Below are 216,295 nucleotides of genomic sequence, written 5' to 3' on the forward strand. Positions count from 1 at the left end.
CCAACCTACAAGAGGGCGCATTCGTCGGTTGGGTTGAGCGCAGCGAAACCCAACGGCAGCCGCATCCCTCACACGATCGACAGCATAGCCGACTCCGGGTTGGCCAGGGCGTCGGCCAGCGCGCGCAGGCCGCGGGTCATTTCCTCCGTCGTGTGCGGTTGGCAGAGCCCCAGGCGGATGGCGTGCGGGGCGCTGGCCCGGCCGACCGCGAAGACGTCCGCGCCGGTGATCTTCACGCCGCGCCGCCGCGCCTCCGCGATGTAGTCGTCGCGGCGCCAGGGCTCGGGCAGGACCATCCACAGATGCTGCGACGCCGGGTGTCCGCACACCACATCCGCCGGCAGGATGGAGCGGGCGAGGCGCTGGCGGGACGCCGCTTCGTTGCGTTGGAACTCAGCCATGCGGTCGGCGCTGCCGTCGTTGATCCAGCGCGTCGCCACCTCCGAGGGCAGGGGAGGCGAGGAGTATTGCAGCGCGCGGATGACCGCCTCGACCTTTGTCACCAGCGGGGGCGGGGCGACCACATAGCCGACGCGCAGGCCGGCCGACACGCTCTTGGACAGGCTCGTCAGGTAGAGCGTGATGTCCGGGGCGAGAGCCTGGATCGGCTTCGGCTCGTTCACCAAAAATCCGAACACGTCGTCTTCCACCAGCACCACGCCGTAGCGCCGGGCAATCTCCGCGATTTCCAGCCGCCGCGCCGTCGGCATGACGGCCGCCGTCGGGTTGTGCATGGTCGGCACGAGATAGAGCGCCTTCGGCGCCAGCCGGCGGCAGGCGCTGTCGAAGCTGTCGGGCACCACGCCATGCTCGTCGATGGCCACACCTTCCAGGTGGAAGCCCTGCACCGCGGCCAGCGTCTTCACGCCGTAGTTGGTCAGCCGCTCCGTCAGCACCACGTCGCCCGGACGCGCCACGGCGGCGAGCGCCACGGCCATGGCGTTCTGCGCCCCGGCGGCCAGAATCACGCTGTCGGCCGTCGCGGCGACGCGGTGCTGGCGCGCCAGCCATTGGGCACCGGCCGCACGGTGGGAGGGCAACCCGGCATGTGGCGCGTATTCCAGCAGCGCCCCGACGTTCCCCGCCGCCGCGATGGCGGCCAGCGTCGGCCCGAGCGTCTGCGTGGCGAGCGGATGCTCGGGCGTGATGACGGTCATGTTGATGACGGACGGCTCGGGCGGCGGGTGCCAGGCGAGGGGGTCCGATGGCGGGGGCAACGGCTGCTGCCCCTGCACGAAGGTGCCGCGCCCGACCTCCCCACCGATCAGGCCGCGCTTTTCGGCCTCCGCGTAGGCGCGCGTGATCGTGCCCACCGTGACGCCGAGCGTGTAGGCAAGGTCCCGGTGCGTCGGCAGCCGCGTCCCGGGGGGCAGCCTCCCCCCGGCGATGTCGTCGGCCAGGGCGTCGGCGATGGCGCGGTAGCGCGGGCCTTGGCGGTTGGAAAGATCGGGTGTCCAGCCTGTCATGCACACAATGGTGACATTTTGCCACGGATTCGGCAAGGGGCGTCGAATTGTCCTCATTTCAGCGGGCGGAATGTCCCGCTCCGGTTGTCCGGCCGCCGGGCGGCGATTGCCGGAAGAGGGAACCCGGACGGAGCGGGAAGCGTTGGAATCCTGCCCGCCCGGCGCCCCTATCGGGCCTCCACCATGCCGGGCATTGCCGGGAGTGACATGGAAATGACCGCCGAGAACGCCATTCGACACACCTACGACCGCTTTTTCGGGGGCGAGCAGAACCTGAGCTCCATGGAGCGCGCGCTGTCCACCGGGCTTGGCCTGATCATGGCCGCCGGCGGGGTCCGGCGCGGGGCCGACTGGCGCGGGGCCGTCATGGGCCTGGCCGGCGCCGCCCTGGTCGCGCGCGGCATGAGCGGCCATTGCCCGATGAAGGCCATGATGACCAACGGCGGTGCCCACCGCCTGGGCAACATGGGAGGGGGCAACATGGGAGGGGGCAACATGGGCGAGGGGCATATGGGTGTCGGTCACCGGGAAGACATGCGCAGCGAAGCGCACACCGACCCCGGCGACTTCGCCCGCTATTCCTGAGTCACCGCCTTCAAATTATGCTTTCACGAGGAGGAAGCGGCGCGCCGGCGCCGTTTCCATTCCTTCCAGCGCCGCTCGCCCCACACCAGCGCCCGCCCGATGGGCGGCTTCAGGAACGGCACGTCGTAGGCGAGCAGGACGAGTCCGAGCGGCAGCATCCAGATGCCGAGCACCGGCAGGAAGCTGAACACCCCGCCGAGAATCAGCAAAAAGCCCACCGGGACCCGAACCCAGGTGGCCTCTGGCGCGCGCAGCCGGCGCAGGATGCGGGCCATCGCGCCCGGAAGCCGTTCCTCGATCCGATCGACCCGCCGTTCGAGCCGTCTGTGATGCGCGTCGGTCAAAGCGCCGATGCTCCGTTGGTTGTTCCACCCGCCGCGATATGGGAACAGGCCGGAGCAATCCAAGTTCTCCGCATTTTTTGCCGCCCCGCATGGCGAGGCGGGATCTTGACGGCGGTGGGGGGCGTCGCCACCTCATAGGTCGTTCTGGATCCGGGCCCCTCTGGCAGTCGAGTCGTCGGCTGCGATGTCGGATCCCTTCACCTGCTCTTGCGCCGACGGGCGTGACCGCATTTGGAGGGTCCCCGATGGAGACCTCGCACCGGATACCGAACGCCACAGGCCTCAGGGCCACGGACATCAAGATTTCTGTCGCCCCGCCCAGCCCCGACCAGGGCGCTTCCGGCCTGTGGCGGCCCTTTTCCATCCAAACAATGCGAATCTGGAACCGCGAAGCGGAAGGCTCGCCGGCCGCGCTTCGCCACGCCGGGATTTGTCATGCCGGACGTCGGTCCGGCAATCCGGCACCTTGACCAGGGGCGTAAACGAGGGAGCTTTCGTCATGTTCAACCAATACCCGAACCAAAGCCGATGGGGCGCCGGCGCCCCCGCCGTGGACCGCGCCCTTTTCGACGAGGGGCTGCGCCAGCACATGCTGCGCGTCTACAATTTCATGACGCTGGGGCTGGGCCTGACCGGTCTGGTGGCTTTTCTGGTGGCGAGCACGCCGGCGCTGTACGTGCCGATCTTCACGACGCCGCTGAAGTGGGTGGTGATGCTGGCGCCGCTGGGCTTCGTGATGGTGCTGTCCTGGCGGTTCGAGCGGATGTCGGCGAGCGGCCTGCAAGGGCTGTTCTGGGCCTTCTGCGCGGTGATGGGCGTGTCGATGGCCTCCGTCTTCCTGGTCTTCACCGGGGCCAGCGTGGCGCGCGTCTTCTTCATCACCGCCGCGCTGTTCGCGGGCATGAGCCTGTGGGGCTACACCACCAAGGCCGATCTGTCGAAGATGGGCTCCTTCCTGATGATGGGCCTGATCGGCATCGTCATCGCCGGTCTGGTCAACATCTTCATCGGCTCCAGCGCGTTGCAGTTCGCCATCTCGGTGATCGGCGTGGTCATTTTCACCGGCCTGACCGCCTACGACACCCAGACCATCATGGAGCAGTACGCCGAAGGCTACGGCCATGAGGCCAACAGCAAGCTCGCCGTCATGGGTGCGCTGTCGCTGTACCTGAACTTCATCAACCTGTTCCAGATGCTGCTCCAGCTCATGGGACAGCGCGACGAGTAACCGGGGGGCGTCCTCTCCGGCACGACTGGGGGCTGGCCGCGCGGCCAGCCCTTTTTTCATGCCCGGCTCAAGCCCCCTTGGCCGGCATTCCGGCATGGTCCGGTCCGGTCCCCAAGCCCTCGTTGCCCGGCAACAGGGCCTCGACGATGCGGCAATCCGCCACGCGCCCGCCGCCTCGGCACTGGTGCGCCAGACGGTCGAGTTCCTCACGCAGGCGTTGCAGGTCGGCGATTTTGCGTTCGACCTCGTGCAACTGTTCGACCACCATGGCGTCCACCTCGCCGCAGGGCCGGTCGGGCTGGTCGGCCAGCGCCAGCATCGCCCGCACGGTGTCGAGCGGGAAACCCAACTCGCGCGCGCGGCGCACGAAGGTCAGGCGGCGGAGATGGTCCGGGCCGTACATCCGATAATTTCCGGCGGTGCGCGCGGGCTGCGGAAGGATGCCGATCTGTTCGTAGAAGCGGATGGTTTCCGGTTTCGTCCCGGTCGCCTTCGCCAGCGCGCCGATGGACAGCGTGGACTTGTCCGACATGACGCTTGACCCTCTAGTTACTGGAGGGTCCATCCTCAGCGAGCGGCGCACAGGAAGGCAAGCGGAACCGCAGTCTTCGCCGGGGAGCGCCCGCCGCCAAGGGGCTTGAGCAAGCAGGAGCAAACGTCCGTGTCGCACGACCACGCGCACGCCCATCACCAGGGGCAATGCCGCCACGACCACGACCATGATCATGACCCGGCGGATCATGATGGGGACAATCACGGGCATGCCGATCGACACAATCACCGCAAGCATGGGCATCACGAACACGGGCACCATAAGCACGGCCATGAACACAGGCACGGGCATGGCGGCCACCATCACGGTCCGGTCCGCTACGACCGGGCCTTCGCCGTTGGGACCGCGCTGAACCTGGGATTCGTTGCGGTGGAGGCCTTTTACGGTGTGGTGGCGAACTCCGTCGCCCTGCTGGCCGACGCCGGGCACAATCTGTCCGACGTGCTGGGCCTGCTGCTGGCCTGGGGCGCCGCCTGGCTGACGCGCCGTCGGCCGACGCACCGCCACACCTACGGCTTCGGAAGCTCCTCGATTCTGGCGTCCCTGCTGAACGCCGTGATCCTGCTGATCGCCGTCGGCGCCATCGCCTGGGAGGCGGTCGGCCGCCTCATGCATCCGGAGCCGGTCCAGGGCGGGACGGTGATGTGGGTGGCCGTCGTCGGCATCGCCATCAACGCGGTCACCGCCTGGATGTTCATGGGCGGCAAGGATTCCGACCTGAACGTCCGGGGAGCCTACCTGCACATGGCCGCCGACGCCGCCGTGTCGCTCGGCGTGGTCGTCGCGGCGCTGCTGATCGGCTGGACGGGATGGGAATGGCTGGACCCGCTGGTCAGCCTCGTCATCGTGGCGGTCATCGTCGTCGGCACCTGGGGCCTGCTGCGCGAGTCGGCCAACCTCGCCATGAATGCCGTGCCGGAGGGCGTCAGCCGTGCCGAGGTCGAGCGCTATCTGGCCGGGCTTCCCGGAGTCGTCGCGGTCCATGACCTGCACATCTGGGGGCTCAGCACGACCGATACCGCGCTCACCGCACACCTCGTCCGCCCCGGGGCCGGCACCGACGACGAGCTGCTGACGCGGGTTGCGCAGGAGTTGAAGGACCGGTTCGGCATCGGCCACGCGACCATCCAGGTGGAGCACGATGGCGGCGGTTGCCGTCTCGCCCCGGTCGATGTGGTGTGAGGGCAGGGGGGGCGGCGCTGAGCGGCGCCGTCCCTTTGATGACCTGTCCCTTGGAAAACTTGGCCCTTCGAAGACCTGTGCTTTTCCGGATACATCCGATATCGGAAATGTAATGGAGACAATTAAGACATTGACGGGGGCGATTGCGCCCACATAATCACCATTGTCTCGATTGTTCGGGGCCGAATGTTTTGACGATGGAGGAAACCATGCGCACCACCGAAGCGACCCGTCCCGCCGGACTGTCCTCGTCCACGACCACCGCTCCGGTCATCGCGCGCGTCCTCACCGTCGGCATCCGCCCCCTGTGGAAAGCCCTGGAGTATGTCTTCGCCGCGCACGACCGGTGGCGGCAGCGGCAGGCGCTGCTGAAGCTCGACGACCATCTGTTGAAGGACATCGGGATCAGCCGCGCCGACGCGGAGGCGGAGACCCGCAAGCCTTTCTGGAAGGAGTGAAACGGGTGAGCAGCACCGACATTGTGTACGCAATCGAGCCGGATCTGACGGCCGACGACTTCATCGACGTGCTGCACCGCTCCGGGCTGGCCGAGCGCCGGCCCGTGGCGGACCGGCCGCGCGTCGAGGCGATGCTGCGCAAGGCCGACCTGATCGTCACCGCCCGCTCGGGCGGGGGTCTGGTCGGCGTGGCCCGCTCGATCACCGACTTCGTCTATTGCTGCTACCTGTCGGACCTCGCCGTGGACCGCGCCCTCCAGGGGCGCGGCATCGGCAAGGAGTTGATGCGCCGCACCCGCGCCGAGGTGGGGGAGGGCACGATGTGCCTTCTCCTCTCCGCGCCCAAGGCCGTCGGCTTCTACGAGCAGGCCGGGCTCGAGCGGCACGAACGCGCCTTCCTCTTCACCGACACGCCGTGAGGACTCCCGCCATGCGCCTGCCCATCTATCAGGTCGACGCCTTCGCCGACGCCGTCTTCGCCGGCAACCCGGCCGCCGTCGTGCCGCTGGAAAGCTGGCTTCCCGACGCGACGCTCCAGGCCATCGCGGCGGAGAACAACCTCGCGGAGACCGCCTATTTCGTCCGCCAGGGTGACGGGTACGAGCTGCGCTGGTTCACCCCGACGCTGGAGATCGACCTGTGCGGCCACGCGACGCTGGCCTCCGCCTTCGTCATCGCGACGATCCTGGAGCCGGGCCGCACCCGCATCGACTTCCAGACCCGCAAGGCCGGGATGCTGACGGTGACCCGCGACGGCGACCTCTTCACGCTGGACTTCCCGTCCCGCCCGCCGGTGCCGGTGTCCGAGCCGCCGGCCGGGCTGCTGGAGGCGCTGGGGGGGCCGCAGCCCGTCGCCTACCTGACGTCTCGCGACCTGCTGGTGGTCTATGAGGACGAGTCCGCCGTGCGGGCCATGAACCCGGACATGAGCGCGCTGGCCCGCGTGGACGCCTTCGCCGTCTGCGTCACGGCGCCGGGCAGCAACGGGGTGGACTTCGTGTCGCGCTTCTTCGCGCCGGACAGCGGTATTCCGGAGGACCCGGTCACCGGCTCCGCCCACTGCAACCTGATTCCCTACTGGGCCGAGCGGCTGGGCAAGACGCGCATGAACGCCCGGCAGGTGTCGGCGCGCGGCGGCTCGCTGGCCTGCGAGCTGGCCGGCGACCGGGTGAAGATCGGCGGTACGGCCGTGCTCTATCTGGAGGGCAGCATTTTCGTTTAAGGTGCGGCGGGGCGCGCGGTTGCAACGATGCCCCGCTGACAAGAAGCGACGAAAGGGAAGGGCATGGCCGGGCGCTGTTTCGAGGATTTCCACGTCGGCGACGTCATCGAGACGGAAGGGGCGACCGTCACCGACAGCCAGATCATGGACTTCGCCCAACGCTTCGACCCGCAGCCCTTCCACATCGACGCGGTGGCCGCGGCCGAGGGGCCGTTCGGCGGGCTGATCGCCAGCGGCTTCCACACGCTGTCGCTGACCTTCCGGCTGTTCCGTGACACCGGGGCGATCACCGGCACCAGCCTCGGCGGGTCCGGTGGCGACGAGCTGCGCTGGCTGCGCCCGGTCCGCCCCGGCGACACGCTGCGCGTCCGCGTGGAGGTGCTGGAGGCCATTCCATCCCGCCGTGGCGACCGCGGCACGGTGCGGCTGGGCTACACCACGCTGAACCAGCATGGCGAGGCGGTGATGACGATCACGCTGAACCACATCGTGGCGAGCCGGTCGGTAATGCCCCCTCCCTAACCCTCCCCCGCTTGCGCGGTGGAGGGGACTGCCGCCGCTTCGTCCAAACTCCCTCTCCCGCAAAGCGGGGGAGGGTCGGGGAGGGGGCCACACGCCGCCAACACTCCCCACACGCACAGCTTGATCCGATCCGCCGGCCCCTGTATAGCGTCGCCCCTTTGCTCTCGGCGGGGGATCCCATGACGGCCTGCGGCCTCGATTTCGGCACGTCCAACACCACGCTCGGTGTCCGGGACGCGGATTCGTTCCGGCTGCTGCCGCTGGACGGCGCGCGCGCGACGCTGCCCAGCGCCGTGTTCTTCGATTTCGAGGCCGACGCGGTGACCGTCGGGCAGGCCGCCATCGACGCCTACGCGTCGGGCGTGGAGGGGCGGCTGATGCGCTCCATCAAGTCGATGCTGGGCACCGACCTGATCGACGCCGATACCGCGCTGCGCAAGGGCCGCATCAGCTTCCGCGCGGTCATCGCCACCTTCCTGGAGGCGGTCAAGCGGCGCGCCGAGGCGGCGCTGGGCGGCGAGCTGACCGACGTCGTCCTGGGCCGCCCGGTCCATTTCGTGGACGGCGACCCGGCCGGCGACGCTGCGGCGGAGGAGACGCTGGGCGAGATCGCGCGCTCCGTCGGCTTTCGCGCCATTTCCTTTCAGTATGAGCCCATTGCCGCGGCGCTCGACTACGAGCAGCAGGTGACCGGGGAGGAACTGGCGCTGATCGCCGACATCGGCGGCGGCACGTCGGACTTCTCCATCGTGCGCATCGGGCCGGAGCGGCGCGGCAAGTCCGACCGCAGCGACGACATCCTCGCCAACGACGGTATCCGAGTGGGCGGCACGGACTTCGACCGCGACCTGTCGCTCGCCACCGCCATGCCGCTGCTCGGCCATGGCAGTGCGATGAAGCGCGCCGGTCTGCTGGCGCCCAAGCACCTGTTCTTCGATCTGGCGACCTGGTCGAAGATCAACTTCCTCTATACCGCCAAGGCCATGCTCGACTTGGAGCGGCTGCACCGCGACAGCGCTGCGCCCGACCGGATCGAGCGGCTGATCGGCGTGGTGGAGCACCGGCTGGGCCACGCCCTTGCCATGGCGGTGGAGCGCACCAAGATCGCCCTGTCGGATGGTCCGGAGGCCGGTCTGCAACTCGATTGGGGCGACGGGACGCTGACCCGTCCGGTCGGCGTGGCGGAGCTGAACGACGCCACGGCGGTGCTGGCCGGCCGCATCGGCGGGCGGGTGCGCGCCTGCCTCGCCGAGGCGGGGACGCGCGCGGCGGACATCGACGCGGTGTTCCTGACCGGCGGCTCGACCCTGCTGCCGCAGGTGCGCGCCGCCATCCTGGCGGAGGTACCCGGCGCCCGCGTGGTGGAGGGCAACATCTTCGGTTCCGTCGGCACGGGCCTGACCATCGAGGCGGGGCGGCGGTACGGAGACGCCTAAATCCCGACTGTGGGGGTCGGACAAAATTTGCGACACAGCGGGTCCGGCATACGCTAGATTGTCGGTGTGTAGTACTACCCTTGGCTAACCTTCTTCGCGCGCGCTTGCCGATCATTCGGGATTTTGTCCACATGACCTCCGTTGCCATGGAGGCGCCGATGGCCGGCGCCTCGGTCTCATCTCCCACAGAGTTTCAGGCCACCGATCAACAACCATCTGTTAACATTCAAGACCGCAAGCGCGCCGCACGCTTCTGGGCCGAACGCACCGGCCCCTACAAGGAATCCGTCGCGTGGCGCAGCGTGGTCCAGCTCGTCAACACGCTGGTGCCGCTGGCGGCGCTGTTCGTCCTGATGGGGCTGTCGCTGAAGGTCGGCTACTGGCTGACGCTGCTGCTGGCCGTGCCCGCGGGGCTGGTGCTGATGCGGCTGTGGGTGCTCGCCCACGACTGCGGCCACGGCTCCTTCTTCGCGTCGAACCGGGGGAACGCCTGGGTCGGGCGCTTCATCGGTGTGCTGACGATCACCCCCTACGAGGTCTGGCGGCGCGACCATGCGACGCACCACGCCACCTCCGGCAACCTCGACAAGCGCGGCACGGGCGACATCGACACGCTGACGGTGCGGGAATATCTGGCGCTCAGCCCCATGGGGCGCCTGCGTTACCGCGTCTACCGGCACCCGCTGGTGCTGTTCGGGGTCGGCCCGATCGTCCTGTTCTTCTGGAAGTTCCGCTTCCCGTTGACCGGACAGGAGCGCGACCCCAAGGCCTGGATCAGCGCCATGGGCACCACCGCCGCCTCAATCGCGGCCATCTCGCTGATCGGGTCGGTCGTCGGGCTGGACACGGTGCTGAAGGTCTGGCTGCCGACGATGTTCGTCGCCGGGTCCTTCGGCATCTTCGTCTTCTACATGCAGCACCAGTTCGAGACCGTCTACTGGCGGCACGAGCCGGAATGGGACTATTACGAAGCCGCCATCCACGGCTGCTCCTTCTTCGACCTTCCGCGCTGGATGCATTGGCTGACCGGCAACATCGGCTACCACCATGTGCATCACCTGGCGTCCCGCATCCCGAACTATCGGCTGCGCGCCTGCCACGAGGCGGTTCCGGAGCTTCACGCGGTCAAGCCCCTGACCTTCCTGGACAGCCTCAAGACGATTCGCCTCGCTCTGTTCGACGAGGAGAGCAAGCGTCTGATCGGGTTCGGAGAATTGAAGGCCCACGTGGCCTGAGTGAAAAACCCTCTCCTGCCGGAAGGCGGGAGAGGGTTTTTTCAGGTTACGCTCCCAAACGCCGGCGCAGGAGCGACAGCGGGGCGGGGTCGTCCAGGGAAGGCTGGAAGGCGACGGTGATTTCCGTCAGCGCCCGCGCCCAGCTCTCCGGGTTCGTGCCTTCCGGAGCCTCGGCGGAGGTGAAGCCGGTGCGCATCATGAACTGGTACTGGTCGGGGATGACGTGCCCGACCGCGCGGATCTCACCCTCGTACCCGTAACGCTCCCGCAGTTCGCGGGCCGTGGAGAAGCCGCGGCCGTCGCGGAACTTCGGGAATTCCACCGCGATCAGGGCGAAGCGCTCCAGATCCGGGGCGATGGCCGGGGCCAGCGTCCCGCTCTTCACCCGCACGCCCAGCTTGGCGTTGCGGCCCTCGAAGCTGGCGCGCTCCGCCTGCCAGCGCTCGAAGCTGACGATGACCGGACGGTCGGCGGGCACGGGCTCGCCGTCCGGGACCTGGGTCCATTCGTCGTCGACGATGCGGCCGTCCTTAATGAGCGGCATAGACTCTCTCCTTGAACGGGCCGTGGCCGACGCGCTTCAGCGTGTCGATGAAGCGTTCCCCGTCGTGGCGGTTGGACAGATAGACCTCGACGATGGCCTCGATGGCGTCCACGGTCTCGTCGGCGGTCACCGCCGGGCCGAGGATGTCGCCGATGGCCGTGGTCAGCGTCGGGTCGCCGCCGACGGTGATCTGGTAGAATTCCTCGCCCTTCTTGTCCACGCCGAGGATGCCGATGGCGCCGACGTGGTGATGGCCGCAGGCGTTGATGCAGCCGCTGATCTTGATGCCCAGTTCGCCGATGGCCTGCTGGCGCGCCGGGTCGGCGAAGCGGGCCGAGATGGCCTGGGCCAGCGGGATCGAACGGGCGTTGGCCAGCGCGCAGTAGTCGAGGCCCGGGCAGGCGATGATGTCGCCGATCAGCCCGGCGTTCGGCGTGCCGAGCCCGTTGGCCTCCAGCGCCTGCCACAGGGTGAACAGCTCGTCCTGGCGGACGTGCGCCAGAACGAGGTTCTGGGCGTGGCTGACGCGGATTTCACTGAAGCTGTGCCGGTCGGCGAGGTCGGCGACCAGTTCCATCTGCTCCGACGTGGCGTCGCCGGGGATGCCGCCGGCGGGCTTCAGGGAGATGGTGGCGATGGCGTAGCCCGGCGCCTTGTGCGCGGCCACGTTGACGGCGACCCAGCGGGCGAAGGCCTCGTTCTCCGCCTTGGCCGTCTCGAAGGCCGGCGACACGGCCGGCAGCGTTTCGAAGGGCGGCGGGGCGAAGTGCTGGCGGATCTCCGCGACGATTTCCGGGGCGAGGCGGTACTTCGGCCCGCGCAGGCGCGCGAACTCCTCCTCCACCTCGGCCGTGAACTTCTCCTGGCCCAGCTCGTGGACGAGGATCTTGATGCGCGCCTTGTAGATGTTGTCGCGCCGGCCGTACTGGTTGTAGACGCGCAGGATGGCTTCGAGGTAGGCGACGAAGTCCTCCTCCGCCACCCAGTCGCGGATCAGCTTGCCGACGAAGGGCGAACGGCCCAGGCCGCCGCCGGCGTAGAAGGCGAAGCCGACCTCGCCCTTGTCGTTGCGCTTGGCGATCACGCCCACGTCATGGATGCGGATGGCCGCGCGATCGGCCTCCGAGCCCATGATGGCGATTTTGAACTTGCGCGGCAGATAGGTGAATTCGGGGTGCAGCGTCGTCCACTGGCGCAGGATCTCGGCGTAGACGCGGCCGTCCACGATCTCGTCCTTGGCGGCGCCCACGAACTGGTCGGTGGTGACGTTGCGCACGCAGTTGCCGCTGGTCTGCAGCGCGTGCATGTCGACCTCGGCCAGCGCGTGCAGGATCTCCGGGGTTTCCTCCAGCTTGATCCAGTTGAACTGGAGGTTCTGGCGCGTGGTGAAGTGGCCGTAGCCCTTGTCGTACCGGCGGCCGATCTCCGCCAGCTTGCGCATCTGGTGGGCGGTCATCACGCCGTAGGGAACGGCGATGCGCAGCATGTAGGCGTGCAGCTGGAGGTACAGGCCGTTCATCAGCCGCAGGGGCTTGAACTCCTCCTCCGTCAGTTCGCCGGACAGGCGACGGGCGACCTGGGCGCGGAACTGCTCCACGCGCTCCGCCACGAAGCGGCGGTCGATCTCGTCGTAGGTGTAAACCCCGGCATGGCGGCCGGGCGCGATGTGGTTCATGGAACTCGCCCTATGAGATGAGATCAGGCCGCAGCCTGCTTGCCGAGATCGGTGCGGACGGTGGGACCCAGCGCACGGATGCGCTCCCGCGTCTTCACGGGGTGGCGCGCGCCGTCCACCAGGATCACGTCGAAGGCGTAGACGTCCACGCCGAACTGCTCGCGCTCGGCCTGCGCCTTGGCGGCGGCCAGGGCGGCGTCCGCCGCGGCGGCCTCGAACAGGGCGGCGTCGCCCAGCCGTTCGACCCACGACCCATTGTCGCCCAGGAAGACGACGGTGCCGTCGCGCAGCCGGTTCGCGGTGATCGCCTTCAACGCATCAGTCTTCAACGCCATGCCTACCTCCTGAAACCCCGTCACTCACGCCGACACGGCGGTGTTGGAAAGCGGTTGATTGCCCACGGTCTGCTGCCATTGCGAAATCCAGCCGCGCAGCCGCACGACCTCGCCCACCACGATGATCGCCGGACGCTTGGCCTGTAGCCGGACCACGTCACGCGCGCAATGGACAAGCGTGGTCTCGATGACGCTTTGCGCCTCGGTGCTGGCGCTGGACACGATGGCGACCGGGGACATCGGCGGCTTGCCGGCGGCCACCAGCCGCTCCGCGATCGTCCCCATGGTGCCGAGCGCCATATAGAAGACCAGCGCGCCGGGCATCCGCGCCAGAACGTCCCAGTCCAGGTCGGCGGGCAGCCCGCCGGACTTGTCGTGGCCGGTGATGAAGGTCGCCGTGGTGCCGAAGCCGCGGTGTGTCACCGGGATCCCGGCGCAAGCCAGCCCGCCGATGCCGGAGGTCACGCCCGGCACCACGCGGAAGGGGATGCAGGCCTCGGCCAGCGCCAGGCACTCCTCCCCGCCGCGCCCGAAGACGAACGGGTCGCCGCCCTTCAGCCGCAGCACGCGCAGGCCCTGCCGCGCCAGATCCACCAGCGTCGCGTTGATCTCCTCCTGCTTCGGCGAGGGGCGGCCGGCGCGCTTGCCGAGGTCGATCAGCCGCGCGGCGGGGTTCGCCATTTCCAGCACGCCGTCGCCGACCAGCGCGTCGTGCACGATGGCGTCGGCCTCCGCCAGCGCCTTGGCGGCCAGCAGCGTCAGCAGGCCCGGATCGCCGGGGCCGGCGCCGGCCAGCCAGACGGTGCCGGGCTCAAATGCCGGCAGGCGGGACAGGAACGGAACGGTCATGGAAGCCAGCCTTTCCCGGCGATGAAGTCGCGGCTCTTGCGCAGCACGTCGGGACCCTTGGTCCCTTCCGCACGCAGCCGGTCGCGCAGCGCGGCGATCTCCGCCAGCCGCTCCGCCCAGGAGGCGGGGAACAGGGCCTCCAGCCGCTCGCGCACCATCTGCGCCAGCGCGGGGCTCTTGCCGCCGGTGGAGACGGTCAGCAGCAGGTCGCCGCGGCGAACCACAGACGGCGCGTGGAAATCACACAGCGGAATCACGTCCTCGACATTCACCAGAATGCCGCGCGCCCGCGCCTGGCGTGCGAGATCCTCCGACACCGCATCGTCCAGCCCGACGACGAACAACAGCTGCACGCCGTCCAATTCGTCCGGGGAGGGGAGGGTGCCCCGCAGATAGGGCGCAGCCAGCGCTGTGAATTCCGCGTCCGGTTCCGGCGAAAACACCGTGGGCTTCGCGCCGCCGTCCAGAAGCTGGGCCAAGCGCTTCTTCGCCAAGGGGCCTTGCCCGGCCAGCGCGATGCGCACGCGCGCGGGATCCAACGCCACGGGGATCACCGGCACCACCCAGAAAATACACGTGACTGTGCGTGAATAGGCCACATGGAGGCATTTAAGCGCGATGGCCTGTTTCAATCAACAGATTTCACAAACTCGCATAAACCTATAATACAAATAGACAATGTATTTGCGTTGCAACAGCGTGAAACCGGTGATAATGTGCAAATCACAATAAATACCCAACTTCGCTGGTAGATAATCCGCCATGCTTGATGGACAGGTACAGACCGGCACCTCCGCCCGCGTGGCGGATTTGACCGAGCGGTTCGGCGGGCTGGAAGGGGCCGCCCTGCTTGGCGCCCTGGCGCGCGAGGAATTTCCCGGCCGCATCGCTGTGGTTTCGTCCTTCGGTACGGAATCCGCGGTGCTCCTGGCCATGGCGGCGGAGGCGGACCCATCCTTCCCGGTGATCTTCATCAACACTGGCAAGCTGTTCGGCGAGACGCTGCGCTACCGCGACACGCTGGCGGCGACGCTCGGCCTGACCGACATCCGCACCGTCGGCCCGACGGTGGAGGAACTGGCGGCGGAGGACGCCGACGGCCTGCTCTTCACCCGCTCGCACGACGCCTGTTGCCATCTGCGCAAGACGGTTCCGCTGGACCGCGCGCTGGGCACCGTCGATGCCTGGGTGACCGGGCGCAAGCGCTTCCAGGCCAGCACCCGCGCCGCCCTGCCTCTGTTCGAGGAGGAAGAGGGCACGGGGCGCGTCAAGGTCAACCCGCTCGCCTTCTACGACCGCGCGCGGCTCGACGAGGAATTCACCCGGCGCAACCTTCCGCGCCACCCGCTTGAGGCCGACGGCTTCCTGTCCATCGGCTGCTTTACCTGCACCGAGCGTGTCGCCCCCGGTGCGGACCCGCGGTCCGGCCGTTGGGCCGGCTCCGCCAAGACCGAATGCGGCATTCACACCTTCTCCAAGACCGGAACCGCACAATGACCGCCGATCTCGATTACCTTGAGAGCCAGAGCATCTATATCCTTCGCGAGGCCTACAACCGCATCGACAAGCTTGCCCTGCTGTGGTCGATCGGTAAGGACAGCAACGCGCTGCTCTGGCTCTGCCGCAAGGCGTTCTTCGGCCGCGTGCCGTTCCCGGTCGTCCAGCTCGACACCGGCATGGAGCTGCCGGAGGTCTATCAGTTCCGCGACCGCGTCGCCAAGGAGTGGGACCTCGACCTCGTGGTCGAGCAGTGCCCGCCCGAGGAGGAGATGGACCAGACCCTGCCGCCGCTGACCCGCGCCGCCGCGCGCAAGACGGAGGGGCTGAAGAACCTGCTGCACAACGGCAAGTACCAGGGCGTCATGGTCGGCATCCGCCGTGACGAGCAGGCCACCCGCGCCAAGGAGCGCGTCTTCTCCCCGCGCTCGCTGGAAGGCGACTGGGACGTGAAGGACCAGCCGGCGGAGTTCTGGGACCACTACAAGACCCGTTTCGAGGAAGGCACCCACGTCCGCATCCACCCGCTGCTGCATTGGACCGAACTGGACATCTGGCGCTATTCCAAGCGCGAGGACATTCCCATCGTCCCGCTGTACTTCGCCAAGGACGGCAAGCGCTACCGCTCGCTGGGCGAGAAGAACATCACCTTCCCGGTGGATAGCACCGCCGGCACCATCGACGAGATCATCGCCGAACTGATCGTGACCAGGATCCCGGAGCGCGCCGGCCGCGCCATGGACAACGAGTCCGAGGACAGCTTCGAACGTCTGCGCAGCGCGGGGTACATGTAAGATGGAAAATCGGAACGAGTTGAACGGCCAGCTGCGCATCGTCATCGTCGGCCACGTCGACCACGGCAAGTCCACGCTGATCGGCCGCCTGCTGAACGACACCGGCAGCCTGCCGGACGGCAAGGTGGAGCAGGTCCACGAGATGAGCCGCAAGCGCGGCATGCCCTTCGAATGGGCCTTCGTGATGGACGCGCTCCAGGCGGAGCGCGACCAGGGCATCACCATCGACACCACGCAGATCCACTTCAAGACGGAACAGCGCCCCTACGTCATCATCGATGCGCCGGGCCACACCGAATTCCTGAAGAACATGGTGACCGGCGCCTCGCAGGCCGACGCCGCGCTGCTGGTGATCGACGCCGCCGAGGGTGCGCTGGAGCAGTCGCGCCGCCACGCCTTCCTGCTGCATTTGCTGGGCGTGCGTCAGGTCGCGGTGATCGTGAACAAGATGGACCGCGTGGACTTCGCTGAGGACCGCTACAAGGCGGTCGCCAAGGAGATCCGCGACTATCTGGCGGAGCTGGACGTGTACCCCAGCTTCATCGTCCCCATCGCGGCGCGCCACGGCGACAACATCGTCACCCACTCCGACAAGACGTCCTGGTACGTCGGCCCGACGGTGATCGAGGCGCTGGACGCCTTCCGTCCGCAGCAGACCCCGACCGACCAGCCGCTGCGCTTCCCGCTGCAGGACGTGTACAAGCCGGACGACCGCCGCATCCTGGCCGGCCGCATCGAATCCGGCCGCCTGCGCGTCGGCGACACGCTGCGCTTCGCCCCCACCGGCGCCACGGCCACGGTGGTCAGCATCGAGGGCTGGAACCATCCGCACCCGATCGTCTCGGCCCAGGCCGGGCAGAGCATCGGCATCACGCTCGACAAGCGCATCTTCGCCGAGCGCGGCCACATCGCGCATCTGGACGAGGGAGCGCCGCACGTCACCCATCGCCTGGGCGTGCGCCTGTTCTGGCTGACGTCGGAGCCGCTGTCGGTCGGCAAGACCTACACGCTGAAGATCGCGACGGCGGAGCACCGCGTCACGGTGGAGCAGATCACCGCCGTCATCGACATCGAGGATCTGTCGAGCACCCCGGCCAAGGCCGTCCACCGCAACGAGGTGGCGGAGGTCGTCCTGCGCTCCCGCTCGCCCATCGCCGTTGATCTGGCGTCGGAGCTTCCGCGCACCGGCCGGGGCGTGCTGATCGATGGTCACGATGTGGTCGGCGGCTGCATCGCGGTGGAGGTGGACGAAGGCCCGGTGGCCTCGGCCAACACCACCGAGGTCTCGCACACCGTCACCCCGGACGAGCGGCACGCGGCCAACGGCCACAAGGGCGGCATCCTGTGGCTGACCGGCCTGTCGGGCGCCGGCAAGTCCACGCTCGCCATGGCGCTGGAGCGCGCGCTGTTCGACCGTGGCTGGCAGGTCTTCGTTCTGGACGGCGACAATGTCCGCAACGGGCTGAACGCCGGCCTGGGCTTTTCGCCGGAAGACCGGGCGGAGAACATCCGCCGCGTCGCCGAGACGTCGAAGCTGTTCGCCGACGCCGGGGTGCTGGTCATCGCCTCGCTGATCTCCCCGCTCCAGGCGGACCGCGTGCGGGCGCGGAGCATCGGCGGCGACCGCTTCCACGAGGTCTATGTGGCCGCCGACCTCGCCACCTGCGAGACGCGCGACCCCAAGGGCCTCTACAAGAAGGCCCGCGCCGGCGAGATCGCCGAGTTCACCGGCATCTCCGCCCCCTACGAGGCCCCGGAGTCGCCCGAACTGACGGTCGACACCGGCGCCCTCAGCCAGACGGAAGCGCTGGGCGAACTGCTCGACTACGTCGACACCGCCTTCGGCAAGACCAGCCTGAAGCGCGGCCGTCTGTAAGCACGATCTCCTCCCTGCCCCTTTTCCCCTCTGGGGAGAAGGTCAGGATGAGGGGGCGGCCGAAGGCCGATCAAAGCGCCGGCACCCGCCGGCGCTTTTCTTTATCCTTTACGTCAGCATCTTCAGGCACACTCCCGGTCCATGCTCCGCCCCCGCCGGGACAAGCTGTATCCCGGCCTCCTCGAAGGTCCGCACGATCTGCTGGGCAGAGCCCGGTTGCAGGTCGTGGCGGCCCTTTTCAAAATCCCGGATGGTGCTGCGGGACAGTCCCGCGCGCTCGGCCAGTTCGTCCTGCGTCCAATCGAGGAAGCCGCGGGCGGCGCGGCATTGGCCGGGGGTCAGGGGCTTTGCGTTCGGCATTCTTAGCTACACGAACAAAATCTCAACCATAATGGTTGAAATGAGCCGTCGGCGGGCCAAAGTCAAGCGGCGAGCCCCGTTTCGCCGCCCCGCACCCCGCCAGGAGACCCATGCATCACGGCCCCCTGATCGCCATCCTCGTCGCCGGATTCGTCCTCGCCTTTGCCTTCGGAGCCCTGGCCCATCGGTTGCGCGTGTCGCCGCTGATTGGCTATCTGCTGGCCGGGGTGCTGATCGGCCCCTTCACGCCGGGCTTCGTGGCGGACCAGAACCTCGCCAACGAGCTGGCGGAGATCGGCGTCATCTTGCTGATGTTCGGCGTGGGGCTGCATTTCTCGCTGAAGGACTTGCTGTCTGTGCGGACGGTCGCCGTGCCGGGGGCGGTGGTGCAGATCGCCATCGCCACGGGGCTGGGGATGGGGCTTGCCGCGTGGCTCGGCTGGTCGATCATCGCCGGGGTGATCTTCGGGCTAGCCCTGTCCGTCGCCAGCACGGTCGTCCTGCTGCGGGCCTTGCAGGAGCGGCGCTTGGTGCAGACGGAGCGTGGGCGCATCGCCGTCGGCTGGCTGATCGTCGAGGATCTGGCGATGGTGCTCGCCCTCGTCGTCATTCCGGGTCTGGCCGGCGCCCTGAACGGGGAGGGGGCCGGGGCCGGGCCATTCGGCCTTGGCCTTGCCGGCGTCCTTCTGGTCACGCTGGGGAAGGTCGCGGCCTTCGTGGCGGTCATGCTGCTGGTCGGGCGGCGGGCGATCCCCGGGATCCTGCATTGGGTGGCGCACACCGGCTCGCGGGAACTGTTCCGGCTGTCGGTGCTCGCCATCGCGCTGGGGGTGGCCTTCGGGGCGGCGGCGCTGTTCGGCGTGTCCTTCGCGCTGGGGGCCTTCTTCGCGGGCATGATCCTCAACGAATCGCCGCTGAGCCACCGCGCGGCGGAGGAGACGCTGCCCCTGCGCGACGCCTTCGCGGTGCTGTTCTTCGTGTCGGTCGGCATGCTGTTCAACCCGGCCATCGTCGTGACGGCCCCCTGGGAACTGGCCGCGACGCTGGCGATCATCCTGCTTGGCAAGTCGGCCGCCGCCTTCGTCCTCGTGCGGGCCTTCGGGCGTTCCACGGCGACGGCCCTGACCATCTCGGCCAGCCTCGCGCAGATCGGCGAGTTCTCCTTCATCCTGGCCGGGCTGGGCGTCGGGCTTGGCCTGTTGCCGGAGGTCGGGCGTGACCTGATCCTGGCCGGGGCCATCATCTCCATCTTCCTGAACCCGCTGCTGTTCGCCCTGATCGCCCGCGTGGCCCCGCTGGAAGAACCGGCGCAGCCGGCGCCCCAGCCCGCAGCGCCCCAATCTTCCGCTCCCAAGGAGCCGCGCCCGGCGACCAGTCTCACCGGGCACACGATCCTGATCGGCTACGGCCGGGTGGGGGCCTTCGTCGGCGCCGGGCTGAAGGAGGCCGGGCTTCCCTTCCTGGTGGTCGAGGACCGTCCCGAGCCCGCCGAAGCCGCCCGCGCCGACGGGGCGGAGGTGGTGTTCGGCAACGCCGCCGATCCCAACGTGCTGGCGGCGACCAACCTTTCCGAAGCGCGGCGTCTGGTGATCGCCATCCCCGAGGCCTTCGAGGCCGGTCAGGTGGTGGAGCAGGCGCGGACGGCCAACGCGGCCCTGGACATCCTGGCCCGCGCCCATTCCGACGAAGAGGTGGGGCATCTGGAGAAATGCGGCGTGACGCACAGCATCATGGGTGAGCGTGAAATCGCCCGTTGCATGCTCAGCCTTGTCTTGAGCGGGCAGGAGCCGGAGGGGCAGGCGCCATCGGCCGCCGCGCAATAAGACGATAATAAGATGTAAAAACAGTCAATGACGCTACTTGGCGTGTGAAATTCGCTCTTCCTTCCGGGCGGGGGTATGCTAAATAGGGTGGGAATTCTCCAGAGGATGAGCCCCATGACCGACCTGACCCGACGCTCCGCGATGCTGGCGCTGGCCGCCGTCACGTCCCTCGCCGCCCTGGCGCCGGGCCTCGCTCGCGCGGCCGCTCCGGTGAAGCTGGAGATCGGCTACATCCCCATTCTCGCCGCCGCGCCGCTGTTCATCATCGACGGCGAGGGCTGGGCGCGCGAGGCCGGCATTGACCTGAAGCTTACCAAGTTCGAATCGGGGCCGCACGCCATCCAGGCCATGGCCGCCGGCAAGATCGACCTGCTCTACGCCGGCGTGGCGCCGGTGCTGGTGGCCCGCTCCAAGGGCGCCGACGTCTCGGTGATCGCGAACTCGGCGGTGGAGGAGATGGTGGTCGCCGGGCGCGGGCCGTTCGCCAAGGCGGTGGGCAACCACGCGACGGCGGAATCCTTCGCAAAGTTCGTCGCCGACAACGGCCGCAAGGTGAAGATCGGCACGCAGCCGCCGGGCTCCGTGCCCGACACGGTGCTGCGCCATTGGCTGTTCAAGGTCGTGAAGGCCGACCCGGCGAACGTCGACCTCGTGTCCATGGGCATCGAGAAGACGCAGCAGGCGCTGCTGGCCGGCGCGCTCGACGCCGCGACGATCCGCGAGCCGACGGTCACCGTCACCAAGAACATGGACCCGAACGTCGCCCTGCTGGCGACGGGCGCGGAGATGTTCCCGAACCAGCCCGGCACGGTCGTCTCCGCCCGCGGCGCGGTCATCAAGGACAACGCTCCGGCGCTGAACGCGCTGATCAAGGCGCACATCCGCGCGGTGGACCTGATCGCCAAGGACCCGGCCCACGCCGCCAAGGTGGTGAACGAGTATCTGGGCAAGGGCCTGATGGACGCCGCGACGCTGGAGAAGGCGTTCCGTTCGCCCGGCTCCAAGTTCGTGGCCGACCCGCACGGCGTCGTTCCGGCGGTCGAGAACATGATGGCCTACGCGAAGGAGATCGGCTCGGCCGAGGGCACCATCCCGGTCGCGGAGGCCTTCGACTTCCGCTTCTACGACGCCGCGGTCGGTAAGTGATGCGCCAGCCGCTGCGGCTCCACAGCTCCATCGCCCTGTCGGCGCTCGGCGTCGGCGTCTTCCTGGTCGCCTGGGAGGCGCTGGCGCGCAGCGGCGTCGTGCCGGCCGGCCTGCTGCCCTCGCCGAGCGCGGTGCCCGGCGCCTTCGTTGCGGAGTTCCGCTCCGGCACCTGGCCGAACATGGTGCTGGCGAGCCTGTCGCATTACTTGAGCGGCCTGATCCTCGGCACCTTCCTCGGCATCGCCTTCGGCACGGCGGCGGCGATGTGGGGCGTGTGGGACGCCTTGCAGGCCTGGGTGGTGCGCATGCTGCGCCCGATCCCCTCCATCGCCTGGATCCCCTTCGCCATCATCTGGTTCGGGGTCAGCGAGGCGGCGGCGACCTTCCTGATCGCGCTGACGGTCTTCTGGATCAACTACTACGCCACCTACGCCGCCGTGCGCGGCGTGGACAAGGACCTGATCGAACTGGGCTATGCCTTCGGCCAGGGCGGGCTGGTCCCGCGCCTGTTCAAGATCGTGCTGCCGGGGGCGCTGCCGGGCATCCTGTCGGGCGTGCGCGCCGGGCTGGGGCAGGGCTGGATGACCGTGGTGGCGGCGGAGCTGTTCGGCATCGCCGGCCTGGGCGCGCGGATGTCCGACGCCTCCGGCCTGCTCGCCACGCACATCGTGGTTCTGTACATGGTGACCATCGCGGCCCTCTACGGCGTCTGCGACTTCCTGTTCATGCAGGTCCAGCAGCGGGTGCTCGCATGGCAAAAGTGATTGATTTGAAAGGTGTCGCCATCGGCTACGGCGCCGACGCCCCGCCCGTGCTGGTGGAGGTGGACCTGTCGGTCGAGCGCGGCAGCTTCGTCGCCATCGTCGGCCCGTCGGGTGTGGGCAAGTCCACGCTGCTGCGCGTGGTCGCCGGCCTGCACAAGGCGCGCGGCGGCTCCGTCACCATCCACGAGACGAAGAAGCCCGGCCACCGCCCGGTCAGCCTCGTCTTCCAGGACGCGCGCCTGCTGCCCTGGCGCCGGGTCGCCAAGAACGTCCGCTTCGGGCTGGAGGGGTTGCCGATCAGCGCCGTCGAGCGCGACGAGCGCGTGCAGGCCGCCCTGCGGCTCGTGCGGCTGGACGACTACGGCCGGCGCTGGCCCTACGAGCTGTCGGGCGGCCAGCGGCAGCGCGTCGGCATCGCCCGCGCGCTGGCGGTCGATCCGGACATCCTGCTGATGGACGAGCCCTTCGGCGCGCTCGACGCCATCACCCGCCACAGCCTTCAGGACGAGCTGCGGCGCATCCACCGGGAGACCGGAAAGACCATCCTCTTCGTCACCCACGATCTGGAAGAGGCGGTGCATCTCGCCGACCGCATCATCGTGCTGGGCGGCAGCCCGGCCCGCATCGTGCGCGACGTGACCAACGACCCCGGCCGGGAAGGCGTGGTCTTCCGCGATCAGGTCGAGCAGCTGCGGTCAGGGATTGCGGACAATTACAGCATTTGAGGAAGTCATTCCCTCGCCCATCTCCGATGGGAGAGGGAAGGGGCCCACGAAGTGGGAAGGGTGAGGGCAAGGTTTTTCCGAGAAGCCAATGTGCGCCTTATCAGGACTCTCGGAGAAACCTTGCCCTCACCCTTCCGCGCCTCCGGCGCGGGTCCCTCCCTCTCCCGGCGGAGCCGGGCGAGGGGAATTCAGGGCTACGGGAACACCCGCCGCACATCCCGCGCCGTCAGGTGGATGTTGGCGTCCGGGTCGAGGTTCCGGTCCATGATGCGTGCTTCGACCGCCTTGTCGAAGACGGGGCGGTTCATGCAGACGAACTGCAAGGCCTCCTCCGGCTTCGGCGTGTGGCCGATCAGGCTTTGCAGGGCGCGGCGGGGGATGAAGACCTGACCGTGGTATTCCCCGACCTCCACCGCGAATTCGACCGCGTCGGCCTCCTCGTTCCAGATGGGATCGTCGGGGAACACGAAGATGGGCATCACGTCCTCACGGCTCGGTCATTTGAGTTCGGTCATTTGAGGATGTAGGTAACATCGTAGCCGCTGCGCTTGAAGCGTGTCTTCAGCAGCGTGCCGTCCGCGTCGAACCACAGGTCGCGCTCCACGTCGCCGGCGATGCGGTGGTGCTGCGCCTTGACCGGGCGCCCGTCGATGTCCAGCGTCTCCACGCCCAGGGACTCCGCGCGCACCGCATGGGGCTTGCCGTCGATGACCGACAGCAGGGTGGGGCGCTTCAGCACCTCCGGCGTCCAAAGCGTCAGGGGCAGGGCGTCGGCCGGCGCCTCTCTGGTCTTGCCGTCCACCGTCACCGCGTAGCCGACGCCGCGCCGGGTCATCTCCAGGACGTGGGGCGTGCCGTCGTCGTCCGTCCTGGCGCTCATCCGGTCGAGCGTGGCGCCCTTCCAGAGCTCCTCCCGCTGGTGGTCGTAGCGGAAGTTGACGAACAGCACCTTCACCCGCGTCGAGGCGGTGACGGCGACCTTCGTCACATCGCCTTGCGGTTCCACCCGCACGGTCTCGGTGCCGATGGGATCGTCCCCCATCAGGATCTGGTAGGTCAGCGTGCGCGGCCCAGCCGCCCCGGCAGCCAAGGGAGCGGATAAAGGTACGGCCAGCAGCAGGCCGGCCGCGAGCGCGGCGCGGAGTCCGTGCCTCATGGTGCGTGTCCTCCCCGAATTTCTTTCTTTTTGTTCGGTCACTCGTCCAGAAGCTGCGCCAGCTTCAGCGCGATGCCCATGGAGCCGTCCACCTTCAGCTTGCCCATCGTGAAGGCCATCATCGGGTTCAGGCGGCCGTCCATCAGCTTCTTCAGGTTCTCGCCGGAAATGCGGATGGTGCAGTCGGCCTCGCCGTCCTCGCGGCTGACGGAGACGGGATTGTTGCGGGCGTCCACGCGGACCACCTCGCCGTTTTCCAGCGCGAAGCGGACGGCGGCCTTCAGGCCGCGGAAGCTGGTGGAGCGGGACTGCAACTCCCGCAGGATGTCGTCAACCATGGGTGGGCCTCTCTCCGGTCAGCGATGCACGTCTGGTCTTGACAGTAGGTGCGCCTTACGTTTACGTCAACGTCATAACGAAAAGGTTCCCGGCGCCGAACGATCCAGGGAACACCGTCACTGGGGAGTGAAACCATGCAGAACGCCTTCGCGCCCGGAATCCCGTCACGCTGTCTCCCTCCGCGCCCACGCGCCTTTTGACCCGCAGCGCAGCCGGGAGGATCGGAGATGGCCGAGAATCTTGCGCGTAAATCGGTGTCGGGCCAGCCCTGGCTGAACCACTACCCGGCGGGCATCGCCTGGGACCAGCCGATCCCCGTCGCCCCCCTGTGGGAGCTGTTCGACGAGGCCGCCCGCCGCTTCGCCGAGCGCCCCTGCCTGGACTTCCTGGGCCGCCGCTACAGCTACGCGGAGGTCGCCGGGCTGGTGGACCGCGCGGCCAAGGGCTTCGCGGCGCTGGGGGTGAAACCGGGGGTGAGGGTCGGGCTGTGCCTGCCGAACACGCCGACTTACGTGATCGCCTATTTCGGCGTGCTGAAGGCCGGCGGCACGGTGGTGAACTACAACCCCCTCTACGTCGAGCGGGAGCTGGAGCACCAGATCGAGGATTCGGGGACCGAGATCATGGTCACCCTGGACCTGAAGCAGATCTACCCGCGCATCGAATCCATGCTGCGCCGGACGCGCCTGAAGACGGTGGTGGTCTGCCGCATGGCCTCCATCCTGCCGCGCCTTAAGAGCGTGCTGTTCCGTGTGCTGAAGCGCAGCGAACTGGCCGCCATCCCGAACGACGCCCGGCATGTGGACTTCGACGCGCTGCTGGCGAACGACGGCCGGTTCGAGCCCGTGGCCGTGGACCCGCGCCGGGACGTGGCGGTGCTGCAATACACCGGCGGCACCACGGGCGTGCCGAAGGGCGCCATGCTGACGCACGCCAACCTGATGGCGAACGCGCGGCAGGTGAAGGCCTGGTTCCCCGGCATGGCCCTGGGGCAGGAGCGGATGATGGCCGTGCTGCCCTTCTTCCACGTCTTCGCCATGACCGTGGTGATGAACATGGGGCTGGCGGCGGGGGCGGAGTTGATTCTGCTGCCGCGCTTCGACGCGGTGCAGGTGCTGAAGACCATCGCGCGGCGCCGGCCGACCCTGCTGCCCGGCGTGCCGACCATGTACAAGGCGCTGCTGAGCCACCCGGACGCGGCGCGCTACCCCATGACCTCCATCCGCACCTGCATCTCCGGCGGGGCGCCCCTGCCGATGGAGCTGAAGCGCCAGTTCGAGGAGGCGACCGGCTGCGTGCTGGTGGAGGGCTACGGCCTCAGCGAGGCGTCGCCGGTCTGCGCCTGCAACCCGCTGACCGGCGCGAACAAGGAGGGTTCCATCGGCCTGCCGCTACCCGGCGTCACCTTCCAGATCCGCGCGCTGGACGACCCGACCCGGGTGCTGCCGCCCGGCGAGAAGGGGGAGGTGGTGCTGGCCGGCCCCAACGTCATGGCCGGCTATTGGAACAAGCCGGAGGAGACGGCGCGCTGCATCGCCGGCGGCTTCCTCTTCACCGGCGATGTCGGGGTGATGGACGAGGACGGCTACGTCTTCCTGCTCGACCGGCTGAAGGACCTGATCATCTGCGGCGGCTACAACGTCTACCCGCGGGTGATCGAGGAGGCGATCTACCAGCACCCGGACGTGGTCGCCGCCTGCGTCATCGGCATCCCCGACGACTATCGCGGCCAGAGTCCGAAGGCCTTCGTCCAGCTCAAGCCCGGCGCGCGCATGACGGCGGAGGCTCTGAAGGACTTCCTGCGGGACAAGATTTCGCGAATCGAGATGCCGAAACTGGTCGAATTCCGCGCCGAACTGCCCAAAACGGCGGTCGGCAAGCTGTCCAAGAAGGAATTGATCGCCGAATCTTTGCAAAAGGACGGACCTTGAGGGGGGATTGAGGGGGAGAGTGGCGGGCATGGCTTTGTCTCGTCGCCGTTCGTGTGGTACGAACCATGGCGCCGGATGGCGACGTGACGGAAGGCGTGCCCACCACCATGGAACAGCTCTACACGGTCAATCAGTTGGCGGAGGAACTGGGCATCACGCCGCGTGCCCTCCGCTTCTACGAGGTCAAGGGCCTGCTGTCGCCCAACCGCGTCGGCAACAACCGCGTCTACACCAAGCGCGACCGCGCCCGGCTGAAGCTGATCCTGCGCGGCAAGCGGCTCGGCTTCTCGCTGGCGGAGATCCGGGAGTATCTGGACCTCTACAACGTCGATGGCGGGGTGGAGCAGTTGAAGGTCCTGCTGAAGCGCATCGAGGCGCGGCTGAGCGATCTGGAGCAGCAGCGCGAAGACCTGGAAGCGACCGTCGAGGAGCTGAGGGAAATCGAATCCCAGGTGACCGCCGCCCTGGAAGAGCGCGGCATGACGTCCAAGAGCGCCTGACCGGAGCGGCCCCACCTGCCCCGCCGGGCCACGGTCCGGAAGCGGAGGAGGGTAGGGTGGACATGCTAAGTGTGGAACCGGCCTGCGGAGCGCCGGCATGAACCTGCTGTTCCGCTTGGTCGCCGTCGTGGTCACGGCGCTGTTCGGCCACCCGAACGGATTCCTGGAGCCGGCGCGGCTGCGCTTCCGGGTGTGGCCGACCGACCTCGACTTCAACATGCACATGACCAACGCCCGCTATTTCAGCGTCATGGACCTGGGGCGGGTGGACCTGATGCTGCGCTCCGGCCTGGGGCGGGCGATCCTGCGCAACCGATGGCAGCCGGTGATCGGTGGCGCCAACGTGCGCTTCCGCCGGCCGCTGGCGCCCTTCCAGCGATTCGAATTGATCAGCCGTGTCCTGTGCTGGGACGACCGGTATTTCTTCATCGAGCACCGCGTGGAGACCGCCCGCGGCATGGCCGCCGTGGCGGTGGTGCGCGGCGCCTTCGTCGCCCGCGGAGCCGTGGTGCCCCCGGCCGAGGTTCTGGCCGCCCACGGCGAGTGCCGGGAATCGCCGCCGATGCCCGATGCCGTGGCCGCCTGGATCGAACGCGCGCTGTAAACCCCCGTTTGCACGCGTGAGCCTGGGACCGGGTGCGCGAGCGCCCGGTCAATTTTTTACCCGCTAAAATTACATTCATGGTGCGTGATATGCGGTCTGCGAAGACATGCGATCCGCACGCTTCGCTGTGAAAGGATTGACGCTGTGGGCGCGCGCAAAATAGGCTATTTCACAAATGGGACGTCCTTCGCCTGCCATGGTGTGCGAAGGCGAGAGAACGAGAGGGTTGAAGGATGGCGATGACCGAGGAAGAGGATCTGCGCGAGCAGCTGCGCGGCTCGCTGAAGAACCGGGCGATGTTCTATCTCGCCATCTACCGCGAGATGGCGCGGGAGCACGGCGCGGAAGCCGCCGCGAAGACGCTGGCCACGGCGATCCGCGAACGCGGCGCGGAAGTCGGCGCCCGCTTCGCCGCCTACGCCCCGGCCGATTTCGAAGGGCTGAAGACCGCCTTCCTCGACTTCGTGCCCGATCACGGCCGCATGTTCGAACCCGTGGTGACACGCTGCGACGCGGGCGGGCTGGACATCGCCTTCAAGCGCTGCCCGCTGAAGGAAGCCTGGGAAGAGAACGGCCTGCCGCCGGAGGAAATGGCGACCATGTGCGCCATTGCGGGCAAGGTGGACAACGGCACCTTCGAGGCCGCCGGCTTCACCTTCGAGGGCGAGACCTGGAAGCCCGGCCGCGACGGCTGCTGCATCCTGCGCGTTCGCCCCGGCAAGGCCGCCGCCTGAGCCGTCCGATAAGAAGACCAGAGGGAACCCGACCATGACCATGTCCAGGAAAATCCTCGGCGCGCTCGCCGGCGTGGCCGTCGCCGCCTCCGCGCTGCCGGCGCTGGCGCAGAAGACCATCGCGCTCGGCTACCAGGCGCCGCTGACCGGCGAGATGTCGCAGTACGGCGAGGTGTTCCGCAACTCCGCCACCATGGCGGTGGAGCAGTTCAACAAGTCCGGCAAACTGCCCGGCGCCACCGTCGTCCTGAAGTTCGAGGACAGCAAGAACGACGCGAAGGAAGGCGTGAACATCGCCAAGAAGTTCGTGGACGACCCGGAGGTCGTCGGCGTGCTGGGCGACTTCTCCTCCACCGTGTCTATGGCGGCGGCGCAGGTCTACGCGCAGGCCGGCGTGCCGCAGCTGTCGCAGACGGCCTCGCACCCGGACTACGTCAAGATCAGCCCCTGGCAGTTCCGCAACATCACCACCCAGGCCTTCGAAGGCCCCTTCGTGGCGAAGTGGGTTCTGGGCGAGGGCAAGAAGAAGATCGCCGTCATCGCCATCCAGAACGACTGGGGCCAGTCGGCCGCCGGCGAGTTCGAGAAGGCGGTCAAGGAAGGCGGCGGGCAGATCGTCGCGACCGAGTTCTACAACCCCGGCAACCGCGACTTCCGCACCATCCTGACCAAGATCGCCCGCGAAAAGCCGGACGCCATCTACCTCGGCATGTTCGACGAGGACGGCGCCTCGCTGCTCCAGCAGCGCCGGCAGCTGAACATCCAGATCCCGACCTACGCGACCTCTTCGCTCTATTCGCCGAAGCTGGTCGCGCTGGCCGGTCCGGCGGCCGATGGGCTGAAGCTGTCCACGACCTTCGCGGCCAACAGCCCGGAGCCGGTCGTGAAGACCTACGTGGACGAGTACAAGGCCCGCTACAAGGCCGACCCGACCATGTTCGCCGCCCAGGCCTATGACGCGACCAACATCATGCTGACCGCCATCGCCAAGGTCGGCCCGACCGTGGACCGCAAGAGCCTGCGCGACGCGCTGGCCCAGACCGCCGGCTTCCCCGGCGTGACCGGCGAGACCACCTTCGATCCCCAGACCCGCGAGCCGTCCAAGCAACTCGCCCGCATGGAGATCAAGGGCGGCCAGTTCGTGCTGGTGAAGTAACGCGCCGCTTGCCCCCTCCCTCCCACGCTGGCGCGTGGGTCCCTCCCTCCCCCGCTTCGCGGTGGAGGGCCTGAATTCCCTCTCCCGCGAAGCGGGGGAGGGTTAGGGAGGGGGCTCCCGTGCTTGGGATTATGGAATGTTCGACGCCTTTTTCGTCCAGCAGCTCGTGAACGGCTTTTCCGTCGGGCTGGTCTATGCGCTGATCGCCATCGGTTTCACGCTCATCTTTGGCGTGCTGAACGTGGTGAACTTCGCGCATGGCGAGGTCTACATGGTCGGGGCCTACGCGGGCGTGGTGCTCATCACCGCGCTGGCGCCACCGTTGATCGCGGTGGTGCTGTTCGTCATGGCCGTGGGGGCGGTCGCCGGGTTCGGCCTGGAACGGCTGGCCTTCAAGCCCTTCCGCCGCTTCCAGGACGAGGCGTCGCTGAAATCCAAGGCGATGCGGGAGGCGACGCTGCTCTCCTCGCTCGCCGTGTCGATCATCGTGCGGGAGGTCGTGGAGAAGGTCTTCGGCGGCGGCATGCGCCCCGTGCCGTTCGAGGTGCAGCTGACCGACCCCGTGCAGATCGGGGAGCTGTCCTTCTCCACCGGGCAGTTCGTGATCTTCGGGGCGGCGGTCGCCATGTTCGCCGGGTTGCAGTTCCTGCTGTACCGGACGCGCATCGGCCTGTCGATCCGCGCGGTCGCCAACAACCCGCTGGGCGCCAAGTACGTCGGCATCAACACGGACCGCACGATCATCGCGACCTTCGTGGTCGGGTCGGTGATGGGCGCCGTCGCCGGCATCCTCGTGGCGCTCTATTACGGGTCGGTCTTCCCGACCATGGGCTTCGCGCCGGGCGTGAAGGCCTTCGTCGCCATGGTGATGGGGGGCCTCAGCAGCATCCCCGGCGCGGTCGTCTGCGCCATCTTCCTCGGCCTTGCCGAGGCGGTGGCGACCGAGTTCCTGGCGCAGGGCTGGAGCGAAATGATCGCCTACGGCTTCCTGCTGCTGACGCTGATCTTCTTCCCGACGGGCCTCTTCGGCGGAGCGCGCGACCGTGTCTAAATCCCGCATCCTTCCGCTGGCGGTCGCGCTCGCCGTGCTGGTGCTGGTGCCGGCGCTGCTGCAGGCGTCGGGCTCCGGCTACCTGTTCCGGGTGTCGATCACCGCCATGATCTTTGCGATCCTGGCCGCCAGCCTGAACTTCATCACCGGCGTGGCCGGGCTGCTGTCGCTGGGGCACGCGGCCTTCTACGGCATCGGCGCCTACACGGCGGCCCTGCTGGCGACGCGGTATGGCGTGCCGTTCCTGCTGACCATCCCGCTGGCGGGCGTGGCCGCGGCCATCGGCGGGGTGCTGGTGGCGCTGCCGACGATGCGGCTGGTCAGCATCTATTTCGCCGTCGCCACGCTGGGCATGGGCGAGATCATCCACGGCACGCTGCTGAACTGGGTGGACTTCACGCGCGGGCCGATGGGCATTCCCGCGATTCCGTCTTTCCACGTGTTCGGCATGGACCTGTCCGGCAACCTGGGCAGCTATCTGGTCGTGGCCGTGGTCATGCTGGTCTCCCTCTGGGTGCTGCACCGGCTGACGCATTCCTATTACGGAAACGCGTTGCGCGCGCTGCGCGAGGACGACCAGTGCGCCGACAGCATGGGCATCGACGTGGTGCGGCTGAAGGGCGAGGTCTTCGCCATCGCCTGCTTCTTCGCGGGCATCGCGGGATCGCTGTGGGCGCACACGACCGGCTACATCAGCCCGAACGACTTCCGCTTCGGCGAGTCCATCCTGGTGCTGGCGATGATCGTGGTCGGCGGCCTGGGCAGCCTGCCCGGCGCGGTGATCGGCGCCGTACTGCTGATCGTCCTGCCGGAGGCGCTGCGCCCCGTGGGCGACGTGCGCATGATCGTGGTGGGCTGCGTGATGTTCTTCTCCATCCTCCTCCTGCCCAAGGGGCTGTTCGGCGAGGTGTCGGCGCTGAACCTCGTCCGCTCCTCCTTCGGGGCGGGCTGGAAGCCGGGCGCTGCCCGCCAGAGCAATGCGGGCTCCGCCCGCCAAAGCATCGGGTGGCGATGATGGCGGCCCTTCTTGAGATTGAGAACCTGACGCGCCGCTTCGGCGGCCTCGTCGCGGTGGACCGCGTGTCCGGCCATGTGGGGCAGGGCGAACTGGTCGGGCTGATCGGCCCGAACGGCGCCGGCAAGACGACCCTGTTCAACCTCATCAGCGGCTTCACCCCGCCCAGCGAGGGCACGGTGCGCTTCAACGGGGAGACCATCTCCGGCCTGAAGCCCTGGCGCGTTGCCCGGCGCGGGCTGGGGCGCACCTTCCAGAACCTGCGCATCTTCCCGAACATGACCGTCTTCGACAACGTGTCGGTCGGGGCCATCGGCGCGGTCGGCCACTCCCCCTGGCGCTCCCTCTTCCGCGGGCCACGCGGCGAGGCCGACGCCAAGGCGGTCAGCGAGCGCACCTGGGCGGCACTGGAGCGCGTCGGGCTGGCCGGGCAGGGGCACGAACTGGCGGCGAACCTCAGTTACGGCAAGCGCAAGTATCTGGAGATCGCCCGCGCGCTGGCCCTCGGCCCTCGCCTGCTGATCCTCGACGAGCCGGCCGCCGGCCTGAACGACAGCGAGACGGCGGAGCTGGCCGCCTTCATCCAGGGCCTGCACGCGGAGGGCATGACGGTCCTGCTCGTCGAGCACGACATGACGCTGGTCATGGGCATCTGCCAGCGCGTGATGGTGCTGGCGTCCGGCCGCAAGATCGCCGACGGCACCCCCGCCGAAGTCCGCCGCGACCCCGCCGTGCTGGAAGCCTACCTCGGCGGCGAAGAGGAGGACGCGGCGTGACCAACCTTCTGGAAATCCGCGACCTTCGCGTCTCCATGGGGGCGCAGCCGATCCTTCAGGGTGTGTCGCTCGACGTGCCGGCGGGCGGGATCGTCACGGTGCTGGGGTCCAACGGCGTCGGCAAGACGACGCTGATGCGCGCCATTTCCGGCGTCTACCGGACGACCGGCGGGGACATCCGGCTGGACGGCAAACCGATCACCGGACTGCCGACCCACGACATCGTGCGCCTGGGCATCTGCCAGGCGCCGGAGGGGCGGCAGATCTTCTCCAGCATGACCGTGTTGGAGAACCTGCGCCTCGGCGCCGGGTCGCGCGGCGGGCGGGAGTATGATGAGGACCTGGAGCGCATGCTCACCCTCTTCCCGCGCCTGCGGGAGCGCCTGACGCAGAAGGCCGGTTCCCTGTCGGGCGGGGAGCAGCAGATGCTGTGCGTCGGCCGCGCGCTGATGGGGCGCCCGCGCCTGCTGCTGATGGACGAGCCGTCGCTGGGCCTCGCGCCCAAGCTGGTGCGGCAGATCTTCGACCTCGTCGCGATGATCCGCGAAACGGGGACGGCGATCCTACTGGTCGAACAGAACGCCAAGGCGGCGCTGCGCGTCGCCGATCAGGCCTACGTCATGGAGTCGGGGCGCATCGTGTTGCAGGGATCGGCCGCCGAACTGGCCGAGGACCCGCGCATCCGCGCCGCCTATCTCGGGGGACATGTGCATTGACCGCTACCGTTGCGTTGCCGCCGTCGCTGTGGGCCAAGACCGCGCCCCCGGCCCCGGAGCTGCCCACTCTGTCGGGCGAGATCGAGGCGGACGTCGCCATCGTCGGCTGCGGCTTTTCGGGCCTCTCCACCGCGCTGCATCTGGCCGAGGCCGGCGCCAGGGCCGTCGTGCTGGAGGCCGCCGAGCCCGGCTGGGGTGCGTCGGGACGCAACAACGGGCAGGTCATCCCGACCCTGACCCGCGCCGACCCGGACGACCTCGTCGCGCTGTGGGGGGAGCAGAAGGGCGAGCAGTTCGTGCGCGTCCTGCGCGATTCCGCCGACCTGCTGTTTGGCCTCGTCGCCAAGCACAACATCGACTGCGAGGCGGTGCAGAACGGCTGGGTCCAGCCCGCTCACCGGAAGAGCCGCCTCGCCATCTCCGCCCGCCGGGCCGAGCAGTGGGGCCGGCGCGGCGCGCCCGTTGAGCTGTTCGACCGCGACCGCGCGGAGGAGATCACCGGCTCGCCCTACTGGTACGGCGGCTGGCAGAACCGGTCCGGCGGGCGGGTCAACCCGCTGGCGCTGGCGCGCGGCATGGCCCGCGCCGCCGTCGAGGCCGGCGCGCAGGTCTTCAAGGGCAGCCCGGCGACCGCGCTGACCCGGGCCGGCGACCGCTGGCGGGTGACGACGCCACGCGGCAGCGTGGTGGCGAAGCGGGTGGTGCTGGCGACCAACGCCTACAGCGACGCGCTGTGGCCGAAGCTGGCGCAGACCATCGTGCCGGTGCGCTCCTACCAGATGGCGACGCAGCCGCTGCCGGAAAACGTGCGCCGTTCCATCCTGCCGCAGGGGCACGCGCTGTCGGACACGCAGGGCGACCTGTACTTCTTCCGCCAGGACGCGCAGGGACGGCTGGTCACCGGCGGGGCGCTGGTGTTCGACGTGGACTCCGAACGCCGCCTGAGCGCCCGCATCGGCGAGCGGTTGCAGCGCGTCTTCCCGCAGATCGGCCCGGTGACCTTCGACTATGTGTGGTGGGGCTACATCGGCATGACGCCGGAACGACTGCCGCGCCTGCACGAGCTGGCGCCGGGCGTCGTCTCCTGGATCGGCTGCAACGGCCGCGCCGTGGCGCTCGGCACCGCCATGGGCAAGGAGCTGGCGCAGTACGGGCTGGGCCGTCCGGCCTCGGACCTGCCGATCCCGCTGTCCCCGCTGCGGCCGCTGCCGTTCCACGGCGTCGCACGCACCCTTGCCCGCGGCATGCTGCTGCTCTATCGCTGGCGGGATATCCAGGACTGACTGGGAAGACTGACCGGGAAAGGGGAGGGACGCCCATGGGCGCACACGGCATCAACGGCATCGACCATCTCGTCATCGCGGTCCGCGACCTGGACAAGGCGCGTGAGGCGTATGAGCGGCTGGGCTTCACCATCACCCCGCGTGGCCGCCACACGGAGCTGAAGTCGATCAACCACACCTTCATGTTCGGCGCCGACGACTATGTCGAGCTGTTGGCCGTGGAGGAGCCGCACCCGGTCACCGCCTTCTACAGCGACTTCCTGAAGGCGCGCGAGGGCATCGCCGCCGTGGCGCTGAAGGCCGACGACGCCCGCGCGGCGCAGAAGCTTCTCACCGAAGCGGGCTTCCGGGCGTCCGACGCGGTGGATTTCGGCCGCCCGGTGGACCTGCCGGAGGGGACGCGCGACGCGCGCTTCACCATCACCTCGCTGGACACCGCCCAGACTCCCGGCGGCCGGGTCTTCCTGTGCCAGCACCACACCCGCGACGTGGTCTGGCGGCCGGAGTATGTGCAGCACGGGAATTCCGCGACCGGGCTTGCCGCGCTCGTAGTGGCGGCCGACGATCCGGACGCCGTTGCCGGCACCTACGCCCGCCTGTTCGGCACGGCGGTGGAGCCGCGCGGGCCGGCGCGCGTCGTGCCGACCGGCGACACGCCGATCCTGGTGGCGCCGCCGTCGGCCCTGCATTGGGGCTGGACCAGCGACCCGCTGCTGACCGCGCCGCGCCCCATCCTGGCAGGCATGGTCGTGCGGGTGGACGACCTCGACCGCGCGCAGCAGGCCTTGCAGAAAAGCAAGTTCCCGACGGTCGTCGGCAACGGCGTCCTGCGCGTGTCCTCCGCCAACGCCTGCGGCGTGATGCTGGCCTTCGCAAAGGAATTCGACCTGCGCACCCTCATTCCGTAAGGGGTTGGACGCCAGCCCCAGTCATATCGAAAACATATTGGTGGCCTGCGTCTGATATATTGGACAGCCACGCTCGACCGGGCGCACAGTTCTGTTGCGGTGCAGCGAACGGGCGAGGGCGATCGTGTTGGATGGCGGTTTCGGGGCGGGGCAGGGCGCGGCGGCGCGGGACTATCTGGTCGCTGGCAGCCCGGCCTATCGGCGGGCGAGCGCCATCCTGTTCGTGGCCGGATTTTCCACCTTCGCCACGCTCTACTGCGTTCAGCCGCTGATGCCCGAGTTCACGCGCGAGTTCGGCGTGACGCCCGCGGAGTCCAGCCTCGCCCTGTCGCTGTCCACCGGCGTGCTGGCCATCGCCATGCTGGTGTCCGGCGCGATCTCCGACCGGTTCGGGCGCAAGGGCATCATGACGCTGTCCCTGCTCGCCTCCGGCACGCTGGGGATCCTGGGGGCGCTGGCGCCCAGCTGGGGCGGGCTGCTCGCGCTGCGCGCGCTGGAAGGCATGGCGCTGAGCGGCCTGCCCGCCGTCGCCATGGCCTTCGTGTCGGAGGAGGTGGACCCCCGCTCGGCCGGCATGACCATGGGGCTGTACATCGGCGGCACGGCGTTCGGCGGCATGTCGGGGCGGGCGCTGACCGCGCTGGTGGCCGACCTCGCGACGTGGCGCGCGGCGATGGCCGTGGTGGGCGGCATCGGCATCCTCGCCGCCTTCGCCGTCTGGTTCGGGCTGCCGGCGTCGCGGCGGTTCGTACGGCGGCCGGCGGGGCTGCGGGAACTGGCGGCGGCGTGGCGCGGGCATCTGGGCGACGGCCGGCTGCTCGCCCTGTTCTCCATGGGTTTCCTGTCCATGGGGTCCTTCGTCACGGTCTTCAACTACATCGGCTTCCGGTTGATCGCGCCGCCCTTCGACCTGCGGCCGGCGGCGGTGGGAGCGGTCTTCCTCGTCTATCTCTGCGGGGTGGTCAGCTCACCGTTGTTCGGCGGCCTTGCCGGGCGGCTGGGGCCGGGGCGGGTGTTGGCCGCCGCGGCGGTCATGATGGCTGCCGGGCTGGCGCTGATGAGCCCCGACAGCCTGTGGACCCTGACGCCGGGCATCGCGCTGTTCACCTTCGCCTTCTTCGGCGTCCATTCCATCGCGTCCGGCTGGATCGGCCAGCGCGCGACGTCGAACCGGGGGCAGGCCTCGGCCATCTACCTGTTCTGCTACTACATGGGCTCGACCACCGCGGGAACGCTGGGCGGCGTTTTCTGGCACGGCCACGGCTGGGCCGGGGTCGCCGGCTTCGTCGGCCTGCTGCTGGCGGTCGGCGTGGCCGTGTCCGCCGCTTTGGCAAGCCATCGCTAATTCGCGAAATACGGGCGCAACTTGTTGAATATGATCGTATTGATGGTTGCCATGCGCACGCGTTCGCGGCATTCTTCCCGCCGATCAGGAGCGATGCGTCCATGGCCCGTTTGACCGTCTACAGCGATTGCGACCCCATCCTTCCGGAGCTGGCGACCGCCGACCGGACCGTCGTGGCAGGGCATCTCGCCATGGCCGGAATTCTGTTCGAGCAATGGGAGGCCGAACAGGCCATTCCCGACGCCGCCGATTCCGCGGCCGTGCTCGCCGCCTACGCCGGCGCCATCGCCACCCTGAAGGCGGCGCGCGGCTACCGGTCGGCCGACGTCGTGCGCGTGCCGAAGGGCATGCCGGACAGCGGGACCTTGCGGGCCAAGTTCCTGTCGGAACACACCCACGAGGAGGACGAGGCCCGCTTCTTCGTCGAGGGCAGCGGCGCCTTCTACCTGCATCTGAACAACCGCGTCTACCAGATCGTCTGCGAGCAGGGCGATCTGCTGAGCGTCCCGGCCGGCACCAAGCATTGGTTCGACATGGGGCCGGACCCGCAATTCACCGCCATCCGCTTCTTCACGCGCCCGGACGGCTGGGTGGCGGCGTTCACGGGCGACGTGATCGCCGATCGCTTCCCGAAATACGGTGCGCGGCAATCCGACGCGCACGGGGCGCCGCGCTGACGCGACACAATGCGAAAGTATAGGGTGCCTGCGCTGTAACCAATGGTCGCAGCCCGTTGCGGACGTTTCCATTCGCTGTTACAAGCGAACCGGGTAGGCAATGCGCGGCGTTTTTTCCCGTTATTCGGGTATGTTGCCGCGGCTTCGGAGGCTCCATGACCACGGACGGCCACACCGTTCCGCGCACGGGGAACAGCTTCATCGACGTGACCCACGCGGCGCTGATGGACCGCGTCGGGACGATCCGCCGCGAATGCGCGACCGGAGCCCCGCGCGACGAGGTCGTTCCGCATTTCTGCGACTTCGTGAACGAGATGCGCGCGCATTTCGATCATGAGGAGGTCATCATCCGCGCCGTCGGCTATCGCCGGTGGGAGGAGCACGCACACCAGCACGAAATGCTCGATCAGCAACTCGGCCGCCTGATCGACTATGTGCGGGAATGCGACGTCACCAACGATTTCATGTGCACGGTGGCCGGCACGCTGGACGCCGCCCTGTGCCGCCACGAGATCCGGCATGACAGCGAATACGCCGCGCTGGTCCGCAATGCCTCCACCCCGGCACCCGGCCCCGACCTGATCCTGTGGGACCCCAGCTTCGACATCGGTATCGCGGCGCTCGACGCCCAGCATCGCCAACTGGTGGAATGCCTGAACGAAATCGACCGGATCAGCCGAGGCAACGGTTCTGTGGCCGAAGGGCTCGAACTGCTGGAGTTGATGCAGGACCATGTCCAGGCCCACTTCGCGATGGAAGAGGGCATGCTGCGCACCCAGCTTCCCAGCCGTTTCCTGGGGCACAGCGCGCACCACAAGGTCCTTGTGGCCCAGTTCGCCCGCATCCGGGCGGAAATCGAAGCCGGGCGGGTCGACCTTGGCGTCGCGGCCCGCGATTTCTTCCGCTTCTGGCTGATGGACCACGTCCTGGGCTCCGACCGTCCGACCTTCGCCGCCGCGAGGGAAGCCCCGGGGCGGTAAAGACCGGCGGTAAGGGACGGCGGTAAAATCTCCGGCAGGCCGGAAGCCCATCCGGCCATCCCCGACCGCCATAAAAAAATCACTTGAATCCCCGTCCGAAAAGCGTAATTCATGCGGGACGACGCACTCGCACGTGCCAATGGCCCTCTGTGGTTATGCAACGACGTACCGCGTCCTTTTTGGCAGAACCGGTCGTCAGTGGGCCGGTCCCGAGAGGGAGGTAGGCATGTTGGCTCGCCACGGCAGGGCTCTCAGACGGTAGCCCATAGCCGGACATCGACGCTTTGACGCGCGGAGCGATCTGCCCGCGTGAGCGCTCGGCCCGGCTTTTTCCCGTCACCTTTCCCCGAAACACCCGAAGATCGGATTGCGGCCAAGCCTGATGGCGCCGCGCCGGCTTCCCGTCTTTTCGCTGAGCCGCCTTTCTGGATCGGCTCAGGGTCAGGAGTGCGCCATGGGCTTCATCCGTTCCCGCTCCGCCGTCGCCCCGCTCCGCCGTGGGGTTTCGGTTTCGGCTTCTTCCGTCGCCGCGACCCGGCGGTCGTCCGTCGTGCAGGCGATCGCGCTGCACCGGCCGGAGGACCCGATGCACTGCATCCGTCCGGGCGTCCTGAAGGACACCGCGGCCAGCTTCGTCGCGGCCTTCGACGCGGCGGTGGCCGGAGACGTGTTGTACGCGGTGAAGTGCAACCCGGAGCCGGCGGTCCTGCGCGCCCTGTGGGAGGGCGGCGTCCGTCACTTCGACGTGGCCTCGCCCGGCGAAATCCGCCTGATCCGCCAGATGTTCCCGGACGCCGAGCTGCACTACATGCACCCGGTGAAGGGCCGCGAGTCGATCCGCACCGCCTACCAGCAGTATGGCGTGCGCGACTTCGTGCTCGACAGCATGGAGGAGCTTCAGAAGATCCGGGAGGAGACCGGCGACGCGCCCGACCTCGGCCTCGTCGTGCGGCTGGCCCTGCCGAAGGGCAACGCCGTCTACGACCTGTCCGGCAAGTTCGGCGCTCCGGCGGCGGAGGCGGTGGAGCTTCTGCGCGCCGCGCGCATGGTCGCTCCGAAGGTCGGCGTGTCCTTCCACGTCGGCTCCCAGATGCTCGACCCGGCCGCCTACGAGCGCGCGATGGAGCTGGCCGGCCGCATCATCGCGGAATCCGGCGTGGTGATCGACGTGCTGGACGTGGGCGGCGGCTTCCCGGTGTCCTATCCGGGCGTCACCCCGCCGCCGCTCGGCGACTTCATGGCCGCCATCGGGCGCGGCGTGGCGAAGCTCGACCTGCCGGCGCACTGCCGCGTGTGGTGCGAGCCGGGCCGCGCGCTGGTGGCGCCGGGCGTGTCGCTGGTGGTGCAGGTGATCAAGCGGCGCGGCAACGAGCTGTTCATCAACGACGGCGTCTACGGCGCCCTGTCGGACGCCGGCGTGCCCGGCTTCCGCTTCCCGGCCCGCCTGATCCGTCCCTTCGCGCCGATGACGGACGCGCCGCTGGAGGCCTTCAGCTTCTACGGCCCGACCTGCGACAGCGCGGACAAGATGAAAGGCCCGTTCCACCTGCCGGCCGACATCCGCGCCGGCGACTGGATCGAGCTGGGGCAACTGGGCGCTTACGGTTCCTGCCTGCGTACGGCCTTCAACGGTTTCGATCAGGCGCGTGTGGTCGAAGTCTCGGATCTGCCTCTCCTGGAGACTCCGGGCTACGATTTGAAATCCTGCGTTGCCTAACACCCGCACGCCCGTGACGCGGTGCGGGAAAGCTGTGGATATCTCAAAAAAATCACCGTAAACACTCGTTGGCCCGACGACCCACGCTGCCCTTCAAGAGGAGCGGGGTCGCCGGGTCGTGGTTTTGACTCGCCAGCCTCGGGGGACCTTCGTCGATGACCCTGGACATCAAGCACCTCTCCTTCACCGGCCGCATGGTCATTGTCGGCTTCGGATCGATTGGCCAGGGAGTGTTGCCCCTGATTTTGCGCCATATCGGAATCGCGAAGGAGCAGATCACCATCATCACCGCTGAGGAGCGCGGCCATGGTGAGGCGGACGAGCTTGGCGTCAGGTTCATCAACCTGCCGCTGACCAAGGACAACTATGTCCACGTGCTGGAGCCCATGCTGGGCAAGGGCGATTTCCTGGTGAACCTGTCGGTGGACGTGTCGTCCATTGCGCTGATGGAGTTCTGCCACAAGGTCGGCGCCTTCTACCTGGACACCTGCGTCGAGCCCTGGGCCGGCGGCTACACCGACACGTCGCTGACGCCCTCGCTGCGCTCCAACTACGCGCTGCGCGAATCGGCGCTGACGCACCGCGCCGCTTATGAGGGCGGGCCGACCGCCGTGCTGACCCACGGCGCCAACCCCGGCCTCGTGTCGCATTTCGTGAAGCAGGCGCTGCTGAACATCGCCCGCGACACCGGCGTGGCGGTGGAGACGCCGAAGGACCGCGCCGGCTGGGCCGGGCTCGCCGCGCAGCTCGGCGTCAAGGTGATCCACGTCGCGGAGCGCGACACCCAGGTCTCCAACCAGCCGAAGAAGGTGGGCGAGTTCGTCAACACCTGGTCCATCGACGGCTTCGTGGGCGAAGGCTGCCAGCCGGCCGAACTCGGCTGGGGCAGCCACGAGAAGGAGCTGCCGCCGGACGGCCGCCGGCACGAATTCGGCTGCGACGCCGCCATCTACCTGATGCGCCCCGGCGCATCCACCCGCGTGCGCACCTGGACGCCGCTGGAGGGGCCGTTCCACGGCTTCCTGATCACGCACAGCGAGGCGATCTCCATCGCCGACTACTACACAGTGCGCGACGGCAATCACGTCACCTACCGCCCGACCGTGCACTACGCCTATCACCCCAGCGACGACGCGGTGAAGTCGGTGCATGAACTGGCCGGCAAGAACTGGTTCATGCAGCCGGAACAGCGCCTGATGATGGACGAGATTATCAGTGGCATCGACGAGCTGGGCGTGCTGCTGATGGGCCACAAGAAGGGTGCCTACTGGTACGGCTCCCGCCTGTCCATCGACGAGGCCCGCAAGCTGGCCCCCTACAACAACGCGACCTCCCTGCAGGTCTGCGTGTCGGTGCTGGCCGGCATCGTCTGGGCGCTGGAGAACCCGAACCGCGGCATCGTCGAGCCGGACGAGATGGACTTCCAGCGCGTGCTGGAGATCGCCACCCCGTATCTGGGCCCGGTCGTCGGCGCCTACGGCGACTGGACCCCGCTCCAGGACCGCAACCGCCTCTTCCCGGAGGACGTGGACCAGGACGACCCCTGGCAGTTCAAGAACTTCCGGGTCGTGTGAGGATCGGGAAGGGGGGCTCTTCGGAGCCCCCTTTCTTTTTGCGGCGGCATCCGGTGTGTCATGAACGGGATTTCATGATCCCGCAAGGGTGGGGCAACGGCCCGGCGGGTAAAACGCTTCTCATTAACCCGCTCTGTATTCTTGGCGAGTTATCCACCGGCGGCTTACGCCGCCGGCCCTCGCCGGTCCGGTCTCTCCCGCATACCCCGCCGGATCGGTTCCTGCGGCGGGGTGCGATGATTATGGCCCAGGGGATCGGCGTCCCCCGCCCCTGGGCTTCCCGCTCCATCGCACCCCGCCGCACTCTTTTTCCGCCCCCAACGCTTACCACACCTCCCTTTTCCACAACGGCCACGCTGGCGCCCCCTTGACGCGGAGCCCGCCGGGCGGGATTGAATGGGGTTCCTCTCCCGTTCTCCCGCGAGACAGAGCCTCCCTTGCGTCCCGTCGTCCTCTTCCCCCTGTTCAAGCCGGTGACGGCGCTCCCCGGCCTCGGCCCCCGGCTGGGCAAGCTGGTCGAGAAGCTGGCCGGTCCCCATGTGGCGGACCTGCTGTGGCACCTGCCGTGCGGCGTCATCGACCGGCGCTTCTCGCCGAAGATTACCGGCGCGCCGAACGGGCGGGTCGCGACGCTGACCGTGCGGGTGGACGCGCACGCGCCGCCGGTGAACCCGCGCCACCCCTACAAGGTCCGCTGCACCGACGAGACCGGCGTGCTGGAGCTGATCTACTTCCACGTCAAGGGCGACTGGCTGGAAAAGCAGCTTCCCGTCGGCCGGACGGTCGTCGTCTCGGGCAAGGTGGAATGGTTCCACGAAACGCCGCAGATCACCCACCCCGACGCCGTCGTCCCCGTCGAATCGAAGGACGAAATCGAGGCGGTCGAGCCCGTTTACCCCATGACCGCCGGCCTTCCCGCCAAGACGCTGCGCAAGGCGGTGCGCGCCATGCTGAACGACGTGCCGGAGCTGCCGGAATGGCAGGACGCCGCCTGGCGCGCGAAGAACGGCTGGACGACGTGGCACGACGCCATCCGCCGCGCCCACTCGCCGGAGGACGAGGGCGACCTCGCCCCCACAGCACCCATCCGCACGCGCCTCGCCTATGACGAGCTGCTGTCCAACCAGCTTGCCCTGACGCTGGTCCGCATGCAGCAGCGCCGCCTGTCCGGCCGCGTCATCCAGGGCGACGGGCGTTTGCGCCGCAAGGTGGCGGAGGCGCTGCCCTTCGCCCTGACCGGCTCTCAGGCGACGGCGTTGGAGGAAATCTATCAGGACATGGCGGCGGAGCGGCGCATGCTGCGCCTGCTGCAGGGCGACGTGGGCAGCGGCAAGACGGTGGTCGCCCTGATGGCCATGCTGAACGCCGTGGAGGCTGGGCACCAGGCCGCCCTGATGGCCCCGACCGAGATCCTGGCGCGCCAGCACGCGGAAAGCCTCGCTCCATTGTGCAAGGCGGCGGGGGTGGACATCGCCCTGCTGACCGGGCGCGACAAGGGCAAGGCGCGGCAGGCCGTGCTGGACCGGCTGGCCTCCGGCGAGCTGCCGATCCTGGTCGGCACCCACGCCCTGTTCCAGGAGGACGTGGCCTTCAAGGATTTGGCGCTGGCCGTGATCGACGAGCAGCACCGCTTCGGCGTGCACCAGCGGCTCCAGCTCTCGGCCAAGGGGCGGGCGGTGGACGTGCTGGTGATGACCGCCACCCCGATCCCGCGCACGCTGACCCTGACCGCCTACGGCGACATGGACGTCTCCCGCCTGACCGAGAAGCCGGCCGGGCGCAAGCCGATCCAGACCGTCACCGTCGCGCTCGACCGGCTGGAGGACGTCGTCCACGGCATCCACCGCAAGGTGCAGGAGGGTGCGCGCGCCTACTGGGTCTGCCCGCTGGTGGAGGAGTCCGAACAGAACGACCTCGCCGCCGTGACGGAGCGCCACGCCTTCCTGCGCGCCACCTTCGGCGACCGGGTGGGGCTGGTGCACGGCAAGATGCGCGGGCCGGACAAGGACGCTGTGATGGCCGCCTTCTCGGCGGGCGAACTGGACGTGCTGGTCGCCACCACCGTCATTGAGGTCGGCGTGAACGTGCCCGAGGCCACCGTCATGGTGATCGAGCACGCGGAGCGTTTCGGCCTCGCCCAGCTTCACCAGCTTCGCGGCCGGGTGGGGCGCGGCGACAAGCCCTCCACCTGCCTGCTGCTGTTCGACCCGCAGCTGACCGAAACGGCGCGCGCCCGTCTGAAGACCATGCGCGACACCGAGGACGGCTTCCTCATCGCCGAGGAAGACCTGCGCCTGCGCGGCGCCGGCGAGGTGCTGGGCACCCGCCAGTCCGGCCTGCCGGAGTTCCGCATGGCCGACCTCGCCGTGCACGGGGAGCTTCTGGCCGCGGCCCGCGACGACGCCAAGCTGATCGTGGACCGCGACCCGGACCTGTCCAGCCCGCGCGGGCAGGCGCTCAGGACGCTGCTGTACCTGTTCGAACGGGATGCGGCGGCGAAGACGCTAAGGTCGGGTTGACCGAAAAATCCTCAAAATCCCCTCGCCCGCCTCCGGCGGGAGAGGGAGGGACCCGCCGCGAAGCGGTGGGAGGGTGAGGGCGAGTTTGCGCCGAGAATCCTACGTGCGCTTCACCTGAATTCTCGGTTCAACCTTGCCCTCACCCTCCCGCTTCGCGGGCCCCTCCCTCTCCCAGCGGGGCTGGGAGAGGGGGATACGGACCCTACGCCCGCTCCCGTTCCGGCTCCGTCACGAGCTTAACCTCGCGTGGCTTGCGGTCGGGCGGGCTGACGATGCCACCGGACATCACCATCTTCAGCCCGTCCTCCACCGTCATGTCCAGTACGGTCACGTCGCTGCGCGGCACCATCAGCAGATAGCCGGCGGTCGGCGGCGCGCAGGGGATGAAGACGTGGACCATCGGCTCGGCCGAGACCTTCTGCACCTCCGGATGGGCGGCGCCGGTGATGAAGCCCAGCGACCAGACACCCCGGCGCGGGTATTCGACCAGCACCACCTCGCGGAAGGCGTTGGACTTCTTGGCGACCACCGTCTCGACGATCTGCTTCACCGCGCCGTAGACGGAGCGCACGACCGGCATGCGCTCCACCGCGCCCTCGCCCATGCGCACGACGAGGCGCCCGACATAGCCGGCGGCGAAGGCCCCGATCAGCGTCAGCGCGATGATCAGCGTCAGCACGCCGATGCCGGGGATGGAGAAGGGCAGGTAGTTTTCCGGGTTGTAGGCGGTTGGGATCAGCGGGCGGATGTGCCCGTCGATGACGGACAGGAACCACCAGCCGATGTAGATCGTGACGGCGATGGGGGCCGTCACCAGCACCCCGGCCAGCAGATAGGCGCGCAGGCGCGCCATCAGCCCGATGCCCTCGCGCCGTGGCGGGCGCGGCGCCGTGGCCTCGGCCGCCGACGCGGCTCCGATGTCCTGCTCGCTCCCGTCCACGCTGCACCCCCGAAAACACTGTTGTCCCATAGTGATACAGGATCCGGGTCGGGCTCAATTCACTAAGTGGTGCGGCGACCGCATATGCCGGTGGGCGTGGGGCATCGGTTGGAACTCCGTCCGGATGAGTGGGCCGGCGGGCGGACGCGCGCCACATCCCTAGCGATGATCCACCGCCCCCGACTTTTGTCGGTCGCCACGGCCCTTCCGCCGCACCGACTCGACCAGAACGACACGCTGGCCGCCGCGCGGGCCGTCTTCGGGCCGCGCATGCGCGATTTCGACCGTCTGGCCCCGGTCTTCGCCAACACGGGCATCGAGACGCGGCACGCGGTCATGCCCATGGATTGGTACACCGAGCCGCGCGGCTGGCCGGAACGCACCGCCGCCTTCCGCGAGGGTGGGCTTGCCCTGCTGGAGGAGGCCGCGGGCAAGGCGCTGGTCCAGGCCGGGCTGCGCCCGGCCGACGTGGACGCCATCGTCTGCGCCACCACCACCGGCATCGCCACGCCGAGCCTGGAGGCGCTGCTGTTGGAGCGCATGGGCTTCCGCCCGGAGACGATCCGGCTGCCGCTGTTCGGGCTCGGCTGCGCCGGGGGTGTGCTGGGGCTGGCGCGCGCCGGGCAGTTCGCGCAGGCCATGCCGGGCCGCGCCGTCCTGTTCCTGGTCGTGGAATTGTGCACGCTGGCCTGCCGCACGGGCGAGGCGACGCCGACCAACGTGGTGGCGAGTGCCCTGTTCGCCGACGGCGCGGCGGCCGCCGTGCTGCGCGCCGACGACGGCACGGGCACCGGCCCGCGCCTGCTGGCGAGCGCCGAGCACACATGGCCCGCCACCCGCGACGTGATGGGCTGGCGCGTCGAGGACGACGGGTTCGGCGTGGTCTTCAGCCAGGACATCCCGGAGCTGATCCGCGCCCGCCTGGGGCCGGTGCTGGAAGCCTTCCTGGACGGGCAGGGGATGACGCGCGGCGACCTCGCCGGGCTGGTCTGCCACCCCGGCGGGGCGAAGGTGCTGCACGCGCTGGAGGAGGTGTTCGCCCCGGTGTCCGACGGGCTGGCCGACGCCTGGGCGGTGCTGCGCGCCTGCGGGAACATGTCCGCCGCCAGCGTGATGTTCGTGCTGGAGCGCCGGATCGCCGCCGGAGCCGGCGGCCTTCACCTGATGAGCGCGCTCGGACCCGGCTTCACCGCCGCCCTGGCGCTGGCGGAGCTTTAGACGTGGGCTGGCCGCAGGTCATCCTGCTGCTGGTCGCCGCGCAACGGCTGGCCGAACTGGCGCTGGCCCGGCGGAACACCCGCCGTTTGCTGGCCGAGGGCGCGCGGGAGGTCGGGGCGGCCCACTACCCGCTGTTCGTCGCCCTGCACGCGGGCTGGCTGGCGCTGCTGTTCCTGACGACCCCGGCCGATGCGCCGGTGAATGGGTGGCTGCTGGCGCTGTTCGTCGCCTTGCAGGCCGGGCGGGTCTGGGTGATCGCCACGCTCGGGCGATTCTGGACCACGCGGATCATCACCTTGCCGGGGGCGCCGCTGGTCCGCCGGGGGCCGTTCCGCTGGGTGCGGCATCCCAATTATCTGGTCGTGGCCGGGGAACTGGCCGTCTTGCCGCTGGTGTTCGGGGAGGTGTGGATTGCGGTGCTGGCCTCGGCCCTGAATGTGCCGCTGACCCTGCACCGCATCCGCGTCGAGGAGTCCACGCTGACCGGGCGCCGCCCAATCCCGCCGACGATCACGCCGCCAGGAAGCAGAGCAGCGTGACGCAGCCGGCGATGGCGGCGCCGTCCAGATGGTTCGGGAAGGCGTGCCAGAAGGCTTCCTTGGTCAGCGGCTCCGTCTCGCCGATCTCGTCCAGCCACAGGCCGGCGGGCAGGCCGCCGGTGGTGCGCTCGGCGATGGCGCCGGACAGATGGGCCATGCTGACGGCCAGATAGCAGAACTTCACGAAGCCCAGCAGGAAGGCCATCGCTCCGCCCGCCTCCGCGATCGGGTCGGTCACCGCACCCGTGGCGGCCACCGCCGTCGCCATCGCGACGGCCGCCGCGAAGGGAATGGCGACCACCGACAGCAGACGGTTGGCATCGACTCGCTTGGCGTTGGGGATCGTGAAGAACATGGGCTTTCTCGGGGCTCTCGGGTTCCGGTGTGCGCGTGGCCCCCGTTCTCCGCCGTCAAGGTTAACGGGACGTTAGCTTGCCCCTTTCGTCACACCCCATTCCCCCTTTGCGCATGCGCCGCTATGCTACCTATCCGTTTGGATGGCTGTACGGAGGGAGACACCCGCCTTGACCGCCGACGTTGGACAGGCCTCGCCGGATGGCACGTCGCCCCACGCTACCTCATTGGACGGCATCGAGCTGCTGCGCCCGCTCTCCCCGGCGGAGCGCGCGGCGCTGGCGCGCCAGTGCCGCTGGCGCCGCTTTCAGGCGAACGAGCAGATCATCGATCATCTCGGCGAAACGCGGGACGTGGTCTTCATCGTGGAAGGCCGGGTGCGTGTGCTGAGCCATTCCGCCACGGGCCGCGAGATCAGCTTCGACGACATCGAGGCCGGCGGCTTCCTGGGCGAGATGGCGGCCATCGACGGCCTGCCGCGCTCCGCCTCCGTCGCCGCGCTGGAGGGCGGGACCCTGATCGCCTTCCTGGCGCCCAAACCCTTCCAGAACCTTGTGGCCGGTCATCCCGATTTGGCCCTTGCCGTGATGAAGCGGCTGTGCCGCGTGGTGCGCATCACCACCGACCGGGTGATGGAGCTGTCCACGCTCGGCGCCAACAACCGCGTCCACGCCGAACTGCTGCGCCTCGCCAAGCGCGGCCGTCGGGAGGGGCGGGCGGCGGTGATCGCCCCCATCCCGGTCCACGCCGACATCGCCAGCCGTGTCAGCACCACCCGCGAGACGGTCGCCCGCGTCCTCAGCGACCTCGCCCGCGACGGGCTGGTGGAACGGCGCGCCGACGCGCTGGTCGTTCACGACGTGGAACGGCTAGAGGCGTTGGTGGAGGATGTGCGGGGCGGGGCGTGAGCCTCGTTTACGATCTGCTGCCGAGCACCGACAGGATTAGAGAGTGCAACGTCTCGGGGGCGTAGGGCTTGCCCAGGAAATGCCAGCCGGCCTCCCGGATCACCGCCATGGTCGCGGAGGATTCGTCCCCGGTGGTGATGATGACCGGCAGGTCGCGGCCCAGCGCGGTCAGCAACTCCCGCACCAGCACCGGCGCCTTCTCGCGCTTGCCCAGGTGGAAGTCGGCGACCACGATGTCGGGACGGCAATCGACGCCGCGCAGAGCGTCCAGCAACGCCGCCGGACTGCTGCCGGAGACGAGCCGAAGATTGTGGTCCTCCAAGGCCATTTCGTTGGACAGGCAGAGCACACCGTCGTCCTCAAGAAGGGCGACGGTCAACGCGCCGGCGCCGGTGATCTGCCCGGTGCTCTGGTCATCGGAACGGGCCTGAGACATGGTCGTCGGTCTTTCGGGGCAGGGAATGCTCCCACGCATCGGAGCCGGCGCAACTGTAGCGTGGCCGGCTGCATCGTCGCATTGTCCTAGGTTAATCAGGAGTCCGCGCGCGTGCGGTCGGGCGGGGCGTCCAGCGCGATTTCCAGACGCTTGGGGGCACGGGTCAAATGCAGGTACACCTCGTCGAACTGGCCGACCGACGACAGTTGCTTGATGTCGTGAACCTGGATTTGCTGCCCGGTCAGTTCGATCAGGCCGATGTCGCGCAGACGGCGCAAGGTCCGGTTGACGTGGACGATGCTCAGGCCCAGCGCGTCCGCCAGGATTTCCTGCGTCACGGGCAGGGTGAAGCGGCCTTCCTCGACGAGGTTCACGAGGCTCAGCCGCCGAAGCAGTTCGACGATCAGGTGCGCCGTCCGTTCCAGAGCCGTGCGGCGGCCGACGCTCAGCAGGCGTTCGGCGATGATCGCTTCTTCCTTGGCGCCGGACCAGGCGAGCGCCGCCGCCAGACGCGGAAAGCGCTTGAACAGCTCGATGACGCGGTCGGCCTGGAAGCAGGCCACCTCGGTCGGGGTCAGGGTGGTGACGCCGTGATCCGCCGTCTCGAACAGGTTGCAGTAAAAGCCAATGATGTCGCCGGGCAGCACAAAGTTCACGACTTGGCGGCGCCCGTCCGGCAAAGCTTTGTGACGAATAGCCCACCCTTCGCGCATGACCCGGACGGCGCCATACCGCTCGCCTTGCTGCAAAATATCGGATCTGGCTGAGTGGCGCGTAACATTGCGCTCCAGATCGGCGAGAAAATTTCTTTCCTCATCCGTCAGGTTCAGGTAACTGCCGAGTTTGCGACCCAAAGGTGTTGAGGGTGGAAAGGCTGGAGCGCGCGTCATTCTTTTCTCAGCCCTTGGTCGTGCGTCATTTTACGCTTCAATGCAAAAGTTTCGCCACGCCCATTCCGGGGGGCGACGCACGATTAGGCGAATGGCCAATTCGTTCTATAACATAGGTTAAGTGGAATAAGATTTTTTGCGGAACGGGGGAGATGTCACAGCCGTAAACTGTTGGTGGCACAGTTCGCGGCGAGCTATGTGAAGGCACGGGCGAAGGGACAAGGTCTGGAGATCAGCGGGTGGTGGCGTGACATGGCTGCTCAGCGGGACGCAGCGGGGATGGCTGCCCTCTCGATTTGCGAGTCGCTTTTGATTGCCCTTGTCGAAAAAGGCGTGCTCCGGATCGAGGAGGCCGAAGCGGCGCTTGAGGATGCCGCGGCCGCACACCGCAACCTCGATGTTGCGGACGAGGCGCAGCGCATGCACCACCTCGCCCTGCAGATCGTCGAGCGCTTGGTGACGCAGATGAATGCGGTCGACCAGTCCGGCGGACGCGTGCTGCACCAGCGGAAGCCGAAAAATCCGTAGGGTGGCTTACGGCGTCTTTTCGACGACCGTGCAGATTCCCTTCAAGACCTCGGAGGCCCGCGTCAGATCCTCCGCCCGCACCAGCACGTAATCGGTGTCGTAGGTCGACATCGCGAAGATCGAAATCCGCGCCTGTGCCAGTGGCACGGCGATCCTCGCAAGGATGCCGAACAGGCTGAAGTCCAGGGGGCCTTCCACCTTGAAGGCCCGCCAGCCGCGCTCGGCCTTCACGCCTTCCGGCACACGGTCTTCGCGGCAGAGGATGGACAGTTCCTCGCCGGTGCGGGTGGCGCTGACCAGCGGGTCGGTCCAGTCGAGCCAGCCCGGCATTCCATCCCCCGGCGCCAGCCGCGCGACGGCCAGCCGGTCCGGCAGCACCGACAGGGTCAACGGCTTCGTCTCCGGCAGCAGGGCGGCGTCCAGCGTCGCCCGGTCCACCTCGAACGGTTTCAGGATGCGCCGCGCCCTGGCGGCCAGCGACGGCACGCCGGAGCGCATGGCCCGGCCCAGCATGTCCGCCGCCACCGGCCGCAACGCGCTGTCCTGCGCCGCCAGATCGACCATCGCCTGAAGCGCGGAGGTCTGGACGATGCGGCTGGCGCTGTTTTCGAACCACGCGCCCAGCAGCGCGACCGTGCGCGCCCGCTGTTCGTCGGTCAGCGTCAGGCGGGGAAGGATTTGCGCGAGGTGCCAGCGCACCTCCGCCTGCTCGATGGCCGCGGCGTCGGTCAGCAGACGCCCGGCGAAGGCGTCCAGCGGCCGGGCATCGACGCGCGACACCCGCTCCAGCGCGTCGGCGGCGCGCATGCGCACGCCCGCGTCCTCGTGGAACAGGCAACCCACCAGCTCCGGCAGGCGTGCCGGGTCGGCGACCACGGCGTCGGCCACCGTCGGCGCGTCGCCGATGGTGCGCCGGTCGCCAAGCGCCAGCGCCTTCGCGATTCCGCTGCCCATACCCTAGCGCCGCCCGAAGGGACGCGCGGGGATGTTCTTCCCGAACTTGGAGCCGACCTTCAGCGCGCTGGGACGCGGCGGGGGCGGGGGCGGCGGCGGGGGCGGCGGTTCGCCCTTCGGCACGGCGCCGCCCGTGGCCATCTGCGCCAAGTCCTGCATCAGCCGGTTCACGCCGCGCACCCGCTGGGCCTCGTCGGTCCACTCGCGGGTGTAGACCAGCTTGTGGTCGGGGCGCAGCTTCATCAGGCTCAACTGCTGGCTGATGTAGGTCAGCAGCTTGGCGGGCTCCGCATACGTGTTGTTGCGGAAGGTCAGCACGGCACCCTTCGGCCCCGCGTCCACCCGCTCCACACCGGCCTGCCGGCAGAGCTGCTTGATGGTCACTACGTCCAGCAGGTTTTCCACCTCGCCCGGCAGCTTGCCGAAGCGGTCGATCAGCTCCGCCGCGAAGCCGTCCACCTCCGCCCGGTCCACCAGCTCCGCGATGCGGCGGTAGAGCGACAGGCGCACCGTCAGGTCGGGGACATACTCCTCCGGGATCAGCACGGGCGTGCCCAGGTTGATCTGCGGCGTCCAGGCCTGCTGGTCCTCCGCCCCGCTCGGCACCTGTCCGTCCATGCTGGCGCGCGCGTTCGCGACGGCCTCTTCCAGCATGTGCTGGTAGAGTTCCACGCCGACCTCCTTGACGTGGCCCGACTGCTCCTCGCCCAGCAGGTTGCCGGCGCCGCGGATGTCCATGTCGTGGCTGGCGAGCTGGAAGCCGGCGCCCAGGCTGTCCAGCGTCTCGATGACGTGCAGCCGCTGCTGCGCCGTGCCGGTCAGCGGCTTGTTCGGCGCGTAGGTCAGGTAGGCGTAGCCGCGCACCTTCGACCGCCCGACGCGCCCGCGGATCTGGTAGAGCTGTGCCAGGCCGAACATGTCCGCCCGGTGCACGATCAGCGTGTTGGCGTTGGGGATGTCGATGCCGCTTTCGATGATGTTGGTGGCGAGCAGCACCTCGAACTTGCCTTCGTCGAAGGCGGTCATCACGTCTTCCAGCTCGCTGGCGGCCATCTGGCCGTGGGCGGTGACGACCTTAACCTCCGGCACCAGTTCGCGCACCCGCTCGGCGACCTTCGGCAGGTCCTCCACGCGCGGGCAGACGTAGAAGGTCTGGCCGCCGCGATAGTGCTCGCGCAGGATCGCCTCGCGCACCACCACGGGGTCGTAGGGCAGCACGAAGGTCCGCACGGCCAGCCGGTCCACCGGCGGCGTGGCGATCAGCGACAGCTCCCGCACGCCGGACAGCGCCATTTGCAGCGTGCGCGGGATCGGCGTGGCGGTCAGCGTCAGGACGTGCACGTCGGCGCGCAGTTCCTTCAGCCGCTCCTTCTGCTTCACGCCGAAATGCTGCTCCTCGTCCACGATGACCATGCCGAGCTGTTTGAAGGCCACGCCCTTGCCCAGCAGCGCGTGGGTGCCGATGACGATGTCGGCGGTGCCCTCCGTCAGCTCCTGCTTGACCTTGGTCTGTTCCTTGGCGGTGACCATGCGGGAGAGCTGCACCACACGCAACGGCAGGCCGGCGAAGCGCGTCGTGAAGGTCTTGAAGTGCTGCCGCGCCAGCAGGGTCGTCGGGACCACCACGGCGACCTGCTGCCCACTCATCGCGACCAGGAACGCGGCGCGCAGCGCCACCTCCGTCTTGCCGAAGCCCACGTCGCCGCAGACCAGCCGGTCCATCGGCCGGCCGGAGCCGAGGTCGGTGAACACCTCCTCGATGGCCTTCAGCTGGTCGTCGGTCTCGGGGTAGGGGAAGCGCGCGGCGAATTCCTGATAGACGCCCTCCGGCGTGTAGACCGGGTCGGCCTTCTTCAGCATGCGTTCGGCGGCGATCTTCAGCAGCGCCTCGGCCATGTCCTTCAGGCGCTTCTTGACGCGGGCCTTGCGCCCCTGCCAGCCGGCCCCGCCCAGCTTGTCGAGCTGCGCGTGCGCGTCCTCCGACCCGTAGCGGGTCAGCACCTCGATGTTCTCGACCGGGACGTAGAGCTTGTCGCCACCCTCGTAGATCAGCCGCAGGCAATCGTGCGGCGCGCCGGAGACCTCCAGCGTCTCCAGCCCGTCGTAGCGCCCGATGCCGTGGTCCATGTGGACCACGAGGTCGCCCGACGCGAGCGCGGTGTATTCGGCGATGAAGTTCGCGGCCTTGCGCTTCTTCTTCGCCACCGGCCGCACGAGCCGGTCGCCGAGGATGTCCTGCTCGGTGATGACCGCGAGGTCGGCGGAGGTGAAGCCGTGCTCCATCCCCAGAACGATCATGCCGATGATGTTCCGGTCGAAGCGGCGCACGTCCTCGATGGTGTCCGCCGGCTCCAGCCCCGGAATGCCGTGGTCGCCCAGCACGGTCATCAGCCGGTCGCGCGAGCCCGCCGAATAGCCGGCGACCAGAACCCGCCGCCCGTCGGCGCGCAGCGCGCGGATGTGGTCCTTCACCGCGTCGAAGACGTTGACGTCCGGCCGCGCCCGCTCCTCCGCGAAGTCGTGGCCGCGCCGCCCGCCTGCGTCCACCGTCCCCTTGATGCCCGGCGGAGTCCCGAAGGGCTGCAACTGCGCCACCGCGCGCGCCGCCGCCATGTCGTCCCAGGCTTGCGCGTCGAGGAACATCGCCGCGACCGGCACCGGCTTGTAGACGGGGGAGCCCGTCCGCTTCTCGATCACCATCATGCTGTCGCGCGAGGCGTGGAAATCCACGATCTGCGCGATGCGCGAATCGCGCGACTCCGTCGCCTGATGGTCCAGCGACAGGAAGGCCTTGGGCATGTAGTCCGGCAGCGCGTCCATGCTCTCGTGGAACAGGGGCAGCCAATGCTCCATGCCGCCGTATTTGCGCCCGGCGCTGATCGCCTCGTAGAGCGGGTCGTCGTCGGTGACCGCGCCGAACAGCTCGCGGTAGCCGGACCGGAAGCGGGCGATGCTCGCCTCGTCCAGGAAGACCTCCGACATCGGCTTCAGGTCGATGCCGTCCCGCTTGTCGGTGGTGCGCTGCGACATGGGGTCGAAGCTGCGCACGGCCTCCAACTCGTCCCCGAACAGGTCGAGCCGCAACGGCTCCTCCGTGCCCGGCGGGAACAGGTCGACGATGCCGCCGCGGATGGCGAATTCGCCGGGCTCGCGCACCGTCTGGGCGCGGGTGTAGCCGTTGTCGGCCAGATAGCGCTGCAGCTTCTCCAAGTCGATGCGGTCGCGCACCTTGGCGGAGAAGACCGCGTTGCGGAAGGCCGTGCGCGGCGGCACCTTCTGCACCACGGCGTTGACGGTGGTCAGCACGACCAGCGGCCCCGCGTCGGCCTTGCGCGCCATCAGCCGGGTCAGCGTGTCGATGCGCTTGGCGACGATCCCGCCGTTGGGCGACACGCGGTCGTAGGGCAGGCAGTCCCAGGCCGGGAAGACCAGCACCTCCAGCGACGGCGCGAAGAAGGCCAGCGCCTCCGCCAGTTGGGCGGCGCGCGTGTCGTCCAGCGCCACATGCAGCACGCCGGCCGCCCCCGCCCGCTTGGCGAGGTCGGCGAGCACGCGGGCGTCATGGCCATCGGGCGCGCCGCCAACCAGCAGGCGGCCGGCGCGGCCGGGTTGCAACTGTTCGAAACTGACCAAGGATGGAGCCTCAGGATCCCTGACGGGGCGTGTAACGGAACTGAGTCAACAGCCGCATCACGTCGGTGTCATGCTCGGCCGGAACCGGTTCGCGACCAGCGTACCAGTTATAGAGATCGGGATCGCTGAGTTCCAGGAGCGCCTCGTAACGGTCGAGCTGCGCGTGGTCGAAACCCGGCACATGGGCGTCGGCGAAGCTGCCGATCAGCAGGTCCATTTCCCGCATGCCGCGGTGCCAGGACCGGAAGCGCAGCCGCTTGCGCCGGTTCTCCAGGGATTCGCCGTTCGAGGACACGGTGTCCGGGGACTGGGAGTCGCTGTTCGTCATTCCATCCACACCAAAAGCCCCGGCCCCAAAGACGGGGGAGGGGTGCAATCCACAACCACCCCGCATCCTGCACACCCACCCCCCGACACGCAAACCGAAATCCGGCGAAGGCCTTCACCGCCGCATCAACCAAGCCTCCAGCCCGTCGCGCAACTCCGCCCCCGGCGCCAGCTTTGCGAACTGCTCCGTTTCCGCCATCAGCCCTTCGCCGATGGTCATGTTCAGCCCCCGCGTGGCTGCCCCGAGGATCCCCGCGACCGCCGCCGGCGAGTGCCGCACGATCCGCCCCGCCAGTTCCAGCGCTGCCGGCATCACGGAGCCATGCTCCACCACCCGGTTCACCAGCCCCATCTCCAGCGCCATGGCGGCGGTGAAGCTGTCCCCGGTCAGCAGCCATTCCAGAGCCCGCTTCCGCCCGACATTGCGCGGCAGCCGCTGCGTCCCCCCGAAGGTCGGCATCATGCCGAGCTTGATCTCCGCCTTGGAAAACAGCGCCCGCTCGCTGGCGACCGCCAGATGAGAGGCCTCCAGCACCTCGCACCCGCCGCCGAAGGCGAGGCCGTTGACGGCGGCGATGACGGGCTTCGGAAAGGCCTCGATCCGCGCGCACAGCGTCTGCCCCGGCCGGAACGCCCGCACCGCCGCCCCCGGCCCCTGCCGCACGGCCTGCGAGAACTCCGCAATGTCGGCCCCCGCCGAGAAGGCCCGCTCCCCGGCCCCGGTCAGGATCACGGCCCGCACCGCGTCGTCCCCCTCCAGCGCGTCCAGCGCGCCGAGCATGGCGTTCGCCAGCGCGGTGTTGATGGCGTTCAGCTTCTCCGGCCGGTTCAGGGTGAGGGTGGCAATCCCCCCGGCAATTTCGCAAAGTACGGGATTCGACATGGGACACTCCGTTTTCTCGATTGCGGATGCCCCACTGTCGAGCCTGTGCCGGCGCGTCGGCAAACGAGTATGGCGCGTGTTCGGGTGAGGGGAATTCATCCGATCGCGCAGGGCGCAATGCCGGCCGGAGCGGCCGCCTCAGCCCGCGCGCATCATGGCGTTCACCGTGGCCAGGAAGGAGTCGATGTGCACGGGCTTGCCGAGGAGTTGCGTCCCCGGCCCCAAGGCGTCCGGCCCCAGGGCGGCGTTGTAGGCGTATCCGGTGAGGAACAGCACCTTCAGGTCCGGCCGCGCCGCGCGGGCCATCTCGGCGAGCTGGCGGCCATTGATCCCCGGCAGGCCGACGTCGGTCGCCAGCAAGTCGATCCGCTCCGCCGACGCGAGGACTGAGGCGGCGGCGGTGCCGTCCTCCGCCTCCAGCACGGTGTAGCCGTCCTCCCGCAGGGCGTCCACCAGCAGCATGCGGACGATCGCCTCGTCCTCTACCACCAGCACGGTGCCGTGGGCCGAGGGTTGCGGCGCCTCGTCCACCGGCGTGGACGGCGTCTTTTCCGCCGCCACATCCCCATGGTAACGGGGTAGGTGAAGCGTGACCGACGTGCCCCGGCCGACCGCGCAGCCGATGTGGACGTCGCCGCCGGACTGGTGGACGAAGCCGTAGATCTGGCTCAGCCCCAGGCCCGTGCCCTGGCCGATGGGCTTGGTCGTGAAGAAGGGTTCAAAGGCCCGTGCCACAACGTCCGGCGGCATGCCGGCACCGGTGTCGGTGACGGTGAGCCGGACGTGGTCGCCGGGCTTCAGGGCGGGCATTCCATTGACCGCGGCCTTGTCCAGCTGGACGTTGCGGGTCTCGATGGTCAGCCGGCCGCCGCCGGGCATGGCGTCGCGGGCGTTGATGGTCAGGTTCAGCAACGCGTTCTCAAGCTGGTTGGCGTCCACCCGGACGGGCCACAGCCCGTCGGGCAGGATCAGCTCAACCTGGATGGCCTCGCCGACTGACCGGTGGATCAGGTCGCGCATTCCGGTCACCAGCGCGTTGAGGTCGGTCGGCGCGGGCTTCAGCGGCTGCCGGCGGGAGAAGGCGAGAAGGCGCTGCGTCAGCGCCGCGGCGCGGTCCACGGCGGTACGGGTCGCCGCGAGATAGGCCTCCACGTCGGTCCGCCCGGCGGCGAGCCGTCGCTCAAGCAGTTCCAGGCTGCCGCCGATGGCTTGCAGCAGGTTGTTGAAGTCGTGCGCGATCCCGCCGGTGAGCTGGCCGACCGCCTCCATTTTCTGTGCCTGGAACAGCGCCTGCCGCGCCTCGTCCAGAGCGATCTGCGCCTCGCGCCGCTCGGTGATATCGCGCGTGACTTTGCCGAAGCCGACCAGCACGCCGTGGTTGTCGCGGATGGCGTCGATGACGACGCTGGCCCAGAAGCGGGTTCCGTCCTTGCGGACCCGCCAGCCTTCCGTCTCGAACTTGCCCTCCCGTTCCGCGGTCCGCAGCGCCCGGCCCGGCACGTCGGCGGCCCGATCCTCGTCGGTGTAGAAGCGGGAGAAGTGCTCGCCGATGATCTCGTCGGCGGAATAGCCCTTCATCCGCTGGGCACCCGCGTTCCAGTTGGTGACGTGTCCAGAGGTGTCGAGCATGAAGATGGCGTAGTCGGTCACGCCCTGGACCAGCAGCCGGAAGCGCTCCTCGCTCTGCCGCAGCGCTTCCTGCGCGGCCTTGCGGTCTGAGATGTCGCGCGTGACCTTGCCGAAGCCGAGCAACGCGCCATGCTCGTCGCGGATGGCGTCGATGACGATGCTGGCCCAGAAACGGGTTCCGTCCTTGCGGACCCGCCAGCCTTCCGTCTCGTACCGTCCTTCGGTGGCGGCAATGACGAGGTTTCTCTGCGGCACGCCCGCCTGCCGGTCCTCCTCCGTGTAAAAGCGGGCGTAGTTCTGCCCGATGATCTCGCTGGCGCTGTACCCCTTGAACCGCTGCGCGCCCGCGTTCCAGCTGCTCACCACCCCCTGGGTGTCGAGCATGTAGATGGCGTAGTCGCGCACACTGTCGACAAGCAGTTGAAAACGCCGCTCGTCAGGCAGCGTCGCCGCGTCGAAGCCGTTCGGAACCGAATTCACCACAAAGACTCGCATCGCTGTCCTGAAGGAAGGGCGATACTCCGTCCGGGTCCGGGCGGTCAATTGGCCGATCGGAATACTCGGGATTTTCACTTTCGTTCACTTGCGCCCCAACGGGCAGGATTGGGGCGGCGTTGCGGAGACCGTCGAAGCGGTGGCGCTTTTCTCATAGGTCGAATCGTGCAGCTATGAGGAGAAGCGGAGCCAAACGTCGCACAGCGTTTCACGGTGTTTCGTTCGGCCCCCGCTCAAGCGGTCTTGCGTTCCGCTTCCGCCCGCTGTTCCACAGTCAGGACGCCCAAATCCTCCAGATGACCCACGGCGCCGGTCAGGCTGGTGGCGACGCGGTCGGCGGCGGTTTCGGCGGTGGCGCGTTCGGGGGCGTCGGCTTCGGGGTCGGCGCTCCACAGGCACAGCAGGATGGGCACCTTCGGGCCGAAATGCAGGCGCAGGCGGCGCACCATGCGGCGGGCGTGGGGCAGGGCGGAGGGGTTCAGGTAGGACAGGGCCACGGCGGACACGCCCGCCGTGCCCAGACTGGCGATGGCGCGGGCGGAGACCTTCTCGCAGGACAGCACGTCGGCGCGGGCACCGCGCGGGCGGACCAGGGTGGCGAGCAGGCCGGCGGCGGCCTCGTCCAGGTTGTTGCGGGCGCCGACGCAGAGGATCAGGGGGGCGGCTTCCGCCGGGGATTCTTCCGGCTTGCCGGGGGTGGTCTCGGACAGTTCGTCCAGCAGGGTCGCCATGCCCTCGGCCACCGCTTGACGACCTTCGGGGGTGAGGGTGCCGCGCGAGCGGTCCTGTTCGGCCAGGGAGAGGGCGGGCAGCAGAAGGCCTTGGCCGACCTCGTGCAGGGGGGCGTCGGTCAGGCGGGCCTCGGCGATCTCGGCGGCCTCGATGGGGTCGCGGGCGAGCAGGCGCTGGTACAGCTTGGCCTCGTCGGGCAGAACCTGACGGTCGCCCAGCATGACCTCCAGGAAGTGAAGCTGAGGGACGTGCCGGCCCAGCACGACGAGGCAGACGGTCAGCGGCGTCGCCAGCAGCAGGCCGACCGGCCCCCACAGCGCGGTCCAGAACACCGCCGCCACGATGATCGCCAGCGACGACAGGCCGGTGGCGGAGCCGTAGAGCCAGGGCTCCACCACATTGTTGGAGAACAGCTCCACCACCACGAACAGGGCGATGCACAGCAGCGGCAGGGTCCAGCCGGTGTCCACCGCGAAGGACAGCAGGATCGGGAAGGATGCGGAGATCACCGGCCCCAGGAAGGGGATGAAGCGCAGCACCGTCGCCAGCAGCCCCCACAGCAGCGGGTTCGGCACGCCCAGCAGCCACAGCCCAACGCCGATGGGGATGCCGTAGGTGACGTTCACCACCACCTGCATCAGCAGGTAGCGGCTGACCCGGTTGCCGGCGTCGTTCATCGCCTCGGTCGTGCGGCTGAGGTCGCCGGAGCCGGCCAGCCGGATCATGCGGTCGCGCAGGTCCTCCCGCTGCAACAGCATGAAGATGGTGAAGACCAGCACCATCCCCGCGGTGGCGAAGGGCGCCAGCGCGGGGCCGAGCACGTTGCGGGCGATCTCCAGAGCACTGGACTGGGGCTGCTCGATGCGGACGGGAACAGGTTCGCGCTCGGCAGCGGGCGGCTGAGCGGCGGGCGGCGGGTTGGCCGTCGCCGCCGGGCGCGCCGGCTGGGCGGGGGAACTGGCTTGGCCCTGGGGTTGGCCTTGGGATTGTCCTTGTTGGGGCTGCTGGTCCGGCTGCTGGTTGGTCGCCTGCTCCAGCTCTTGCCGCAGGTCGCGGAAGGCCTCGGTCGCCTGCTTGACAACGCCGCCGTTACCGGCTTGGGAGGCGGTGGCGCGCAGCGATTCGATCTTGGTGTGGATGTTGCGCTGGTAGGTCGGCAGGTTGTCGGCAAGATCGGCGATCTGCGTGCCGACCACTGTGGCGAAGCCCGCGATGCCCGCGAAGACCAGCAGAACCACGAGCAAAACCGACGGCACGCGGCCCAGACGCAACCGCTCCAGCCGGCTGACGATGGGGGTCAGCACGAAGCTCAGCAGCGCGGCCAGCGCCATGGGGACCAGAATGTCGCTGCCCAGATACAGCGTCGCCACCACCAGCGTGATCACCAGCAGCATCGTCTGGGTGGAGGTGGGCGGGGCGGCCTTCGGGACCGGGATGGGGCGGGCCTGGAGTTGGCGTACGGTGTCCTCGGCCATGGGCTGCGGCGTCTCCGGCGTGGGGTGCCCCAGCAGAACAGCGCCGTTCCCGGTGCCGTTCCCGCCTCGCTTCCGGGACTTACCGGTGCCCCCGTGACGTTTGGGGCTATTGGGCTGTTTTCTCCGCTGTGGTTATCGCTTTATGCGGAGGGCGTTATGCGCAAGATCGCGATTCCGGTGTTTTCGGCCGTCGCCCTGCTGTCCCTGGGTGGCTGCGCCGAAATGGGCAATTGGTTCGGCGGGTCCGACCAGCAGGCAAACCGGCCCATTTCCGAACAATCCCTGCAGACGGCCTCGCGGCTGGAGCCGCAGGCCATGCTGGGCAAGACCGTGGTCGCCTATGACGGACAGAAGGTCGGCGAAGTCGAGGACGTGTTGATGAACCGCAACAACCGTCCGAGCCAGCTGGTCGTGTCCAGCGGCGGTATCTTCGGCGTTGGTTCCCAGAACCGGGCGCTCGACATCAACAACGTCCGCTATTCCCGCGAGCGGGACGCCATCGTGGCAACCCAGCTGACCAAGGAGCAGTTCGCCGCCCTGCCGGAGTATCACGACAATGGCAGCATGATCTCGCTGAACCGCAACCGCCGCTGATCCGGTACCATAAGTCCGGCTTAGTCGTCCGGCTTGCCGGAGCGGAGCCGCTTGATGGCCGACCGCTGGCCCTTGGCCTCCAGGCGGCGACGCTTGGAGCCGAGGGTCGGCTTGGTCGGGCGGCGCGGGGTCGGCGGGATCGCCGCCTCGCGGATCAGGTCGATCAGCCGCTCCAGCGCGTCCTGCCGGTTGCGCTGCTGGGTCCGGTGGCGGTCGGCCACCAGGATCAGCACGCCATCCAGGGTCAGCCGGCTTCCCGCCAGCCGCTCCAGCCGGTGGCGCACGTCGTCCGGCAGGTTGGGCGAGCGCCGCACGTCGAAGCGGAGCTGCACCGCGCTTTCCGTCTTGTTGACGTGCTGCCCGCCGGGGCCGGAGGCGCGGACGAAGCTCTCGACGATCTCGCTTTCGTCCAGGCTGATGCGGTGGGTGACGCGGATCATGGGCCGTGAATCGTCATTCTGAACCGTCAATCGGCCGCGACCGTCACGCCTTCCATCTCATCGACCGCGAGGTCGAGGAGCGGGAGGAAGCTGGCCGGTTCCTGCGCGCCCGACAGGGCGTAGCGCCGGTCGAAGATGTAGCAGGGCACCGCCTGAAGCCCGAGCTGCCGGGCCATTGCGTCGGCGCCCTGGACCGCCGCAGCCTCCGCGTCCGTGTCGAGCAACTCCCTGATTTCCCGGAAGTCGAAGCCCAGATTTGCCGCCGTCGCCGCCAGCGTGTCGCGGTCGCCAATGTCCAGCCCATCCACGAAATAAGCGTGGAACAGAGCGTCCGCCATGGGGTCTCCCAGCCCGCTCCGCGCCGCGATGCGGATCAGCCGATGCCCGTCGAAGCTGTTCGGCGTGCGCCGTACCCGGTCCAGCCGCAGCGGCAATCCGTCGCGCTCCGCCGTTTCCTCCACCACGAGGTGGATTTGCCGGGCGCGCTCGACCCCGCCGAACTTCGCCGCCAGATAGGCGCTGCGCTCCATGCCCCCCGCCGGCATGTCCGGGTTCAATTGGAAAGGCTGCCAGCGAAGCTCCGCCCGCAGGCGCGGCCGATCCGCCAGCGCGCGCGCAAGGCGGCGCTTGCCGATGTAACACCATGGGCAGATCAGGTCGGCGAAGGTCTCGATGAGCATGTGGCCACTATCCACCATCGGCGGCCCGCCGCGCAACCGTGCTGCCGTCCGGAAGCGCCCTCGTTGGCACGGTGCGCGGGTTGTGCAACCCTTTGTTAACCCGTGCGGTCCGACAGTCGGCAAAGGCTGCGGAGCGGGTCCGCGGCAAGCGGAGGCGCGCGGGCTATGGGCAATTCCTATGTGGACGGCAAGGTGCGCGACGCGCTGATGGCGGCCAAGGGCAGCCGGGCCACCGCGCAGAAGCTGCTGATGGCTTGGGCGGTCGAGGATCCGCAACTGCTGCTCGGCATTTCGCAGCCTTTCCTGAAGGCCATCGCCGCGGCCGCCGTGGAGCGCGGCGCCCGGCAGGGGAGCGGTGGGGGCGGCCGGGCGCCGTCGATGTCGGCCGGACCCGGCCGGGGGCGCGCCGCTCCGGACGCGGCCCTCAGCAAGGAGGCTCTGGCGAGCGTTCTGAGCCGCCTGGGCCGCGACCCGGACGAGGACGCGCCGCAATCCCGCACCGCTCCACCGCGCCCCGGCGCCATGCGGTCGGCGACCATGACGGTGCCGGCATCCGGCGGGGCGCCGCAGGGCGTCACCCACGAGAAGGCGATGATGACCATCGCCAAGGCCTTCGTGGCGAAGAAGATCCGGTGAGGGAAATACGCCCGACGATCAGTCGTCGAACCAGCCTTTGGCCTTCGGCACCGGCTTGATGTCCGGGGGCGGGCTGGCCAGAGCGGTGTAGCCGTTCTTGTACGGATCAGGGATGTGGTGACAGTCCACATCGGCCAGGGTGCGGTAGCAATAGACCTTGGAACGGTCCACGGTCACCTTCTCCGGGCAGTATTGGCCGGTCTCGGAAAAGCTGACGGTCGAGCAGTCCTTGCCCGTGGCGGCCGAGACGACGTGGTCCTCCAGCGTCTTCTTCGTGCTGGTCAGGGACGTCAGTTCGGCCCCGGCACTGACCACGGCCATGGTCGCCGGCGCGACCAGACATCCCCCCAGCGGCAGCACCGCAAGGATCAGGGCCGCCGTCGCGACAATCTGCTTCATGACCGTTCCATTCCACGTCTCGCCGCACCGATTCCAGAGGGGCGTCGTTAAAAAGATGTGAATCAGCGCAACAGCGTGCAAATCCGCGAGCGGCACTGCACCAGCACGAAGGCCTCCTTGTCCTCCGTGCAGTTCACCTTGAAGACCGACGAGCCTTCCCGCCCGACCGCGTAGCGCATCACCTCCACCTTGGCCGGCGTGCAGTTCCCCAGCGACCGTGCGGCCTCCTTCGCCTCGGCCTGACCGGACGAGACGTTCGCGGCGTTCACGGCCGAGGGGATCAGAAGGCCGGCGATGAGGAGGGTGACGAAGCGCATGGACATGGCAAAGGAGATCGGGAGCGCTGGGGAGTATGGCACGGGTGGCCCGAAAAGGGGGCGGTCAAAAGCTGTTCACTGCGGCCGGCCGGCTTCGGTCCGCGCGTGCTGCAGGAAGAAGCGCAGCATCTCCCGCGCGGCGTCCGGACCCTGGGGGTCGGTGTAGGACCCGGCCGGGCTGCCGCCGGACCAGGCGTGGCCGCTGCCGTGGACGACCCATTGCTCGCAAACCGCCGACCCGGCGGAAGTCGCGTGGACGGTGCGGGTGAAGCGGTGGCCGCCCGGCGCCTGCCCGCTTTCCACCGTGGCGGTCAGACCCTTGGCCGAGGCCAAGGCCTGGGCGGTGACGCTGTCGCCATTGCTGGGATGGACGGTGCTGTCCTGGTCGCCGTGGAAGACGATGGTCGGCACGGCCGGCCCGCGGATCCGGCGAACGGCCGGAGACGCGCCCCGCTTCATCGCCGCGAGGGCGGACGGGATGCCGGTGGCTGACCCAACCGGCAGGCCGGAATGGACGCCGACCGCCGCGTAGAGGTCCGGGTAGGTGGCGCCCATGATGGCCGCGATCGCGCCGCCGGCCGACAGTCCGGCCACATAGATCCGGTCCGGGTCCACCGGATGTTCCTGCATGATCCGGCGCGTGATCCCAGCGATCAGCGAGGGCTCGCCGAGGTCGCGTTTCTGGTGATCGGCGCTGAACCAGTTCCAGCATTTCTGCGGATTGAATTTCTGCGCCTGCGAGGGGTAGGCGATGATGCAACCATACTCTTCGGCAAGGCTGTTCATGCGCGTCCCGGCGGCGAAATCGTCCGGCGACTGCGTGCAGCCATGCAGCATGACCACCAGCGGAAGCGGCCGGCCGCTGTGATTGGCGGGGATGTACAGCTTGTAGCCCCGGGTTCCGGCCTCGTTCGTGAATGTGGCGGCCAGGAAGGCGCCAGCGCCGGGCTGGGGCGTATGCGTATGCGGGGTTTCCCGCTGCTCGCGGCTGGAGGGTGCCACGCGGGCGACGAGGTCGCGCAGAATGTCCTTCAGGCCGGGTCGGCGCGGTTCCGGATTTGAGGCCGGTTCGGTCACGTCGATGGTGACGGCCTCCGCGTCGACGGTGGGTGGGGAGGACGTGCGGTCCGGAGATGGCTGGGCATTCGGCTGTCCGCCCCGCAACAGGCGCTGAATGAGCGATGTCGCTTCGGCGAGCCGTCCGGCGCGGGTCAGGCGGGTGGCCTCGGCCATCTCGGGGGGCATCTTGGGCATCATGGTGCTGTGCTTTCCGTGCTGTATCAGCGCATGCGGTCGGCGAGCGCCGCCTTGACCGCGGGGCTGGCGTGGAGCGCCCCCAGCACGGCGACCGAAGCGATGGTCGCGCGGGCGAGTTCGGGGGTGACGTCCGGTGCGATGGTGGCGAGGCCGAGGACGCGGATGTGCAACATTTCCCCAGCGTCCTGCGCGGCCTCAAGGTCGGCGCGGGTGTAGTGCCGCAGGCCAAGGTCGACGCTCTTGCGCGCCACCGCCTGCCGGACGACATCGCCGTGCCGGTCGATCTGGTTGCGGATGGCCGTCCGGATGAAGTCGGTGCGGTTGGAGTAGAATCCCTCCTGCACCAGCAGGTCGACGTGGCCGAGATCGACATAGCCGAGGTTGATCGTGATCTTTTCGCTGTCCGTAGCCTTTGGGCGAACCTCGGCCATCCTATTCCCATCTCTGTACCATCCACTGGGATGGTAAGTGAGGGGGCGGCGGCGGATATCAAGAGACCGCAGCAAAGAAAAAGCCCCGCCGGCATCGCTGCCGACGGGGCTTTCCCGGCTGGCCCGCCACGATTCCGCCGCGCCGCAAGGGCAGGGCGGAACCGCCGGCGGTCCGATATCAGACCGAGTAGTACATCTTGTACTCGATCGGGTGCGGCATGGTCTCGAAGGCCAGCAGCTCCTCGGTGCGCAGCTCGATGTAGGACTCGATCATGTCCTTGGTGAACACGTCGCCCTTCTGCAGGAAGGCGCTGTCGGCCTTCAGGCTGTCCAGGGCCTCGCGCAGCGAGCCGCAAACCGTCGGAACCTTGGCCAGCTCTTCGGCCGGCAGGTCGTACAGGTTCTTGTCCATGGCGTCGCCCGGATGGATCTTGTTCTGGATGCCATCGAGGCCGGCCATCAGCATGGCGGCGAAGGCCAGGTACGGGTTGGCCGACGGGTCGGGGAAGCGGACCTCGACGCGCTTGCCCTTCGGCGAAGCAACGTACGGGATGCGGCAGGACGCCGAGCGGTTGCGGGCCGAGTAGGCCAGCAGAACCGGGGCCTCATAGCCCGGGACCAGACGCTTGTAGGAGTTGGTCGACGGGTTGGTGAAGGCGTTCAGCGCCTTGGCGTGCTTGATGATGCCGCCGATGTAGTACAGCGCCATCTCCGACAGGTCGGCGTACTGGTTGCCGGCGAACAGCGGCTGGCCTTCCTTCCAGATCGACTGGTGGCAGTGCATGCCCGAACCATTGTCGCCGAAGACCGGCTTCGGCATGAAGGTCGCGGTCTTGCCGTACGCGTGCGCGACGTTGTGCACGACGTACTTGTAGTACTGCATGTTGTCGCCGGTGCGGACCAGCGTGTCGAACTTGATGCCCAGCTCGTGCTGCGAGGCGGCCACCTCGTGGTGGTGCTTCTCGACCGGGACGCCCATTTCGGCCAGGACGCTCAGCATCTCGGCGCGCAGGTCCGAGCCGCTGTCGACCGGAGCGACCGGGAAGTAGCCGCCCTTGACGCCCGGACGGTGCGCCAGGTTGCCGTCCTCATAGTCCTTGTCCGAGGTGTACGGGCCTTCCTCCGAGTCGAACTCGTAGGAGACCTTGTTCATCTCGACCTTGAACTTGACGTCGTCGAAGACGAAGAACTCGGCTTCCGGGCCGAAGAAGGCGGTGTCGCCGATGCCGGCCGACGCCATGTACTTCTCGGCGGCCTTCGCGATGCCGCGCGGGCAGCGGGCGTAGGGCTGGCCGGTCGACGGCTCGTACACGTCGCAGAGGATGTTCAGCGTCGGCTGGGCCGAGAACGGGTCCATGACGGCGGTGGTCGGGTCGAGCTGGAGGATCATGTCCGACTCGTTGATCGCCTTCCAGCCGGCGATCGACGAACCGTCGAACATGATGCCGTCCTCGAACACGTCCTCATCGATGGTGGAGACGTGCTGGGCGGTGTGGTGCAGCTTGCCGCGCGGGTCGGTGAAGCGGAGGTCCACGTACTTGACGTCGTGTTCCTTGATCAGGTCGAAGACCTTGCTGATGTCGGACATATCTCTTTTTCCACGCTTAAGAGGTTTGGGTCCCGCAGCGTCAAACCGACCGTGGGATGGGGCGGGTGACGGCGCTCGCGGCGGACGTTATGTCATGCCTTTTCCGCGCACACAACGAGACAGCACAAAAAGTCGCGCGCCGATGGGGTTTCGCGAACGAATATCACCGTGCGGTGCGCGCCGTGCCGGTCGGCGGAGGCGGGGACAAGGGTTCATGTTGGCAGGGGAGCGGGGGCGTGTCCGGCGCGATCAGATCGCGTCGGCACCCTTCTCGCCGGTCCGGATGCGGACCACTTCTTCCACGGGGGTGACGAAGATCTTGCCGTCGCCGATGCGGCCGGTGTGGGCGGCCTGCTGGATCGCCTCGATCGCCCGCTCGACCAGGGAGTCTTCCATCACCACCTCGATCTTCACCTTCGGCAGGAAGTCGACCACATACTCCGCGCCGCGGTACAGCTCGGTGTGACCCTTCTGGCGGCCGAAGCCCTTGGCCTCGGTGACGGTGATGCCCTTGATGCCGACTTCGTGAAGAGCTTCCTTCACCTCGTCCAGCTTGAACGGCTTAATGATGGCTTCGATCTTCTTCATGGGTCTCTCGTGTACGAGGTGCCAACGCCGGCAGGCACCGTCCACGGCTCTGCCGACGCCCGTTCGTTAGCACGCGCCGTGCCAAGCGTGGGGCCTGCGGTCCGACAGCGCAGGATGCGGTCCGGCGCGGGGGCGATGCCACCGGCGACGGCACGAGGCTGCCGACGGATGCGGCGAAGTGAACAATATTTGTGCATTTCGTGCAAGCCATCCGCGGTGGTTGTCCGCTCGGACGGGGTAGGCTGGAATTTTTTCGGGAAGGCGAAAACAGCGCTTGACCGGCCAACACCGATGGGGCAAATAAGCGGCCCCGCTGCGGCGATGGTAGCTCAGTTGGTAGAGCCCTCGGTTGTGGTCCGAGTGGTCGTGGGTTCGAGTCCCATCCATCGCCCCATTCTCTTTTTTAAATGTTCGCTCGACGCGTCCCCGGCAACCCGCCGGTCGTTTTCTGCGCGTCCTGCTGTGGCGATGGTAGCTCAGTTGGTAGAGCCCTCGGTTGTGGTCCGAGTGGTCGTGGGTTCGAGTCCCATCCATCGCCCCACCTTCCTCCCCCTTGAAATTCGATCCTCCCCATGCGGTCGGCTTCTCTCGGGCCGGCCCAGCGCCTATGCTGCGCCAGCCGCCGTTCGGGAGGACATTCATGTTTCGTGAAAACAGGCTGAAGCGCGCGCTTGCCCAGGGACGCCCGGCGCTGGGCTGCTGGCTCGACATGATGAGCCCGGTCGCGGCGGAGATCGTCGGGCTGGCCGGCTACGATTGCGCCGTCATCGACCATGAGCATGGTCCGGGCGCGCTGTCCAACGGTCTGGCGCTTTTGCAGGCATTGTCGGGCACCGGCTGCACGGCGCTGATGCGGGTGCCGGCGAACGATCCGGTCTACATCAAGCGCGCGCTCGACATCGGCGTGGAGGGCATCATGATCCCCGCCGTGAATTCGGCGGCCGAGGCGCGGGCGGCGGTCGCCGCCTGCCGCTACCCGCCGGGCGGGGTTCGCGGGGCGGCCTACGGCATGGCGCGCGGCGCCGATTACGGCCTGTGCGGCGAGCGGTACCGCGACGCCTGCGCCGACGAACTCTTCATCATCTGCCAGATCGAGACCCTGGACGCGATCGAGGCAATTCCCGAGATCGCCGCGGTGGACGGCGTGGACATGCTGTTCGTCGGACCCTACGACCTGTCCGGTAGCTTTGGGCGACTCGGCCGCTTCGACGAACCGGAGGTTCTGAACCTGCTGGAGCGGGCGGAACGGGCGATCCTGGCGTCCGGCAAGCTCTACGGCACCATCCCGGTGAAGAACCGGCCCCTGGAGACCCTGGTCGCCGCGGGTGCGCAATTGGTCGTCTCCGGCGGCGACATCGGATTCATGCGCACCGGCGCGCTGGCTCAGGTGGAGGCTTTCCGCAAGGCGACTGGAGGCGCGTGATGGACGAGCTGCTTTCCGTCGCGGAGATGTATCGGGCGGACGCGCTGACCATGGCGGGCGGCGTGCCCGGCCCGGTGCTGATGGAGGCGGCCGGCGCCGCCGTCGCCCGCGCGGTGTTCGAACGCTGGGCACCGCACCCGACGACCGTGCTGTGCGGTCCGGGCAACAACGGCGGCGACGGCTTCGTCATCGCGCGCCTGCTGCTGGAGGCCGGCTGGCCGGTGCGGCTGGCGCTGCTGGGCTCCCGGTCCGCGCTGCGTGGTGACGCGGCGGTGGCGGCGGAGCGCTGGGGCGGGCCGGTGGAAGCGGCCGATCCGGCCATCCTCGACGGCAACCCGCTGGTCATCGATGCCCTCTTCGGCGCCGGGCTGGCGCGCCCGCTGGAGGGCATGGCGCGGGCCATCGTCGAGGCGATGGACGGGCGGACGGTGGTCGCCGTGGATGTGCCGAGCGGCGTGCATGGCGATTCCGGGGAGGTGATGGGCGTGGCGCCCCAGGCGGCGCTGACCGTGACCTTCTTCCGCAAGAAGCCGGGCCACCTGCTGCTTCCGGGACGTTCCCTGTGCGGCGAGGTGATGGTCGCGGACATCGGCATTCCCGACACGGTGCTGGACAGCATCGACCCGAAGACTTTCATCAACAGCTCCGCCCTGTGGCGCCGGCGCTACCCGTGGCCGAGGCTCGACGCGCACAAATACGCGCGGGGGCATGCGGTCGTCCTTGGCGGCGCACGGATGACGGGGGCGGGGAGGCTGGCCGCGCGGGCGGCCCTGCGCGCCGGGGCCGGGCTGGTGACTGTGGCCTGTCCGCCGGACGCCGTGCCGATCTACGCCGCCGCGTCACCGAGCCTGATCGTGGATGCCGTGGCGGACGACACGGCGTTTGAGGCTCTGCTTTCCGATTCGCGGAAGAACGCCGCGCTGCTGGGGCCGGGGGCGGGAGTCGGGCCTGGCACCCGCGCCCGCACGCTGGCCGCTCTGGCGGCGGGGAAGGCCTGCGTTCTGGACGCCGATGCGCTGACGAGCTTTGCCGGCTCGCCGCCCGATCTGCTCGACCGATTGAGCGATCGCTGCCTGCTGACCCCGCACGAGGGCGAGTTCGCGCGGATTTTCCCGGGCATAGCCAACGGGGAGGGCGGCAAACTGTCACGTGCCCGCGCGGCCGCAGAGCGCAGCGGCGCGGTGGTGCTCATCAAAGGTGCGGACACGGTCGTCGCGGTGCCGGACGGACGTGCGGTCATCAACGCGAACGCGCCGCCCGACCTTGCCACCGCCGGCTCCGGGGACGTGCTGGCCGGAATGGCGCTCGGGCTGTTGGCGCAAGGCATGGACGCGTTCGATGCGGCCTGCGCGGCGGTCTGGCTGCACGGCGAATCCGCCAACGCTGTGGGGCCGGGGCTGATCGCGGAAGACCTTCCCGACGCGCTGCCGGGCGTGTTGAAGCGGCTGAAGTCCGGCGGAATTTAGGGCTACACCCCGTTGGGCATGTGGCCTTACCCCTCGGGACTGCGCTGAAGCAACCGCTTGCCCATGCGCCGCTCCCGCGCCAGACTCCAATTATGAGCGACACGCCGGATATCTCCACCGAGTCCGCCCCGACCGCGCCGCCGCAGCCGGGCCTGCTCGACCGTACGCTGGACAGCCTGCGCGCCCGTTGGCGCGAGATCGCCGCTTCGGCGCGCGGTGTCGTCGGCGCCCCGCCGCGCGCCTCCCTTCCCAAGGAGGATGCGGAGCGACTCAAGGAACAGATCGAAGCCTGCCTGGAAGGCCGGGGTGGCGAGGTGTCGGCGCGAGCCCGCGCAGCGCAGCTCGGCCGCACCTACCTGGCGCTCGACCCGAAGGGGCGGCGCAATTTCCTGATGATGCTGGCCCGCGACTTCGACGTGGACCGCGCCGCCGTGGATCAGGCCATGGCCGTGTTCCTCGCCGCCACCGACCCGGTGGCGCGGGGGCATGCCGAGCGCGCCCTGCGGCGCGCCCTGGAGCCGCCGCGCCTGCGCCTGCTGACCCAGTTCAACGGCCTGCCCGAAGGCGTGAAATTCCTGGTGGACCTGCGCGCCGAACTGATGGAGATGGCGCGCGGCGAACCGCTTCTCCAAGCGCTGGAAGATGACCTGAAAAGCCTGCTGCGGAACTGGTTCGACGTCGGCTTCCTGGAGATGCACCGGATCACCTGGGACAGCCCGGCCTCCCTGCTGGAGAAGCTGATCAAGTATGAGGCGGTGCACGAGATCAGCGGCTGGCAGGATCTGAAGGACCGCCTCGACTCCGACCGCCGCTGCTTCGCCTTCTTCCACCCGCGCATGCCGAACGAGCCGCTGATCTTCGTCGAGGTCGCGCTGGTGCAGGGGATGTCCGACAACGTGCAGGCGCTGCTCGACCCGTCGGCGCCGGTCTGCGACCCGAAGAGCGCCGACAGCGCCATCTTCTACTCCATCTCCAACGCGCAGGTCGGGCTGGCCGGCATCAGCTTCGGCAACTTCCTCATCAAGCGGGTGGTGGACGGTCTGACGACCGAGTTCCCGAACATCAAATACTTCGCAACCCTGTCCCCGATTCCCGGCTTCCGCCGCTGGATGGACAAGGAACTGGCCGAGGGGGGCGACGCCCTGCTCACGCCGCCGGAATCCGAACGCCTCGCGGAGGAACTGGCGAAGCACGACTCGGACCTCGACGGCACGCACCCGCTGGCCGCGGCGCTGGCCATTCCCGGATGGCAGGCGGACGAGTCCTTGCAGAAGCGCCTGCGCGGGCCGTTGACCCGCCTGTGCGCGCTCTACCTTACCACGGCGCGCGCGTCCGACCGCCGCAGCGAGCGGCCCGATTCCCCGCGCGCCCGTGCCCTGGACCCGGTGGCGCACTTCCACCTGAGCAACGGCGCCCGCATGGAACGGCTGAACTGGCTGGCCGACACCTCGCCCAAGGGGCTGAAGCAATCCTGCGGCCTGATGATCAATTACCGGTACAAATTGGCCGAAATCGACGCCAACCACGAGGCCTACACGGGAGAGGGAAAGGTCAACGCCTCCTCCTCCATCCGGTCCCTGGCCAAGGGCGGCTCATGAGGCGCAGCACTCCCCCCAAAAGCATCGGGCCAAGCGCCCATTTTGCCTGTTTGCGGCGCGAACCCTGTGCTATAGAGCGGACTTCGCCGGCAGTCCGGCGGGTGTTCCGCACCCGTCGCGCGCTGTCTTTGCCATTGCGGGCGTGGCGGAATTGGTAGACGCGCTGGATTTAGGTTCCAGTGACTTCGGTCGTATGGGTTCAAGTCCCTTCGCCCGCACCATGGCAACCCCTTGGACCGCATGGGAACACACGGTTTCGGGCCGCCCGGACGGGCGCCGCCGGGCCGGACAACGAGATAGGCTTTCGTTCCGATGAACATCACCGAGACCAGCGCCGACGGCCTGAAGCGCGAGTACAAGGTCGTCATTTCCGCCCAGGATATCGAACAGAAGGTGCAGGGCCGGCTCGAAGAGCTGCGCCAGACGGTGCAGCTCCCCGGCTTCCGTCCGGGCAAGGTGCCGGTCGCCGTGATCAAGCAGCGCTACGGCGGCAGCGTGCTGGCCGAGGCCCTGGAAGACGCCATCGCCGACAGCTCGCGCCAGGCGCTGAGCGAGCGCGGCCTGCGCATCGCCATGCAGCCGAAGATCGAGGTCGAGAAGTACGAGGAAGGCGGCGACCTGTCCTACAAGATGGGCGTCGAGCTTCTGCCGGACATCGAGCCGGGCGACTTCGGCGCCATCGAGCTTGAGAAGCCGGTCGCCGAGGTGGACGACAAGGCGGTGGACGAGGCGGTGACCCGTCTGGCGTCGGCCCACTCCGTCCAGGCCCCGGTCACCGAGGACCGTCCGGCTGAGAAGGGCGACATCGCCGTGATCGACTTCGCCGGCACCGTCGGCGGCGAGGCCCTGCCGGGCATGGACGGCAAGGACTATCCGCTGGAGCTGGGCGCCGGTCAGTTCGTCCCGGGCTTCGAGGAGCAGCTCATCGGCGCCAAGGTCGGCGAGCACCGCTCCATCACCGTGACCTTCCCGGCCGACTACCCGCACGACCGCCTGAAGGGCGCCGAGACGGTGTTCGAGGTCGACGTGAAGGAACTCCGCAAGAACGTCCCGGCCGAGGTCAACGACGACCTCGCCAAGGAGTTCGGCATGGAGAGCCTGGAGAAGCTGCGCGAGGCCATCCGCGACCGCATCAAGAGCGAGTACGCGAACGTGTCGCGCCTGCGCGTGAAGCGCCAGCTCCTCGACAAGCTGGCCGAGGGCCACTCCTTCGAGGTGCCGCCGGGCATGGTGGACGTCGAGTTCGAGGGCATCTGGCAGCGCCTCCAGCAGGAGCTGAAGAACGGCACCGCCGGTGAGGACGCCGGCAAGTCCGAGGACGAGCTGAAGGCCGAGTACCGCGGCATCGCCGAGCGCCGCGTGCGCCTGGGCCTGCTGCTGTCCGAGGTCGGCCGCCGCAACGACATCCAGGTGACCCAGGACGAGATCAACCGCGCCCTGATCGCCGAGGCGCGCCGGTTCCCGGGCCAGGAGCGCCAGGTGTTCGACTTCTTCAAGCAGAACCGGGAAGCGCTGGAGAACCTCCGCGCCCCGATCTTCGAGGACAAGGTCGTCGATCATATCCTTGAGCTTGCCAAGGTGAACGAGAAGACGGTCTCCGCCGAAGAGCTTATGAAGGAGCCTGACGAAGAGGCCGACGCGGCCTAACCGTCAAGAAAGGATACGGGGCGGCCTACCGGTCGCCCCGTTCCGTACCTATATGAAGCTTCGAAGTAAGCCATTAGGGCCGTGAACGAGCTGCGGGGGCAGGGAAGAACAACATGTACGACTTCGAACCGAAGATGAATGCTCTGGTCCCGATGGTCATCGAGCAGACCAACCGGGGCGAACGGGCGTACGACATTTATTCGCGCCTGCTGAAGGAGCGGATCATCTTCCTGATCGGTGGCGTGAACGACGCCGTCGCCAGCCTGATCTGCTCGCAGCTTCTGTTCCTTGAGTCGGAAAACCCGAGCAAGGACATCGCGCTGTACATCAATTCGCCGGGCGGCTACGTCTCGGCCGGTCTCGCCATCTACGACACCATGCAGTACATCCGTCCGCAGGTGTCCACGGTGTGCATGGGGCAGGCGGCCTCCATGGGCTCGCTGCTGCTCGCCGCCGGCGCGCCGGGCAAGCGCTTCTCGCTGCCCAACAGCCGCATCATGATCCACCAGCCGTCGGGCGGCGCCCAGGGCCAGGCCTCGGACATCGAGATCCAGGCGCAGGAAATCCTGAAGCTGCGCTCGCGCCTGAACGACATCTACGTCAAGCACACCGGCCAGACCCTGGACACCATCGAGGCGGCCATGGAGCGTGACAAGTTCATGTCGCCGGAAGAGGCCAAGACCTTCGGCCTGATCGACGAGGTCGTCGAGAAGCGTCCGGGCGCGGCGGGCGACAACGCATCCTGACGCGTTCCGCCACGGCATCCTGAGGGGTTCTCACGGATGCTCCAGGGGGGGCACCAGGCTGGCCACCCGGTGGGCGGACGAACTAATGATTGATTGCTCCGGTTCCCTGTTGTTGAATGACAGGGAACCGGATCGACCCGGTCGGGTTCGACAGCGTGAGAGCGGATGCGTTAACCTTGTCGAGGGCGCTGCCCGAGACAACCTTTGAAAGGACCGGCGTCGGGGGACGCCGCAGGCGGTTGACTGGTAACGGATGAGTCCCCCGCGAGATGACGGAGTACCGATGAGCAAGTCCAGCAGCGGCGATTCGAAGAACACGCTCTACTGCTCCTTCTGCGGCAAGAGCCAGCACGAGGTCCGCAAGCTGATTGCCGGTCCGACGGTGTTCATCTGCGATGAATGCGTCGAGCTGTGCATGGACATCATTCGCGAGGAGAACAAGACGACCCTCGTGAAGTCCCGCGACGGCGTGCCGACCCCGCGCGACATCCATGCGGTGCTGGACGATTACGTGATCGGCCAGGACCATGCCAAGCGCGTCCTTTCGGTCGCGGTGCACAACCACTACAAGCGGTTGGCGCACGGCACCAAGCACAACGACGTCGAACTGGCGAAGTCCAACATCCTGCTGATCGGCCCCACCGGCTGCGGCAAGACGCTGCTCGCCCAGACGCTCGCCCGAATCATCGACGTGCCCTTCACCATGGCCGACGCCACGACCCTGACCGAGGCGGGCTATGTGGGTGAGGACGTCGAGAACATCATCCTGAAGCTCCTGCAGGCCGCCGACTACAACGTCGAACGGGCGCAGCGCGGCATCGTCTACATCGACGAGGTCGACAAGATCAGCCGCAAGTCCGACAACCCGTCGATCACCCGCGACGTGTCGGGCGAGGGCGTGCAGCAGGCTCTGCTGAAGATCATGGAAGGCACCGTCGCCTCCGTGCCTCCGCAGGGCGGCCGCAAGCACCCGCAGCAGGAATTCCTCCAGGTCGACACGACCAACATCCTGTTCATCTGCGGCGGCGCCTTCGCCGGCCTCGACAAGATCATCGCCCAGCGCGGCAAGGGCACCTCGATCGGCTTCGGCGCCGACGTGCGCGGCCCGGACGAGCGGACCACCGGCGACATCCTGCGCGAGGTGGAGCCCGAGGACCTGCTGAAGTTCGGCCTGATCCCCGAGTTCGTCGGCCGTCTGCCGGTCGTTGCCACCCTGGCCGACCTGGACGAGAGCGCGCTGGTCGAAATTCTGACCCGTCCGAAGAACGCGCTGGTCAAGCAGTACCAGCGCCTGTTCGAGATGGAGGATGTCCGTCTGGAGTTCTCCGACGACGCGCTGAAGAACATCGCCCATAAGGCGATTCAGCGGAAGACCGGTGCCCGCGGCCTGCGGTCGATCATGGAATCGATCCTGCTCGACCCGATGTTCGATCTGCCGGGTCTCTCCGGTGTCGAAAGCATCCTCGTGAACAAGGAAGTGGTCGAAGGGCGTGCAAAGCCGCTCTACGTTCATGCCGAACGCCGCGGCGAGCAACAAGCTCCGGGTGCTTGAAGTGACTGCCTAAATATCCGGCATTGGACATTCTTGGTCCTACGGACGGTAATATGCAGACGGGCGCGTGAAGACGCGCCCGTTTTGCTGTCGTTTTGTCCCTAAGCAGGGTCGAATCTTGACTTTCAGCCCCTTGAAGGGGGCGTAGGGCTGTGCCACGTTAGAAAGCGTGCCGGTTACGTGCCCAGCGCTCATCCCCGAGGCCGGGCTCCCCTCAGGCCCATCCCGGGCTGACGGCGATCCAATCAAGAGGCCCAATCAATGATCGAAATCCCCCGTGGTGCCCTCTATCCGGTCCTGCCGCTGCGCGACATCGTGGTGTTCCCCCACATGATCGTGCCGCTGTTCGTCGGCCGCGAGAAATCCGTGCGCGCCCTGGAAGACGTGATGAAGGACGACAAGCAGATCCTTCTCGTCACCCAGAAGAACGCCGCGCAGGACGACCCGACCCCGGCCGACATCTACAGCGTCGGCACCGTCGGCACCGTGCTGCAGCTGCTGAAGCTGCCCGACGGGACGGTCAAGGTTCTGGTGGAGGGCGGCCAGCGGGCGTCCATCACCAAGTTCGCCGAGAACGAGGATTTCTTCCAGGCCTACGCCGACCTCGTCGAGGAGAAGGTGGGCGAGAGCCAGGAGCTTGAAGCGCTCGGCCGGGCCGTGGTGTCCCAGTTCGAGCAGTACATCAAGCTCAACAAGAAAATCCCGCCCGAGGTGCTGGTCTCGATCAACCAGATCGAGGAGGCCGGCAAGCTGGCCGACACCGTGGCATCGCACCTCGCCCTCAAGATTCCGGAAAAGCAGCAGCTTCTGGAATGCGCCACCGTGTCGGAGCGGCTGGAGCGGGTCTACGCCTTCATGGAGGGCGAGATCGGCGTGTTGCAGGTGGAAAAGCGCATCCGCAACCGCGTGAAGCGGCAGATGGAGAAGACCCAGCGCGAGTACTACCTCAACGAACAGCTGAAAGCCATCCAGAAGGAACTCGGCGAGACCGAGGACGGCCGCGACGAGTCGGCGGAGCTGGAAGAGAAGATCAACAAGACCCGCTTCTCCAAGGAAGCCCGCGACAAGGCCCTGGCCGAGCTGAAGAAGCTGCGCTCCATGAGCCCGATGTCGGCGGAAGCCACCGTCGTGCGCAACTACCTGGACTGGATGCTGTCCATTCCATGGAAGAAGCGCACCAAGGTGAAGAAGGACCTGAAGCTGGCGCAGAAGGTTCTCGACGCCGATCACTACGGTCTGGAGAAGGTCAAGGAGCGCATCCTTGAGTATCTCGCGGTCCAGAACCGCATGAACAAGGTGAAGGGTCCGATCCTCTGCCTCGTCGGCCCGCCCGGCGTCGGCAAGACCTCGCTGGGCAAGTCGATCGCCAAGTCTACGGGCCGCAACTTCGTCCGCATGTCGCTCGGCGGCGTCCGTGACGAGGCGGAGGTTCGCGGCCATCGCCGCACCTACATCGGCTCCATGCCCGGCAAGGTCATCCAGGGCATGAAGAAGGCGAAGTCGTCGAACCCGCTGTTCCTGCTGGACGAGATCGACAAGCTCGGCGCCGACTGGCGCGGCGACCCGTCGTCGGCCCTGCTGGAAGTGCTCGACCCCGAGCAGAACGCGACCTTCAACGACCATTACCTGGAGGTCGACTACGACCTGTCGGACGTGATGTTCGTCTGCACGGCCAACACGATGCGCATGCCGCAGCCGTTGCTGGACCGTATGGAGATCATCCGCGTCGCCGGCTACACGGAAGACGAAAAGGTCGAGATCTCCAAGCGGCACCTCATCGACAAGCAGATCGAGGCCAACGGTCTGAAGAAGGGTGAGTTCACCATTTCCGACGACGCGCTGCGCGACCTGATTCGCTATTACACCCGCGAAGCCGGCGTCCGCAGCCTGGAGCGCGAGATCGCGAACCTCTGCCGCAAGGCCGTGAAGGAGATCCTGATGAAGGGCTCCAGCGGCGGCAAGGTGACAGTCACGCGGCGGAACCTGGACAAGTACGCCGGCGTGCGCCGCTTCCACTTTGGCGAGGCCGAGCTGGAGGATCTGGTCGGCGTCACCACCGGTCTTGCCTGGACCGAGGTCGGCGGCGAGCTGCTGTCCATCGAAGCGGTGACGCTGCCGGGCAAGGGCCGCGTGACGACCACCGGCAAGCTGGGCGACGTGATGAAGGAATCGGTTCAGGCGGCCGAGAGTTACGTCAAGTCGCGCGCGACGGCTTTCGGGATCAAGCCAACCCTCTTCGAGAAGCGGGACATCCACGTCCACGTCCCGGAAGGGGCCACGCCGAAGGATGGTCCGTCGGCCGGTGTCGCGATGATCACCTCCATCGTCTCGGTCCTGACCGCCATTCCGGTGCGCAAGGACGTTGCGATGACCGGCGAGATCACGCTGCGCGGCCGCGTGCTGCCCATCGGTGGGTTGAAGGAGAAGCTGCTGGCCGCGCTGCGCGGTGGCCTGAAGCATGTCCTGATTCCGAAGGACAACGAAAAGGATCTGGCCGACATCCCGGACAACGTGAAGCGCGGTCTGGAGATCATTCCGGTGAGCACGGTCGACGATGTGTTGAAGCACGCCCTCGTCCGCGCGCTGGAACCGATCGAATGGATCGAACCGGATTCGGTCGAACCGGCGGTTGCCAAGCCGCAGACCGACGCCGCGGGTGAAGTCATCCGGCACTGACCCGAGTCGTTCGGGATTTACCGCGTAAAATTGCGACGTATGCTCACATCGCCCGCCCGTCACCAATTGACGGGCGGGCGATGCTGTGTTTATCCTTTGGGCAAGCAAAGTCGTGGGGCGGCTTTGTTCTTGGTTTCTTTGCCGATTTGCGAAGGGGGATTAAGTGAACAAGAATGATCTCGTGGCGCATGTCGCCGATGCTGCGGGTTTGTCTAAAACTGATGCGACCAAGGCGGTCGACGCGGTTTTCGAGGGCATTGCCGACTCGTTGAAGAAGGGCGACGAAGTTCGTCTGGTCGGCTTCGGCACGTTCGCCGTGGCCGAGCGCGCCGCCAGCGAGGGCCGCAATCCCCGTACCGGTGAGAAGATCACCATCCCGGCGTCCAAGCAGCCGAAGTTCAAGCCCGGCAAGACGCTCAAGGACGGCTTGAACTGATCGGGCCTTCCAGGCCATAGTGGCGCCGGCCGGGCTGGACCGGCCGGCTTTCTCTTTTGGGCTCTGGCCATGGCCGAGCCCGTTGGCGCGGGCGATTAGCTCAGCGGTAGAGCATCTCGTTTACACCGAGAGGGTCGGGGGTTCGAAACCCTCATCGCCCACCATCGCGCATTTATTTTTCTAGAAACGCCTTTGTACCCGCATGGTGCCCCTGCGCCCACTGGTCGCGCCCGAAACCCACGTTTCCTTCGACCGGCATGCTATGGTCCTACGATCAGGCAAAGCCAACCTACGGGAGGAAAGCGTGACTGACCGCGATCGCAGGCTGGGCGACCGAATTTTGCAGGCGCTCGATCTGGCGCTGACGCAGGAACAGTTGGAAGTCGCCGAACACCTTGCGCGTGCCCTTGAGGAGACGCTGACCCGGTTCGGCGGGGCAGGGGCGGTGGACCACCGTGAACTGTCCGAATCGACACTGCTGGCTTTCGATCGCCTCGACCAGTTGCGTCGAAAAGCCCATTCCCCCTAATCCGCGCTTGAGGCCGGCGCCGGTCCGGCCTCGCTTGTTTCGAATTCGTGATTGACAGACAGAGTTCCGGACGGGTAGAAACCGGCCACGAACGGTGGGAAGCAACGAACGCTCCCGAAAACAGCGCTCCGTCCAGATCGTCATTGTCTGTGGCCCGCGCCTTTTCAAAAGCCGTATCGCGCGGGTGTAGCTCAGTTGGTTAGAGCGCCGGCCTGTCACGCCGGAGGCCGCGGGTTCAAGTCCCGTCACTCGCGCCATTTTCCCTTCCAAGACCCACAAGATGGAACTTTAAGACCGTCGGAGCGGTGCCTATATCCGTTTCGTCAGGCGGGCTTGGAACCGTATTAAAATGTGTGGTAATACCAAGGACATCCACTCCTTTCCGTAGAGTGGATTCATTGGCCGAAAGCGATTCAAAGCGCTTTCCTTGCCCACGCACTCGTCATATATTCCGGCCCGTCTGATGGGCTAATCCAAGGCATTCCAGCCACGGCACCGCGCGTCGGCCGAATTCAAGGCCGTACCGGAGTTCGTGGCGTGGGCTTATGGGAGGACCGCGGTGACCAACCCGCTGATCATTGAGTACCTTCCGATCCTGGTGTTCCTGCTGATCGGTGTCGTGCTGGCCGTTGTTATGGTCGGCGCGTCCTACGTCATCAGCCCGAAAAACCCGGACGCCGAAAAGGTCTCCCCCTACGAATGCGGCTTCGAGCCGTTCGAGGACGCCCGCGCGAAATTCGACGTGCGGTTTTACCTGGTCTCCATCCTGTTCATCATTTTCGACCTGGAAGTGGCCTTCCTGTTCCCGTGGGCGGTCGCCCTCGGCGACATCGGGATGTTCGGCTTCTGGTCGATGATCGTGTTCCTCGGGATCCTGACCATCGGCTTCATTTATGAGTGGAAGAAAGGAGCTCTGGAATGGGAGTAGAGGCTGCCAAGCTGGCGCCGATTCCGCCCGGACCGGAACAGGACGCCTACCTCCGCGCCGTCACCGAGGAGATCCAGGAGAAGGGCTTCATCACTGCCAAGTATGAAGACCTGCTTGCCTGGGCTCGCACCGGTTCGCTGTGGCCGATGACCTTCGGTCTGGCCTGCTGCGCGGTGGAAATGATCCACGCCTACATGAGCCGGTACGATCTCGACCGATTCGGCGTGATCCCGCGCCCCAGCCCGCGCCAGTCGGACTGCATGATCGTGGCCGGCACGCTGACCAACAAGATGGCCCCCGCGCTACGCAAGGTCTACGACCAGATGCCGGAACCGCGCTGGGTCATTTCGATGGGCTCCTGCGCGAACGGCGGCGGCTATTACCACTATTCGTATTCGGTGGTGCGCGGGTGTGACCGAATCGTTCCGGTCGACATCTACGTCCCGGGCTGCCCGCCGACGGCGGAAGCGCTCGTGTACGGCATCCTGCAGCTCCAGAAGAAGATCCGGCGCGGCAACCGCATCGCTCGCTGATATAAGAAAAAGGCAGGTCCTGGCCCATGTCCGAACAGGCGTTGAAGGAACTCGGGGACCATATCGCCGCGAAGCTCGGCGACGACGTCCTGACGGTGGAAGTCAAGCTCGGCGAGCTGATGGTCACCGTGCGTCGGCCCGCGGTCATCGCGGCGCTCACCTTTCTGCGGGATGACCCGGCCTGCTCGTTCGAGCAGTTGCTGGACGTCACCGCCGTCGATTGGCCGGAGCGCGAGGAGCGCTTCGAGGTCGTCTACAATCTCCTGAGCTACAAGCACAACCGGCGAATCCGCGTGAAGCTGACCACCGATGAGGACACCCCGGTGCCCTCGGCCGTTGTGGTTTACAGCGCTGCGAGCTGGTTCGAGCGCGAGACCTGGGACATGTACGGGGTCTTCTTCTCCGACCATCCGGACCTGCGCCGAATCCTCACGGACTACGGCTTCGAGGGGCATCCGCTGCGCAAGGACTTCCCGCTGACCGGCTACGTCGAGTGCCGCTACGACGAGGACCAGAAGCGCGTCGTCTATGAGCCGGTCCGCCTGACGCAGGACTTCCGCACCTTCGACTTCCTGTCCCCCTGGGAGGGCATGACCAATGTCATGCTGCCCGGCGACGAGAAGGCACAGGCCCCTGACACCGGGAGCAAGCCGTGACCATCGCCACGTCCGCACACCCGAGCGCCGGCCAGGCCGCCGGCAAGACTCAGATCAAGCCCTACACCATGAACTTCGGGCCGCAGCACCCTGCGGCCCACGGCGTGCTGCGCCTGGTCATGGAACTGAACGGCGAAGTGGTCGAGCGCTGCGATCCGCACATCGGCCTGCTGCACCGGGGCACCGAGAAGCTCATCGAGTACAAGACCTACATCCAGGCGACTCCGTACTTCGACCGCCTCGACTACGTCAGCCCGATGTGCATGGAGCACGCCTATGTGCTCGGCATCGAGAAGCTGCTGCAGGTCAAGGTGCCATTGCGCGCCCAGTACATCCGCGTGCTGTTCTCCGAGATCACGCGCATCCTCAACCACATCCTGTCGATCACGACCGGCGCTCTCGACGTCGGCGCGATCACGCCGGCTCTGTGGGGCTTCGAGGAACGCGAAATCCTCATGGAGTTCTACGAGCGTGTGTCCGGTGCGCGCCTCCACGCCAACTACTTCCGTCCCGGTGGCGTCGCCTGGGACCTGCCGGCAGGTCTCGTGGACGACATCTGGGAGTTCACGGAGCGCTTCCCGAAGTTCTGCGACGACATCGACAATCTGCTGACCGAGAACCGGATCTTCAAGCAGCGCACCGTCGACATCGGCATCGTGACGAAGGAGCAAGCGTTCGACTGGGGCTTTACCGGTCCCATGCTGCGCGGTTCCGGCGTCGCCTGGGACCTGCGCAAGACGCAGCCCTACGAAGTCTATGACCGCATGGACTTCGATGTTCCGGTGGGCCTGACCGGCGACTGCTGGGCGCGCTATCTCGTCCGCATGGAAGAGATGCGCCAGTCCGCCCGCATCATCCGCCAATGCCTGAAGGAACTGCCGGAAGGGCCGGTGCGCGTCGAGGACCGCAAGGTCGCTCCGCCGCCGCGCGGCGAGATGAAGCGTTCGATGGAAGCGCTGATCCACCACTTCAAGCTCTTCACCGAAGGCTTCCACGTTCCGGCGGGCGAGACCTACACCGCCATCGAGGCGCCGAAGGGCGAGTTCGCCGTGTATCTGGTGTCCGACGGCACCAACAAGCCGTACCGGTGCAAGATCCGCGCGCCGGGATTCGCCCACCTGCAGGGACTCGACTTCATGTCGAAGGGCCACATGCTGGCCGACGCGGTCGCCAACATCGCGTCCATGGACATCGTGTTCGGAGAGATTGACCGATGAGCGCCCCGGCTCACGATCCGGCCAACGAGCCGGCGTCCTTCACCTTCACTCCGGAAAACCTGGAGCGGGCGAAGGCCATCATCGCCAAGTACCCGGAAGGCAAGCAGGCGAGCGCCTGCATGCCGCTGCTCGACCTTGCCCAGCGCCAGAACGCCGGCTGGCTGCCGCGCGCGGCCATGGACGCGGTGGCCGACTTGCTGGGCATGCCGCGCATCCGCGTGTACGAGGTCGCGACCTTCTACACGATGTACAACAAGACCCCGGTCGGAAAGCACGTCATCCAGGTCTGCACGACCACGCCGTGCTGGCTGCGCGGGTCCGACGACATCGTGCACACCTGCGAGCGCAAACTGGGCATCGGCATCGGCGAGACGACCGACGACGGCCAGTTCACGCTGCGCGAGGTCGAGTGCTCCGGCGCCTGCGTCAACGCGCCGGTCGTGCAGATCGGCGACGACTATTATGAAGACGTCAGTCCCGAGCACATGGAAATGATCATCGACGCGCTGAAGCGCGACGAGATCCCGAAGCCCGGCTCTCAGATCGGCCGGCGGTCCTCCGAACCGGTGGGCGGCCCGACGACTCTGAAGGCCTTCACCGACACCCAGGCCGATTGAGGGGGATGCGATGCTTCGCGACGAGGACCGCATTTTCACCAACCTCTACGGCTTCCAGGACTTCGGTCTGGAAGCCGCGAAGAAGCGCGGTGACTGGGACAACACGAAGGCTCTGATCGAACAGGGCAAAGAGTGGATCATCGAGCAGGTCAAGGAATCCGGCCTGCGCGGACGTGGCGGCGCCGGCTTCTCGACGGGCATGAAGTGGTCCTTCATGCCGAAGAACGTCACCGACAAGCCGGTTTACCTCGTCATCAACGCCGACGAGGGCGAGCCGGGCACCTGCAAGGACCGCGACATCCTGCGCCACGATCCGCACAAGCTGATCGAGGGCTGCCTGATCGCCGGCTTCGCCATCGGTGCCAGTGCCTGCTACATCTACATCCGCGGCGAGTTCTACAACGAGGGCTCCAACGTCCAGCGCGCCATCGACGAGGCGTACGCGGCGGGGCTGATCGGCAAGAACGCCTGCGGGACCGGCTACGACTATGACATCTACATCCATCGCGGTGCGGGTGCGTACATCTGCGGCGAGGAAACCGCGCTCATCGAGTCCATCGAGGGCAAGAAGGGTCAGCCGCGCAACAAGCCGCCGTTCCCCGCCCAGGCGGGCCTCTATTCCTGCCCGACCACGGTGAACAACGTCGAATCCATCGCGGTGGTTCCGACGATCCTTCGTCGCGGCGCCGCCTGGTTCGCCGGCCTCGGCCGTCCGAAGAACACCGGCACCAAGCTCTTCTGCATCTCCGGGCACGTCAACAAGCCGTGCAACGTGGAAGAGGAGATGGGCATCCCGCTGAAGGAACTGATCGAGAAGCACGCCGGCGGCGTGCGCGGCGGGTGGGACAACCTGCTGGCGATCATCCCCGGCGGTTCGTCGGTTCCGCTGCTGCCGAAGTCGATTTGCGACACGGTGCTGATGGACTTCGACAGCCTCCGCGAGGTGCGCTCCGGTCTCGGCACCGCCGCCGTCATCGTGATGGACAAGTCCACCGACGTCGTGAAGGCGATCGCCCGCCTGTCGCAGTTCTACGCCCATGAGAGCTGCGGCCAGTGCACGCCGTGCCGCGAAGGCACCGGCTGGATGAACCGCATCATGCAGCGCATGGTGACCGGCAACGCGCGTGTCGAGGAAATCGACATGCTGCTGGACGTCACCAAGCAGATCGAGGGGCATACCATCTGCGCGCTCGGCGATGCCGCGGCCTGGCCGATTCAGGGCCTGTTCCGGCATTTCCGGCCGGAGGTGGAGCGCCGCATCCTTGAGTATCGAAACGCTGCCAAGTCCTTGGCGGCCGAGTAAGGAGCCCGGTATCCCATGCCGAAACTCACCATCGACGGGATCGAGATCGAAGTCGAGCCGGGCACCTCGATCCTGCAAGCCTGCGAACAGCTGGGCATCGAAATCCCGCGCTTCTGCTACCACGAGCGGCTGAGCGTGCCGGCAAACTGCCGCATGTGTCTCGTCGAGATGGAGCGCGCGCCGAAGCCGGTTGCGGCCTGTGCGATGCCCTGTGGCGACGGGATGGTCGTTAAGACCAACACCGAGGTCGTGCACAAGGCCCGCAAGGGCGTCATGGAATTCCTGCTGATCAACCACCCGCTGGACTGCCCGATCTGCGACCAGGGCGGCGAGTGCGATCTCCAGGACCAGGCCATGGCCTATGGCTTCGACCGCGGCCGCTACGGCGAGAACAAGCGTGCCGTCCGCGACAAGTACATGGGTCCGCTGATCCGCACGGAGATGACGCGCTGCATCCATTGCACGCGCTGCATCCGCTTCGTGAACGAGATCGCCGGCGTTCCGGACCTCGGCGCGGTGAACCGCGGCGAGCATATGGAGATCACCACCTTCGTTGAGAAGGCCATCGGGTCGGAACTGTCGGGAAACCTCGCCGACGTCTGCCCGGTGGGTGCGCTGCTGTCCAAGCCCTACGCCTTCACGGCCCGCCCGTGGGAACTGCGGAAGACCGAGACGGTGGACGTTCTCGACGCCGTCGGTGCCAACATTCGCGTCGACACCCGCGGTCCCGAAGTGATGCGCGTTCTGCCGCGCGTCAACGAGGACGTGAATGAGGAGTGGATCTCCGACAAGACCCGCTTTGCCTATGACGGGCTGAAGCGCCAGCGTCTTGACCGGCCCTACGTCCGCAAGGACGGCAAGCTCCAGCCGGCCACCTGGGCGGAAGCTTTCCAGGCCATCGCTGCGAAGGTGAAGGGCGTCGCGGGCAACCGCATCGCCGCCATCGCTGGTGACCTCGTGGACGTCGAGTCCATGCTGGCGCTGAAGGAGCTGATGGCCGGCCTGGGTTCGGCCAACATCGACTGCCGCCAGGATGGTGCGCTGTTCGACACCTCGGCGCGCGCCGGCTACCTGTTCAATTCCGGCATCGCTGGGATCGAGAAGGCCGACGTGATCCTGCTGGTTGGCACCAACCCGCGCTGGGAAGGCACGCTGGTCAACGCTCGCATCCGCAAGCGCTACCTGATGGGCGGGCTTAAGGTTGCCGTGATCGGTGAAGCCAAGGAATTGACCTATCCCTACACCCACCTGGGCACTGGGCCGGACATCCTTCAGAATCTCGCCAACGGATCCAACGCCTTCGCCGACGTGCTGAAGGGCGCCAAGAACCCGATGATCATAGTCGGGGCCGGTGCCTTCCGCCGCAAGGACGGTGTTGCGGTGCAGGCTGCGGCGCGTGGGCTCGCCGAGACGTTCAACGTGGTCCGCGAGGACTGGAACGGCTTCAACGTGCTGCACTCCGCGGCCGGGCGTGTCGGTGGTCTTGAGGTCGGCTTCGTGCCGGGCCAGGGCGGGCGCGATGTCGCCGGCATCCTGGAGGGGGCAGGGAAGGGCGAGATCGACGTGGTCTACCTGCTCGGCGCCGACGAAATCGACACCGCCAAGCTGGGCAAGGCGTTCGTCGTCTATCAGGGCCATCACGGCGACAAGGGCGCGCACCGCGCCGATGTCATCTTGCCGGGGGCTGCTTACACCGAAAAGAACGCGATCTACGTCAATACCGAGGGCCGTCCCCAGCTCGCGCGCCTTGCCACCTTCCCGCCGGGCGAAGCCCGGGAGGATTGGAAGATCCTACGCGCGCTGTCGGAACTGCTCGGTCACAAGCTGCCGTATGACAGCCTGACCCAGCTTCGCCAGCGGCTCATCGCGGTCAACCCGATCTTCGGGAAGATGGGCACGGTTACGCCGGCTCCGTGGGCGCCGTTCGGCACCGCCGGTTCTCTGGACCCGGCTCCGTTCGTGTCCCCGGTGACCAACTACTACATGACCGACTCGATCAGCCGCGCCTCGGTGACGATGGCTCGTTGCACCGAGACGTTCGCGCAGTCCGCGGCAACCGCTCAGGAGAGGACCGGTACCCATGGCTGAGTTCTGGAGCGGCTTCCTGCTGCCGCTGATCATCATCGTCCTCAAGATCCTGGCGATCGTCGTGCCGCTGCTCGTCGCCGTGGCCTTCATGACCTACGCCGAACGCAAGATCATGGGCGCCATGCAGCTCCGCCAGGGGCCGAACATCGTCGGGCCGTTCGGTCTGCTTCAGCCTTTCGCGGACGGCCTCAAGCTGTTCGCGAAGGAGCAAATCCTTCCGGCTGGCGCCAACCGCATCGTGTTCTACGTCGCGCCGATGCTGACCTTCTTCCTGGCGTTGGTCGCCTGGGCGGTCATTCCCTTCGACTATGGGATGGTGCTGGCGGACATCAACGTCGGCATCCTGTACCTGTTCGCGATCTCGTCGCTCGGCGTGTACGGCATCGTGATGGCGGGCTGGGCGTCGAATTCGCGCTACGCCTTCCTCGGTGCTCTGCGCTCGGCGGCGCAGATGGTGTCGTACGAGGTCTCGATGGGTCTCGTGATCATCTCCGTGCTGCTGTGCGTCGGATCGTTGAACCTGACGAAGATCGTGCAGGCGCAGGAGACGATCTGGTTCGCCATCCCGCTGCTGCCGATGTTCGTGATCTTCTTCATCTCGGCTTTGGCGGAAACCAACCGTTCGCCCTTCGACTTGCCCGAAGGCGAGTCGGAGCTGGTGGCCGGCTTCATGGTCGAATACAGCTCGATGCCCTTCGCGCTCTTCTTCCTTGGCGAATACGCCAACATGATCCTGATGAGCGCGATGACCAGCATCCTGTTCCTGGGCGGGTGGCTGCCGCCGCTTCCGTTCGCGCCCTTCACCTGGATCCCCGGTCCGATCTGGTTCGCCTTGAAGATCGCGTTCTGCCTGTTCGTGTATGTCTGGGTTCGCGCGACCATGCCGCGCTATCGCTACGATCAGCTCATGCGCCTGGGGTGGAAGGTCTTCCTTCCCTTCTCGCTGGTGTGGGTCGTCCTGACCGCGGGCGTGCTGGTGACCTTCGGCTGGCTGCCGAAGTGATCGGCGGAGTGGACCGAGCGACTTCGAGACTTTAAGAGAATGCGCGGGCGCCGTCCGATGGCGCCCGCTAGGAAGGAGACGAAGAGGCCATGGCGTTCCTCGATCGTGCGGCGCGCAGCCTGTTCCTGACCGAACTGTTGGGCGGCCTCGGGCTCACCCTGCGCTACATGTTCAAGCCCAAGGTGACCCTGAACTACCCGTTCGAGAAGGGCCCCATCAGCCCGCGCTTCCGCGGTGAGCATGTCCTGCGCCGGTATCCCGGCGGCGAGGAGCGTTGCATCGCGTGCAAGCTCTGCGAGGCGGTGTGTCCGGCCCTGGCCATCACCATCGAGGCCGAACCGCGGGAGGACGGCAGCCGCCGCACCACGCGCTACGACATCGACATGACGAAGTGCATCTACTGCGGCTTCTGCCAGGAAGCCTGCCCGGTGGACGCCGTCGTCATGGGCCCGAACTTCGAGTTCTCGACCGAGAACCGCGAAGAACTTTTCTACAACAAGCAGAAGCTGCTGGCGAACGGTGACCGCTGGGAGGCGGAAATCGCTCAGAACCTCGCGGCCGAGGCTCCTTACCGGTAAGTGCAAACAGGGCGGTAAGCGGAAACGGGGATTTCGATGATTATTCAAGGCATCGCCTTCTACGTGTTTGCCGCGCTGCTGGTGGCCTCCGGTGTGATGGTCATCTCGGCGCGGAATCCGGTTCATTCGGTCCTTTACCTGGTCCTCGCCTTCTTCCAGGCGGCTGGTCTGTGCGTGCTGCTCGGCGCCGAGTTCATCGCGATGATCCTGGTGATCGTCTATGTGGGCGCGGTCGCGGTGCTGTTCCTGTTCGTGGTGATGATGCTCGACATCAACTTCCGCGAATTGCGGGCGGGCGCGATGCAGTACCTGCCGCTGGGAGGTCTGATCGGCGTGATCCTGCTCGCCGAACTGGCCGCGGTCCTCGGTGGCTGGATCATCGCGCCGGCGGCGCAGGCGGCGGTTTCGGCTCCGGCCGCGGCTCTCGGCCAGGCGACCAACACCCAGCAGCTCGGTCAGCTGATCTACACCCACTATGTCTACCTGTTCCAGGCGTCGGGCATCGTGCTGCTGATCGCCATGATCGGCGCCATCGTCCTGACTCTCCGTCAGCGCGAGGGTGTCCGGAAGCAGAACATCGGTGCCCAGCTCGCCCGTCGGCGCGAGGACGTGGTCGCCATCCGCAAGGTGCCGACCGGGGGAGGCGTGTGATCATGGAAATCGGTCTCGGACATTACCTGACGGTCTCGGCCATCCTGTTCACGCTGGGCGTCCTCGGCATCTTCCTGAACCGGAAGAACGTCATCATCATCCTGATGTCGGTCGAGATGATCCTGCTGGCGGTGAACCTCAACCTTGTGTCGTTCTCCGTCTTCCTGAACGACCTCGTCGGTCAGGTCTTCGCCATGATCATCCTGACCGTGGCTGCCGCCGAGGCGGCGATCGGCCTTGCCATCCTGGTGGTCTACTTCCGCAACCGCGGCTCGATCCGAGTCGAAGACGTCAATCTGATGAGGGGCTAAGGCCGCGCCATGGAAGTCCTTGTCGTATTCCTCCCACTCCTGGCGTTCCTCGTCGCCGGTTCGATTGCGCTGTTCGGCGGCCCGAAGGCCGAGCCGGCGCCGGCCGGACACGGGCACGGCCATGATCACGGGCATGGTCATGACGACCACGCCCACATTTCGCATGACGAGCTTCACGACGCGCACGATGATGCCCACGACGACCATCACGTCGTCGCGGGTCCGCCGACCGCCGGCGACCGTGCCGCCCAGTTCGTCACCGCTGGTGCCGTGCTGATTTCCGCAGTCCTGTCCTGGATCCTGTTCTTCGACGTCGCCGTCGGTGGACACACCCGGACGACGGAGCTGCTGAGCTGGATCCACAGCGGATCGCTCGACGTGTCGTGGGCTCTGCGCGTCGACCAGCTGACCGCGGTCATGCTGGTGGTGGTCAACACCGTGTCCGCGATGGTGCACGTCTACTCGGTCGGCTACATGGCCGAGGATCCGCAGAAGCCGCGCTTCATGGGGTATCTGTCGCTGTTCACCTTCGCCATGCTGATGCTGGTGACGGCCGACAATCTGGTGCAGCTCTTCTTCGGCTGGGAGGGCGTGGGTCTCGCCTCTTACCTGCTCATCAACTTCTGGTACGAGAAGCCCTCCGCCAACAACGCCGCGATCAAGGCCTTCCTGGTTAACCGCGTCGGCGACTTCGGCTTCGCGCTCGGCATCTTCGCGATCTTCGTGCTGGCTGGTTCGGTCCAGTTCGACGCGATCTTCGCCAAGGCGCCGGGTCTTGTCGGCCAGAAGATGCATTTCCTGAGCTGGAACGTCGATGCGCTGACCGTCACCTGCCTGCTGCTGTTCATGGGTGCCATGGGCAAGTCGGCCCAGCTCGGCCTGCACACCTGGCTGCCGGACGCGATGGAAGGCCCGACCCCGGTTTCGGCTCTCATCCACGCGGCCACAATGGTGACCGCCGGCGTGTTCATGGTCTGCCGTCTGTCGCCGGTGTTCGAGTACGCTCCGGCGGCCCTCGAAGTCGTCGCAGTGGTCGGCGCGCTGACCGCCTTCGTTGCGGCCACCATCGGTTTCACGCAGTTCGACATCAAGCGCGTCATCGCCTATTCGACCATGAGCCAGCTCGGCTACATGTTCTTTGCCGCTGGCGTGTCCGCCTACGGCGCGGCGATGTTCCACCTGTTCACGCACGCTTTCTTCAAGGCCCTGCTGTTCTTGGGCGCCGGGTCGGTGATCCACGCCTTGCACCATGAGCAGGACATGCGAAACATGGGCGGCGTGTGGAAGAAGATTCCCTTCACCTACGCGGTGATGTGGATCGGTAACCTCGCCCTCGCTGGCCTGCCGTTCTTTGCCGGCTACTACTCCAAGGACATGATCCTGGAGGCGGCCTTCGCCTCGGCCAGCCCGGTCGGCAAGTTCGCCTTCGCGCTCGGCATTGCCGCGGCCCTGCTGACGGCCTTCTACTCCTGGCGTCTGCTGTTCATGACCTTCCACGGCAAGCCGCGGATGGAGAAGTCGGTCTTCGATCACGCTCATGAGTCGCCGATCGTGATGCTGATCCCGCTGGCGGTCCTGGCCCTGGGCGCCCTGTTCGCCGGTGTTGGTTTCCACAACTGGTTCATCGGCCACGACATGGACCACTTCTGGGGCAAGGCGCTGCTGGTCCTGCACGATCATAACAGCATCGAGGCCGCGCACCACCACACCCCTGCCTGGGTCGCGATGGCCCCGCTGGTTGTCGGTCTGATCGGCATCGCGCTCGCCTACATCGCCTATATCGCGGTTCCGGGACTGCCCGCCAAGGCGGCGGCGACCTTCCGTGGTGTTCACCAGTTCCTGTACAACAAGTGGTACTTTGACGAGTTGTATGACCGCCTGTTCGTGCGCACCGCCAAGTACCTGGGCTATGGCCTGTGGAAGTCGGGCGACGGCGCTGTGATCGACGGTGTCGGCCCGGACGGTATTGCCGCTGCCACCCGCGATGTTGCGGCGCGAGCGAGCCGCCTACAGTCCGGCTATGTGTACCACTACGCATTCGCCATGGTGATCGGCGTCGTTCTGCTGGTCGCTTGGCTCTCAGTGTTCGGTTGAGCGGTTTGAAGGGGAACAAGAACAATGGCTAGCTGGCCGCTCCTGTCGTTCACGACCTTCCTGCCGCTCGTCGGTGTGGCGTTGATCCTGCTTTTCTGCAGGGGCAACACGCCGGATGTGGTTCGGAACGTCCGCTACATCGCGCTTTGGACGACGCTCATCACCTTCGTTCTGTCGCTGTTCATCTGGTTCAACTTCGACCCGCGGAACCCGGGCTACCAGCTCGTGGAGAAGGCGGCGTGGATTCCCGAATTCGGGATTTCCTACCACATGGGCGTGGATGGCATTTCGATGCTGTTCGTCATCCTCTCGACCTTCCTGATGCCGCTGTGCATCCTGTCGAGCTGGGAGGCGGTCCAGGTCCGCGTGAAGGAGTACATGATCGCCTTCCTCGTGCTGGAAACCCTCATGGTGGGGATGTTCTGCGCGCTGGACTTCGTCCTCTTCTACATGTTCTTCGAGGGCGTGCTGATCCCGATGTTCCTCATCATCGGCGTCTGGGGCGGTCAGCGGCGCGTCTACGCGGCGTTCAAGTTCTTCCTCTACACGCTGCTCGGCTCGGTGCTGATGCTGCTGGCCATCCTGGCCATGTACTTCGTCGCCGGCACGACCGACGTCCCGACGATCACCGCGACCCACTTCCCGCGCCAGATGCAGCTCTGGCTGTGGCTGGCCTTCTTCGCGTCCTTCGCGGTGAAGGTGCCGATGTGGCCGGTGCACACTTGGCTGCCGGACGCGCACGTCGAGGCCCCGACCGCCGGTTCGGTGATCCTGGCCGGCGTGCTCCTGAAGATGGGTGGCTACGGCTTCCTGCGCTTCAACATCCCGATGCTGCCGGAAGGCACGGAGTATTTCGCTCCGCTCGTTTACACGCTGTCCATCGTCGCGGTGATCTACACGTCGCTGGTGGCGCTCGCGCAGGAGGACATGAAGAAGCTGATCGCTTATTCATCCGTCGCGCACATGGGCTTCGTCACCATCGGCATGTTCGCGCTGAACCAGCAGGGCATCGAAGGCTCGATCTTCACGATGCTGTCCCACGGCATCGTGTCGGGCGCGCTCTTCCTCTGCGTCGGCGTGGTGTATGACCGCCTGCACACCCGCGAGATCGCCCGCTACGGCGGTCTGGTGAAGAACATGCCGAAGTACGCGGTGATCTTCCTGTTCATGACCATGGCCTCCGTTGGTCTGCCGGGCACTTCCGGCTTCGTCGGCGAGTTCCTGGTCCTGCTGGGTGCCTTCCGCGACAACACGTGGGTCGCCTTCCTGGCCGCCACCGGCATGGTGCTGGGTGCCGCCTACGCGCTGTGGCTGTACCGCCGCATCGTGTACGGCAAGCTGACCAAGCCGGATGTCCGCGCCATGTTCGACCTCAGCCCGCGCGAGGTGGCCATTTTCCTGCCGCTGATCGCCGTGGTGCTGTGGATGGGCGTCTACCCGACCAGCTTCCTTTCCGTCACCTCGGCTTCCGTCGGGCAGCTGATCCAGACTTACCAGACCAAGCTGGCCGCCGCCCACGGCGAGACCGGCGGCGTCTCCGTGGCCGCGCGCTAGGGGTTCCGACATGACCGCAGTGTTTCCAGACATTTGGCCGGCCCTGCCGGAGATCTTCCTCGCCTGTGCCGGCATGGCCCTGCTCATGATTGGCGTGTTCCGCGGCGATGGCTTCACGCGTCCTATCGGCTACATGGCGATGGTTGCCCTTCTCCTGGGCGCCATCCTGACCATGGGGTATGGCTCCGGGCGGGTGGTGACCTTCAACGGCCTGTTCGTGATGGACGCCTTCGGCGTCTTCATGAAGGTGCTGATCCTGGTTGCCGCTGCGCTTTCGGTGATGCTCTCGCTCAGCTTCAACGAGCGTGAGAAGATGGCGCGGTTCGAGTTCCCGGTGCTGATGGTCTTCTCCACGGTCGGCATGTTGATGATGGTGTCGGCCAACGACCTCATCTCGCTCTATGTCGGCCTGGAGACGCAGAGCCTCGCGCTCTACGTCATCGCCGCGTTCCGCCGTGACGACTCGAAGTCGTCGGAAGCCGGCCTGAAGTACTTCGTGCTCGGCGCCCTGTCCTCCGGCATGCTGCTGTACGGCGCGTCGCTGGTGTACGGCTTCGCCGGAACGACGGCATTCGACAAGATTGCGGCCCTGTTCGCCGGCGGTGCGCATCCGTCGACGGGGGTCGTCATCGGCCTCGTCTTCGTGGCAGCCGGCTTGGCCTTCAAGATTTCCGCCGTGCCGTTCCACATGTGGACGCCGGACGTCTACGAAGGCGCGCCGACGCCGGTCACGGCCTTCTTCGCCGCCGCGCCAAAGGTTGCCGCTGTCGCCCTGTTCACCCGCCTGTTGATCGAACCGTTCGGTCACTTGGCGCACCAGTGGCAGCAGATCATCATCGTCAGCTCGATCCTGTCGATGGCGCTCGGCTCCTTCGCCGCGATCACGCAGACCAACATCAAGCGCCTGATGGCTTACAGCTCCATCGGCCATGTCGGTTACGCGCTGGTCGGTCTGGCGGCCGGAACCCAGGAAGGCGTGCGCGGCGTGCTGATCTACATGGCGGTCTACATCGTCATGAACATTGGCACCTTCGCGGTCATCCTGTGCATGAAGCAGCAGGGCCGCATGCTGGAGGAGATCAAGGACCTCGCCGGCCTGTCGCGCACCAACCCGATGCTGGCGGGTGCCATGGCGGTGTTCATGTTCTCCATGGCCGGGATCCCGCCGATGGCCGGCTTCTTCAGCAAGCTCTATGTGTTCCTGGCCGCCATCGAGGCGCATCTCTACACGCTGGCCGTGATTGGCGTGCTGACGAGCGTTGTGGGCGCCTACTACTACCTGCGCATCATCAAGATCATGTACTTCGATGAGCCGGTGGAGGCGTTCGACAAGATCGGCGACGACGGGATGACCGGCATCCTTGTCGCGACCGGGCTGTTCACCCTGCTGTTCTTCGTGGTTCCGGCTCCGGTCCTGAACTACGCGGCGGCGGCGGCGGCGTCCCTGTTCGCCGGATGACGCAGCATCGCGAGCCGGAGGCGGCGCGCCTGCGCCTGCCTCCGGGCTTCCGGGTTGAGGCCTTCGACTCCGTCGGTTCCACGAACGACGAAGCGAAGGCCTTGGCGCGTTCGGGGGCTGCCGAAGGCACCATTGTCTGGGCCAAGCGCCAGGACGCGGGCCGAGGACGGCGCGGCCGGGCCTGGACTTCCCCGGAAGGGAACCTCTATACCTCCACCGTTTTGCGCCCCGGGCGTCCGCCCGCCGAGGCGGCGCAAATTTCCTTCGTCGCTGCGCTTGCCATAGCGGAAACCGCCACGGCGGTGTTGCCCGAGACGGCGGACGTGCGCTGCAAGTGGCCGAACGACGTGCTTGTGAATGGGCGCAAGCTGTCCGGTATTCTGCTCGAATCCGAAGCGTCCCGTGGCGTAGGGCTTGCCTGGCTTGTGTTGGGGGTCGGCATCAACCTGCGCCATTTTCCCGAATCGGTGGAGTTTGCCGCAACGTCTCTGGTTGCCGAAGGCGCCCCGAACACCCCGCCGGGAGCGCTGCTTGAGCTTTACGCCGAACAACTGGCGCGTTGGTATCGGACATGGGCGGAGCATGGCTTCGCGCCAATCCGATCCGCGTGGCTGGCTCGGGCGAAGGGACTTGGCGACCCGATCATCGTCCGGTTGGCCGATCATACGCTGACCGGTACCTTTGCCGATCTGGACAGCGACGGGGTTCTGTTGCTTGATCGGGACGACGGCGCGGGGCGGCAACGCATCGCCGCCGGCGATGTGTTCTTTCCTCCCTCGGCGGAGACCTGACATGCTGCTCGCCATCGACGCCGGCAACACCAACGTGGTGTTCGCGATCTATGAGGGCGACCATCAACGCGGCATCTGGCGGACCGCCACCGACCAGAAGCGCACGGCCGACGAGTACATGGTGTGGCTGACGCACCTGATGGCCCTGAAGGGCCTGCGTCCGGCCGACATCCATCGCGCGATCATCGCCAGCGTGGTGCCCGGCGCGACGTTCAACCTGAAGCGTCTGTGCAAGGACCATTTCGGCTGCGAGCCGCTGGTGGTCGGCCAGCCGGGCGTCGACCTCGGCACCAAGGCTTTGGTCGACAAGCCGGAGGAGGTCGGCGCCGACCGCCTCGTCAACACCGTCGCGGCCGCCGCCACCTACAAGACACCGCTGATCGTCATCGACTTCGGCACCGCGACGACCTTCGACGTCGTGGACAAGGACGGCAACTATCGCGGCGGTGTGATCGCGCCGGGGTTGAACCTGTCGCTGGAAGCGCTGCAGATGGCCGCCAGCAAGCTGCCCCGCGTGGAAATCCAGCAGCCTGGGCACGTCATCGGCAAGAACACCATCGAGTGCATGCAGTCCGGCATCTTCTGGGGCTATGTTGGTCTCATTGAAGGGCTGGTGGCGCGCATCCGGGCCGAGTATGGCGACCCGATGACGGTCGTCGCCACTGGCGGGCTGGGTGTGCTTTTCGCCAAGGCAACCCATGTCATCGAACACACCGACGGCGAGCTGACGCTTCGCGGTCTCCTCCTGATCCACCAGCGCAACACGGCCCAATGACCCAGACCGACCCCGCTCTGCCCACCCTCACGGATGCGGGGGGCGGAGAACCGTTCGCTCCCGAGAAGGACGCGCTCTACTTCCTGCCGCTTGGCGGGTCGGGCGAGATCGGCATGAACCTCAACCTCTACGGCCATGCCGGGAAGTGGTTGATGGTCGATCTCGGCATCTCCTTCGCCGACGACACGATGCCCGGCCTCGACGTGATTATGCCGGACCCGGCCTTCATTGCGGAGCGCAAGGAGGAACTGGTCGGACTGGTGCTGACGCACGCGCACGAGGATCATCTCGGCGCCGTTCAGTATCTGTGGCCTGAACTGCGCTGCCCGGTCTACTGCACGCCCTTCACCGCTGCGGTCCTGCGGGCGAAGCTGCATGAGCGTGGACTGTCGGGTGCGGTTCCCATCCAAGAGGTGCCGCTGGGCGGCACCGTGGAGATCGGTCCCTTCTCGGTCGAATATGTGGCGGTCACGCACTCCATTCCGGAGCCGAACGCGCTCGCCATCCGCACGCCGGTTGGCACGGTCCTTCACACCGGCGACTGGAAGCTCGACCCGGAGCCCATGATCGGGAGAACGGCGGACGAGGAGCGGTTGCGCACGATCGGCGATGACGGGGTGCTTGCCCTGGTCGGCGACAGCACCAACGCCATGGTTCCCGGAACCTCCGGGTCGGAGGCGGGCGTGCGGCAGGCGCTGAGCGACCTGATCGGCCAGCATCCGGGCGTGCGGATCGCGGTGAGCTGCTTCGCAACCAACGTCGCGCGGCTGCAGAGCATCGCACAGGCTGCCGCAGCGCATGACCGGCATGTGGCGCTGGTGGGCCGGTCGCTCTGGCGCATCAATGAGGCGGCGCGGTCCAACGGCTACATGAACGACGTGGCGCCTTTCCTGACGGAACATGACGCCGCCTATCTCCCGCGTGAAAAGCTGGTGCTGATCTGCACGGGCAGCCAGGGGGAGCCGCGGTCGGCGCTCGCCCGCATCGCCTCGGACGACCATCCGCAGGTGTCGCTCCAGCGGGGTGACGTGGTCGTCTTCTCCTCCCGCGAAATTCCTGGCAACGAGCGGGCCATCGGCCGCATGCAGAACCTGCTGGTGACGCAGGGAATCCAGGTCATCACCGCCGACGACGCGCCGGTCCATGTTTCGGGGCACCCCGCCCAGGACGAGCTTGTTCGCATGTACCAGTGGGTGCGCCCGAAGATCGCCGTGCCGGTCCATGGGGAGCAGCGTCACCAGCTGGAGCACGCCCGCCTTGCGGGCACGTGCCAGATTCCAGAAACGTTGATCCCGTCGAATGGCGAGCTGATCCGGCTCGGCCCCGATGGGCCGGCGCGGGTGGTGGCCAACGTGCGCTCCGGCCGCATGGCGCTGGATGGGAAGCGGCTGGTGCCGCTCGACACCGGGCTGATGCGGGCGCGGCACCGCATGGTGCACAACGGCGCGGCCGTTGCGACGCTGGTCATGAACGGCAAGGGCGAATTGGTGACGGCGCCGCAGATCGCGGTCATGGGGTTGATCGACGATTCAGGCGACCGGGACATTCTGCTGGATGTGGTCGACGCGGTGCGGGAGGCGGTGGCGGACCTGCCGAAGGCCGCCCGGCTGGACGACGAGCAGGTGCGCAACGCCGCGCGAATTGCCGTGCGCCGCTGCTTCAACGCGACGCACGGCAAGAAGCCGGTGACGGAGGTGCATCTGGTCCGTGTATAAGCGGTTCCGACTCTTTGCACGGAAGCCTGCACTTAAGGGGGAACCATGATCGGGAAGCTGAACCACGTCGCCATCGTCGTCCCGGATCTTCCGGCCGCCACTGCGCTCTACCGCGACACGCTTGGGGCCACGGTGTCGGAACCGGTGGACTTGCCGCCGCACGGCGTGACCGTCGTCTTCGTGACACTGCCGAACACCAAAATCGAGCTGCTGCACCCGTTCGGCGACAGGTCGCCCATCGCGGGCTTCCTGGAGAAGAACCCGTCCGGCGGCATCCACCACATCTGCTACGAGGTGGAGGACATCCTGGCCGCCCGCGACCGGCTGAAGGCGCAGGGCGCCCGCGTGCTGGGCGACGGCGAGCCGAAGATCGGCGCCCACGACAAGCCCGTGCTGTTCCTGCACCCCAAGGACTTCGTCGGCACGCTGGTCGAACTGGAGCAGGCGTAACCCCGAGTCGGGAGGATGCGATGGGCTGGGTGACCGGAATCTCCGTCTATGTCGTCGTCTGGTGGGTGGTGCTGTTCGCCGTGCTTCCCTGGGGCGTGCGTGCGCCGGAGACACCGGAGCCCGGCATGGCCGACAGCGCGCCAGTGCGCCCGCGCATCCTCCTGAAATTCGTCGTCACCACGCTGGTGGCGGCGGTGGTCTGGGCCGGCATCTATGCGGTGGTGGCGTCCGACCTGATTTCCTTCCGCGAGATGGCGAAGTCCATGTGAAGTCAGGATCGGAAGGCCGACGATCAAAGGCCGACCATCGGATGGACGCGGACCGTCGTCCGTGAGCCTAGCCTATCGCATCGCCCCGTTTGAACACACGCATCATCCAGCGGTCCCTCCTGGTCTGGACCGACGGGGCCGCCCTGAATCCACCCTGGATGGAAGCCATAGGGCGGAGGGCGGGATACGATGCTCAAGCTTTGGGCGAAACGGCGCCTATGCCGTAATCAATTGCCGTAAGACCGTGCGAGTATAATGAAATATTCGACGATGACTTGGTGTAATCCAATTTAGGTCTTGCCGCTCTGTAGCCAGAGGTTCAATGTTGTGTCTGGGACGAGAGGGGATGTTCCCTCTTATCTGACGCCTGGTGGCGATTCCTCCCTAACCTCGGGCCGCGCCGCGTTCGCCGCGCGGTCCTTTTTTCGCGCGGCGTCCGGTCCCAGCCGAGCGCGTCCGCGACCGAGCGATGTTTGTCATTCGATACAGAATGAGTTAACGCTTTACCGGCTAATGTTGCATCGCTTAACGATGGCCGTGGCTCGAAGGCCCGGTTTCGGTGGTCGAACGTGTCTTGGCGCTGCGCGTGGGGCGTGCTCCGGCGTTGGCGGCATGGGAGTGTGTCGAGGCGTCAATGGCCGCGAGTGAAAGCGAAAAGTTCGACCAGTTCGCGGCGGTTCTGCTGACCGAGTTGCTGGAACGCACCCGGAAAAGCATGGAATTGCTGACGCCGGACGAACAGCCCTGTTCCAAGTTGCCCTTCGCGCAGACGCCGGCCTTTCGCGACATCTACGCGGAATTGGTGCGGGTGGGCATTTTCCCCGTGGTGCTGAGCCGGCGCCCGGTGCGGGCCATCGTCGGCGACGTGGATTGGGCGCGCGAAGGGCGCGAGTATCTGCTGACGGTGCTGGACGACCGTTCCAACGCGATCTTCACCGCCTGGGACTACGCCTGGGACGCGCTGTGGGATGAGCGCAAGATCAGCGCCGATGGCGCCCACGGCTCCGCCGGACCCGCCAAGGAGAAGAAAAGCTTCTTCAGCGCGCTTTTCCGCCGCAAGAACGCGGAGAGGACGGAGCGCAAGGCGTCGGAAGGCGATGGCGGCGACGTCATGGCCGGCCTCTACACCATGCTGAACGAGTTGGCGGACAAGCGCGGGTACCTGCCGCTGTTCCACGACGACATCAAGGTGCTGAAGGGCCTGATCCGCGTGAAGCCGGCCCGGCTGCTTCAGGCCTGGAAGGAAATCACCCAGTACCATCACCAGGAGTTCTACCTGACCGGCCAGGATCAGGCGAAGCCGGGCGTCACCTCCGACTGCCTTCAAAAGTGGCACTACAATCTGCCCGACCGCATCGGGGAGTTCCTCGTGCTGAAGGCCGCGGTCGACATGGAATTCGTCAACAAGCCCTTCATCGGCAAATACATCCGGCAATCGGCGCGCACCCAGGAGGAGGCGGAGAAGGGCATGCCCTATCTGTCGATCTACTGGAAGCACATGCCGCAGCCCTCCGTGGCGCAGACCTGACCGTGCCATGGGGCGCCGTTCCGCAGCATTCCTGCTGATCGCGGTGGCGGTGCTGCCCCACGCCGCGGCCGCGCAGATCGACCTGTCAGCCTGCCGCTACCTGACCCGCCATCGCCCGGCGCCCGACGTGGAGTACACGCCGGGCGTGGACGTGCGGGGGAGGGCGGTCGCCCCGGCGGACCTGCCGGGCTCGGCAGGAAGCGCAACGCCGCCGGAGCGGTTCGACATCCCGATCACGCTGGACCTCGCGCGGCGCATGGGCATCCGCGTGCCGGGCGGCGGCCTGCCGGCCGGCACTGACGTCGGGACGCTGACAGTCCAGGGCGGACGGCTGTTCTTCAACGGGCAGCCGATCGGCGGTGCCGCCGAGGCGGACCTGTACGCCTACTGCCGCAGCGCGCGGTGAGGATGGACTTTCGCGCCCGTCCTTCCTAAAGTCGCTATCCCCAACCTTGGCACCCAACGTCGGGTCCCAATCTCCGGACCCGCGACGCCGGATCCGAACACAGCGAGATCGAGAGCAGAGCCATGCGGCTGTCCACCTTCTTCATGCCGACCCTCAAGGAGACCCCGACCGAGGCGCAGATCGTCTCGCACCGCCTGATGCTGCGGGCGGGCATGATCCGGCAGACGAGCGCCGGCATCTACGCCTGGCTGCCGCTCGGTCACCGCGTGCTGAAGAAGATCGAGCAGATCGTGCGCGAGGAGCAGGACGCCGCCGGCGCGCAGGAACTGCTGATGCCGACGATCCAGTCGGCGGAGCTGTGGAAGGAAAGCGGCCGCTACGACGACTACGGCAAGGAGATGCTGCGCATCACCGACCGTCACGAGCGCGAGATGCTGTTCGGCCCGACGAACGAGGAGATGATCACCGACATCTTCCGCGCCTTCGTCCGCAGCTACCGGCAGCTTCCGCTGAACCTCTACCACATCCAGTGGAAGTTCCGTGACGAGATCCGGCCGCGCTTCGGCGTGATGCGCGGGCGCGAATTCCTGATGAAGGACGCCTACAGCTTCGACATCGACCCGGCCAGCGCCAAGCGCTCCTACCAGAAGATGTTCCTGGCCTACCTGCGCACCTTCGCCCGCATGGGGCTGAAGGCCATTCCGATGCGCGCCGACACCGGCCCCATCGGCGGCGACCTCAGCCACGAGTTCATCATCCTGGCCGAAACGGGCGAGAGCGGCGTCTTCTGCCACAAGGATTGGCTGACCCTGGACGTGCTGCAGAACGCGCCGGGCTTCGACGAGGATCTCCAGCCCTTCTTCGACCAGTACACCTCGATCTACGCGGCCACCGACGAGAAGCACGAGCCCGGCAACTGCCCGGTTCCGGAAAGCGATCTGGTCTCCGCCCGCGGCATCGAGGTCGGTCACATCTTCAACTTCGGCACCAAATACTCCAAGCCGATGAACGCCGTCGTCGCCGGTCCGAACGGCGAGCCGGTTCCGGTCGAGATGGGTTCCTACGGCATCGGCGTGTCGCGCCTTATGGGCGCCATCATCGAGGCCAGCCACGACGACAACGGCATCATCTGGCCGGATTCGGTGGCGCCCTTCAACGTCGGCCTCGTGAACCTGAAGGTGGGCGACGCCGAGACGGACCGCGTGTGCCAGGAGCTGTACTACAAGCTGCGCGCCAACGGCCTGGACGTGCTGTACGACGACCGCGACGAGCGGCCGGGCGTCAAGTTCGCCGACATGGACCTGATCGGCCTGCCGTGGCAGCTCGTCGTCGGCCCGCGCGGCCTGAAGAGCGGCGTGGTCGAGCTGAAGCGCCGTGCCACCGGCGAGAAGCAGGAACTGTCCGTCGAAAGCGCGCTGGAGAAGCTGACGGCGTAAAGCCGCAGCGGCAGCGAAGGGGCATCGGGCAAGCCCGCCCTTTTCCTGCCACGGTTAAGCACTTATCTTGCGAGGCGGCGGACCGGTGTCCGCCGCCTTTCCTATTGCCGGGGCACCGCCGGCCCGAGGACATCCATGATCTTCTCCGCCTTCGAACGCATGGTCGCGATGCGCTATCTGCGGGCGCGTCGTCAGGAAGGGTTCATCTCCGTCATCGCCGGATTCTCGCTGCTGGGCATCGCGCTCGGCGTGGCCACGCTGATCATCGTGATGTCGGTGATGAACGGCTTCCGGGCGGAACTGCTGGGCCGCGTGCTCGGCCTGAACGGGCATCTCAACGTCTACAACGTGCGCGGCGGGCCGCTGCCGGACTACGACCCGCTGGCCCAGCGGCTGCGCGGCGTGCCGGGCGTCGTCAACGTGACGCCGACGGTGGAGGGGCAGGCGTTGGTTTCCGTACGCGGGGTGGCGTCGGGTGCCGTGGTGCGCGGCGTGCCGCCGGAGGATTTCCGCGTTCGCCCGACGCTCGCCCGCAACATCGTGCGCGGCACCGTGGACGCCTTCGGGGAGGACAACATCGCCATCGGCGCGCGCATGGCGCAACGCCTGGGCCTGTCGGTCGGCGACCAGATGACGCTGATCGCGCCGCAGGGCAACGTGACTGCCTTCGGCACGGTGCCGCGCATGCGCAGCTACACCATCGGCGCGATCTTCGACGTCGGCATGTTCGAGTACGACAACACCTTCATCTTCCTGCCGCTGCCGGAGGCGCAGGCCTTCTTCCGCACCGGGGAGGCGGTGACCTCGCTGGAGGTGTTCGTGTCGGACCCGACCCAGATCCGGGCCGCGCGCGACGCCATCCAGTCCGCCGTGGCCGGGGTGGGGCGCGTGGTGGACTGGCAGCAATCCAACGCCAGCTTCTTCACCGCGCTTCAGGTCGAGCGGAACGTGATGTTCCTGATCCTGTCGCTGATCATCATGGTGGCGGCCTTCAACATCATTTCCAGCCTGATCATGCTGGTGAAGGACAAGGGGCGCGACATCGCGATCCTGCGCACCATGGGCGCCACGCGCGGCATGATCATGCGCATCTTCTTCCTGTCCGGCGCGTCGGTCGGGGTGACGGGCACGGTGCTTGGGCTGATCCTGGGCGTCTCCTTCGCCTTGAACATCGAGTCGATCCGGCAGGCGATCCAGGGTCTGACGGGCACCAACCTGTTCTCCGCCGAGATCTATTTCCTGTCGCAACTGCCGGCGAAGATCGACTGGAGTGAGGTCACCCAGGTTGCCGTGATGGCTCTGGGCCTGTCCTTCGCCGCCACGGTCTATCCGTCCTGGCGGGCTGCCCGCCTCGATCCGGTGGAGGCCCTGCGCTATGAGTGAGCCGATGCTGGAACTGGCGGGAATCGTCCGCACCTTCGAACAGGCGGGGACGGAGTTGCAGGTGCTGCGCGGCGCGGAACTGACCGTGCGCGCCGGTGAGCTGGTCGCGCTGGTCGGCCCGTCGGGGGCCGGCAAGTCCACGCTGCTTCACATCGCCGGCCTGCTGGAACGCCCGACCGCCGGGACCGTGCGGGTCGCCGGGACGGACGTGTCGAAGCTGGACGACGGGAAGCGGACCGAGGTGCGGCGCCGCTCCATCGGTTTCGTCTACCAGTTCCACCACCTGCTGCCGGAGTTCTCCGCGCTGGAGAACATCGTGCTGCCGCAGATGATCAACGGCGTCGCCAAGCGCACCGCGAAGGAGCGCGCCATGGAGTTGCTGCGCATGGTCGGGCTGGAGCCGCGCGCCAGCCATCGCCCGGCCCGCCTGTCGGGCGGCGAGCAGCAGCGCGTCGCCATCGCCCGCGCCCTGTCCAACGCGCCGGGACTGCTGATCGCCGACGAGCCCACGGGCAACCTCGATCCGCACACGGCGGAAGGCGTGTTCGCCATGCTGACCGCCATCGTGCGGCAGGCGCGCGTCGGGGCGCTGATCGCCACCCACAATCTGGAGCTGGCCCAGCGCATGGACCGGGTGCTGGAGATGCGCGACGGCCTGCTGGTGGAGCACAGCACGGCACAAGCCTAAAAAATCCGGAGGAAGGGATCGGGATGGACCAGTCGATCATCGACCTGTACGACGAGTACACGCACAAGCCGCTGCCGCGCCGTCTGTTCCTGGAGCGGCTGGCCCTTCTGGTCGGCGGCGCCGCCGCCATCCCCGCCATCCTGGCGCAGATCGAGCCGAACTACGCGCTCGCCGCCCAGGTCCCCGCCGACGACACCCGGATCGCGACCGACCGCATCACCTTCCAGGGCGCCACCGGCGACGTCGGCGGCTATCTGGCGCGCCCGAAGGCCGTCGAGAAGGCTCCCGCCGTCGTCGTCGTCCACGAGAATCGCGGCCTGAACCCCTACATCGAGGATGTAACCCGGCGGCTTGCCGTGGAGGGCTTCGTGGCCATGGCGCCGGACCTGCTCTCGCCGCTCGGCGGAACGCCGCAGGACGCGGATCAGGCGCGCGAGATGATCGCGAAGCTCGACGCCGACAAGACGGTCAACAACCTCGTCGCAGCCATGAGCCACCTGATGGCCCACCGCTATTCGAACGCCAGGGTCGGAGCGCTGGGCTTCTGCTGGGGCGGCGGGATGGTCAACCGGCTGGCGATCAAAGCGCCGGACCTGAAGGCCGCGGTCGCCTTCTACGGGCCGACGCCCGACCCGGCGCTGGTCGGCTCCATCAAGGCGCCGCTGCTCCTGCATTACGCCGGCCTGGATCAGAACGTCAACGCCAAGGTCCCCGCCTATGAGGAGGCCCTGAAAAAGGCTGGCGTCGAGCATCAGGTCCTTGTGTATGAAGGTGTGAACCACGCCTTCCACAACGACACCTCGGCCGAGCGCTACAACAAGGACGCCGCCGATCTGGCCTGGGGTCGGTCGGTGGAGTTCTTCAAGGCGAAGCTGGCGTAAGGACGGCTATCGGGCGGGGGCCGGCTGGGGCAGTCTCAGCACGGCCACCGCCAGACCGCTGAAGACCAGCAGCGCGCCGACCATCTTGACGGGTGTGAACTCCTCGCCCAGCAGCAGCGCGCTGGAACTCATCCCGAAGATCGGCACCAGCAGCGAGAAGGGCGCCACGAGGCTGGCCGGGTGGTGGCGCAGAAGGAAGCCCCAGGCCGCGAATCCGAACAGCGTCGCGGCCCCGGCGATGTAGGCCAGCGCGGCGAGGCCCGGCACGGACAATGTGGTGAGGGCGTGCGCGATGCGCTCCGGCCCCTCCACCGCGAGGGAGAGCAGCAGCAGCGGCAGCGGCAGCACGAGGCTGACCCACAGCATCAGGCGGAACAGGTCCGGCGCCTTGGCCTGCTTCATCAGGATGTTCGACACGCCCCACGCAGCCGCAGCGGCGATCACCAGCGCCAGCCCGATCAGGGAGTTGCCGGCGGGCATCTCCGTCGCGATCAAGCCAATACCCGAAAAGGCGACAGCCATGCCCAGCAACTGCCGGGGACTCGGGCGATCGCCCAGCACGATGGCGGCGAACAGCGCGGTGAAAAAGGCCTGGCTCTGCAACACCAGGGAGGACAATCCGGCGGGCATGCCGATGTTGATGCCGACGAACAGCAGCGAGAACTGCACCGCCCCCAGGAAGATACCGATTCCCAGCACGAATCGCCACGGGACCGGCGGTCCCTTGCGCACCCCCAGGAACAGCAGCGGCGTGGCCGCCAGCGTGAAGCGCAGGACGCAGAACAGGATCGGCGGAAAGTCCTTCAGCCCGATCTTGATGGCGACGAAGTTGAAGCCCCAGATGGCGGCAACCGCGACGGCGAGGGCGATGTGGGAAGCGCGCATGGACGGAGGCTAGAGGCCCATGCCGCAACGGTCAACGTGCGGTCGACGCGGCGAGGCCGCGCCGCGCGCGGGTCAGCCCCCCGGCGTGCCGGATTGCGTGTGCAGGATACGGCATTCGTCCAGCGCGTTCAGCGCCCAGGAGGAGCCGCCCAGGCTCACGTCGCCGATCTTGCCGCCGGCCCCCTCGTTTTGCAGCGTGACGGCCTTGGACCGCATGAAGGGTTCGAACAGATCCTCGTACTTGGGAAGCTCGACGGGCACCACCACGCCGCCGTTCGGCAGCGGTTGAGCCTCCATCGCCACCTTGGCGCCGTCCGGGAAGATGGCGGTCAGGCGGCTCTCCCCGCCGGCCGGCTGGGCATGCTGGTCGGCGTTCACCAGCATGGCAGCCCCCTTGGCCGTGGCGCGGAAGGAGAGGGGGGACGACGAGTCCGTGCGCGTGGCGAAGCAATAGGCGGAGCCCGTCTTGGTCGCCGGATGCGCCCGCACGACCCAACCCTTGTTCTGCGCCACCACGCGCCCCGGCGCGTCGGACAGGCCGGAACTGGGCTGTAGGAAGTCGGTCGGCGCCTTATTGGCGACGGATGGCGGTGGGGAGGTGGTCTGACAGGCGGTCAGCAGGCCCACCGCCAGCACATGAACGGCGCGGCCGGAGCGGAGACGGCGCATCGGAACGGTCACCTCATCGCGTGGCTCTGCCCAATTCGATAGCACGAACGGCGCAGAACGGCGACTCCTCCCGGTGTCGCGGGTTCCCCATACCGCGAGGGCTTCGCTTGGTCTCTTGATTTTGATGCATCGGATGCGCGACCACTAGAAGGCTATTCCCATTCCGCCGGACCCGGTGCCCCACCCGATCATGCCCCACGCCGACTTCATCCACCTGCGCGTCCACTCCGCCTACTCCCTGTCCGAGGGCGCCATCAAGGTGAAGGAGCTGGTCAAGCTCTGCCAGAAGAAGGGGATGCCGGCGGTCGCGGTGACCGACACCGGCAACCTTTTCGGCGCGCTGGAGTTCGCGCTGGCGGCCGCCGACTCCGGCGTGCAGCCGATCATCGGCACCGTGCTGGGCATCACCCGAGTCGGCCCCGCCAACAGCAAGCCCGGCCTGCCGGGGAAAGGGGCGGCGGTCCCCGACCAGCTCGTCCTGCTCTGCCAGACAGAGGAGGGCTACCGGAACCTGATGAAGCTGGTGTCCAAGGCCTTTCTGGAGTCGGACCCGATGGCCGGCCCCCAGGTGACGCTGGACGCGCTGGAGGGGCATTCCGGCGGGCTGATCGCGCTGACCGGCGGTCCCGGCGGCTCGGTCGGTCGGCTGCTCGGCGAGGGGCAGAAGGACTTGGCGCTGGAGGTGCTGGAACGGCTGAAGCGGCTGTTCCCGGGCCGGCTCTATGTGGAGCTTCAGCGGCACAGCAATCATTTCGCCACGCTTGAGGACGCTGTCGAGCCGGCGCTGATCGACCTCGCCTACGCGCACGATCTGCCGCTGGTCGCCACCAACGACTGCTATTTCGCGACCGAGGACATGTACGAGGCGCACGACGCGCTGCTCTGCATCGCCGAGGGCGCCTACATCAGCCAGACCGAACGCCGCCGCCTGACCCCCGACCACCGCTTCAAGTCGGCCGAGGAGATGCGGGATCTGTTCAAGGACCTGCCGGAGGCGGTGGACAACACGGTCGCCATCGCCCGGCGCTGCTCCTTCCTGCTGAAGCCGATCAAGCCCATCCTGCCGCCCTTCCCCTGCGAGGGCGACCGCGACGAGTCGGAGGAACTGCGCGCCCAGTCCCGCGAGGGCTTGGAGATGCGCCTCGACACCGTCGTCTTCCGGCCGGACATGACGCCGGAACAGCGCGAGGAAACCCGCAAAACCTATTTCGAGCGGCTGGAGTTCGAGCTGGACGTCATCGTGAAGATGAAGTTTCCCGGCTACTTCCTGATCGTGTCGGACTTCATCAAATGGGCGAAGGCGCACGACATCCCCGTGGGGCCGGGCCGTGGTTCGGGTGCCGGCTCCGTCGTCGCCTGGGCGCTGACCATCACCGACCTCGACCCGCTGCGCTTCGGCCTGCTGTTCGAGCGCTTCCTGAACCCCGAACGCGTGTCGATGCCCGACTTCGACGTGGACTTCTGCCAGGACCGCCGCGAAGAGGTGATCCGCTACGTCCAGGACAAGTACGGCTACGACCGCGTCGCTCAGATCATCACCTTCGGTAAGCTCCAGGCGCGCGCCGTGCTGCGCGACGTCGGGCGCGTGCTGCAGATGCCCTACGGGCAGGTGGACAAGATCTGCAAGCTGGTGCCGAACAACCCGGCCAACCCGGTGACGCTCCAGCAGGCGCTGGACAGCGAGGAGATGCTGCGCCAAGCCCGCGATGGCGACGAGACGGTGGCGCGCCTCATCAACATCGCGCTGAAGCTGGAAGGCCTGTACCGCCATGCTTCGACCCACGCAGCCGGCGTGGTGATCGGCGACCGGCCGCTGCACGAACTGGTGCCGCTGTACCGAGACCCGCGCTCGGACATGCCGGTCACCCAGTTCAACATGAAGTACGTGGAGCAGGCCGGTCTGGTGAAGTTCGACTTCCTGGGCCTGAAGACGCTGACCGTGCTGAAGACGGCGGTGGACCTGATCGAGCCCAAGCCGGACCTGACCACCGTCACGCTGGACGACCCCAAGAGCTACGAGCTTCTGGGCCGCGCCGAATCGACCGGCGTGTTCCAGCTGGAAAGTTCGGGCATGCGCGACGTGCTGCGCCGCCTGAAGCCGAACCGGCTGGAGGACATCATCGCGCTCGTGTCGCTGTACCGGCCGGGTCCGATGGACAACATCCCCAAATACATCAAGGTGAAGAACGGGGAAGAGCCGGCCGACTACATGAACCCGACCCTGGAGCCGATCCTGAAGGAAACCTTCGGGATCATGATCTACCAGGAGCAGGTCATGCAGATCGCCCAGGTGCTGTCCGGCTACTCGCTGGGCGGCGCCGATCTTCTGCGCCGCGCCATGGGCAAGAAGATCAAGGAGGAGATGGACGCCCAGCGGAAGATCTTCTGCGACGGCGCCGCCGGCCGCGGCGTGGATCCCGACCAGGCCAGCATGATCTTCGATCAGGTCATGAAGTTCGCCGGCTACGGCTTCAACAAGTCGCACGCCGCCGCCTACGCGCTGGTCGCCTACCACACGGCCTATTTGAAGGCGAACCACCCGGTGGAGTTCATGGCGGCGTCCATGACGCTCGACCTCGGCAACACCGACAAGCTGAACGTCTTCCGGCAAGAGTTGTCGCGGCTCAAGATCAAACTGCTGACGCCGGACATCAACAAGTCTGACAGCATCTTCGGCGTGGAAACCCTTCCGGACGGCAGTAAGGCCGTGCGCTACGCCCTGGCCGCCGTCAAGGGCGTCGGCCTGCCGGCCATGAAGGCGGTGGTGGAGGAGCGGCGGAAGAACGGCCCCTACAAGAGCCTGTTCGACTTCGCCCGGCGCCTGGACCTGAAGACGATCAACAAACGCCAGCTCGAAAACCTGACCTGCGCCGGCGCCTTCGACGAGATCAACCCCAACCGCGCCCAGGTGCACGCCGCGCTGGAAACGCTGATCCGCTACGCCCAGGCCGAAACGGCGGAGCGCGAGAGCGGCATCGGCAACCTGTTCGGCGGCGGTGGCGGCGGTCTGAAGGAGCCCGACCTCCCCAAGGTCAAGGATTGGGAGCCGCTGGAGAAGCTGAAGCACGAGTTCGGCGCCATCGGCTTCTACCTGTCCGCCCACCCGCTGGACGCCTTCTCCGGCCCGCTGGGGCGCATGAAGGTGGTCAAGTCGGCGGAACTGGCCCAGGCCATGTCGCGCGGCGGCTCTACCCGGTACAAGATGGCCGGCATCGTCGTCAGCCGGAAGGAGAAGACCGCGAAATCCGGCAACCGCTTCGCCTTCGTGGAGCTGTCCGACGCCAGCGGCGGCTACGAGGTGACCTGCTTCTCGGAAGTGCTGGCCGGCAACCGCGAGCTTCTGGAGGCCGGGCGCCCGGTCATGATGACCGTGGACGCCCAGATGAACGGCGAGGAAATCCGCCTGACCTGCCAGGAGGTGAAGCCGCTGGAAGAGGCGGTCGCCCAGGTTTCCGACGGCCTCAAGCTGGTGGTGCGCGACGACAAGCCGGTGGAAAGCATCCGGGGCATGCTGGACCGGCTGGGCCGAGGCAAGGGCAAGATTCACTTGCTGGTCGAGATCGACCCGCTGAAGGAGGTGGAAATCCAGCTCCCCGGCGCCTTCAACATCACCAGCCAGAGCCGCGCCGCCCTGAAGGCCGTGCCGGGCGTGGTGGAGGTGGTGGAACTGTAGGGTTCAGGCGGCGGACTGCGTGCGGTAGGTCTGGTCGCCTCGCCCCTCCAGGAGGCCCGCGACGGAGATGTCCTCGTCCAACTCATCCCAATGCAGCCCACGCCCGGTCACGCTGATCCGGTAGCCCTGGCGCTGCTCGGGGGAAGCGTTGAGCAGCCGAGGGAACCAAGCGAGAGGGACGCCGATCGTCCGGCCGTCCTGCAGGTTCACCCACATGGTGTGGTCGTCGAAGTGAAGCGATTCAGCCGAAGTGCTCATGCCATGCCCTTTCGATGTCCGCCCTGTGCTGTTCCACCACCCGCATCAAGTCCGCCAAGGTCCTTCGGTCGAAGCCCGCGCTTTCGGCCACGCGCACGTCGGGGTACAGCCAGAACTTCGCCTCGGCGCCTTGTCGGTCGGCGTGAATATGGATTGGCTCTCGCGGGTTCCCCTCGTTCGAATAGAAGAAGAACCTGATTCCCTGCCAACGAAAAACGACCGGCATCGGGCCTTCTCCTTCAACGTGGCAACGAAGGATACCACAGGCCGGGCATGATGGGTGACGTGCATCCCGATCACCCCGCCGTCCCGGATCGAATCACCCGAATCCGATCCAGCCCCGACTCCGGGACCCACACCTCTCCGGGCCGCCCCAGCAATTGCCGGACATCCGCGTTGTCGGCGCTGTTGGGAAAGGATGTAAACCGCTCCGCCCCAGGGTCGAAACGCAGGACGGCGTTGGAGCCCCAATCACTGACCCAGACCATGTCCTGGTCGTCCACATAGACCGCGTAAGCCGACGGGTTCCGGCCGGGCAGGGGCCAGGTCTTCCACTGGTTGCTGGAGGGCGTGTAGCGGCTGAGCTGCCCGACGTTCCATTCGCTGACCCACAGGTTGCCCTTGGAGTCGGACCAGATGCGCCGGGCACCTTGCTCCCTGGTCGGCGGCTCGATGACGGTGGCCTCGGCCGTGGCCGGATCGATGCGGGCGATGTGGTTGCCGGCCAGGGAGGCGTAATAGACGCTCCCGTCCGGAGTCGCCGTGATTCCGTAGGGGCCGGTGCCGCGCGGCGCCTTGCGCACCAGCATGTCCCTGGTCCTGGGATCGAAACGGCCGTAAATTCCGCTCTGTCCGGTGAACCACAGCACGCCCGCACGGTCGAACGCGGCGGTGTTCAGGTTGGTGTTGCCGGTGCCCTCCGGCAGTTTCCAGACATCGACCTTTTCCGTTTTTGGGTCGAAGCGGACGATGGCGTTCTGCCCGCCGTCGGTGATCCAGGCGGCGCCGTCCGGCCCCGCGACGACCCCATGTGGCCGTGAGCCCTTCCCCAGCGGCACCTGCCGGACCTTGCCGCTGGCCGGGTCGAGGATGCCCAAGGCGCCCTGCGCCTGTGCCGTGTACCAGACCATTCCGTCCGGTGCAGGAGCGACGTCGTGCGGGTGAGCGCCCCGCGGCACCTCGTAGGTCCGCCCCTCCGGCGACGCGCCGGCCCCGAGGGCGGTGCCGATGAACAGGACCATGGCGGCGAGCGCGATGCGAAGAGTCGGCATGGACACCTCCTCAAGCCGGATGTTGAAGACAGATGGCGTGTTTGGTGACCGGAACCAACGCCGGCGGCGCAGCGGGGAACACCAGCGACGCAGCCAACTCGGCCAGCGGCGCAGCCAACTCGGTACGTAACCCGCCAACCCTGTTGCCAAAGCGGTTTCGCCGGGCTATGTAAGCGCCGTCGTCAAAACCTCACGCGGGCTGGCGGACCCTCGGCTTTACCCCGAAGGCCCGATCCGGTGTCTTGTCACAGGGACAATGCCCGCGGCGGAGCAACCGGAAAAGGAAGTTTTCCAAATGGCTATCCCGTCCTTCACGATGCGCCAGCTGCTCGAAGCCGGCGTCCACTTCGGCCACCACACCCGCCGTTGGAACCCGAAGATGTCCCAGTACATCTTCGGCGTGCGCAACGGCGTGCACATCATCGACCTGGAGCAGACCGTCCCGGCCCTGCACCGCGCCCTTCAGGCCGTCCGTGACGTCGTCGCCGGCGGCGGCCGCGTCCTGTTCGTCGGCACCAAGCGCCAGGCCCAGGAGAAGGTCGCCGAGGCGGCTTCGAAGTGCGGCCAGTACTACGTGAACCACCGCTGGCTCGGCGGCATGCTGACCAACTGGAAGACCATCTCCCAGTCGATCAAGCGCCTGCGCGAGATGGAAGAGCGTCTGGCCGGCGACACCTCGGGCCTGACCAAGCGCGAAATCCTGGAGCTGACCCGCGAGCGCGACAAGCTGGAGCGTGCGCTGGGCGGCATCAAGGAGATGGGCGGTCTGCCGGACGTCCTCTTCATCATCGACACCAACAAGGAGTCGATCGCGGTCAAGGAAGCCAACAAGCTGGGCATCCCGGTCATCGCGGTGATCGACAGCAACTCCGATCCGGACGGCGTCGCTTTCCCGATCCCGGGCAACGACGACGCGCTCCGCGCCATCGACCTGTACTGCGAGCTGGTGAACGGCGCCGTGCTTGACGGCCTGCAGGCCGAGATGAGCGCCGCCGGCATCGACGTCGGCGCCCGCGAGGACGCCCCGGCCGAGCAGCTGCCGGAAGAGGAAGGGGCCGAGGCCGAGCAAGCCCAGGCCTGATCCCGGTGACACGGGGCAGCCGGGCCTTACGACCTATGGCCCGGCTGCCTTTTTTATGAGTTGTTTGCGTCAACCCGATCCGCTTGGATCCGTTCGGAAGGAAGAGGGCGAAACCATGGCCGAGATTACCGCCGCGCTCGTCAAGGAACTGCGCGAGAAGACCGGCGCGGGCATGATGGACTGCAAGAAGGCGCTGGCCGAGACCCAGGGCGACCTTGAGGGCGCCGTTGACTGGCTGCGCAAGAAGGGCCTCGCCGCCGCCGCCAAGAAGTCGGGCCGCGTCGCCGCCGAGGGTCTGGTCGCCGTCGCCACCGCCGGCACCGCCGGTGCCGTCGTCGAGGTGAACGCCGAGACCGACTTCGTCGCGCGCAACGACAAGTTCCAGGCTTTCTCCCTGAAGGCCGCCGAACTGGCGCTGACTGGCGCCGGCGATGCCGAGGGCCTGAAGGCGACCGCCTACCCGGGCGCTGGCCGTTCGGTCCAGGAAGAGCTGACCAACCTGATCGCCACCATTGGCGAGAACATGAACATCCGCCGTTCGACCAAGCTGTCGGTCCCGGCGGGCGTCGTCGTGTCCTACGTCCACTCGGCCATCGCGCCGGGCCTCGGCAAGATCGGCGTGCTGGTCGCCCTGGAGTCGACCGGCGACGCCGCCAAGCTGAACGAGCTGGGCAAGCAGATCGCGATGCACATCGCCGCCGCCCGCCCGGACGCCCTGGACATCGCCGACGTCGACACCTCCGCGCTGGAGCGTGAGCGCAACGTGCTCGCCGAGCAGGCCCGCGCCTCCGGCAAGCCGGAGAACATCGTCGAGAAGATGCTCGAAGGCCGCATCCGCAAGTACTACGAGGAAGTGGTGCTGCTGGAGCAGACCTACGTCATCGACGGCGAGACCAAGGTCCGCAAGGTGGTCGAGAACGCCGCCAAGGACATCGGCGCCCCGGTGAAGGTGACCGGCTTCGTCCGCTACGCGCTGGGCGAGGGCATCGAGAAGGCGGAGAGCGATTTCGCCGCCGAAGTCGCTGCCGCCGCGGGCCAGAAGTAAGGACCGTCAGGGCCGCCGCTTCACTCTTCACACCAACAACCGGGAGACAGTCCCCCATGGCCGCAACCTCCGGGACCACCGTGCCGGCTGAAGCCGTCCGCTTCAAACGAGTCCTTCTCAAGGTATCGGGCGAAGCGTTGATGGGTCAGCGCGACTACGGCCTCGATCCGGAGGTGGTCAACCGCGTCGCCAACGAGGTGAAGGCGGTGATCGAGCTTGGTGTCCAGGTCAGCCTGGTCATCGGCGGGGGAAACATCTTCCGGGGTGTGAAGGGTGCCGCGGGCGGCATGGAACGGGCCTCGGCCGACTACGTCGGGATGCTCGCCACCGTGATGAACGCGCTCTCCATGCAGAGCGCGCTGGAGCGGATGGGCGTGACGACCCGCGTGCAGTCGGCCATCCCCATGTCCTCGGTCTGCGAGCCTTACATTCGCCGCCGTGCCATCCGGCACATGGAGAAGGGCCGCGTGGTGATCTTCGCCGCCGGCACCGGCAACCCGTTCTTCACCACCGATACCGCCGCAGCACTCCGCGCGTCGGAGATGGGCTGCGATGCGCTGCTCAAGGGCACGCAGGTCGACGGCGTCTACACCGCCGACCCCAAGAAGGTGAAGGACGCGAGCCGGTACGAACGTCTTACCTACCTTGATGTCCTGGCGAAGGACCTTCAGGTGATGGACGCCTCCGCAATCTCCTTGGCGCGCGAGAACCACATCCCCATACTCGTCTTCTCGATCCACACGCCGGGCGCCTTCGCCGAGGTGATGCAGGGTCGGGGCAAATTTACGATCATAACAGAAGAAACGGAGTAAGCCCGTGGCTGCGCCCGACGCATCGGATCTCAAGCGCCGCATGGAAGGAGCGCTTGAGGCGTTTCGTAAGGAGTTGAGCGGTCTGCGCACCGGCCGCGCCTCCGCCAGCCTGCTTGAGCCCGTGACCGTTGAGGCCTACGGCAGCAAGATGCACCTCAAGGAGGTCGGCACCGTCAGCGTGCCGGAGCCGCGCCTGATCACCGTGACTGTCTGGGACCGTGGCATGGTCAAGGCGACGGAGAAGGCCATTCGCGATTCGGGTCTCGGCCTGAACCCGCAGACGGAAGGCCAGACCATCCGCGTGCCGCTGCCCGACCTGACCCAGGAGCGTCGCAAGGAACTCGCCAAGGTCGCCCACAAGTACGCCGAGCAGGCCCGCGTCGCCGTGCGCAACATCCGCCGCGACGGCATGGACGGCCTGAAGAAGGCGGAAAAGGCCAGCGAGATCACCCAGGACGAGCACAAGGAACAGGCGGACAAGGTGCAGGCCCTCACCGATCAGCACATCAAGCTGATCGACGATGCGCTTGCGCAAAAAGAAAAGGACATCATGCAGGTCTGACGGCATGCGCGACGCGGAAGACAGCCGCCCCCTGCGCCCGCCCGCGCACGTGGCCGTGATCATGGACGGCAACGGGCGCTGGGCGAAGGCCAGGGGCTTGCCGCGCACCGCCGGCCACAAAAAGGGCGTGGATGCGGTTCGCCGTACGGTCGAGGCCGCCGGCGACCTGGGGATCGGCTATCTGACGATCTTCAGCTTCTCCTCCGAGAACTGGCGCCGGCCGGAGGAGGAGGTGTCGGATCTGATGCAACTCCTGCGCTTCTACCTGCGCAGCGAGATCGCGGTCCTGCACAAGAACGGCGTGCGGCTGCGGGTGATCGGCGACCGGGCGCGGCTGTCGGCGGACATCGTCCGGCTGATCGAGGATGCCGAAAACCTCACGCGGGACAACCGCAAGCTGACGCTGGTGGTCGCGCTCAGCTACGGTTCCCGGCAGGAGATCACGCTCGCCGCCCGTCGCTTGGCGGAAGAGGTCCAGGCCGGGCGGCTCGACCCGAAGGACATCGACGAGGAGGCGGTCTCCGGCCGCCTGTTTACGGCCGACATTCCCGACCCCGACCTGATCATCCGCACCAGCGGCGAGAAGCGCATCAGCAACTTCCTGCTCTGGCAGGCGGCTTACGCCGAGCTGGTCTTCGTGGACACGCTCTGGCCCGACTTCACCAAGCGTGATCTGGAGGCGGCGATTGAAGAGTTCCACCGACGGGAGCGTCGCTTCGGCGCCACCGCCAGCTCCCGCTAAGACCGGGGATCTCAAGACGCGCGTCCTGTCGGCGCTCGTCATGGCGCCCCTCGTGCTGGCCGCCGTCTGGATGGGCGGCTGGGTCTTCCGCGCGCTGATCGCGCTGGGGGCCGTTCTCGCCATCACGGAATGGGTCAACCTCGTGCCGAGCGACCGCAAAAGGCCGGCTCTGGCGCTGTCCGTGGCCGGCGTTCTGCTGGCCATGGCGGCGCAGATCCTGGCCGGACCGGCGGCGGCCATGCTCGTTGCCGTTGCCGCCGCGGTCGCGATCGCCGTGATCGGCGGCGGTAAGGAGCGGTGGCTCCTCGGGCTCGGCGTGGTCTATGTGGCGGCGGGCATCATCGGGCTGATGTGGCTGCGCGATCTGCCGAACGCTGGCCTTTCCCTGTTCCTCTTCACCATGCTGGCGGTGTGGGCGACCGACGTGGGGGCCTATGCCGCCGGGCGCACCATCGGCGGGCCGAAACTGGCCCCGCGAATCAGCCCTAAGAAGACCTGGGCCGGTCTGATCGGTGGAATGGTCAGCTCCGCCCTCGTCGGCTGGGGCGTGGCCGCGGCCTTCGCCGCGCAACGGCCGGCGCTGGCCCTGCTGGTCGGCGGGCTGCTGGCCGTGGTGGGGCAGGCGGGCGACCTGTTCGAATCAGCCGTCAAGCGCCGCTTCGACGTCAAGGACAGCGGCCATCTCATTCCGGGGCATGGCGGCATCCTCGACCGCATCGACGGGCTGCTGGTCGCCGCCCCGGTGCTGGCACTTTTCCACGCGACCCTTGGGATGGCGAAGTCATGGTGGTGACGGGTAATGCCTCGGCGGATGCGCCGCGCCGCGTGACGATCCTCGGTTCGACCGGTTCCGTCGGCACGCAGACCATCGACCTCGTCGCGCGCGATCCGGAGCGTTTTCCCGTCGAGGCGCTCACAGCCAACCGCAACGTTGCCCTGCTGGCCGAGCAGGCCCGCCGCCTCAAACCCCGGCTTGCCGTCGTTGCCGATCCCGCCGGTTACGCGGACCTGAAGGATGCGCTGTCCGGCACCGGCGTGGAGGTTGCTGCCGGCGCGGAGGCCGTGGCCGAGGCCGCGAACCGCCCGTCCGACTGGGTCATGGCCGCCATCGTCGGCGCCGCCGGGCTGGAACCGACTCTCGCCGCCGTGCGCCGCGGGGCCTGTGTTGCCTTCGCGAACAAGGAGGTGCTGGTCTGCGCCGGCGCCCTGATGATGGAGGAGGTGGGGCGCCACGGCGCCACGCTGCTGCCGGTGGACAGCGAGCATTCGGCCATCTACCAGGTCTTCGACTTCGACCGGGTGGAGAGCATCCAGCGCCTTATTCTCACCGCGTCCGGCGGCCCCTTCCGCACCAAGGATCGCGCTTTCATGGCGGCGGCGACGCGGGAGCAGGCGGTGGCGCACCCGACCTGGGACATGGGCGCCAAGATCTCGGTCGACAGCGCCACCATGATGAACAAGGGTCTGGAGCTGATCGAGGCCCACTTCCTCTTCGGCGTTCCGGAGGAGAGGATCGACATCCTGGTCCATCCTCAATCGGTCATCCATTCCCTGGTCGAGTATGTGGACGGGTCGGTTCTGGCGCAGTTGGGCACCCCGGACATGCGCACGCCCATCGCCTATGCGCTCGGCTGGCCGGCGCGCATCCCGACCCCGGCGGAGCGACTCGACCTCGTCAAGGCGGCGACCCTGACCTTCGAGGCGCCGGATCCCGAGCGATTCCCGGCCCTGCGGCTTGCCCGGGCCGCCTTGCAAAGCGGTGGGGGCGCTCCTACTATTCTCAGTGCCGCCAATGAAGTGGCCGTGCAGGCGTTTCTCGACCGCCGAATCGGCTTCCTCGACATCGAAACGATCGTCGAGGGTACGTTGGAGACGCTGCCGCATCGTCCGCTCCGCGATCTTGCCGAGGTGCGGGAGACGGACGCCGAGGCACGCCGCGTGGCGACGGACCGGGTGGCGGCGCTGGGCCGCTGATCCCGGCATGAGACAGGTCGAGCTGCAAAGGGTGTGATGGGCGTTATGGGCGGATTCGGGACCACGCTGCTGTCTTTCCTGCTGGTCCTAACCGTGCTCGTGTTTGTGCACGAACTCGGCCATTATCTCGTGGCGCGCCGCAACGGCGTGCGGATCGAGGTCTTCTCCATCGGTTTCGGGCCGGAGCTGTTCGGCTGGACCGACCGCACCGGCACCCGCTGGAAGTTCAGCGCCATCCCGCTCGGCGGCTACGTGAAGATGTTTGGGGACGCCGACCCGGCCAGCACGCCGGGCGCCCACACGCAGCACATGACGCCGGAAGAGAAGGCCGTCTCCTTCCATCACAAGCGGCTCGGTCAGCGGGCCGCCATCGTCGCGGCCGGGCCCATCGCCAATTTCGTTTTCGCCATCGTCGTGCTGACGGTGCTGTTCGCCACGGCCGGCCAGTCCTTCACGCCGCCGGACGTCGGCGGGGTGCAGCCGGGCAGCGCGGCGGAGCGGGCCGGGCTGCGGCCGGGTGACGTGATCGTCTCCATCAACGGCAGCGGGATCCAGCGTTTCGAGGAAATCCGCCAGATCGTCTCCATCCAACCGGGCGAGCCCCTGCAGATGACGGTGCAGCGGGACGGCCGTACGGAGACGCTGACCGCCACGCCCGATGTTAAGGAAGTCACCGACCGATTCGGCAACACGCACCGCATCGGCCAACTCGGCATCATGCGCGCGGGGGCGGAAAACAAGCGCCACGACCCGCTGACCGCCTTCTGGCAGGCGACGCGCGAGGTCACCGGCATGGTCACGGGCACCTTCACCGCGCTCGGCCAGATGATCGAGGGATCGCGCGGGACGGAGGAACTGGGCGGACCGTTGCGGATCGCCCAGATGTCAGGCGAGGTGGCGCAGAGCGGCTGGTACCCGCTGGTCTGGTTCATGACCTTCCTGTCGGTCAATCTGGGCCTGATCAACCTGTTCCCGGTCCCGCTGCTGGACGGCGGCCATCTGCTGTTCTACGCCTTCGAAGGTGTGCGCGGACGCCCGCTCGGACCTAGAGCGCAAGAATACGGTTTCCGCATCGGTCTCGCTTTGGTATTAACGCTCATGGTTTTCGCCACGTGGAACGATCTCGTTCAGCTTCGCGTGGTGGAATTCTTTCGGGGGCTGATTTCCTAACGATCGCCCCCAAAGCCAGGGAGCGTGCTTTGCGGGTGTCGAGCAGGGTTCTGGCCGCCGGCCTGTTGGCTGGTTGCGCCATGACGACGGTTACTCTTGCCCTTTCCCAAGTGGGCTGGGCCCAGACCGGCGGGGCCAAACCCGGTTCCTTCGGTGATCGGACCGTGGTCGCGCAGATGTTTTCTGGCGGCACCATCCGCGACATCCGTGTGGAAGGGGTTCAGCGCATCGAGCCCACGACCGTGCGCTCCTACCTGTCGGTGTCGCCCGGCGATCCCTTCGATCCCGACCGCATCGACCAGTCGCTGAAGAACCTGTTCAACACGGGTCTCTTCGCGGATGTGGTGCTGAAGCGCGATGGCGACGTGCTGGTGGTCGCGGTGGTCGAAAACCCGATCATCAACCGCATCGCCTTCGAAGGAAACCGGCGCATCGAGAAGGAGAACCTGGAGAAGGAAATCCAGCTCCGTCCCCGCGTCGTCTACACGCGCACCCGCGTGCAAAGCGATGTGCAGCGCATCCTGGACATCTATCGCCGCCAGGGTCGCTTCGCCGCGACGGTTGAACCGAAGATTATCCAGCTCGACCAGAACCGCGTCGACCTGGTGTTCGAGATCAACGAAGGCCCGCGCACCGGCGTGCGCCGCATCACCTTCGTCGGCAACGAGAAATTCTCCGACGGCTCGCTGCGCGAAGCCATTCAGACGAAGGAGACCGCCTGGTGGCGGTTCCTGACGTCCGACGACAATTATGATCCGGACCGTCTGAACTATGACCGCGACCTGCTGCGCCGCTACTACCTGAAGGAAGGCTACGCCGACTTCCGCGTCGTCTCCGCCGTTGCGGAGCTGACGCCGGACCGCGAGGATTTCGTCATCACCTTCACGGTGGACGAGGGCGAGCGCTACAAGTTCGGCAAGGTCGACATCAGCAGCACCCTGAAGGCGCTGGATCCAGAGCAACTGCGCAGCGTGATGACCACGCGCGAAGGCGACTGGTACAACGCCATGGAGGTGGAGAACACCATCAACAAGCTGTCGACCGCGGTCGGCGACTTGCAGTACGCCTTCGTTGACGTGCGGCCGCGCATCACGCGCAACCGCGAGAACCAGTCGATCGACATCACCTACGAGATCGTCGAAGGCCCGCGCGTGTTCGTGGAGCGCATCGACGTCAACGGCAACGTCCGCACGCTCGACAAGGTCGTCCGGCGCGAGATGCTGGTGTCGGAGGGCGACCCGTTCAGCGCCACGAAGCTGCGTCGGTCCGAACAGCGGATCAAGGATCTCGGCTACTTCGAGAAGGTGAACATCACAACGGCCGAGGGGACCGCCCCCGACCGGACCGTCGTGAACGTCGAGGTGACCGAGCAGTCCACCGGCGAAATCGCCATCGGTGCCGGTTACTCGACGACCGACGGCCCGTTGGCCGACTTCTCGATCCGCGAGCGCAACCTGCTCGGCCGCGGCCAGGACCTGCGCTTCGGCGCCACGGTGTCGAAGCGCAGGCAGGAATACGACGTCTCCTTCACCGAGCCGTACTTCCTGGATCGCGACATTTCTGCCGGTTTCGACGTCTTCCGGATCACCCGCGATTACCAGAGTGAGAGCTCGTTCAACGAAAAGGACACGGGCTTCGCGCTGCGCATGGGCTATCCGCTGACCGATAACCTGCGTCAGCGCGTCTACTACCAGCTGCAGAACACGGACATCACCAGCGTCCCGACGACGGCGTCGATCTACATTCAGCAGCAGAAAGGCGCCCGCCTGACCTCGCTGATCGGCCAGGAGCTGACCTACGACCGGCGCAACAGCCGCCTGGACCCGACGGACGGCTACTACATCCGCCTGACCAACGATGTCGCCGGCGTGGGCGGCAACGCCAAGTTCCTGCGCAACCGCCTCGGCGCCGGTTATTACCTGCCGGTGTTCGACGAGAGCTGGGTTCTCAGCGCCTCCGGTGAGCTGGGCTACATCGTCGGATGGGGTGGCGAGGATGTGTTCCTCGCCGACCGCTTCTTCATCGGCGGCGACACGCTGCGCGGCTTCAAGACCGCCGGCATCGGCCCGCGTGACCTGCGGACCGGCGACGCGCTGGGCGGCACGCGCTACGCCCGCGGATCGGTCGAGATGAACTTCCCGCTCGGCCTGCCGGAAGAGTTCGGCCTGAAGGGACACGCCTTCACCGACTTCGGCACGCTGGGCAAGGCGGACATCAACGACCCGCTGGTCGCGGACAAGGAGTCGCTGCGCGTGGCAGTCGGCACGGGCGTTTCGTGGCGGTCGCCGTTCGGCCCGATCCGCCTTGATTTCGCCGTGCCGGTCCGCAAGGAATCGTTCGACAAGACAGAAATTTTCCGTTTCAGCTTCGGAACCAGGTTCTAACGATGAAGTTCAGCAAGATCAGGGCGCTGCTCGCCGCCGGTGCGGTGTTGGCGGGTGTGGCCTTCACCGCTCCGACGGCGTTCGCCGAGGACAAGAAACCCGACCTCAAGGCGCCCGTCATCGCGGTGGTGGACGTCCAGAAAATCATGCAGGAGTCGACCGCCTCCAAGGGCGTTTCGAAGTCCTTCGAGTCGCTGCGCGACACCTATCAGAAGGAAATCTCCTCGCTGGAGGACAAGCTGCGCAAGTCCGAGGAGGAACTGCGCAAGCAGCAGACCGTCCTGGCGCCGGACGCGCTCGCCGCGAAGCGCCGCGACTTCGAGAAGCAGGTCGCGGACGTGCAGAAGACCGTTCAGGCCCGCAAGCGCGTCCTGGAAAACGCCCTGAACGAGGCGATGGCGGTCGTCCACAAGAGCATGGTGGAGGTTGTCGCCGAGGTGGCCCGCGAGCGTGGCGCCAACCTCGTCCTCGCCCGCCAGCAGTTCGTGCTTGTGGACACCCAGCTCGACGTCACCGACACGGTGATGGAGCGGGTCAACAAGAAGCTGCCGCAGGTCGCGCTCAATATTCCGAAGCAGTAAAGTTTTGCGCAGCCTCCGTGTTGCGTGGAGCGGGCCGTCATCGCCTGTACAGGTGGTGACGGCCTTTCGGTTTGGCGGGCGTGGCGATTGATAAATCCCCGGAAATGGGGCACAACGGGCGGCACCCCACGGCCCGCGCACGGCGCGTGGCAAGGGCGAACCCGGAGACTTGAAAGGCGAGCGGCCGGACCATGGATGTGACGGCGGAAAACAACAAGATGGCCGACATCGACATCACGCGGATCATGCAAATGATCCCGCATCGCTATCCGATCCTGATGATCGATCGCGTGATCGACGTGACGCTGGGCGAGAGCGCCACGGGCGTCAAGAACGTCACGATCAACGAGCCGTACTTCCAGGGGCATTTCCCGTCGCGTCCGGTCATGCCCGGCGTGCTGATCATCGAGGCGATGGCCCAGACTTCCGCCGTTCTGGTGGTCGCCACGCTGGGTGCCGAATCGGAAGGCAAGCTCGTCTATTTCATGACGGTGGACGAGGCCCGCTTCCGCCGTCCGGTGACGCCCGGCGACACGATCCACATCCATGTGACGAAGCAGCGCCAGCGCGCCAACGTGTGGAAGTTCAAGGGCGAAGCCAAGGTCAACGGTGTCCTGGTCGCCGAAGCCGTCTACTCCGCCATGATTCTGGACGAGAAATGAGCGTTTCCATCCACCCGAACGCGGTCGTCGATCCGGCGGCCAAGCTGGGAGAGGACGTCTTCATCGGTCCCTTCTGCGTGGTCGGTCCGGACGTCGAACTCGGCGACCGCGTGCGACTGACGTCGCATGTGGTGGTCGAGGGGCGGACCAAGATCGGCGAAGAGACGGTCGTCTATCCCTTTGCGTCCATCGGTCACCGGCCGCAGGACCTGAAGTTCAAGGGAGAGCGGTCGGAACTGATCGTCGGCTGCCGCAACCAGATCCGGGAGCATGTCACCATGAGCCCCGGAACCGAGGGCGGCGGCTTGGTCACCCGCGTCGGGGACAACGGTCTGTTTATGGTCGGCGTCCACATCGCGCACGATTGCATCGTCGGCAACAACGCGGTTCTGGCGAACAACGCGACGCTGGCCGGCCATGTGGAACTGGGCGACTTCGTGACGATCGGCGGCCTCTCCGCCGTGCACCAGTTCGTCCGCATCGGCTCGCACGCCATGATCGGCGGCATGTCGGGCGTCGAGAAGGACGTCATTCCCTACGGCCTCGTGATGGGCGAGCGGGCGCGTCTGGCTGGCCTGAACCTCATCGGGCTGGAACGCCGCGGCTTCGGCAAGGAGGACATTCACGCCCTGCGCGCCGCCTACCGCTTGCTGTTCGGGCCGGAAGGCACCTTCGCTGAGCGTTTGGAGGAGGTGGACCGCGATTTCGGCGCGAAGTCGCTGGTGACCGACGTGTTGGAATTCATCCGGTCCCGCGCTTCGCGGTCGCTCTGCCAGCCGCGTGACAGCTGACCGGCGGCCTCCCGGAGGGGGAGTTCAGTCCGTGCCGCAGCCTCCCGTTAAATTGGGCATCCTGGCCGGCGGCGGCACGCTGCCCGCGCGGATCGCCGCTGCCGTTCGGGGCCAGGGCCGCGAGGTGTTCGTGGTGGCCTTCGACGGCCACACCGACCCCGCCACGGTCGAGGGTCTTCCGCATCTGTGGAGCCGCTTCGGCGCGGCCGGCAGCATCATCGCCCGGCTGAAGCAGGAAGGCGTGGGCGAACTGGTCTTCGCCGGACCGGTGCGGCGCCCATCCTTCACGGAATTGCTTCCCGACTGGTACACCACCAAGTTCCTGGCCAGAGTCGGCACCCGTGCGCTCGGCGACGACGGGCTGCTTCGCTCCGTCGCCCGGCAGTTGGAGGAGGACGGCTTCCGCGTGGTCGGCCTGCACGAACTTCTGGGCGAGTTGCTGACCCAGCCCGGTCCGGTCGGCCGACTCATTCCGGACGCGGAGGCGGAGCGCGACATCGCGCGCGCCGTGGAGGTGGCTCGGGGGCTGGGCGCGCTGGATGTCGGGCAGGGGGCGGTGGTGCAGCAGGGAATCGTGCTGGCCGTGGAGGCTGTGGAGGGTACCGACTCCATGCTGGCGCGCTGCGCCGACCTGAAACGGCCGGGGCCGGGAGGGGTGCTGGTCAAGGTGAAGAAGCCGCAGCAGGACAGGCGGCTCGACCTGCCCACCATGGGCGTGACCACGGTGGAGAACGCTGCCCGCGCGGGCCTGCGCGGCATCGCGGTGGAAGCCGGCGGTAGCCTGCTGGTGGACCGGGCGGCGGTCGCCGAGACGGCGGATCGGTTGGGGCTGTTCGTGGTCGGCATCACGGTTCCCGCGGAGTCGGGGGCGTGAGCGAGCCCCTGCTGTTCCTGATCGCCGGGGAGCCATCCGGCGACGCGCTCGGTGCGCGGCTGATGGCGGCGTGCAAGCGCTTGACCGGCGGCCGCGTGCGCTTCGCCGGGATCGGGGGCGAACGGATGATCGCGGAGGGGCTGGAAAGCCTTTTCCCCATGGGCGAATTGACGCTGTTTGGCGTCTTCGAACTGCTGCCCCACCTGCCGAACCTGCTCCGTCGGATGGACCAGACGGTTGCCGAAATCCTGCGGCTGCGGCCGGATGCGGTGATCGGCATCGATTCGCCGGGCTTCACGGTCCGCATCGCCAAGCGCGTGAAGGCCGAGGCGCCGGGCATCGCGCTGATCCACTACGTCGCCCCGACCGTTTGGGCCTGGAAGCCCAAGCGCGCGGCCAAATACGCGGCGATCTACGACCACCTGCTGGCGATCCTGCCCTTTGAGCCGCCCTATTTTGAACGCGAGGGGCTAGCTTGCAGCTTCGTCGGCCACTCGGTGGTCGAGAGCGGCGCGGGGCAGGGCGATGCAGCCCGCTTCCGCGCGGCGCACGGCTTGCCCGACGAGGCCCGTGTCGTCGCCGTGCTTCCCGGCAGTCGGAAGGGCGAGGTGAGTCGGCTGTTGCCGGACTTCCGCGCCACGCTGGAACGGCTGCTTCCGACGCACCCAAATCTGGTCACCGTCGTTCCGACCGTGGCGACCGTCCGCGACCGGGTCGTGGCGGCGACAGCGGATTGGCCGCTGCGGACCGTTGTCGTGGAGGGTGACGCGGCCAAGTACGACGCCTTCGCCGCGGCGGAGGTCGCCCTGGCCGCCTCCGGTACCGTGGCGCTGGAATTGGCGCTGGCCCGGCTGCCGTCGGTGATCGCCTATCGGCTGAATCCGGTGACCGTGGCCTTGTACCGGCGCTTCATCCGGGTCAAATATGTCAATCTCGTCAACCTGATGCTCGACCGCATGCTGGTGCCGGAACTGCTTCAGGAGGACTGCCGGCCCGACCGGCTGGCCGAGGAATTGGCCCGCCTGCTCGACGACCCCGCCGCCCGCGCCGCCCAGGTGGACGGCGTGGCCGAGGTGGCCCGCTGGCTCGGCCAGGGGGGAACCCCGCCGAGCGAACGTGCTGCCCGCGTGGTTCTGGACGTGGTCGGCAAAAGCCAAAAAACGGGAGAAGAGACCCAATGAGCGACTATCGCCTCCTCCACACGATGCTCCGGGTGTTCGACCTGGAGAAGTCGATCGATTTCTACACCCGCCTGCTCGGCATGAAGCTGCTGCGTCGCAACGACTATGAGGGCGGGCGCTTCACCCTGGCCTTCGTCGGCTACGGCGACGAGAAGGACACGGCGGTGCTGGAACTGACCCACAACTGGGACCAGGCCGAGCCCTACACCATCGGCTCCGGCTACGGTCACATCGCCATCGGCGTGCCGGACATTTACGCGACCTGCGAGCAGCTTGCCAAGGAAGGCGTGAAGATTCCGCGCCCGCCCGGCCCGATGAAGCACGGCTCCACCGTGATCGCCTTCATCGAGGATCCGGACGGCTACAAGGTCGAGCTGATCGAGAAGAAGTAAGGCCCTTCGCCTTCAGATGTTGCGGTAGAAAAGGACGGTGGGGTGATAGCTGCCGTCCTTTTCGATTGTGTAGCCGGGGATCTCCCCGGCGCGTGTCCATCCTGTCCGTTCATAGAAGGGCTCGCCGAAGTCGCCCTTGAGCGTGTCGAGCACGAGCAGCTTCCGGCCCAGCCCGCGGCCATCTCCTCCAGCGCGGACATCAGGCTCCTGGCGACGCCCCGCCCGCGATGGTCGCGGTGTACCATCAGCTTCTGAACCTCCGCCCGGTGGGCCCCGTTGGGTTTGGTGCACAAGGCCAGTTGGACGCTGCCCAGCACGGCGCCGTCCGGTCCGCGCGCGACCAGCAACCGGTGGGTTCCGCCCGCCAACAGTTGGTCGACGCCGTCCCAGTATTGACGGTTCAGCGCGGGAGACAGCGGAGCGTGATAGCCGATGGAGGCGCCGCTCCCCACGGCATCCTCCAAGAGCGCTTCCAGGGCCCCGCGCAGCGACGGGTCATCAAGCCTTTCGATTGCGGTGATCATCGCAGAAGTCCGGTTCGTGGTCGTCACGGCCCAAGCCTGCCGAGGCAGCGCCAGCGGGGCAATTGACTTCGCGCGGAAAGGGTGTGAGGAATTCTCACATCACAAGCTGTCCACTGCATGCCGCGTCTTCCCTTCACCGCCCTGGCCGCCTTCGAAGCGGCGTCCCGACACGGCAGCATGACGCGCGCCGCCGAAGAGCTTGGCTTGACCCACGGCGCGATCAGCCGGCAGATCGGCGACCTCGAAAAGCGGCTGGGCGTCCGCTTGTTCGACCGCACCGCCAAGGGCCTTGTGCTGACGGACGCCGGGAGCGACCTCGCGCGGTCCTGCACCTCCGGCTTCGGGCGCGTTCAGGAGAGCTGGGACCGCATCGCCACCAGCGGCCCCGAACGGCTGCGCGTGGCCGCCCCGCGGGCCTGGGCGGCGCTGTGGCTGGTGCCCCGGCTCCAGCGTTTTCTCGACCGATGGCCGGACTTGCGGGTGGACGTCGAAGGCGGAAACGCCGACCGGCCGTCGGAGGCTGAAACGGGATGGGCGGTCATCCGCTACGCGCGCGGTGGCGAGAACATTCCGGATGGCACGCTGCTGTCGGACGAGCCGCTGTTCCCCGTTTGCGCGCCGACCCTCGCTGACGCGCTGATGGAACCCAAAGATCTGCGGCGGCATCGGCTGCTGCATTTCCACCAATCTCCGGATTGGAGCCTGTGGCGAGCCGCGACCGGCGTGGACATCGACATGGCCCAGGGGCTCAGCTTTTCCGATTCCACCATGGTGTTGCAGGCGGCCATGGCGGGACAGGGGGTGGCGCTGGGGCGGCCGTCGCTGGTGCTGGATGCGCTGGAAGGGGGGCGGCTGGTGTGCCCGTTCGGCCCACCGGTGCCGGTCGGCGACCGCTATGTGCTGACGGCGCCCGCCGAGGGGCGGGGACGGCGCGTGCATCGCGCCTTTCGGACGTGGCTGCTGGAGGAGGCGGCAGCGGACCGTGCTCGGGCCGGGCGGTTGATTCCCGGATGCGATTGATCCCTGGACCGTGAAGGGTCAGATCAGCAGCAGGCCGGCCAGGGTCGCCAGGATCAAGGTGTAGACCACAATACGGCGGAGCCGCCGGGACAGGGGCGGCTTGTTGTCGTTCGCGGCGGGCAGGGTGCGAACCCGCCGCGCCGGAACGATGTACGCAGCCGGGCTGCGGGCGGCCCCATCGGAGCCGCCCGTCCCGAAATGCGCTGTCGGCCGATTAGCCACGCTGGGCCAGCGGCACGAACGGCCGCTTGGTCTCGCCGGTGTAGAGCTGACGCGGACGGCCGATCTTCTGGACCGGATCCTCGATCATCTCCTTCCACTGGGAGATCCAGCCGACGGTGCGGGCCACGGCGAACAGCACGGTGAACATGCTGGTCGGGAAGCCCATCGCCTTCAGGATGATGCCCGAGTAGAAGTCGACGTTCGGGTACAGCTTCTTCTCGACGAAGTACTCGTCTTCCAGCGCGATGCGCTCCAGCTCCATCGCGATGTCGAGCAGCGGCTCGTCCTTGATGCCCAGCTCGGCCAGCACTTCGTGGCAGGTCTTGCGCATGACCTGGGCGCGCGGGTCGTAGTTCTTGTAGACCCGGTGACCGAAGCCCATAAGGCGGAAGTTGTCGTTCTTGTCCTTGGCGCGGCGAACGATTTCCGGAATGCGATCGACCGAGCCGATCTCCTCCAGCATCTTCAGCACGGCCTCGTTGGCGCCGCCGTGGGCCGGACCCCACAGCGAGGCGATGCCGGCGGCGATGCAGGCGAACGGGTTGGCGCCCGACGAACCGGCCAGACGGACGGTCGAGGTCGAGGCGTTCTGCTCGTGGTCGGCGTGCAGGATGAAGATCTTGTCCATGGCCTTGGACAGGATCGGGTTGACCTTGAACGGCTCGCAGGGCGTGCCGAAGGTCATGTACAGGAAGTTCTCCGCGTACGACAGGTCGTTGCGCGGGTACATGAAGGGCTGGCCGACCGAGTACTTGTAGGCCATCGCGGCGATGGTCGGGATCTTGGCGATCAGGCGGTGCGCGGCGATCTTGCGCTGCACCGGATCGTCGATGTCGGTCGAGTCGTGGTAGAAGGCCGAGAGAGCGCCGACGACGCCGCACAGGACGGCCATCGGGTGGGCGTCGCGACGGAAGCCGCTGTAGAAGCGGGTCAGCTGCTCATGCACCATCGAGTGGCGGCGCAGGATGCTCTCGAACTCCTCCTTCTCCTTGGCGTTCGGGAGATGGTTGTTGAGGAGGAGGTAGCAGACTTCCGGGAAGGTGGAGTTCTCGGCCAGCTCGTCGATGGCGAAACCGCGGTGCAGCAGGACGCCCTCGTCACCGTCGATGTAGGTGATCTGGGATTCGCAGCTGCCGGTCGAGGTGAAGCCCGGATCGTAGGTGAAACAGCCGGTTTCGGCGTACAGCTTGCGGATATCGATCACGCTCGGCCCGACCGAGCCGTGCATCACCGGCAGGGTGACCTGCTTGCCGGTGCGGTTGTCGATCAGGGTAAAGGTATCTTTGGCCTTGCTGTCCGCGGTTTGGGTCATCTCGGCACGTCCTTATCTATTAGGGTTGGGGCTTACCGCCCTTTTCGAATCGGCGCAGCATAGTTCCATGCCGTAAGGATATCAACGCACGGAAATTATCTTTGTGCTGCACCTGCGGCATCGGCCATGCGCGCCAGCGTCTCGTCCCGGCCCAAAAGTTCCGCGACCTCGAAGATCGGCGGCGACACGGTGGCGCCGGTCAGCGCGGCGCGCAGCGGTTGCGCGATCTTGCCCAGCTTCTCGCCCTTCTCCTCGGCGAAGCTCCGGACGCGAGCCTCCAGGGCGGCGGCGGTGAAGTCCGGTTCGGCCTGGAACAGGGCGGCGAGATCGGTCAGCAGGCCGCGCCCCTTCTCGTCCAGCAGCGCTGCGGCCTTTTCGTCCATGGCGAGCGGGCGGGCGGTGACGTAGAAGCGCGCGCTCTGCGCCAGATCGACGACGGTGCGGGCGCGCTGCTTCAGGCCGTTCATGGCCCGCGCCAGCAGGTCGCGTTCCGAGTCGGTCAGGCTGCGGCCGAACTCGGCCTCCAGGCGCGGAACGATCAGACCCACGAGTCGCGCGTCGTCGGCCTGGCGCATGTAGTGGGCGTTCAGGTTCTCCAGCTTCGCGAAGTCGAAGCGGGAGGGAGAGCGGCCAATGCCCTCAAGGTTGAACCACTCGATCGCCTGCTCGGTCGAAATGATCTCGTCGTCGCCGTGCGCCCAGCCGAGCCGCAGCAGGTAGTTGCGGATCGCCTCGGGCAGGTAGCCCATGTCCCGGTAGGCGTCCACGCCCAGCGCGCCGTGGCGCTTCGACAGCTTGGCGCCGTCCGGCCCGTGGATCAGCGGGATGTGGCCGAACTCCGGCAGGTCCCAGCCCATGGCGTTGTAGATCTGGATCTGGCGGAAGGTGTTGGTCAGGTGGTCGTCACCGCGGATGACGTGGGTCACGCCCATGTCATGGTCGTCCACCACCACGGCCAGCAGGTAGGTCGGCGTGCCGTCCGCGCGCAGCAGGATCAGGTCGTCGAGCTGCGCGTTCTGCACCCGCACCTCGCCCTGAACGCGGTCCTTCAGCACCGTCTCGCCCTCTTGCGGGGCCTTCAGGCGAATCACCGGCTTGACCCCGGCGGGCGCCTCCGACGGGTCGCGGTCGCGCCAGCGGCCGTCGTAGCGGATCGGCTGGCCGGCCGCCTTCTGGGCCGTGCGCATCTCGTCCAGCTCTTCGGGGCTGGTGTAGCAGTAGTAGGCCTTGCCGGCCTCCAGCATCTGCTTGGCGACCTCGGCGTGGCGGTCCTTGCGGGCGAACTGGCTGACGGCGTCACCGTCCCAGTCCAGGCCGAGCCAGGACAGGCCGTCGAGGATCGCGTCCACCGCGGCGTCCGTCGAGCGCTGGCGGTCGGTGTCCTCGATGCGCAGCAGGTACTTGCCGCCGGTGTGGCGGGCGTACAGCCAGTTGAACAGCGCGGTGCGGGCGCCGCCGATATGGAGAAAGCCGGTGGGCGACGGGGCGAAACGGGTGACGACGGTCATCGGTGGCTCAATTCCGGGTTCAGCACTGCTACAGTGGTGCGGTGGTGTAACACATTAGGCGCGTGTGGGGCATTTGCCATGCGCGCATGGGCGCCAGAATAGGCCAGAATGGGATGGCGTGGCGGTGACCGAAGGTCTATTGGACGAGGATGGGGCGTACCCTGCGCAGGACGAGCCCCGTCCGGGACCGGTCGCCCGTGCGCTGGGCGGGCTCGCCGGGCTTCTGGCCGCCGAGCGGGAGCGCTGGGCGCTCTGGGCGCCGGTCGGCGTCGGCGGTGGCGTTGCGCTGTATTTCGCGTTGCCCACCGAACCGCCGCTGTGGCTTGGGCCGTCCGCAACCATCCTGTGCCTTCTCGCGCTGTGGGTGTTGCGCCGGCGGCTCGGTGCCGTGATAGGGTCCGTGGCGCTGCTGAGCGTCGCGCTGGGCTTCGCCGTGGCGCAGACCCGCACCGCGATGGTCGCCGCCCCCATCCTGACGCGCGACGTGGGACCGGCCATGGTCACCGGGCGCGTCCTGTCGGTGGAGCGGCAGCCGGCTGGCGCGCGCATGCTCGTCGGCGATTTGTCGGTCGACAAGCTGAAGCCGGAGGCGACTCCGGCCAAGGCGCGACTCCGGCTGCCGGCGAAGTTCGTGCCGCCGGAGGCCGGGACCGTGGTCCGGATGCGCGCGGTCCTCCATCCGCCGGCACCACCGCCGGAACCGGGCGCCTTCGACTTCCAACGCCGGGCCTTCTTCCAGGGCTTCGGCGCGGTGGGATTCGTGCTGGGCACGCCGGAGGTTCTGAACGCGCCGCCGGTGTCCGGTTGGGACGTCGTTACGGTCGCCTTCGACCGGGCGCGCGCGGTGATCGCGGAGCGGGTGCAGCGCGCCATTCCCGACCCGGTGGAAGCCAGCGTCACCGCCGCCCTGCTGAATGGGGAGGAGGTGGCGATCCCGGAACCGGTCATGGACGCCTTCCGCAACAGCGGCCTCGCGCACCTGCTGTCCATCTCCGGCCTGCATGTGGGCATCGCGGCCGGCATCGTCTTCTGGGTCGTGCGTGCCCTGCTGGCGCTGGTGCCCTGGATCGCGCTGCGCTGGCCGATCAAAAAGATCGCGGCGGCGTTCGGCATCGTCTCCGCCATGGCCTACACGATGCTGGTCGGGGCGCCCGTGCCGACGGTGCGGTCGGTGCTGATGACCGGGCTGATCATGGGGGCGGTGATCGCCGACCGATCACCGCTCAGCATGCGGCTGGTCGCCTTCGCCGGGATCGTTACCGTCCTGATGGAACCGGAAGGCATGCTCGGCCCCAGCTTCCAGATGTCCTTCGCGGCCGTGGTGGCGCTGATCGCCGTCTTCGAGGTCGCGAATCCGGTGCTGGTTCGGTGGCGAAAGGGGGCGGGATGGCTCCTCCAGGGTCTACTGCATCTGGCCGGCATTGCCTTCACCAGCGTGATCGCGACGCTCGCGACGACACCGTATTCGCTGTTCCACTTCCAGCAGGTGGCTTTCTACGGCGTGCTGTCGAACATGGTTGCCATTCCCGTGACCTCCGTCTGGGTCATGCCATGGAGCCTGATGGCCTATCTGCTGATGCCCTTCGGGCTGGAGGCGCCGGCGCTGATCGCGATGAACTGGGGCGACCGGCTGGTGATCTGGACGGCGGAGGTCACCGCAGCCCTACCCGGAGCCGCCATCCTCATCCCGGCCATGCCCGGTTGGGGCATCGGGGCGGTGACGGGCGGCGGCCTGTGGCTGGTGATCTGGAGCGGGCGTTGGAGGATGCTCGGCCTCGTGCCGATAATGGCCGGAATGTTGTCGCCGGCGCTGACTCCTCGACCGGACATCCTGGTCACCGGCGACGGAACGGTGATGGCCGTCCGCACGGCGGAGGGACATCTCAGCCTGTCGGCCAAGGCCGACGGACGCGCGGCGGAAACCTGGTTGCGGCGGGACGGGCGCGAGGGGCCGGCGGATGTTTGGCCGCCGGAGGGCGTCAGCCTCGACGGGCGGCTGCGTTGCGACGTGTTGGGATGCGTTTACCGGCTGAACGGCCGGACCATCGCTCTGCTGCGCACGCCGGACGCCTTGCCGGAGGACTGCACCCTCGCCGACGCGGTGATCATCGCCGAACCGGCGCGTGGGTGCCGGGCGCCGCTGGTCATCGACCGCTGGCGCCTGCGCCGCGAGGGAGCGCAGGCGCTGTACGTCTCCATGAAGGGCGTACGCGTGCAGAGCGTCCGGGACGTACGCGGCGACCGCCCGTGGACGATGCCGCGTTGATCGTCCGTAGTCTCAGTACTTCCGAACCAGCCCGACGAGACGGCCCTGGACGCGCACCCGGTCGGCACCGAAGATGCGGGTCTCGTAGGCGGCGTTGGCGGGTTCCAGGGCGATGGTGTTGCCCTTGCGGCGCAGCCGCTTGAGCGTCACTTCGGCTTCGTCCACCAGGGCCACGACGATGGAGCCGTTCTCAGCCCCGTCGCAGCGTTGGATGATCACCGTGTCGTGGTCGAGGATGCCCGCCTCGACCATCGAGTCACCGGCAACCTCCAGCGCGTAGTGGTCGCCCGTGCTGAGCATGGCGGCGGGAATGTCCACGTAGGCCGAGTTGTCGCGCAACGCCTCGATGGGCGTGCCGGCGGCGATGCGGCCGTAGAGCGGGAGTTGCACCGTTTCCGACGCGGGGTTCGCCTCGCGGCCGGCGAAGGCGAAGTCGCCCTTGATGACGTTCGGCTGGAACTTGGCGCGCGGGGGCCGGCCGCGGCCGGCCTCCAGCCCCTCCGGCAAGCGCAGTACCTCCAGCGCGCGGGCGCGGTGGGGCAGGCGGCGGATAAAGCCGCGTTCCTCCAGGCCCGTGATCAGGCGGTGGATGCCGGACTTCGACTTGAGGCCGAGCGCGTCCTTCATCTCGTCGAAGGAGGGGGACACACCGCCCTGACCAAGCCGCTCGTGGATGAAAAGCAGCAATTCATGCTGCTTGCGCGTGAGCATTTGTGCCTCCCGGCCGGTGCCGCACTGGACATGGAACAAAAGTAAAACGTTCCACTCTGTTCTAGTTTGGTTCCCAACCGCCGTCAAGCCCCGGAAGACGTGGCCCAACACAATTCCGCGGCATCTTTTACAGAGAGAGTACACCGCCCGAGAGTGGGATGACCGGAACGCGGTCGCCGGGCTCTGCCGCCGGGGCGTTGGGCGGGCGCCGGATCAGGCAGTCGGCCTTGGCGAGGCGCGACATCATGGCGTTGTCCTGGCGCGGGAAAGGCGTCGCGACCGCGTCCCCGCAGGAATCCAGGGTCAGGGCGGCGCGCACGAAGTCTTCGCGCGAATCGTTGGCCTTCAAGGGCGCGTCAAGTCTTGCCCATTGGGGAGCGTCGTCGGTCGGCAGTCCCTGAAGAACGCGCAGGATCGGCTGCAGGAACAGGACGGCGGCCACGCCCGTGGACACCGGGTTGCCGGGCAGGCCGAGCAGCGGCACCGCACCGCCCGTGCCGAACATCATCGCTTTGCCCGGCTTCATGGCGACGGCGGTGAACGCGAGGCTGAGGCCGCCCAGGACGTTCCGCACGAAATCGTAATCGCCCTGGGACGCGCCGCCCGTCGTCACCAGCAGGTCGCAGCCCGCCGCGCCGGCCGCCATGGCGGCGAGGCTTGCCGGGTCGTCCTTGGCGATGCCGAGATTGTGCGCGATGCCGCCCTGAGTCGCGACCAGCGCGCAGAGGCCGAGCGCGTTGGAACTGACGATCTGGCTCGGCCCCAGCGGCTCGCCGGGAAGCGCGATCTCGTCGCCGGTGGCCAGCACCGCGACGCGCGGGCGCCGGTGCACGCGCAGCCACGGCACGTTCGCGCAGGCCGCCAGCGCCACATCGCGCGCGGTGATCAGCCGGCCCTTCGGCAGAAGCTCCTCGCCGACGGAGAAGTCCAGCCCAGCGGGGCGCACGAAACGGCCGGCGGGCACCGCGCGCCCGATCCGCACGCGATCATCCTCGGTCTCGGTGTCCTCCTGCATGACCACGGCATCGGCACCGGCGGGCAGGGGGGCTCCGGTGAAGATGCGCGCGACCTCGCCCGGCCCGACCGTTCCGGTGAAGGCGTGGCCGGCGGAGGCCTCGCCAACGCGGCGCAGGGTGACCGGCGCGCCGGCCTCCGCCGTTGCAATGTCGGCGGCGCGGACGGCCCATCCGTCCATGGAGGAGGCCGCGAAGGGCGGCTGGGTCAGGCGGGCGACGAGCGGTTCGGCAAGCACGCGGCCCAGCGCGTCGGGCAACGCCACCGTCTCCGCCGGCAGGGGCGAGAAGGCGGCGAGGACGCACGCGCGGGCCTCCCCGACTGAAATCATAGCGGCCGAAATCACGGGGCGGCTCCCCACTCGCCGCTCTTGCCGCCGGCCTTGTGGACAAGGCGCACGTCGGTGATGGTCATGCCCTTGTCCACCGCCTTGCACATGTCGTAGACGGTCAGGGCGGCGATGGACACGGCGGTCAGCGCCTCCATCTCCACGCCCGTCTGGCCCTTCAGCTTGCAGGTGGCGGTGATGTCCACGGCGTTGCGGTCGGGGTCGCAGGTCAGGTCCACCTTGACCGAGGTGAGCGCCAGCGGGTGGCACAGCGGGATCAGGTCCGGCGTGCGCTTGGCCCCCATGATGCCGGCCAGCCGCGCCACCGACAGCACGTCGCCCTTCTTGACCCCGCCCTCCAGGATCAGCTTCAGCGTCTCCGGCTGCATGATGACGGAGCCGCGCGCGGTCGCCGTGCGCTCCGTCTCCGCCTTGTCGGAGACGTCCACCATCACGGCGCGCCCCTCGGAATCGAAATGCGTGAAGCCGGTCATAGGGCCTCCAGGGAAGGATCAGGCGGGGAAGGGTCAGGCGGGGGCGAGAAGGGCGCGGGTGGCGGCGGTCACGTCCTCCTGGCGCATCAGCGACTCGCCGACCAGGAAGCAGCGGGCGCCGACGGCAGCCATGCGCGACAGATCGGCGGGGGTGTAGAGCCCGCTCTCCGCCACCAGCATGCGGTCGGTCGGGACATGGCGCGCCAGCTCCTCCGTCGTTGCGATGTCCACCGCGAGCGTCTTCAGGTTCCGGTTGTTCACGCCCAGCAGCGGGGTCTTCAGCGCCAGCGCGCGGTCCAGCTCCTCGCGGTTGTGCACCTCGACCAGCACGTCCAGGCCCCAGGCGATCGCCGCGTCTTCCAGCTCCGCCGCCTGAGCGTCGCTCAGCGCCGCCATGATGATCAGGATGCAGTCGGCCCCCAGCGCGCGGGACTCCGCGATCTGGTAAGGATCGACCATGAAGTCCTTGCGCAGCGCCGGCAGGTCCACCGCGGCGCGGGCGGCCACCAGATACTCGTCCTTGCCCTGGAAATAGGGCTCGTCGGTCAGCACGGACAGGCAGGTGGCGCCGCCCTCGCGGTAGGCGCGGGCCAGCGTCGGCGGGTCGAAGTCGGCACGGATCAGCCCCTTGGACGGGCTGGCCTTCTTGATCTCGGCGATCAGGCCGTAACGCCCGTCGGCGACCGTGTTGCGCAGCGCGCGGACGAAGCCGCGCGTCGGCCCGGCCTCGCGGGCGGCGGCCTCCACCTCCGACAGGGGGCGGGCGAACTTGCGGGCGAGGACCAGCGCGCGCTTGTCGTCGCAGATCTTGGTCAGAACGTCGCTCATGGTGCGGCAGCCGCCTCGTTGGTGATGGAGACAAGGCGCTGGAGCACCGCGCGGGCGCCGCCGCCGTCGATGGCGTGGCGGGCCTGTTCGACGCCTTCCTTCAGGTCGCCCGCCTTGCCCGCGACGAACAGCGCAGCGGCGGCGTTCAGCAGGACGATGTCGCGGTAGGGACCGTGGGCTCCGTCGAACAGGGCGCGGATCGCCTCCGCGTTCACATGGGCATCGCCGCCCTTCAGGTCGTCCGGGCGGGCGCGGAAGATGCCGGCCTGTTCCGGCTCGATCTCGAACACGGTCACCTCGCCGTTCTTCAGCTGGGCGACGGTGGTCGGGCCGGTGGTGGTGATCTCGTCCAGCCCGTCGGAGCCGTGCACGATCCACGCGGCCTCGGAGCCGAGCCGCTTCAGCACATGGGCCAGCGGCTCCACCCACTGCTTGGCGAAGACGCCCAGCACCTGGCGCTTGGCGCTGGCCGGGTTGGAGAGCGGCCCCAGCAGGTTGAACACCGTGCGCGTGCCCAGTTCCACGCGGGTCGGGCCGACGTTGCGCATGGCGAGGTGGTGGCGCGGCGCCATCAGGAAGCCGATGCGCGCGTCCCACAGCGCCTTGCGCACCAGCGCGAAGTCGCAGTCCAGGTTGACGCCCAGCGCTCCCAGCACGTCCGCGGCGCCCGATTTCGACGACATGGCGCGGTTGCCGTGCTTGGCGACCGGCACGCCGCAGGCGGCAACCACAACAGCGGCGGCCGTGGAGATGTTGTAGGTGCCCGACCCGTCGCCGCCGGTGCCGCAGGTGTCGATGGTGCCTTCGGGCGCCTCGACCGGGATGGCCTTGGACCGCATGACGCGGGCGGCCCCGGTGATCTCGTCCACGGTCTCGCCGCGCACGCGCAGAGCCATCAGGAAGCCGCCCATCTGCGACGGCGTGGCGTTGCCCGACATGATGATGTCGAAGGCCTGCGACGCCTCCGCCTCGGACAGGGCGTTGCCGGCCGCGACCTTGGCGATGATGGCCTTCATGTCGTTGAGGTCGCCGTGGGGGGCTGGCGTGCTCATGCGGCGCTCTCCAGACCGGACTTGAACGGGGGACGCGTGACGTCGAGGAAGTTCTTCAGGATCGTGTGGCCGTGCTCGCTCTCGATGCTCTCCGGGTGGAACTGCACGCCGTGGATCGGCAGCTCCTTGTGGGACAGCGCCATGATCAGGCCGTCCTCGGTTTCCCCCGTCACCTCCAGGCAGGAGGGCAGCGAGGCGCGCTCGACGATCAGTGAATGGTAGCGGGTGGCCCGGAACGGGGAGGGCAGGCCCTTCAGCACGCCACGCCCGGCGTGAAGCATGCGGTCCACCTTGCCGTGCATCGGCACCGGCGCGCGCACGACTTTGCCGCCGAAGGCCTGCCCGATGGCCTGATGGCCCAGGCACACGCCCATCAGCGGCACGCCGGCCTTGGCGGCGGCGTCGATCAGCGGCAGGCAGATGCCGGCCTTGTCCGGGTCGCAGGGGCCGGGCGACAGGACGATGCCGTCGGGGCGGAGCGCCAGGGCCTCCTCCACCGTCAGGCTGTCGTTGCGGCGCACGTCGATGTCGGCGCCCAGCTCGCCCAGGTAATGGACGAGGTTGTAGGTAAAGCTGTCGTAATTGTCGATGAGCAGCAGCATGGGGCGCCCCAGCATCCTTCCGGCCAGTCGGGCCGAATCATCGTTCCGGCCTTGTTCCAAGGCGCGTACCCTAGCCCGTGAAGCCGTGAAATTCCAGCATCACCGGCACACGAGCTGCGGCGGATTGCGAGGGTTCTCGACGAAGGCGCCGCGCTGGTCGATCTCGAAGGTGAACTGGCAGCGGCGCACCTCACGCGGCAGATCCAGTGCGATGGTCGCCTGGGTGCCGGCGTAGCTGCAAATCACGAAGACGTTCTCCCGGCGCGGGCCGATGAAGTCCCACATCTGGGTTTCCGACCGACCACGCCGCAGGCTGCGTTCCGGCGCCAGGGTCGCCGGGGCGGGGGAGGCCATCTCCTTCGCCCGGTCGCCTTCCACCAGCGACATGGTGGAGAAGACATGCGAGTCCTTGGCCGGGTAGGGCGACCAGCCACCCGGCGCCTCCGGCTGCGCCTGCACGGTGAGGCTCGGCGGGCAGCGGACCTCCGACGCGACGGCAGAGCCGGCCGCGAGCAGCGTGGCGAGGATGATCGCGAGGCTTCGCATGGTGGTCACAGCATAGTCTCAGCTGGCGCGCTTCTCCACCCCGCTCGGCTGTTGCAGGGGCGCGGGCGTGATGCCACCCTGCGCGCCGAAAGACAACACGGGTTCGAGACACCACCCCATGGCCAGCAAGACGCCGCGCAAGCCCCGGAAGGCCGCGGCCAAGACGCCGTCCATCAATCCCATACTGCTGGCGCTGGCGGCGGTCGCGACCGTCTTCGCGGTCGGACTCGGCGCGCGGTTCCTGATCGGACGCGACGCCTCCGAAACTGTGCAGACGGTCGCGCAACGGCCGGAACCGCCCCCACCGCCGCCTTCCAAGGCGCAGCCGACTCCGCCCCCCGTCGCCGAGCCGCCGCAGGTCGTCACCGAGCCCGAACCGGGCCAGCCGGCCGACGAACCGGAAACCGAAACCGCGACCGCGCCTCCGACTCCCACCCCGCTGCCTCCCCCGAAGGTTCCGGAGCCGTCGCAGAAGCCGGAAGTGGCGATGCTGCCCCCGCCCATCGCGCCTCTCATCGCGCCGGTGCAGCCGCCGGCCGGCACGCCGCTGTGGAAGAAGAATTCGGTGCCGGCCAGGGTGCCGCCGGACCGCCCGGCCATTGCCATCGTCATTGACGACATGGGCGTCGACCGCAAGCGCTCCACCCGCGCGGCGTCCTTGCCGGCGCCGCTGACGCTGGCGTGGCTGCCCTACGCCCACGACCTGTCGGCCCAGGCCCGTGCCGCCCGTGCCTCCGGCCACGAACTGCTGCTGCACATCCCCATGGAGCCCGGCGGCACCGCCGATCCAGGCCCCGACGCGCTGCTGGTGAAGCTCGACAGGGGAGAAATCCTGCGGCGTGCCAAAGCGGCGCTGGACAGCTTCGACGGCTATGTGGGTGTGAACAACCACATGGGCAGCCGCTTCACCTCCGACCCCAACGCCATGGCGCCCGTCCTGACGGAGATCGCCAAGCGCGGCCTGCTGTGGCTGGACAGCCGGACGACTCCGAAAAGCGCCGGTCTGACCATCGCTCAGCAATTGAAGATGCCCTTCGCCGGCCGCGACGTGTTCCTGGACAACGAGATGACGGTCCAGGCGGTGCGCGCCCAGCTTGCCAAGACGGAGCAGGTCGCCAAGCACCAGGGTTTTGCCATCGCCATCGGCCACCCGCACGATGCGACAATCGAGGCACTGGCGTCCTGGCTGCCGGAGGTGCAGAAGCGTGGCTTCGTGCTGGTCCCGGTCAGCGCGGTCGTGCGCGCCCAACACGCCGGTGGATGAAGGCCGGTGGATGAAGAAGGAGACGAACGATATGGCTGACACCTACAAGGTCGATGGCATGACCTGCGGCGGCTGCGCCCGCTCGGTCACCAACGCGATCACAAAAGTCGCCCCGGACGCCAAGGTCGCGGTGGACCTGACCGCCGGCACGGTCTCCGTGGATGGCGGCGTTCCCGCCGACACGGTGAAGAAGGCGGTCGAGGGCGCCGGCTTCGATTTCGGTGGTCAGGCGGCCTGAGCGGCGCGGCGGGTCGTTCGCGCCCGCCAGACCAGCACCCCGCCGGCCCAGGCCAGCGACACCACCAGCGCGGCGCTCAGCGCCGCCGCCCGGCCGAGCGGTTCCGCCAGCAGATGCGCGGTCAGCAGCATCAGCCCGAAACCGGGGTTGGTGATCAACGCCGAGCGCATCGCGGCGGCGACGGCCGCGCCGCCCAACCTCTGATGCAGGATCACCGTCAGGCTGGTCAGCGCGATGGGGTAGATGGCCGCGATGCCCGTGGCCGCCGGGCCGATGACGTGGCTGAGAGTCGTCACCGCCGCGACCAGCACCCCGACCAGCACCGCCCGCGCCGGGATGTCGTACCAGCGCGGGCCGGCCTTCTTCAGCGGCGCGTCCTGCCGCCGTCCGCGCACGAGCAGGTAAGCCATCCCATAGCAGGCGAGGTCCAGGAGAATCGCCGCAGGCAAGGTCCAGTCGGCGGCCGACCGCAGCGCGACGGCGATTCCGATCCACAGCGCCGAACTGGCGAGCACCGTGACGGCCATGCCATGGCGCGGCGCGATGCGCACCAGTGAGGCCAGGAACAGGATCATCGCCCCGTTGCTGACGTAGCTCGACAGGGCGCTGGCCGCGATGAAGCGGTCGTCATGCTCGATGGCGAGCAGCACATAGGCCGGCCCAGTGGAGACGGGCAGGGTGGAGATCACCCCGCCGAAGAAGGGGCCGAGCCGTTCCGAGGCGATGGAGGCGGCAACGACGACCACGGCCGCCGCCGCGACCTTCACAAGCAGCGGCAGCAGAACCGCATCGAATTCCATGACGGGTGGGAAGGTGTCAGCGCGAAGAGGTTTCGCGCACCGTTTCCTCGGCGGCGCGGATCAGGGCCATCGACTTGTTGACCGTCTCCTGATACTCGGCCTCCGGGTCACTGTCGGCGACCACGCCGCCGCCCGCCTGGACATACATCATGCCGTCCTTCAGCACGGCGGTGCGCAGCGCGATGCAGGTGTCCATGGCGCCCGACGCGCCGAAATAGCCCACACAGCCGGCGTAGACGCCGCGGCGGGCTTTTTCCAGCTCGTCGATGATCTCCATGGCGCGGACCTTCGGCGCGCCCGACACCGTGCCGGCCGGGAAGCCCGCCACCAGCGCGTCGAGCGCGTCGTGCTTCGGGTCAAGCTCGCCTTCGACGTTGGAGACGATGTGCATGACGTGGCTGTACAGCTCCACGATCATCTTCTGCGTGACCTTGACCGTGCCGACCTTGGCCACGCGGCCCACGTCGTTGCGGCCGAGGTCCAGCAGCATCAGATGCTCGGCCAGTTCCTTGGGATCGCTCAGCAGATCCTCGGCCAGCGCCTGGTCCTCCGCCGGGGTGGCGCCGCGCTTGCGGGTGCCGGCGATGGGGCGGATCGTCACCTTGCCGTCGCGCACGCGCACCAGGATTTCCGGGCTGGAGCCAACGATGGTCAGGTCGCCGAAGTCGCAGTGGAACAGGAAGGGCGACGGGTTCAGGCGGCGCAGCGTGCGGTACAGCGCCAGCGGCGACGGCTTGAAGGGGAAGCGGATGCGCTGCGAGGGCACGACCTGAAAGATGTCGCCGGCGCGGATGTACTCCTTCGCCCGCTCCACGATGGCGTGATACTCCTCGCGCGTCGTGTTGGAGGTCCAGGCGAGCGGCAGGCCGTTCTGGGTGCGCGGCTCCCGCCGGTGGGGCAGGGGGCGCTCCAGGTCGGTGACGGCATCGGCCAGACGCTCCCGCGCGTCGCCAAAGGCCGCGTGCGAATCGACGCCCGGCTTCGGCCAGACCGAGGTGACCAGCGTCACCGAATCGGTGTGGCTGTCGAAGATGGCGACGATGCTCGGGCGCGTCAGTATGGCGTCGGGGATGCCCAGCTCGTCCGGGTTGTCGTCCGGCAGCTTTTCCATCAGCCGGACCATGTCGTAGGTCAGGTACCCGAACAGGCCGGCGGCCATGGGCGGCAGCTCGGCGGGCAGGTCGATCCGGCTTTCGTTGATCAGGGCGCGCAGCGACTCCAGCGGAGCAGCGTCCAATGGCTCGTAAGCGTCGGCGTCGTGCAGGGCGTGCCGGTTGATCTCCGCCCGGTCGCGGCGGCAGCGCCAGACGAGGTCCGGCTTGAAGCCGATCACCGAATAGCGGTCACGGCGCGACCCGGCCCCGCGCTCCGCCGACTCCAGCAGGAAGCCGAAGGGACGGCCGTCGGCCAGCTTCATGTAGGCGGAGACGGGCGTTTCCAGGTCGCTCACCAGCGTGGTCCACACCACCTGCGGCTTGCCGGCCGAATAAGCGGTGTCGAAGGCGGTGAATTCCGGCTGAACCTTCACGGGACGGACCCTCAATCAAGAAGCTGGTGTGTGCGGATTACGGACAATCGCATCTGGAGGCAAGATTCCATCCGTAAAACCATCGTCATCCCCGCGAAGGCGGGGATCCAGGGCTTTGCACGACGTGTACCTACGGAAAGCTCTGGATCCCCGCCTTCGCGGGGATGACGGGTGTCTTACGATCCAAAGGCTTTCTCCATATGCGATTGCCTTGGTTCGTGATTACTGGCCACCGGCGGCGAAGAACTGGTCGATTCGGCTGCGGTGGACCTCCACCGGGTACTGCGTGCGCAGGGCGTTGCCGAACTGGGCCATGATGTCGCTTTCCAGCCCCTGGGCGACGGTGCTCTCCACGGTCGCGACGGTGGCGTCGGTGGCCTTCGGGTCGGCCGGAATGACCTCCTTCAGGCGGGCGACGACCTGGGCGTCGGCGGTGGAGCCGGTGACGACCTCGCCCGGCTTGGCGTCGAACAGCTTGCGCACCAGCTCGGCCGGGACGCCCTCGACGCTCTTGGCGTCGCGGGCGAAGGGCGTGGTCATGGCGAACTTGCCGCCGGACTGGGTGGCGAGCGTCTGCGCGGCGCCCTCCGCACCCAGCTTCAGCTTGCCCGCGACCTCCTGCGCCTTGTCGGCGGCGAGCTTGGCGCGTTTCTCCTCCTGCCAGCCGGCGACGACCTCGTTGCGGACGTCGGCCAGCGGCTTGACCTTGGCCGGAGTCACGCCGTCCACGCGCACGGCGAAGAAGACGTTGTTGGCGCCCTCCGTCAGGCTGGAGGTGGCGCCCGACGCGAGCTGGAAGGCGGCCTTCAGCATGTTCGGCAGGTCGGGCAGGCCGGGGGCGGCGTCCTTGCCGTCCGGCGCCTTGCCGTTGCTGTCCACGGCGGCGATCTTGGTCACCTTCAGGCCCTGGGCCTGCGCGACCTCGTCCAGCGACGCGCCGCTGGCGAGCTGGTCCTCGACACGGTTCGCGATGGAGTAGACGGAGTCGAGCGCCTTCTCCTTCTGCATCTCGGCGAGCAGTTGGCCGCGCACCTCATCGAAGCTCTTGGTGGCGCCCGGCTGGATGGCCGTCACGGTCAGGACGTGCCAGCCGAGTCCGCTCTTGTACGGCCCGCCGACGGCGCCCTGGGCCAGCCCGAAGGCGGCATCGCCCAGTTCCGGCAGCTCGTTGCGGCCAACGTTGTCGAGCGTGATGGTGTCCGCACCCGCCTCCTTGGCGGCGGCGGAGAGGCCCTTGGTCTTGGCGGCCTCGGCGATCTGCTTGGCCTTCGCCTCGTCGTCGATCAGCACCATGTCGATGGTGCGGCGCTCCGGCGTGCCGAACTCCGACGCGCGCTCCTCGTAGGCGGCGCGGAGCTGGTCGTCGGGAATCTGGATGTCCTTGGCGAGCGCGTCGGCGGACAGCTGCGCGACGCTCAGCGCGCGGTATTCCGGCGCGGTGAATCGGACCTGATGGTCCTCGTAATAGCGGGTCAACTCCGCGTCGTCGGGCACGCCGACGTCGCCGACGCTGGCGTTCGGCAGGGTGATGACCTCCGCCACGCGCTTCTCGCCGCGATAGCGATAGAGGTCCTCGACCAGCGGCTTCGGCGGGGTGACGCCCGCGCCGACCGCGCCGGCCACCAGCTCGCGCGCGGTCTCGCGGCGCAGGATGGCGACGTAGCCGTCCTCGGTCAGCTGGTTGTTGCGCAGCACGCTGCGGAACAGGGCGGGGTCGAACTGGCCCTGCGGGTTGCGGAAGGCCGGCTCGTCGGCGATGCGCTGCTTGACCACCTCCGGCCCGACGGCGATGCCGGCATCGCGCGCCGCCTGATCGTACAGCGCGCGCTGCACCAGCGCCGACAGCGACTGGTCCAGCAGGCCGAACTGGCGCGCCTGCTCCAGCGTCAGGTTGCCGCCCAGCATCGGGCGCAGCCGTTCGACCTGGCGGCGGAATTCCTGGTCCAGTTCGGCGCGGTCGATGTCCACCTTGCCGACCGAGGCGACGGTCGTGGAGATGCCGCCCTTGCGGATCACGTCGCCGATGCCCCAGATGCCGAAGCTCAGGATCAGGAACACGAACAGGATCTTGACGATCCACGAACCGGCGTAATTGCGGATGAACTGAAGCATGGTGTCCGAATGAATGCGCGGAATTCGGCCGGCCGGCCGGGCTGGGCATCATAGGCACCCCGCGAAAGCCCGGCAACACCCCATTTCCCCCGGCATTTTCCCCGCAAACGGGGCGGTCGGACGTGTGGAAAATGCCCGCACTCCTTGCTAGACAGGGGGCCTGGAGAGGGGCCGCATACCGCCCAACGAACATCGTCAACGAACGAAAACCGGAGGACCGAACCGCCATGGCCGCACGCCGCAAGCTGATTGCCGGAAACTGGAAGATGAATGGCCTGAAGGCCGACGGGCTCGCGCTGGCGTCGGATCTCGCCGGCCGGCTGAAGGGTGCGGGCGCCGTGCCGTTCGACATGCTGGTGTGCCCGCCGTTCCCGCTGCTGTTCCCGGTCGGCGAGGCGATCACGGACAGCCCGCTGGCGCTCGGCGCGCAGGACTGCCACGCCAAGACCTCCGGCGCGCACACCGGCGACGTCAGCCCGGTGATGCTGAAGGACGCCGGCTGCCGCTACGTCATCCTGGGCCATTCGGAGCGCCGCGCCGACCACGCCGAATCCGACGCTCAGGTCGCCGCCAAGGCCGCCGCCGCGCACAAGGAAGGCCTGATCGCCATCATCTGCGTCGGCGAGACGGAGCAGCAGCGCGACGCCGGCCAAGCCAACGCCGTCGTCTCCACCCAGCTCAAGGGCTCGATCCCCGAGGGCGCCACGGCCGCCAACACGGTCATCGCCTACGAGCCGGTGTGGGCCATCGGCACCGGCAAGACCGCCACGCCGGACGACGTGCGCGACATGCACGCCCACATCCGCGCCGAACTGGCCGGCAAGGTCGCCGACCCGGATGCGGTGCAGATCCTCTACGGCGGCTCGGTCAAGCCGGGCAACGCGGCGGAGCTGATGGCGGTCGACAACGTCGATGGCGCGCTGGTCGGCGGCGCCTCGCTGAAGGCGGACGATTTCTGGGCCATCGGCACCAGTTGCCGCTAGCATCTCGCGGCGGACCGCGCTAAATACAGTGGGCGCGCGCCACGGGCCCCTACCAAGGTCCGTGGCGCGCTGTTGGTTTGGGCGATCCTTCGCAGGGTCGTCGGGATGGCCTTAAGGGAACGGGTTGCATGGAATCGGTGATTCTGGTCATTCACCTGCTGATCGCTTTGGCGCTCGTCGGGGTTATCCTGATCCAGCGGTCGGAAGGCGGCGGTCTGGGCATCGGCGGCGGCAACATGGGCGGCATGATGACCACCCGCGGCACGGCCAACCTGCTGACGCGGACGACGGGCATCCTGGCCGGCTGCTTCATGGCGACCAGCCTGATCCTGGCGATCCTGGCCGGCACGCACACGAAGCCGGCCTCGATCATCGACACGCTTCCGGCACAGCCGGCGCCGGCCGCTCCCGCCCAGCCGGCCGCTCCGGCGCAGCCCGCCCCGCCCGTCGCCCAGTAATCTCGGCGCGGTCCCGGTCGGGTGTTGAACGAGAGGCGGCCTCCCCCGAAGCCGCCTCTTTCCTTTGGGGAACGTGTTTTGGACAGGCCAACTGTTCGATGCGCGGCCCTTCTCGGGGAACGGATCAGGCTCTGAAGGTCTTCGGACGGACATGACTCGCTACATCTTCATCACCGGTGGCGTCGTTTCCTCGCTGGGCAAAGGTCTGGCGTCGGCGGCGCTGGGGGCGCTTCTCCAGGCGCGCGGCTACAAGGTGCGGCTCCGCAAGCTGGACCCGTATCTGAACGTCGACCCCGGAACGATGAGCCCGTACCAGCACGGCGAGGTCTACGTGACCGACGACGGCGCTGAGACCGACCTCGACCTCGGCCATTACGAGCGCTTCACCGGCGTGGCCGCGCGCCGTGGCGACAACATCACCACGGGCCGCATCTATTCGACCGTGATCGCCAAGGAGCGCCGCGGCGACTATCTGGGCGCGACCGTGCAGGTGATTCCGCACGTCACCGACCAGATCAAGGACTTCATCCGCGCCGACACGGCGGACGAGGACTTTATCCTCTGCGAGATCGGCGGAACGGTCGGCGACATCGAGTCGACGCCCTTCCTGGAAGCCATCCGCCAGTTCGGCAACGAGGTCGGTCCGGAGAACGCTCTGTTCATCCACCTGACCCTGCTGCCCTACATCCCGACGGCGGGCGAGCTGAAGACCAAGCCGACCCAGCATTCCGTGAAGGAGTTGCTGGGCATGGGCATCCAGGCCAACATCCTGCTGTGCCGCGCCGACCGCCCGATCCCGGAGAACGAGCGCAAGAAGATCGCGCTGTTCTGCAACATCCGGCCGGAGCGCGTGATCGCGGCGCTGGACGTCGATTCGATCTACCAGGTGCCGATCAGCTACCACGAGGAAGGCTTCGACACCCAGGTGCTGCAGTATTTCGGCCTGCCGACCGACGGCAAGCCGGACCTGTCGCGCTGGACCAACATCATGGAGCGCGTGCGCAAGCCGCAGGGCGAGGTGACCATCGCCGTCGTCGGCAAGTACACGAGCCTGCTCGACAGCTACAAGTCTCTGGCCGAGGCCCTGACCCACGGCGGCATCGCCAACAACGTCAAGGTCAAGCTGGACTGGATCGACTCGGAAATCTTTGAGGACGACACCGCCGTCCAGAAGCTGGAGAACGTGCACGGCATCCTGGTGCCGGGCGGCTTCGGCTCCCGCGGGACCGAGGGCAAGATCCGCGCGGCCCAGTTCGCGCGCGAGCGCAAGGTGCCGTATTTCGGGATTTGCTTCGGCATGCAGATGGCGGTGATCGAGGCGGCGCGGAACCTCGCGGGCATCGTCGACGCCGGTTCGACCGAGCTGGGCAAGCCCGGCAACCCGGTCGTCGGCCTGATGACCGAGTGGATGCGCGGCAACATGCTGGAGAAGCGCACGGAGGGCACCGACCTCGGCGGCACCATGCGCCTCGGCACCTACCCGGCCAAGCTGATTCCCGGCAGCAAGGTCGCGGAGGTCTACGGCGCCACCGACATCACCGAGCGGCACCGCCACCGCTACGAGGTGAACGTCTACTACAAGGAGCGGCTGGAGAAGGTCGGTATGCTGTTCTCGGGCCTGTCGCCCGACGGCGAACTGCCGGAAATCGTCGAACTCCCGGACCACCCCTGGTTCATCGGCGTGCAGTTCCACCCGGAACTGAAGTCCAAGCCCTTCGACCCGCACCCGCTCTTCACCTCCTTCATCAAGGCGGCGATCGAGCAGAGCCGGCTGGTCTGATCCGTCCGGATGGGGGAGGGACTTCCTCCCCCGCGCGCGCCTGTTTCCCGTTTCCCGTGGGTATAGTGAAGACGGCGGCCGAACCAACGGCCGCCGTTTTTTCGCATCGGGCCCGTTTTTCGCATCGGGAGGGTGAGGCATGAGCGACATCAGCATTCCGGCCGCCGACGGCGGCAGCTTTTCCGCCTATGTGGCCAAGCCTGCGTCGGGGCCGGCGCCGGGCCTTGTCGTGATCCAGGAAATCTTCGGGGTGAACACGGTCATGCGCGACCTGTGCGACGGCTTCGCCGCGCAGGGCTACCTCGCCGTCTGCCCCGACCTGTTCTGGCGCCAGCAGCCGGGCATCCAGCTGACCGACAAGAGCCAGGAGGAGTGGAACCGCGCCTTCGAACTGATGAACGGCATGGACCAGGGCAAGGCGGTGGAGGACCTGAAGGCAACGCTCGCGTGGCTGCGCCAGAGCCCGGACTGCACGGGGAAGGCGGGCTCCGTCGGTTACTGCCTCGGCGGGCGGCTGGCCTTCATGATGGCGACCCGCTCCGATTCGGACGCCAACGTCAGCTACTACGGCGTCGGGCTGGACAGTCTAGTGGGCGAGGTTCCGAACATCCGGAAGCCCCTGCTGATGCACATCGCCGAGCAAGACAAGTTCGTCCCGCCCGACGCGCGGGAGAAGGTTCTGGCCGCGGTGAAGGGCAATCCCAACGTCACCGCCCACGTCTATCCCGGCGTCAACCACGCCTTCGCCCGCGTCGGCGGCGAGCATTACGACCAGAAGACCGCCGACCTCGCCAACGGTCGCACTGCGGCCTTCTTCAAGCAGCATATGGGCTGAGCATGGTCAGGAGCGGCCAGGAACCGTAGGTTGGGTTGAGCGCACGCGAAACCCAACAGCGCTGGCGGAGCGGCGCGCGTTGGGTTGCGCTGCGCTCAACCCAACCTACGGTTCCATCTTGCGCGATGGTCCAAGGGACTCGACAGCGGCCAGCGCCTCCATCATGAATGGGCCTCCTCTGATAGTACCCGTCTCAAAGTCCCCTTCGGAGTTTCCGCCATGACCGCCCCTCGCGCCGTCCAGATCGGCAACCTGACCATCGCCAACGATCGGCCCTTCACGCTGATCGCCGGCCCGTGCCAGATGGAAAGCCGCGATCACGCGCTGGAGATGGCGGCGGCGCTGGTGGAGATGACCGGCAAGCTGGGCATCGGCCTGATCTACAAGTCCTCCTTCGACAAGGCCAACCGTACCTCCATCGCCACCGCGCGCGGCCTCGGCATGGACAAGGCGCTGCCGATCTTCGCCGAGGTGCGGGAGCGGTTCGGCTGCCCCGTCATCACCGACGTGCATGAGTCCGAACAGTGCGCCCCGGTGGCCGAGGCGGTGGACGTGCTGCAGATCCCGGCCTTCCTGTGCCGGCAGACCGACCTGCTGGTCGCGGCGGCCAAGACCGGGCGGGCGGTGAACGTGAAGAAGGGCCAGTTCCTCGCCCCCTGGGACATGAAGAACGTCGCCGCCAAGCTGGTCGCGTCGGGCAACGAAAAGGTGCTGCTGTGCGAGCGCGGCGCCAGCTTCGGCTACAACACGCTGGTGTCGGACATGCGCGCCCTGCCGATCATGGCGGAGACGGGCTTCCCCGTGGTGTTCGACGCCACCCATTCCGTCCAGCAGCCGGGCGGGCAGGGGACGACCTCCGGCGGCCAGCGGGAGTTCGTGCCGGTGCTGGCCCGCGCCGCCATCGCGGTGGGCGTGGCCGCCGTCTTCATGGAGACGCACGAGAACCCCGACTGTGCCCCCAGCGACGGCCCGAACATGGTCCCGCTGAAGGAGATGCCGGCCCTCCTGGCCCGCCTCCAGGCCTTCGACCGCCTCGCGAAGTCGTAAAAAGGCGAGAATCCATGGCGTCGGGAACGTCTCCGGGTCGGGAGGCGTTGCCTTGGCATCGCGAGCGCCGCGCTTACGGTGGAGCGCTCGCGAGTGTCCAGATATGGAGGACGCCATGAAGCTGACCCGCCTCTGCGCCATCGCCGCCATCGGAGCCCTGATCGCCGTTCCGGCGCTGGCGCAATCGACGACAACCAGCCCCTCCACGACCACCCGGACGCAGCCCGCGTCACCGCCCGTGCCGCAGGCGAAGCCCATGCCGCCGGGCACCAGCGGATCGACGGCCGCGCCGTCCACCGCGACCGGCTCCGGCGCTTCGACCTCGAAGTCCAAGGTCATCGACATCAATTCGGCCAGCAAGGACGAACTGATGACGTTGCCGGGCATCGGCGAGGCACGCTCCGACGCCATCGTCAAGAACCGCCCCTACCGCTCGAAGGACGAGCTGGTGAGCAAGAAGATCGTCCCGTCGAACGTCTACAGCGGGATCAAGGACCAGATCGCGGCGGTGGGCGGCAGCAAGAACACCGCAGCGGCCGGTCAGGTCAAGAAGTGATGGGAGACAATCGTAGGTTGGGTTGAGGCGCAGCCGAAACCCAACACAGGGCGCAATGCCGACGATGTTGGGTTTCGCTTGCGCTCAACCCAACCTACGATGTGACTGACTTACAGGCTGAAGCTCCGGTAGGTGAACGGCACCTGATCCGTTCCGCCGTCGGTCGCCGTGATCCCGGCGAGCAGGCCATGGTGGTCGGACAGCTCGCACACCGGGTCGGCGTTGTCGGCGTTGCCAGTGAGCGCCAGCGCCTGACAGCGGCAGCCGCCCCAGTCGACCTCCTTCTGGTCGCAGCTTCGGCAGGGCTTGGGCATCCAGTCGGTGCCGCGGTAGCGCTGGAAGGCGGCGGAGTTCGCCCAGATGTCGCCAAGCGACCGCTCGGTCACGCTGTCGAAGGCCATGCCGGGGATGGTCTCGGCGGCGTGGCAGGGCAGGGCCTTGCCGCTGGGGGAGACGTTCATGAACTTGCGGCCCCAGCCGCCCATGCAGGCCTTCGGCCGCTTGCCGTAATAGTCGGGCACCACGTAATCCACAACCAGCCGGCCCTTCAGCTCCGGCAGGCGGGCGCGCACGGCCTCGTCCATGCGGATCAGCTGCTCGTGTGTGGGCATCAGCGCGCCGCGATTCTTCAGCGCCCATCCGTAATACTGGACGTTGGCGATCTCGATGCGCCCGGCCTTCAGGTCCAGCGCGAGGTCGATGAAGTCGTCGACCCGGTCGATGTTGTGGCGCTGGACGATGGCGTTGACCGTCAGCGCGAGGCCGAGGTCGGTGACGTCGCGCGCCACCTCCAGCTTCTTCGGATGGCCGCCCGGAAAGCCGCTGATGAGTTCGGCCTTCGGGGCAACGGTGTCCTGGAAACCGATCTGCACATGCTGGAGCCCGGCATCGCGCAGCCGCTCCAGCCGCGCCCGGTCGAGCAGCACGGCCGAGGTGATGAGGTTGCTGTACAGCCCCACCCGCGTGGCGTGCTGGATAAGCTGCTCCAGATCCTTGCGCGCCGTCGGCTCGCCGCCCGAGAAATGCACCTGGATGACGCCCAGGTCGGCGGCCTCGTCCAGCACGCGGCACCACGTTTCCGTGTCCAGTTCCTTGCTTGCCGGGTCGAGGGCAAGGGGGTTGGAGCAGTAGACGCAGCGCAGCGGGCAGCGGTGGGTCAACTCCGCCAGGATGGCCAGCGGCGGCTCAAGTCCGGTCGTGGGGCCACAGGTGCTCATCGGGTCAGGAACCCCTTCGCGATCATGTCGGTCAGCACGTCCAGCACATCGGTGGCGATTTCGTCGCGCGGCGCGTCGAACTGCCGGGCCAGCGCGTCGATGGCCTCCCGCACCGTCACCGGTGGGGCGCCGGTCGCGGCGCGCACCACGTCGAGCGCGATCTCGTCCAGGACCAGCACGCGCTCCGGCCCCAGCAGTTGCCATTGGTCGCGCGTCCGGTCCTGGCGGAGCATGACGCCGGGTGCGAGGCGCACCCGGTCGTCTTCGGTCACGCCGGCCCCGGTCATGGGCCCGCTCATCGCGTGTAGACCGTCGGCTCCATGTCGTCCGGCACGAAGGCGCCGGGCGGGATGAGGCCGGGCGAGACGTAGGCGTGGTGCAGGGCGTCCAGCTGCGCCCACAGAAGCTCCGCCTTGTGGCGGAGCGCGGCGATCACTTGCTGCTGCTGCTCCGGCGTGCGGGCGTTGTCGAGCACGTACTGCAGCCCGAACTCCACGTCGCGCGGCGCCTCGTCCAGGCGCTTGCGGAAGTAGGAGAGAGTGGCGTCGTTGGCAAAGGCGTAATAGGCCTCGAAGCCCGCGATCCGCTCCCGGTGGATGGCCGGGGCGAACAGCTCCGTCAGGGAGGAGGCGATGGCCTCCAGCGTGCTCTTGGTCGAGACGAAGTTGACGTAGGAGTCCACGGCGTAGCGGGTCGCCGGCAGGATGCCCTTCAGCGAGCAGACATAGTCGCGGTCCAGGCCCAGCCCGTCGGTCAGGCGCAGCCAGCGCTCGATGCCGCCGACCTTGCCTTCCTCGCGCTGCCGGCTCTCGCCGAAGCCGTCGTGGTCGAGCACGCGCTGGATCCAGGCGCGGCGCAGGGCGGGGTCGTCCATGCGCGCCATCAGCGCCAGATCCTTCTTCGGGATCGAGACCTGATAATAGAAGCGGTTCAGCGCCCAGGCCTGGACCTGTCCGCGCTTCAGCTTGCCGCCGTGCAGCAGTTTGTGGAACGGGTGCAAATCATGGTACTGGCGTTCGCCAATGGCGCGCAGTTCGCTCTCCAGTTCCTCGCGCGACAGCAGTCTGGTCATAGGGTGAACTCCATCCCGTCTTGAGCGATCTCCCAGCCGGCACCTTCAGCCGCGGCTCGTTCGGGCGAGTCGTCAAGCAGTGCCGGATTGGTATTGTTTATATGCACGAAAACCTTGCGGCGCACGCCCAGCCCGGCGAAGGCGGCGATGGAGCCCTCCGGCCCGGACATCGCCATGTGGCCCATGCGCTGGCCGGTCTTGGTCCCGGTGCCGGCGCGGATCATCTCGTCGTCGGTCCAGGTGGTGCCGTCGAACAGAACCAGCGCCGCGCCGCGCAGCCGGTCGGCCAGCCAGCCGGGCATGGCCGAACAGCCGGGAATGTAGAAGAACTCCGCGTCGCTGCCGGTGTCGCGGATGCGCAAAGCCACCGTGTCTTCCGCGACCGAGCCGAAGCCGGCGGCCGACGGATCCTCCAGATACAGCGCGATCTTGCCCGGAACGGCGAAGGCCTCGATCTCAAAGGGCAGGGGAACGCCGTCCGCGTCTGCCGGAACATAGGGCTTGTCCAGCGCCACCGTGCGGCGCGGCACCAGCTCCGGGTTCACCACGCGGAAGACGGAATTGGCGGCGAGCACCTTGTGCACCCGCTCCGTCGCGTAGATGGCGAAGGGCTGGGACTCGCGCAGGGTCAGCAGGCCCGCGACATGGTCGATGTCGGCGTTGGTCAGGACCGCCGCGGAGATGGGGCTGTGGCGGATGCCGGCCTGGGGGTGCAGGGCCGGGTTCGCCAGAATCTGGTGGCCGAGGTCGGGCGAAGCGTTCAGCAGCGCCCAGCGGCCATCGCCGCCGCTGACGGCCAGCGACGACTGGGTGCGCGGCTTGGCCGCTGGATCGCCGGAGCGGGCGCGGCGGCAGCCCTCGCAATTGCAGTTCCATTGCGGAAACCCGCCGCCCGCCGCGGAGCCGAGGACCAGGATCTTCAGCATGGGGTCATTTCCCCTTCAAAAGGCGTCAGGCAACGGGTTTCGCACAAGGGTCGCCGCGCTCAGAGGCGGGCGCAGGCGTAGGCGTTGATTTCGGTGCCGACGGCGATCTCGACGATCTGGGGCTTGCGCCAGGTCTTCATGCTGCGTTCCTCCGCGTGGGGTTGCCCTTGGGATGCCCTTGGGGGGTGGCCTTGGGGGCGGTCCGTTCGCCGGCTGGCGAACAGTAGAACGCTAAGGTTCGGGGCGGAGCGGGTCTATGCGACTTTGGAAGGAGGCGCCCGTCGCAACCGGGTAGGACGATGTATCCGTCCGACGGTCCTGCCCCGTCGCCTTTTCCGTCCCTGCGGCCTTGCATCCCCTGTTCCGGGGGGGTATCAAGCCCGCGCGCTTCTTTTTCGCCTGGAATACGCGCGCAACGCGGAGGAAGAACCAAACCATGAGCGCCATTACCGAAATTCACGCCCGCGAGATCCTGGACAGCCGCGGCAACCCGACCGTCGAGGTCGACGTCCTGCTGGAGTCCGGTGCGTTCGGCCGCGCCGCCGTCCCGTCGGGTGCCTCGACCGGCGCGCATGAGGCGGTGGAGCTGCGCGACGGCGACAAGGCCCGCTTCGGCGGCAAGGGCGTGCTGAAGGCCGTGGAGTCGGTGAACGGCGAGATCTACGACACCCTGGCGGGTCTCGACGCCTCCAACCAGCGCGCCATCGACTTGGCGATGATCGAACTGGACGGAACGCCCAACAAGGCCCGCCTGGGCGCCAACGCCATCCTGGGCGTGTCGCTGGCGGTCGCCAAGGCCTCGGCCGAGGAAGCGGCGCTGCCGCTGTTCCGCTATGTCGGCGGCGCCTTCGCCAACCTGCTGCCGGTGCCGATGATGAACATCATCAACGGCGGCGCCCACGCCGACAACCCGATCGACATCCAGGAGTTCATGATCATGCCGGTCGGCGCCGTCTCCGGCGCCGAGGCCATCCGCATGGGCTCCGAGATCTTCCAGGCGCTCAAGAAGAAGCTCAAGGACGCCGGCCACAACACCAACGTCGGCGACGAGGGCGGCTTCGCCCCGAACCTCGCCAGCACCGACGAGGCGCTGGGCTTCGTGATGAAGGCCATCGAGGCCGCCGGCTACAAGCCGGGCGACGACGTGATGCTGGCGCTCGACGCCGCCTCCACCGAGTTCTTCAAGAACGGCAAGTACGAGCTGGCCGGCGAGGGCAAGTCGCTCGCTCCGGAGCAGATGGTCAAGTACTGGGAGGATCTGGTCGGCCGCTACCCGATCATCTCCATCGAGGACGGCATGTCCGAGGATGATTGGGAAGGCTGGAAGGCCCTGACCGACGCCATCGGCAAGAAGGTCCAGCTGGTCGGCGACGACCTGTTCGTGACCAACCCGGCGCGTCTGGCCGAGGGCATCAAGAAGGGGGTCGGCAACTCGATCCTCGTCAAGGTCAACCAGATCGGCACCCTGTCGGAGACGCTGGAAGCCGTGGACATGGCCCACAAGGCCGGCTACACGGCCGTCCTGTCGCACCGCTCCGGCGAGACCGAGGACAGCACCATCGCCGATCTGGCGGTCGCCACCAACTGCGGCCAGATCAAGACCGGCTCGCTGTCGCGCTCCGACCGTCTGGCCAAGTACAACCAGCTGATCCGCATCGAGGAGATGCTGGGCACCGCCGCCCGCTTCGCCGGCCGCGGCATCCTGAAGGCCTAAGTTTCGCAAACGGAAAAGCCCCTCCCCGGAACACCGGGGAGGGGCTTTTTCTTTGCCGTCCCCCAAGGGGGCGCGGCTTACTTCGCCAAAGCCGCGATCATCTTGCGGATGGCGGTCGGCTGGATGCCGCTCTTCTGGTTGTAGTCGTAGCCGGTGTAGGCGAACCAGTCCCAGCAGCCCTTCGGGTTGGAGGTCGGCTTGGCGCTGTGCTTGATCTGCGGGTACAGCACGACGATGTTGTTCACGTCCGCCCAGCGGTTGTAGCCGGCGTGGACGGCGAAAGCGTCGCCGATCTTCTCCGCCGACATCTCGCAGCCGTGGAAGGCGATGTGCAGGCGGCAGGCCTGGCCGTTGGCGCAGGATTCGGGGATGTAGACGTAGCCGTATTCCAGCATGCCGGAACGGCTCTGGTCGCCGATGTACTCGACCTGGGAGAACTTCACCGGCTGGGCGTTGGCCTGCTCGGCGTTCGGCGTCTTCACGTCCGGGTAGAGGTGCGACAACAGCGCGCCGGCCTGGTCGTAGTTGCAGTTGTTGAGATAGTTGGCGCCCAGGAAATCGCAGGCCGAGCCGTAGTTGCTGGTGACGAAGGCATGTTCCGCGTCCGGGTTGCTGACGAACTTGATGTTGTCAGCCGGCACCTTCAGGGCGCGGTAGAGCTGATCCGCCGCCTGCACGACCGGGGTGGTGACCACCGTGTCCTTGACGCCGTTGAACAGGTAGACGCGCGACGTCTTCAGATTGTTCAGGTTGGCGATGCTGCCCATCTTCTCGCGCGATTGCACGTTCTGGACGAGCTGGCCGAGGTCCGGCTTGCCCGCCGTCGTCGCCATGCAGCGGTACAGGGCCACCTCGGCGGGCAGGGTGCCGGGGATGTTGTCGGCGCAGCCATACGGGCCGCCGGCCACCAGGGCGGCGCCGGCCACCACGTCGGAATAGGCCACGTGCATCTGCGTCGCCATGTAGGCGCCGGACGACACGCCGGATGTCGTGGTCTGCTTCGCGTCGATGTTCAGCTTCGGCAGCTTGATCGGCTGATCGGCCAGCGCCGGAACCGTCAGGATGGTGGAGAGCGCGACGGCGGCCGCGCCGAGGATCCGAGTCGGGGACATGTGCCTTACCTCCCAGGGGTGTTGCTTCGCGCTGAGCCTGCCGCAACGCGGAATTTCGGCGGGCATCTTCGCTGCGGTGCAGCGTAGCAAAGCAACCACGGGAGTCCACCTCTGATTTAACACAATACAATTGTACTCGCGCCGATGGGGAGGTGGCGGTCCACGGCTCGCGGCACGCCGCCCCATGCGACACCAGGGGAACTTGGCGGAACCCGATCGCGGGACCATCGTCTGGTGAAGGGCGTTCGGTGAAGGGCGGATCCGACCGCTGGCGCCCCAACCGAAAGCCCGGCCGATGTTCTTCATTCCGCTGTACGACGACAACCCGACGCGGCGCACGCCGGTGGTCACCATCGGCGTGATCGTCCTGTGCGTGCTGGTCTATCTGTGGCAGGCCTCGCTGGGGCGGCCGGGGGGAGAGCTTGCGGTCTATTCCTTCGGCGTCATTCCGGCGGTGCTGTTCGGCCACGCCGAGTTGCCGGAGCCCTTGCGGGTGATTCCGCCCTGGCTGTCCATCGTGACGTCGATGTTCATGCACGGTGGCTTCCTGCACCTCGCCGGCAACATGCTGTATTTCTGGATTTTCGGGAACAACGTGGAAGACAGCATGGGGCGGGTCCGCTTCGTCGTCTTCTACCTGCTGTGCGGGACGGCGGCGGCCCTGACGCAGAGCATTGCCCATCCGACCTCCGAGATTCCCATGCTGGGGGCGAGCGGTGCCATCGGCGGGGTGCTGGGGGCCTACCTGGTGCTGCACCCCCGCGCCAACGTCGGTGTGCTGTTTTGGTTCATCATCATCGTGCGCATCATCACGGTGCCGGCCGTGCTGGTTCTCGGCGTCTGGTTCGCCGGCCAGATCCTCAGCGGCGTCACCACCCCGACGAGCGACGAGGGTGGCGGCGTGGCCTTCTGGGCGCATGTCGGCGGTTTCGTGACCGGGGCTGTCCTGATCCCCTTCTTCAAGCGTCCGGAGGTTCCGCTGATGACGCCGGCGCACAGCCCGGCCTTCGCCGTCCTGCCGCCCGGCACGCCGATCCGCCGGGGCAGCGTTCCCGACGCGGGCGACCGCCGCCGGCCCTTCCGGTAACAGTCCTTCACCGTTCCATTTTCCACGCTGATTCAGGGCCGCCCTGCGCCTTCGAGCGCCGTCCGCATCCCCCGGTGTTTGTGAGCGCTGCCGGCCACAGTCCAGCGCAAAGGGGGTAATTTCCGGTGGCATTCCTGTGATGTAGCGCAATCTTTATCTTTCATTTACCAAACTCGCGTCACCTGTCCCTTGCCTGCATCCAGTGGGCACTGCCTTAAACGGTGACAATTGGAGGGCTATAAATGCCTCGCTTTTTTAATCGCAGGCCTGAAAAGGCCGAGAAAGAGATGGCCTTCGGGGGGCACTATTTCTCAAGGATTCTTGTTGGTGCCTTTGTCTTCAGCGCCGCCGTCAATCTTCTGATGCTGGCGATGCCGCTCTATTCCCTTCAGGTGTTCAGCCGGGCAATCCCTTCCGGTAACATCGAGACGCTGGTCATGCTGACCGTGATCGTGGTGATCGCGCTGTCGCTGATCGCCGCGATGGAAACGGTCCGCGCCCGGGTCCTGACCCGCGCCGGCAACGCGCTGGAGACGGCCTGGCGCCGCCGCCTCGCCGCCGACGTGCTGGACGCGTCGGGCCGCGGCCGCCCGGACACGTCGCCCCTGAACGATCTCATGGAGATCAAGGGCGCCCTGTCCCGTCCGTCGCTGCCGGCCCTGATGGACGTGCCCTGGGTGCCGCTGTACATCATCGGCATCTACCTGATCCACCCGCTGCTGTCCGCCCTGCTGGTCGCGTCGATGGTCATCATGACCGGGCTCGGCTTCCTGGGCTGCTGGGCGGTGAAGCATTTCGCCGACGAAGGCAAGGCCCCGGCCAGCCGCTCGCAGCGCCTGTTCGACGCGCTGATCGCCAAGTCGGAGACGGTGCGCGGCCTGCGTATGGGTCCCAACGCGCTGGACACCGTGGCCCGCGACGCGCTGACCTCCTCCGCCTACCAGGGTCTTTCGGCCGAGCGTTCCGCCGCCATCAGCGCCTTCACCAAGTGGGTGCGCATGATCCTGCAGATCGCGGTGACCTGCGTCAGCGCCTGGCTGGTGATCGAGCAGCAGATGTCCTTCGGCGGCATGATCGCCACCTCCATGCTGGTCGGCCGCGCCCTGGCCCCGGTGGAGCAGAGCGCCGGCGCCTGGACCCAGCTGCAGAAATCGCTCCAGTCCTTCCGCCGCCTGTACCCGCTGCTGAAGCGCCTGTCGCGTGAGCCGGCCCGCCCGGCGATCCCGGTCGAGCGCGAGCGCCTGACGGTCGAGAACCTGCTGTTCGTCTCGCCCCGTGACCAGAAGCCGATCCTGCGCAGCGTCACGCTGAGCATCGATCCGGGCCAGACCATCTGCATCGCCGGTCCCAACCGCTCGGGCAAGTCGGTCCTGGCGCGCCTTCTGGCTGGTGTGGCCAGCCCGTCGGCCGGCACCGTCCGCCTCGGCGGCCTCTCCATGGCTTCGCTGAACCCGGACGCTCCGGAGCACGGCATCGGCTACATGTCGCAGAACGCAGACCTGCTGCCCGGCACCATCGCCGAGAACATCGCCCGCTTCACCGAAGCGACCCGCGAGCGGATCGAGGACGCCGCCAAGCGCGCCGGCATCCACGAGTGGATCGAGACGCTGCCGAACGGCTATGAGACCGAAGTGTCCGACCCGTTCTTCCCGATCACCGGCGCCTCGGCCCGTCTGATCGCGCTGGCCCGCGCCGGCTTCGGCCACCCGCCGCTGATGGTCCTCGACGAACCGTCCGCCGGCATGGACGAGATCGGCCACAAGGCGGTCCGCGCCTTCATCGAACAGGCGAAGACCGACGGCACCACGACCATCGTGCTCACCCATTCCCCGGCCTTCGTCGACATCTGCGACAAGACCTATGTGCTGAAGAACGGCATGGCGGTGGAACTGCCGCAACGCCAGGAGCAGCAACAGCAGGGCGCCAACTGGACCCGCCTGCGCAACATCGGCCCGGCGCCGGTGCAGCAGAGCGCGGCCGGCTGACGCCGACCCTGACGCGAAACCCGGCGACAAAGGACCGATACCCATGACCGACATCACCATGAACTCCTACAAGACGAAGACCATGACGTCGATCAGCGCGCTCCGCGCGCTGGTTCCCGATACCCGGGTCAGCGGGCTTCTTACCGGCGGCTTTCTGGTGCTGGCGGTGGGCTTCGGCGGGATGACCGCCTGGGCCGCGCTTGCCCCCCTCCACAGCGCCGTGATGGCGTCCGGCGCCCTGACGCCGGAGACGGGCCGCAAGACGGTCAAGCACACCGAGACCGCTCAGATCGACGAGGTCCTCGTCAAGGAAGGCGACAAGGTGCGGGCGGGGCAGGTCCTGATGCGCCTGGACAGCACCGAGGCGGCGACCAAGCTGCAGGTGCTGACGACCTCCTGGATCGAGACGCTGGCCCTGGAAGCCCGCCTGACGGCCGAGCTGTTCGAGCAGCCGGCCATCCAGTGGCCGGACGACTTGGGCCGCCGCCGCGGCGCCGACCGCACGGTGGACAAGCTGATGGCCAACCAGGAAACCCTGTTCCAGGTCCGCCACAACCAGCTGGAGACCGAGGCGCGCCTGACGAAGGAGCGCGTCGCGACGCTGCGCGAGGAGGCCAAGAGCCTGGAGGAGCAGCGCCAGTTCCTCGCCCGCGAGATCGCGCTGAACGACGAGGACATGCGCATCACCCAGGGCCTGCTCTCCCGCGGCAACTCGACCCGGACCAAGCTGGTCGAGCAGCAGAAGATGGACGCGCAGCTGAAGGGCCGCGACCGTGAGCTGGATGCCCGCATCGCCCAGGCCAAGCAGTCCGCCGTCGACGCCGAAGGCGACCTGCTGCGCCGCCGCAGCGACTTCCGCGAGAAGGTCCTGGTCGATCTGGAAAAGGCCCGCGGCGACGTCGTGAAGCTGGCCGAGCAGATCCGCGACGCCGCCAACCGTCTGGAAAGCCGCTCCATCAAGGCTCCGGACGAGGGCACCGTCGTGATGCACAGCCACTGGACCGCCGGCGGCACGATCACCGGGAACGAGCCCATCCTGGACATCATCCCCGACGAGCGCGCCCTGCTCGCCGAGGTGAAGGTCCAGCCGAAGGACATCAAGTCGCTGACCGTTGACCTGCCCGTGAAGGTGCAGCTGACCGCCTACGACAGCCGCGTCGTCGGCTCGCTGGACGGCACGGTCACCTATGTCTCCGCCGACCGCGTGATGGACACGGTGACCCGGCAGGAGTCCTACATCGCGCGCATCCGCCTGAAGGACAGCGATTCGCACTCGGTCCACAACCTGAAGATCAAGCCCGGCATGCCGGTCGAGGCGCGCATCGTCCTGTCGTCGCGCACCCCGATGGACTACCTGATCCAGCCGATCAAGAGCAGCTACGTGAAGGCGTTCATTCAGGAGTGACGTGGCGGAGATAACCGGGCGGGGCGGCATTGGCCGCCCGGTTCGGCCGGTGCCAAAGGAAAGGGCGGCTCCCGCAGGTGGGGCCGCCCTTTCCTTTGTGCCGTCCGCGTCCCGGCCGTCTACGCGCGCGGTCCGCGCACGCGCCGTGCGGCGAGGTCGAGCGCGAGCTTCAGCTGCGCGAAGGAAAAGGGCTTGTTCACAATGCCCAGCGGATAGGTTTCGGTGATGCGCGCCATGATGGCATGGGTCGCGTAGCCGGACAGGAAGATGGAACGGATGCCGTAGTTGGCGTGCAGCCGCCGCGCCGCCTCGATGCCGTCGCCGCCGGCCAGCCGCACGTCCATCAGCGCCACATCCGGCCGCTCGCGCCCGGCGATTTCCACCGCTTCCGCCTCGGTGCGGGCCATGCCGCACACCGTGTGGCCGAGGTCGGTGACCGCAAAGCCGATGGCTTCCGCCGCGACGGATTCGTCCTCGACGATCAGAAGGCGCAGGGACCGGACCGCAGCCGGCGTGTCGGTGTGGGGGGAGCCGCGGAACTGCACGGCGTTCGCGCGTTCGCCGAGGCCTTGCTGCTGCACGCCGGAGGCTGGCTGTGCCAGCGTATCGATTTCGTCCTGTGCCACGACCGCCCTCGCGCACCTGTTCCACCCGCAGGACCCAACGCCGTTGCGCCAAGCCCGTCACTTTTTGGTAAAATTCCGTTTACCAAATAAAGTGGTAGCGCTACCCGAACGGAAGATCAAGCGAAAATACAACGAACACACATGTTCCGTGCTCGCCGAGGTGGTGATGCCACAGTGTGGGCGGATATCCCTCAGCGCTCCGGGCGGCTGAGCCAATCGACGCTGCCGTTCGATCCGGACGGGGTCGTGCTGCGCGGCGCGGGCTTGCGCGCGGCGTTGCCTGGGGCCGTCAGCCAGGAGGCGGACGGCGGGGCCGGTTCGGCCTGTGCCTGTGCTGGTGCCGATGCTGGCGTTGGGCGGGGTGAGGGCGGTGGCGCGGCGTAGACCGCCGGTGTCATGGGCGACAGTGGCGACAGCAGAGGGGCGGCGGGCGGCACGTCCGGCATCGCCGGAGGCGCGGCCGGAGGGAGTGGAGACGGGGCGGGCGACGTTGCCGCCGGGCGCGTCCGAGGCGCTTCGGCGGCGCCCATCCAGGACGGACGGTCGTCGTCGGCCATGGCGCCGGTCTGTGTGTTGAGGCGCCGCGCCCCGTCGCGGATCTCAAGCAGGGACGAGACGGCGAACTGCAGCAACGGCGCCATGCGGTCGGAGTCCGCCAGATCCTCTGGAGTCAGCGCGGCGAAGCGGTTGCGGACCTGCTCGACGGCCTCTTCGATGTGATCGCGCAACGCCTCGGTTTCCTGGACGATCCGCTCCAGTTCCTCGCGCAGGGTCGAGATTTCGCAGGCCTGGCGCAGCTCATGAAAACCGATCGGCTGCGACGGCGCGCGGCCGGGTTCGGTGGCGTGGAGGCCCTGTGGACGGAAATCATGCGGCATCTTCGCCAAAACCCTGGGTCCTGCCCTGCAATCGACCCTGGGACCAAGGACGGGCCCCGGTCACATGTTTAATGCGGTTGAACATGGTTGGAAACCGTTTGCGCACCCCCTTGGCTTGTACTATTTTTTGCGCGCCGGAGGGAACGGAATCCTGCGGTATCACAAATCCTCTCCACCTCTCCCCAACGACATACTGCCGGATAATCACGGTGTCGATTGATCGCACGGAACTCGAACGGCTCCTTGCCGATCGCCCGACCGGCAACCGCTCGGCCATGCAGGCCGTGCGCGAAAGCTATGGCGACATCAGCCTGATGCGGGAGCGCGGCCTGTCCTGGGCCGAGATTTCGGACATTCTCGCGAAGCTGGGCATCACCGCGCGCGACAACCAGCCGATTTCTCCCGTGACGCTGCGCTCCGCCTTCTTCCTGGTGGGCAATGAGGGCCGCGGCGGCACGTCGGCCGAGGAGGGGGGCGAGAGCACCACGCCGCGCGAGACGCTGGACGCTGTGCACCGCGCCGCGCTGGCCTCCGGCCGCACGGCCGAGGCCGACTCCCTGGACGTTGTCGGCGAGGAAATGCCCGAAGCCGAGCTTTCTCCGGAAGGCGAGGAAGTCACGGCGCTCCCCGAGCCCGCCGTCGAGGAGCCGCCGGTTGCGGACGCCACCGTCGACAGCAGTGCCCCGACTGCCGAGCCCGAAGAAGAGCCGGCCGTCGAGGAAACGGTATCCGATGAGTCGGACGCCACCGCCGCGCCCACGGAAAGCCAGGCGACCGAGAGTTCTGCGGCTGAAATCGCCCCGGCCAAAATCCCGGAAGCCAAAATCCCGGAAGCCGAAATCCCGGAAGCCGAAATCCCGGAAGCCGAAATCCCGGTGACCGAAATTCCTGCGGCCGAAATCCCCATGGAGATCGCGCCGGAACCAGTGGCCGAGGCGCCGTTGCCGGTGGAAGAACCGGAACCGATCGCTCCGCCTTCCGAACCGGCCGAAGCACCGGCCATCTCCGCCGCTCCGGCGCCCCTGGGCCAACCGATATCGCACGTCTCGATATCCCAAACTCCGATATCTCAAGACCTGACAACGAATAGACTCTGGAAAGGCGATCGCATGCTGGGCACGATCTTCGTCCTCAATGACCGCGGTGGCGTCGGCAAGACGCTGCTGTCCCATCACCTGATGGCGACCGCCATGCTGGAAGGCCTGCAACTGAAGGTCGTCGAGTATGAGGTGAACGAGCGCCTCAACCGTCTGTTCGGGCCGGAGGTTGTTGAGCACCGCCGCATCACCCAGGACTTCATGAACATGATGGGCTCGGGCGACGGCTTCTACGAGTTCTGGGACCAGATCGGCCCGGAACTCCAGCGCGGCGGCCGCCTGTACGACTTCGGCGGCAACATCTCCCAGTGGTTCTTCAACTGGGCCGAGGTGTCGGGCTTCGACTACTACGTCGGCGACGGCGAGCGGCTGACCTTCATGGTCCCGGTCACCGTCGATCTGGCCTCGCTGTCCACCGGCATGAACACGCTGGAGCGCATCGCCACCATCGCCCCGAAGGCCAAGCGCGTCCTGGTCGAGAACGGCTTCTCCGGCCCCTTCTCGCAGCTTGAGGACAGCCAGTACGCCCGCCGCAAGGCCGAGATGGTCGAGCGCGAGGGCGTGGAGGTCATCTCCATGTCGCCCTGCACGGCCCCGGCCTGGGCGCGCCTGACCGGGCACCGCCTGGACCATGTCGCGCAGATGACCCGCGAGGATCTGGTGAAGCTGGGCATGACCCCGCCGGTCGCCTCCCGCTCGCTGATCATCATCCACGAGTGGCTGCGCAACATGCGCCAGTCGCTGTCGCCCTATCTGCGCGACGCCTTCAACCAGACCGCCGGCGCCCCGGCCAAGGCGGGCGCCCGTTAAGGCCGCGTCCAGCGTTCAGCATGCGCATGACGGGGGCCTTCGGGTCCCCGTTTTGTTTTTGCGGGGACGTGCTTGTTCTTGTGCGGACAACAGGATTTACACGGATTCCACGGATTAAGGCACGGATTTCACGGATTAAATTTTAATATTGTTCGGTTGCTGCGTCTCGGCAACTCGCGTCCGTGTAATCCGTGAATAAATCCGTGAAATCCGTGTGAAAATGGTTGTCGTCGGGAATATCCGCACTCATCCAGTGCAAACCGCCGCCGTCAGACGAACCCCTCCACCAGCGCGGCGAACTCGTCCGGACGTTCGGCGTGGAGCCAGTGCCCGGCACCGACCAGCATTTCGATCCGCGCGCTCGGGAAATGGCGGCGGATGGCCGGCTCGTGATCCGGGGTGATGTAGTCGGACCGCGTGCCGCCGATGAACAGCGTCGGGCCGCTGTACTGCTTGTCGCCCAGGTCGGGGAATCCGATCAGGTTCGCCATGCTCGCCCCGATGGCGTCGAGGTTGATGCGCCAGTGGAACTTTCCCTGCTCAAGGACGAGGTTCTGCAACAGGAAGGACCGCAGCGGCGGCTCCGGCACGGCCTCGACGAGCTGCGCCTCGACCTCCGACCGGCGGGTGCAGCCGTCCAGGTCGGCGCGCTTCATGGCGGCGACGAAGGGCGCGTGGGTGTGGGTGTAGGCCACCGGCGCGATGTCCGCCACGACCAGCCGCTCCACCCGGTCCGGGTGATTGAGCGCCAGCGTCATGGCCGCCTTGCCGCCCATGGAATGACCGACCACCGTGGCCCGCGCGAATCCGCGATCGTCGAGGAAGCGCAGCACGTCCTCCGCCATCTCCGGGTAGGTCATGCTGTCGGCCCAGGGCGCGCCGCCGTGGTTGCGCAGGTCGAGCGCGTAGACGCGGCGCGTCTCGGCGAAGCGCCGGGCCAGCGATTGCCAGTTGCGGGCGGAGCCGAACAGCCCGTGCAGGACCAGCAGCGGCGTGCCGCCGTTCGCTTCGCCGGCTTCCAGATAGGTGAGGGGAAGACCCTGGGCCATGGAGATCCCGATGTGCGTGGTCGAAGAAGGGAGCTGCGATCCTAACAGAGCCGACGCACCCTCGGCCCCGCATTTTCCACCAACCGAGCCATGCCGAAAGGCGTGACGCGGGCGCCGAAAACGCTAGGATGGCGCCGCCGTTGAGGGCGTCACCTGGGGAACCGAACACACCGTGCTCCGCAACATCCTGTCCGTCGGCGGGCTGACGCTGGTCAGCCGCGCCCTTGGCTTTCTGCGCGACGTGCTGACGGCCGCGCTGCTCGGCGCCGGGCCGGTGGCCGACGCCTTCTTCGTGGCGTTCCGGCTGCCCAACCATTTCCGCGCCCTGTTCGCGGAGGGCGCCTTCAACTCCGCTTTCGTGCCGCTCTTCTCGGCCAAGCTGGTGCAGGAGGGGCAGGACGCCGCCAAGCGGTTCGCGGAGGAGGTGGCGGCCCTGCTGCTCGCCGTGCAGATCCTGTTCCTGGCCGGCATTCTGGCGATCATGCCGCAGTTCATGACGGTCTTCGCGCCGGGCTTCTCGGACGAGCCGGAGAAGTTCCGGCTGGCCGTGCTGTTCACCAGCATCACCTTCCCCTACCTGCTGTTCATCTCGCTGGAATCGCTGCTGGCCGGCGTGCTCAACAGCCTTGGCCGGTTCGGGGCGGCGGCGGCGGCGCCGATCCTTTTGAACCTGTGCCTGATCGCCGCCATGGTCATCCTGGCCCCGCTGATGCCGACGGTCGGGCACGCCCTGTCCTGGGGCGTCTTCCTGGCCGGCGTGGCGCAGTTCCTGTACCTCTACTGGGAGGCCAACCGCGCCGGCATGGGGCTGCGCCCGCTGTGGCCGCGCCTGACCCCGGACGTGAAGCGGTTCCTGAAGGTGCTGGGGCCGGCGGCGCTCGGCTCCGGCCTTACGCAGATCAACCTGTTCGTGGACACGCTGGTCGCCTCACTGCTGCCCACCGGGGCGGTGTCCTACCTCTACTACGCGGACCGGCTGAACCAACTTCCGCTGGGCGTCATCGGAATCGCGGTCGGGACCGTTCTGCTTCCGGAAATGTCCCGCCGCATCAAGGGCGGCGACGAGGCGGGCGCGGTGGAGAGCCAGAACCGCGCGGTGGAGCTGTCGCTGGTGCTGACCCTGCCGGCGGCGGCGGCCTTCATGGTGGCCGGCCTGCCCATCGTGGCGGTGCTGTTCCAGCACGGCGCCTTTGGCCCATCGGACGCGGCGCAGTCCGCGGCGACGCTGCAAGCCTACGCGCTGGGCCTGCCAGCCTTCGTGGTGATCCGCAGCCTCGTGAACGGGTTCTACGCCCGCCACGACACGGCGACCCCGGTGCGCGTGGCGCTGGCTGCGACGGCGGTGAACGTGGCCCTGAAGCTCGCCCTCATGGGGCCGCTGGCGCAGGTGGGGCTGGCGGTGGCGACCTCGGTGTCGGCCTGGGTGAACGCCGGTCTGCTGGCGTGGATGCTGACCCGGCGTGGGCTGTTCCGCGCCGATGCCCGTCTGCTGCGCAACCTGCCACGCATGGCCTTGGCCGCGCTGGCGATGGGCGGCGCGCTGTGGGCGGTGCAGGAGCGGCTGTCGCCCTGGCTGACCGCCCACAACATTATTGAGCGGCTGGCCGGGCTGGTGCTGCTTGGCGTGGCCGGGCTTCTTGTCTACGCGGTGCTGGCGCTGGTGCTGGGGCTGGTGCGCCGGTCGGACCTCGGCCGGATCCGCCGGCGCCGCAAGGCCGCTTAGCTGTTGTTCTTGAGGGGGCGGGTGGGATCGGCCGTCCACTCGCTCATGGACCCGTCGTAGAGCTTCACGCCGGGAAGGCCAGCCAGTTCGCTCAGCGCGAACCAGGAGACCGAGGCGAGGTGGCCCGTGTTGCAGAAGGTGATCGGCGCCTTGTCCGCCCCGGCCTGTTCGGCCAGGGCCTTCACCGACTCGCCCGACGGGAAGCGCTTGTCGGCGCCAGAATAGAAGGCGCCGTTCTCGATGTTCACGGCGCCCGGCAAGGTCCCTGCGGCGCGGGCCTGCGGGCTCTTGCCCTTCCCGGCGAACTGCTCGGCGGAGCGGGCATCGATCAGCGGAACCGAGCCCTGTGCGATGGCCGACTCCACCTGGGGCAGGGTGGCGCGCAGATCGGTGCGGGGCTCGGCCGTGAAGGTCTTGGCCGGCAGCGTGGCGGGGGACTCGGACACCGGGTTGGCCGGATCGGCGCTCCAGGCCGCGAAACCGCCGTCCAGCACCGACAGGCGCTCATGGCCCAGCGTCTTGAAGGTCCAGTAGACCCGCGTGGCGTTGCCCATGTCGGACGCGTTCAGGCCGGACGCGACCAGCACCACATGATCGTCGTTGCCGATTCCCAGCCCGCCGATCAGACGTTCCAGGGCGGCCGTCTCGGGCAGGAGGCCGGGAACGCCATCGACCGTCGCGCGCCAGCCGGCCATTGCGTAGTCGGAATGGATGGACCCGGGGATGAAGCCCCCGGCCGGCGGCGTCCTCACGTCCAGCACCACCAAACCCGGACGGCCGAGGTTGTTCCTCAGCCAAGCGCTGTCCACCAGAGGACGGGGGGAATCGGTCGTCATGGCCTGCCTTCGCTGTTCATTCACATCGGACGGGAAGGGTAACAACACAGGACGTGATCGGAAAACCAAATCTGCGCTGTTGTTTCCCTCCTTTGTCGCAGCATCTCCCCACGGTCGGCGTTGCCGAACCGTGCGCTATGGGTATAACTCTTACAGATTCGAGTGATCCGCAGCGGTTGCGGCGAAGGAGTGCACCATGGCCAACATCGACGACCTGCTCGGCGCCGCCTCGTCCGACGATGCGGGGGCTGACGGCTTCGCCATCGGCGACGCGCCGGTCGAGATCAAGGTCGTGATCGGCACGGCCCTGCTGCGCGTCCGCGATCTGCTGAAGCTCGGCCGCGGCGCCGTGGTGGAGCTGGACCGGCATCTCAAGGATCCCACGGACGTCTATGTGGAAGGCGTGCTGGTCGCGCGCGGCGAGGTGGTGATCGTGGACGACAAGATCGGCGTCACCCTGACCGACTTCGTGAAATCCAGCCGCGAGTGGAAGCGCTAAGCGCGCACAACCTTCGTTGCGACAACGGAATTTGACGTTTCGGATCCGAAACATGACGTTCCGGCTGCGGAACGGCTCGTATCGGTTCCAAAACCATGTCGGCGCGCAAAGGGTTGCTGCGTGACCTTTCCGGAGCCCTCCTGTTCCCCAGGCGGCAAGGGTGGAGGACGCGATGGCCGACAGCGCCAGAAAAGTGGAAGCCGACCGGTCGCCGACCGGGGCGATGGGGCAGAAGCTGCTCGCTTCGGGCCGGTCGGTGGCGATGCGCCTGTGGGACGAAACGCCGGACATGGTGGACAAGCAGCCGACGCGGCGCGAGTACGAAACCGTGGGCTTCGTCATCGCTGGTCGGGCGGAACTCCATGTCGAAGGGCAGATCGTGCAGCTCCGCCCCGGCGACTCCTGGGTCGTGCCGAAGGGGGCCGAGCACAGCTACCGCATCCTGGAGCGCTTCCAGGCCGTGGAGGCGACCTCCCCGCCGGCCCAGCAGACAAGTGGCGCATGAGCGAAGGTGCGGCCCCTTATTGAAAGGGGCCGCTGGCTCCCGTCACTCCGCCGGTTCGGGCATCACGACGTCGAGCGGCGTGCCGGTGGCGTGGGCGTAGAGCATCAGGTCGTTCAGCAGCTCGGCTTCCTGCTCGCTGGCGTCCTTGCGGCGGATGGCGACCAGCTTATCGAGCGCCCGCACGTTGAAGCCGGCGGCCTTGGCCTCGCCGCGCAGGTCCTTCAGGTCGGCCTTCAGGCCGTCGATCTCGTCCATCAGCCGCTCCATGCGGTCGGCGAACTGCTTCAGCTGGTCGGCGGCGGTGTTGGCGGGGCCGGTGGTGTTGGTGAGTCCGGTCGTCACGACGGAAAAACTCCCTTCAGCGAATGATCCCCACCGCCCTCCGGCAGCGGGGGCGCGGCTGTTAGCACAGCTTGTGACGCTTTGTCCGGAAACATCGCGTTGCTTGACGCGGCGTGGGTGGGAATGCTTTCGTGGTTCGGTCCCGGAGAGCGAACACGATGTCCGACCTGCCCCCGCTTGGCACCCCGCGTCTCTTTTCCAACCCGCGCGCCGATCATGAGAGAGCCTACGGCCCCTCGGAGCGCGCGATCATCAGCCGCGCGGCCTTCCAGGAGGCAATGGCGGAGATCGGGGCCTGGCCCGGCTACGCGCCGACGCCGCTGCGCTCCCTGACGGGCCTCGCCCGTGCCGCCGGCATCGACCGCATCTGGTACAAGGACGAGGGGACGCGCTTCGCCCTCAACAGCTTCAAGGCGCTGGGCGGGGCCTATGCGGTGCTGCGCCTGCTGGCGCGCGAGGTTCAGGCCCGCGTGCCCGGCGTGCCGGTGACCGCGCTGGACCTCGTGGTCGGGCAGTATGGCAAGGTCACGCGCACGGTGACGGTAACCACCGCCACCGACGGCAACCACGGCCGCTCGGTCGCCTGGGGCGCCCAGGTGTTCGGCTGCAACTGCGTCATCTACATTCCCGCAAACTGCTCGAAAGGGCGGCAGGAGGCCATCGAGGCTTTCGGCGCCCGCGTCGTGCGCGTGAACGGCCTCTACGACGACGCCGTGCGGCAGGCGGCGGCGGACGCGCAGGCCAACGGCTGGCACGTCGTGTCCGACACCTCCTACACCGGCTACATGGACGTGCCCCGCGACGTGATGCAGGGCTACGCCGTCATGGTCGAGGAGGCGATGTCCCAGCTTCCCGCCAGCGAACGCCCAACCCACGTCTTCATCCAGGGCGGGGTGGGGGCTCTGCCCGCCGCCGTCTGCGGCCACCTGTGGGAAGCCTGGGGACGCCAGCGCCCCCGGCTCGTGGTGGTGGAGCCGCACACCGCCGATTGCCTCTACCAGAGCGCCGTCGCCGGCCGGCCGATGAAGGCGGAAGGCGACCTGGACACGGTGATGGCCGGGCTCGCCTGCGGGGAGGTCTCCCTGCTCGCTTGGGCGATCCTGGAACGCGGGGCCGACGACTTCCTGACCATCCCGGACGAGGCGGCGGTGACGACCATGCGCCTGCTGGCCGACGCGGCTTACGGCGGACGTCCGGTGGTCGCCGGGGAGTCGGGCGTGGCCGGGCTCGCCGCCCTGCTGTGCGCCGCCGCCGACCCGGAGGTGCGCGTCGGGCTGGGCCTGGCGCCCGACGCCCGCGTGCTGGTCTTCGGCACGGAAGGCGCCACCGATCCGGAGGTCTACGAGCGCATCGTCGGCCGCTCGCCGGAGGCCGTCCTCAACCCCGCCTGACCGCGTCCGCGCGCAAAGGAGGGAACGCTTCATCAATCCAGTCGTTTTCCTTGGCGAAGGCATCCTTTCGGATGCGCAAGGAGGACAGCCGAGATGAAGGTCATTTCAACGTCCGTTCTGGCGATCGGTGCCGTGGCCCTGCTGGCCGGCGGCCTGACGATGCCCCGGACGGTCGAGGCGAAGGGCTGCGCGAAGGGCGCCGCCGTCGGCGGGATCGCCGGCCACGAGGTCGGGTCCGGGCATGGCGTGGCGGGTGCCGCCGTCGGCTGCGCCGTCGGGCACCACGAAGCCAAGAAGAAGGACGAGGCCAAGCAGCAACAGGCCGAATCCCAGAATCAAGCCCAAAACAATAACGGCCAAAACAACCAGCCGAAGAAGTAGAACCGGCATGGGAAAGGGAGGCGCGGGCCTCCCTTTCCGCGTTCGCGTCAGTGGTTGGCGGGACGTAACGGCGTTTCCGACTCCTCCGGCGGTTCCGGCGCGTGGTCGACGAAGTCGGTTTCGATCAGCCGATCGATCAGTTCGATGACGCCCGCCGTCGCGGCCCCGCGCGTGACGAGGTCGCATTCCTCCTTCACCGAGGGCAGGGCGTTCGCCACCGCGACCGACAGCCCGCACAGCCGCAGGAAGGCGTGGTCGTTCTCCGCATCGCCGACGGCGACGACCTCGCGCGGGTCGAGGTCCAGCTCCTTCAGCGCGGCGGTCAGGCCGGTCACCTTGCTCACGCCGTCCGGCAGGATCATCACCGCACCCTTGTTGAAGACGACGGTGTTGTCCAGCGCCAGCTCGCGGATCGTGTCGAGCACCGCCTTTTCGTGCGGGGTGTGGGTGGATACGATGACGAGGCCAACCGACAGCGGTTGCACGCCCTGGCGTTGCAACGCCTCCACCAGCGTGGCCGGGACGGGTGGGGCGAGCGCCACCGTCTCGCCCGTCCGGGGCCGGTGCAGCACCGCGCCGTTTTCCGCCACCACGCGGTCGAAGAGATCGACGCGAGGGAAGACGCCGCGCAGATCGTCCAGTTCCCGCCCGGTCACCAGGATCAACGCCCGACCCGACGCGCGCAGGCGGTTCAGCGCGTCCAGCGCCGCGTCGTCCACCCGGCCGCGGTTGGCGAGGGTGCCGTCGTAATCGGTGGCCAGCGCTGCGTACCGCATGGGGTCCGTCCGTCCGAAGTGTTCGCTTTTCCTGAAGACAGCGCGGCGCGGCGAAGGTCACGCCCCTGCAACGTCAGGTGCAACGTCAGGTCGCTTGCGCTGGCCGGCTCGGCCGGTCCACCATGCCCGCACCGGAAAAACACACGAAGACTGGACAACAGGGAATGGACCGGAGTGACGTCAACCCGCTCGTCGCCGCCACCGAGGCGCCGCCCATCGCCGAAGCCTGGCGCTGGGTGGAAGGGCGCGTGTTCCCGGCGGACAAGCCGCTGATCGACCTCTGCCAGGCGGTGCCCGGCTATCCGCCCGCCGACGCGCTGACCGCCTTTCTGGCCGAGCAGGTGCGGGCGCCGGACACCGCGCGCTACACCGGCATCGACGGGCTGCCGCCGCTGTGCGCCGCGCTGGCCCGGCGCACCGGCGCGCTGTACGGGGCCGAGGTGAAGGCCGACGAGGTGCTGATCACGGCCGGCTGCAACCAGGCCTTCGCCGTGGCGGCGATGAGCCTCGCGCGCGCCGGCGACAACATCATTCTGCCGACGCCCTGGTACTTCAACCACAAGATGACGCTGGACATGCTGGGCGTCGAGGCGCGCCCGCTGCCGCTCAGCGAAAGCAACGGCCTCGTCCCCGACCCGGCGGAGGTCGAGCAGCTGATCGACGCGAACACGCGCGCCCTGGTGCTCATCACGCCGAACAACCCGACCGGCGCCATCGCCTCGCCCGAGGCGATCGCTGCGCTCTATGAGCTGTGCGAGCGGCGCGGCATTCGCCTGCTGCTGGACGAGACCTACCGAGATTTCCCGGACTGGCAGGGGCAAGCCCCGCAAGGCCTGTTCCAGCGGCCCGGCTGGCAGCGGACGCTGGTGCATCTCTACAGCTTCTCCAAGGTCTATAGCCTCGCCGGCTACCGGGTCGGGGCGGTGATCGCGGACGCGGCCCTGCTGACGCACGCGCGCAAGGTGATGGACTGCCTCGCCATCTGCGCACCGCACATCGGACAGAAGGCGGCGCTGTTCGGGCTGGAGAATCTGGACGGCTGGGTGGCCGGAAAGCGTGGCGAGATCCTGGCGCGCATCGACGCCTTCCGCGCCGCCATGGAGGGCAGTGGCACCGGCTATCGCATCGCCAGCATCGGCGCCTACTTCGCCTATGTCCGCCACCCGTTCGGCGACACGCCCGCCCACGCCGTGGCGGAGAGGCTGGCGCGGGAGCACAACATCCTCTGCCTGCCGGGCTCCATGTTCGGTCCCGGCCAGGACGCCTACCTGCGCTTCGCCTTCGCCAACGTCGATGCCGCCGTCATGCCGGAGATCGCCCGCCGGCTGGTGGACAGCGAACGGGGGTAGCCTGCGCCGCAAGCGCCGCCGCTCCGTTATCCCGTTCGCAGACGACCGGGATGGCGGGGAGGGCGCGGCAATGGATGGGGCGATGGACGGATTGGAAGGCGTGGCGCGCCTGGCGCTCGGAGTCGGGCTGGAAAGCCGGGACATCGGGGTGCTGCAGATGATGCTGCGTGCCCTGATCGTCTACGCGGTGACGCTCGGCGTGGTGCGCCTGGGCAAGAAGCGTTTCATGGGCAAGGCGACGGCCTTCGACGTGATCCTGGGCATCATGCTGGGCTCCATCGCCAGCCGGGCCATCACCGGCAACGCCCCGATGCTGCCGGCCCTCGCCTCGACCGCCGCGTTGATCGCCCTTCATTCCGTCCTGTCGGCGGTTGCAACGCGCTGGCACGGCTTCGGCACGGTGATCAAGGGAGAGCCCCGCGTCATCGTGCGCGACGGGCGGACGGAGGAGGCGGCCATGCGCGCCGCCCATCTCACCATCCATGACCTGGAGGAAGATCTTCGCCGCCACGGCCTGACCAGCCCCGACAAGGTCGCCGAGGCCCGATTGGAGCGCAACGGCGACATCAGCGTCGTCAAGGCCAAGGACGAGCCCAGGGTGATCACCGTCGCGGTGGCCGACGGCGTTCACACCCTGCGCATCGAACTATCCTGAACCGCTTTCGCGTCAGCGCGTCAGGTCGGTGACGATGTTGGCGCCCACGGCGGCCAGATGGTCGGCACGGTCGCGGTAGTCCATCTCGCCGGAGAAGCCGCCGGCGGCCTTCACCTGCTCGATCCAGACCGGCGAGGCGCCCAGCGCGACCAGACGCTTCACCATCGTGTCGGTGGACCGCAGCGTCATCCGGCCGTTCTCGGCCAGACGCGGGGCGTGCACCATGAACTCGGCTGTCGGGGCGGCGTAGCGCGGGAAGCCGGCGAGATACAGCCCGACGCACATGCTCTCGCAGGACTCGCCGTCCTTGACGCGGGTGGCGACGGGGCGGCCGGACTGCCGCTCGGCCAGGACGAGGTCGATCATGCGGTAGCCGGCCGTCGTGAAGCCGCCGGGGCTCGACAGTTCGACCACCACCGGCTTGCCGGCGGGCAGGCTGCGCAGCGTTTCGGTGAAGCGCTGCTCGACGCCGGGGGTGATGATGCCGTCCAGGCGCAGCAGCGTCGAGCCGGTCTGATCGACCCGCACCAGCGTGGCGTCGGGGAATTCAGAGGAGGACGGCTGCGGCTGGGGCTGCGGAGTCGGACGGCTGACGGACAGGCTGTCGGCGGTCGCGGCGCCGGTGGCACCCAGCGCCAGCAGCATTCCCAGAACCATCATCCGTGCCGTCGCTCGAACCAGCATGCCAACCTCCTTGATCCGAGGAGGAAGGTGCCGGCAAAAGCTTGCGTCATGGTTAACGCACTTCCTGTCCGAAAGGGTAGCGTCCGTCGGTGATGAACGCTGGAAAGGCAAGGTGCGCCGCGGGAATTCGAAAGAAAAAGTGAGTTTGCGCATTTTGCGCCGATGTTGTGATGTTTGTGTGGCCCCGGTCGGGCATAAGGGGAAAATTCGTTAACAATGTGGCGGTGCAGCATGAGGGCGCTCACGCCGATTCGGCCGGGGGAGCGACATTGTCGGACCGGAATAGAACGCTTGAACAATGGGTTGTAAGACGTTCCTAATAGTCTGATTGAGGTCTGGCGAGGAATTCCTGAGATTCCGGGTGAACTTCAGGGTATGCCACCAACGCGTTGATCTTTATGGGTAAACGCCCCCGGCGCTAAAGCGAGGTGCCGTCGCCACCGGCATTCCGGAGTCTCTCGGCACCCGTCGGCGCGCCGTGTTTGCCGCAGTGCGACATTGTATTTCGTGCCAACCCATTGCCGTGGCCCCTTCGTTCCGCCAAAATGCGCGCAAAAGTCACAAAGGGACGAGACGCGCACATGCCTGAAGTCGCCGCCATGGCGGCCGCGCCACATGCGGAGGGGGGCGACACGCCGGCCCTGCGCATGGAGGGCGTGACCTGCACCTTTCCATCGCCCGACGGGCGGGGGCAGACCTACACCGCCGTCCAGGGGGTGTCCTTCACGGTCGCCGCCGGGGAGTTCGTGTCCATCGTCGGCCCGACCGGCAGCGGCAAGTCCACGATCCTGAACGTGGCGGCCGGGCTGCTGGCGCCCAGCGAGGGGCGCGCGGTGACCTTCGGCAAGCCGGTCGGCGGCATCAATCCGCACGCCGGCTACATGTTCCAGGCGGAAGCGCTGATGCCCTGGAAGTCGGCGCTGGAGAATGTCGCCGCCGGGCTGGAGTTCCGCGGCGTCCCGAAGCGGGAAGCGCTGGACCGCGCCCGGCCCTGGCTGGCCCGCGTCGGGCTGGACCGGTTCGGCGACCGCTACCCCCACCAGCTGTCGGGCGGCATGCGCAAGCGCGTGGCGCTGGCCCAGACGCTGATTGTCGATCCCGAGATCGTGCTGATGGACGAGCCCTTCTCGGCGCTGGACATCCAGACGCGGCAGCTGATGGAGAACGAACTGCTCGACCTCTGGTCGGCCGACCGGAAGTCGGTGGTCTTCATCACCCACGACCTGGAGGAGGCCATCTCCATGTCGGACCGCGTGCTGGTGCTGTCGGCCGGCCCCGGCTCCCGCCTGATCGGTGAATATGCGGTGGATCTGGAGCGCCCGCGCGACGTGTCGGAAATCCGCATGACCCCGCACTTCCTCGACCTGCACCGGGAAATCTGGGCGCAGCTGCGCGAGGAAGTGCTGAAGGGCTACGCCCAGACCAAGCTGAAGTGAGGACGCCATGGCCGTGGCCCGTATGAAACGCCTGCCGAGCCGCCCCGTGATCCTGCTGTTGCAGGCGGCGGTGCTGATCGGCTTCTTCCTGCTCTGGCACGTCCTGACGGAAACGAAGATCCTCAGCCCCTTCTTCTTCGGAACGCCGCTGGCGGTGCTGTCGCGCACCTGGAACGACTTCCTGTCGGGGGCGGTCTGGTACCATCTGGGCATCACGCTTCTGGAAACCGCGCTGGCCTTCGTCATCGGCACGGTGACCGGCATCGCCTTCGGCTTCTGGTTCGCCCGCGCGCCCTTGGTCTCCGTGGTCTTCGACCCCTACATCAAGGCCGTGAACGCGCTGCCCCGCGTGGTGCTGGCGCCGATCTTCGCGCTGTGGCTGGGGCTGGGCATCTGGTCGAAGGTGGCGCTGGGCGTGACGCTGGTCTTCTTCATCGTCTTCTTCAACGTCTACCAGGGCGTGAAGGAGGTCAGCCCCGTCGTGCTGGCCAACGCGCGCATGCTGGGGGCGAATTCCCGTCACCTGTTCCGGCACGTCTACCTGCCGTCGGCGCTGTCCTGGGTCTTCTCCAGCCTGCACACGGCCGTCGGCTTCGCCATGGTCGGCGCGGTGGTGGGCGAGTATCTGGGCTCCGCCGCCGGGCTCGGCTACCGCATCCATCAGGCGGAAGGCGTGTTCGACACGGTCGGCGTGTTCTCCGGCATGCTGGTGCTGACCATCTTCGTCGTGGTCATCGACGCCGTGGTGACGATGGTCGAGAAGCGCCTGCTCCACTGGCGCCCGCAAGAGGCGCACACCACCAACGCCCAGGGTTGAGGGCAATCAATCAGGTTCATCGGGCCAAACGGGTCCATCGGGAGGGAAAACATGCGTTTGAGGAGCCTCATCGCCGCAGCCGCCGTCGCGCTGGCCTTCGGCATCGGCGGGGCGGATGCCCAACAGCTTGAGAAGAAGGACATCAAGCTGGCGGTCGGCGGCAAGCCGCTGCTCTACTATTTGCCGCTGACGGTGGCGGAACGCCTCGGCTACTTCAAGGAAGCCGGGTTGAACGTCGAGATCAGCGACTTCGGCGGCGGCGCCAAGAGCCTCCAGGCCCTCATGGGCGGCTCGGCGGACGTGGTGACCGGCGCCTTCGACCACACGGTGCAGATGCAGGCCAAGGGCCAGCCGATCACGGCGCTGACCCTGCTCGGCCGCTATCCGGGCATCGTGCTGGCCTCCGTCAAGAAGGCCGGCGAGATCAAGTCGGTGAAGGAGCTGAAGGGCAAGAAGATCGGCGTGACCGCCCCCGGCTCCTCCACCAACTTCATGGTGAACTATCTGCTGACGCAGAACGGCATGAAGGCGGAGGACGTGTCGATCATCGGCGTCGGCGGCGGCCCCAGCGCCGTGGCGGCGGTGAAGCGCGGCGAGATCGATGCCATCGCCAACCTCGATCCCGTCATCAGCCAGTTGGAGGCGGACGGCGACATCAGCATCATCGCCGACACCCGCACGGAGAAGGGTACGCTGGACACCTACGGCGGTCCGTACCCGGCGGCGGTGCTGTACGCCACCCCGGCCTTCATCCAGGCCAACCCGAAGACCACCCAGGCGCTGGTGGACGTGTTCGTCCGGACGTTGAAGTGGCTCGACACCGCCAAGACCGAAGACGTGCTGAAGGCCCTGCCGGAGGAATTCTTCCTCGGCAACAAGACGCTCTACGCCCAGGCCTACGAGCATTCCAAGCCGACCTATTCGCCGGACGGCCGTTTCACCCGCGAGGGGGCGGAGGCCGCCTACAAGGTCCTGAAGGCCTTCGACCCGGCGGTGGCCTCGGCCAGCATCGACCTGGACAAGGCCTACACCAACGCCTTCGTCGAGGATGCCCTGAAGCGGCTCAAGTGATTAAACTGTAGGCATTTGCTGATTGTCCGGAGGTGCGACATTCTGTCATGCGCGCCTCCGGTGGCGCTCCGGCTAGACTGGACGAAATTCGTCCTCTTTCAAGCGGAGCGCCAACCCCATGACGGAAGTGACTTTTTACGGGCTCCCCGGCTGTGCGGCCAACGCCAGGCAGAAGCAACAGCTTCAGGCCGCCGGCCACACGCTGGTGGAGCGTGACCTGTCGGCGGAGCCCTTCACGGCCGAAACGCTGCGTCCCTTCTTCGAGGACCGCCCGGTCGATGAATGGTTCAACCGCCGCGCCGCCGCCGTGAAGTCCGGGGCCGTGAAGCCCGACGAACTGGATGAGGCCTCTGCCCTGGCCGCGCTGCTCGCCGACCGCGACCTGATCCGCCGCCCGCTGCTCCAGGTCGGGCAGGACCGCAAGGCCGGCTTCGACCCCAACGCCCTGAACGCCTGGATCGGCCTGACCCCCGCCGCCGGAGAAAGCTGCGACGACAAGCACGCTCGCGGCCAGTGCGACCACGGCCATCATCACTTCCCCAAACACGCGTGAGCTGGGCGCGCGTCCCAGCGAATCAACTGGCGGGCCGCCGGGGGGAATGGTTGAATGCCGGCTTATGGATCGGCTTGACCTCGACCTTGCAGAGCTTCGTGCGCGGCTGACCGCCGCGGCTCCCGGCGACCTTGCCCGCATGGAGGGGGAACTGCGCGCCCTGCGCGCAACCCTCGACCGTGTGCTGGACGGCGGCGCTCCCGCCGCTCCGGAGCCGGGCCGCGACCACATCCGCGCCCTGCTGTCCGACGCCATCGGCTGCGTGTCCGAGGGCTTTGTCCTGTTCGACGAGGACGGGCGGCTCGTGCTGTGCAACGAGCGCTACCGCGCCGCCTATCCGCTGCTGTCCGACCATCTGACCCCCGGCATCCGCTTCGCCGACCTGCTGCGCATCGCGTTGGAGCGCGGGGCGGCGGGGGACGAAGTGGCCGATCCGACCGACTGGATCGCCGAGCGGCTGAACCGCCATGTGACCAGCGACCAGCCGTCGGACCACCGGCTCGGCGACGGGCGCTGGTACCGGATCAGCGAGCACGCGACCCGCTCCGGCGGCGTGGTCAAGATCCTCACCGACATCACCGAGTTGAAGCGGCATGAGGAGGCCATGGCCCAGAGCGAGGCGCGCTACCGCCGGCTCGTGGAGATGGCGCCCTACGGCATCCTGGTCTGGGATGGCGAGCGGGTGCGCTTCGCCAACCGGTCCGCCGCCCTGATCCTCGGCAGCGCCGATCCCGTCGCCATGACGCGCATCCCCATGGTCGAGGCGACGGAGTTCGACGGGGTGCAGCGGCTGTTCGACTGGCTGCCCGCCCCCAGCCCCGAGGCCGACCCGCCCCCGCCGGTGGAGGCCCGCGTGGTCTCGGCACTGGGCGTCCTGCGGGAGATTGAGGTCGGCATCCACCCCTTCGCCGTGGAAGGGCGTTCGGCCTGGTTCCTCGTCCTCAACGACATCACCGACCGCAAGCAGGCGGAGCGCGCCATCCATCAGGCGCAGAAGATGCAGGCCATCGGCCAGCTTGCCGGCGGCATCGCGCACGAGTTCAACAACATGCTGACGGCCATCGGCGGCTTCGCCCTGATGGCCCGGCGCGCTCCCCAGGACCGTCCGCGTGTCGAGCAGTGCCTGACCGAGATCGTCAAGGCGACGGAGCGGGCCTCGGGTCTCACCGCGCAGCTTCTCAGCTTCGGGCGACCGGGCCGGACGGAGGCGGTGAAGCCGGTGCGCGTCGGCGCCGTCATCGAGGATCTGCGCCGCTTCCTCGGCCCGACGCTGGGGGAACGCCACCCGCTGCGGATCGAAAGCCGCGACGATGGCTGCGCGGTGACCATCGACCCCGGCCTGCTGCACCAGTCGCTGGTCAACCTCGTGATCAACGCGCGCGATTCCATGCCGGACGGCGGCCCGATCACCGTGTCGGTGGAGCGGGTTACCGACGTGGCGGCGCTGCGCCAGCATCACACCGATCTGGCGCCCGGCGGCTACGTCGCCATCGCCGTGCGCGACGGCGGCAGCGGCATCGACGCGGACGTGCTCGACCGGGTGTTCGAGCCCTTCTTCACGACCAAGGAGCCGGGGGCGGGCACCGGGCTCGGCCTGTCGCTGGTCTATTCGACGGTCACCCGCGCCGGCGGGGCCGTGGAGGTGGCGACGGAGCCGGGGCCTGGGCCGGGGCAGGGCACGACCTTCACGCTCTACCTGCCGGCGGAACGGAACGCCGACCTCGACGAAGATCCCGGCTTCGCCTTCGACCTCGATGGGGAGGAGGAACCGGAAGGGCTGTCCATGGCCGCCACCGTCCTGCTGGTGGAGGACGAGGAGCAGGTGCGCGACTTCATCCGACTGACGCTGGAGGACATGGGCATGCGCGTGGTCTGCGCCGCCGACGGGACGGAGGCGCTGCGGGCCTATGACGAGCATGGCGGGGCCTTCGACCTGCTGGTGACCGACCTCGTCATGTCGCGGATGGGCGGGGCGGAGGTCGCGCGGGCGCTGCGCCGGCGGAACCCCGACCTGCCGACCGTGCTGATGTCCGGCTACCCGCCCGAGAAGGAGAATCTGGACGAGCTGATGGCGGACGGCCGCCGCATCGTCTTCCTGCGCAAGCCCATCAATCCAGACGAGCTGGCCGAGACGGTCCACGCGCTTCTCGTGTGACGCGGGCACGCCCATGACCACGCCCGAGCCGCCTCCCGATCCAACACCCCCGCCCACGCCGGAGACCATTCCCATCGGCGTCTACGACGTCGACGCGCTGCTGGTCGAACTGGGCGCCGACGCGGGCGAGGATGGGGCCGAGGCCGCCGTCTGTCAGACCGTGGAGGAGGTCTACGGCCGGGACTCCCGCTTCCTGATCGCCGAGGCACTGGCGGAGTTCCTGGAGGTCCGCGGCATCACCCCGACCGAGTTCCTGCACAAGGAGGAGCCGCAGCGCTCCTTCCTCGACTGGCCGCGCCGCGCGTCGGTGCTGGAGCGGGTCGCGAAGCTCCAGTCCCGTCCCGGCCGCCGCACCCCCGCCATGCGGCTGGAGGAGCTGAAGCGGCTGGAACAGGAGGTGCTGGCCATCACCGCCCGGCGCGCCCATCGGGGCACGGCGCTGGCCATCGACGCGAAGATTTTCGCCGGCACGGTCCCGCAGGTCATGGCGAAGACGCCGGGCTTCCTGGGGCGCTACGCGCTCGACGCCTGGCTGTCGGCCTGGCTGGGCGAGGGCGGCAGCAACGAGCTGCGGATGGTGCGCGTTCTGTCGCTGGACAGCGACGCGCTGTCCGCCGACGGCGTGGCGATCCTCGACCAGATCGTCGGGGAGATGCTGGCCAACGGCCTTGTGGTGGAGGAGCTGTTCGCCTGGGTGGATGGCCTGCGAGCCACTCTGGAGGTTATGGCCCAGGTCTGGCGGGGTGATGTCATCGCGCACGCGGAGGCCCCGGCGGTTGTCCGCCGCCTGTCCGCCTTCATCGGCGCGCACGCCAGCCTTCAAGGCACCCCGGCCACGCGGCGGGGGCTGGAGGTGACTATCCAGCGGGCGCTGTCGGGCGACGCGCGCCTGTCCACCGGCGGCGGCTTCGACCCGCGCAGCGCCGCCGGCGTGCTCGACGAGCTGACGGCGACCGGGCTTCTCGCCGCCAAGCTGAAGGGGCGCGGCGCCATGATCGGCGGGGAGCGCACGCTGCGCCTGCTCGACCGGCGGGTGGCGCTGCTGCTCGGCGGCGACCGGCTGGAAGCGGTGCTCCACGGCAAGAGCCATTACGCCCGCATCCTCGACCTGCTGAGCTTCGAAGGGGCGGTGACCGGGGAGCACAGCCGTAAGATGATCGTCGCGAACATCCAGCGCCATCTGGAAACCCGCGACTTCACCCAGCGCCTGTTCGAGACCGCGCGTACGCCGCGCGCCCGCATCAAGGCGCTGGCCGACCTGCAACGGCGCATCCTGCGCTCCACCCTGCCGGAGGGCTTGCGCGACCGCTACGCCCGCATGCTGGACGACATCCAGCACACCTATCTGCGCACCAACCGCATCTTCGCCCGCATCGCCAAGGACCGCGCCCCCGGCGTGGACGAGGTGATGGAGTTCGCCACCCTGCTGGCGGAGGGCGCCTTCACCGACGGCAAATGCGCCACGGCGGCGCGCGAGCTGATCGGCCACCACGTCCGCGCCACCGCCTTCCTGCGCGCCTACCTGACCCGCTACAAGGACGAGACGGAACGGCGGGCGGAGCGCTTCGCCCTGTTCTTCTCCACGCTGGCCGCCGCCGGGCTGCCGATGCGCGACATGAGCACGCTGCGCATCCTGCTGGCCGACGACGAGCCGGCGGCGCGCGGCTATGTGGAGATGATCCTGCGCGACCTCGGCATCACCAACATCGTGATCGCGGAGGACGGGCGGGAGGCGCTGTCGCGCTTCGAGGGGCACGAGACGGACTTCGACCTGATCATCTGCGACTGGAAGATGCCCCGCCTCTCCGGGCTGGAGTTCCTGAAGCTGGTCCGCGCGGTGCGGCCGGAGTTGCCCTTCCTGATGGTCACGGCGTTAGCCACCATCATCGCGGTGGAGGAAGCCATGGCCCACGACGTCACAGCCTACATCGCCAAGCCCTTCTCCCCCGAGCAGCTGGAGGAGAAGATTCTGGTGCTGGTGAACCGCCCGTAAGACCGTTCCGCATGCTCACCATTTCCAGGTGTCGGGCGGCGGGTTGGACAGGCCGAAGGTGGTCAGATTCACGCCAAGGTCGTTGACGGTGAGCGAGCTGGTGCCGTGGGTGATCTCCGCCCCGAGCTGGACGCCTGAGATCCAGTCGTCACCCTTGAGGATGCCGTCCCTTTCCAGCGTGTGGACGATGGCGCCCAGGTCCAGCTTCCCGGAATGGACATCCTTGTCGTACTGGACGGCCGTGTAGTCCCAGGTCCGTCCCACGGAGTTCTTCTCTTTCGGCTCGTGGAAGATGTGGGCGGAGCCCAGGCCGTCGCTGAAGGCGCCGATGGGGTCGCCGTCCGGGCTGAACCAGCCCGTGTGGACCCAGACCATGACTTCGTCCTGGATGTTCTGCCCGACGGCGTTCGGGTCGGGCTTGGTCCAGAGCGAGAAGGCGACGTTGCTGCTGTCCGGATTCTTGCCCAGATCGAAATCGAAATCGACCTTCAGGTCCTTCACGTCCTTCACCTGGACGGGAAATTCCTTGTTCGTCGTCGCGTAGTCTTCCCAGGTGTCGCGCCCAGCGGTCAGCGTCGGGTAGGACAGGACGGGGTACTTGTCCCACGGGGCTTCCCACCACCGGTCCTCGGACGGGTTTCCGTCCGGAAAGCTCCATTTGATCGTGGTGCCGGCGGGATCGTGCGTGTCGGGCACGGTGATCGACTGGCTGTAGCCCTTCCCATTCTGGATGGCCCCCGCGTTCCACACGTTGTTGTGCGCAACGAAGCCGTCCATGCGGATTTCGTCGTCGTTTCCGGTGATTGTCTTGGCCATTCTTCTTCGTTCCACAGCAGAGCCGAATGAGGCCGGCACTCATACCGCAAGAGATGGCCGCGATCCTGGTCGCACTGGTGGTGTTCTAACCCCAAGGATGGGGGATCATAGGGGAGGTTTATGGGCGACGGGGTAACCACTCGGCCGGAGCTACCCCGCGCTGAAACGCCACCCCAAACCAGCGCGCAGGCCTTGCTCCGCCTCGTTCCTCAGTGTGTTGCGGTTGCGAGGGACGGCACCGGGAGAGAGTGCCCGTCTGTACGTACGGTCTGACGCAGCCAAGCCGAAAGCCATAAGGGCCGTCTCCAGGGTGGAAACGCGCGCCCCGGGGAAAGCTTTTCGGCGCCCGCTTTTCCAATCCCCGATCTGTCCTGAAGGTGGTGATCCGTGCTAATATTGATGAAGAATAGCCTTCGGGATCATTGAATATGGCAAAAGTTTCCGTTGATACAGAGCCTGCCCTTTCTTCTGCCGGAACAAAAGAAGCCAAACGAGCTTCGCACAGTGCCATTGATAACCTGCAAGGGCAGGCGTTCGGAATAATCATGACCTCCTTCGGGATCTCGCTGTTGCACGCCGCCGGGCTGATCACCGGGCAGGCGGCGGGGCTGTCGTTCCTGATCTCCTACGCGACCGGAATCAGCTTCGGTCTGGTGTTCTTCCTCGTGAACCTGCCGTTCTACGTGCTGGCGCTGACCCGGATCGGCTGGCGCTTCACCGCGCGGTCGCTCTGCGCAGTGACAGCGATTTCCCTCCTGTCCAGCGCCTTTCCCCAGGTGGTGAGCTACAGCACGCTTCAGCCCCATGTGGCCGCGGTGCTGGCGGGCTTTTGCGTCGGCATCGGGGTGATCGGCCTGTTCCGCCACGGCTCCAGCGGCGGCGGGGTCGGCATTCTCGCCTACTACATCCAGGAAAAGACCGGCTTCCGCGCCGGGTGGCTCCAGGCGATCTTCGACGTGGTCATTTTCTCGGTGGCGGTGTTCGTGATCGACGGGCAGGCCGTTCTGGCGTCCATGCTGGGTGCCGCGGTTCTGAACGCCTTCGTGGCTTTCAACCATCGTGCGGACTGGTACGTGGCGCGGTGATACGGCTTCGTCTTGTCTTTTCATCCAAGCAGCAGCGCAACCATTGGGCTGTTGCAGAGATATTTAATTCTAAATTTCAATAATATTATCTGAGAGCATAATGGATAAAATTGAAATAATTGTGACTCGGCATCGCTTCTGCATATGGTTTTCCCTGTGCATCGCCTAAAACGAAACCAAACAGCAAAACCAGCAATCTTTCATTGTTGGCTGCGTTTCGGAGGGAGGCGCATTGATCGGATAATTTTAATGGAGCGTTGTTCCGATGGGAGCGTCGAGCAAAAAAATCAACGAGATTCAGGACGATCTGAGGGCGCAGGATTTTTCCGTACTTCATTTCGAAGATGTTGAACGCGACGGGCTTGCAGTTCAACTCGTCGAGCTTGCCGCGACTCTCGGACTCGGCGAGCCTTATGTTCCTGATCTCTACCAGTCCTACGAAGGGGTGGCCTACAGTTCCGGCTTCGGTCTCAGCGACATCGGGGGGCCGAGCGCCGGGGCCGATCATCCCGCCTTCTCGCAGGACACGGAACTGGATCTGCACACCGATGGAACGCTGGAGCCCATCGGCGTGGTGCGGACGACCATGCTGGTGTGCATCCAGCCCGCCCAATCCGGCGGCGAGACGGTGATCGAACGCACCTCGGCGCTGCTGGAAGGGATGGATGCGGCTGGGCGGAGAGTTCTTGAACCTTTGTTCGACAGTCGCGCCCTTCGCCGGCACGCCACGGTGAAGGAGCGCCACAGCGACGGGCCGGTCTTCGCGACGGACGGGGACGGGCGCATCATCGGCCGCTATAGCGTGTCTCCGCGCGACGAATGGCGTTACGACGACGTTCCGGGCTTGCGCGAGGCGCGGCAACTCTTCGAGACGCGGCTCGCCGAAGCCTCCGGCGTCCGCCACGCGATCCGGCTCACCACCGGGCAGGCGCTGATCATGAGCAACAGCCGGGTCAGCCACGCGCGGCGCCGGTTCCAGAACGCGCCGGGCGCGCCGAGGCATCTTATGCGCGGCCTGTTCTGCCGCAGCCTTTAAGCGAAATGAAATCCGGTTTAGGATCGTGGGAGGAGGTGCCCATGATCCTGATCGGCCAATACGACTCCCCCTTCACGCGCCGCGTGGCGATCGCGCTGCGGCTCTACGGCTTTCCCTTCGAGCATCGTCCCTGGTCGGTCTTCTCGGACGCGGAGACGGTCGCGCAGTACAACCCGCTGCGCCGCGTGCCGACGCTGGTGCTGGACGATGGGGAGGTGCTGATCGAAAGCGGCGCGATCCTGGATCATCTGGACGAGTTGGCCGGTCCGTCCCGCGCCATGATCGCGCAGAGCGGAGCGGAGCGCCGCCGGGCGCTGAAGGTCTGCGCGCTGGCGACCGGCCTCGCCGACAAGGCGGTCAGCCTGATCTACGAACGCGCGCTGCACAGCCAGACCTCCGCCGCCTGGATCGAGCGCTGCACCGCCCAGATTGGCGACGTTCTCGACGTGTTGGAGGCCGATCGGGCGGCCCGTCCCGATCCCTGGTGGTTCGGCCGGTCCATCGGGCACGCGGACATCGCCGTCGCCTGTGCTCTGCGCTTCCTGCGAGAAGGCCATCCCGCGCTGTTCCAGGAGGAGCGCTGGCCGAATCTGGCGGCGCACGGCGCCCGCTGCGAGGCCCTGGAACCGTTTCAGGAGATTTCGCAGACCGTCGTGCCGCCTTCCTGAACATAACCTTCGGTTGCTGCCTGTCGGTTCGCGAAAAAGGCGAACCGATATCGGACGATTGCAGTCCTGAAACGTCACGTTAACGCCTTCCCGCCTATGACGGTGTGTCGCCGCGCGCCCGCGCGTGTCCAGACCGCCATTCATCGGGAGGCTTCATGGACGTCTCCAGCACCCGCGAACACCACAGCCAGCCGGCACCGCCCGCGCCCCCGCGCTGGGTCGCGGTGCCGGAGTTGCTGCTTGTTCTTCTCGTGGCGGTTGTGGTTCTGGCCATGCTCGCGTTGAACGAGGAGGCCGACCGGCTGGCCCTGCCCATCGGCATCCTGCTGTCGGCCATGGCCGCGCTGGCTTTCCTGGCCGTTCGCCGCGCCCATGCTGCCGCCCGTGAGGTCGACCGCTCCGCCCACCTGCTGCGCGCCGCGAACGAAGAACTGGAGGCGAGCCGCCGGCGCTTCCGCGATTTCGCGGAAGCCGCGTCCGACTGGTTCTGGGAGAGCGGGGCGGACCACCGCTACACCTACACCTCCGACCGTCTGGCGACCCTGCTGGGGCGCGACCCGGCGCCGGTGTTCGGGGACTCGCTGCTCGACCTCCGCCCGCTGGTCGAGGATGCCGACACCTGGCTGGAGTATCTGGCCGACATCGAGGCCGGTCGGCCATTCCGCGACCTGGAGGTGACCCACCAGGACGAGACCGGCGCCACGCGCGTCTTCCGCCTCAGCGGCCAGCCGGTGTTCGACGGGGCCGGGCAATTCGCCGGCTATCGCGGCACGGGCATCGAGACGACGGCGGAGACGCTGGCCCTGGTCGAGGCGCGCTTCATGCAGGCGGTGGTGCACGACGCGCTCGCCAGCATTTCGGAAGGCTTCGTCCTGTTCAGCGCCGACGGGCGGCTGATCTTCTGTAACGAGCGCTACCGGCAGGCATACCCGAACCTTGCCGACGTTCTGGTGCCGGGCGCCGCCTTCGAGGACATCCTGCGCGCTGCCGCCGAGCGCGGCGGCTACGAGGGCGACGACCGCGACATGGCCGCCTGGATCGAGGCGCGGCTGAAGCGTCACCTCCTGCACAGCGACCCGGTGGACGGCCGCCTGTCCGATGGGCGCTGGTACCGCATCAGCGAGCACGCGACCGGCTCCGGCGGCATCGTGAAGATCCTGATGGACATCACGGAGCTGAAGCGGCGCGAGGAGGAGCTGGCCGGCCAGACCGAACGGCTGGAGTCCACCGTCAGCGCGCTGCGGGAAAGCGAGCGCCGCTACCGGCAACTGGTCGAGTTGGCACCCTACGGCATCGCCATCTGGGACCGACAGGCCATCCGCTTCGCCAACGCGGCGGCGGATTCGATCTTGGGAGTGGGGCGCGAAGGCGGGCTGGCCGGTGCCGATCTCGGCCGCTTCATCGAGGATTTCGGCGCGGTGGCGGAGCGGCTCGGCCGGGCCGCGGAGGGTGACGGGCAGCGGCTGGAGTGCGAAATCCTCCGACCCTCCGGCGAGCGCCGCCATGTGGAGATCGGCGCCTATCCGGCGGTCTACCAGCGTGGAGCGGCGGTGCTGCTGGTGCTGAACGACGTGACCGACCGCCGCCGGGCGGAGGCGGAACTCCAGCGCTCGCAGAAGATGGAGGCGGTCGGCCGCATGGCCGGCGGCATCGCGCACGAGTTCAACAACATGCTGACCGCCATCGGCGGCTTCGCCCGGCTGGCCGAGCGCAACCCCGGCGACGAGGCGCGTGTGGTCACCTGCGTGCGGGAGATCGCCAAGGCGTCCGACCGGGCGGCGGCGCTGACCGCGCAGCTGCTCGACTTCTCCCGCCGCCGCGCCGCCGACGAGACGGAGGTGGTGGCGCTGGCCCCGCTGGTGCGCGACCTGCGCGTCTTCCTGAAGCCGCTGATGAGCGCCGGCATCGACCTGGAGATCCGGATCGAGGACGACGGGGCGCACGCGGTCGCCAACCCGGTGACGCTGAACCAGGCGCTGCTCAACCTCGCGCTCAACGCCCGCGACGCGATGCCGGAGGGCGGGCGGCTGACCGTGTCGCTGGGCACGGAAACGCCGGACGCCGCCTTCTTCGCGCGGCACGACGGGCTGGCGCGCGGTTGCTACGCCGTCATCCGCGTCGTCGACGAGGGAAGCGGCGTGCCGCCGGAGATCCGCGACCGCATCTGGGAGCCCTTCTTCACAACCAAGGAGCCGGGCAAGGGCACGGGCCTCGGCCTCTGGATGGTCTACGGCACGGCCCAGCAGGCCGGCGGCGCTGTGGAGATGGACAACGGGCCGGAGGAGCGCGGCAGCGTCTTCTCCATCCACCTGCCGGCCGTCGCGGCCCCGGCATGCTCCGCGGGCGGGGTGGAGCCCCTGCGGCTGGGGGAGGACGACGGCGCCGCGATCCTGCTGGTGGACGACGAGGACTCCGTGCGCGCCTACCTGAAGCTGGCGCTGGAGGAGGCGGGCTGCACCGTCACCGAAGCCGCCGACGGGGTGGAGGCTCTGGCCCGCTGGGACGAATGCGGCGGGCTGTTCGACGCGGTGGTCACCGACGTGTCCATGCCGCGCATGAACGGGCTGGACCTCGCCCGCGCGCTGGAGGAGCGCAACCCCGGCCTGCGCATCCTCTTCCTGACCGGCTACGCCTCGAAGGAAACGGCGGCGGGGCTCACGGCGCTGCCCGGCCGCGACATCATCATGAAGCCCGTGCCGCCCGAGCGCCTGCTCGACGCGGTGCGGACCCTGCTGGCCGACTGAGGACTGGGACGCGTCTATGGCATCGGACATCGCAAGTGCGGACGCTCATGACATCGACGCCGACGGCGGGACGGACCTCGCCGTCTGCCGCGAGGCGGACGATTTCTACAGCCCGCAGGCGCGCGAGAGCGTCGGCCGTTACTGCCAGCGCTTCTTCGACGAGAACGCCCTGACGCCGACGGAGCTTCTGCACTCCCCCCGGCACCAGCAGAGCCTGTCCAACACGCCGACCTTCGTCGCCATCCTGACCCAGGCCGAACGGGTCATGGACCGCAAGGGCGCCCTGACGCCCCTGGTCAACGAGGTGGCCCGCCTGACGCGGGAGCGGCTGAAGGACGCCCTTCCGCCCGACCTGCTGCCCGCCACCTACGCCGCCACCGTCACCCGCCTGACGGGCGGGAAGGATCCGTTCCTCGGCCGCTTCCATGTGGACGCGGCGCTGACCACCCATCTCTATCAGGCGCGGACCTTCGCGGAGAAGGCGCGGCTGCTGCTGGACTTGGCGGCGGAGCTGGACGACCCCGACGCGCTCGCCCCCATCGACCGGCTGCTGGGGGAAATCCTGCGCAGCGACACCGGCACGGCCTCCTGCGCGCAGGACGCGCCCTTCGCCGATCTGGTGGAGATGATCGTCACGCTGATCGTCGGCGACCGCACGCTGCCCGACACGGCGCCGCCGGTCTTCGCGTCGCTGGAAACGCTGGTCCGCCGCACGGCGATGCCGTTCGTCAGCGACAGCCTGATCGTCGCCTTCCGGCGCGAGCTGGCCAAGCCCACGCGCTTCACCATCGCCGGGGTGGGCGACCTGTTCGGCATCGAGGCGGTGCAGCGGGAGATCATGGCGCTCAGCCAGCTCGCCCAGCGGCTGCGCACGGGCGAAGGCTATTTCGGCGGCGAAAGGACCGAGGCGGCGCTTCAGCGGCGCACCGCGCTGCTGGTCAACGAGGACACGCTGCCGGAGATCACCAAGGGCCGGACGCTGATCCAGAAGCTGCGCATCCTGTTCGTGCTCCAGAAAATGCCGCTGTCGCCGAGCGCGGAGCGCGCGGTCAACGGCTACCTGCGGCAGTTCTTCGATGGGCGCGACTTCTCCGGGCGGCTGCTCGACTGCTGGAAGGAACGCCACGACAAGCTGAAGGGGCTGGGCGAGGTGCAGAAGCTCGTCCTCGACAGCGTCTTCCCGGAGGAGGACCGGGAGTACATGGCCCAGCAGATCGACGACATCCAGAACGCCTTCATCCGCACCCAGCGCCTGCTCAGCCCCCTCCAGGCCAAGGAGGAGCCGAACCCCGACACGGTGCTGGAGATGGTCAAGCTGGCCGGCGAGGGCGCCTTCTGCATGGGGAAGAGCCGCTCGGCCGCCGCCAAGGCGCTCTACCGGCAGGTGCACCGCCCGCGCTTCGTGCGCTCCTTCCTCCTGGCCGCAGCTGGCGGAAAGGAGCGGTCGGCCCGCGCCTCCTGGCTGCGCGGCGCGCTGGCGGTGGTGGGGGTGCCCTTCATCGACCTGGGCAGCCTGCGCGCGCTGGTGGTCGATGACGAGGACGGCCCGCGCGCCTTCGTGGAATCGGTGCTGCACGACCTCGGCATCGGGCAGATCGACACCGCCGTGGACGGGCAGGACGCGCTCGACAAGCTCGTCGGGCACGAGGAACGCTACGATCTGGTCGTCTGCGACTGGATGATGCCGAAAGCGAGCGGGCTGGAGGTGCTGAAACGGGTGCGGGACGCACGGCGCGACCTGCCGTTCCTGATGGTGACCGCGCTCGCCACGCTGAAGGCCGTGGAGCGCGCGCTCGCCCACAACGTCAGCGCCTACATCGCCAAGCCATTCACGCCCGACCAGCTTGAGGACAAGGTCTTCATCGTCCTGACGCAGAAGAGCGCGCCGGCAGCGTGATCGGGGCTGTTTTGCGCTACCAAAGGCTGCTGAGAAACAAAGTTCCTGGTAAATGGAAGATTATTTCGCGGCAGCGGAATTGATTTCCACTGGGGTGTTCAAGTTGATATCTGCTTTTGTCTTTTTGTGTTTGTTAGGCTATGAACGTATTGTGCCTATCTCTTTAACCCAGAATAAACAAGTTGACCCATAAAAATTCCGAAAGTCTGCGACGTGGCAAGTGCGCCGGGCATCAGAACTTTCGGAGGGGTTGTTTTGTTTGCAAATCTCTCAATCCGCGCGAAACTGTGGTGGTTGGTGGCCCTGGCCTGTGCAGCATCAATCACCATTGCAGGTTGCGGTCTGTGGATCAGCCACCAGCGCATGCACGAGGATCGGGTCCAGGCGCTCCGCTTCATGGTCGAAGCGGGCTACAGCATGGCCGCCGCTTACGAGGCGGAGGCCGCCGCCGGCCGGATGACGCGCGAGGAAGCCCAGGCGCGCTTCAAGCAATCTCTTCTCGGCATCCGCTACGACGGCCGGGAGTATCTGTTCGCCATCGGGCTGGACGGCTACGGGTTCGCTCACCCAAGCTCGAAGCTGATGGGGCAGGACACCGCCGGAGTGAAGGATTCCACGGGCACCCCGATCATCCTGGAGATGGCCCGGATTGCCAGGGAGCGCGGCGAGGGGACCTACGAGTATCGTTGGAACGTCGCGCCCGACAGCCCGAACACGGCGGTGAAGCTGTCCTACATCAAGACGTTCCAGCCGTGGGGGATCTTCATCGGCACGGGCGTCTTCATCGACGACATCCAGGCCGCCTTCCTGGAAACTCTGTGGAGGATGCTGGGGCTGGTGGCGATCCTGGCGCTGCCGGCGGTCGCGATGGTCGCGCTGACCGGCGTGAAGCTCAGCGGTGCGATCCGCAGCCTCAGCGACCGCCTGCGCGCCTTGGCGGACGGCGATGTGGCGGTGTCGTTCCCGGAAGCCGGGCGGGCCGACGAGATCGGAGCGATGGCGCGCGCCGCGCAGGTGTTCAAGACCAACGCGGAAGAGAAAGCGCGGCTGGAGGCGGACAATGCGGCCGCGGCACGCCGCGCGGAGGAGGAGAAGCGCCGCACGCTGGAGCGCTTGGCGGAGCGGTTCGAGCACACCGTCGGCGACGTCATGCGCGCCGTCTCGCACGAGACGGAAGCCTTGGAGACGGAAGCGCAGGAGATGACACGCGCCGCCGGCCAGACCGACCGGCTGGCGACCGCCGTGGCCGAGGCGACCGAACAGACGACGCTGAACGTGCAGACCGTCGCGGCCGCCACCGAGCAGCTTTCCAGCTCCGTCGGCGAGATCGGGCGTCAGGTGACCGACGCCTCGCGCATCGCCGGGGAGGCGGTGACGATCTCGGCCCGCGCCACCGGCAAGATCACGGGGCTCGCGGAGGCGGTGGAGAAGATCGGCGCCGTCGTCGGCCTGATCACCAACATCGCCTCGCAGACCAATCTCCTGGCGCTGAACGCCACCATCGAGGCGGCGCGCGCCGGCGACATGGGCAAGGGCTTCGCCGTGGTGGCCGGGGAGGTCAAGCACCTCGCCAACCAGACGGCCCAGGCGACCGGCGAGATCGCCGCCCAGGTGGCCGACATCCAGACGGCGACCGGCGAGGCGGTCGGGGAAATCGAAAGCGTGGCGCGCGTGATCGACCGCGTGAACGAGATCGCGACGATCATCGCGTCCGCCGTCGAGGAGCAGAGCGCGGCGGCGCAATCCATCAGCCGCAACGTTCAGCAGGCCGCCGAGGGCACCCGCGACGTGGCGCAGAACATCGCGGGCGTGAGCGGCGCCGCCGACCAGAGCGGCAAGATGGCCTATGCCGTGCTGGAAGCCTCACGCCAGCTCGCCCAACAGTCGGAGACGCTGAACGGCGAGATCGGCAGCTTCCTTCAGACGCTCCGGGCAAGCTGAAACAGGGCGCGGCGGATGCCTCAATCCGCCGCAGCGCGCTCCTCCTCCGCCCCTCCCACGGCGGACTCCACCCAGCCGGCGACATGGCGGGCGACGGTTTCCCAGCCCGTTTCCAGCATCATGGCGTGGCCCATACCGGGGAAGAAGACGGGCTCGGTCCGTAAGGCGCGGGCGGTGGCGCGCACTTGGTCGGCGGGAAACAGCAGGTCCTTCTCCGCGCCCAGCACGGCGACCGGAATGCTGCGGTCGGGCATGGGCGGGAAGGGGATCCAGCCGCCGATGTCCAGCATCACCCGCCGCGATTCCTCCTGAAGGTAGGGCTCGTACCGGCGGGCCTCCGCAGCCGGCATGGTGTCGGAGAACATGGCCCGCCGGATCGCCTCCGGGTCTATGCAGTCGGCACCGAAGGTCATCAGCAGGCTCATCTGCTGGAACACGTAAGGGTCGCGCCAGGCCAGCCCGACCGTGGACTCCCACAAGCCATGCGGCGGGGCCGAGGCCATCAGGACGGCCGCCGGCAGCCGGCGGCGGATCAGCGCGCGCTGCACCACCATCCCGCCCATGGAATGGCCGATCAGAACCGGCGGGGCAGAGCAGCGGTCGACGGCGGCGAGCACGTCGTCCACATAGTCGGCGATGCCGAAGCAATGCAGTCGGTCGCGCCCCTCGCTGCCGCCATGGCCGCGAAGGGACACGGCGTGCGCTTCCCAGCCTTGTTCCGCGAACCAGGGCAGGAACTTCTCCGCCCAGATCCAGGCGCCGCAGAAGGCGCCGTGGACGAACAGCAGGGGCACAGGCTTCGCCGGGCCGGAGGGCATCCGGCTGAGGATTTCAAGCTGCGGCATGGTCGATCCGGTCGGGGAGGGATAATCAGGGACGGGTCGGGCCTTGAGTTAGACCGCAACGTCGCGTCTGTCCACCGTCGCTCAACCGTTGGCTGCCTTGAACAAATGCGTGCCGAACCAGGACCGCGCGGAGTCCGCCACCATGTCGAGCTTCCCCGGTTCCTCGAACAGGCGGCCGGCGCCGGGCACGACCTCCAGCGCCTTGGTGCAGTGCAGGCGGGAGAAGGCGTCGGTGTTGAGGTCGAGCGCCGGGGCGTCCTTGCTGCCGACGATCAGCAGCGTCGGGGCCGCGACCCCGTTCAGCCACTCCTCGGCAAGGTCAGGGCGCCCGCCGCGGCAGACGACGGCGCCGACCCCGTCATGCTCGGCCGCGCGCCCGGCGGCGATCAGGGCGGTCGCGGCCCCGGTCCCTCCGCCGAAATAGCCGACGGGCTTTTGCGCCACGTCGGTCGCGGTGCGCAGGTGACGGGTCGCCAGGAGCAACCGTTCGGACAGGCGGTGGACGTCGAAGACGTTGGCAGGGTCGGCCTTTTCCTCTTCGGTCAGCAGGTCCACCAGCAGCGTGCCGAAGCCCGCCTCCCGCAGCTTCGCCGCGACGTGCCGGTTGCGCGGGCTCATGCGGCCGCTGCCGGTTCCGTGGGCGAACAGAACCGCGGCGGTGAAGTCCGTGGGCAATTCCAGCAGTCCTGGCAGATCGAGCGGCGGAATGCGGACGTTCGGTTCCATGCGCGGTTTTCCCCCTTCGATGCGCCATGCCGGAACCTTCAACAGGGCGGATGGCCTGTCGGTGCCACCCGATGTAAAGTTGCGCTTCGGATGCGCATCGAACCAACGGAAGGGAACCGCCCGTGACCACACCGCCCAACCCGCCCGTCCTCGACCCCGCCACTCTGGAGGCCAAGACCGGTGTCACCGGCTATCCGGAGCCGTTCCGCGCCGCCGTCGCCGGCCGCACGCGCAAGCGGCTGGGCAACCCGCTGGGCCTGACGAACTTCGGGGTGAACCTGACGCGGCTGGAGCCGGGCTCCGCCTCGGCCCTGCGCCACTGGCACACGCGCCAGGATGAGTTCGTCTATGTGGTGGAGGGCGAGCTGGTGCTGGTCACCGACGCGGGCGAGACGCTGCTGCGGCCCGGCATGTGCGCCGGCTTCCCGGCGGGCAAGCCGGACGGGCACCAGCTGGTCAACCGCTCCGACGTGCCCGCCGTCTATCTGGAGGTCGGCGACCGCACGGCCGGGGACGACGCGTTCTACCCGGACGAGGATCTGGTCTACAAGAGCGCGGACGACCGCTTCTACCACCGCGACGGCACGCCCTGGTAACGCGGGGCGATTTGCGCTAACCATCCGGCCTTCGCAGCCGGGGAAAGCCTGACCGCCATGAGCACCGACATCACGCTGGTCCTGGGCGGCGCCCGGTCCGGCAAGAGCCGCCATGCGGAAGGGCTGGTTACCGCTGCCCCCGGCCCGCGCGTCTACATCGCCACCGCCCAGGTCTGGGACGAGGAGATGGCCGACCGCGTGTCCCGGCACCGGCAGGACCGCGGCCCCGGCTGGACCACGGTGGAGGAGCCGCTGGACCTGCCGGGCGCGCTGCGCCGCCACGCCGTGGCCGGGACGAACGTGCTGGTGGATTGCCTGACGCTCTGGCTGTCCAACCTCATGATGGCGGAGGCGGACGTCGCGGCCCAATCCGCGCATCTGCTGGACGCGCTGGCCGAGGTCGAAGGGCGGGTGGTGCTGGTGTCCAACGAGGTCGGTCTGGGCATCGTGCCGGACAACGCGCTGGCCCGGCGCTTCCGCGATCACGCCGGACGGCTGCACCAGGACGTCGCGGCGCTGGCCTCCCGCGTCGTCTTCGTCGCGGCGGGGCTGCCCATGATTTTAAAGGGTTAGGGAAGAATGACGGACAAGTCGAACGAGGCGGAGGTCAACGCCCGCCACGCCGAGAAGATGAAGCGCCGCAAGGCCCTGCGCGACCGCGTGATGGCGTCGAAGACGGAGGAGAAGGGCCTCCTCATGGTCAACACCGGCAACGGCAAGGGCAAGTCCACGGCGGCCTTCGGCCTGATCCTGCGCGCCGCCGGGCACGGGATGCGCGTCGGCGTGGTGCAGTTCGTCAAGGGCGCCTGGTCCACCGGCGAGACGGTGGCGCTGGAGCGCTTCGACGATCTGGTGGACTTCTACACCATGGGCGAGGGCTTCACCTGGGAGACGCAGGATCGCGCCCGCGACATCGCCGCCGCCGAGGCCGCCTGGGCCAAGGCCAAAGAGCTGATGGCCGACCCCCAATACAGCCTCGTCGTGCTGGACGAGCTGAACATCGTCCTGCGCATGGACTATCTGCCCGTGGCCGAGGTTCTGTCGGTGCTCACGTCGCGCCGGCCCGGCCTGCACGTCCTGGTCACCGGCCGCACCGCCAAGCCGGAGCTGATCGAGGCCGCCGACCTCGTCACGGAGATGACGCTGGTCAAGCATCCCTTCCAGGCCGGCATCAAGGCCCAGCCGGGCATCGAGTTCTAAGCCATGGCCGCGCGCTGCATCATGCTCCAGGGCACCGGGTCGGACGTCGGCAAGTCGCTGCTGGTGGCGGGGCTCTGCCGGGCGCTGGTGCGGCGCGGGCTGACCGTGCGGCCCTTCAAGCCGCAGAACATGTCCAACAACGCCGCCGTCACCGCCGACGGCGGGGAGATCGGCCGCGCCCAGGCGCTCCAGGCGCGGGCCTGCGGCGTGGCGCCGACCGTCCACATGAACCCGGTGCTGCTGAAGCCGCAGTCGGAGATCGGCTCGCAGGTCGTCGTGCGCGGGCAGGTCACCGGCACGGCCAAGGCCGGCGATTACCAGTCCCGCAAGGGGCAGCTTCTCCCCATGGTGCTCGACAGTTTCGAGCGGCTGAAGGGCGAGGCCGACATCGTGGTGGTGGAAGGCGCCGGCAGCCCTGCCGAGGTCAACCTGCGCGCCGGCGACATCGCCAATATGGGCTTCGCCACGGCAGCGGACGTGCCGGTGGTGCTGGTCGGGGACATCGACCGGGGCGGCGTCATCGCCAGCCTCGTCGGCACCCACGCGCTGCTGTCGCCGGACGAGCAGGCGCGGGTCCGGGGCTTCCTGATCAACAAGTTCCGCGGCGACGTGCGGCTGTTCGACAGCGGCCTGTCGATCATCGCGGAGCGCACCGGCTGGCGCTCCTTCGGCGTGGTGCCCTGGCTGTCCGAGGCCGCCCTGCTGCCGGCGGAGGATGCGGTGGCGCTCGACACCTGGAAGGAGAAAGCCGGCGGTTCGCTGAAGGTCGCCGTGCCCATGCTGTCGCGCATCGCCAACTTCGACGACTTCGACCCGCTGGCGCAGGAGCCGGACGTGGCCTTGACCATGGTGCCGCGCGGGCTGCCGCTTCCCGGTGACGCCGACCTGATCATCCTGCCGGGCACCAAGGCGACCATCGCCGATCTGGCCGTCCTGCGCGCCCAGGGCTGGGACGTGGACCTGATGGCGCACCGGCGGCGCGGCGGGCGGGTGCTGGGCATCTGCGGCGGCTACCAGATGCTCGGCCGCCTCATCGCCGACCCGGAAGGCATCGAAGGCCCGCCCGGCGAGGCGGCGGGCCTCGGTCTTCTCGATGTCGAAACGGTCCTGAAGGGTCCGAAGGTGCTGGAGGAGGCGACGGGCACCGAGCGCACGACCGGCGCCGCCGTGGCTGGCTACGAGATGCACATGGGCCGCACCGACGGCCCCGACCGCGCCCGACCCATGCTGTCCCTGGGCGTTGGCCAGACCGACGGCGCCATGTCCGCCGACGGGCGGGTGCTCGGCTGCTACCTGCACGGCCTGTTCGGAGCCGACGGTTTCCGCGCCGCCTTCCTAAAGGGGCTGGGCGCCGCTCCCTCCGGCCAATCCTACCAGGACACGGTGGAGCAAGCCCTCGACCGCATCGCCGAACGGCTGGAAACGCACCTGGACATCGACGCCCTGCTGGCGGTGGCGGAGTAGGGGCGCGTTACAGGATGGCCAGCACCAGCGCTCCGACGACCAGCACCATGCAAGCGCGGCGGTAGAGGAACAGCGCGCGGTCGATGTCCTGGGGGGTGGCGGCGGTGCGGCCCGGTCCCATCCAGGCGTCCTCGATCCGCACATCCCCATAGACGCGCGGACCGCCGAGCCGCAGGTCGAGGGCGCCGGCCATGGCCGCCTCCGGCCACCCGGCGTTCGGGGAGCGGTGGCGGTGCGCGTCGCGCCGGACGGAGCGGAGCGCCTCGTTCGCATCGGCGCCGGCCGTGAAGCGCGCGGCGGCGGCGATCAGCAGCGCGGACAGGCGTGAGCCGGGCAGGTTCACCAGATCGTCCAGCCGCGCCGCCGCCCAGCCGAAGGCTTCGTGGCGGGGCGTGCGGTGGCCGATCATGCTGTCGGCGGTGTTGATCGCCTTGTAGAGCGCAATCCCCGGAAGCCCGCCGACCAGCAGCCAGACGGCGGGGGCCACGACGCCGTCCGAGAAGTTCTCCGACAGGCTCTCGATGGCCGCGCGGCAGACGCCATGCTCGTCCAGCGTGGCCGGATTGCGCCCGACGATGCGCGACACCGCCTCCCGCGCGCCCTCCAGCCCCCCGGTCCGGAAGGCGGCGGCGACCGCCGCCACATGCTCGTACAGGCTCTGCTGCGCGATCAGCGTGGAGGCCAGCGCCGCTTCCCACAGCCCGCCGAACGGCAGGTGCCGGCACAGCCACGCCACGGCGTAGGCCACCCCGCCGACGACCAGCAGCAGCACGAGCACGGCCAGCGCGCCCGCCGCCTTGCGCAGGTCGAAGGAATCGCCCTCGCGGTTGAGCGCGCGGTCAAGCTGGGCGATAAGCGCACCGATCCACACCACCGGGTGACGGATTTGGGCGTACAGTGCGTCCGGATAGCCGGCGGCGGCCTCGATGACGAGAGCGGCGGCGAGCACGGACGGATGAAGCTCCACGGCACAGAGTCCTGACGGGGAAAGGGAAGGGCGCGATCATGGCGGAAACGGTGGCTCGGTCCAAGGGTATCGTCCACGGAGGCGATCTGGACGGCGCGCGGGCGGCCTTCGCGGGCGCGCCGGAGCCTTGGGTGGACCTGTCCACCGGCATCAACCCGTGGCCCTATCCGCTGCCCGCGATCCCGCCCGAGGCCTGGAGCCGCCTGCCCGCCCGCGGGGCCGAATCCGCTCTGCGCGAGGCTGCGGCGGCCTGCTACGGCGCGCCGTCGGCGGCGATGGTGGCGGCCGCGTCAGGGTCGCAGGCCCTGATCCAGCTTCTGCCCAGGCTGCGCGCGCCGGGCACGGTCGCGGTGCTGGGGCCGACCTACGCGGAGCATGCCGCCGGCTGGGCGGGGGCGGGGCACCGGGTGACGGAGGTCCCCACGCCCGACGGCGTCGCGGCGGACGTGATCGTGGTCGTCAACCCGAACAACCCCGATGGGCGCATCCTGCCCCCGGCCGACCTGCTGGACCTTGCCGACCGGCAGGCCGCCCGAGGCGGCTGGCTGGTGGTGGACGAGGCCTTCGCCGACGTGACGCCGGAGGCCAGCGTCGCGGCCCAGGCCGCCCGGCCGGGGCTGATCGTCCTGCGCTCCTTCGGCAAGTTCTTCGGGCTGGCGGGCCTGCGGCTCGGCATCCTGCTGGCCGCACCGGCGCTGGCCGAGGCGGTGCGCGCCGCCGTTGGGCCGTGGGCGGTGTCGGGGCCGGGCCTTGCGGTCGCCACGGCGGCGCTGTCGGATTCGTCTTGGATCGCCGCGACGCGGGAGCGGCTCGCCCGTGAGGCCGCCCGGTTGAACGCGCTGCTGACGGACGCGGGGCTGACCGTCGCCGGGGGCATATCCCTCTTTCGTCTCATCCGCGAGTCGAGGGCCACGGAGCTGTACCACGCGCTTGGACAAGCGGGTATCCTGGTGCGCCGCTTCGACTATCGGACGGATTGGCTCCGGCTGGGCTTGCCGCAGGATGAGGCGGCGGCGGGGCGTCTTCGTTTTGCCTGCCGATTGTTCACAAACACATCGACTTTGCTTTGATTTTGAGCGATCAATGGGCGAGCGCGACAAGATGGCGCACATGGGCAAAAACGGGCATCGGCTAACGTACAGGCGTATCCCACGGTTGCAGCGCAATTATCTTCCATGAGACTGTAGCCGCCATGCTCGACTCAGTTGGCACAACGATGAATCCGCAAGGACAGGTGGAGGAGACGCAGGCGACGCTGCGGCGCGCGTTCGACGCGCTGCCGACCGGCGTCTGCATCACCACGCCCGAAGGGATTATCGTCTATGCCAACCCCGCCCTGCACGATCTGCTGGGCTACCCACCATCGACGCTGGCCGGTCTCGGCTACCGCAGCCTGGAGCCGCCGGACAGCACCGCGCTTGCGGATTCGAACGGCGAGCCGGCGGCCTGCGAGCGGCGCCTGCAGCGCCAGGACGGCGGCATCGTCTGGGTGTCGGAGGCGGTCGGTCCCGTCGCCGGCGCGCCGGAGGAAGCCCTGTGCCTGCGCGTTCTCACCGACGTCACGCACCACCGCCGGGCCGAGGCGGCCCTGCGCGACCAACTCCTGATGAAGGAGGTCCTGTTCGAGACTCTGCCCGTCCCGGTCTTCGTGAAGAACGGGGACGGCGCCTATGTCGACTGCAACGACGCCTTCGAACGCTACACCGGCCTGTCCCGCGGCAAGATCATTCAGAAGACCGCCTTTGCGGTGATGGACCCGCGCCTTGCCAAGGCGCATGAGGAGCAGGATCGCGAACTGGTCGTCACCTGGGGCCAGCGCAGCTATGAGGAGGCGGTGCCCTTCGCCGACGGCTCCACCCGCATGGCCAGCCTGACCAAGGCGGTCTTCTGCGACAGCGTCGGCAACTTCGGCGGCATCGTCGGCGTCATCCACGACCTGACGGAGGGGCTGCCCAGCGAGGAGCGGCTTCAGGCCATCCTGGAGCAGAGCCCCATCGGCGTGTCCGTCTCCCGTCGCGACAACGGGCGGATCATCTTCGCGAACACCCGCTTTGCCGAGCTGATCGGGCTGAAGCGCGAGGACGTCATCGGCCGGCAGGCGCGCGACTATTACCTGGATTCCAACCAGCGCGACCGCGTGGTCGAGCGGCTGCGCACCTCCGGCTCCGTCGTGAACATGGAGGTGCAGTTCCGGCGCGCCGACGGCTCCGCCTTCTGGACGCTGTTCACGGTCAACCAGGCGGTGATCCAGGGCGTACAGGTGAACCTCGCCTGGATCTACGACTACACCGAACGCCGCAACATGGAGGAGGCCCTGCGGGACATGGCCTCCCGCGATCCGTTGACCGGCATCTACAACCGGCGTTCCTTCATGGAACTGGCGCGTTCCCAGCTTGCCCGCGCGCACCGCTTCAACGAACCGATGTCGATCTTCGTGCTCGACGTGGACCACTTCAAGCGCATCAACGACAGCTACGGCCACGCCACCGGCGACGATGCCCTGCGCATGGTGGCCGGCGGATGCCAGGCGATCCTGCGCGAATACGACATCCTGGGCCGCCTGGGCGGCGAGGAGTTCGTGGTCGTCCTGCCCGGCGCCACGGCCGACGAATCCCGCGTGGTCGCGGAGCGGGTGCGCCGCCATCTGGCGCGCATGGCCATTCCGGGGCCGGAAGGACGCTTCCACCTGAGCTGCAGCATCGGCATTTCGGCGCTGGACGGTCCCAACGACACGCTGGAAAAGGCCATCCACCGCGCCGACCTCGCCCTCTACCGGGCCAAGCGCGAGGGGCGCAACCGCGTCGTCGTCTTCGAACCGGGGATGTAGCCCCAAACCATCCTTTTCCGGGAGGCTGTTCGCGTGGTTGAGACGTTCGAAACGGATCGCGTGCGTGCCCATCCCGTTCGCGAGGGTGATTTCGACGACCTTCTGCGCATGCACACCGACCCGGCCGTGATGGCGACGCTGGGCGGGCGGCTGTGGACCGCCGACGAGACGCGCGCCTTCATCGGACGCCTTGTCGACCATTGGGACCGTTACGGCTACGGCGTCTGGACCCTGCGCGACAAGGACACCGGCCGCTTTCTCGGCCGCGCCGGGCTGCGCCGCAAGGACATCGAGGGCGTGACCGAGACTGAACTGCTCTACGGCCTCGCGGCGGAGTCCTGGGGCCGGGGGCTGGCGACCGAGGTCGCGCGGACCATCGCCGGTCTGGCCTTCGACCGGCTGAAGCTGCCGAGCCTCGTCGCTTTCACCCTGCCCACCAACCGGGAGTCGCGCCGCGTGATGGAAAAGACCGGCTTCACCTACGAGCGCGATTTCATCCACGCCGGCCTGCTGCATGTCCTGTATCGACTCCGGCGGCCCGTGACCGCAGCGGACTGATCCCACCATGAGCATCGCCACCCGGCAGCAGCGCCGGTTGCAGGAGCGCGAGGACGACAAGCTTCTTCGCAACGGCATCCCCGCCGGAACCGAGGACCCCGCACCGATCCTGGCCGAGGCGCGGCGCCTGCTGCGTCTCCTGCGCCGTGACAAGGTCGATCATCCCGCCAGCGACGCGGCGGCGGAGATCCACGGCGGCTACGACCTCGCCCTGCGCCACGCCCGGCCGGAGCGCACGGCCTGCAAGCGCGGCTGCGCGCACTGCTGCATCAGCTACGTCGCCGCGACCGCGCCGGAGGTCTTTCTGATCGCGCGCAGCCTGACCGGCAAGCGCCGCGATGCCATCGCCGCCCGCGTGGCGGAGGCCGACGCCGCCACCCACGGCCGGTCCTTGGAGGAGCGTTTCGCCTCCCCAACGATGTGCCCGTTGCTGGAGACCGGCGCCTGCGGCGTCTACGCCGTGCGCCCGACCGCCTGCCGCAGCCTCGCCTCCTTCGACGCGGACCTGTGCGCCCGCAGCTTCGGCGCCAACAGCGGCGAGACCCTGTCCATGCCGGGGCAGGGCATGGCGCTGCGCAGCAGCTACCAGGCCGCCCTGCGCGCCGCGCTGGCCGTGGCCGGCCTGCCCGCCGACGCCTACGAGCTGAACGCCGCCCTCAACCGCGTCCTGACTATGCCCGACGCCGAGGCGCGCTGGCGTGCCGGCGAACCCATCTTCGCCGGCATCGCCCCGGAGAACGCTCCAAAACCGCATTTCGACGAGCTGGTGCGGTATCTCGAAGGCGAGTTGCGCGCGGAGCTTTGAACACCCTCGCCCGCCCCCGGCGGGAGAGGGAAGGGGCCCACGAAGTGGGAAGGGTGAGGGCAAGGTTTTCCGAGAATCCATCCTGCGCTTTATCAGGATTCTCGCCTAAACCTTGCCCTCACCCTCCGATAGCTCCGCTATGGGTCCCTCCCTCTCCCAGCGGGGCTGGGCGAGGGAACTTGTTCAAAGCGCGCGCACCATCGGGGTTGCCCGCACTTCCGCAACGTAGGTCTCAAGCTCTGCGGCGCGGCGTATGCCGGTGTGGGAGGCGAGCACGCGGCGGCGGGCGGCGCGGCCCAGGCGGCGGGCCTTGTCGCCGGGGGTGTCGCGCAGCCAGCGCATCACCTGTTCGCTGTCGTCGGTGATGAGGATTTCCTCGTCGGGCTTGAGCAGCGTCTCCAGCCCCGGCCACGGGTCGCTGATGATCGGGGTGCCGCAGGCCGCCGCCTCGAACAGGCGTACCGACGGCGACCAGCCGGCGGCAACCATGTCGGCGCGGGTGACGTTCAGCGTGAAGCGCTGGGCGTTGTAGAAGCGCCGGTGCTCCGTCGGCGGCAGATGGTCGATGCGGGCGACGTTGTCGGGCCAGCCGATCTCGGCGTCCGGATACTGCGGCCCGGCGACGATGAAGGATCCGCGCTCCCACGCCCGCGCCGGTTCGACCAGCAGGCGGTTCAGGGTCGGCTGCCGGTCGATGCTGTAGGTGCCGAGATAGCCCATGTCCCACCGCACCGGCCCCAGTTCCGGATAATAGTGGTCCGGATCGACGGAGCAGTAGAGCGCCCGCGCGCGCTGCGCCCCGAACTCCCGCTCCAGCCGGTCGAGCATCGGCCCGCCGGTGAAGGACAGATACAGGTCGAATCCCGGAATGACGTCGGGCGAGACGTATTCGGTGTCACCGCGTTCCAGGCGCGCCACGGTGACCGGCGTGTCGATGTCGTAGAAGGCGGTGACGCCTTCAGCCGTCTCCTGGACCCAGCGGGAGACGGCAACTCCCTCCGGCACGTAGGAGCCGACCACCACCAGATCCGCGTCGCGCACCGCCGCCGCGTGGCGGTCAGCCAGTTCGTCCAGGCTGTCATAGAGCGCGAGCCGGCAGAAGTCCGGGGAGGGCAGGTCACGATTGCTGGCGTACCAGGGCTTGTCGCGTTCCAGGAACAGCACCTTGTGCCCGCGCGCCGCCATGCCCTTCAGCAGAGCGCGGTAGGTGGTGGCGTGCCCGTTCCCCCAGGAGGAGGTGATGGACAGCCCCAGAACGACGACGTTCAGCTTGCGCATTCTCAGACGCCCTCCCGAATCCCGGTTTCCGCACCGGTCAGCAGCTTTTCCACCAGCACCGCGCGGTTGTCGTAGGTGTGATCGGCCAGCACCCGGCGCAGGGCCGCCTGGCCGATGGCCTGCGCGCGGTCCTTGGTCAGCGCGGCCACATGCTCCGCCACCTCCGCGCCGTCCCGGGCGACCAGCACCTCGGTGCCCGGCTCCAGGAATTCCTCGATGCCGACCCAGGCGTCGGTGATCAGACAGGCGGCGGCCCCGGCGGCCTCGAACACGCGGGTCGCCGGGGAATAGCCCATCTCCGCCATGCTCTGCCGGCTGATGTTCAGCACGGCGAGGCCCGAGCAGTTCAGCGCGTTGTGGTCGGCGGTGTAGACGTGCCCGATCACCTGCACGTTCGACGGCACCGGCTTGTCGTGCCAGCCGTTGCCGGCCAGCAGGAAGCGGCGCTCCGGCAGCCGCGCGGCGGCGTCCAGGAAGAACTGCTCCACCCGCGCCTCGCGGTCAGGCAGGCGGTTGCCAAGGAAGGTCAGATCGGTGTCGAAACGAGCATCAAAGGGTACGGGGTGGTGCGTGTCCGGGTCCAGCGCATTGTAGACCGGCACACAGCTCCGCGCCCCCAGCGCCGCGAAGGCCGCGATCACCGGCGGCCCGCCGCCGTAGGTCAGCACCATGTCGTAGTCCGGCACCAGCCGGTTGAGCGCCGCACCGGGGTTGGCGTTCAACTCCGCCAGCGTGGCCGGGGCGTCCACGTCCCAGTAGATCGCCAGCCCGTCCGGACGGCGGATGGACAGAACGCCCTCCGCCAGCTCGTCGTCGAAGACGCCGACGCCGCTCGCCTTCACCACCACGTCGGCGCCGCGCCCGGCCTCCAGCGCGCGGTGCAGCCCGTCGGGCGTGGCGGGATAGACGACGACCTTGGCCCAGGGCGGGTCGGCGATGTCGCGGTGCTTCTGCCGGTCGTAGGCGTCGGGCTCGTAGAAGGTGACGCGGTGGCCTCTCGCCGCCAGGGCCCGGATGATGCCGCGATAGTAGGTGGCCGCCCCGTTCCAGTAGGCGGAGACGAGGCTCGATCCATAGAACGCGATGTCGAGGCCGGCCATCAGGCGATGCCCTCCTTAACCGTTTCGGCGGTGGTTTCATTGTCGGCGTGCGGCGCGCCCAGCGCCCGGCAGACGGCCAGCAGCTCGTCCACGCGGTGGGCGCAGGTGTGGCGCCGGCGGATGGTGTCGAGCCCGCTGCGGGCGAGGCTGAGCGCGATGTCGCGGTCGTTCAGAACGACGCGCAGCAGCTCCGCCATGGCCGCACCGTCGCGCGCGACGAGATAATCGGCGCCCGGCCGGAACAGCCCCTCCGTGTCGTGCCAGGGCGCGCAGATCAGCGGGATGCCGCAGGCCAGCGCCTCGAACACCCGGATGGTCGGGATGCCGGGCAGCGCCTCCACATAGGGGCGGCGCGGCACATGGACGGTCACGCGGTGGCGGGCGAACAGGGCCGGGGCCTTGTGGTTGGGCAGCCAGCCGCCGTAGGCGATACCCGCCTCCTTCAAGGCCGCCAGCGCGTCGTCGGGGTAGCGCACGCCGTGGATGCGCGCCTTCAGCCCCAGCTTGCGGACGGGCTCCAGCAGGAATTCGTGCAGTTCGGCGGTGCGCTCGTCGTCGCCCCAGTTGCCGACCCAGACCAGATCGCCCTCCGTCGGCTGGCCCGGCATCGGCTGGAAGAGGGCTGTGTCCGCCGCCTCGTGCCAGGTCCAGGCGCGCCCGGCCCAGCCCAGTTCCAGATAGCGCTGGCGCAGCACCTCGCCGAAGGCGAGCACGCCGTCATAGGCGCCGAGGTCCAGCGCGGCCATTTCTTCCGGCTTCGAAACCACCCTGTGGTGCGTGTCGTGGAACAGCAGGCGGAAGCGCCCGCGCGCCGCGCGCTTTCGCCCGATGGCGGCGACCAGCGACGGGTCGGTCCACTCGTGCACCAGCACCACGTCGGCCCCGTCCAAGGCCTCGTCGAGGTCGAGCGTGGCGAGGTCGTAGGTCTCCGACGTTAACCCTGGGAAGCTGCGGGCGAATCCGGCGAGCGCCTCCGGCCCCGTCGGTTCGGCGAGCAGGTTGGCGCGGCTCCACCCGTCGGCGGGCTCCAGCACGCGGACGGAATGATGCTGCGCCTGCAATTCGCGCACGACGCCGCGCAGGAAATGGGCGTTGCCGTGGTTCCAACAGGACAGGAGGGATTGGCAGAAAATGACGAAGCGCATCGGCTCCCGCTATTCGGCTGTATGGTGTGGCGGCGCCGGTCGGGCCGCGGGTCGGACACTCTTCCGCGCCAAGGGGGCGCTGCGAAGTCCGGGAAAAGCATTACTCTTGCGCGCCTAAGCCTTTGGCGCCGATGAGGATAGGTCCTAGTCCGGCGGTCGTGGCCTATGCCCCAAGGTCGGGTGGCAAGGTCGGTGACCGCGTCAAATCACGGGCGAGGCGGTCGCGCGCAGGGCCGCTTTCGCAAGAAGTTCGGCGTAGGCGTCCATGGTTCCGCGCACCATGCGGACGGCGGTGTACCCGTGCGCCCGGCGGCGCGCGGCGGTGCCCAGCGCCTTCACCCGCGCGGGATCGTCGGCCAGTGCCGCCAGTGTGCGGGCCAGCGCGTTGCGGTCGTCCGGGTCGACGAACAGGGCGGCACCGTCCCACAGCTCCCGCAGGCTCGGGATGTCGCCCAGCACCAGCGCGCAGCCGGACAGCGCGGCCTCCAGCGGCGCCAGCCCGAAGGGCTCGTACCGGGCGGGATGGGCGAAGATCGAGGCCCGGCCGAACCAGCGGGCGAGCTGTTCCGCCGGCAGTTGGCCAAGGTGCCGGGCGTGGCGCAGCGGCTTGGGCTGCCCGTCCGGCCCGTCGATGCTCCCTGCCACGAACACCGACCAGGGCAGGCGTCCGGCAACCCCGTCCAGCGTGCCAATGTTCTTGGCCTTGTCCCAGACGCGCCCGGCGGCGAGGATGATGGGCTGCTTGGGCAGGGGCCGGTAAAGCTGCGGGTCGCGTCCGTTCGGGATGACGCGCGCGCGCGGCAGCGGCCCGTAATGGCGCACCAGCGCGTCCAGCATGGCCTGCGTCGGCGCGGCCACAAGATCAGCCAGCCGCAGCCCGTCGGCGACGCGCTGCGCGTAGCCGGTCCACTCCGCCGGCGCGTCCTCCCCATGCACGGCGCGCCACCAGGACAGCACGCAGCTGTGCCCGACGCAGAGCACCGGCGCGCGGAAGGGCAGCGCCGCGGCAGCGTAGCCGTTGACGTGAACGATGTCCGGTCGCAGCCGCTTTTCCAGGTCGAGCAGCCAGTCGCCGGCCTTGCGCAGGTCCTTGTCCAGATCCCCGGCCGGGTCGGCCATCCATTCCAGTTTGAAGGGCTGGTGATGGAGGGTGACGCCAGGGATGCGCGCGGCGGCCTTGCGCCCGTCGTCCGGCCCCATGACCGCAAGGTCGGTGGCCGTGCCCATGCGGGCGAAGCCGCGCGCCAGTTCCAGCGCGTAGTCCCACACCCCCCCGACCGCGTCGGCGGTCATCAGCACGCGGGACGGGCGGAGGGGGGGGGAGGCTTGCCCCATGGCGCTACTCCGCCGCTTTCAGGGGAAGGGGGGCGATGTCTTCCAGCTCCGGAAGACGCTTGGGCGTTTGGTCCTGGATGTCGCAGAAATGGCCGTGGTGGGTCAGGTAATGGTCCACCGCCCGCTCCCAGGCCTGATCGTCGGGCAGGCCCCAGCGCAGCCGGTAATCCGGAGAGCCCGGATAGGGGAACAACGGCACCGGGTCGTTGGCCCACACGCCGTGGGCGCGCATGTGGTCGCGCCATTCGGCGATCATCGCCGGGTCGTCGCCATCGGACAGGATCAGGTTGGCCTGAACGAAGGGCACGACCCTCTTCGCCAGGATCAGCCGTTCCGACAGCTCGTCCGTGCCCATGCGGCACTTCTTGTCGAGCGCGGCGCGCCCTTCCACCGTCAGGCTTTCCACGCCGGCCTCGATGGATACGCAGCCGGCCTTGCCCAACAGCTCGATCATCGGCGGCTTCCACAGGTCCAGCCGGGTCTGGATGCCGAATTTGATGGTGCGCTCGGCCAGGGCCTCCAGCAGCGGCTGGTTGGGCAGGAAGATCTCGTCGATGAAGTAGACGTACTCCACGCCCTGCGCGATCAGCCGGTCCAGCTCCTCCATCACCACCGGCACGGGGCGTTTGCGGTAGCCGTCGCGGAAGTTCTCCTTCGCGCAGAAAGTGCAGGAATAGGGGCAGCCGCGCGAGGTCTCCATCTCCGCCCCCGGCCCGGTTGGGGCGCCGTCGAAGCGGTGATGGTGGTGGTGATGGCGGCGCACCCAATCGTCGGGCCAGGACAGCGCCGGCAGGTCGGTGAAGGTCGCCGCCGCCGGCCCGCCGTTTACGCGGACCTCGCCCCCGTCCCAGCTGCAGACGTGCGGCACCAGCCGCCAGTCCTCCTCGGCGGCGAGGCGGACGAGAACCTCCTCACACTCGCCCATCACCACGGCCTCGACGCCCAGCTTGCGCAGCGCCGCCTTCGGGGTGGTGGAACCGTGCGGGCCGACGCCGACCATCCGGCCACCGACGTCCTTCAGCCGGGCGACCGTCTGCATGGGCACGCGCAGTTCCGGCGGGGCGCAGCGCCAGAACAGGTAGCTGGGGGCGGTGGTGACGACGGTCAGGTCGGGGGCGAACGCCCCGACCTTTTCCCGAACCTCCTCCAGCGTCAGCCCGAAGAGCTGCCCGTCGATGATCTCCACCGTATGGCCGGCGCGCTCCAGCAGGGCCTTAGCGCAGCCGTACTCCAGCGGCAGGTGGGGCTCCCGGCAGCCGAAATAGATGCTGCCGTCGAAGCTCCAGGGCGGGTTGACCAGGGCTATGCGTTTGGACACCGTCATCCGCAATTCCTCACGACGCCACGCGCTGGCGGTCCGCCGGGACCGCGCGGGCGTCGCTCAGCCAGCGGGCCAGCCGCATCAGGCCTTCCTCGACCCCGACCCGCGGCCGCCAGCCGGTGCGCGCGAAGTAGCGCCCGGTGTTGGACACGTACCAGGGCTGGTCGCCGGGCCGCCATTCGTCGAAGCGGACGTCCGGCTTCACCCGGATCAGGGCGGGGAAGCGGTCCAGCAACTCCAACAGGCTGACCGTGTTGGCCGTGCCGCCGCCGATGTTGAAGGCGTCGCCCTGAAGCGATCCCATGCGCTCCTGCGCCAGGATCAGGGCATCCACCAGATCGTCCACGAACAGGATGTCGCGCACCTGCCGCCCGTCGCCGTAGAGCGTGATCGGCTCGCCGGCGAGCGCCCGCTTGATGAAGTGCGCGACCCAGCCCTGGTCCTCCGTCCCGAACTGGTGCGGGCCGTAGATGCAGCTCATCCGGAAGACGGCCATCGGCAGGCCGAAGGTGCGGGCGTAGTCCAGCACATACTGGTCCGCCGCCCCCTTGGAGCAGCCGTAGGGGCTGACGAAGTCCAGCGGCTGTTCCTCGCCGACCCCGCGCCCGGCGAGCAGAGCGTCCTTGGGGCCGTAGCGGTCCCCATGGGCGGCGAAGTTCACGCCCGGCAGCTTGCCATAGACCTTGTTGGTGGAGGTGAAGACCAGCGACGGTGGCGCGTCCTGCGCGCGGATGGCCTCCAGCAAGTTCAGCGTGCCGGCCGCGTTGACGGAGAAGTCGTCCAGCGGGTCCACGAGGCTGGTGGTCACCGCGACCTGGGCGGCGAGGTGGAAGACCTGCCCGGCGCGGGCCACGGCGGCCGCGACGGTCTCCTTGTGCCGGATGTCGGCGACGATGGCCTCGACGCGGTCGCCGTGGGTGGCCTTCAGCCAGGCGAGGTTCTGTTCCACCCCCGCCCGCGACAGGTTGTCGAGGATCAGCACCTTGCGGCCTTCGGAGGCCAGCCGGTGCGCGAGATTGCAGCCGATGAAGCCGGCGCCGCCGGTGATCAGGACGCCATCGCGCCGGTCTGCTGACCGCCGTTCGGGATGGGGCTCCGTCATGCCGAAAGCCCCCGGCAGGCCAGTTCGCGGCTCGCCTGCTCCACGCGGTCCTCGGCGACCTGCCGGCTCAGCCATTCCGACAACTCGGCCAGCCCGTCGCCGAGCGTCACGCGCGGCTCGAAGCCCAGCGTCTCGCGGATCAGCGTGATGTCGGGGAAGCAGTGGCGGATGTCGCCGACGCGGCAGCGGCCGGTGATCTCCGGCGTGATGTCCGGGCGGCCGACGGCCACGGCCAGCTCCGCCGCGACCTCCTGCACGGTGCGGCAGATGCCGCTCGCGACGTTGAACACCTTGCCCGGCGCGTTCGGGTGGGTGAGGGCGAGGCGGCAGGACTGCACCACATCGTCCACATGGACGAAGTCGCGGCGTTGCAGCCCGTCCTCGAAGATCATCGGCGCCTTGCCGTTCAGCAGGCGCGAGGCGAAGATCGCCAGCACCCCGGTGTAGGGGTTGGACAGCGCCTGCCGCGTGCCGTAGGCGTTCCAGAAGCGCAGCGCGGTGGTCGGGATGTTGTAGGCCTCGCCGATGATGAGGCAGAGGCGTTCCTGCATGTACTTGTTCAGGGCGTAGACGGAGGCGAGCCCCGGCCGGTGCGTCTCCGGCGTGGCGACGGGGATGAGCGCGGCGCCGTTGGGCGCCGACGGTTCCCACTTGCCGGCCTTCAGCGCCTCCACCGGGCGGGGGCCGACGTCCACGGGGCGGCCATGCTGGTCGAGGTAAAGGCCTTCACCGTAGATGCTCATGCTGGAGGCGACGACGAGCCGTTCGACCGGCTTTTCGATCAGCGCCTGGAGAAGGACGGCGGTGCCGTGGTCGTTAACGCTCACATAGTCGCCGACCTGATACATGCTCTGGCCGACGCCGACGCGGGCCGCCAGATGCACGACGGAATCGACGCCCTTCAGGGCGGCGGCGACGGCATCCGGGTCGCGCACGTCGCCGACCATCAGGTCGATGTCGGGTGCGAGGTAGTCGGGGCGGCGCCCTTTTTCGCCGTGGACCTGCTCTTCCAGGGAATCCAACACACGGACACGGTGCCCCAGGGCCAGCAGCTCATCGGCCAAATGGGACCCGATGAAGCCGGCGCCCCCGGTAATCAGCACTCTGTGTGTCATCTGGCGACCTCCACCGCTTCTTTGTTCAGCGGCAGAACGGGCGGCCAAGGCGGCAAGTTCCTTAAAAAATCGGTGATGTTTGAATCTTAGGTCGTAAGCCCAGCGGAAGAAGGCGATGTCGGCCGCACCCGCGATGCGTGTGGAGCATTTTGTCGCAGGTGCCGATCATGTGAATTTGAAGCAATTTGTTGATTACGTACGGTATCTGTGAATCGTTAAAGGTAGTACCAATGTAGGGCCGCGCGGCGGCCGGAGCGGTGCTGGAAGGGGCGGCCATGGCGTTGACCGGTGTAACCCTGAGCGGGCGGGAACGGACGTTCCACGAGGACGAAATCATCGTCTCCAAGACGGACCTGAAGGGGCTGATCACCTACGCGAACGACGTCTTCCTGCGCGTCAGCGGCTATGCGGAGGCGGAACTGCTGGGCAAGCCGCACAACATCGTGCGCCACCCGGACATGCCGCGCTGCGTCTACAAGCTGCTGTGGAGCCGCATCCAGGCCGGTCACGAGATTTTCGCCTACGTCATCAACAAGGCGAAGAACGGCGACCATTACTGGGTCTTCGCCCACGTCACCCCGGTGCTCGCCGGGGGCCAGACCATCACAGGCTTCCATTCCAGCCGGCGCCTGCCGTCGCGGGCGGCGGTGCAGGCGGCGGCCGGCCTCTACGCCCTGCTGCGCGCCGAAGAAGCCAAGCACGCCGACCGGGAGGCCGCGATGGCCGCCTCCACCTCCATGTTGGACTCCATCCTGCGGGACAAGGGCACGACCTATGACGAATTTGTCTTCAGTCTCTAAGGCTCTGGTCGCCGTCTTCCTGCTGGGGCTGCTGTCCGCGACGCAGGTCGTGGCCGGCCTTGCGACCGGCGACGTCGCCGCGGCAGCGCTTGGCGCGGTGGCGCTTGTGCCGTGCCTCGCGGCCTACCGCTGGCTGGCGCTCACCAACCGGTCGCTGGGGAAGGCCTGTGACGTGCTCGCCGCGGCGGAGAAGGGCGACCTCCAGCCCCGCGTGCTCCACATCCACGGCAACAGCCGCATCGCCGAGATGCTGCACACGCTCAACCGGCTGCTCGACCGTGTGGAGTCCTTCGGCAAGGAGGCCAACGCCGCCATGCAGCACGCGGCGGAAGGGCAATATTACCGCCGCATCGTCATGACCGGCATGGTCGGGGAGTTCGGAACCTACGCCCGCCAGATCAACGACGGGCTGGAGGCCATGGACGCCAAGAGCCGCGAGTTCGTGGAAAGCGCCACCCGCATCGGCGCCAACATCAAGGAGGTGGCGCAGAGCCTGTCGGCCAGCGCCGCCCAGCTGGAGGCCGCCTCCACCTCCATGACCAGCGTGGCGACCGCCACCAGCGAGCAGTCCTTCTCTGCGGCGTCGGCGGCGGGGCAGGTGTCGTCCAACGTGGACGGCGTCGCCACGGCCACCGGCGAGGTGTCGGGCGCCATCGGCGAGGTGGCGCAGGGCGTGGCGCGCACCGCCGATCTCGCCCGCAGCTCCGTGGAGAAGGTGAGGGAGGCGGACGAGACGATCCGCTCGCTGCTGGCCGCGGCCGACCAGATCGGCGCGGTGGTGCAGTTGATCAACGAGATCGCCAGCCAGACAAACCTGCTGGCGCTGAACGCGACCATCGAGGCCGCGCGCGCGGGTGAAGCGGGCAAGGGCTTCGCCGTCGTCGCGACGGAGGTGAAGAACCTCGCCAACCAGACGGCCCGCGCGACGGAGGAGATCACCGCCCAGATCGCCCAGGTCCAGGCGGTGACGCGCGACACGGCCGAAGTGATCCAGCATGTCGGCGGCATGATCCACGACATCGACGAAATCGCCGTCGGGATCGCCGGTGCCGCCGAAGAGCAGAGTGCGGCCATCGGCGAGATCAGCCGTTCCATCAGCGAGGCGTCGGCCGGGGTGCGGACGGTGGCGGACGCGGTGACCCATGTGTCCACCGGCGCGCAGGACGCCAGCGCCGCCGCCAGCCAGGTGCTCGCCTCCGCCGGGGAACTGGCGCGGCGGGCGGTCACGCTCAACGGCGACATTGACAACTTCGTGGCGCGCGTCTGCGGAGCGACGCGGTAGGGATCTGGCCAAGATATTCTCGGCAAAAGGTCATATGCTTTCGCTGGGACGCCAATCGTTATCATCAACCTGCGGCCATATGTCCTGTTCGTTGTCGAATTGAACATCATTCGATCACTCTGATACACTGCGCAGCAGCGGATTATCGGAGTGTACGAATGAACGGCCTGTTCGCCCGCATGTCGATCTCGGCCAAGGTGGTTACCTTGAGTCTTGGCGGGTTGCTGCTGCTGGCGGCCTGCACGGTGGCCGTGTCGCTGCACCTCATCCGCTCGGAAATGGTCGATCAGGCCACCCGGCGCCAGGACGCCAATCTGGGGATCGCCTGGGAGGTGCTGCGCAACCTCGGATCGGAAGTCCGTGTCCAGGACGGCAAGCTCTACGCCGGGACGACGGTGCTGAACGACAATGTCGCGCCCGTCGACACGATTGCCCGAATCGGCGGCGGCGTGGCGACCATCTTCATGGGCGACACGCGTATCGCCACGACCGTGAAGAACCCGGACGGCAGCCGCGCCATCGGCTCCAAGCTCGGGGCCGGGCCGGTCTACGACGCGGTGCTGCGCAGCGGAAAACCGTACCGGGGCGAGAACGACGTCCTGGGCGAGCCCTATTTCACCGCCTACGACCCGATCCGCAACGCCAAGGGCGAGGTCGTCGGCATCCTCGTCGTCGGGCTGAAGAAAAGCGACTTCTTCGCCATGGTGAACCCGCTGGTCGGCGTCATCGCGCTGACGGCGGGCGGCGTGGCGCTGCTGGTCTGCGCGGCCTCCTTCGTCCTGGTGCGCCGCCTGCTGGCGCCGGTGGGGCGGCTGAACGCGGTGCTCGGGCGGCTGTCGCAGCAGGATTTCTCCGTCGCCGTGCCGGCCACCGACCGTGCGGACGAGATCGGCTCCATCGCGCGGGCCATCGTCGCCTTCAAGGACAGCCTGCAGCAGGCTGCCAGCCTGAAGGCGCAGCAGGAGGCGGCGACCCGCGCCCAGATTGCCCGCGCCGAACGCATCGAGGCGCTGCTGCGCGTGTTCGAAGGCAAGGCGGAGGAAACGCTGTCCGCCGTGACCGCCGGTGCCGACAAGATCCAGAACACGGCGGAGGACATGGGCAATGGCGTCAACCGCACCTCCCGCCGCACGCTGGAGGTCGCCCGCTCCTCCGAACGGTCGCGCCAGAACATCCAGCAGGTCGCGGCGGCGGCGCAGGAGCTGTCCGCCTCCATCCGCGAGATCGGCGACCAGGTGGTCAACTCCTCCGCCATCGCGGAGGAGGCTGTGCGGGAGGCCCAGCGGGCCAACGGCATGGTGCAGGGCCTCGCGGAGGCGGCCGAGCGGATCGGGCAGGTGGTGAAGCTCATCACCGCCATCGCCAGCCAGACCAACCTGCTGGCGCTCAACGCCACCATCGAGGCGGCGCGCGCCGGGGAGGCCGGCAAGGGCTTCGCCGTGGTCGCCAACGAGGTGAAGAACCTCGCCAGCCAAACGGCCAAGGCCACGGAAGACATCGTCCAGCAGATCGGCGCCGTTCAGGAAGCCACCGGATCCGCGGTCGGCGTCATCGAATCGATCGGCGGCATCATCGAGCGCATGCGGGAGATGTCGGGCACCATCGCCTCGGCGGTGGAGCAGCAGCGAGGCGCTACCGAGGACATCTCGCGCAACGCCGTGTCGGTCAGCGACGACACGACCACGGCCGCGCACAGCGTGGTCTCGCTGACACAGGCCAGCGCCACCTCCTACGGCGCCGCCTTCCAGGTGCTTTGGGCGGCCAAGGACCTGCGGGAGCCGGCTGCGGCCCTGCGCAGCGAGGTGGATGCCCTGCTGAACGGCGTGCGCAGCGCGTGACGGCATGATGGGCGCCGCAGACGACCAGGACAGGTACGATGAAAACAGAACCGAAGGGTGGGCTATGAACTACACCGTCCGCGACCAGGGCGGCGTCCGGGAGATCGACCTGCGGGGGCAACTGACCTTCGAAGCCAACGATGATTTCCGCAAAATCATCGAGGGAATGGAGAAGGACACGCTGACCGACTGCGTGCTGAACCTGGATCACCTGGAATTCATCGATTCGGCAGGTCTTGGCCTTCTGGTTCTGGCCAACAACACCGCCAACCGCTCGCGCGTGCGCCTGAAGCTGAAGCACCCCAAGGGGCAGGTTCGGGAAATGATCGAGATCTCGGAGTTCCACACCATAATCCCCTGCGATTTCTGACCCCGTGGCGGCGGACCCCGTCATGGAAAGGCCGGCCCCGGAAAAGCTGGCGTCTCCGCCCGCCGCGCGGTCGGTCGGCGGCCAGCGCGTGCTCGTCGGGCAGCCGCGCCGCGGCATCGCGGAGGCCTTGCGCCGGGCGCTCGGCACCATCGGCGTGCGCCACGTCGATCACGCGCTGGACGCGGCCGGGGTGCTGGCCGCGTCGGAAACGGCGAAACCCGATCTCATTCTGCTCGACCGCAGTCTGCTGGCCGAGGTGCCCGACCTGATCCGGACCCTGCGCGCGGCCGAGGGCTTGGGCGAGGTGCCCGTTCTTGTGGTCGGTCGCTTCCCGTCGGCGGCGGCGCGGCGCGCGGTGATCACGTTCGGCGCCACCGACCTGATCGCGCGGCCGATCACGCGGGCGGAGGTGGCGGCGCGGCTGCGGGTGCATCTGGAGAACCGCTCGCTCAACCGGTCTCTTCAGGAGGTCATCCGCAGCCTCCAGACCTTCCACACGGGCGCCGTCCAGCGCATGCAACTCGCCCGCGACATGCAGTTGGACCTGCTGCCGGACGCCGAAGCGCGCCGCGACATCGAACGGCGCTACGGCGTGCGGCTGGACAGCCATTTCGAGTCCAGCTCGGAGCTGGGGGGCGACATCTGGGGCGCAAGTCCGCTCGATTCGGAGCGGTTCGCGGTCTTCCTTTGCGACTTCACCGGCCATGGTGTCGCCGCGGCGCTGAACACCTTCCGCCTGCACGCTCTGCTGGAGAAGATCGACCTGCCCGGCGACGACCCGGCGGAAATGCTGGCGGCGATCAACCGTCTGCTGGTCGGGCTGTTGCCGGAAACCCAGTTCGCCGCCATGCTCTACGCCGTGGTGGACACCGGCGCGAATCGCCTGACCTACGCCACGGCGGGAGCCCCGAAGCCGATCATCGGTCTTCCCGGCCGCGACCTGCTGGTGGGGGAAAGCGTCGGACTGCCGCTCGGCGTCTCGCCCAAGGCCGGTTACCGGAACCGCTGCCTGGACTTCCCGCCGGGGGCATTCCTCTTCCTGTTCAGCGACGCGCTGTTCGAGGCGCGGGACTGGGAAGGCTGCCCCTTCGGCTACGCGGGCGTGCTCGCCCTCGTGGACCGGTGCAACCGGGAGGCCGAGGCCGGGCAGGGCGATGTCCTGGCTGGGCTGTTGGACCGCTACTTCGCCGTCATGCCCCGCCCGCTGGCCGACGACCTGACGGCCCTGTGGCTCGCACGGGCGCCGGCCTGAGCAAGTGGCCCCTACGATTGACCTCTACGCCGGCAGGCGCGACAGGTCGACCGTCGCCACCACCCGGTTCCCGCATCCCTCGTAGGTCAGTTCATGGAAGCCGACCATGCGGGCCAGCGCGATGCCGCGTCCGTGGGTGGCGCTGGACCGCAGGGCGTCCATGGCGAGGTAACGCGTCCAATCGAAGCCTTGGCCCTGGTCGCTCACGGTGAAGACGACGCGGGAAAGCTCGCGCTGCACGCACAGGGTTGCGGTCTTGTCGCGATTTTCGGCCAGGGCCAGCCGGTGCGCGATCTCGCGGGCGAGCATGTTGCCCTGCTTCAGCTCCCCCTTGGCCTTGTAGCCGATGCCGAGGTTGCCGTGCTCCACCGCGTTCAGCAGCAGTTCCACCAAGCCGAAGGCAAGCCCGCGCGCCTTTGGGATGATGGAGGACACGGCGATGGCGAGGTTGTGCGCCTCCTGCGGGGTGCGGAAGCGGAAGCAGCCCTCGCGCATCAACGCCATGGCGTCGGTGCGCGACCGGACGTCGCCCTGAAGCCGCTTCAGGCGCATGTGGTCGTCCACGGCGGCGGCGGCGATGGACTGCAGCAATTCGCCGGGGTAGGGCTTGGCGAGGTAGTAGAAGACGCCGGCCTGGATCGCCTCCGCGATGTCCGCGCTGGCGTCGGAGATGGTCTGCATGATGACCGGGATGACCGACAGGTCGGGGTCGGCCTTCATGCGCCGGAACAGCTCCATCCCGTCCATGCCCGGCAGTTGCCGGTCGAGCAGGACGACATGCACCGCCTCCCGCAGGTCCGCCAGCAGCCTCCAGGCCTCCTCCGCCGTGCCGGCGCCCAGGGTTCGATAGCCCATGCGCGCCAGGTAGCCGGAGACGAGGGCTCGGCTCATCTCCTCGTCGTCCACGACGAGGGCGGTGATGGGATCGGCCATGGGCGCACTCTCTCGCGCGGTGGCGGGAATTTCCCCTTTGAACCTCAATTTTATACGCGTTTATCGCGAATTTCCAACGGTCACAGGGCCGCCAACCGCCCCTGCGACCTTAGAGCGTGTCGTCAGTTGAGCCAGATGACAGCCGAGACGAGGTAAACGGCGGCCAGAAAGGTGCTGGCAAGCTTGTCGTAGCGTGTGGCAATGGCCCGGAA

The 216,295-nt window shown here is 67.9% G+C and carries 209 protein-coding genes, 5 tRNA genes and 3 pseudogenes; 141 read left to right on the top strand and 76 right to left on the bottom strand.

Annotation, left to right across the window (positions count from 1 at the left end; translation table 11 throughout):
• Positions 1–68 precede the first annotated feature (68 nt).
• Positions 69–1,466 carry an aminotransferase-like domain-containing protein gene (locus ACSVC7_RS09505; RefSeq protein WP_448203031.1) on the bottom strand — a complete coding sequence of 466 codons (1,398 nt, stop codon included), beginning with the start codon at positions 1,464–1,466 and terminating at the stop codon, positions 69–71.
• A 213-nt stretch (positions 1,467–1,679) separates the two neighbouring features.
• On the opposite strand from ACSVC7_RS09505, the gene ACSVC7_RS09510 reads away from it, so the two are divergent.
• Positions 1,680–2,051: a YgaP-like transmembrane domain gene (locus ACSVC7_RS09510; RefSeq protein ID WP_448203030.1), complete on the top strand. Its 372-nt coding sequence runs from the start codon at positions 1,680–1,682 to the stop codon at positions 2,049–2,051.
• Between the two features lie 23 nt (positions 2,052–2,074).
• Here the strand turns inward: ACSVC7_RS09510 and ACSVC7_RS09515 are convergent, their stop codons facing one another.
• Positions 2,075–2,395, bottom strand: a complete 321-nt coding sequence (locus tag ACSVC7_RS09515; RefSeq protein WP_448203029.1) for a hypothetical protein — start codon at positions 2,393–2,395, stop codon at positions 2,075–2,077.
• Between the two features lie 499 nt (positions 2,396–2,894).
• On the opposite strand from ACSVC7_RS09515, the gene ACSVC7_RS09520 reads away from it, so the two are divergent.
• Positions 2,895–3,623: a Bax inhibitor-1/YccA family protein gene (locus tag ACSVC7_RS09520; RefSeq protein ID WP_448203028.1), complete on the top strand. Its 729-nt coding sequence runs from the start codon at positions 2,895–2,897 to the stop codon at positions 3,621–3,623.
• A gap of 67 nt (positions 3,624–3,690) precedes the next feature.
• Here ACSVC7_RS09520 and ACSVC7_RS09525 read toward each other — a convergent pair whose 3' ends face one another.
• On the bottom strand, positions 3,691–4,479 hold the full coding sequence (locus tag ACSVC7_RS09525; RefSeq protein ID WP_448203027.1) for a MerR family transcriptional regulator: 789 nt from the start codon (positions 4,477–4,479) through the stop codon (positions 3,691–3,693).
• 33 nt (positions 4,480–4,512) lie between these two features.
• Between ACSVC7_RS09525 and ACSVC7_RS09530 the strand changes: the two are divergent.
• The 7 genes and pseudogenes from ACSVC7_RS09530 to ACSVC7_RS09560 all read left to right on the top strand — a co-directional run.
• Positions 4,513–5,358, top strand: a pseudogene (locus ACSVC7_RS09530) (cation diffusion facilitator family transporter); the annotation flags it as partial.
• A 209-nt stretch (positions 5,359–5,567) separates the two neighbouring features.
• The gene (locus ACSVC7_RS09535; RefSeq protein ID WP_448203026.1) at positions 5,568–5,816 is read left to right on the top strand and encodes a YjiS-like domain-containing protein; all 249 of its coding nucleotides are present in this window, start codon (positions 5,568–5,570) and stop codon (positions 5,814–5,816) included.
• 5 nt (positions 5,817–5,821) lie between these two features.
• Positions 5,822–6,235, top strand: a complete 414-nt coding sequence (locus ACSVC7_RS09540) for a GNAT family N-acetyltransferase (RefSeq protein WP_448203025.1) — start codon at positions 5,822–5,824, stop codon at positions 6,233–6,235.
• A gap of 11 nt (positions 6,236–6,246) precedes the next feature.
• On the top strand, positions 6,247–7,038 hold the full coding sequence (locus ACSVC7_RS09545; RefSeq protein ID WP_448203024.1) for a PhzF family protein: 792 nt from the start codon (positions 6,247–6,249) through the stop codon (positions 7,036–7,038).
• 63 nt (positions 7,039–7,101) lie between these two features.
• Complete coding sequence (locus ACSVC7_RS09550; protein WP_448203023.1) at positions 7,102–7,560, top strand: MaoC family dehydratase; 459 nt, start codon at positions 7,102–7,104, stop codon at positions 7,558–7,560.
• 179 nt (positions 7,561–7,739) lie between these two features.
• A complete protein-coding gene (locus tag ACSVC7_RS09555) occupies positions 7,740–8,996 on the top strand; it encodes an Hsp70 family protein (protein ID WP_448203022.1) in 1,257 nt (418 codons plus the stop codon).
• Positions 8,997–9,127: 131 nt separating this feature from the next.
• Positions 9,128–10,231 (top strand): fatty acid desaturase, encoded by a 1,104-nt coding sequence (locus tag ACSVC7_RS09560; RefSeq protein ID WP_448203021.1) that lies wholly within the window; start codon positions 9,128–9,130, stop codon positions 10,229–10,231.
• A gap of 46 nt (positions 10,232–10,277) precedes the next feature.
• Here the strand turns inward: ACSVC7_RS09560 and ACSVC7_RS09565 are convergent, their stop codons facing one another.
• The 5 genes from ACSVC7_RS09565 to ACSVC7_RS09585 are packed head-to-tail and all read right to left on the bottom strand — an operon-like array spanning position 10,278 to position 14,179.
• The gene (locus tag ACSVC7_RS09565; RefSeq protein ID WP_448203020.1) at positions 10,278–10,775 is read right to left on the bottom strand and encodes a DUF934 domain-containing protein; all 498 of its coding nucleotides are present in this window, start codon (positions 10,773–10,775) and stop codon (positions 10,278–10,280) included.
• Positions 10,762–12,450, bottom strand: a complete 1,689-nt coding sequence (locus ACSVC7_RS09570; RefSeq protein WP_448203019.1) for a nitrite/sulfite reductase — start codon at positions 12,448–12,450, stop codon at positions 10,762–10,764. Before ACSVC7_RS09570 ends, ACSVC7_RS09565 begins: the two co-directional genes overlap by 14 nt.
• A 23-nt stretch (positions 12,451–12,473) precedes the next feature.
• On the bottom strand, positions 12,474–12,785 hold the full coding sequence (locus ACSVC7_RS09575) for a DUF2849 domain-containing protein (RefSeq protein ID WP_448203018.1): 312 nt from the start codon (positions 12,783–12,785) through the stop codon (positions 12,474–12,476).
• A 24-nt stretch (positions 12,786–12,809) separates the two neighbouring features.
• Entirely contained in the window at positions 12,810–13,634 is an 825-nt protein-coding gene (gene cobA, locus ACSVC7_RS09580) for a uroporphyrinogen-III C-methyltransferase (RefSeq protein ID WP_448203017.1), read from the bottom strand.
• Entirely contained in the window at positions 13,631–14,179 is a 549-nt protein-coding gene (locus ACSVC7_RS09585) for a precorrin-2 dehydrogenase/sirohydrochlorin ferrochelatase family protein (protein WP_448203016.1), read from the bottom strand. The genes cobA and ACSVC7_RS09585 overlap by 4 nt, the downstream gene beginning before the upstream one ends.
• A gap of 217 nt (positions 14,180–14,396) precedes the next feature.
• Here ACSVC7_RS09585 and ACSVC7_RS09590 point away from each other — a divergent pair, with 217 nt between their 5' ends.
• Genes ACSVC7_RS09590 through cysC form a run of 3 tightly spaced genes read left to right on the top strand, consistent with a single transcriptional unit; the run spans position 14,397 to position 17,801 of the window.
• Positions 14,397–15,131, top strand: coding sequence for a phosphoadenylyl-sulfate reductase (locus tag ACSVC7_RS09590; protein WP_448203015.1), 735 nt, complete (start codon positions 14,397–14,399; stop codon positions 15,129–15,131).
• Positions 15,128–15,925, top strand: a complete 798-nt coding sequence (gene cysD / locus ACSVC7_RS09595) for a sulfate adenylyltransferase subunit CysD (RefSeq protein ID WP_448203014.1) — start codon at positions 15,128–15,130, stop codon at positions 15,923–15,925. The genes ACSVC7_RS09590 and cysD overlap by 4 nt, the downstream gene beginning before the upstream one ends.
• A gap of 1 nt (position 15,926) precedes the next feature.
• The gene (gene cysC / locus ACSVC7_RS09600; RefSeq protein WP_448203013.1) at positions 15,927–17,801 is read left to right on the top strand and encodes an adenylyl-sulfate kinase; all 1,875 of its coding nucleotides are present in this window, start codon (positions 15,927–15,929) and stop codon (positions 17,799–17,801) included.
• 108 nt (positions 17,802–17,909) lie between these two features.
• Here the strand turns inward: cysC and ACSVC7_RS09605 are convergent, their stop codons facing one another.
• Positions 17,910–18,161 carry a helix-turn-helix transcriptional regulator gene (locus tag ACSVC7_RS09605; protein WP_448203012.1) on the bottom strand — a complete coding sequence of 84 codons (252 nt, stop codon included), beginning with the start codon at positions 18,159–18,161 and terminating at the stop codon, positions 17,910–17,912.
• A gap of 110 nt (positions 18,162–18,271) precedes the next feature.
• Here ACSVC7_RS09605 and ybaL point away from each other — a divergent pair, with 110 nt between their 5' ends.
• The 4 genes from ybaL to ACSVC7_RS09625 all read left to right on the top strand — a co-directional run bounded on the left by ybaL (position 18,272) and on the right by ACSVC7_RS09625 (position 22,619).
• Positions 18,272–19,984: a YbaL family putative K(+) efflux transporter gene (gene ybaL, locus ACSVC7_RS09610; protein ID WP_448203011.1), complete on the top strand. Its 1,713-nt coding sequence runs from the start codon at positions 18,272–18,274 to the stop codon at positions 19,982–19,984.
• 114 nt (positions 19,985–20,098) lie between these two features.
• A complete protein-coding gene (locus ACSVC7_RS09615; RefSeq protein WP_448203010.1) occupies positions 20,099–21,130 on the top strand; it encodes an ABC transporter substrate-binding protein in 1,032 nt (343 codons plus the stop codon).
• Positions 21,130–21,894, top strand: coding sequence for an ABC transporter permease (locus ACSVC7_RS09620; protein WP_448203009.1), 765 nt, complete (start codon positions 21,130–21,132; stop codon positions 21,892–21,894). Before ACSVC7_RS09615 ends, ACSVC7_RS09620 begins: the two co-directional genes overlap by 1 nt.
• Positions 21,882–22,619, top strand: coding sequence for an ABC transporter ATP-binding protein (locus tag ACSVC7_RS09625; RefSeq protein WP_448203008.1), 738 nt, complete (start codon positions 21,882–21,884; stop codon positions 22,617–22,619). Before ACSVC7_RS09620 ends, ACSVC7_RS09625 begins: the two co-directional genes overlap by 13 nt.
• Before the next feature lie 194 nt (positions 22,620–22,813).
• Here ACSVC7_RS09625 and ACSVC7_RS09630 read toward each other — a convergent pair whose 3' ends face one another.
• The 3 genes from ACSVC7_RS09630 to ACSVC7_RS09640 are packed head-to-tail and all read right to left on the bottom strand — an operon-like array spanning position 22,814 to position 24,113.
• The gene (locus ACSVC7_RS09630) at positions 22,814–23,098 is read right to left on the bottom strand and encodes a DUF1488 family protein (RefSeq protein ID WP_448203007.1); all 285 of its coding nucleotides are present in this window, start codon (positions 23,096–23,098) and stop codon (positions 22,814–22,816) included.
• A 32-nt stretch (positions 23,099–23,130) separates the two neighbouring features.
• On the bottom strand, positions 23,131–23,775 hold the full coding sequence (locus tag ACSVC7_RS09635; protein WP_448203006.1) for a DUF6134 family protein: 645 nt from the start codon (positions 23,773–23,775) through the stop codon (positions 23,131–23,133).
• Between the two features lie 38 nt (positions 23,776–23,813).
• Positions 23,814–24,113 (bottom strand): SCP2 sterol-binding domain-containing protein, encoded by a 300-nt coding sequence (locus ACSVC7_RS09640; RefSeq protein ID WP_448203005.1) that lies wholly within the window; start codon positions 24,111–24,113, stop codon positions 23,814–23,816.
• Positions 24,114–24,341: 228 nt separating this feature from the next.
• Here ACSVC7_RS09640 and ACSVC7_RS09645 point away from each other — a divergent pair, with 228 nt between their 5' ends.
• From ACSVC7_RS09645 to recG, 17 genes are all read left to right on the top strand, one after another.
• Positions 24,342–26,045 carry a long-chain-fatty-acid--CoA ligase gene (locus ACSVC7_RS09645; protein WP_448203004.1) on the top strand — a complete coding sequence of 568 codons (1,704 nt, stop codon included), beginning with the start codon at positions 24,342–24,344 and terminating at the stop codon, positions 26,043–26,045.
• Positions 26,046–26,152: 107 nt separating this feature from the next.
• Entirely contained in the window at positions 26,153–26,545 is a 393-nt protein-coding gene (locus tag ACSVC7_RS09650) for a MerR family transcriptional regulator (protein WP_448203174.1), read from the top strand.
• 97 nt (positions 26,546–26,642) lie between these two features.
• Positions 26,643–27,149, top strand: a complete 507-nt coding sequence (locus tag ACSVC7_RS09655) for a thioesterase family protein (RefSeq protein WP_448203003.1) — start codon at positions 26,643–26,645, stop codon at positions 27,147–27,149.
• A 233-nt stretch (positions 27,150–27,382) separates the two neighbouring features.
• A complete protein-coding gene (locus ACSVC7_RS09660) occupies positions 27,383–27,883 on the top strand; it encodes an L-2-amino-thiazoline-4-carboxylic acid hydrolase (protein WP_448203002.1) in 501 nt (166 codons plus the stop codon).
• A 34-nt stretch (positions 27,884–27,917) separates the two neighbouring features.
• A complete protein-coding gene (locus tag ACSVC7_RS09665) occupies positions 27,918–29,039 on the top strand; it encodes an ABC transporter substrate-binding protein (protein ID WP_448203001.1) in 1,122 nt (373 codons plus the stop codon).
• A 136-nt stretch (positions 29,040–29,175) separates the two neighbouring features.
• A complete protein-coding gene (locus ACSVC7_RS09670; RefSeq protein ID WP_448203000.1) occupies positions 29,176–30,090 on the top strand; it encodes a branched-chain amino acid ABC transporter permease in 915 nt (304 codons plus the stop codon).
• Positions 30,083–31,105 (top strand): branched-chain amino acid ABC transporter permease, encoded by a 1,023-nt coding sequence (locus ACSVC7_RS09675; RefSeq protein WP_448202999.1) that lies wholly within the window; start codon positions 30,083–30,085, stop codon positions 31,103–31,105. The genes ACSVC7_RS09670 and ACSVC7_RS09675 overlap by 8 nt, the downstream gene beginning before the upstream one ends.
• A complete protein-coding gene (locus tag ACSVC7_RS09680; RefSeq protein WP_448202998.1) occupies positions 31,105–31,881 on the top strand; it encodes an ABC transporter ATP-binding protein in 777 nt (258 codons plus the stop codon). Before ACSVC7_RS09675 ends, ACSVC7_RS09680 begins: the two co-directional genes overlap by 1 nt.
• A 35-nt stretch (positions 31,882–31,916) precedes the next feature.
• The gene (locus tag ACSVC7_RS09685; protein ID WP_448203173.1) at positions 31,917–32,597 is read left to right on the top strand and encodes an ABC transporter ATP-binding protein; all 681 of its coding nucleotides are present in this window, start codon (positions 31,917–31,919) and stop codon (positions 32,595–32,597) included.
• Positions 32,594–33,880: an NAD(P)/FAD-dependent oxidoreductase gene (locus ACSVC7_RS09690; RefSeq protein ID WP_448202997.1), complete on the top strand. Its 1,287-nt coding sequence runs from the start codon at positions 32,594–32,596 to the stop codon at positions 33,878–33,880. Before ACSVC7_RS09685 ends, ACSVC7_RS09690 begins: the two co-directional genes overlap by 4 nt.
• Positions 33,881–33,915: 35 nt before the next feature.
• A complete protein-coding gene (locus ACSVC7_RS09695; protein WP_448202996.1) occupies positions 33,916–34,788 on the top strand; it encodes a VOC family protein in 873 nt (290 codons plus the stop codon).
• A 124-nt stretch (positions 34,789–34,912) separates the two neighbouring features.
• Positions 34,913–36,133 carry an MFS transporter gene (locus tag ACSVC7_RS09700; RefSeq protein WP_448202995.1) on the top strand — a complete coding sequence of 407 codons (1,221 nt, stop codon included), beginning with the start codon at positions 34,913–34,915 and terminating at the stop codon, positions 36,131–36,133.
• A gap of 101 nt (positions 36,134–36,234) precedes the next feature.
• Positions 36,235–36,810, top strand: coding sequence for a 1,2-dihydroxy-3-keto-5-methylthiopentene dioxygenase (locus tag ACSVC7_RS09705; RefSeq protein ID WP_448202994.1), 576 nt, complete (start codon positions 36,235–36,237; stop codon positions 36,808–36,810).
• A gap of 155 nt (positions 36,811–36,965) precedes the next feature.
• A complete protein-coding gene (locus ACSVC7_RS09710) occupies positions 36,966–37,790 on the top strand; it encodes a bacteriohemerythrin (RefSeq protein WP_448202993.1) in 825 nt (274 codons plus the stop codon).
• 454 nt (positions 37,791–38,244) lie between these two features.
• Positions 38,245–39,507 carry a type III PLP-dependent enzyme gene (locus tag ACSVC7_RS09715; RefSeq protein WP_448202992.1) on the top strand — a complete coding sequence of 421 codons (1,263 nt, stop codon included), beginning with the start codon at positions 38,245–38,247 and terminating at the stop codon, positions 39,505–39,507.
• 155 nt (positions 39,508–39,662) lie between these two features.
• Complete coding sequence (locus ACSVC7_RS09720) at positions 39,663–41,081, top strand: homospermidine synthase (RefSeq protein WP_448202991.1); 1,419 nt, start codon at positions 39,663–39,665, stop codon at positions 41,079–41,081.
• A gap of 437 nt (positions 41,082–41,518) precedes the next feature.
• Positions 41,519–43,600 carry an ATP-dependent DNA helicase RecG gene (gene recG, locus ACSVC7_RS09725; protein ID WP_448202990.1) on the top strand — a complete coding sequence of 694 codons (2,082 nt, stop codon included), beginning with the start codon at positions 41,519–41,521 and terminating at the stop codon, positions 43,598–43,600.
• A 202-nt stretch (positions 43,601–43,802) separates the two neighbouring features.
• On the opposite strand, the gene ACSVC7_RS09730 is transcribed toward recG, so the two are convergent.
• The gene (locus ACSVC7_RS09730) at positions 43,803–44,540 is read right to left on the bottom strand and encodes a DUF502 domain-containing protein (protein ID WP_448202989.1); all 738 of its coding nucleotides are present in this window, start codon (positions 44,538–44,540) and stop codon (positions 43,803–43,805) included.
• Positions 44,541–44,624: 84 nt separating this feature from the next.
• Between ACSVC7_RS09730 and ACSVC7_RS09735 the strand changes: the two genes are divergently transcribed.
• Positions 44,625–45,758 (top strand): type III polyketide synthase, encoded by a 1,134-nt coding sequence (locus ACSVC7_RS09735; RefSeq protein ID WP_448202988.1) that lies wholly within the window; start codon positions 44,625–44,627, stop codon positions 45,756–45,758.
• 2 nt (positions 45,759–45,760) lie between these two features.
• A complete protein-coding gene (locus ACSVC7_RS09740; RefSeq protein ID WP_448202987.1) occupies positions 45,761–46,297 on the top strand; it encodes an isoprenylcysteine carboxyl methyltransferase family protein in 537 nt (178 codons plus the stop codon).
• Here ACSVC7_RS09740 and ACSVC7_RS09745 read toward each other — a convergent pair.
• Positions 46,269–46,652: a hypothetical protein gene (locus ACSVC7_RS09745; protein ID WP_448202986.1), complete on the bottom strand. Its 384-nt coding sequence runs from the start codon at positions 46,650–46,652 to the stop codon at positions 46,269–46,271. The genes ACSVC7_RS09740 and ACSVC7_RS09745 overlap by 29 nt on opposite strands.
• 169 nt (positions 46,653–46,821) lie before the next feature.
• On the opposite strand from ACSVC7_RS09745, the gene ACSVC7_RS09750 reads away from it, so the two are divergent.
• Positions 46,822–47,559 carry a Crp/Fnr family transcriptional regulator gene (locus ACSVC7_RS09750; protein ID WP_448202985.1) on the top strand — a complete coding sequence of 246 codons (738 nt, stop codon included), beginning with the start codon at positions 46,822–46,824 and terminating at the stop codon, positions 47,557–47,559.
• 7 nt (positions 47,560–47,566) lie between these two features.
• On the opposite strand, the gene ACSVC7_RS09755 is transcribed toward ACSVC7_RS09750, so the two are convergent.
• Positions 47,567–47,995 (bottom strand): response regulator, encoded by a 429-nt coding sequence (locus ACSVC7_RS09755; protein ID WP_448202984.1) that lies wholly within the window; start codon positions 47,993–47,995, stop codon positions 47,567–47,569.
• 95 nt (positions 47,996–48,090) lie between these two features.
• Entirely contained in the window at positions 48,091–48,885 is a 795-nt protein-coding gene (locus ACSVC7_RS09760; RefSeq protein WP_448202983.1) for a Crp/Fnr family transcriptional regulator, read from the bottom strand.
• A 174-nt stretch (positions 48,886–49,059) separates the two neighbouring features.
• Here ACSVC7_RS09760 and ACSVC7_RS09765 point away from each other — a divergent pair, with 174 nt between their 5' ends.
• Positions 49,060–49,413: a hypothetical protein gene (locus ACSVC7_RS09765; RefSeq protein ID WP_448202982.1), complete on the top strand. Its 354-nt coding sequence runs from the start codon at positions 49,060–49,062 to the stop codon at positions 49,411–49,413.
• Between the two features lie 6 nt (positions 49,414–49,419).
• On the opposite strand, the gene ACSVC7_RS09770 is transcribed toward ACSVC7_RS09765, so the two are convergent.
• The 6 genes from ACSVC7_RS09770 to ACSVC7_RS09795 form a co-directional block, all read right to left on the bottom strand.
• Positions 49,420–50,367: an ACT domain-containing protein gene (locus tag ACSVC7_RS09770; protein ID WP_448202981.1), complete on the bottom strand. Its 948-nt coding sequence runs from the start codon at positions 50,365–50,367 to the stop codon at positions 49,420–49,422.
• Between the two features lie 3 nt (positions 50,368–50,370).
• Positions 50,371–54,000: a transcription-repair coupling factor gene (gene mfd / locus ACSVC7_RS09775; protein WP_448202980.1), complete on the bottom strand. Its 3,630-nt coding sequence runs from the start codon at positions 53,998–54,000 to the stop codon at positions 50,371–50,373.
• A gap of 10 nt (positions 54,001–54,010) precedes the next feature.
• On the bottom strand, positions 54,011–54,328 hold the full coding sequence (locus tag ACSVC7_RS09780; RefSeq protein WP_448202979.1) for an FAD assembly factor SdhE: 318 nt from the start codon (positions 54,326–54,328) through the stop codon (positions 54,011–54,013).
• 114 nt (positions 54,329–54,442) lie between these two features.
• Positions 54,443–55,210, bottom strand: coding sequence for a crotonase/enoyl-CoA hydratase family protein (locus tag ACSVC7_RS09785; protein ID WP_448202978.1), 768 nt, complete (start codon positions 55,208–55,210; stop codon positions 54,443–54,445).
• Positions 55,211–55,348: 138 nt separating this feature from the next.
• A complete protein-coding gene (locus ACSVC7_RS09790; protein WP_448202977.1) occupies positions 55,349–57,319 on the bottom strand; it encodes a hybrid sensor histidine kinase/response regulator in 1,971 nt (656 codons plus the stop codon).
• A 248-nt stretch (positions 57,320–57,567) separates the two neighbouring features.
• Positions 57,568–59,541 (bottom strand): AI-2E family transporter, encoded by a 1,974-nt coding sequence (locus tag ACSVC7_RS09795; protein WP_448202976.1) that lies wholly within the window; start codon positions 59,539–59,541, stop codon positions 57,568–57,570.
• 156 nt (positions 59,542–59,697) lie between these two features.
• Here ACSVC7_RS09795 and ACSVC7_RS09800 point away from each other — a divergent pair, with 156 nt between their 5' ends.
• Positions 59,698–60,135, top strand: a complete 438-nt coding sequence (locus tag ACSVC7_RS09800) for a PRC-barrel domain-containing protein (protein WP_448202975.1) — start codon at positions 59,698–59,700, stop codon at positions 60,133–60,135.
• A gap of 20 nt (positions 60,136–60,155) precedes the next feature.
• On the opposite strand, the gene arfB is transcribed toward ACSVC7_RS09800, so the two are convergent.
• Together arfB and ACSVC7_RS09810 are read right to left on the bottom strand one after the other, a co-directional pair.
• Complete coding sequence (arfB, locus tag ACSVC7_RS09805; protein WP_448202974.1) at positions 60,156–60,575, bottom strand: alternative ribosome rescue aminoacyl-tRNA hydrolase ArfB; 420 nt, start codon at positions 60,573–60,575, stop codon at positions 60,156–60,158.
• A 26-nt stretch (positions 60,576–60,601) separates the two neighbouring features.
• The gene (locus tag ACSVC7_RS09810) at positions 60,602–61,255 is read right to left on the bottom strand and encodes a DsbA family oxidoreductase (protein ID WP_448202973.1); all 654 of its coding nucleotides are present in this window, start codon (positions 61,253–61,255) and stop codon (positions 60,602–60,604) included.
• A 165-nt stretch (positions 61,256–61,420) separates the two neighbouring features.
• On the opposite strand from ACSVC7_RS09810, the gene ACSVC7_RS09815 reads away from it, so the two are divergent.
• Complete coding sequence (locus ACSVC7_RS09815; protein WP_448202972.1) at positions 61,421–61,891, top strand: hypothetical protein; 471 nt, start codon at positions 61,421–61,423, stop codon at positions 61,889–61,891.
• An 18-nt stretch (positions 61,892–61,909) separates the two neighbouring features.
• On the opposite strand, the gene ACSVC7_RS09820 is transcribed toward ACSVC7_RS09815, so the two are convergent.
• From ACSVC7_RS09820 to ACSVC7_RS09845, 6 genes are all read right to left on the bottom strand, one after another.
• On the bottom strand, positions 61,910–62,290 hold the full coding sequence (locus tag ACSVC7_RS09820; RefSeq protein WP_448202971.1) for a hypothetical protein: 381 nt from the start codon (positions 62,288–62,290) through the stop codon (positions 61,910–61,912).
• Between the two features lie 62 nt (positions 62,291–62,352).
• On the bottom strand, positions 62,353–62,613 hold the full coding sequence (locus ACSVC7_RS09825; RefSeq protein ID WP_448202970.1) for a hypothetical protein: 261 nt from the start codon (positions 62,611–62,613) through the stop codon (positions 62,353–62,355).
• 69 nt (positions 62,614–62,682) lie between these two features.
• On the bottom strand, positions 62,683–63,864 hold the full coding sequence (locus tag ACSVC7_RS09830) for an extracellular catalytic domain type 1 short-chain-length polyhydroxyalkanoate depolymerase (protein WP_448202969.1): 1,182 nt from the start codon (positions 63,862–63,864) through the stop codon (positions 62,683–62,685).
• A gap of 23 nt (positions 63,865–63,887) precedes the next feature.
• A complete protein-coding gene (locus ACSVC7_RS09835; protein WP_448202968.1) occupies positions 63,888–64,295 on the bottom strand; it encodes a ribbon-helix-helix domain-containing protein in 408 nt (135 codons plus the stop codon).
• Between the two features lie 178 nt (positions 64,296–64,473).
• A complete protein-coding gene (gene glnA / locus ACSVC7_RS09840) occupies positions 64,474–65,883 on the bottom strand; it encodes a type I glutamate--ammonia ligase (RefSeq protein WP_448202967.1) in 1,410 nt (469 codons plus the stop codon).
• 249 nt (positions 65,884–66,132) lie between these two features.
• Positions 66,133–66,471: a P-II family nitrogen regulator gene (locus tag ACSVC7_RS09845; protein WP_012974531.1), complete on the bottom strand. Its 339-nt coding sequence runs from the start codon at positions 66,469–66,471 to the stop codon at positions 66,133–66,135.
• Between the two features lie 318 nt (positions 66,472–66,789).
• Between ACSVC7_RS09845 and ACSVC7_RS09850 the strand changes: the two genes are divergently transcribed.
• The 39 genes from ACSVC7_RS09850 to ACSVC7_RS10040 all read left to right on the top strand — a co-directional run bounded on the left by ACSVC7_RS09850 (position 66,790) and on the right by ACSVC7_RS10040 (position 103,858).
• A tRNA-His gene (locus ACSVC7_RS09850) sits at positions 66,790–66,865 on the top strand.
• Positions 66,866–66,936: 71 nt separating this feature from the next.
• Positions 66,937–67,012 (top strand) — tRNA-His (locus tag ACSVC7_RS09855).
• 99 nt (positions 67,013–67,111) lie between these two features.
• Positions 67,112–67,894, top strand: a complete 783-nt coding sequence (locus tag ACSVC7_RS09860; RefSeq protein ID WP_448202966.1) for an HpcH/HpaI aldolase family protein — start codon at positions 67,112–67,114, stop codon at positions 67,892–67,894.
• A complete protein-coding gene (locus tag ACSVC7_RS09865; RefSeq protein ID WP_448202965.1) occupies positions 67,894–69,360 on the top strand; it encodes an NAD(P)H-hydrate dehydratase in 1,467 nt (488 codons plus the stop codon). The genes ACSVC7_RS09860 and ACSVC7_RS09865 overlap by 1 nt, the downstream gene beginning before the upstream one ends.
• A 92-nt stretch (positions 69,361–69,452) precedes the next feature.
• Complete coding sequence (locus tag ACSVC7_RS09870; protein WP_448202964.1) at positions 69,453–70,958, top strand: malonyl-CoA decarboxylase; 1,506 nt, start codon at positions 69,453–69,455, stop codon at positions 70,956–70,958.
• Positions 70,959–71,094: 136 nt separating this feature from the next.
• Positions 71,095–71,179: transfer RNA gene (locus ACSVC7_RS09875), tRNA-Leu, on the top strand.
• Positions 71,180–71,270: 91 nt separating this feature from the next.
• A complete protein-coding gene (tig, locus tag ACSVC7_RS09880; RefSeq protein ID WP_448202963.1) occupies positions 71,271–72,605 on the top strand; it encodes a trigger factor in 1,335 nt (444 codons plus the stop codon).
• A 113-nt stretch (positions 72,606–72,718) separates the two neighbouring features.
• Positions 72,719–73,351, top strand: a complete 633-nt coding sequence (clpP, locus tag ACSVC7_RS09885) for an ATP-dependent Clp endopeptidase proteolytic subunit ClpP (protein WP_448202962.1) — start codon at positions 72,719–72,721, stop codon at positions 73,349–73,351.
• A gap of 283 nt (positions 73,352–73,634) precedes the next feature.
• Positions 73,635–74,903, top strand: a complete 1,269-nt coding sequence (gene clpX / locus ACSVC7_RS09890; protein ID WP_448202961.1) for an ATP-dependent Clp protease ATP-binding subunit ClpX — start codon at positions 73,635–73,637, stop codon at positions 74,901–74,903.
• A gap of 261 nt (positions 74,904–75,164) precedes the next feature.
• Entirely contained in the window at positions 75,165–77,579 is a 2,415-nt protein-coding gene (gene lon / locus ACSVC7_RS09895; RefSeq protein WP_448202960.1) for an endopeptidase La, read from the top strand.
• Positions 77,580–77,742: 163 nt separating this feature from the next.
• Positions 77,743–78,015: a non-specific DNA-binding protein Hbs gene (gene hbs / locus ACSVC7_RS09900; RefSeq protein ID WP_209873875.1), complete on the top strand. Its 273-nt coding sequence runs from the start codon at positions 77,743–77,745 to the stop codon at positions 78,013–78,015.
• A gap of 89 nt (positions 78,016–78,104) precedes the next feature.
• Positions 78,105–78,179 (top strand) — tRNA-Val (locus tag ACSVC7_RS09905).
• A 140-nt stretch (positions 78,180–78,319) separates the two neighbouring features.
• Complete coding sequence (locus tag ACSVC7_RS09910; protein ID WP_448202959.1) at positions 78,320–78,544, top strand: hypothetical protein; 225 nt, start codon at positions 78,320–78,322, stop codon at positions 78,542–78,544.
• 180 nt (positions 78,545–78,724) lie between these two features.
• Positions 78,725–78,801 (top strand) — tRNA-Asp (locus tag ACSVC7_RS09915).
• A 302-nt stretch (positions 78,802–79,103) separates the two neighbouring features.
• Positions 79,104–79,472 carry an NADH-quinone oxidoreductase subunit A gene (locus ACSVC7_RS09920; RefSeq protein WP_209764319.1) on the top strand — a complete coding sequence of 123 codons (369 nt, stop codon included), beginning with the start codon at positions 79,104–79,106 and terminating at the stop codon, positions 79,470–79,472.
• On the top strand, positions 79,463–80,005 hold the full coding sequence (locus ACSVC7_RS09925) for a NuoB/complex I 20 kDa subunit family protein (protein ID WP_209764320.1): 543 nt from the start codon (positions 79,463–79,465) through the stop codon (positions 80,003–80,005). Before ACSVC7_RS09920 ends, ACSVC7_RS09925 begins: the two co-directional genes overlap by 10 nt.
• A gap of 26 nt (positions 80,006–80,031) precedes the next feature.
• Complete coding sequence (locus tag ACSVC7_RS09930; protein ID WP_448202958.1) at positions 80,032–80,661, top strand: NADH-quinone oxidoreductase subunit C; 630 nt, start codon at positions 80,032–80,034, stop codon at positions 80,659–80,661.
• 68 nt (positions 80,662–80,729) lie between these two features.
• Positions 80,730–81,878 (top strand): NADH-quinone oxidoreductase subunit D, encoded by a 1,149-nt coding sequence (locus tag ACSVC7_RS09935; RefSeq protein WP_448203172.1) that lies wholly within the window; start codon positions 80,730–80,732, stop codon positions 81,876–81,878.
• The gene (nuoE, locus tag ACSVC7_RS09940) at positions 81,875–82,495 is read left to right on the top strand and encodes an NADH-quinone oxidoreductase subunit NuoE (protein WP_448202957.1); all 621 of its coding nucleotides are present in this window, start codon (positions 81,875–81,877) and stop codon (positions 82,493–82,495) included. The genes ACSVC7_RS09935 and nuoE overlap by 4 nt, the downstream gene beginning before the upstream one ends.
• A gap of 10 nt (positions 82,496–82,505) precedes the next feature.
• Entirely contained in the window at positions 82,506–83,798 is a 1,293-nt protein-coding gene (gene nuoF, locus ACSVC7_RS09945; RefSeq protein ID WP_448202956.1) for an NADH-quinone oxidoreductase subunit NuoF, read from the top strand.
• A gap of 15 nt (positions 83,799–83,813) precedes the next feature.
• Positions 83,814–85,886: an NADH-quinone oxidoreductase subunit NuoG gene (gene nuoG / locus ACSVC7_RS09950; RefSeq protein ID WP_448202955.1), complete on the top strand. Its 2,073-nt coding sequence runs from the start codon at positions 83,814–83,816 to the stop codon at positions 85,884–85,886.
• Positions 85,879–86,889, top strand: a complete 1,011-nt coding sequence (nuoH, locus tag ACSVC7_RS09955; protein WP_448202954.1) for an NADH-quinone oxidoreductase subunit NuoH — start codon at positions 85,879–85,881, stop codon at positions 86,887–86,889. Before nuoG ends, nuoH begins: the two co-directional genes overlap by 8 nt.
• Positions 86,890–86,978: 89 nt before the next feature.
• Entirely contained in the window at positions 86,979–87,467 is a 489-nt protein-coding gene (gene nuoI / locus ACSVC7_RS09960) for an NADH-quinone oxidoreductase subunit NuoI (protein ID WP_448202953.1), read from the top strand.
• Positions 87,468–87,503: 36 nt separating this feature from the next.
• Entirely contained in the window at positions 87,504–88,118 is a 615-nt protein-coding gene (locus tag ACSVC7_RS09965) for an NADH-quinone oxidoreductase subunit J (RefSeq protein WP_448202952.1), read from the top strand.
• 2 nt (positions 88,119–88,120) lie between these two features.
• On the top strand, positions 88,121–88,429 hold the full coding sequence (gene nuoK / locus ACSVC7_RS09970; protein WP_448202951.1) for an NADH-quinone oxidoreductase subunit NuoK: 309 nt from the start codon (positions 88,121–88,123) through the stop codon (positions 88,427–88,429).
• A gap of 9 nt (positions 88,430–88,438) precedes the next feature.
• Positions 88,439–90,523 carry an NADH-quinone oxidoreductase subunit L gene (gene nuoL, locus ACSVC7_RS09975; RefSeq protein WP_448202950.1) on the top strand — a complete coding sequence of 695 codons (2,085 nt, stop codon included), beginning with the start codon at positions 88,439–88,441 and terminating at the stop codon, positions 90,521–90,523.
• A gap of 24 nt (positions 90,524–90,547) precedes the next feature.
• Positions 90,548–92,077 carry an NADH-quinone oxidoreductase subunit M gene (locus ACSVC7_RS09980; protein ID WP_448202949.1) on the top strand — a complete coding sequence of 510 codons (1,530 nt, stop codon included), beginning with the start codon at positions 90,548–90,550 and terminating at the stop codon, positions 92,075–92,077.
• A gap of 10 nt (positions 92,078–92,087) precedes the next feature.
• The gene (gene nuoN / locus ACSVC7_RS09985) at positions 92,088–93,536 is read left to right on the top strand and encodes an NADH-quinone oxidoreductase subunit NuoN (RefSeq protein WP_448202948.1); all 1,449 of its coding nucleotides are present in this window, start codon (positions 92,088–92,090) and stop codon (positions 93,534–93,536) included.
• Positions 93,533–94,327 (top strand): biotin--[acetyl-CoA-carboxylase] ligase, encoded by a 795-nt coding sequence (locus ACSVC7_RS09990; RefSeq protein WP_448202947.1) that lies wholly within the window; start codon positions 93,533–93,535, stop codon positions 94,325–94,327. Before nuoN ends, ACSVC7_RS09990 begins: the two co-directional genes overlap by 4 nt.
• A gap of 1 nt (position 94,328) precedes the next feature.
• Positions 94,329–95,102 (top strand): type III pantothenate kinase, encoded by a 774-nt coding sequence (locus tag ACSVC7_RS09995; protein ID WP_448202946.1) that lies wholly within the window; start codon positions 94,329–94,331, stop codon positions 95,100–95,102.
• On the top strand, positions 95,099–96,817 hold the full coding sequence (locus ACSVC7_RS10000; protein ID WP_448202945.1) for a ribonuclease J: 1,719 nt from the start codon (positions 95,099–95,101) through the stop codon (positions 96,815–96,817). The genes ACSVC7_RS09995 and ACSVC7_RS10000 overlap by 4 nt, the downstream gene beginning before the upstream one ends.
• Before the next feature lie 45 nt (positions 96,818–96,862).
• A complete protein-coding gene (gene mce, locus ACSVC7_RS10005) occupies positions 96,863–97,267 on the top strand; it encodes a methylmalonyl-CoA epimerase (protein ID WP_448202944.1) in 405 nt (134 codons plus the stop codon).
• 20 nt (positions 97,268–97,287) lie between these two features.
• Positions 97,288–97,536, top strand: coding sequence for a DUF1467 family protein (locus ACSVC7_RS10010; protein WP_448202943.1), 249 nt, complete (start codon positions 97,288–97,290; stop codon positions 97,534–97,536).
• 634 nt (positions 97,537–98,170) lie between these two features.
• Positions 98,171–99,064: a hypothetical protein gene (locus ACSVC7_RS10015; RefSeq protein WP_448202942.1), complete on the top strand. Its 894-nt coding sequence runs from the start codon at positions 98,171–98,173 to the stop codon at positions 99,062–99,064.
• A 7-nt stretch (positions 99,065–99,071) separates the two neighbouring features.
• Entirely contained in the window at positions 99,072–99,470 is a 399-nt protein-coding gene (locus ACSVC7_RS10020; protein WP_448202941.1) for a hypothetical protein, read from the top strand.
• Between the two features lie 122 nt (positions 99,471–99,592).
• On the top strand, positions 99,593–100,906 hold the full coding sequence (gene proS / locus ACSVC7_RS10025) for a proline--tRNA ligase (RefSeq protein ID WP_448202940.1): 1,314 nt from the start codon (positions 99,593–99,595) through the stop codon (positions 100,904–100,906).
• Positions 100,907–101,041: 135 nt separating this feature from the next.
• Complete coding sequence (locus tag ACSVC7_RS10030; protein WP_448202939.1) at positions 101,042–102,289, top strand: lipoprotein-releasing ABC transporter permease subunit; 1,248 nt, start codon at positions 101,042–101,044, stop codon at positions 102,287–102,289.
• Entirely contained in the window at positions 102,282–102,977 is a 696-nt protein-coding gene (locus tag ACSVC7_RS10035) for an ABC transporter ATP-binding protein (RefSeq protein ID WP_448202938.1), read from the top strand. Before ACSVC7_RS10030 ends, ACSVC7_RS10035 begins: the two co-directional genes overlap by 8 nt.
• 23 nt (positions 102,978–103,000) lie before the next feature.
• Entirely contained in the window at positions 103,001–103,858 is an 858-nt protein-coding gene (locus ACSVC7_RS10040) for a dienelactone hydrolase family protein (protein WP_448202937.1), read from the top strand.
• Positions 103,859–103,864: 6 nt separating this feature from the next.
• Here ACSVC7_RS10040 and ACSVC7_RS10045 read toward each other — a convergent pair whose 3' ends face one another.
• Together ACSVC7_RS10045 and ACSVC7_RS10050 are read right to left on the bottom strand one after the other, a co-directional pair.
• Positions 103,865–104,743 carry an EamA family transporter gene (locus ACSVC7_RS10045; RefSeq protein ID WP_448202936.1) on the bottom strand — a complete coding sequence of 293 codons (879 nt, stop codon included), beginning with the start codon at positions 104,741–104,743 and terminating at the stop codon, positions 103,865–103,867.
• 72 nt (positions 104,744–104,815) lie between these two features.
• On the bottom strand, positions 104,816–105,412 hold the full coding sequence (locus tag ACSVC7_RS10050) for a hypothetical protein (protein WP_448202935.1): 597 nt from the start codon (positions 105,410–105,412) through the stop codon (positions 104,816–104,818).
• A gap of 190 nt (positions 105,413–105,602) precedes the next feature.
• Here ACSVC7_RS10050 and dnaE point away from each other — a divergent pair, with 190 nt between their 5' ends.
• Positions 105,603–109,085, top strand: a complete 3,483-nt coding sequence (dnaE, locus tag ACSVC7_RS10055; RefSeq protein ID WP_448202934.1) for a DNA polymerase III subunit alpha — start codon at positions 105,603–105,605, stop codon at positions 109,083–109,085.
• 3 nt (positions 109,086–109,088) lie between these two features.
• On the opposite strand, the gene ACSVC7_RS10060 is transcribed toward dnaE, so the two are convergent.
• The 3 genes from ACSVC7_RS10060 to ACSVC7_RS10070 all read right to left on the bottom strand — a co-directional run bounded on the left by ACSVC7_RS10060 (position 109,089) and on the right by ACSVC7_RS10070 (position 110,614).
• The gene (locus ACSVC7_RS10060; RefSeq protein ID WP_448202933.1) at positions 109,089–109,343 is read right to left on the bottom strand and encodes a DUF2442 domain-containing protein; all 255 of its coding nucleotides are present in this window, start codon (positions 109,341–109,343) and stop codon (positions 109,089–109,091) included.
• Positions 109,327–109,569: a DUF4160 domain-containing protein gene (locus ACSVC7_RS10065; RefSeq protein ID WP_448202932.1), complete on the bottom strand. Its 243-nt coding sequence runs from the start codon at positions 109,567–109,569 to the stop codon at positions 109,327–109,329. The genes ACSVC7_RS10060 and ACSVC7_RS10065 overlap by 17 nt, the downstream gene beginning before the upstream one ends.
• A 70-nt stretch (positions 109,570–109,639) precedes the next feature.
• Positions 109,640–110,614, bottom strand: a complete 975-nt coding sequence (locus ACSVC7_RS10070; protein WP_448202931.1) for a Vgb family protein — start codon at positions 110,612–110,614, stop codon at positions 109,640–109,642.
• Between the two features lie 295 nt (positions 110,615–110,909).
• Between ACSVC7_RS10070 and rpsB the strand changes: the two genes are divergently transcribed.
• The 15 genes from rpsB (at position 110,910) to gloA (ending at position 124,865) form a co-directional block, all read left to right on the top strand.
• A complete protein-coding gene (gene rpsB / locus ACSVC7_RS10075) occupies positions 110,910–111,695 on the top strand; it encodes a 30S ribosomal protein S2 (protein WP_448202930.1) in 786 nt (261 codons plus the stop codon).
• A 115-nt stretch (positions 111,696–111,810) separates the two neighbouring features.
• Entirely contained in the window at positions 111,811–112,740 is a 930-nt protein-coding gene (gene tsf, locus ACSVC7_RS10080; RefSeq protein ID WP_448202929.1) for a translation elongation factor Ts, read from the top strand.
• A gap of 56 nt (positions 112,741–112,796) precedes the next feature.
• Positions 112,797–113,552, top strand: coding sequence for a UMP kinase (pyrH, locus tag ACSVC7_RS10085; RefSeq protein ID WP_448202928.1), 756 nt, complete (start codon positions 112,797–112,799; stop codon positions 113,550–113,552).
• A gap of 40 nt (positions 113,553–113,592) precedes the next feature.
• Positions 113,593–114,114 carry a ribosome recycling factor gene (gene frr / locus ACSVC7_RS10090; RefSeq protein ID WP_448203171.1) on the top strand — a complete coding sequence of 174 codons (522 nt, stop codon included), beginning with the start codon at positions 113,593–113,595 and terminating at the stop codon, positions 114,112–114,114.
• Between the two features lie 4 nt (positions 114,115–114,118).
• Positions 114,119–114,856 carry an isoprenyl transferase gene (locus tag ACSVC7_RS10095; RefSeq protein WP_448202927.1) on the top strand — a complete coding sequence of 246 codons (738 nt, stop codon included), beginning with the start codon at positions 114,119–114,121 and terminating at the stop codon, positions 114,854–114,856.
• Positions 114,783–115,649 carry a phosphatidate cytidylyltransferase gene (locus ACSVC7_RS10100; protein WP_448202926.1) on the top strand — a complete coding sequence of 289 codons (867 nt, stop codon included), beginning with the start codon at positions 114,783–114,785 and terminating at the stop codon, positions 115,647–115,649. The genes ACSVC7_RS10095 and ACSVC7_RS10100 overlap by 74 nt, the downstream gene beginning before the upstream one ends.
• Positions 115,640–116,830 (top strand): 1-deoxy-D-xylulose-5-phosphate reductoisomerase, encoded by a 1,191-nt coding sequence (locus ACSVC7_RS10105; RefSeq protein ID WP_448202925.1) that lies wholly within the window; start codon positions 115,640–115,642, stop codon positions 116,828–116,830. The genes ACSVC7_RS10100 and ACSVC7_RS10105 overlap by 10 nt, the downstream gene beginning before the upstream one ends.
• Positions 116,831–116,866: 36 nt before the next feature.
• The gene (rseP, locus tag ACSVC7_RS10110; RefSeq protein WP_448202924.1) at positions 116,867–118,000 is read left to right on the top strand and encodes an RIP metalloprotease RseP; all 1,134 of its coding nucleotides are present in this window, start codon (positions 116,867–116,869) and stop codon (positions 117,998–118,000) included.
• 80 nt (positions 118,001–118,080) lie between these two features.
• Complete coding sequence (bamA, locus tag ACSVC7_RS10115) at positions 118,081–120,384, top strand: outer membrane protein assembly factor BamA (RefSeq protein ID WP_448202923.1); 2,304 nt, start codon at positions 118,081–118,083, stop codon at positions 120,382–120,384.
• Positions 120,385–120,386: 2 nt separating this feature from the next.
• Positions 120,387–120,965 (top strand): OmpH/Skp family outer membrane protein, encoded by a 579-nt coding sequence (locus ACSVC7_RS10120; RefSeq protein WP_448202922.1) that lies wholly within the window; start codon positions 120,387–120,389, stop codon positions 120,963–120,965.
• A 191-nt stretch (positions 120,966–121,156) separates the two neighbouring features.
• The gene (gene fabZ, locus ACSVC7_RS10125; RefSeq protein ID WP_448202921.1) at positions 121,157–121,627 is read left to right on the top strand and encodes a 3-hydroxyacyl-ACP dehydratase FabZ; all 471 of its coding nucleotides are present in this window, start codon (positions 121,157–121,159) and stop codon (positions 121,625–121,627) included.
• Positions 121,624–122,418, top strand: coding sequence for an acyl-ACP--UDP-N-acetylglucosamine O-acyltransferase (lpxA, locus tag ACSVC7_RS10130; protein ID WP_448202920.1), 795 nt, complete (start codon positions 121,624–121,626; stop codon positions 122,416–122,418). Before fabZ ends, lpxA begins: the two co-directional genes overlap by 4 nt.
• 31 nt (positions 122,419–122,449) lie before the next feature.
• On the top strand, positions 122,450–123,292 hold the full coding sequence (locus ACSVC7_RS10135) for an LpxI family protein (RefSeq protein ID WP_448202919.1): 843 nt from the start codon (positions 122,450–122,452) through the stop codon (positions 123,290–123,292).
• Positions 123,289–124,473 carry a lipid-A-disaccharide synthase gene (gene lpxB / locus ACSVC7_RS10140; RefSeq protein WP_448202918.1) on the top strand — a complete coding sequence of 395 codons (1,185 nt, stop codon included), beginning with the start codon at positions 123,289–123,291 and terminating at the stop codon, positions 124,471–124,473. Before ACSVC7_RS10135 ends, lpxB begins: the two co-directional genes overlap by 4 nt.
• On the top strand, positions 124,470–124,865 hold the full coding sequence (gene gloA, locus ACSVC7_RS10145) for a lactoylglutathione lyase (protein ID WP_448202917.1): 396 nt from the start codon (positions 124,470–124,472) through the stop codon (positions 124,863–124,865). The genes lpxB and gloA overlap by 4 nt, the downstream gene beginning before the upstream one ends.
• A 12-nt stretch (positions 124,866–124,877) precedes the next feature.
• On the opposite strand, the gene ACSVC7_RS10150 is transcribed toward gloA, so the two are convergent.
• Together ACSVC7_RS10150 and ACSVC7_RS10155 are read right to left on the bottom strand one after the other, a co-directional pair.
• Complete coding sequence (locus tag ACSVC7_RS10150; protein WP_448203177.1) at positions 124,878–125,018, bottom strand: hypothetical protein; 141 nt, start codon at positions 125,016–125,018, stop codon at positions 124,878–124,880.
• 14 nt (positions 125,019–125,032) lie between these two features.
• Positions 125,033–125,389: pseudogene (locus ACSVC7_RS10155) on the bottom strand (GNAT family N-acetyltransferase); the annotation flags it as partial.
• A gap of 117 nt (positions 125,390–125,506) precedes the next feature.
• Here ACSVC7_RS10155 and ACSVC7_RS10160 point away from each other — a divergent pair.
• Entirely contained in the window at positions 125,507–126,409 is a 903-nt protein-coding gene (locus ACSVC7_RS10160) for a LysR substrate-binding domain-containing protein (RefSeq protein WP_448202916.1), read from the top strand.
• A gap of 18 nt (positions 126,410–126,427) precedes the next feature.
• Here the strand turns inward: ACSVC7_RS10160 and ACSVC7_RS10165 are convergent, their stop codons facing one another.
• From ACSVC7_RS10165 to gltX, 3 genes are all read right to left on the bottom strand, one after another.
• Complete coding sequence (locus ACSVC7_RS10165; protein WP_448202915.1) at positions 126,428–126,631, bottom strand: hypothetical protein; 204 nt, start codon at positions 126,629–126,631, stop codon at positions 126,428–126,430.
• A complete protein-coding gene (gltA, locus tag ACSVC7_RS10170; protein ID WP_448202914.1) occupies positions 126,624–127,943 on the bottom strand; it encodes a citrate synthase in 1,320 nt (439 codons plus the stop codon). Before gltA ends, ACSVC7_RS10165 begins: the two co-directional genes overlap by 8 nt.
• Before the next feature lie 95 nt (positions 127,944–128,038).
• The gene (gltX, locus tag ACSVC7_RS10175; RefSeq protein WP_448202913.1) at positions 128,039–129,451 is read right to left on the bottom strand and encodes a glutamate--tRNA ligase; all 1,413 of its coding nucleotides are present in this window, start codon (positions 129,449–129,451) and stop codon (positions 128,039–128,041) included.
• A 124-nt stretch (positions 129,452–129,575) separates the two neighbouring features.
• Between gltX and ACSVC7_RS10180 the strand changes: the two genes are divergently transcribed.
• Positions 129,576–131,717: a ComEC/Rec2 family competence protein gene (locus ACSVC7_RS10180; protein ID WP_448202912.1), complete on the top strand. Its 2,142-nt coding sequence runs from the start codon at positions 129,576–129,578 to the stop codon at positions 131,715–131,717.
• A gap of 12 nt (positions 131,718–131,729) precedes the next feature.
• Here ACSVC7_RS10180 and lexA read toward each other — a convergent pair whose 3' ends face one another.
• From lexA to ACSVC7_RS10215, 7 genes are all read right to left on the bottom strand, one after another.
• Positions 131,730–132,428: a transcriptional repressor LexA gene (lexA, locus tag ACSVC7_RS10185; RefSeq protein ID WP_448202911.1), complete on the bottom strand. Its 699-nt coding sequence runs from the start codon at positions 132,426–132,428 to the stop codon at positions 131,730–131,732.
• Between the two features lie 127 nt (positions 132,429–132,555).
• Entirely contained in the window at positions 132,556–133,788 is a 1,233-nt protein-coding gene (locus ACSVC7_RS10190) for a molybdopterin molybdotransferase MoeA (protein ID WP_448202910.1), read from the bottom strand.
• Positions 133,785–134,264 carry a cyclic pyranopterin monophosphate synthase MoaC gene (moaC, locus tag ACSVC7_RS10195; protein ID WP_448202909.1) on the bottom strand — a complete coding sequence of 160 codons (480 nt, stop codon included), beginning with the start codon at positions 134,262–134,264 and terminating at the stop codon, positions 133,785–133,787. Before moaC ends, ACSVC7_RS10190 begins: the two co-directional genes overlap by 4 nt.
• A 33-nt stretch (positions 134,265–134,297) precedes the next feature.
• Complete coding sequence (gene trpC, locus ACSVC7_RS10200) at positions 134,298–135,092, bottom strand: indole-3-glycerol phosphate synthase TrpC (RefSeq protein WP_448202908.1); 795 nt, start codon at positions 135,090–135,092, stop codon at positions 134,298–134,300.
• Entirely contained in the window at positions 135,089–136,144 is a 1,056-nt protein-coding gene (gene trpD / locus ACSVC7_RS10205; protein WP_448202907.1) for an anthranilate phosphoribosyltransferase, read from the bottom strand. The genes trpC and trpD overlap by 4 nt, the downstream gene beginning before the upstream one ends.
• Complete coding sequence (locus ACSVC7_RS10210; RefSeq protein WP_448202906.1) at positions 136,141–136,746, bottom strand: anthranilate synthase component II; 606 nt, start codon at positions 136,744–136,746, stop codon at positions 136,141–136,143. Before ACSVC7_RS10210 ends, trpD begins: the two co-directional genes overlap by 4 nt.
• Before the next feature lie 99 nt (positions 136,747–136,845).
• Positions 136,846–137,292 (bottom strand): STY0301 family protein, encoded by a 447-nt coding sequence (locus ACSVC7_RS10215; RefSeq protein ID WP_448203170.1) that lies wholly within the window; start codon positions 137,290–137,292, stop codon positions 136,846–136,848.
• A gap of 118 nt (positions 137,293–137,410) precedes the next feature.
• On the opposite strand from ACSVC7_RS10215, the gene ACSVC7_RS10220 reads away from it, so the two are divergent.
• Entirely contained in the window at positions 137,411–138,556 is a 1,146-nt protein-coding gene (locus ACSVC7_RS10220; protein WP_448202905.1) for a divergent polysaccharide deacetylase family protein, read from the top strand.
• Between the two features lie 31 nt (positions 138,557–138,587).
• Positions 138,588–138,794: a heavy-metal-associated domain-containing protein gene (locus ACSVC7_RS10225; protein ID WP_448202904.1), complete on the top strand. Its 207-nt coding sequence runs from the start codon at positions 138,588–138,590 to the stop codon at positions 138,792–138,794.
• Here the strand turns inward: ACSVC7_RS10225 and ACSVC7_RS10230 are convergent.
• The 3 genes from ACSVC7_RS10230 to ACSVC7_RS10240 form a co-directional block, all read right to left on the bottom strand.
• On the bottom strand, positions 138,782–139,594 hold the full coding sequence (locus tag ACSVC7_RS10230) for a hypothetical protein (protein WP_448202903.1): 813 nt from the start codon (positions 139,592–139,594) through the stop codon (positions 138,782–138,784). The genes ACSVC7_RS10225 and ACSVC7_RS10230 overlap by 13 nt on opposite strands.
• Before the next feature lie 16 nt (positions 139,595–139,610).
• Positions 139,611–141,122, bottom strand: a complete 1,512-nt coding sequence (trpE, locus tag ACSVC7_RS10235; RefSeq protein ID WP_448202902.1) for an anthranilate synthase component I — start codon at positions 141,120–141,122, stop codon at positions 139,611–139,613.
• 222 nt (positions 141,123–141,344) lie between these two features.
• A complete protein-coding gene (locus ACSVC7_RS10240; RefSeq protein ID WP_448202901.1) occupies positions 141,345–143,234 on the bottom strand; it encodes a SurA N-terminal domain-containing protein in 1,890 nt (629 codons plus the stop codon).
• Between the two features lie 227 nt (positions 143,235–143,461).
• On the opposite strand from ACSVC7_RS10240, the gene tpiA reads away from it, so the two are divergent.
• From tpiA to ACSVC7_RS10270, 6 genes are all read left to right on the top strand, one after another.
• Positions 143,462–144,217, top strand: a complete 756-nt coding sequence (gene tpiA, locus ACSVC7_RS10245) for a triose-phosphate isomerase (RefSeq protein ID WP_448202900.1) — start codon at positions 143,462–143,464, stop codon at positions 144,215–144,217.
• Positions 144,218–144,345: 128 nt separating this feature from the next.
• On the top strand, positions 144,346–144,675 hold the full coding sequence (gene secG / locus ACSVC7_RS10250; RefSeq protein WP_448202899.1) for a preprotein translocase subunit SecG: 330 nt from the start codon (positions 144,346–144,348) through the stop codon (positions 144,673–144,675).
• Between the two features lie 151 nt (positions 144,676–144,826).
• Positions 144,827–146,455 (top strand): CTP synthase, encoded by a 1,629-nt coding sequence (pyrG, locus tag ACSVC7_RS10255; protein WP_448202898.1) that lies wholly within the window; start codon positions 144,827–144,829, stop codon positions 146,453–146,455.
• A gap of 139 nt (positions 146,456–146,594) precedes the next feature.
• Positions 146,595–147,290, top strand: coding sequence for a dienelactone hydrolase family protein (locus ACSVC7_RS10260; protein WP_448202897.1), 696 nt, complete (start codon positions 146,595–146,597; stop codon positions 147,288–147,290).
• A 219-nt stretch (positions 147,291–147,509) separates the two neighbouring features.
• Positions 147,510–148,337 (top strand): 3-deoxy-8-phosphooctulonate synthase, encoded by an 828-nt coding sequence (kdsA, locus tag ACSVC7_RS10265; RefSeq protein ID WP_448202896.1) that lies wholly within the window; start codon positions 147,510–147,512, stop codon positions 148,335–148,337.
• Positions 148,338–148,452: 115 nt separating this feature from the next.
• Entirely contained in the window at positions 148,453–148,893 is a 441-nt protein-coding gene (locus ACSVC7_RS10270; protein ID WP_448202895.1) for a ComEA family DNA-binding protein, read from the top strand.
• A 110-nt stretch (positions 148,894–149,003) separates the two neighbouring features.
• Here ACSVC7_RS10270 and pqqE read toward each other — a convergent pair whose 3' ends face one another.
• From pqqE to pqqA, 5 genes are read right to left on the bottom strand one after another with little or no spacing between them, the layout of a single operon-like run.
• Positions 149,004–150,110 carry a pyrroloquinoline quinone biosynthesis protein PqqE gene (pqqE, locus tag ACSVC7_RS10275; RefSeq protein ID WP_448202894.1) on the bottom strand — a complete coding sequence of 369 codons (1,107 nt, stop codon included), beginning with the start codon at positions 150,108–150,110 and terminating at the stop codon, positions 149,004–149,006.
• Entirely contained in the window at positions 150,107–150,397 is a 291-nt protein-coding gene (pqqD, locus tag ACSVC7_RS10280; RefSeq protein ID WP_448202893.1) for a pyrroloquinoline quinone biosynthesis peptide chaperone PqqD, read from the bottom strand. Before pqqD ends, pqqE begins: the two co-directional genes overlap by 4 nt.
• Before the next feature lie 8 nt (positions 150,398–150,405).
• Positions 150,406–151,182, bottom strand: a complete 777-nt coding sequence (gene pqqC, locus ACSVC7_RS10285; protein ID WP_448202892.1) for a pyrroloquinoline-quinone synthase PqqC — start codon at positions 151,180–151,182, stop codon at positions 150,406–150,408.
• Entirely contained in the window at positions 151,179–152,108 is a 930-nt protein-coding gene (pqqB, locus tag ACSVC7_RS10290; protein ID WP_448202891.1) for a pyrroloquinoline quinone biosynthesis protein PqqB, read from the bottom strand. The genes pqqC and pqqB overlap by 4 nt, the downstream gene beginning before the upstream one ends.
• A 59-nt stretch (positions 152,109–152,167) precedes the next feature.
• Positions 152,168–152,248 carry a pyrroloquinoline quinone precursor peptide PqqA gene (pqqA, locus tag ACSVC7_RS10295; RefSeq protein WP_014240199.1) on the bottom strand — a complete coding sequence of 27 codons (81 nt, stop codon included), beginning with the start codon at positions 152,246–152,248 and terminating at the stop codon, positions 152,168–152,170.
• Positions 152,249–152,544: 296 nt separating this feature from the next.
• Between pqqA and eno the strand changes: the two genes are divergently transcribed.
• Complete coding sequence (gene eno / locus ACSVC7_RS10300; protein WP_448202890.1) at positions 152,545–153,822, top strand: phosphopyruvate hydratase; 1,278 nt, start codon at positions 152,545–152,547, stop codon at positions 153,820–153,822.
• Between the two features lie 77 nt (positions 153,823–153,899).
• Here the strand turns inward: eno and ACSVC7_RS10305 are convergent, their stop codons facing one another.
• Complete coding sequence (locus ACSVC7_RS10305) at positions 153,900–154,934, bottom strand: extracellular catalytic domain type 2 short-chain-length polyhydroxyalkanoate depolymerase (protein ID WP_448202889.1); 1,035 nt, start codon at positions 154,932–154,934, stop codon at positions 153,900–153,902.
• A gap of 295 nt (positions 154,935–155,229) precedes the next feature.
• Here ACSVC7_RS10305 and ACSVC7_RS10310 point away from each other — a divergent pair, with 295 nt between their 5' ends.
• The 3 genes from ACSVC7_RS10310 to ACSVC7_RS10320 all read left to right on the top strand — a co-directional run bounded on the left by ACSVC7_RS10310 (position 155,230) and on the right by ACSVC7_RS10320 (position 159,411).
• Positions 155,230–156,021 (top strand): rhomboid family intramembrane serine protease, encoded by a 792-nt coding sequence (locus tag ACSVC7_RS10310; protein WP_448202888.1) that lies wholly within the window; start codon positions 155,230–155,232, stop codon positions 156,019–156,021.
• Positions 156,022–156,392: 371 nt separating this feature from the next.
• The gene (locus ACSVC7_RS10315; protein ID WP_448202887.1) at positions 156,393–158,006 is read left to right on the top strand and encodes a type I secretion system permease/ATPase; all 1,614 of its coding nucleotides are present in this window, start codon (positions 156,393–156,395) and stop codon (positions 158,004–158,006) included.
• Positions 158,007–158,049: 43 nt separating this feature from the next.
• Positions 158,050–159,411: an HlyD family type I secretion periplasmic adaptor subunit gene (locus ACSVC7_RS10320; protein WP_448202886.1), complete on the top strand. Its 1,362-nt coding sequence runs from the start codon at positions 158,050–158,052 to the stop codon at positions 159,409–159,411.
• A 119-nt stretch (positions 159,412–159,530) separates the two neighbouring features.
• Here ACSVC7_RS10320 and ACSVC7_RS10325 read toward each other — a convergent pair whose 3' ends face one another.
• Both ACSVC7_RS10325 and ACSVC7_RS10330 read right to left on the bottom strand, forming a co-directional pair.
• On the bottom strand, positions 159,531–160,037 hold the full coding sequence (locus ACSVC7_RS10325) for a response regulator (RefSeq protein ID WP_448202885.1): 507 nt from the start codon (positions 160,035–160,037) through the stop codon (positions 159,531–159,533).
• Between the two features lie 191 nt (positions 160,038–160,228).
• The gene (locus ACSVC7_RS10330; RefSeq protein WP_448202884.1) at positions 160,229–160,915 is read right to left on the bottom strand and encodes a hypothetical protein; all 687 of its coding nucleotides are present in this window, start codon (positions 160,913–160,915) and stop codon (positions 160,229–160,231) included.
• A 209-nt stretch (positions 160,916–161,124) separates the two neighbouring features.
• Here ACSVC7_RS10330 and ACSVC7_RS10335 point away from each other — a divergent pair, with 209 nt between their 5' ends.
• Positions 161,125–162,822: a hypothetical protein gene (locus ACSVC7_RS10335; protein ID WP_448202883.1), complete on the top strand. Its 1,698-nt coding sequence runs from the start codon at positions 161,125–161,127 to the stop codon at positions 162,820–162,822.
• 269 nt (positions 162,823–163,091) lie between these two features.
• Here the strand turns inward: ACSVC7_RS10335 and ACSVC7_RS10340 are convergent, their stop codons facing one another.
• Positions 163,092–163,871, bottom strand: coding sequence for an alpha/beta fold hydrolase (locus ACSVC7_RS10340; protein WP_448202882.1), 780 nt, complete (start codon positions 163,869–163,871; stop codon positions 163,092–163,094).
• Between the two features lie 172 nt (positions 163,872–164,043).
• On the opposite strand from ACSVC7_RS10340, the gene murJ reads away from it, so the two are divergent.
• Positions 164,044–165,594 (top strand): murein biosynthesis integral membrane protein MurJ, encoded by a 1,551-nt coding sequence (murJ, locus tag ACSVC7_RS10345; RefSeq protein ID WP_448202881.1) that lies wholly within the window; start codon positions 164,044–164,046, stop codon positions 165,592–165,594.
• On the opposite strand, the gene ACSVC7_RS10350 is transcribed toward murJ, so the two are convergent.
• On the bottom strand, positions 165,591–166,430 hold the full coding sequence (locus ACSVC7_RS10350) for a sulfurtransferase (protein ID WP_448202880.1): 840 nt from the start codon (positions 166,428–166,430) through the stop codon (positions 165,591–165,593). The genes murJ and ACSVC7_RS10350 overlap by 4 nt on opposite strands.
• Before the next feature lie 196 nt (positions 166,431–166,626).
• Here ACSVC7_RS10350 and fliN point away from each other — a divergent pair, with 196 nt between their 5' ends.
• Together fliN and ACSVC7_RS10360 are read left to right on the top strand one after the other, a co-directional pair.
• A complete protein-coding gene (fliN, locus tag ACSVC7_RS10355; protein WP_448202879.1) occupies positions 166,627–166,929 on the top strand; it encodes a flagellar motor switch protein FliN in 303 nt (100 codons plus the stop codon).
• A gap of 172 nt (positions 166,930–167,101) precedes the next feature.
• A complete protein-coding gene (locus ACSVC7_RS10360; RefSeq protein ID WP_448202878.1) occupies positions 167,102–167,434 on the top strand; it encodes a cupin domain-containing protein in 333 nt (110 codons plus the stop codon).
• A gap of 42 nt (positions 167,435–167,476) precedes the next feature.
• Here the strand turns inward: ACSVC7_RS10360 and ACSVC7_RS10365 are convergent, their stop codons facing one another.
• Complete coding sequence (locus ACSVC7_RS10365) at positions 167,477–167,776, bottom strand: DUF2312 domain-containing protein (protein ID WP_448202877.1); 300 nt, start codon at positions 167,774–167,776, stop codon at positions 167,477–167,479.
• Between the two features lie 158 nt (positions 167,777–167,934).
• Here ACSVC7_RS10365 and ACSVC7_RS10370 point away from each other — a divergent pair, with 158 nt between their 5' ends.
• Positions 167,935–169,167, top strand: a complete 1,233-nt coding sequence (locus ACSVC7_RS10370; protein ID WP_448202876.1) for a diaminopropionate ammonia-lyase — start codon at positions 167,935–167,937, stop codon at positions 169,165–169,167.
• A gap of 93 nt (positions 169,168–169,260) precedes the next feature.
• On the top strand, positions 169,261–169,548 hold the full coding sequence (locus ACSVC7_RS10375; RefSeq protein WP_448202875.1) for a hypothetical protein: 288 nt from the start codon (positions 169,261–169,263) through the stop codon (positions 169,546–169,548).
• Between the two features lie 47 nt (positions 169,549–169,595).
• On the opposite strand, the gene ACSVC7_RS10380 is transcribed toward ACSVC7_RS10375, so the two are convergent.
• Positions 169,596–170,324: an HAD family hydrolase gene (locus ACSVC7_RS10380; RefSeq protein ID WP_448202874.1), complete on the bottom strand. Its 729-nt coding sequence runs from the start codon at positions 170,322–170,324 to the stop codon at positions 169,596–169,598.
• 164 nt (positions 170,325–170,488) lie between these two features.
• Here ACSVC7_RS10380 and ACSVC7_RS10385 point away from each other — a divergent pair, with 164 nt between their 5' ends.
• Positions 170,489–171,673: an aminotransferase gene (locus ACSVC7_RS10385; protein ID WP_448202873.1), complete on the top strand. Its 1,185-nt coding sequence runs from the start codon at positions 170,489–170,491 to the stop codon at positions 171,671–171,673.
• Between the two features lie 82 nt (positions 171,674–171,755).
• A complete protein-coding gene (locus ACSVC7_RS10390; RefSeq protein ID WP_448202872.1) occupies positions 171,756–172,328 on the top strand; it encodes a DUF421 domain-containing protein in 573 nt (190 codons plus the stop codon).
• A gap of 12 nt (positions 172,329–172,340) precedes the next feature.
• Here the strand turns inward: ACSVC7_RS10390 and ACSVC7_RS10395 are convergent, their stop codons facing one another.
• Positions 172,341–173,012 carry an ATP-dependent Clp protease proteolytic subunit gene (locus tag ACSVC7_RS10395; RefSeq protein ID WP_448202871.1) on the bottom strand — a complete coding sequence of 224 codons (672 nt, stop codon included), beginning with the start codon at positions 173,010–173,012 and terminating at the stop codon, positions 172,341–172,343.
• A gap of 581 nt (positions 173,013–173,593) precedes the next feature.
• Between ACSVC7_RS10395 and ACSVC7_RS10400 the strand changes: the two genes are divergently transcribed.
• From ACSVC7_RS10400 to ACSVC7_RS10425, 6 genes are all read left to right on the top strand, one after another.
• On the top strand, positions 173,594–174,448 hold the full coding sequence (locus ACSVC7_RS10400) for an ABC transporter ATP-binding protein (protein ID WP_448202870.1): 855 nt from the start codon (positions 173,594–173,596) through the stop codon (positions 174,446–174,448).
• Between the two features lie 7 nt (positions 174,449–174,455).
• On the top strand, positions 174,456–175,265 hold the full coding sequence (locus tag ACSVC7_RS10405; protein WP_448202869.1) for an ABC transporter permease: 810 nt from the start codon (positions 174,456–174,458) through the stop codon (positions 175,263–175,265).
• A 51-nt stretch (positions 175,266–175,316) separates the two neighbouring features.
• Positions 175,317–176,336 carry an ABC transporter substrate-binding protein gene (locus ACSVC7_RS10410; protein WP_448202868.1) on the top strand — a complete coding sequence of 340 codons (1,020 nt, stop codon included), beginning with the start codon at positions 175,317–175,319 and terminating at the stop codon, positions 176,334–176,336.
• A 118-nt stretch (positions 176,337–176,454) separates the two neighbouring features.
• A complete protein-coding gene (locus ACSVC7_RS10415; protein WP_448202867.1) occupies positions 176,455–176,889 on the top strand; it encodes an ArsC/Spx/MgsR family protein in 435 nt (144 codons plus the stop codon).
• A gap of 64 nt (positions 176,890–176,953) precedes the next feature.
• Positions 176,954–179,044 carry a hybrid sensor histidine kinase/response regulator gene (locus ACSVC7_RS10420; protein ID WP_448202866.1) on the top strand — a complete coding sequence of 697 codons (2,091 nt, stop codon included), beginning with the start codon at positions 176,954–176,956 and terminating at the stop codon, positions 179,042–179,044.
• 13 nt (positions 179,045–179,057) lie between these two features.
• A complete protein-coding gene (locus ACSVC7_RS10425; RefSeq protein WP_448202865.1) occupies positions 179,058–181,037 on the top strand; it encodes a response regulator in 1,980 nt (659 codons plus the stop codon).
• Positions 181,038–181,052: 15 nt separating this feature from the next.
• On the opposite strand, the gene ACSVC7_RS10430 is transcribed toward ACSVC7_RS10425, so the two are convergent.
• A complete protein-coding gene (locus ACSVC7_RS10430; RefSeq protein ID WP_448202864.1) occupies positions 181,053–181,853 on the bottom strand; it encodes a GH12 family glycosyl hydrolase domain-containing protein in 801 nt (266 codons plus the stop codon).
• A 428-nt stretch (positions 181,854–182,281) separates the two neighbouring features.
• Between ACSVC7_RS10430 and ACSVC7_RS10435 the strand changes: the two genes are divergently transcribed.
• The 6 genes from ACSVC7_RS10435 (at position 182,282) to ACSVC7_RS10460 (ending at position 191,224) form a co-directional block, all read left to right on the top strand.
• Positions 182,282–182,938 (top strand): YitT family protein, encoded by a 657-nt coding sequence (locus tag ACSVC7_RS10435; RefSeq protein ID WP_483508247.1) that lies wholly within the window; start codon positions 182,282–182,284, stop codon positions 182,936–182,938.
• 265 nt (positions 182,939–183,203) lie between these two features.
• Entirely contained in the window at positions 183,204–183,974 is a 771-nt protein-coding gene (locus tag ACSVC7_RS10440; protein WP_448202862.1) for a TauD/TfdA family dioxygenase, read from the top strand.
• 41 nt (positions 183,975–184,015) lie between these two features.
• On the top strand, positions 184,016–184,642 hold the full coding sequence (locus tag ACSVC7_RS10445; RefSeq protein WP_448202861.1) for a glutathione S-transferase family protein: 627 nt from the start codon (positions 184,016–184,018) through the stop codon (positions 184,640–184,642).
• A 155-nt stretch (positions 184,643–184,797) separates the two neighbouring features.
• Positions 184,798–187,386, top strand: a complete 2,589-nt coding sequence (locus tag ACSVC7_RS10450) for a hybrid sensor histidine kinase/response regulator (RefSeq protein ID WP_448202860.1) — start codon at positions 184,798–184,800, stop codon at positions 187,384–187,386.
• Between the two features lie 16 nt (positions 187,387–187,402).
• Positions 187,403–189,283: a response regulator gene (locus ACSVC7_RS10455; RefSeq protein WP_448202859.1), complete on the top strand. Its 1,881-nt coding sequence runs from the start codon at positions 187,403–187,405 to the stop codon at positions 189,281–189,283.
• A 363-nt stretch (positions 189,284–189,646) separates the two neighbouring features.
• A complete protein-coding gene (locus tag ACSVC7_RS10460) occupies positions 189,647–191,224 on the top strand; it encodes a methyl-accepting chemotaxis protein (protein ID WP_448202858.1) in 1,578 nt (525 codons plus the stop codon).
• Positions 191,225–191,244: 20 nt separating this feature from the next.
• On the opposite strand, the gene ACSVC7_RS10465 is transcribed toward ACSVC7_RS10460, so the two are convergent.
• Positions 191,245–192,069 (bottom strand): alpha/beta hydrolase, encoded by an 825-nt coding sequence (locus ACSVC7_RS10465; protein ID WP_448202857.1) that lies wholly within the window; start codon positions 192,067–192,069, stop codon positions 191,245–191,247.
• 81 nt (positions 192,070–192,150) lie between these two features.
• A complete protein-coding gene (locus ACSVC7_RS10470; protein ID WP_448202856.1) occupies positions 192,151–192,795 on the bottom strand; it encodes a dienelactone hydrolase family protein in 645 nt (214 codons plus the stop codon).
• A gap of 122 nt (positions 192,796–192,917) precedes the next feature.
• On the opposite strand from ACSVC7_RS10470, the gene ACSVC7_RS10475 reads away from it, so the two are divergent.
• The 4 genes from ACSVC7_RS10475 to ACSVC7_RS10490 are packed head-to-tail and all read left to right on the top strand — an operon-like array spanning position 192,918 to position 196,055.
• Entirely contained in the window at positions 192,918–193,391 is a 474-nt protein-coding gene (locus ACSVC7_RS10475; RefSeq protein WP_448202855.1) for a cupin domain-containing protein, read from the top strand.
• Between the two features lie 57 nt (positions 193,392–193,448).
• On the top strand, positions 193,449–193,964 hold the full coding sequence (gene cobU / locus ACSVC7_RS10480) for a bifunctional adenosylcobinamide kinase/adenosylcobinamide-phosphate guanylyltransferase (RefSeq protein ID WP_448202854.1): 516 nt from the start codon (positions 193,449–193,451) through the stop codon (positions 193,962–193,964).
• A 6-nt stretch (positions 193,965–193,970) separates the two neighbouring features.
• Positions 193,971–194,591, top strand: coding sequence for a cob(I)yrinic acid a,c-diamide adenosyltransferase (gene cobO / locus ACSVC7_RS10485; protein ID WP_448202853.1), 621 nt, complete (start codon positions 193,971–193,973; stop codon positions 194,589–194,591).
• A gap of 3 nt (positions 194,592–194,594) precedes the next feature.
• On the top strand, positions 194,595–196,055 hold the full coding sequence (locus ACSVC7_RS10490) for a cobyric acid synthase (protein WP_448202852.1): 1,461 nt from the start codon (positions 194,595–194,597) through the stop codon (positions 196,053–196,055).
• Positions 196,056–196,062: 7 nt separating this feature from the next.
• Here ACSVC7_RS10490 and cbiB read toward each other — a convergent pair whose 3' ends face one another.
• Positions 196,063–197,022 (bottom strand): adenosylcobinamide-phosphate synthase CbiB, encoded by a 960-nt coding sequence (cbiB, locus tag ACSVC7_RS10495; RefSeq protein ID WP_448202851.1) that lies wholly within the window; start codon positions 197,020–197,022, stop codon positions 196,063–196,065.
• 38 nt (positions 197,023–197,060) lie between these two features.
• Between cbiB and cobD the strand changes: the two genes are divergently transcribed.
• From cobD to ACSVC7_RS10515, 4 genes are all read left to right on the top strand, one after another.
• Complete coding sequence (gene cobD / locus ACSVC7_RS10500) at positions 197,061–198,092, top strand: threonine-phosphate decarboxylase CobD (RefSeq protein WP_448202850.1); 1,032 nt, start codon at positions 197,061–197,063, stop codon at positions 198,090–198,092.
• A 122-nt stretch (positions 198,093–198,214) separates the two neighbouring features.
• The gene (locus ACSVC7_RS10505; protein WP_448202849.1) at positions 198,215–199,849 is read left to right on the top strand and encodes a GGDEF domain-containing protein; all 1,635 of its coding nucleotides are present in this window, start codon (positions 198,215–198,217) and stop codon (positions 199,847–199,849) included.
• Between the two features lie 33 nt (positions 199,850–199,882).
• Positions 199,883–200,407, top strand: coding sequence for a GNAT family N-acetyltransferase (locus tag ACSVC7_RS10510; protein WP_448202848.1), 525 nt, complete (start codon positions 199,883–199,885; stop codon positions 200,405–200,407).
• Positions 200,408–200,414: 7 nt separating this feature from the next.
• The gene (locus tag ACSVC7_RS10515; protein ID WP_448202847.1) at positions 200,415–201,212 is read left to right on the top strand and encodes a YkgJ family cysteine cluster protein; all 798 of its coding nucleotides are present in this window, start codon (positions 200,415–200,417) and stop codon (positions 201,210–201,212) included.
• A 183-nt stretch (positions 201,213–201,395) separates the two neighbouring features.
• Here ACSVC7_RS10515 and ACSVC7_RS10520 read toward each other — a convergent pair whose 3' ends face one another.
• The 7 genes from ACSVC7_RS10520 to ACSVC7_RS10550 form a co-directional block, all read right to left on the bottom strand.
• The gene (locus ACSVC7_RS10520; RefSeq protein WP_448202846.1) at positions 201,396–202,490 is read right to left on the bottom strand and encodes a CgeB family protein; all 1,095 of its coding nucleotides are present in this window, start codon (positions 202,488–202,490) and stop codon (positions 201,396–201,398) included.
• 2 nt (positions 202,491–202,492) lie between these two features.
• Positions 202,493–203,590: a CgeB family protein gene (locus tag ACSVC7_RS10525; RefSeq protein ID WP_448202845.1), complete on the bottom strand. Its 1,098-nt coding sequence runs from the start codon at positions 203,588–203,590 to the stop codon at positions 202,493–202,495.
• Positions 203,590–204,735 carry a CgeB family protein gene (locus ACSVC7_RS10530; protein ID WP_448202844.1) on the bottom strand — a complete coding sequence of 382 codons (1,146 nt, stop codon included), beginning with the start codon at positions 204,733–204,735 and terminating at the stop codon, positions 203,590–203,592. Before ACSVC7_RS10530 ends, ACSVC7_RS10525 begins: the two co-directional genes overlap by 1 nt.
• A 201-nt stretch (positions 204,736–204,936) precedes the next feature.
• Positions 204,937–206,070, bottom strand: coding sequence for a glycosyltransferase family 4 protein (locus ACSVC7_RS10535; protein WP_448202843.1), 1,134 nt, complete (start codon positions 206,068–206,070; stop codon positions 204,937–204,939).
• Between the two features lie 4 nt (positions 206,071–206,074).
• The gene (locus ACSVC7_RS10540; RefSeq protein WP_448202842.1) at positions 206,075–207,394 is read right to left on the bottom strand and encodes a TIGR04295 family B12-binding domain-containing radical SAM protein; all 1,320 of its coding nucleotides are present in this window, start codon (positions 207,392–207,394) and stop codon (positions 206,075–206,077) included.
• Positions 207,395–207,404: 10 nt separating this feature from the next.
• Positions 207,405–208,493, bottom strand: a complete 1,089-nt coding sequence (locus ACSVC7_RS10545; RefSeq protein ID WP_448202841.1) for an SDR family NAD(P)-dependent oxidoreductase — start codon at positions 208,491–208,493, stop codon at positions 207,405–207,407.
• On the bottom strand, positions 208,490–209,608 hold the full coding sequence (locus ACSVC7_RS10550) for an NAD-dependent epimerase/dehydratase family protein (protein WP_448202840.1): 1,119 nt from the start codon (positions 209,606–209,608) through the stop codon (positions 208,490–208,492). Before ACSVC7_RS10550 ends, ACSVC7_RS10545 begins: the two co-directional genes overlap by 4 nt.
• Positions 209,609–209,883: 275 nt before the next feature.
• Between ACSVC7_RS10550 and ACSVC7_RS10555 the strand changes: the two genes are divergently transcribed.
• The 5 genes from ACSVC7_RS10555 (at position 209,884) to ACSVC7_RS10575 (ending at position 215,150) form a co-directional block, all read left to right on the top strand.
• Positions 209,884–210,408: a PAS domain-containing protein gene (locus ACSVC7_RS10555; RefSeq protein WP_448202839.1), complete on the top strand. Its 525-nt coding sequence runs from the start codon at positions 209,884–209,886 to the stop codon at positions 210,406–210,408.
• Positions 210,383–211,690: a methyl-accepting chemotaxis protein gene (locus tag ACSVC7_RS10560; protein WP_448202838.1), complete on the top strand. Its 1,308-nt coding sequence runs from the start codon at positions 210,383–210,385 to the stop codon at positions 211,688–211,690. Before ACSVC7_RS10555 ends, ACSVC7_RS10560 begins: the two co-directional genes overlap by 26 nt.
• A 158-nt stretch (positions 211,691–211,848) precedes the next feature.
• Positions 211,849–213,528, top strand: coding sequence for a methyl-accepting chemotaxis protein (locus tag ACSVC7_RS10565; RefSeq protein ID WP_448202837.1), 1,680 nt, complete (start codon positions 211,849–211,851; stop codon positions 213,526–213,528).
• A gap of 64 nt (positions 213,529–213,592) precedes the next feature.
• On the top strand, positions 213,593–213,898 hold the full coding sequence (locus ACSVC7_RS10570) for an STAS domain-containing protein (RefSeq protein WP_448202836.1): 306 nt from the start codon (positions 213,593–213,595) through the stop codon (positions 213,896–213,898).
• Positions 213,899–213,920: 22 nt separating this feature from the next.
• Positions 213,921–215,150 carry a PP2C family protein-serine/threonine phosphatase gene (locus ACSVC7_RS10575; protein ID WP_448202835.1) on the top strand — a complete coding sequence of 410 codons (1,230 nt, stop codon included), beginning with the start codon at positions 213,921–213,923 and terminating at the stop codon, positions 215,148–215,150.
• 24 nt (positions 215,151–215,174) lie between these two features.
• On the opposite strand, the gene ACSVC7_RS10580 is transcribed toward ACSVC7_RS10575, so the two are convergent.
• Both ACSVC7_RS10580 and ACSVC7_RS10585 read right to left on the bottom strand, forming a co-directional pair.
• A complete protein-coding gene (locus ACSVC7_RS10580) occupies positions 215,175–216,083 on the bottom strand; it encodes a response regulator (RefSeq protein WP_448202834.1) in 909 nt (302 codons plus the stop codon).
• Positions 216,084–216,205: 122 nt separating this feature from the next.
• Positions 216,206–216,295: pseudogene (locus ACSVC7_RS10585) on the bottom strand (IS5/IS1182 family transposase); the annotation flags it as partial.

Source organism: Azospirillum mesophilum (assembly GCF_053470405.2).

Excerpts from the sequence above, each read along its gene's own strand:
- ACSVC7_RS09505 (WP_448203031.1), bottom strand. The coding sequence starts at position 1,466 with ATGACAGGCTGGACACCCGATCTTTCCAACCGCCAAGGCCCGCGCTAC.
- ACSVC7_RS09510 (WP_448203030.1), top strand. The coding sequence starts at position 1,680 with ATGACCGCCGAGAACGCCATTCGACACACCTACGACCGCTTTTTCGGG.
- ACSVC7_RS09520 (WP_448203028.1), top strand. The coding sequence starts at position 2,895 with ATGTTCAACCAATACCCGAACCAAAGCCGATGGGGCGCCGGCGCCCCC.
- ACSVC7_RS09525 (WP_448203027.1), bottom strand. The coding sequence starts at position 4,479 with ATGGTGGCCGCCATGCCCGTGCCTGTGTTCATGGCCGTGCTTATGGTG.
- ACSVC7_RS09535 (WP_448203026.1), top strand. The coding sequence starts at position 5,568 with ATGCGCACCACCGAAGCGACCCGTCCCGCCGGACTGTCCTCGTCCACG.
- ACSVC7_RS09545 (WP_448203024.1), top strand. The coding sequence starts at position 6,247 with ATGCGCCTGCCCATCTATCAGGTCGACGCCTTCGCCGACGCCGTCTTC.
- ACSVC7_RS09550 (WP_448203023.1), top strand. The coding sequence starts at position 7,102 with ATGGCCGGGCGCTGTTTCGAGGATTTCCACGTCGGCGACGTCATCGAG.
- ACSVC7_RS09555 (WP_448203022.1), top strand. The coding sequence starts at position 7,740 with ATGACGGCCTGCGGCCTCGATTTCGGCACGTCCAACACCACGCTCGGT.
- ACSVC7_RS09560 (WP_448203021.1), top strand. The coding sequence starts at position 9,128 with ATGACCTCCGTTGCCATGGAGGCGCCGATGGCCGGCGCCTCGGTCTCA.
- ACSVC7_RS09565 (WP_448203020.1), bottom strand. The coding sequence starts at position 10,775 with ATGCCGCTCATTAAGGACGGCCGCATCGTCGACGACGAATGGACCCAG.
- ACSVC7_RS09570 (WP_448203019.1), bottom strand. The coding sequence starts at position 12,450 with ATGAACCACATCGCGCCCGGCCGCCATGCCGGGGTTTACACCTACGAC.
- ACSVC7_RS09575 (WP_448203018.1), bottom strand. The coding sequence starts at position 12,785 with ATGGCGTTGAAGACTGATGCGTTGAAGGCGATCACCGCGAACCGGCTG.
- cobA (WP_448203017.1), bottom strand. The coding sequence starts at position 13,634 with ATGACCGTTCCGTTCCTGTCCCGCCTGCCGGCATTTGAGCCCGGCACC.
- ACSVC7_RS09590 (WP_448203015.1), top strand. The coding sequence starts at position 14,397 with ATGCTTGATGGACAGGTACAGACCGGCACCTCCGCCCGCGTGGCGGAT.
- cysD (WP_448203014.1), top strand. The coding sequence starts at position 15,128 with ATGACCGCCGATCTCGATTACCTTGAGAGCCAGAGCATCTATATCCTT.
- cysC (WP_448203013.1), top strand. The coding sequence starts at position 15,927 with ATGGAAAATCGGAACGAGTTGAACGGCCAGCTGCGCATCGTCATCGTC.
- ACSVC7_RS09605 (WP_448203012.1), bottom strand. The coding sequence starts at position 18,161 with ATGCCGAACGCAAAGCCCCTGACCCCCGGCCAATGCCGCGCCGCCCGC.
- ybaL (WP_448203011.1), top strand. The coding sequence starts at position 18,272 with ATGCATCACGGCCCCCTGATCGCCATCCTCGTCGCCGGATTCGTCCTC.
- ACSVC7_RS09615 (WP_448203010.1), top strand. The coding sequence starts at position 20,099 with ATGACCGACCTGACCCGACGCTCCGCGATGCTGGCGCTGGCCGCCGTC.
- ACSVC7_RS09620 (WP_448203009.1), top strand. The coding sequence starts at position 21,130 with ATGCGCCAGCCGCTGCGGCTCCACAGCTCCATCGCCCTGTCGGCGCTC.
- ACSVC7_RS09625 (WP_448203008.1), top strand. The coding sequence starts at position 21,882 with ATGGCAAAAGTGATTGATTTGAAAGGTGTCGCCATCGGCTACGGCGCC.
- ACSVC7_RS09630 (WP_448203007.1), bottom strand. The coding sequence starts at position 23,098 with ATGCCCATCTTCGTGTTCCCCGACGATCCCATCTGGAACGAGGAGGCC.
- ACSVC7_RS09635 (WP_448203006.1), bottom strand. The coding sequence starts at position 23,775 with ATGAGGCACGGACTCCGCGCCGCGCTCGCGGCCGGCCTGCTGCTGGCC.
- ACSVC7_RS09640 (WP_448203005.1), bottom strand. The coding sequence starts at position 24,113 with ATGGTTGACGACATCCTGCGGGAGTTGCAGTCCCGCTCCACCAGCTTC.
- ACSVC7_RS09645 (WP_448203004.1), top strand. The coding sequence starts at position 24,342 with ATGGCCGAGAATCTTGCGCGTAAATCGGTGTCGGGCCAGCCCTGGCTG.
- ACSVC7_RS09650 (WP_448203174.1), top strand. The coding sequence starts at position 26,153 with ATGGAACAGCTCTACACGGTCAATCAGTTGGCGGAGGAACTGGGCATC.
- ACSVC7_RS09655 (WP_448203003.1), top strand. The coding sequence starts at position 26,643 with ATGAACCTGCTGTTCCGCTTGGTCGCCGTCGTGGTCACGGCGCTGTTC.
- ACSVC7_RS09660 (WP_448203002.1), top strand. The coding sequence starts at position 27,383 with ATGGCGATGACCGAGGAAGAGGATCTGCGCGAGCAGCTGCGCGGCTCG.
- ACSVC7_RS09665 (WP_448203001.1), top strand. The coding sequence starts at position 27,918 with ATGACCATGTCCAGGAAAATCCTCGGCGCGCTCGCCGGCGTGGCCGTC.
- ACSVC7_RS09670 (WP_448203000.1), top strand. The coding sequence starts at position 29,176 with ATGTTCGACGCCTTTTTCGTCCAGCAGCTCGTGAACGGCTTTTCCGTC.
- ACSVC7_RS09680 (WP_448202998.1), top strand. The coding sequence starts at position 31,105 with ATGGCGGCCCTTCTTGAGATTGAGAACCTGACGCGCCGCTTCGGCGGC.
- ACSVC7_RS09685 (WP_448203173.1), top strand. The coding sequence starts at position 31,917 with ATGGGGGCGCAGCCGATCCTTCAGGGTGTGTCGCTCGACGTGCCGGCG.
- ACSVC7_RS09695 (WP_448202996.1), top strand. The coding sequence starts at position 33,916 with ATGGGCGCACACGGCATCAACGGCATCGACCATCTCGTCATCGCGGTC.
- ACSVC7_RS09705 (WP_448202994.1), top strand. The coding sequence starts at position 36,235 with ATGGCCCGTTTGACCGTCTACAGCGATTGCGACCCCATCCTTCCGGAG.
- ACSVC7_RS09710 (WP_448202993.1), top strand. The coding sequence starts at position 36,966 with ATGACCACGGACGGCCACACCGTTCCGCGCACGGGGAACAGCTTCATC.
- ACSVC7_RS09715 (WP_448202992.1), top strand. The coding sequence starts at position 38,245 with ATGGGCTTCATCCGTTCCCGCTCCGCCGTCGCCCCGCTCCGCCGTGGG.
- ACSVC7_RS09720 (WP_448202991.1), top strand. The coding sequence starts at position 39,663 with ATGACCCTGGACATCAAGCACCTCTCCTTCACCGGCCGCATGGTCATT.
- ACSVC7_RS09735 (WP_448202988.1), top strand. The coding sequence starts at position 44,625 with ATGCCGGTGGGCGTGGGGCATCGGTTGGAACTCCGTCCGGATGAGTGG.
- ACSVC7_RS09745 (WP_448202986.1), bottom strand. The coding sequence starts at position 46,652 with ATGTTCTTCACGATCCCCAACGCCAAGCGAGTCGATGCCAACCGTCTG.
- ACSVC7_RS09755 (WP_448202984.1), bottom strand. The coding sequence starts at position 47,995 with ATGTCTCAGGCCCGTTCCGATGACCAGAGCACCGGGCAGATCACCGGC.
- ACSVC7_RS09760 (WP_448202983.1), bottom strand. The coding sequence starts at position 48,885 with ATGACGCGCGCTCCAGCCTTTCCACCCTCAACACCTTTGGGTCGCAAA.
- ACSVC7_RS09770 (WP_448202981.1), bottom strand. The coding sequence starts at position 50,367 with ATGGGCAGCGGAATCGCGAAGGCGCTGGCGCTTGGCGACCGGCGCACC.
- ACSVC7_RS09780 (WP_448202979.1), bottom strand. The coding sequence starts at position 54,328 with ATGACGAACAGCGACTCCCAGTCCCCGGACACCGTGTCCTCGAACGGC.
- ACSVC7_RS09785 (WP_448202978.1), bottom strand. The coding sequence starts at position 55,210 with ATGTCGAATCCCGTACTTTGCGAAATTGCCGGGGGGATTGCCACCCTC.
- ACSVC7_RS09795 (WP_448202976.1), bottom strand. The coding sequence starts at position 59,541 with ATGGCCGAGGACACCGTACGCCAACTCCAGGCCCGCCCCATCCCGGTC.
- ACSVC7_RS09800 (WP_448202975.1), top strand. The coding sequence starts at position 59,698 with ATGCGCAAGATCGCGATTCCGGTGTTTTCGGCCGTCGCCCTGCTGTCC.
- arfB (WP_448202974.1), bottom strand. The coding sequence starts at position 60,575 with ATGATCCGCGTCACCCACCGCATCAGCCTGGACGAAAGCGAGATCGTC.
- ACSVC7_RS09810 (WP_448202973.1), bottom strand. The coding sequence starts at position 61,255 with ATGCTCATCGAGACCTTCGCCGACCTGATCTGCCCATGGTGTTACATC.
- ACSVC7_RS09815 (WP_448202972.1), top strand. The coding sequence starts at position 61,421 with ATGGGCAATTCCTATGTGGACGGCAAGGTGCGCGACGCGCTGATGGCG.
- ACSVC7_RS09820 (WP_448202971.1), bottom strand. The coding sequence starts at position 62,290 with ATGAAGCAGATTGTCGCGACGGCGGCCCTGATCCTTGCGGTGCTGCCG.
- ACSVC7_RS09825 (WP_448202970.1), bottom strand. The coding sequence starts at position 62,613 with ATGTCCATGCGCTTCGTCACCCTCCTCATCGCCGGCCTTCTGATCCCC.
- ACSVC7_RS09830 (WP_448202969.1), bottom strand. The coding sequence starts at position 63,864 with ATGATGCCCAAGATGCCCCCCGAGATGGCCGAGGCCACCCGCCTGACC.
- ACSVC7_RS09835 (WP_448202968.1), bottom strand. The coding sequence starts at position 64,295 with ATGGCCGAGGTTCGCCCAAAGGCTACGGACAGCGAAAAGATCACGATC.
- glnA (WP_448202967.1), bottom strand. The coding sequence starts at position 65,883 with ATGTCCGACATCAGCAAGGTCTTCGACCTGATCAAGGAACACGACGTC.
- ACSVC7_RS09845 (WP_012974531.1), bottom strand. The coding sequence starts at position 66,471 with ATGAAGAAGATCGAAGCCATCATTAAGCCGTTCAAGCTGGACGAGGTG.
- ACSVC7_RS09860 (WP_448202966.1), top strand. The coding sequence starts at position 67,112 with ATGTTTCGTGAAAACAGGCTGAAGCGCGCGCTTGCCCAGGGACGCCCG.
- ACSVC7_RS09865 (WP_448202965.1), top strand. The coding sequence starts at position 67,894 with ATGGACGAGCTGCTTTCCGTCGCGGAGATGTATCGGGCGGACGCGCTG.
- ACSVC7_RS09870 (WP_448202964.1), top strand. The coding sequence starts at position 69,453 with ATGAGCGACACGCCGGATATCTCCACCGAGTCCGCCCCGACCGCGCCG.
- tig (WP_448202963.1), top strand. The coding sequence starts at position 71,271 with ATGAACATCACCGAGACCAGCGCCGACGGCCTGAAGCGCGAGTACAAG.
- clpP (WP_448202962.1), top strand. The coding sequence starts at position 72,719 with ATGTACGACTTCGAACCGAAGATGAATGCTCTGGTCCCGATGGTCATC.
- clpX (WP_448202961.1), top strand. The coding sequence starts at position 73,635 with ATGAGCAAGTCCAGCAGCGGCGATTCGAAGAACACGCTCTACTGCTCC.
- lon (WP_448202960.1), top strand. The coding sequence starts at position 75,165 with ATGATCGAAATCCCCCGTGGTGCCCTCTATCCGGTCCTGCCGCTGCGC.
- ACSVC7_RS09925 (WP_209764320.1), top strand. The coding sequence starts at position 79,463 with ATGGGAGTAGAGGCTGCCAAGCTGGCGCCGATTCCGCCCGGACCGGAA.
- ACSVC7_RS09930 (WP_448202958.1), top strand. The coding sequence starts at position 80,032 with ATGTCCGAACAGGCGTTGAAGGAACTCGGGGACCATATCGCCGCGAAG.
- ACSVC7_RS09935 (WP_448203172.1), top strand. The coding sequence starts at position 80,730 with ATGAACTTCGGGCCGCAGCACCCTGCGGCCCACGGCGTGCTGCGCCTG.
- nuoE (WP_448202957.1), top strand. The coding sequence starts at position 81,875 with ATGAGCGCCCCGGCTCACGATCCGGCCAACGAGCCGGCGTCCTTCACC.
- nuoF (WP_448202956.1), top strand. The coding sequence starts at position 82,506 with ATGCTTCGCGACGAGGACCGCATTTTCACCAACCTCTACGGCTTCCAG.
- nuoG (WP_448202955.1), top strand. The coding sequence starts at position 83,814 with ATGCCGAAACTCACCATCGACGGGATCGAGATCGAAGTCGAGCCGGGC.
- nuoH (WP_448202954.1), top strand. The coding sequence starts at position 85,879 with ATGGCTGAGTTCTGGAGCGGCTTCCTGCTGCCGCTGATCATCATCGTC.
- nuoI (WP_448202953.1), top strand. The coding sequence starts at position 86,979 with ATGGCGTTCCTCGATCGTGCGGCGCGCAGCCTGTTCCTGACCGAACTG.
- ACSVC7_RS09965 (WP_448202952.1), top strand. The coding sequence starts at position 87,504 with ATGATTATTCAAGGCATCGCCTTCTACGTGTTTGCCGCGCTGCTGGTG.
- nuoK (WP_448202951.1), top strand. The coding sequence starts at position 88,121 with ATGGAAATCGGTCTCGGACATTACCTGACGGTCTCGGCCATCCTGTTC.
- nuoL (WP_448202950.1), top strand. The coding sequence starts at position 88,439 with ATGGAAGTCCTTGTCGTATTCCTCCCACTCCTGGCGTTCCTCGTCGCC.
- ACSVC7_RS09980 (WP_448202949.1), top strand. The coding sequence starts at position 90,548 with ATGGCTAGCTGGCCGCTCCTGTCGTTCACGACCTTCCTGCCGCTCGTC.
- nuoN (WP_448202948.1), top strand. The coding sequence starts at position 92,088 with ATGACCGCAGTGTTTCCAGACATTTGGCCGGCCCTGCCGGAGATCTTC.
- ACSVC7_RS09990 (WP_448202947.1), top strand. The coding sequence starts at position 93,533 with ATGACGCAGCATCGCGAGCCGGAGGCGGCGCGCCTGCGCCTGCCTCCG.
- ACSVC7_RS09995 (WP_448202946.1), top strand. The coding sequence starts at position 94,329 with ATGCTGCTCGCCATCGACGCCGGCAACACCAACGTGGTGTTCGCGATC.
- ACSVC7_RS10000 (WP_448202945.1), top strand. The coding sequence starts at position 95,099 with ATGACCCAGACCGACCCCGCTCTGCCCACCCTCACGGATGCGGGGGGC.
- mce (WP_448202944.1), top strand. The coding sequence starts at position 96,863 with ATGATCGGGAAGCTGAACCACGTCGCCATCGTCGTCCCGGATCTTCCG.
- ACSVC7_RS10010 (WP_448202943.1), top strand. The coding sequence starts at position 97,288 with ATGGGCTGGGTGACCGGAATCTCCGTCTATGTCGTCGTCTGGTGGGTG.
- ACSVC7_RS10015 (WP_448202942.1), top strand. The coding sequence starts at position 98,171 with ATGGCCGCGAGTGAAAGCGAAAAGTTCGACCAGTTCGCGGCGGTTCTG.
- ACSVC7_RS10020 (WP_448202941.1), top strand. The coding sequence starts at position 99,072 with ATGGGGCGCCGTTCCGCAGCATTCCTGCTGATCGCGGTGGCGGTGCTG.
- proS (WP_448202940.1), top strand. The coding sequence starts at position 99,593 with ATGCGGCTGTCCACCTTCTTCATGCCGACCCTCAAGGAGACCCCGACC.
- ACSVC7_RS10030 (WP_448202939.1), top strand. The coding sequence starts at position 101,042 with ATGATCTTCTCCGCCTTCGAACGCATGGTCGCGATGCGCTATCTGCGG.
- ACSVC7_RS10035 (WP_448202938.1), top strand. The coding sequence starts at position 102,282 with ATGAGTGAGCCGATGCTGGAACTGGCGGGAATCGTCCGCACCTTCGAA.
- ACSVC7_RS10040 (WP_448202937.1), top strand. The coding sequence starts at position 103,001 with ATGGACCAGTCGATCATCGACCTGTACGACGAGTACACGCACAAGCCG.
- ACSVC7_RS10045 (WP_448202936.1), bottom strand. The coding sequence starts at position 104,743 with ATGCGCGCTTCCCACATCGCCCTCGCCGTCGCGGTTGCCGCCATCTGG.
- ACSVC7_RS10050 (WP_448202935.1), bottom strand. The coding sequence starts at position 105,412 with ATGCGCCGTCTCCGCTCCGGCCGCGCCGTTCATGTGCTGGCGGTGGGC.
- dnaE (WP_448202934.1), top strand. The coding sequence starts at position 105,603 with ATGCCCCACGCCGACTTCATCCACCTGCGCGTCCACTCCGCCTACTCC.
- ACSVC7_RS10060 (WP_448202933.1), bottom strand. The coding sequence starts at position 109,343 with ATGAGCACTTCGGCTGAATCGCTTCACTTCGACGACCACACCATGTGG.
- ACSVC7_RS10065 (WP_448202932.1), bottom strand. The coding sequence starts at position 109,569 with ATGCCGGTCGTTTTTCGTTGGCAGGGAATCAGGTTCTTCTTCTATTCG.
- ACSVC7_RS10070 (WP_448202931.1), bottom strand. The coding sequence starts at position 110,614 with ATGCCGACTCTTCGCATCGCGCTCGCCGCCATGGTCCTGTTCATCGGC.
- rpsB (WP_448202930.1), top strand. The coding sequence starts at position 110,910 with ATGGCTATCCCGTCCTTCACGATGCGCCAGCTGCTCGAAGCCGGCGTC.
- tsf (WP_448202929.1), top strand. The coding sequence starts at position 111,811 with ATGGCCGAGATTACCGCCGCGCTCGTCAAGGAACTGCGCGAGAAGACC.
- pyrH (WP_448202928.1), top strand. The coding sequence starts at position 112,797 with ATGGCCGCAACCTCCGGGACCACCGTGCCGGCTGAAGCCGTCCGCTTC.
- frr (WP_448203171.1), top strand. The coding sequence starts at position 113,593 with ATGGAAGGAGCGCTTGAGGCGTTTCGTAAGGAGTTGAGCGGTCTGCGC.
- ACSVC7_RS10095 (WP_448202927.1), top strand. The coding sequence starts at position 114,119 with ATGCGCGACGCGGAAGACAGCCGCCCCCTGCGCCCGCCCGCGCACGTG.
- ACSVC7_RS10105 (WP_448202925.1), top strand. The coding sequence starts at position 115,640 with ATGGTGGTGACGGGTAATGCCTCGGCGGATGCGCCGCGCCGCGTGACG.
- rseP (WP_448202924.1), top strand. The coding sequence starts at position 116,867 with ATGGGCGTTATGGGCGGATTCGGGACCACGCTGCTGTCTTTCCTGCTG.
- bamA (WP_448202923.1), top strand. The coding sequence starts at position 118,081 with ATGACGACGGTTACTCTTGCCCTTTCCCAAGTGGGCTGGGCCCAGACC.
- ACSVC7_RS10120 (WP_448202922.1), top strand. The coding sequence starts at position 120,387 with ATGAAGTTCAGCAAGATCAGGGCGCTGCTCGCCGCCGGTGCGGTGTTG.
- fabZ (WP_448202921.1), top strand. The coding sequence starts at position 121,157 with ATGGATGTGACGGCGGAAAACAACAAGATGGCCGACATCGACATCACG.
- lpxA (WP_448202920.1), top strand. The coding sequence starts at position 121,624 with ATGAGCGTTTCCATCCACCCGAACGCGGTCGTCGATCCGGCGGCCAAG.
- gloA (WP_448202917.1), top strand. The coding sequence starts at position 124,470 with ATGAGCGACTATCGCCTCCTCCACACGATGCTCCGGGTGTTCGACCTG.
- ACSVC7_RS10160 (WP_448202916.1), top strand. The coding sequence starts at position 125,507 with ATGCCGCGTCTTCCCTTCACCGCCCTGGCCGCCTTCGAAGCGGCGTCC.
- gltA (WP_448202914.1), bottom strand. The coding sequence starts at position 127,943 with ATGACCCAAACCGCGGACAGCAAGGCCAAAGATACCTTTACCCTGATC.
- gltX (WP_448202913.1), bottom strand. The coding sequence starts at position 129,451 with ATGACCGTCGTCACCCGTTTCGCCCCGTCGCCCACCGGCTTTCTCCAT.
- lexA (WP_448202911.1), bottom strand. The coding sequence starts at position 132,428 with ATGCTCACGCGCAAGCAGCATGAATTGCTGCTTTTCATCCACGAGCGG.
- moaC (WP_448202909.1), bottom strand. The coding sequence starts at position 134,264 with ATGACCGGCTTCACGCATTTCGATTCCGAGGGGCGCGCCGTGATGGTG.
- trpC (WP_448202908.1), bottom strand. The coding sequence starts at position 135,092 with ATGAGCGACGTTCTGACCAAGATCTGCGACGACAAGCGCGCGCTGGTC.
- trpD (WP_448202907.1), bottom strand. The coding sequence starts at position 136,144 with ATGAGCACGCCAGCCCCCCACGGCGACCTCAACGACATGAAGGCCATC.
- ACSVC7_RS10210 (WP_448202906.1), bottom strand. The coding sequence starts at position 136,746 with ATGCTGCTGCTCATCGACAATTACGACAGCTTTACCTACAACCTCGTC.
- ACSVC7_RS10215 (WP_448203170.1), bottom strand. The coding sequence starts at position 137,292 with ATGCGAAGCCTCGCGATCATCCTCGCCACGCTGCTCGCGGCCGGCTCT.
- ACSVC7_RS10220 (WP_448202905.1), top strand. The coding sequence starts at position 137,411 with ATGGCCAGCAAGACGCCGCGCAAGCCCCGGAAGGCCGCGGCCAAGACG.
- ACSVC7_RS10225 (WP_448202904.1), top strand. The coding sequence starts at position 138,588 with ATGGCTGACACCTACAAGGTCGATGGCATGACCTGCGGCGGCTGCGCC.
- ACSVC7_RS10230 (WP_448202903.1), bottom strand. The coding sequence starts at position 139,594 with ATGGAATTCGATGCGGTTCTGCTGCCGCTGCTTGTGAAGGTCGCGGCG.
- ACSVC7_RS10240 (WP_448202901.1), bottom strand. The coding sequence starts at position 143,234 with ATGCTTCAGTTCATCCGCAATTACGCCGGTTCGTGGATCGTCAAGATC.
- tpiA (WP_448202900.1), top strand. The coding sequence starts at position 143,462 with ATGGCCGCACGCCGCAAGCTGATTGCCGGAAACTGGAAGATGAATGGC.
- secG (WP_448202899.1), top strand. The coding sequence starts at position 144,346 with ATGGAATCGGTGATTCTGGTCATTCACCTGCTGATCGCTTTGGCGCTC.
- pyrG (WP_448202898.1), top strand. The coding sequence starts at position 144,827 with ATGACTCGCTACATCTTCATCACCGGTGGCGTCGTTTCCTCGCTGGGC.
- ACSVC7_RS10260 (WP_448202897.1), top strand. The coding sequence starts at position 146,595 with ATGAGCGACATCAGCATTCCGGCCGCCGACGGCGGCAGCTTTTCCGCC.
- kdsA (WP_448202896.1), top strand. The coding sequence starts at position 147,510 with ATGACCGCCCCTCGCGCCGTCCAGATCGGCAACCTGACCATCGCCAAC.
- ACSVC7_RS10270 (WP_448202895.1), top strand. The coding sequence starts at position 148,453 with ATGAAGCTGACCCGCCTCTGCGCCATCGCCGCCATCGGAGCCCTGATC.
- pqqE (WP_448202894.1), bottom strand. The coding sequence starts at position 150,110 with ATGAGCACCTGTGGCCCCACGACCGGACTTGAGCCGCCGCTGGCCATC.
- pqqD (WP_448202893.1), bottom strand. The coding sequence starts at position 150,397 with ATGACCGGGGCCGGCGTGACCGAAGACGACCGGGTGCGCCTCGCACCC.
- pqqC (WP_448202892.1), bottom strand. The coding sequence starts at position 151,182 with ATGACCAGACTGCTGTCGCGCGAGGAACTGGAGAGCGAACTGCGCGCC.
- pqqB (WP_448202891.1), bottom strand. The coding sequence starts at position 152,108 with ATGCTGAAGATCCTGGTCCTCGGCTCCGCGGCGGGCGGCGGGTTTCCG.
- pqqA (WP_014240199.1), bottom strand. The coding sequence starts at position 152,248 with ATGAAGACCTGGCGCAAGCCCCAGATCGTCGAGATCGCCGTCGGCACC.
- eno (WP_448202890.1), top strand. The coding sequence starts at position 152,545 with ATGAGCGCCATTACCGAAATTCACGCCCGCGAGATCCTGGACAGCCGC.
- ACSVC7_RS10305 (WP_448202889.1), bottom strand. The coding sequence starts at position 154,934 with ATGTCCCCGACTCGGATCCTCGGCGCGGCCGCCGTCGCGCTCTCCACC.
- ACSVC7_RS10310 (WP_448202888.1), top strand. The coding sequence starts at position 155,230 with ATGTTCTTCATTCCGCTGTACGACGACAACCCGACGCGGCGCACGCCG.
- ACSVC7_RS10315 (WP_448202887.1), top strand. The coding sequence starts at position 156,393 with ATGCCGCTCTATTCCCTTCAGGTGTTCAGCCGGGCAATCCCTTCCGGT.
- ACSVC7_RS10320 (WP_448202886.1), top strand. The coding sequence starts at position 158,050 with ATGACCGACATCACCATGAACTCCTACAAGACGAAGACCATGACGTCG.
- ACSVC7_RS10330 (WP_448202884.1), bottom strand. The coding sequence starts at position 160,915 with ATGCCGCATGATTTCCGTCCACAGGGCCTCCACGCCACCGAACCCGGC.
- ACSVC7_RS10340 (WP_448202882.1), bottom strand. The coding sequence starts at position 163,871 with ATGGCCCAGGGTCTTCCCCTCACCTATCTGGAAGCCGGCGAAGCGAAC.
- ACSVC7_RS10350 (WP_448202880.1), bottom strand. The coding sequence starts at position 166,430 with ATGACGACCGATTCCCCCCGTCCTCTGGTGGACAGCGCTTGGCTGAGG.
- fliN (WP_448202879.1), top strand. The coding sequence starts at position 166,627 with ATGGCCAACATCGACGACCTGCTCGGCGCCGCCTCGTCCGACGATGCG.
- ACSVC7_RS10360 (WP_448202878.1), top strand. The coding sequence starts at position 167,102 with ATGGCCGACAGCGCCAGAAAAGTGGAAGCCGACCGGTCGCCGACCGGG.
- ACSVC7_RS10370 (WP_448202876.1), top strand. The coding sequence starts at position 167,935 with ATGTCCGACCTGCCCCCGCTTGGCACCCCGCGTCTCTTTTCCAACCCG.
- ACSVC7_RS10375 (WP_448202875.1), top strand. The coding sequence starts at position 169,261 with ATGAAGGTCATTTCAACGTCCGTTCTGGCGATCGGTGCCGTGGCCCTG.
- ACSVC7_RS10380 (WP_448202874.1), bottom strand. The coding sequence starts at position 170,324 with ATGCGGTACGCAGCGCTGGCCACCGATTACGACGGCACCCTCGCCAAC.
- ACSVC7_RS10385 (WP_448202873.1), top strand. The coding sequence starts at position 170,489 with ATGGACCGGAGTGACGTCAACCCGCTCGTCGCCGCCACCGAGGCGCCG.
- ACSVC7_RS10390 (WP_448202872.1), top strand. The coding sequence starts at position 171,756 with ATGGACGGATTGGAAGGCGTGGCGCGCCTGGCGCTCGGAGTCGGGCTG.
- ACSVC7_RS10395 (WP_448202871.1), bottom strand. The coding sequence starts at position 173,012 with ATGCTGGTTCGAGCGACGGCACGGATGATGGTTCTGGGAATGCTGCTG.
- ACSVC7_RS10400 (WP_448202870.1), top strand. The coding sequence starts at position 173,594 with ATGCCTGAAGTCGCCGCCATGGCGGCCGCGCCACATGCGGAGGGGGGC.
- ACSVC7_RS10405 (WP_448202869.1), top strand. The coding sequence starts at position 174,456 with ATGGCCGTGGCCCGTATGAAACGCCTGCCGAGCCGCCCCGTGATCCTG.
- ACSVC7_RS10410 (WP_448202868.1), top strand. The coding sequence starts at position 175,317 with ATGCGTTTGAGGAGCCTCATCGCCGCAGCCGCCGTCGCGCTGGCCTTC.
- ACSVC7_RS10415 (WP_448202867.1), top strand. The coding sequence starts at position 176,455 with ATGACGGAAGTGACTTTTTACGGGCTCCCCGGCTGTGCGGCCAACGCC.
- ACSVC7_RS10420 (WP_448202866.1), top strand. The coding sequence starts at position 176,954 with ATGGATCGGCTTGACCTCGACCTTGCAGAGCTTCGTGCGCGGCTGACC.
- ACSVC7_RS10425 (WP_448202865.1), top strand. The coding sequence starts at position 179,058 with ATGACCACGCCCGAGCCGCCTCCCGATCCAACACCCCCGCCCACGCCG.
- ACSVC7_RS10430 (WP_448202864.1), bottom strand. The coding sequence starts at position 181,853 with ATGGCCAAGACAATCACCGGAAACGACGACGAAATCCGCATGGACGGC.
- ACSVC7_RS10435 (WP_483508247.1), top strand. The coding sequence starts at position 182,282 with ATGGCAAAAGTTTCCGTTGATACAGAGCCTGCCCTTTCTTCTGCCGGA.
- ACSVC7_RS10440 (WP_448202862.1), top strand. The coding sequence starts at position 183,204 with ATGGGAGCGTCGAGCAAAAAAATCAACGAGATTCAGGACGATCTGAGG.
- ACSVC7_RS10445 (WP_448202861.1), top strand. The coding sequence starts at position 184,016 with ATGATCCTGATCGGCCAATACGACTCCCCCTTCACGCGCCGCGTGGCG.
- ACSVC7_RS10450 (WP_448202860.1), top strand. The coding sequence starts at position 184,798 with ATGGACGTCTCCAGCACCCGCGAACACCACAGCCAGCCGGCACCGCCC.
- ACSVC7_RS10455 (WP_448202859.1), top strand. The coding sequence starts at position 187,403 with ATGGCATCGGACATCGCAAGTGCGGACGCTCATGACATCGACGCCGAC.
- ACSVC7_RS10460 (WP_448202858.1), top strand. The coding sequence starts at position 189,647 with ATGCACGAGGATCGGGTCCAGGCGCTCCGCTTCATGGTCGAAGCGGGC.
- ACSVC7_RS10465 (WP_448202857.1), bottom strand. The coding sequence starts at position 192,069 with ATGCCGCAGCTTGAAATCCTCAGCCGGATGCCCTCCGGCCCGGCGAAG.
- ACSVC7_RS10470 (WP_448202856.1), bottom strand. The coding sequence starts at position 192,795 with ATGGAACCGAACGTCCGCATTCCGCCGCTCGATCTGCCAGGACTGCTG.
- cobU (WP_448202854.1), top strand. The coding sequence starts at position 193,449 with ATGAGCACCGACATCACGCTGGTCCTGGGCGGCGCCCGGTCCGGCAAG.
- cobO (WP_448202853.1), top strand. The coding sequence starts at position 193,971 with ATGACGGACAAGTCGAACGAGGCGGAGGTCAACGCCCGCCACGCCGAG.
- ACSVC7_RS10490 (WP_448202852.1), top strand. The coding sequence starts at position 194,595 with ATGGCCGCGCGCTGCATCATGCTCCAGGGCACCGGGTCGGACGTCGGC.
- cobD (WP_448202850.1), top strand. The coding sequence starts at position 197,061 with ATGGCGGAAACGGTGGCTCGGTCCAAGGGTATCGTCCACGGAGGCGAT.
- ACSVC7_RS10505 (WP_448202849.1), top strand. The coding sequence starts at position 198,215 with ATGCTCGACTCAGTTGGCACAACGATGAATCCGCAAGGACAGGTGGAG.
- ACSVC7_RS10515 (WP_448202847.1), top strand. The coding sequence starts at position 200,415 with ATGAGCATCGCCACCCGGCAGCAGCGCCGGTTGCAGGAGCGCGAGGAC.
- ACSVC7_RS10520 (WP_448202846.1), bottom strand. The coding sequence starts at position 202,490 with ATGCGCAAGCTGAACGTCGTCGTTCTGGGGCTGTCCATCACCTCCTCC.
- ACSVC7_RS10525 (WP_448202845.1), bottom strand. The coding sequence starts at position 203,590 with ATGGCCGGCCTCGACATCGCGTTCTATGGATCGAGCCTCGTCTCCGCC.
- ACSVC7_RS10530 (WP_448202844.1), bottom strand. The coding sequence starts at position 204,735 with ATGCGCTTCGTCATTTTCTGCCAATCCCTCCTGTCCTGTTGGAACCAC.
- ACSVC7_RS10535 (WP_448202843.1), bottom strand. The coding sequence starts at position 206,070 with ATGGGGCAAGCCTCCCCCCCCCTCCGCCCGTCCCGCGTGCTGATGACC.
- ACSVC7_RS10540 (WP_448202842.1), bottom strand. The coding sequence starts at position 207,394 with ATGACGGTGTCCAAACGCATAGCCCTGGTCAACCCGCCCTGGAGCTTC.
- ACSVC7_RS10545 (WP_448202841.1), bottom strand. The coding sequence starts at position 208,493 with ATGACGGAGCCCCATCCCGAACGGCGGTCAGCAGACCGGCGCGATGGC.
- ACSVC7_RS10550 (WP_448202840.1), bottom strand. The coding sequence starts at position 209,608 with ATGACACACAGAGTGCTGATTACCGGGGGCGCCGGCTTCATCGGGTCC.
- ACSVC7_RS10555 (WP_448202839.1), top strand. The coding sequence starts at position 209,884 with ATGGCGTTGACCGGTGTAACCCTGAGCGGGCGGGAACGGACGTTCCAC.
- ACSVC7_RS10560 (WP_448202838.1), top strand. The coding sequence starts at position 210,383 with ATGACGAATTTGTCTTCAGTCTCTAAGGCTCTGGTCGCCGTCTTCCTG.
- ACSVC7_RS10565 (WP_448202837.1), top strand. The coding sequence starts at position 211,849 with ATGAACGGCCTGTTCGCCCGCATGTCGATCTCGGCCAAGGTGGTTACC.
- ACSVC7_RS10570 (WP_448202836.1), top strand. The coding sequence starts at position 213,593 with ATGAACTACACCGTCCGCGACCAGGGCGGCGTCCGGGAGATCGACCTG.
- ACSVC7_RS10575 (WP_448202835.1), top strand. The coding sequence starts at position 213,921 with ATGGAAAGGCCGGCCCCGGAAAAGCTGGCGTCTCCGCCCGCCGCGCGG.
- ACSVC7_RS10580 (WP_448202834.1), bottom strand. The coding sequence starts at position 216,083 with ATGGCCGATCCCATCACCGCCCTCGTCGTGGACGACGAGGAGATGAGC.